At 51.3% G+C, this 203861-nt stretch carries 194 protein-coding genes, 2 pseudogenes and 3 riboswitches (1 of these 199 only partly in view); of the genes and pseudogenes, 71 read left to right on the plus strand and 125 right to left on the minus strand.

The window, feature by feature from the left end; all coding sequences use genetic code 11:
* Nucleotides 1–1002: the 3' portion of a gamma-glutamyltransferase family protein gene (locus ACSZLD_RS06835; RefSeq protein ID WP_377908776.1), read on the plus strand. 885 nt of this gene lie to the left of the window's left edge; only the last 1002 of its 1887 coding nucleotides appear in the window; its start codon lies off the left edge, out of view; the stop codon is at nt 1000–1002.
* 52 nt (nt 1003–1054) lie between these two features.
* Here the strand turns inward: ACSZLD_RS06835 and ACSZLD_RS06840 are convergent, their stop codons facing one another.
* The 5 genes from ACSZLD_RS06840 to ACSZLD_RS06860 all read right to left on the minus strand — a co-directional run bounded on the left by ACSZLD_RS06840 (nt 1055) and on the right by ACSZLD_RS06860 (nt 4909).
* Nucleotides 1055–2371, minus strand: coding sequence for an endo-1,4-beta-xylanase (locus ACSZLD_RS06840; RefSeq protein WP_444684694.1), 1317 nt, complete (start codon nt 2369–2371; stop codon nt 1055–1057).
* A gap of 402 nt (nt 2372–2773) precedes the next feature.
* On the minus strand, nt 2774–3736 hold the full coding sequence (locus ACSZLD_RS06845) for an NAD(P)/FAD-dependent oxidoreductase (protein WP_444684695.1): 963 nt from the start codon (nt 3734–3736) through the stop codon (nt 2774–2776).
* Nucleotides 3737–4226: 490 nt separating this feature from the next.
* Nucleotides 4227–4403 (minus strand): hypothetical protein, encoded by a 177-nt coding sequence (locus ACSZLD_RS06850; protein ID WP_444684696.1) that lies wholly within the window; start codon nt 4401–4403, stop codon nt 4227–4229.
* Between the two features lie 18 nt (nt 4404–4421).
* Nucleotides 4422–4763 carry a hypothetical protein gene (locus ACSZLD_RS06855; RefSeq protein ID WP_444684697.1) on the minus strand — a complete coding sequence of 114 codons (342 nt, stop codon included), beginning with the start codon at nt 4761–4763 and terminating at the stop codon, nt 4422–4424.
* The gene (locus tag ACSZLD_RS06860; RefSeq protein ID WP_377908771.1) at nt 4760–4909 is read right to left on the minus strand and encodes a hypothetical protein; all 150 of its coding nucleotides are present in this window, start codon (nt 4907–4909) and stop codon (nt 4760–4762) included. Before ACSZLD_RS06860 ends, ACSZLD_RS06855 begins: the two co-directional genes overlap by 4 nt.
* A gap of 96 nt (nt 4910–5005) precedes the next feature.
* Between ACSZLD_RS06860 and ACSZLD_RS06865 the strand changes: the two genes are divergently transcribed.
* Both ACSZLD_RS06865 and ACSZLD_RS06870 read left to right on the plus strand, forming a co-directional pair.
* Entirely contained in the window at nt 5006–6166 is a 1161-nt protein-coding gene (locus tag ACSZLD_RS06865; protein WP_444684698.1) for a MalY/PatB family protein, read from the plus strand.
* Nucleotides 6167–6181: 15 nt separating this feature from the next.
* Nucleotides 6182–6979: a YihY/virulence factor BrkB family protein gene (locus ACSZLD_RS06870; protein WP_444684699.1), complete on the plus strand. Its 798-nt coding sequence runs from the start codon at nt 6182–6184 to the stop codon at nt 6977–6979.
* A 63-nt stretch (nt 6980–7042) separates the two neighbouring features.
* Here the strand turns inward: ACSZLD_RS06870 and trhA are convergent, their stop codons facing one another.
* A complete protein-coding gene (gene trhA, locus ACSZLD_RS06875; protein ID WP_444684700.1) occupies nt 7043–7681 on the minus strand; it encodes a PAQR family membrane homeostasis protein TrhA in 639 nt (212 codons plus the stop codon).
* Nucleotides 7682–7842: 161 nt separating this feature from the next.
* Here trhA and ACSZLD_RS06880 point away from each other — a divergent pair, with 161 nt between their 5' ends.
* Complete coding sequence (locus tag ACSZLD_RS06880) at nt 7843–8388, plus strand: DUF1836 domain-containing protein (protein ID WP_444684701.1); 546 nt, start codon at nt 7843–7845, stop codon at nt 8386–8388.
* A gap of 123 nt (nt 8389–8511) precedes the next feature.
* A complete protein-coding gene (locus ACSZLD_RS06885) occupies nt 8512–8856 on the plus strand; it encodes a YflT domain-containing protein (RefSeq protein WP_377908766.1) in 345 nt (114 codons plus the stop codon).
* Nucleotides 8857–8907: 51 nt separating this feature from the next.
* Here the strand turns inward: ACSZLD_RS06885 and ACSZLD_RS06890 are convergent, their stop codons facing one another.
* The 3 genes from ACSZLD_RS06890 to ACSZLD_RS06900 all read right to left on the minus strand — a co-directional run bounded on the left by ACSZLD_RS06890 (nt 8908) and on the right by ACSZLD_RS06900 (nt 11562).
* Nucleotides 8908–9513: a trimeric intracellular cation channel family protein gene (locus ACSZLD_RS06890; RefSeq protein WP_377908765.1), complete on the minus strand. Its 606-nt coding sequence runs from the start codon at nt 9511–9513 to the stop codon at nt 8908–8910.
* A 75-nt stretch (nt 9514–9588) separates the two neighbouring features.
* Nucleotides 9589–10962, minus strand: a complete 1374-nt coding sequence (locus tag ACSZLD_RS06895; RefSeq protein ID WP_444684702.1) for an amidohydrolase family protein — start codon at nt 10960–10962, stop codon at nt 9589–9591.
* A 90-nt stretch (nt 10963–11052) separates the two neighbouring features.
* Entirely contained in the window at nt 11053–11562 is a 510-nt protein-coding gene (locus tag ACSZLD_RS06900) for a type 1 glutamine amidotransferase domain-containing protein (protein ID WP_377908763.1), read from the minus strand.
* A gap of 293 nt (nt 11563–11855) precedes the next feature.
* Between ACSZLD_RS06900 and ACSZLD_RS06905 the strand changes: the two genes are divergently transcribed.
* Nucleotides 11856–12260, plus strand: a complete 405-nt coding sequence (locus ACSZLD_RS06905; RefSeq protein WP_444684703.1) for a VOC family protein — start codon at nt 11856–11858, stop codon at nt 12258–12260.
* Nucleotides 12261–12307: 47 nt separating this feature from the next.
* Here the strand turns inward: ACSZLD_RS06905 and ACSZLD_RS06910 are convergent, their stop codons facing one another.
* The 30 genes from ACSZLD_RS06910 to ACSZLD_RS07055 all read right to left on the minus strand — a co-directional run bounded on the left by ACSZLD_RS06910 (nt 12308) and on the right by ACSZLD_RS07055 (nt 41207).
* A complete protein-coding gene (locus tag ACSZLD_RS06910) occupies nt 12308–13711 on the minus strand; it encodes a Glu/Leu/Phe/Val family dehydrogenase (protein ID WP_377908761.1) in 1404 nt (467 codons plus the stop codon).
* 922 nt (nt 13712–14633) lie between these two features.
* Complete coding sequence (locus tag ACSZLD_RS06915) at nt 14634–15200, minus strand: non-oxidative hydroxyarylic acid decarboxylases subunit B (RefSeq protein WP_377908760.1); 567 nt, start codon at nt 15198–15200, stop codon at nt 14634–14636.
* A gap of 15 nt (nt 15201–15215) precedes the next feature.
* Nucleotides 15216–16229: a YndJ family transporter gene (locus ACSZLD_RS06920; protein ID WP_444684704.1), complete on the minus strand. Its 1014-nt coding sequence runs from the start codon at nt 16227–16229 to the stop codon at nt 15216–15218.
* Between the two features lie 41 nt (nt 16230–16270).
* Nucleotides 16271–17008 (minus strand): glycerophosphodiester phosphodiesterase, encoded by a 738-nt coding sequence (locus ACSZLD_RS06925; protein ID WP_444684705.1) that lies wholly within the window; start codon nt 17006–17008, stop codon nt 16271–16273.
* Between the two features lie 209 nt (nt 17009–17217).
* On the minus strand, nt 17218–18081 hold the full coding sequence (locus ACSZLD_RS06930) for an amidase (protein ID WP_444684706.1): 864 nt from the start codon (nt 18079–18081) through the stop codon (nt 17218–17220).
* A 45-nt stretch (nt 18082–18126) separates the two neighbouring features.
* A riboswitch (cyclic di-GMP riboswitch) is annotated at nt 18127–18214 on the minus strand.
* 197 nt (nt 18215–18411) lie between these two features.
* Entirely contained in the window at nt 18412–19782 is a 1371-nt protein-coding gene (locus ACSZLD_RS06935; protein WP_377908756.1) for an amidohydrolase family protein, read from the minus strand.
* A 15-nt stretch (nt 19783–19797) separates the two neighbouring features.
* Nucleotides 19798–20571 carry a P-loop nucleotide/nucleoside kinase family protein gene (locus ACSZLD_RS06940; RefSeq protein ID WP_377908755.1) on the minus strand — a complete coding sequence of 258 codons (774 nt, stop codon included), beginning with the start codon at nt 20569–20571 and terminating at the stop codon, nt 19798–19800.
* Nucleotides 20568–21335, minus strand: a complete 768-nt coding sequence (locus ACSZLD_RS06945) for an enoyl-CoA hydratase/isomerase family protein (protein WP_444684707.1) — start codon at nt 21333–21335, stop codon at nt 20568–20570. Before ACSZLD_RS06945 ends, ACSZLD_RS06940 begins: the two co-directional genes overlap by 4 nt.
* A gap of 10 nt (nt 21336–21345) precedes the next feature.
* Nucleotides 21346–22290 (minus strand): fumarylacetoacetate hydrolase family protein, encoded by a 945-nt coding sequence (locus ACSZLD_RS06950; protein ID WP_444684708.1) that lies wholly within the window; start codon nt 22288–22290, stop codon nt 21346–21348.
* A 33-nt stretch (nt 22291–22323) separates the two neighbouring features.
* A complete protein-coding gene (locus ACSZLD_RS06955; RefSeq protein WP_377908751.1) occupies nt 22324–22872 on the minus strand; it encodes an NADPH-dependent FMN reductase in 549 nt (182 codons plus the stop codon).
* A gap of 1 nt (nt 22873) precedes the next feature.
* On the minus strand, nt 22874–23539 hold the full coding sequence (locus tag ACSZLD_RS06960; protein ID WP_444684709.1) for an alpha/beta fold hydrolase: 666 nt from the start codon (nt 23537–23539) through the stop codon (nt 22874–22876).
* A complete protein-coding gene (locus ACSZLD_RS06965; protein WP_444684710.1) occupies nt 23536–24264 on the minus strand; it encodes a FadR/GntR family transcriptional regulator in 729 nt (242 codons plus the stop codon). Before ACSZLD_RS06965 ends, ACSZLD_RS06960 begins: the two co-directional genes overlap by 4 nt.
* Nucleotides 24265–24334: 70 nt before the next feature.
* Nucleotides 24335–25213 (minus strand): VOC family protein, encoded by an 879-nt coding sequence (locus tag ACSZLD_RS06970; RefSeq protein ID WP_377908748.1) that lies wholly within the window; start codon nt 25211–25213, stop codon nt 24335–24337.
* A gap of 165 nt (nt 25214–25378) precedes the next feature.
* The gene (locus ACSZLD_RS06975; RefSeq protein WP_377908747.1) at nt 25379–25846 is read right to left on the minus strand and encodes an S-ribosylhomocysteine lyase; all 468 of its coding nucleotides are present in this window, start codon (nt 25844–25846) and stop codon (nt 25379–25381) included.
* Between the two features lie 76 nt (nt 25847–25922).
* Entirely contained in the window at nt 25923–26087 is a 165-nt protein-coding gene (locus ACSZLD_RS06980) for a hypothetical protein (protein ID WP_168009253.1), read from the minus strand.
* Nucleotides 26088–26209: 122 nt separating this feature from the next.
* Complete coding sequence (locus tag ACSZLD_RS06985) at nt 26210–26578, minus strand: bifunctional adenosylcobinamide kinase/adenosylcobinamide-phosphate guanylyltransferase (RefSeq protein WP_377908746.1); 369 nt, start codon at nt 26576–26578, stop codon at nt 26210–26212.
* Nucleotides 26500–27141, minus strand: a complete 642-nt coding sequence (locus ACSZLD_RS06990; protein ID WP_444684711.1) for a histidine phosphatase family protein — start codon at nt 27139–27141, stop codon at nt 26500–26502. Before ACSZLD_RS06990 ends, ACSZLD_RS06985 begins: the two co-directional genes overlap by 79 nt.
* Nucleotides 27093–27848 carry an adenosylcobinamide-GDP ribazoletransferase gene (gene cobS / locus ACSZLD_RS06995; RefSeq protein ID WP_377908744.1) on the minus strand — a complete coding sequence of 252 codons (756 nt, stop codon included), beginning with the start codon at nt 27846–27848 and terminating at the stop codon, nt 27093–27095. The genes ACSZLD_RS06990 and cobS overlap by 49 nt, the downstream gene beginning before the upstream one ends.
* Nucleotides 27845–28372: a bifunctional adenosylcobinamide kinase/adenosylcobinamide-phosphate guanylyltransferase gene (locus ACSZLD_RS07000; RefSeq protein ID WP_444684712.1), complete on the minus strand. Its 528-nt coding sequence runs from the start codon at nt 28370–28372 to the stop codon at nt 27845–27847. Before ACSZLD_RS07000 ends, cobS begins: the two co-directional genes overlap by 4 nt.
* Nucleotides 28354–29418 carry a pyridoxal phosphate-dependent aminotransferase gene (locus ACSZLD_RS07005; RefSeq protein WP_444684713.1) on the minus strand — a complete coding sequence of 355 codons (1065 nt, stop codon included), beginning with the start codon at nt 29416–29418 and terminating at the stop codon, nt 28354–28356. Before ACSZLD_RS07005 ends, ACSZLD_RS07000 begins: the two co-directional genes overlap by 19 nt.
* Nucleotides 29419–30378: an adenosylcobinamide-phosphate synthase CbiB gene (gene cbiB / locus ACSZLD_RS07010; protein WP_444684714.1), complete on the minus strand. Its 960-nt coding sequence runs from the start codon at nt 30376–30378 to the stop codon at nt 29419–29421. It abuts the gene before it with no gap.
* The gene (locus ACSZLD_RS07015; protein ID WP_377908740.1) at nt 30375–31844 is read right to left on the minus strand and encodes an adenosylcobinamide amidohydrolase; all 1470 of its coding nucleotides are present in this window, start codon (nt 31842–31844) and stop codon (nt 30375–30377) included. Before ACSZLD_RS07015 ends, cbiB begins: the two co-directional genes overlap by 4 nt.
* Nucleotides 31841–32890: a FecCD family ABC transporter permease gene (locus ACSZLD_RS07020; protein ID WP_377908739.1), complete on the minus strand. Its 1050-nt coding sequence runs from the start codon at nt 32888–32890 to the stop codon at nt 31841–31843. The genes ACSZLD_RS07015 and ACSZLD_RS07020 overlap by 4 nt, the downstream gene beginning before the upstream one ends.
* On the minus strand, nt 32877–33947 hold the full coding sequence (locus tag ACSZLD_RS07025) for an ABC transporter substrate-binding protein (protein WP_444684715.1): 1071 nt from the start codon (nt 33945–33947) through the stop codon (nt 32877–32879). The genes ACSZLD_RS07020 and ACSZLD_RS07025 overlap by 14 nt, the downstream gene beginning before the upstream one ends.
* A gap of 144 nt (nt 33948–34091) precedes the next feature.
* A riboswitch (cobalamin riboswitch) is annotated at nt 34092–34269 on the minus strand.
* A 63-nt stretch (nt 34270–34332) separates the two neighbouring features.
* The gene (cobT, locus tag ACSZLD_RS07030; RefSeq protein WP_444684716.1) at nt 34333–35346 is read right to left on the minus strand and encodes a nicotinate-nucleotide--dimethylbenzimidazole phosphoribosyltransferase; all 1014 of its coding nucleotides are present in this window, start codon (nt 35344–35346) and stop codon (nt 34333–34335) included.
* Entirely contained in the window at nt 35333–36826 is a 1494-nt protein-coding gene (locus ACSZLD_RS07035) for a cobyric acid synthase (RefSeq protein WP_444684717.1), read from the minus strand. The genes cobT and ACSZLD_RS07035 overlap by 14 nt, the downstream gene beginning before the upstream one ends.
* Entirely contained in the window at nt 36826–37362 is a 537-nt protein-coding gene (locus ACSZLD_RS07040; protein ID WP_444684718.1) for a cob(I)yrinic acid a,c-diamide adenosyltransferase, read from the minus strand. The genes ACSZLD_RS07035 and ACSZLD_RS07040 overlap by 1 nt, the downstream gene beginning before the upstream one ends.
* Before the next feature lie 497 nt (nt 37363–37859).
* Nucleotides 37860–38048 (minus strand): hypothetical protein, encoded by a 189-nt coding sequence (locus ACSZLD_RS07045; RefSeq protein ID WP_444684719.1) that lies wholly within the window; start codon nt 38046–38048, stop codon nt 37860–37862.
* A gap of 339 nt (nt 38049–38387) precedes the next feature.
* Nucleotides 38388–39878 (minus strand): potassium/proton antiporter, encoded by a 1491-nt coding sequence (locus tag ACSZLD_RS07050; protein ID WP_444684720.1) that lies wholly within the window; start codon nt 39876–39878, stop codon nt 38388–38390.
* A gap of 144 nt (nt 39879–40022) precedes the next feature.
* Nucleotides 40023–41207, minus strand: coding sequence for a GTP-binding protein (locus ACSZLD_RS07055; protein ID WP_377908733.1), 1185 nt, complete (start codon nt 41205–41207; stop codon nt 40023–40025).
* A gap of 144 nt (nt 41208–41351) precedes the next feature.
* Here ACSZLD_RS07055 and ACSZLD_RS07060 point away from each other — a divergent pair, with 144 nt between their 5' ends.
* On the plus strand, nt 41352–41837 hold the full coding sequence (locus ACSZLD_RS07060) for a glutathione peroxidase (RefSeq protein WP_377908731.1): 486 nt from the start codon (nt 41352–41354) through the stop codon (nt 41835–41837).
* Nucleotides 41838–41968: 131 nt separating this feature from the next.
* Here ACSZLD_RS07060 and ACSZLD_RS07065 read toward each other — a convergent pair whose 3' ends face one another.
* Complete coding sequence (locus ACSZLD_RS07065) at nt 41969–42787, minus strand: methyltransferase domain-containing protein (RefSeq protein ID WP_377908730.1); 819 nt, start codon at nt 42785–42787, stop codon at nt 41969–41971.
* Nucleotides 42788–42868: 81 nt separating this feature from the next.
* Between ACSZLD_RS07065 and ACSZLD_RS07070 the strand changes: the two genes are divergently transcribed.
* Complete coding sequence (locus ACSZLD_RS07070) at nt 42869–43315, plus strand: DUF4385 domain-containing protein (protein ID WP_377908729.1); 447 nt, start codon at nt 42869–42871, stop codon at nt 43313–43315.
* A 48-nt stretch (nt 43316–43363) separates the two neighbouring features.
* On the opposite strand, the gene abc-f is transcribed toward ACSZLD_RS07070, so the two are convergent.
* On the minus strand, nt 43364–44911 hold the full coding sequence (gene abc-f, locus ACSZLD_RS07075) for a ribosomal protection-like ABC-F family protein (RefSeq protein WP_444684721.1): 1548 nt from the start codon (nt 44909–44911) through the stop codon (nt 43364–43366).
* A 372-nt stretch (nt 44912–45283) separates the two neighbouring features.
* Between abc-f and ACSZLD_RS07080 the strand changes: the two genes are divergently transcribed.
* Nucleotides 45284–46588 carry a Na+/H+ antiporter NhaC family protein gene (locus ACSZLD_RS07080; RefSeq protein ID WP_444684722.1) on the plus strand — a complete coding sequence of 435 codons (1305 nt, stop codon included), beginning with the start codon at nt 45284–45286 and terminating at the stop codon, nt 46586–46588.
* 137 nt (nt 46589–46725) lie between these two features.
* Here the strand turns inward: ACSZLD_RS07080 and ACSZLD_RS07085 are convergent, their stop codons facing one another.
* From ACSZLD_RS07085 to xylA, 5 genes are all read right to left on the minus strand, one after another.
* Nucleotides 46726–47370 carry an SDR family oxidoreductase gene (locus ACSZLD_RS07085; RefSeq protein ID WP_444684723.1) on the minus strand — a complete coding sequence of 215 codons (645 nt, stop codon included), beginning with the start codon at nt 47368–47370 and terminating at the stop codon, nt 46726–46728.
* A gap of 2 nt (nt 47371–47372) precedes the next feature.
* Nucleotides 47373–47903: a GrpB family protein gene (locus tag ACSZLD_RS07090; RefSeq protein ID WP_377908724.1), complete on the minus strand. Its 531-nt coding sequence runs from the start codon at nt 47901–47903 to the stop codon at nt 47373–47375.
* A gap of 177 nt (nt 47904–48080) precedes the next feature.
* The gene (locus ACSZLD_RS07095; RefSeq protein WP_444684724.1) at nt 48081–49109 is read right to left on the minus strand and encodes a LysM peptidoglycan-binding domain-containing protein; all 1029 of its coding nucleotides are present in this window, start codon (nt 49107–49109) and stop codon (nt 48081–48083) included.
* A gap of 229 nt (nt 49110–49338) precedes the next feature.
* Nucleotides 49339–50862, minus strand: a complete 1524-nt coding sequence (gene xylB, locus ACSZLD_RS07100) for a xylulokinase (RefSeq protein WP_444684725.1) — start codon at nt 50860–50862, stop codon at nt 49339–49341.
* Nucleotides 50863–50963: 101 nt separating this feature from the next.
* Complete coding sequence (xylA, locus tag ACSZLD_RS07105; RefSeq protein ID WP_444684726.1) at nt 50964–52301, minus strand: xylose isomerase; 1338 nt, start codon at nt 52299–52301, stop codon at nt 50964–50966.
* A 274-nt stretch (nt 52302–52575) separates the two neighbouring features.
* Between xylA and ACSZLD_RS07110 the strand changes: the two genes are divergently transcribed.
* From ACSZLD_RS07110 to ACSZLD_RS07145, 8 genes are all read left to right on the plus strand, one after another.
* Nucleotides 52576–53748 carry an ROK family protein gene (locus ACSZLD_RS07110; protein WP_444684727.1) on the plus strand — a complete coding sequence of 391 codons (1173 nt, stop codon included), beginning with the start codon at nt 52576–52578 and terminating at the stop codon, nt 53746–53748.
* 266 nt (nt 53749–54014) lie between these two features.
* Nucleotides 54015–55787: a cache domain-containing sensor histidine kinase gene (locus ACSZLD_RS07115; protein ID WP_444684728.1), complete on the plus strand. Its 1773-nt coding sequence runs from the start codon at nt 54015–54017 to the stop codon at nt 55785–55787.
* Nucleotides 55756–56535 (plus strand): response regulator transcription factor, encoded by a 780-nt coding sequence (locus ACSZLD_RS07120; RefSeq protein WP_444684729.1) that lies wholly within the window; start codon nt 55756–55758, stop codon nt 56533–56535. Before ACSZLD_RS07115 ends, ACSZLD_RS07120 begins: the two co-directional genes overlap by 32 nt.
* A 110-nt stretch (nt 56536–56645) precedes the next feature.
* Complete coding sequence (locus ACSZLD_RS07125; RefSeq protein ID WP_444684730.1) at nt 56646–57998, plus strand: extracellular solute-binding protein; 1353 nt, start codon at nt 56646–56648, stop codon at nt 57996–57998.
* An 85-nt stretch (nt 57999–58083) separates the two neighbouring features.
* Nucleotides 58084–58962, plus strand: a complete 879-nt coding sequence (locus ACSZLD_RS07130) for a carbohydrate ABC transporter permease (protein ID WP_168006531.1) — start codon at nt 58084–58086, stop codon at nt 58960–58962.
* A gap of 18 nt (nt 58963–58980) precedes the next feature.
* A complete protein-coding gene (locus ACSZLD_RS07135; RefSeq protein WP_168006533.1) occupies nt 58981–59862 on the plus strand; it encodes a carbohydrate ABC transporter permease in 882 nt (293 codons plus the stop codon).
* A gap of 75 nt (nt 59863–59937) precedes the next feature.
* Nucleotides 59938–61515, plus strand: coding sequence for a glycoside hydrolase family 43 protein (locus ACSZLD_RS07140; RefSeq protein ID WP_444684731.1), 1578 nt, complete (start codon nt 59938–59940; stop codon nt 61513–61515).
* A gap of 2 nt (nt 61516–61517) precedes the next feature.
* Nucleotides 61518–62135 carry a YesL family protein gene (locus ACSZLD_RS07145; protein ID WP_444684732.1) on the plus strand — a complete coding sequence of 206 codons (618 nt, stop codon included), beginning with the start codon at nt 61518–61520 and terminating at the stop codon, nt 62133–62135.
* A gap of 313 nt (nt 62136–62448) precedes the next feature.
* Here ACSZLD_RS07145 and ACSZLD_RS07150 read toward each other — a convergent pair whose 3' ends face one another.
* Complete coding sequence (locus ACSZLD_RS07150) at nt 62449–63114, minus strand: haloacid dehalogenase type II (protein WP_444684733.1); 666 nt, start codon at nt 63112–63114, stop codon at nt 62449–62451.
* Complete coding sequence (locus tag ACSZLD_RS07155) at nt 63089–63619, minus strand: GNAT family N-acetyltransferase (protein ID WP_377908713.1); 531 nt, start codon at nt 63617–63619, stop codon at nt 63089–63091. Before ACSZLD_RS07155 ends, ACSZLD_RS07150 begins: the two co-directional genes overlap by 26 nt.
* A 244-nt stretch (nt 63620–63863) precedes the next feature.
* On the opposite strand from ACSZLD_RS07155, the gene ACSZLD_RS07160 reads away from it, so the two are divergent.
* Genes ACSZLD_RS07160 through ACSZLD_RS07170 form a run of 3 tightly spaced genes read left to right on the plus strand, consistent with a single transcriptional unit; the run spans nt 63864 to nt 68179 of the window.
* Nucleotides 63864–66113, plus strand: coding sequence for an EAL domain-containing protein (locus ACSZLD_RS07160; RefSeq protein ID WP_444684734.1), 2250 nt, complete (start codon nt 63864–63866; stop codon nt 66111–66113).
* 29 nt (nt 66114–66142) lie between these two features.
* Nucleotides 66143–67759 (plus strand): thiamine pyrophosphate-binding protein, encoded by a 1617-nt coding sequence (locus ACSZLD_RS07165; RefSeq protein WP_377908711.1) that lies wholly within the window; start codon nt 66143–66145, stop codon nt 67757–67759.
* A 21-nt stretch (nt 67760–67780) separates the two neighbouring features.
* The gene (locus ACSZLD_RS07170; protein WP_343033687.1) at nt 67781–68179 is read left to right on the plus strand and encodes a carboxymuconolactone decarboxylase family protein; all 399 of its coding nucleotides are present in this window, start codon (nt 67781–67783) and stop codon (nt 68177–68179) included.
* 66 nt (nt 68180–68245) lie between these two features.
* On the opposite strand, the gene htpX is transcribed toward ACSZLD_RS07170, so the two are convergent.
* The 3 genes from htpX to ACSZLD_RS07185 all read right to left on the minus strand — a co-directional run bounded on the left by htpX (nt 68246) and on the right by ACSZLD_RS07185 (nt 71171).
* Entirely contained in the window at nt 68246–69166 is a 921-nt protein-coding gene (htpX, locus tag ACSZLD_RS07175) for a protease HtpX (protein ID WP_168006549.1), read from the minus strand.
* Between the two features lie 69 nt (nt 69167–69235).
* A complete protein-coding gene (locus tag ACSZLD_RS07180) occupies nt 69236–69991 on the minus strand; it encodes a DUF2087 domain-containing protein (protein ID WP_444684735.1) in 756 nt (251 codons plus the stop codon).
* 196 nt (nt 69992–70187) lie between these two features.
* On the minus strand, nt 70188–71171 hold the full coding sequence (locus tag ACSZLD_RS07185) for a ring-cleaving dioxygenase (protein ID WP_444684736.1): 984 nt from the start codon (nt 71169–71171) through the stop codon (nt 70188–70190).
* A gap of 208 nt (nt 71172–71379) precedes the next feature.
* Between ACSZLD_RS07185 and ACSZLD_RS07190 the strand changes: the two genes are divergently transcribed.
* Nucleotides 71380–72093 (plus strand): 3-ketoacyl-ACP reductase, encoded by a 714-nt coding sequence (locus ACSZLD_RS07190; RefSeq protein WP_377908707.1) that lies wholly within the window; start codon nt 71380–71382, stop codon nt 72091–72093.
* A gap of 433 nt (nt 72094–72526) precedes the next feature.
* A complete protein-coding gene (gene desB, locus ACSZLD_RS07195) occupies nt 72527–73585 on the plus strand; it encodes a Delta(10) desaturase DesB (RefSeq protein ID WP_444684737.1) in 1059 nt (352 codons plus the stop codon).
* 106 nt (nt 73586–73691) lie between these two features.
* Here desB and ACSZLD_RS07200 read toward each other — a convergent pair whose 3' ends face one another.
* From ACSZLD_RS07200 to arcA, 3 genes are all read right to left on the minus strand, one after another.
* Nucleotides 73692–74138 (minus strand): GDYXXLXY domain-containing protein, encoded by a 447-nt coding sequence (locus ACSZLD_RS07200; RefSeq protein ID WP_444684738.1) that lies wholly within the window; start codon nt 74136–74138, stop codon nt 73692–73694.
* Nucleotides 74135–75310: a DUF2157 domain-containing protein gene (locus ACSZLD_RS07205; RefSeq protein WP_444684828.1), complete on the minus strand. Its 1176-nt coding sequence runs from the start codon at nt 75308–75310 to the stop codon at nt 74135–74137. The genes ACSZLD_RS07200 and ACSZLD_RS07205 overlap by 4 nt, the downstream gene beginning before the upstream one ends.
* A gap of 169 nt (nt 75311–75479) precedes the next feature.
* Nucleotides 75480–76703 (minus strand): arginine deiminase, encoded by a 1224-nt coding sequence (arcA, locus tag ACSZLD_RS07210; RefSeq protein WP_444684739.1) that lies wholly within the window; start codon nt 76701–76703, stop codon nt 75480–75482.
* Nucleotides 76704–76885: 182 nt separating this feature from the next.
* On the opposite strand from arcA, the gene ACSZLD_RS07215 reads away from it, so the two are divergent.
* The 3 genes from ACSZLD_RS07215 to ACSZLD_RS07225 are packed head-to-tail and all read left to right on the plus strand — an operon-like array spanning nt 76886 to nt 80357.
* Nucleotides 76886–78283, plus strand: coding sequence for a cell wall-binding repeat-containing protein (locus tag ACSZLD_RS07215; RefSeq protein ID WP_444684740.1), 1398 nt, complete (start codon nt 76886–76888; stop codon nt 78281–78283).
* 29 nt (nt 78284–78312) lie between these two features.
* Complete coding sequence (locus ACSZLD_RS07220; RefSeq protein ID WP_440898542.1) at nt 78313–78993, plus strand: response regulator transcription factor; 681 nt, start codon at nt 78313–78315, stop codon at nt 78991–78993.
* A complete protein-coding gene (locus tag ACSZLD_RS07225) occupies nt 78990–80357 on the plus strand; it encodes a sensor histidine kinase (protein ID WP_444684741.1) in 1368 nt (455 codons plus the stop codon). Before ACSZLD_RS07220 ends, ACSZLD_RS07225 begins: the two co-directional genes overlap by 4 nt.
* Nucleotides 80358–80362: 5 nt before the next feature.
* Here ACSZLD_RS07225 and ACSZLD_RS07230 read toward each other — a convergent pair whose 3' ends face one another.
* The 5 genes from ACSZLD_RS07230 to ACSZLD_RS07250 form a co-directional block, all read right to left on the minus strand.
* The gene (locus ACSZLD_RS07230) at nt 80363–81835 is read right to left on the minus strand and encodes a methyl-accepting chemotaxis protein (RefSeq protein ID WP_444684742.1); all 1473 of its coding nucleotides are present in this window, start codon (nt 81833–81835) and stop codon (nt 80363–80365) included.
* Nucleotides 81836–81962: 127 nt separating this feature from the next.
* A complete protein-coding gene (locus ACSZLD_RS07235) occupies nt 81963–82307 on the minus strand; it encodes a hypothetical protein (protein WP_444684743.1) in 345 nt (114 codons plus the stop codon).
* A gap of 65 nt (nt 82308–82372) precedes the next feature.
* Entirely contained in the window at nt 82373–82891 is a 519-nt protein-coding gene (locus ACSZLD_RS07240) for a GNAT family N-acetyltransferase (RefSeq protein ID WP_377908698.1), read from the minus strand.
* A gap of 244 nt (nt 82892–83135) precedes the next feature.
* Entirely contained in the window at nt 83136–84941 is a 1806-nt protein-coding gene (gene pepF, locus ACSZLD_RS07245; RefSeq protein WP_444684744.1) for an oligoendopeptidase F, read from the minus strand.
* A gap of 133 nt (nt 84942–85074) precedes the next feature.
* Complete coding sequence (locus ACSZLD_RS07250; RefSeq protein WP_444684745.1) at nt 85075–85755, minus strand: lytic transglycosylase domain-containing protein; 681 nt, start codon at nt 85753–85755, stop codon at nt 85075–85077.
* 233 nt (nt 85756–85988) lie between these two features.
* Here ACSZLD_RS07250 and ACSZLD_RS07255 point away from each other — a divergent pair, with 233 nt between their 5' ends.
* Complete coding sequence (locus ACSZLD_RS07255; protein WP_444684746.1) at nt 85989–86387, plus strand: hypothetical protein; 399 nt, start codon at nt 85989–85991, stop codon at nt 86385–86387.
* A 54-nt stretch (nt 86388–86441) separates the two neighbouring features.
* On the opposite strand, the gene ACSZLD_RS07260 is transcribed toward ACSZLD_RS07255, so the two are convergent.
* Nucleotides 86442–87176 carry a hypothetical protein gene (locus ACSZLD_RS07260; RefSeq protein WP_444684747.1) on the minus strand — a complete coding sequence of 245 codons (735 nt, stop codon included), beginning with the start codon at nt 87174–87176 and terminating at the stop codon, nt 86442–86444.
* A 102-nt stretch (nt 87177–87278) separates the two neighbouring features.
* Complete coding sequence (locus tag ACSZLD_RS07265) at nt 87279–87437, minus strand: hypothetical protein (RefSeq protein ID WP_444684748.1); 159 nt, start codon at nt 87435–87437, stop codon at nt 87279–87281.
* 161 nt (nt 87438–87598) lie between these two features.
* On the opposite strand from ACSZLD_RS07265, the gene ACSZLD_RS07270 reads away from it, so the two are divergent.
* On the plus strand, nt 87599–89026 hold the full coding sequence (locus ACSZLD_RS07270) for a sodium/glutamate symporter (protein ID WP_377908692.1): 1428 nt from the start codon (nt 87599–87601) through the stop codon (nt 89024–89026).
* Nucleotides 89027–89144: 118 nt separating this feature from the next.
* On the opposite strand, the gene ACSZLD_RS07275 is transcribed toward ACSZLD_RS07270, so the two are convergent.
* The gene (locus ACSZLD_RS07275) at nt 89145–90023 is read right to left on the minus strand and encodes a TIGR03943 family putative permease subunit (RefSeq protein WP_444684749.1); all 879 of its coding nucleotides are present in this window, start codon (nt 90021–90023) and stop codon (nt 89145–89147) included.
* 16 nt (nt 90024–90039) lie between these two features.
* Nucleotides 90040–91044 carry a permease gene (locus ACSZLD_RS07280; protein ID WP_444684750.1) on the minus strand — a complete coding sequence of 335 codons (1005 nt, stop codon included), beginning with the start codon at nt 91042–91044 and terminating at the stop codon, nt 90040–90042.
* Nucleotides 91045–91190: 146 nt separating this feature from the next.
* Here ACSZLD_RS07280 and ACSZLD_RS07285 point away from each other — a divergent pair, with 146 nt between their 5' ends.
* The gene (locus tag ACSZLD_RS07285) at nt 91191–92390 is read left to right on the plus strand and encodes a cation:proton antiporter (protein WP_444684751.1); all 1200 of its coding nucleotides are present in this window, start codon (nt 91191–91193) and stop codon (nt 92388–92390) included.
* 257 nt (nt 92391–92647) lie between these two features.
* On the opposite strand, the gene ACSZLD_RS07290 is transcribed toward ACSZLD_RS07285, so the two are convergent.
* A complete protein-coding gene (locus tag ACSZLD_RS07290; RefSeq protein WP_444684752.1) occupies nt 92648–93670 on the minus strand; it encodes an NAD(P)/FAD-dependent oxidoreductase in 1023 nt (340 codons plus the stop codon).
* Between the two features lie 127 nt (nt 93671–93797).
* On the opposite strand from ACSZLD_RS07290, the gene ACSZLD_RS07295 reads away from it, so the two are divergent.
* The 3 genes from ACSZLD_RS07295 to ACSZLD_RS07305 are packed head-to-tail and all read left to right on the plus strand — an operon-like array spanning nt 93798 to nt 96718.
* Nucleotides 93798–94703 carry an iron-hydroxamate ABC transporter substrate-binding protein gene (locus ACSZLD_RS07295; RefSeq protein WP_444684753.1) on the plus strand — a complete coding sequence of 302 codons (906 nt, stop codon included), beginning with the start codon at nt 93798–93800 and terminating at the stop codon, nt 94701–94703.
* A 21-nt stretch (nt 94704–94724) separates the two neighbouring features.
* On the plus strand, nt 94725–95723 hold the full coding sequence (locus ACSZLD_RS07300; protein WP_444684754.1) for a FecCD family ABC transporter permease: 999 nt from the start codon (nt 94725–94727) through the stop codon (nt 95721–95723).
* Nucleotides 95720–96718: a FecCD family ABC transporter permease gene (locus ACSZLD_RS07305; protein ID WP_444684755.1), complete on the plus strand. Its 999-nt coding sequence runs from the start codon at nt 95720–95722 to the stop codon at nt 96716–96718. The genes ACSZLD_RS07300 and ACSZLD_RS07305 overlap by 4 nt, the downstream gene beginning before the upstream one ends.
* A 66-nt stretch (nt 96719–96784) precedes the next feature.
* Here ACSZLD_RS07305 and ACSZLD_RS07310 read toward each other — a convergent pair whose 3' ends face one another.
* The 3 genes from ACSZLD_RS07310 to ACSZLD_RS07320 all read right to left on the minus strand — a co-directional run bounded on the left by ACSZLD_RS07310 (nt 96785) and on the right by ACSZLD_RS07320 (nt 101211).
* Nucleotides 96785–97633 (minus strand): aminoglycoside 6-adenylyltransferase, encoded by an 849-nt coding sequence (locus tag ACSZLD_RS07310; RefSeq protein ID WP_444684756.1) that lies wholly within the window; start codon nt 97631–97633, stop codon nt 96785–96787.
* 5 nt (nt 97634–97638) lie between these two features.
* Entirely contained in the window at nt 97639–99939 is a 2301-nt protein-coding gene (locus tag ACSZLD_RS07315; RefSeq protein ID WP_444684829.1) for a glycoside hydrolase family 65 protein, read from the minus strand.
* A gap of 375 nt (nt 99940–100314) precedes the next feature.
* Nucleotides 100315–101211 carry a helix-turn-helix domain-containing protein gene (locus ACSZLD_RS07320; RefSeq protein WP_444684757.1) on the minus strand — a complete coding sequence of 299 codons (897 nt, stop codon included), beginning with the start codon at nt 101209–101211 and terminating at the stop codon, nt 100315–100317.
* 68 nt (nt 101212–101279) lie between these two features.
* On the opposite strand from ACSZLD_RS07320, the gene ACSZLD_RS07325 reads away from it, so the two are divergent.
* From ACSZLD_RS07325 to ACSZLD_RS07335, 3 genes are all read left to right on the plus strand, one after another.
* Nucleotides 101280–101408: a hypothetical protein gene (locus tag ACSZLD_RS07325; RefSeq protein WP_377908682.1), complete on the plus strand. Its 129-nt coding sequence runs from the start codon at nt 101280–101282 to the stop codon at nt 101406–101408.
* 31 nt (nt 101409–101439) lie between these two features.
* On the plus strand, nt 101440–102579 hold the full coding sequence (locus ACSZLD_RS07330) for a S8 family peptidase (RefSeq protein WP_444684758.1): 1140 nt from the start codon (nt 101440–101442) through the stop codon (nt 102577–102579).
* Between the two features lie 815 nt (nt 102580–103394).
* On the plus strand, nt 103395–104021 hold the full coding sequence (locus ACSZLD_RS07335) for a hypothetical protein (protein ID WP_444684759.1): 627 nt from the start codon (nt 103395–103397) through the stop codon (nt 104019–104021).
* Here the strand turns inward: ACSZLD_RS07335 and ACSZLD_RS07340 are convergent.
* Genes ACSZLD_RS07340 through ACSZLD_RS07360 form a run of 5 tightly spaced genes read right to left on the minus strand, consistent with a single transcriptional unit; the run spans nt 104018 to nt 106962 of the window.
* Complete coding sequence (locus ACSZLD_RS07340) at nt 104018–104374, minus strand: VOC family protein (RefSeq protein ID WP_444684830.1); 357 nt, start codon at nt 104372–104374, stop codon at nt 104018–104020. The genes ACSZLD_RS07335 and ACSZLD_RS07340 overlap by 4 nt on opposite strands.
* Nucleotides 104375–104409: 35 nt before the next feature.
* Complete coding sequence (locus ACSZLD_RS07345) at nt 104410–104922, minus strand: GNAT family N-acetyltransferase (protein ID WP_444684760.1); 513 nt, start codon at nt 104920–104922, stop codon at nt 104410–104412.
* Nucleotides 104919–105482, minus strand: coding sequence for a GNAT family N-acetyltransferase (locus ACSZLD_RS07350; protein ID WP_377908678.1), 564 nt, complete (start codon nt 105480–105482; stop codon nt 104919–104921). The genes ACSZLD_RS07345 and ACSZLD_RS07350 overlap by 4 nt, the downstream gene beginning before the upstream one ends.
* A gap of 2 nt (nt 105483–105484) precedes the next feature.
* Complete coding sequence (locus ACSZLD_RS07355; protein ID WP_444684761.1) at nt 105485–106087, minus strand: NUDIX hydrolase; 603 nt, start codon at nt 106085–106087, stop codon at nt 105485–105487.
* The gene (locus ACSZLD_RS07360) at nt 106075–106962 is read right to left on the minus strand and encodes a phosphotransferase family protein (protein WP_444684762.1); all 888 of its coding nucleotides are present in this window, start codon (nt 106960–106962) and stop codon (nt 106075–106077) included. The genes ACSZLD_RS07355 and ACSZLD_RS07360 overlap by 13 nt, the downstream gene beginning before the upstream one ends.
* Before the next feature lie 84 nt (nt 106963–107046).
* Between ACSZLD_RS07360 and ACSZLD_RS07365 the strand changes: the two genes are divergently transcribed.
* Entirely contained in the window at nt 107047–107208 is a 162-nt protein-coding gene (locus tag ACSZLD_RS07365) for a hypothetical protein (protein ID WP_377908675.1), read from the plus strand.
* A gap of 18 nt (nt 107209–107226) precedes the next feature.
* On the opposite strand, the gene ACSZLD_RS07370 is transcribed toward ACSZLD_RS07365, so the two are convergent.
* Nucleotides 107227–107988 carry a 3-oxoacyl-ACP reductase gene (locus ACSZLD_RS07370; protein WP_377908674.1) on the minus strand — a complete coding sequence of 254 codons (762 nt, stop codon included), beginning with the start codon at nt 107986–107988 and terminating at the stop codon, nt 107227–107229.
* Nucleotides 107989–108002: 14 nt separating this feature from the next.
* The gene (locus tag ACSZLD_RS07375; protein WP_444684763.1) at nt 108003–108425 is read right to left on the minus strand and encodes a VOC family protein; all 423 of its coding nucleotides are present in this window, start codon (nt 108423–108425) and stop codon (nt 108003–108005) included.
* A gap of 142 nt (nt 108426–108567) precedes the next feature.
* Here ACSZLD_RS07375 and hpt point away from each other — a divergent pair, with 142 nt between their 5' ends.
* On the plus strand, nt 108568–109107 hold the full coding sequence (gene hpt, locus ACSZLD_RS07380) for a hypoxanthine phosphoribosyltransferase (RefSeq protein ID WP_168006615.1): 540 nt from the start codon (nt 108568–108570) through the stop codon (nt 109105–109107).
* Between the two features lie 171 nt (nt 109108–109278).
* On the opposite strand, the gene ACSZLD_RS07385 is transcribed toward hpt, so the two are convergent.
* The 4 genes from ACSZLD_RS07385 to ACSZLD_RS07400 all read right to left on the minus strand — a co-directional run bounded on the left by ACSZLD_RS07385 (nt 109279) and on the right by ACSZLD_RS07400 (nt 113873).
* Nucleotides 109279–110028 (minus strand): SDR family oxidoreductase, encoded by a 750-nt coding sequence (locus ACSZLD_RS07385; RefSeq protein ID WP_444684764.1) that lies wholly within the window; start codon nt 110026–110028, stop codon nt 109279–109281.
* Between the two features lie 72 nt (nt 110029–110100).
* On the minus strand, nt 110101–110727 hold the full coding sequence (locus tag ACSZLD_RS07390; protein WP_444684765.1) for a pyridoxamine 5'-phosphate oxidase family protein: 627 nt from the start codon (nt 110725–110727) through the stop codon (nt 110101–110103).
* Entirely contained in the window at nt 110724–113240 is a 2517-nt protein-coding gene (locus tag ACSZLD_RS07395; RefSeq protein WP_444684766.1) for a penicillin acylase family protein, read from the minus strand. The genes ACSZLD_RS07390 and ACSZLD_RS07395 overlap by 4 nt, the downstream gene beginning before the upstream one ends.
* A 21-nt stretch (nt 113241–113261) precedes the next feature.
* Nucleotides 113262–113873, minus strand: a complete 612-nt coding sequence (locus ACSZLD_RS07400) for a histidine phosphatase family protein (protein WP_377908669.1) — start codon at nt 113871–113873, stop codon at nt 113262–113264.
* 120 nt (nt 113874–113993) lie between these two features.
* Here ACSZLD_RS07400 and ACSZLD_RS07405 point away from each other — a divergent pair, with 120 nt between their 5' ends.
* The 4 genes from ACSZLD_RS07405 to ACSZLD_RS07420 all read left to right on the plus strand — a co-directional run bounded on the left by ACSZLD_RS07405 (nt 113994) and on the right by ACSZLD_RS07420 (nt 117087).
* Nucleotides 113994–114536, plus strand: a complete 543-nt coding sequence (locus ACSZLD_RS07405; protein ID WP_444684767.1) for a flavin reductase family protein — start codon at nt 113994–113996, stop codon at nt 114534–114536.
* 23 nt (nt 114537–114559) lie between these two features.
* The gene (locus ACSZLD_RS07410; RefSeq protein WP_444684768.1) at nt 114560–115303 is read left to right on the plus strand and encodes an amidohydrolase family protein; all 744 of its coding nucleotides are present in this window, start codon (nt 114560–114562) and stop codon (nt 115301–115303) included.
* A gap of 113 nt (nt 115304–115416) precedes the next feature.
* Nucleotides 115417–115854 carry an Rrf2 family transcriptional regulator gene (locus tag ACSZLD_RS07415; RefSeq protein WP_444684769.1) on the plus strand — a complete coding sequence of 146 codons (438 nt, stop codon included), beginning with the start codon at nt 115417–115419 and terminating at the stop codon, nt 115852–115854.
* 12 nt (nt 115855–115866) lie between these two features.
* Nucleotides 115867–117087, plus strand: coding sequence for an MFS transporter (locus tag ACSZLD_RS07420; RefSeq protein WP_444684770.1), 1221 nt, complete (start codon nt 115867–115869; stop codon nt 117085–117087).
* A gap of 150 nt (nt 117088–117237) precedes the next feature.
* On the opposite strand, the gene ACSZLD_RS07425 is transcribed toward ACSZLD_RS07420, so the two are convergent.
* The 5 genes from ACSZLD_RS07425 to ACSZLD_RS07445 form a co-directional block, all read right to left on the minus strand.
* The gene (locus ACSZLD_RS07425; RefSeq protein ID WP_444684771.1) at nt 117238–117744 is read right to left on the minus strand and encodes a DNA topology modulation protein; all 507 of its coding nucleotides are present in this window, start codon (nt 117742–117744) and stop codon (nt 117238–117240) included.
* A gap of 100 nt (nt 117745–117844) precedes the next feature.
* On the minus strand, nt 117845–119791 hold the full coding sequence (locus ACSZLD_RS07430; protein WP_444684772.1) for a transposase: 1947 nt from the start codon (nt 119789–119791) through the stop codon (nt 117845–117847).
* Complete coding sequence (locus ACSZLD_RS07435) at nt 119784–120074, minus strand: hypothetical protein (protein ID WP_444684773.1); 291 nt, start codon at nt 120072–120074, stop codon at nt 119784–119786. Before ACSZLD_RS07435 ends, ACSZLD_RS07430 begins: the two co-directional genes overlap by 8 nt.
* 353 nt (nt 120075–120427) lie before the next feature.
* A complete protein-coding gene (locus ACSZLD_RS07440) occupies nt 120428–121168 on the minus strand; it encodes a class I SAM-dependent methyltransferase (RefSeq protein ID WP_377908664.1) in 741 nt (246 codons plus the stop codon).
* 148 nt (nt 121169–121316) lie between these two features.
* Nucleotides 121317–122099, minus strand: a complete 783-nt coding sequence (locus ACSZLD_RS07445; protein ID WP_444684774.1) for a hypothetical protein — start codon at nt 122097–122099, stop codon at nt 121317–121319.
* Nucleotides 122100–122295: 196 nt separating this feature from the next.
* Here ACSZLD_RS07445 and ACSZLD_RS07450 point away from each other — a divergent pair, with 196 nt between their 5' ends.
* From ACSZLD_RS07450 to ACSZLD_RS07460, 3 genes are all read left to right on the plus strand, one after another.
* Nucleotides 122296–122979: an ABC transporter permease subunit gene (locus ACSZLD_RS07450; protein WP_377908662.1), complete on the plus strand. Its 684-nt coding sequence runs from the start codon at nt 122296–122298 to the stop codon at nt 122977–122979.
* On the plus strand, nt 122976–123920 hold the full coding sequence (locus ACSZLD_RS07455) for an ABC transporter ATP-binding protein (RefSeq protein WP_444684775.1): 945 nt from the start codon (nt 122976–122978) through the stop codon (nt 123918–123920). The genes ACSZLD_RS07450 and ACSZLD_RS07455 overlap by 4 nt, the downstream gene beginning before the upstream one ends.
* Nucleotides 123921–124010: 90 nt before the next feature.
* Nucleotides 124011–124232: a hypothetical protein gene (locus ACSZLD_RS07460; RefSeq protein WP_444684776.1), complete on the plus strand. Its 222-nt coding sequence runs from the start codon at nt 124011–124013 to the stop codon at nt 124230–124232.
* Nucleotides 124233–124418: 186 nt separating this feature from the next.
* Here ACSZLD_RS07460 and ACSZLD_RS07465 read toward each other — a convergent pair whose 3' ends face one another.
* The 5 genes from ACSZLD_RS07465 to ACSZLD_RS07485 are packed head-to-tail and all read right to left on the minus strand — an operon-like array spanning nt 124419 to nt 128149.
* A complete protein-coding gene (locus ACSZLD_RS07465; RefSeq protein ID WP_444684777.1) occupies nt 124419–125234 on the minus strand; it encodes a nucleotidyltransferase domain-containing protein in 816 nt (271 codons plus the stop codon).
* Nucleotides 125231–126169, minus strand: a complete 939-nt coding sequence (locus ACSZLD_RS07470; RefSeq protein WP_444684778.1) for a dimethylarginine dimethylaminohydrolase family protein — start codon at nt 126167–126169, stop codon at nt 125231–125233. The genes ACSZLD_RS07465 and ACSZLD_RS07470 overlap by 4 nt, the downstream gene beginning before the upstream one ends.
* Nucleotides 126170–126188: 19 nt before the next feature.
* Entirely contained in the window at nt 126189–126752 is a 564-nt protein-coding gene (locus tag ACSZLD_RS07475; protein WP_444684779.1) for a GNAT family N-acetyltransferase, read from the minus strand.
* On the minus strand, nt 126712–127635 hold the full coding sequence (locus ACSZLD_RS07480) for a S16 family serine protease (RefSeq protein ID WP_444684780.1): 924 nt from the start codon (nt 127633–127635) through the stop codon (nt 126712–126714). Before ACSZLD_RS07480 ends, ACSZLD_RS07475 begins: the two co-directional genes overlap by 41 nt.
* Nucleotides 127607–128149 carry a mycothiol transferase gene (locus ACSZLD_RS07485; RefSeq protein WP_444684781.1) on the minus strand — a complete coding sequence of 181 codons (543 nt, stop codon included), beginning with the start codon at nt 128147–128149 and terminating at the stop codon, nt 127607–127609. The genes ACSZLD_RS07480 and ACSZLD_RS07485 overlap by 29 nt, the downstream gene beginning before the upstream one ends.
* Nucleotides 128150–128301: 152 nt before the next feature.
* Here ACSZLD_RS07485 and ACSZLD_RS07490 point away from each other — a divergent pair, with 152 nt between their 5' ends.
* Nucleotides 128302–129480, plus strand: a complete 1179-nt coding sequence (locus ACSZLD_RS07490; RefSeq protein ID WP_444684782.1) for a processed acidic surface protein — start codon at nt 128302–128304, stop codon at nt 129478–129480.
* 4 nt (nt 129481–129484) lie between these two features.
* Here the strand turns inward: ACSZLD_RS07490 and ACSZLD_RS07495 are convergent, their stop codons facing one another.
* The 12 genes and pseudogenes from ACSZLD_RS07495 to ACSZLD_RS07550 form a co-directional block, all read right to left on the minus strand.
* The gene (locus tag ACSZLD_RS07495; protein ID WP_377908653.1) at nt 129485–130150 is read right to left on the minus strand and encodes an SOS response-associated peptidase; all 666 of its coding nucleotides are present in this window, start codon (nt 130148–130150) and stop codon (nt 129485–129487) included.
* A 13-nt stretch (nt 130151–130163) separates the two neighbouring features.
* Nucleotides 130164–131684, minus strand: coding sequence for an NAD(P)H-hydrate dehydratase (locus tag ACSZLD_RS07500; protein WP_444684783.1), 1521 nt, complete (start codon nt 131682–131684; stop codon nt 130164–130166).
* Nucleotides 131685–131794: 110 nt separating this feature from the next.
* The gene (locus ACSZLD_RS07505; RefSeq protein WP_444684784.1) at nt 131795–133990 is read right to left on the minus strand and encodes an EAL domain-containing protein; all 2196 of its coding nucleotides are present in this window, start codon (nt 133988–133990) and stop codon (nt 131795–131797) included.
* 41 nt (nt 133991–134031) lie between these two features.
* Nucleotides 134032–134463 (minus strand): RDD family protein, encoded by a 432-nt coding sequence (locus tag ACSZLD_RS07510; protein WP_444684785.1) that lies wholly within the window; start codon nt 134461–134463, stop codon nt 134032–134034.
* 51 nt (nt 134464–134514) lie between these two features.
* Entirely contained in the window at nt 134515–134907 is a 393-nt protein-coding gene (locus tag ACSZLD_RS07515; RefSeq protein ID WP_444684786.1) for a DUF3052 family protein, read from the minus strand.
* 49 nt (nt 134908–134956) lie between these two features.
* A pseudogene (locus ACSZLD_RS07520) lies at nt 134957–135277 on the minus strand (potassium channel family protein); the annotation flags it as partial.
* A 116-nt stretch (nt 135278–135393) separates the two neighbouring features.
* The gene (locus ACSZLD_RS07525) at nt 135394–137610 is read right to left on the minus strand and encodes an alpha-galactosidase (protein WP_444684787.1); all 2217 of its coding nucleotides are present in this window, start codon (nt 137608–137610) and stop codon (nt 135394–135396) included.
* Nucleotides 137610–138434 carry a carbohydrate ABC transporter permease gene (locus ACSZLD_RS07530; RefSeq protein WP_377908646.1) on the minus strand — a complete coding sequence of 275 codons (825 nt, stop codon included), beginning with the start codon at nt 138432–138434 and terminating at the stop codon, nt 137610–137612. The genes ACSZLD_RS07525 and ACSZLD_RS07530 overlap by 1 nt, the downstream gene beginning before the upstream one ends.
* The gene (locus tag ACSZLD_RS07535; protein WP_377908857.1) at nt 138434–139294 is read right to left on the minus strand and encodes a carbohydrate ABC transporter permease; all 861 of its coding nucleotides are present in this window, start codon (nt 139292–139294) and stop codon (nt 138434–138436) included. The genes ACSZLD_RS07530 and ACSZLD_RS07535 overlap by 1 nt, the downstream gene beginning before the upstream one ends.
* Nucleotides 139295–139340: 46 nt before the next feature.
* Entirely contained in the window at nt 139341–140564 is a 1224-nt protein-coding gene (locus tag ACSZLD_RS07540) for an ABC transporter substrate-binding protein (protein ID WP_444684788.1), read from the minus strand.
* A complete protein-coding gene (locus ACSZLD_RS07545; RefSeq protein WP_377908644.1) occupies nt 140561–141631 on the minus strand; it encodes a LacI family DNA-binding transcriptional regulator in 1071 nt (356 codons plus the stop codon). The genes ACSZLD_RS07540 and ACSZLD_RS07545 overlap by 4 nt, the downstream gene beginning before the upstream one ends.
* A gap of 403 nt (nt 141632–142034) precedes the next feature.
* On the minus strand, nt 142035–142451 hold the full coding sequence (locus ACSZLD_RS07550) for a YhjD family protein (RefSeq protein ID WP_444684789.1): 417 nt from the start codon (nt 142449–142451) through the stop codon (nt 142035–142037).
* Nucleotides 142452–142708: 257 nt separating this feature from the next.
* On the opposite strand from ACSZLD_RS07550, the gene ACSZLD_RS07555 reads away from it, so the two are divergent.
* The gene (locus ACSZLD_RS07555) at nt 142709–143533 is read left to right on the plus strand and encodes an ABC transporter ATP-binding protein (protein ID WP_444684790.1); all 825 of its coding nucleotides are present in this window, start codon (nt 142709–142711) and stop codon (nt 143531–143533) included.
* 266 nt (nt 143534–143799) lie between these two features.
* Here the strand turns inward: ACSZLD_RS07555 and ACSZLD_RS07560 are convergent, their stop codons facing one another.
* From ACSZLD_RS07560 to ACSZLD_RS07570, 3 genes are read right to left on the minus strand one after another with little or no spacing between them, the layout of a single operon-like run.
* Complete coding sequence (locus tag ACSZLD_RS07560; protein WP_377908641.1) at nt 143800–144303, minus strand: ferritin; 504 nt, start codon at nt 144301–144303, stop codon at nt 143800–143802.
* A gap of 1 nt (nt 144304) precedes the next feature.
* Complete coding sequence (locus tag ACSZLD_RS07565; protein ID WP_377908640.1) at nt 144305–144826, minus strand: hypothetical protein; 522 nt, start codon at nt 144824–144826, stop codon at nt 144305–144307.
* Between the two features lie 28 nt (nt 144827–144854).
* Nucleotides 144855–145424, minus strand: a complete 570-nt coding sequence (locus tag ACSZLD_RS07570) for a nitroreductase family protein (RefSeq protein WP_377908639.1) — start codon at nt 145422–145424, stop codon at nt 144855–144857.
* A 348-nt stretch (nt 145425–145772) separates the two neighbouring features.
* Here ACSZLD_RS07570 and ACSZLD_RS07575 point away from each other — a divergent pair, with 348 nt between their 5' ends.
* Nucleotides 145773–146993, plus strand: coding sequence for a Glu/Leu/Phe/Val family dehydrogenase (locus tag ACSZLD_RS07575; protein ID WP_444684791.1), 1221 nt, complete (start codon nt 145773–145775; stop codon nt 146991–146993).
* On the opposite strand, the gene ACSZLD_RS07580 is transcribed toward ACSZLD_RS07575, so the two are convergent.
* Nucleotides 146986–147762 carry a class I SAM-dependent methyltransferase gene (locus tag ACSZLD_RS07580; protein WP_444684792.1) on the minus strand — a complete coding sequence of 259 codons (777 nt, stop codon included), beginning with the start codon at nt 147760–147762 and terminating at the stop codon, nt 146986–146988. The two genes, ACSZLD_RS07575 and ACSZLD_RS07580, sit on opposite strands and share 8 nt — an antisense overlap.
* A gap of 112 nt (nt 147763–147874) precedes the next feature.
* Nucleotides 147875–148054, plus strand: a riboswitch (cobalamin riboswitch).
* 186 nt (nt 148055–148240) lie between these two features.
* On the opposite strand from ACSZLD_RS07580, the gene metE reads away from it, so the two are divergent.
* Entirely contained in the window at nt 148241–150502 is a 2262-nt protein-coding gene (gene metE, locus ACSZLD_RS07585; protein ID WP_444684793.1) for a 5-methyltetrahydropteroyltriglutamate--homocysteine S-methyltransferase, read from the plus strand.
* Between the two features lie 346 nt (nt 150503–150848).
* Here metE and ACSZLD_RS07590 read toward each other — a convergent pair whose 3' ends face one another.
* Together ACSZLD_RS07590 and ACSZLD_RS07595 are read right to left on the minus strand one after the other, a co-directional pair.
* Nucleotides 150849–151973: a S8 family peptidase gene (locus tag ACSZLD_RS07590; RefSeq protein ID WP_444684794.1), complete on the minus strand. Its 1125-nt coding sequence runs from the start codon at nt 151971–151973 to the stop codon at nt 150849–150851.
* Nucleotides 151974–152240: 267 nt separating this feature from the next.
* Nucleotides 152241–152882, minus strand: coding sequence for a uracil-DNA glycosylase (locus ACSZLD_RS07595; RefSeq protein ID WP_444684795.1), 642 nt, complete (start codon nt 152880–152882; stop codon nt 152241–152243).
* A gap of 302 nt (nt 152883–153184) precedes the next feature.
* On the opposite strand from ACSZLD_RS07595, the gene ACSZLD_RS07600 reads away from it, so the two are divergent.
* Nucleotides 153185–156325 carry a M14 family metallopeptidase gene (locus ACSZLD_RS07600; RefSeq protein WP_444684796.1) on the plus strand — a complete coding sequence of 1047 codons (3141 nt, stop codon included), beginning with the start codon at nt 153185–153187 and terminating at the stop codon, nt 156323–156325.
* A gap of 60 nt (nt 156326–156385) precedes the next feature.
* Here ACSZLD_RS07600 and ACSZLD_RS07605 read toward each other — a convergent pair whose 3' ends face one another.
* Entirely contained in the window at nt 156386–157984 is a 1599-nt protein-coding gene (locus tag ACSZLD_RS07605; protein WP_444684797.1) for an aspartate:alanine exchanger family transporter, read from the minus strand.
* A 178-nt stretch (nt 157985–158162) separates the two neighbouring features.
* Between ACSZLD_RS07605 and ACSZLD_RS07610 the strand changes: the two genes are divergently transcribed.
* Together ACSZLD_RS07610 and ACSZLD_RS07615 are read left to right on the plus strand one after the other, a co-directional pair.
* Nucleotides 158163–158717, plus strand: coding sequence for a hypothetical protein (locus tag ACSZLD_RS07610; protein ID WP_444684798.1), 555 nt, complete (start codon nt 158163–158165; stop codon nt 158715–158717).
* Between the two features lie 239 nt (nt 158718–158956).
* Nucleotides 158957–160939, plus strand: a complete 1983-nt coding sequence (locus ACSZLD_RS07615) for a copper-translocating P-type ATPase (protein ID WP_444684799.1) — start codon at nt 158957–158959, stop codon at nt 160937–160939.
* Nucleotides 160940–161063: 124 nt separating this feature from the next.
* Here ACSZLD_RS07615 and ACSZLD_RS07620 read toward each other — a convergent pair whose 3' ends face one another.
* The 3 genes from ACSZLD_RS07620 to ACSZLD_RS07630 form a co-directional block, all read right to left on the minus strand.
* Complete coding sequence (locus ACSZLD_RS07620) at nt 161064–161258, minus strand: hypothetical protein (protein ID WP_444684800.1); 195 nt, start codon at nt 161256–161258, stop codon at nt 161064–161066.
* A 78-nt stretch (nt 161259–161336) separates the two neighbouring features.
* Nucleotides 161337–162011 (minus strand): thiaminase II, encoded by a 675-nt coding sequence (tenA, locus tag ACSZLD_RS07625; RefSeq protein WP_377908627.1) that lies wholly within the window; start codon nt 162009–162011, stop codon nt 161337–161339.
* Between the two features lie 358 nt (nt 162012–162369).
* Nucleotides 162370–163578: an endo-1,4-beta-xylanase gene (locus tag ACSZLD_RS07630; protein WP_444684801.1), complete on the minus strand. Its 1209-nt coding sequence runs from the start codon at nt 163576–163578 to the stop codon at nt 162370–162372.
* A 281-nt stretch (nt 163579–163859) separates the two neighbouring features.
* Here ACSZLD_RS07630 and ACSZLD_RS07635 point away from each other — a divergent pair, with 281 nt between their 5' ends.
* Nucleotides 163860–164129 (plus strand): hypothetical protein, encoded by a 270-nt coding sequence (locus tag ACSZLD_RS07635; protein WP_444684802.1) that lies wholly within the window; start codon nt 163860–163862, stop codon nt 164127–164129.
* Nucleotides 164130–164492: 363 nt separating this feature from the next.
* Here the strand turns inward: ACSZLD_RS07635 and ACSZLD_RS07640 are convergent, their stop codons facing one another.
* Nucleotides 164493–165254, minus strand: a complete 762-nt coding sequence (locus ACSZLD_RS07640; RefSeq protein ID WP_444684803.1) for a MerR family transcriptional regulator — start codon at nt 165252–165254, stop codon at nt 164493–164495.
* 130 nt (nt 165255–165384) lie between these two features.
* Here ACSZLD_RS07640 and ACSZLD_RS07645 point away from each other — a divergent pair, with 130 nt between their 5' ends.
* On the plus strand, nt 165385–166101 hold the full coding sequence (locus tag ACSZLD_RS07645) for a helix-turn-helix transcriptional regulator (RefSeq protein WP_377908622.1): 717 nt from the start codon (nt 165385–165387) through the stop codon (nt 166099–166101).
* 56 nt (nt 166102–166157) lie between these two features.
* Nucleotides 166158–167084, plus strand: coding sequence for a DMT family transporter (locus ACSZLD_RS07650; RefSeq protein ID WP_444684804.1), 927 nt, complete (start codon nt 166158–166160; stop codon nt 167082–167084).
* Here the strand turns inward: ACSZLD_RS07650 and ACSZLD_RS07655 are convergent.
* On the minus strand, nt 167052–167933 hold the full coding sequence (locus ACSZLD_RS07655) for a DUF5996 family protein (RefSeq protein WP_444684805.1): 882 nt from the start codon (nt 167931–167933) through the stop codon (nt 167052–167054). The genes ACSZLD_RS07650 and ACSZLD_RS07655 overlap by 33 nt on opposite strands.
* Nucleotides 167934–168057: 124 nt before the next feature.
* Here ACSZLD_RS07655 and ACSZLD_RS07660 point away from each other — a divergent pair, with 124 nt between their 5' ends.
* The gene (locus ACSZLD_RS07660; protein WP_444684806.1) at nt 168058–168582 is read left to right on the plus strand and encodes a dihydrofolate reductase family protein; all 525 of its coding nucleotides are present in this window, start codon (nt 168058–168060) and stop codon (nt 168580–168582) included.
* 55 nt (nt 168583–168637) lie between these two features.
* Here the strand turns inward: ACSZLD_RS07660 and ACSZLD_RS07665 are convergent, their stop codons facing one another.
* From ACSZLD_RS07665 to ACSZLD_RS07685, 5 genes are all read right to left on the minus strand, one after another.
* On the minus strand, nt 168638–170776 hold the full coding sequence (locus ACSZLD_RS07665) for a heavy metal translocating P-type ATPase (RefSeq protein ID WP_377908618.1): 2139 nt from the start codon (nt 170774–170776) through the stop codon (nt 168638–168640).
* Nucleotides 170773–171138, minus strand: coding sequence for an ArsR/SmtB family transcription factor (locus tag ACSZLD_RS07670; protein WP_377908617.1), 366 nt, complete (start codon nt 171136–171138; stop codon nt 170773–170775). Before ACSZLD_RS07670 ends, ACSZLD_RS07665 begins: the two co-directional genes overlap by 4 nt.
* A 243-nt stretch (nt 171139–171381) precedes the next feature.
* Entirely contained in the window at nt 171382–172275 is an 894-nt protein-coding gene (locus ACSZLD_RS07675) for a DUF6612 family protein (protein ID WP_444684807.1), read from the minus strand.
* A gap of 373 nt (nt 172276–172648) precedes the next feature.
* Nucleotides 172649–173404 carry an alpha/beta hydrolase gene (locus ACSZLD_RS07680; RefSeq protein ID WP_444684808.1) on the minus strand — a complete coding sequence of 252 codons (756 nt, stop codon included), beginning with the start codon at nt 173402–173404 and terminating at the stop codon, nt 172649–172651.
* A 66-nt stretch (nt 173405–173470) separates the two neighbouring features.
* A complete protein-coding gene (locus tag ACSZLD_RS07685) occupies nt 173471–174685 on the minus strand; it encodes an MFS transporter (RefSeq protein WP_444684809.1) in 1215 nt (404 codons plus the stop codon).
* A gap of 117 nt (nt 174686–174802) precedes the next feature.
* On the opposite strand from ACSZLD_RS07685, the gene ACSZLD_RS07690 reads away from it, so the two are divergent.
* Together ACSZLD_RS07690 and ACSZLD_RS07695 are read left to right on the plus strand one after the other, a co-directional pair.
* Nucleotides 174803–175687, plus strand: coding sequence for a LysR family transcriptional regulator (locus ACSZLD_RS07690; protein ID WP_444684831.1), 885 nt, complete (start codon nt 174803–174805; stop codon nt 175685–175687).
* A gap of 47 nt (nt 175688–175734) precedes the next feature.
* Nucleotides 175735–176391 (plus strand): SDR family NAD(P)-dependent oxidoreductase, encoded by a 657-nt coding sequence (locus ACSZLD_RS07695; RefSeq protein ID WP_444684810.1) that lies wholly within the window; start codon nt 175735–175737, stop codon nt 176389–176391.
* Nucleotides 176392–176453: 62 nt separating this feature from the next.
* On the opposite strand, the gene ACSZLD_RS07700 is transcribed toward ACSZLD_RS07695, so the two are convergent.
* The 3 genes from ACSZLD_RS07700 to ACSZLD_RS07710 form a co-directional block, all read right to left on the minus strand.
* Nucleotides 176454–177455 (minus strand): D-alanyl-D-alanine carboxypeptidase family protein, encoded by a 1002-nt coding sequence (locus tag ACSZLD_RS07700; protein ID WP_444684811.1) that lies wholly within the window; start codon nt 177453–177455, stop codon nt 176454–176456.
* A gap of 162 nt (nt 177456–177617) precedes the next feature.
* Nucleotides 177618–178331: a C40 family peptidase gene (locus ACSZLD_RS07705; protein ID WP_444684812.1), complete on the minus strand. Its 714-nt coding sequence runs from the start codon at nt 178329–178331 to the stop codon at nt 177618–177620.
* A 472-nt stretch (nt 178332–178803) separates the two neighbouring features.
* Nucleotides 178804–179796, minus strand: a complete 993-nt coding sequence (locus ACSZLD_RS07710; protein ID WP_444684813.1) for an NAD(P)-dependent alcohol dehydrogenase — start codon at nt 179794–179796, stop codon at nt 178804–178806.
* Nucleotides 179797–179975: 179 nt separating this feature from the next.
* Here ACSZLD_RS07710 and ACSZLD_RS07715 point away from each other — a divergent pair, with 179 nt between their 5' ends.
* The 3 genes from ACSZLD_RS07715 (at nt 179976) to ACSZLD_RS07725 (ending at nt 183162) form a co-directional block, all read left to right on the plus strand.
* Entirely contained in the window at nt 179976–180782 is an 807-nt protein-coding gene (locus tag ACSZLD_RS07715) for a TetR/AcrR family transcriptional regulator (protein ID WP_444684814.1), read from the plus strand.
* Entirely contained in the window at nt 180775–182223 is a 1449-nt protein-coding gene (locus ACSZLD_RS07720; protein ID WP_444684815.1) for an MDR family MFS transporter, read from the plus strand. Before ACSZLD_RS07715 ends, ACSZLD_RS07720 begins: the two co-directional genes overlap by 8 nt.
* A 90-nt stretch (nt 182224–182313) precedes the next feature.
* Nucleotides 182314–183162, plus strand: coding sequence for an AraC family transcriptional regulator (locus tag ACSZLD_RS07725; RefSeq protein ID WP_444684816.1), 849 nt, complete (start codon nt 182314–182316; stop codon nt 183160–183162).
* Between the two features lie 188 nt (nt 183163–183350).
* Here ACSZLD_RS07725 and ACSZLD_RS07730 read toward each other — a convergent pair whose 3' ends face one another.
* Entirely contained in the window at nt 183351–184040 is a 690-nt protein-coding gene (locus ACSZLD_RS07730) for a methyltransferase domain-containing protein (RefSeq protein WP_444684817.1), read from the minus strand.
* Between the two features lie 69 nt (nt 184041–184109).
* Nucleotides 184110–185021, minus strand: a complete 912-nt coding sequence (locus ACSZLD_RS07735; protein ID WP_444684818.1) for a DMT family transporter — start codon at nt 185019–185021, stop codon at nt 184110–184112.
* 174 nt (nt 185022–185195) lie between these two features.
* On the opposite strand from ACSZLD_RS07735, the gene ACSZLD_RS07740 reads away from it, so the two are divergent.
* A complete protein-coding gene (locus tag ACSZLD_RS07740; RefSeq protein WP_444684819.1) occupies nt 185196–185645 on the plus strand; it encodes an Lrp/AsnC family transcriptional regulator in 450 nt (149 codons plus the stop codon).
* A 15-nt stretch (nt 185646–185660) separates the two neighbouring features.
* Here the strand turns inward: ACSZLD_RS07740 and ACSZLD_RS07745 are convergent, their stop codons facing one another.
* Nucleotides 185661–186137: a GNAT family N-acetyltransferase gene (locus ACSZLD_RS07745; protein ID WP_444684832.1), complete on the minus strand. Its 477-nt coding sequence runs from the start codon at nt 186135–186137 to the stop codon at nt 185661–185663.
* Nucleotides 186129–186539, minus strand: a pseudogene (gene fosB / locus ACSZLD_RS07750) (metallothiol transferase FosB); the annotation flags it as partial. The gene ACSZLD_RS07745 and the pseudogene fosB, both read right to left, overlap by 9 nt.
* A gap of 91 nt (nt 186540–186630) precedes the next feature.
* Here fosB and mmuM point away from each other — a divergent pair.
* From mmuM to nasC, 6 genes are all read left to right on the plus strand, one after another.
* Entirely contained in the window at nt 186631–187575 is a 945-nt protein-coding gene (gene mmuM, locus ACSZLD_RS07755) for a homocysteine S-methyltransferase (RefSeq protein WP_444684820.1), read from the plus strand.
* A 90-nt stretch (nt 187576–187665) separates the two neighbouring features.
* Nucleotides 187666–188517 (plus strand): hypothetical protein, encoded by an 852-nt coding sequence (locus tag ACSZLD_RS07760; protein ID WP_444684821.1) that lies wholly within the window; start codon nt 187666–187668, stop codon nt 188515–188517.
* Nucleotides 188518–188628: 111 nt separating this feature from the next.
* The gene (locus tag ACSZLD_RS07765) at nt 188629–189657 is read left to right on the plus strand and encodes a glycerophosphodiester phosphodiesterase (protein WP_444684822.1); all 1029 of its coding nucleotides are present in this window, start codon (nt 188629–188631) and stop codon (nt 189655–189657) included.
* 472 nt (nt 189658–190129) lie between these two features.
* Nucleotides 190130–191260, plus strand: coding sequence for an NAD(P)/FAD-dependent oxidoreductase (locus tag ACSZLD_RS07770; protein ID WP_444684823.1), 1131 nt, complete (start codon nt 190130–190132; stop codon nt 191258–191260).
* A gap of 219 nt (nt 191261–191479) precedes the next feature.
* Nucleotides 191480–193735 (plus strand): nitrite reductase large subunit NirB, encoded by a 2256-nt coding sequence (gene nirB / locus ACSZLD_RS07775; protein ID WP_444684824.1) that lies wholly within the window; start codon nt 191480–191482, stop codon nt 193733–193735.
* Nucleotides 193732–195894, plus strand: a complete 2163-nt coding sequence (gene nasC, locus ACSZLD_RS07780; protein ID WP_444684825.1) for an assimilatory nitrate reductase catalytic subunit NasC — start codon at nt 193732–193734, stop codon at nt 195892–195894. The genes nirB (ACSZLD_RS07775) and nasC overlap by 4 nt, the downstream gene beginning before the upstream one ends.
* An 814-nt stretch (nt 195895–196708) precedes the next feature.
* Here nasC and ACSZLD_RS07785 read toward each other — a convergent pair.
* A complete protein-coding gene (locus tag ACSZLD_RS07785; protein ID WP_444684826.1) occupies nt 196709–197914 on the minus strand; it encodes a nitrate/nitrite transporter in 1206 nt (401 codons plus the stop codon).
* Nucleotides 197915–198365: 451 nt separating this feature from the next.
* Here ACSZLD_RS07785 and cobA point away from each other — a divergent pair, with 451 nt between their 5' ends.
* Genes cobA through ACSZLD_RS07810 form a run of 5 tightly spaced genes read left to right on the plus strand, consistent with a single transcriptional unit; the run spans nt 198366 to nt 203734 of the window.
* Nucleotides 198366–199133: a uroporphyrinogen-III C-methyltransferase gene (gene cobA / locus ACSZLD_RS07790; RefSeq protein ID WP_377908597.1), complete on the plus strand. Its 768-nt coding sequence runs from the start codon at nt 198366–198368 to the stop codon at nt 199131–199133.
* Nucleotides 199134–199160: 27 nt separating this feature from the next.
* The gene (nirB, locus tag ACSZLD_RS07795; protein ID WP_444684827.1) at nt 199161–201578 is read left to right on the plus strand and encodes a nitrite reductase large subunit NirB; all 2418 of its coding nucleotides are present in this window, start codon (nt 199161–199163) and stop codon (nt 201576–201578) included.
* A gap of 20 nt (nt 201579–201598) precedes the next feature.
* Nucleotides 201599–201937 carry a nitrite reductase small subunit NirD gene (gene nirD / locus ACSZLD_RS07800; RefSeq protein ID WP_377908595.1) on the plus strand — a complete coding sequence of 113 codons (339 nt, stop codon included), beginning with the start codon at nt 201599–201601 and terminating at the stop codon, nt 201935–201937.
* Nucleotides 201937–203037: an anthranilate phosphoribosyltransferase gene (locus ACSZLD_RS07805; RefSeq protein ID WP_377908594.1), complete on the plus strand. Its 1101-nt coding sequence runs from the start codon at nt 201937–201939 to the stop codon at nt 203035–203037. Before nirD ends, ACSZLD_RS07805 begins: the two co-directional genes overlap by 1 nt.
* Entirely contained in the window at nt 202976–203734 is a 759-nt protein-coding gene (locus tag ACSZLD_RS07810) for a sirohydrochlorin chelatase (RefSeq protein WP_377908593.1), read from the plus strand. The genes ACSZLD_RS07805 and ACSZLD_RS07810 overlap by 62 nt, the downstream gene beginning before the upstream one ends.
* Nucleotides 203735–203861: the final 127 nt, after the last annotated feature.

The raw sequence follows: 203861 nt of genomic DNA on the forward strand, positions 1-203861 counted from the left end.
TCTCCCTTTGAGCTGAGCGATTTAGCAAATTATGAAGCACAGGAAAACGATCCGGTTTCAGCTGAGGTTGGCGAACAGGTCGTTCACGGCGGTGCATCCCCATCTTCCGGTGCTGTAGTTGTACAGGCGCTTCAGATGGCTGAGCGCATTGCAGAAGAAAGTGACGTGACACTTGAGGAGTTGGCCAGCGAACCCGAGCATGCAGCTGCCTACACGCACATGATTAATGAAATCACGCGTATCACGTATGCAAGCAGACTTGATACGCTTGGTGATCCGGCCTATACAAATGTCGACAACGATCAGCTGACAGCTGACAGCTACATCGATACGCTCGTCGACAATTTCTCTGCAGAAGAGATCGGCGAAACTGATACAGACTTGTTTGACACTCCTTCTGAGACAGCGGATGCCCGGCATACGACTCATTTTGTCATTGTTGACTCCGATGGTCGGATGGTATCTGCAACGCACTCTCTTGGGGAGTTTTACGGATCTGGTATATACACGAACGGCTTTTTCTTAAACAACCAGGTAGATAACTTCAGCTTCGATGAGGAATCTCCTAACTATTATGAGGCAGGTAAACGTCCGCGTACGTTTGTTGCACCGATGATCTTTGAAGAGCAGGGACGTCCTGTTCTCGGAATGGGCTCACCTGGCGGACGTCGTATTCCCGCTATGGTGCTGCAGACGATTATGCGCTACCAGCACGGAGTAAATGACGACGGTGAATCGATGTCTCTGCAGGAAGCGATTGAACATCCTCGCTTCTATAATGAAGATAACGTCATTTATGTAGAGGATACCGATTTTGATCCGGAAGCGGTTCAGGAGCTGCAGGCAATGAACTACTCTGTTGTTGAGCACACCTCCCCACTTTTCTACGGCGGCATTCAAGGCCTTGGCCTGACGCTTGATGAAGATGGAAATGTGTCCGGCATGTACGGCGGCGGTGACCCGCGCCGTAACGGTTCATGGCAGATCGAATCAGCTGAATAACTTGTTAAAAGAAGCACAGTCCGCAACGACGGACTGTGCTTTTAATTTATGCTTATGCGCGTGATTCTTCTGTTTTTCTCGGTTTAAGAAGAATGACGCCCACGGCAGCTGCAACAAGCCCCAGCAATCCATACAGCGGCATATTAGTCGCTGTAGCTGGCAGCTCATCTCCGTGTTCTACCACGTCTACTGGTTCAACGCCTGCTTCCATTTCTGCTTCTGTCGCCGGTTCATCGCTCATCATTGCCCAGTATGCAGGCTTCACGTTTTTGTCGACATCAAATACAAATGGAGCGTCTTTTCCGATGCCGTCATTAAACTCCTCCGCACGATCATCAAGCCACGTATGGTCATCTGCAATGCCCCAGAACGTCACGTTCGTGATCATCTCATCCAGCGACTCGTAAAGCGTGAAGAGCTGATGATACCGCTCCGCCTGAACCTCAAACGCCTCATCCGGAATATCAGCGTACGTATCAAACGCCGGGGTCGGCGGATAGCCGTAAAGACTGACATCTAATTCCGTGATATGCGTTTCAAGCCCAAGGCCATCGAACAAGCGGATCGACTCTTCAATTTCTTCAAGCGTCGGCCAGTCAAGCTGAATATGAGACTGATGGCCGATGCCGTCAATTGGTACTCCCTCATCGAGAAGTTCCTCCACGAGGGCATATAAATCGTCGCGCTTCGGATTGATTTCTGTATTGTAATCATTGATAAACAGCTTCGCATCTTCCCCGCCGTATTCACGAGCGGTATGGAATGCACGCTTAATGTATTCGTCTCCGGTGATTTGATACCACTCTGATTCGCGTAATCCGCCTTCATCATCAATGACTTCATTCACCACGTCCCAAGCATCTATGTCATCTTTGTATCGCTCAACTACTGTGCTAACATGCGTTTCCAGCCTCTCCAGCAGCAGTTCTTTATTTGCTTCCTGCTGATCCGGATCTTCTTCGTCTACCATTTCATTGCCTTCTTCATCGATAAAAAACCACTCTGGAACCTGACTGTGCCAGATGAGTGTATGATACCTGAGATCCAGATCATGCTCATTAGCAAATGCGACCAGCTGGTCTGCTTCATCCCAGTAGAACTCCCCTTCTTCAGGCTGTATATAAAGCGGCTTCATCACATTTTCTGCGACTACACTTCCATAATGGTGCTTCAATATATCTCCATGCTCACCTTCCAGCTGATAAAGCTCTACGGCTGCACCAATATCAAAAGAGTCTGCAAACCGTTCCTGCATGGAGTCTGCATCGAGCGCATGAGGACTGTGGCTGTCGGCAAATGCTGTTGCTCCAAATGGTGCCGTAAGCGATAAAGCGGCTACAGCTGCGATCGTTCGTTTTACCTGTCTCAAAAAACCCTCTCCTTTTATGAGATGCTGAGTTTGTTATTCATGTGCTGTTTGTTGATCACACCTTCTGCTTTTCACCAGCCTTCCCGGATCATGACAGCGCTATCATTCTCTTTCAGCATACGCACGAAAGTTAGTAAGTTCAATGAATTAACTAAAATTTCAGAAATAGTGTAAGTATCTCCTATTTTTTTGCTGTCCAATCGACCTATTATTGATATAAATTGGAATCGACCCGCTGTGTCTTCCGGTACTTCTTTTTCGACACGCTGCATTATACAGATGTGCACGTTCAGATTGGGGCCAATCAACGTCCCGCATGAAAGAAAATCGCTTTACAAAAAAGCCTGTCAGTTGTCTGACAGGCCGAAGATGCTGCTCGGTTCGTGAATACAGTTGCTATAGTTAACCATGCTGTTTGATGAGTGCCTCGGCAGCTGCAATGCCGGAAAGCACGGCGCTTTCAACACGGGTTCTTCCACTTGCATCATCTCTGTGTAAAAAGGCGTCTCCCGCAAAGTACAGCGGCAGTGACTCTGCCTGCAGCCATGCACCTGCGTGTGTCTGTTCTGCTTCTGAATAGCGCCAGCGTTTAACCTGCAAGTCCTTTACTTCAAGCTGTTTCCATTCAGCGAGTGAGTTATTGAGCGCTTCGGCTGCCTTCTCATCCGGTTCATCCAGGTAGCGCCTGCTCCAGTCTGCTGTCATGTAAACAGATAAAATCGGTTCAGACGTCAGTCCTTTTTGATCGGCGGCAATGATTTTCTCAATCCCTTCAGGTAAATCCCGGTCCAACATTCCATGTGAACCGGCTTCTGCCGGCTGCTTTAGCGTCACCAGTCCAACAATGGCAGGGCGGAAGGTTAACGTTTCCAACGTTTTCACCGTTTCTTTGGTGCCCGGAATAGCAGAACGGTGCATGAGCTCTGCGGTCTGCGGAGGGGGGAACGTGACGATTCCGGCATCTGCCGGGAAAATGCTGCCGGAATCTGCTGCGAGCAGAATACTGTCCGCCTCCGCTTCCATTCGGACAATCTTTTCTTCCAAGTGGAGGTCAAAAGCAGAAGCCATCTGCTTTACTAACGTATTCATTCCGTCAGGTGCCATGTATCGCGGATGGTCGTCACCAAACCACTTTTTAACCTGGCCTCGCTCAAGCCAGCGGTCCACTTCCTTCTGAAAGATTTCTGTCCGGACTGTAAAAAACTGAGCTCCATGATCGGCCCTGCCCTGCCCAATTCGTCTCGTTGCCATCCGGCCGCCGGCACTTCTGCCTTTATCGATTAAAAACGGTTCGTGACCAGCAGCGGCAAGTGTCTGTGCTGCGAACACGCCTGCCAGTCCTGCTCCAGCTATTGCAATTTGCATTCGACTATCACCCTTTGCTAAACGACTTAATCTTATCGACAGCCTTATTGTAGCACGCCTACCGCCAAAACCCCCGTTGTTTGCTGTTCAAGCAGCATGACCATTTCGTCTGCTGAAAAAAACCAAAAAGTATGTTTTGCTTTTTCTCATAGCGGGTATTGTAAAGTAGCTCCACTTTATAAGAGACTCAGCCTCGTCATTCCGTGTGAATAGATCGTGTACGAATTTTGTTTGTACTGCGATAATGGATAAGGCGCTGAGTAATCTAACGTGATACCACGGAATAACACTCTGCGGATCCGTTCCAACGATGAGAATCGACGGAAAAGCCTATGTTGAGCCGGGAAGCAGGAAAGCAGAGACGGTTGGGTCCCTTATGAAGTGGAACAGAAGAAGGCTGGTTTTCCAGTCTTCTTCTTTTTGTCTTTTTAATCTCCTGGGGCGGCATCGGATCATCTGACGGCTGACTATCCACAAAAGAGCCCTTCCCTCAGGAAGAGCTCTTTTCTTCTGCATTGTTTTTTCGCCTCGAAACGATTTGAACGATAAAGGCCGCAAATGCCAGGGCAATGGCCCCGTAGACAAATCCCTGAGAGCCGAACAGAACAGCTGGAACGATGCACATCAGCGCAAGCACTGCGAGTACCCCTTGTAAAGCTTGAAGCACCAGACTTCCCTCCCTGTCTTAAAGAATAATCATAAACAAAATAATATACGATGCTGTAATAGCAGCAACCCCGATGCCGATCAGCCTGCGTGTCCAGGCTTGTGACAAGGGCTCCCGGGCAGGAAGCTGCAGTTTTGAACGCGGGAGCAGTCTGTTTCGGTAATAAACGGTAATCAGAGCAAGTACGCCGCCTGTCTGCAGCAGGAAAAAGACGGTGAACAGCCCACTCGCTTCCAGCGCCTCCATACCTCCAGCTGCTTCAAGCAGCAGGGCATTAACCACGCTGTAGATGAGCAGTGCCACAAACATGACGCCCGCAAGCTTTGTCAGCTCCCATACCCAGATGCCAGCTTTTTTCATTTCGTTTTCCTCCTGTGAAGCTCATCGCGGAGTTCCTGCGTTTGCTTTTCGAGCTTTTGCAGCTTTTGCTTTTCCTTCAGCACCGCTGCTGTAAGCAGAATAAGGACGGCGACTACAGCTGTGATGCCGATCCATGTCCAGATCATCCTAACACCTCCGCCACACGTATTGTAGCATAGAATGCACAGCACGGGTCAGCAACCAGCCGATTCTGTATAATGAAAACAGAAGGAGGAATGATGATGAATTATTTTCAGGAATTTATCGACCGTCGCGAGACGTATTCCGTAAAGTGGGATAAAGTAAAGCAGCTTTATCATGCAGAAAATGAACTGCTGCCAATGTGGGTGGCTGACATGGATTTTCACCCTCCCGAATCTGTCAGGCAGGCCGTGAGCGAGCGTGCTGGCCATGGACTATTTGGGTATACATACATTGCCGACAGCGTAAAGCAGGCGATTGTGGACTGGATGCAGCGGCGCATGGATTGGACGATTCAACCGGAATGGATCCAGTTCAGTCACGGCGTCGTTCCATCGATCGGTAAGGCTGTACAGGCGCTAACAGAGCGTGGAGACGGTGTTCTCCTGCAGTCCCCGGTCTATCCGCCGTTCTTCTCTATGATAAAAGATAACGATAGAACCGTTATTGATTCTCCTCTCGTAGAATCCGGAGGAACGTATACGATTGATTTTGACGATTTTGAAGAAAAGCTGAAGCAGTCGCGCATGTTTTTAATGTGCTCGCCGCACAATCCTGTCGGCCGGGTCTGGTCGCACTATGAGCTGACCCGGATCGCAGAGTTATGCGAGAAGCATGATGTCATCATTGTCTCTGACGAAATACATGGTGATCTCGTTTTTGGTCCATATAAACAAATTCCGACCGCTTCGATCGCCGGAGCCTCTGCACGCACCATCACGCTCGCAGCGCCGAGTAAAACGTTTAATCTGGCGGGACTGCAGGCCTCCTTTATCGTGACGGAAAACGAATCGTTTCGAAAAAAAATGGAGCAGATCGATAAGAAAAATGGATTTTTCACGTTGAACACGTTCGGTATTCTTGCGATGGAAGCTGCCTATGAAAAGGGAGAACGGTGGCTGGAAGAGCTGCTTGATTATCTCCAGGACAATATGAAGCTCGTTGATTCCTATCTGCAGGCGGAGCTACCGGACTTAAGACTCGTTCCGGCTGAAGCAACCTATCTCATGTGGATTGACTGCCGCAAAACCGGTCTGTCCGATGCTGAAATAAACAAAGCGTTAAAGGAGAAGGGACGGCTTGCCCTGAATCCTGGTAAAAGCTTCGGGGAAGCCGGATCCGGCTTTGTCCGCATGAATATCGCCTGTCCGCGGGATACAGTCAAGGAAGGCTTAAAGCGTCTGAAAAAGGCGTTTGCTTAGAAAGGAGCGGTTCACATGAAGGAATTCTGGCGCAGATTTCAAGATCATCAGCTGATAAATCTCGGTGCGCAGTGCGCCTATTTCCTGCTCCTGTCACTGTTTCCCTTCCTGCTTGTTGTGATCGCTTTTTTATCCTACCTGCCGTTTCGGCCCTCTGACGTGTTTTTGCTGCTTCAGAATGCTTATGTCCCTCCAGGAGCGCTTGAGGTCGTAGAGAGCCAGTGGAATGTGCTGACAGCAGATACGCAGCCTGCCCTTTTATCAGTTGGGGCGCTCTTGACGCTATGGACAGCTTCTCTTGCTCTGAACTCCATTATCAGCTCCTTAAATCTGGCTTACAACACGACGGAAACCCGCCCCTTTTTGAAGGAAAGAGGGATTGCCCTGCTCCTCACGATTGCTATGTTTTTTGTTATTATTGCAGCACTTGTTCTCCAAGTGGTCGGGGTGCATATACGGGACTGGCTGCAGCTTGAACTGATGCTGTTTAACATGGATCTCGTCCGCTGGAGTCTGACGTCCCTTATGCTCTTTGCTGTATTTATGCTGCTGTATTGGACTGGTCCAAGCCGAATGCTGCGGTTTCGGGATGTGTATATCGGTGCACTCACTGCAACTGTCGGATGGCAGGTAGCCTCGTACTTTTTTTCTGCGTTTGTATCGCGTTTTGCCGACTTCTCTGCTACTTACGGGACGATTGGAGCCGTCATTGCCCTGATGGTCTGGTTTCATCTCATTTCCCTTATCCTGCTTATCGGCGGAGAAATTAATGCCATGCGCAAGGAAAAAAACTTCGAAAAAGAAGCGGGATAAAGCAAGCCTTTCACAAAAGAACCCCTTTCCGGATAAGCGATTCGGAAAGGGGTTCTACTCGTTTTAAATCATGAGCAGATGTGCGACGGCAGCGATATGGGAAATCGTTCCGGCAAGCACAAACAGATGCCAGACGGCGTGATGGTATTTGAAGCCGCGCCACATATAAAAGACCGCGCCTCCGGTATACAATATTCCTCCAAGCACAAGCAGCTGCAGTCCGGCCGCCGGAAGCACAGCTGATATGCTGCTCCAGGCGAAAACAATCTGCCAGCCGAGAATAACATAGCCGAGCGTTGACAAAAACATGTATTTTTTAACAAAGAAGATTTTCAGCACCGTACCAAGCAGAGCAAAGCCCCAAACAATGCCGAAGAGCGCCCATCCGAGCCAGCCCTGTACGGCGATGAAGAGAAACGGTGTATAGGTGCCTGCTATAAAGAAATAAATGGAGGCATGGTCTGCGATTTCAAATATATCCTTCGCTCGCCCTTCCGGCAGAGCGTGCAGCAGCGTGGAAGATGTGTACAAAAGCAGCATAGACACGCCAAACAAGGCGAAGCTGACTACGTGTGCCGTCGTTCCATGCTCTACCGCGTAACCGGTGAGCAGAATTAAGGAAAGAAGGCTGATCACGATGCCGACCCCGTGTGTGGCGGCGTTAACCTTCTCCTCTTCTCTCGTAAATGTGAATGTACTCATTCGCAACCTCCATAAACCATAACGTAGTTTCGATAACTACATAATACCATGCCTCTATGATGAAATCCAGTTTTTCCTTTCGCTTTTTTTACCGTTTGGCCTGCTTCACGCAAAAGTAAGGTACAATAACACGTAGATGCAAACAGGAGGAGTGACGAACAATGTCATTGGGAAAACAAGTAGAGGCAATGATGCTGGACCGGCACGTACACGTTGAGCAGCTGCCGGATCTGGATTTGTATATGGACCAGGTCATTCAGCTGTTCGAACTTGCTTTTCAGGATTTAAAGCGGGATGAAAAAGAAAAAATCATGACGAAAACAATGATTAACAATTATGCCAAAGGGCACCTTCTGCTGCCTGCTAAAAACAAGCGGTATACGAAGGAGCATGTCATGATGATCAGCATGATTTACGAAATGAAAGGCGCGCTTTCTTTAAAGGATATTAAGAAGGTTCTCGACACAGCCGGCGTGACAGCACAGGAGCCTAAAAACGGAAGTGCTGCTTCGCTTTATCGCAGCTATTTGAACTGTGCAGATGAAAAAACAGAGCTCGTCCGCAGTGAGATGATTAAACAGGCAGCAGACATGGAGAAAAAAGAGGCAGATCCTTACGTGCAGCAGGTACTGTTGATTTTAAGCTTTATTCATCAAAGTAATTTATACCGGCGTGCTGCAGAAAAAATGATTGATTCCCTGTCATAGCAAGCTTCCCGGCAGTTTTTTACCTTTTCAGGTTTTAATTTCCTCTATTGATGGTATTAATACGAATAGGACGTCACCAGGATGTTCTTTACCATTAAAATTGAACTGGAGGAATGAATACGCATGAATCCACTTTACAAAGAGTTTTATAACGATCAGGAAGTAGTAGATGCTGTAACAGGAATTAAAGAAAAAGGTGTAAATGAAGATGATATTTACATTCTGACGCACGATGACGACCGCACGGAGCGTGTTGCTGATAATGCAGATGCAAATACGGTCAGCACTGGCGACATGGACTTCGGTACTGCGGCTAAAAATATTTTCCGTAAGCCCGGCGATGAGCTTCGCGCAAAGTTTGAGGAGCTTGGATTCTCCAAAGACATGGCCGGCGAGCTGGAAGAAAAGCTTGACCACGGAAAAGTAATTATTGTTGTCACGAATGCTCCGGACGGAATGGCGCTGTAAGCACCATCCCACTTATAAAAAGGCGCTGCGGATAATCCGCAGCGCCTTTTGTTATGCAGCTTTCTCCGGCTCCCGACTTGGGAGTGACCATTCGAAATAAACGGAGCACAGCCTCATGATGACGACGAGTGCAACGATACCAAGCACCTCTGCCCCGCCGGTAACCCAGTTCATGCCGATGACCACGCCTGGAATCAGCGTCCAGGCAATGTAAATATCCTTTTGCAAGAATAACGGTTTGCGGCCGGCCAGTATATCCCGGATCATGCCGCCTCCTGTTCCGGTGAGCGCTGCAGCTGCTATCGATGCGCTTAACGGCAGCCCCATCGATGCGGCAAAGAGTGCGCCCTGAGCAGAAAAGGCCCCAAGCCCAATCGCATCAAAGAAAACGCCTCTTCGCAGCAGCGTCCAGCGTACGAGCCGAGGAAACAGAAAAGCAAACGTCATGACGACGAACGCCACGGTAAAGAGCCAGCCCTGGTCCCACAGCGCAGAGACGGGGAGTCCGATCAGCAGATTGCGGACTGCACCTCCTCCAAACGCCGTAATAAAACCAAGTATATACACCCCCATCAGATCATACCGCTCTTCAAGCGCCACATTGACACCGCTCAGCGCGAAAGCAATCGTCCCGATGATATTTAAAGTTTCCCACATGGTAAAACGTCCTTCTTTCCAGATAATTTCAGCACAGCTCCATCTATTCTACGAGATGTCCTGTGCGCTGGCAAGCTAGATTTTTACCTTCCGGGCTAACTGCTCCGCACGCTGCTGCGCACGCTGAGCAGCAGCTGTTTCATCAGCATGCACTAGCTTACGCTGCTTCATCACGAAGCGGCCGTCCACGATTACATCTTCTACTTCCTCACCAGAAGCCGCATACACCAAATTCGGGGTAATGGTATCAACTGGTTTCGTCAATGCCGGTGTCAGGGCCGGCGTTTCTAAGTTAACAACGATCAAATCCGCTTTTTTACCGGTGCGCAGGCTTCCTATTTCATGGTCCAGTCCGTGGACTTCTGCTGCTCCCAGCGTCGCCATATGGAGAGCCTGCTGTGCGGGAAAGACTTTCGGATCGCGAGCCTTTACTTTATTGAGCACTGCTGCTGCTTTTATTTCCTGAAACATACTGCTGCTGTTGTTGCCCGGCGCTTGATCGGTCCCAATCGCAGCCTTGCCCCCGGCTTCCAAAAACGCCTGCACCGGCGGGACGATGCCATCGATAATGCCAATGCTGCCGGGACAGTGAATCATATTCACGCCTTTTGAAGCAGCGTAAGCGGTCTCCTCCTCGTCTGCCTCGGTCAAATGCACAGCTGTTAACCGCTCATTTAATAAACCTTGTTCCTCCAGAAAAGCAATCGACCGTTTACCGTACCGCTTTTCAAGCTGGTACAGCTCGCGGTCCCCCTGACAGACGTGCATATGCAGACGGATTCCTCGTTTATCTGCTTCAGCCTTTGTTTGCTGGAGCAACTCAAGGCTCATCATGTCAGGTCCCTGTGGTCCGAGCAGCACAGTGATGCGTCCATTCTCTGCACCGTGCCATTTATCATAAAGGTCTGTACCTGCAAGCAACCGGCGCTTTCCCGCTTCTCTGTCCAACGGATACAGCTCTGATACCGGCAGGTCTCCAATATCATCCGGCAGTTCGTTAATCATTTCTGCTGCATGAAAGCGGACACCGAGTGAGGCATTTTGTTCAAGCAGACTGTCCATTTTTCTGTCGTAATCAGCAAACGTTGTCGTGCCGGCGCGGATGCCTTCGATAATGTTCATATAGGACCCGGCGAGCCGATCTTCCATCGTCATGTATTTCATCCATGGCCAAATACCCTTCTGCATCCAGTGATCCATATCCTGAGCGACTCCGCGGATTACCGCATAGCTGGAATGAATATGAGCATCGATCAGTCCCGGCATGATCAGCTTCCCTCGTGCATCGATTATTTTGGCTGCTTCTACGGTCTGTCTCAATGCTTCACTCGTACCGACGCCTGCTATGCGATTATCCTTTACAGCTACTGCACCATCGACAATTATTTCTTCACCGGGTTCCATCGTCAATACGCGGGCCCCTACCCATATTCGATCTGCCTGTATCATCGAACTCCTCCTTTTTATACATAGCGAAACAGGCTTCAGAAAAGACGAATTCTGAAGCCTGTCTTGTATCAGGTACTATAGCAGCAGCTGTTATTGAAGCTGCGCTTTTGATTCACGGTTAAATGCTTCCAAATCATTCGGGGTGCGGCTTGTGACAAGGTTGCCACAGACGACCACTTCTTCGTCAAACAAATTCGCTCCAGCGTGACGCAGATCCATGTGAATGGATTTAAATCCGGTTACTTTGCGCCCTTGTAAAACATCAGCTGTAATAAGCAGCTGCGGCCCGTGGCAAATAGCAAAGACGGGTTTATCGTGAAGCATAAAATGCTTGGAAAACGTAACAAAATCTTCATTTCCCCGTAAAATATCCGGCGAGAACCCGCCTGGAATAAACAACGCATCATAGTCAGCGGGGTCAGCCTGATCAATGCCAAGGTCCACCTCTGCTGTAGCATCCCCGTTTTTACCGGTGACCTTTTTGCCCTTCTCATCGCCAATGACTGTTACCTCATGACCGTCCTTTTGGAAAGCTTCCAGCGGCGACGTGTACTCAGAATCCTCAAACATATCTGTCATCACACAAGCGATTTTACTCATAGATAACCTGCACTCCTTTACTTGTTTACTAGCCTATTTTTTACGCAGTCTCTGCACGAGCTGCCACGCTACAACAACTAACTGGACGATGGCGATCAGTCTTCTGAATTTAGCCATATCCTTCACCTTCTTTCCAAAATTGCTTACAGAAATGGTTTTACCCGTTATCCGACTTTGAGAAACGAAATAAGGTATTTTTTACAAATTTCCGCGTATTTCTGCTTGATTGTGCTATGGTAAGGGAACATGTAACTGCATGTAACGATAGATCAAGACCGATAGGAGTGAAGCAGATGATTAAAGGCATTGCACATACAGCGTTTGTTACTGGAAATATGGACAAATCACTTCAGTTTTACTGCGAAGATCTCGGACTCGAACACGCTTTTCAAATAAAAAACGATAAAGACGAACCGTGGATAGAGTATATAAAAGTCGCTCCTCGTCAATACATTGAGCTGTTTTATGGAGGCAGCGGCGTTTACGAGCCCCAGAAGCAGGAAATCGGGCCGCATCACTTTTGTCTGCTTGTGGACAGCGTGGATGACGTCGCAGAGCGCTTGAAAAGCCGGGGCCTTCACCTGGATACAGAGCCAAAAAGGGGTGTTGGACAAAACCGTCAGTGCTGGGTCCGGGACCCGGACGGCAACCGGATTGAATTTCTGGAGCCTGATGAAGATTCTCCGCACAACCGCTGAAGCTGCACCCTGCGTACCGGCCTTTACCGGACGAAGGGTGTTTTTTATCAGAATAACTTACCGTGCCGGTACAGCAGCGTAAAGAGCCGCTTCAATGCATGCATGTAGCACGTGTTCCGGATGCCTGACAGCCCTTCTCTAAAATAAGAGTCAAACACTTTTTCGCAGCTTTTCGACATATGATCGGTCATATCTTTAAGCACTTCTTCTTCAGAATACAAATAGGTGACGCGATCCTGCTTCCACTCGATATAGGAGACCATGACACCGCCGGCATTTGCAAGAACGTCAGGGATTACCACTTTTCCCTGCTCGTGCAAATAACGATCGGCCTCTTTATCAATAGGGGCGTTCGCTCCTTCAACGAAAATATCCGCGTGAATCAGTTCTTTGTTATCCGCCGTGATCTGATCCTCCACCGCTGCAAGGAATAACACATCCACTTTTTGATAGACAAGCTCTTCAGGAGGAAGAATGTCTGCTTTGACGCCGATGCGGCTCAGAAGCTCTTCTGACACCGGCAGTTCCCGATGCTTCTCCTGATATTTAATCAGCCGGTCAACGTCAAGTCCGCTTTCATTAACAAGCGTCACCTGATGATCGCTGACAGCGGTGATGCGGTGATTCAGCCTGCTGCAGCTGTCTGCCATCTGCGCGGCCACACTGCCTACGTTACCAAACCCTTGAACGGCTGCTGTAATCGGCTCGCCTGATTCATTTTTATTCCGTACTCTGTGCAGCGACCGAAGCTGCTGACGGTGAACGCCTTCAGGCACCTCTTCCTCTTTCACATTCGAGGCCCAGCTGTCAGCAAGCCACAGGTAGCTGTGATAAACACCTCTCCCGGTCGCTTCCCGTCTTCCCTGTGCTCCGCCATTCGCGACGCTTTTACCTGTAAAAGCTCCCATGTAGTTGTTACCTGGATGGATTGTTTTAAATTCGCCGACCATCCAGTCCATCGTTTCTTCATTTGTTCCCATGTCCGGAGCCGGAATATCGTGTGTCGGACCAATATCCGGTGCAAAGCGCTGGACGTACTTTTTGCTGATCATATTCAGTTCCCGCGTCGAATACTGGTTAGGTGAAACGACTACGCCTCCCTTTGCTCCGCCATAGGGTAGATCATGCAGAGCATTTTTCAGCGTCATGAGCACTGCCAGATTTTCTACTTCTTCTTCATTCACATGCTCGTTGAAACGGATTCCGCCTTTATAAAAACCGGCAATGTTATTGTGCTGTACGCGGTAAGCGGGGATGCGTTCAATCTCTCTGTTATCTCGCGATACCCGAATGTAGCTTTTAATCACTTTATCGGTTGTTGTCAGTATTTCGGTGCCGCTTTGGAAAAATCGTTCTCGTGCATCGCCGTTTTCCTCCGGCAGAAACGTATCATCCTCATAGAGCCGCTTCATCATATCCTTGATCAGCATTTGTGTATCCTTTACAGTCACTGCGTCCCATCCCCTTTCCAATATACGCCTTTCATAGGCTTATTATACTAGACATCTTCCCTGTTCAACCGCATTCAAACGTTACAGCGACACTAAAATTGCGCTGTTTTTTATGGACGACATAATCAGGCGCTCTCAACTGATATGCGGAGAAGGAAACAGGCTCCGCATACGTTTCGTTCAGGGTATGAAGCTGCTTTCTGTTTTTCCGATTAAAAATCCGCTCCTGATTTCAGGAGCGGTTTCCAGAGTGTCGATAAAGTCATTTTAGGTGAATAAGATTACATCTGCCTGTATCTGCGGACACTCGCTTTCCGGAGGGAACAGGCTCAGCTAATCGCTTCTTCCGTCGAAAGCGCTGGATCTTCGCCTCGTTCTGATCCAAGGTCCTTCGATGTCGGCAGCTGACAGTGCGTTTCACGTACCTGATTAGGCCTGCACGATCGGCTTCCGTACAGATAGAACCTTCCGGAAGAGACGTTTCGATATTGAATAGGGATGCCAGTCCTTCATCGAATTTATGATAAATGTAAAAAAAGTAGTCGCGTCTGCCTATCGTGACGTCGTTCTCCAACAAGCAGACCCGTTTTCCTGATGTGTCCGGCGGAGGCGCAACAAGCAGTCTGAAGATTTCGTGCCGTTCAGTTCTGTGAACGGCATCCACGCACGAGCGGAGCCGGATCGGCTCTTGAAGGCTTCTTGTGAGAAGCCTGTGTCCGAGTGAAGCCGCGCCATCCTCCCGAGTCATTCTCCCTGCTAAAAGGGGTCACCCTGAGAAATAGCTGAAGGCAAGCCCGCGGCAGGCTAGGTAAGCAGAGGGGAAAGACAACCAAACGAATAACATGTAAGTGGAAAGACTTTTCTAACAGCCTGAAAACCGCTCGTGATTTCAGGAGCGGTTTCGGTGAATAACAGGATAGATTTATTTTTCCAGCCAGCGTTTTGTAAGGTTGTTCGGAATATCCAGCTGATCGAGAAGCCTTGCTACCGTATGATCCACCATATCCATAATCGTCTCAGGCTGGTTGTAAAACGCCGGCATTGGAGGAACGATATGCACACCCATTCTGCTGAGCTTCAGCATATTTTCCAAATGGATATCATGCAGCGGTGTCTCCCTCGGTACAAGAATCAGCTTCCTGCGCTCTTTCATCACCACGTCAGCTGAGCGCGCAATCAGGTTATCGGCAAAACCGTGAGCAACCGCACTTAAGGTTTTCATGCTGCACGGTACGATGACCATCGCATCCGTCTGAAAGGATCCGCTGGAAATACGGGCAGCCTGGTTTTCAGGCGGATGCACGACGTCTGCCAGCTGCTTCACTTCTTCTGCTGTCCAGTCTGTTTCAATCCGGATCGTCTTTTCCGCCCATGAGCTGACGATCAGATGTGTTTCAATATCGTTCATTTGCTGAAGTGCCTGTAACAGACGGATACCGTATATTGGTCCGGTCGAGCCGGAAATGCCTACAATAATTCGTTTCGTCATACATGTCTTCCTTCCTTATAGTTCTTCATGATGCCCGGCCTCTTTTGGATTGACGATACCACTGCCGAGACGTTTTCGTTTAGGGAGTGATCCGAGCATATACCAGCCCAGCACACCAAACAGGGAAAAGCCAATCGCATTGACTGCACCATGCCAGACAAACATCATACTGTACGAAATAATGTCCACCTGAAACGTCACGCCGAACGCATACAGAAACGTGACGCCCATCGATACGAGCAGCGATGTACACGCAAGCAGCAGACACGCTCTCGTGCGAAGAGTCATCTTCGGCAGCAGCATCAGCCACCAGATGCTGAGCCAGTAAAGGAGTCCTGCATAAATCGTAACATAAACCAGCTCCAGCGGCGGACCTTGGATAACACCCAATGCAATCAATGGGGAACCGATCGCCGCACCGATTGCAAGAAACCGGTATGCCGTGCCGGTATCGCCGCGCAGCGACACGAGAAGCCGGCCGAAGGCCCCTGTTAATACAGGAATAACGACCGCCGAATAATGATAGTGCACCGTCGTCAGCGACATCGTCAGTTCATCATATGGAAGAACTTGATCAATTCCAGCCTGCCAAAGAATCAGCCAGATACCTCCGACCCCGGTAAAAAGCAGGCCAACATCAATAATCGTTTCCTCAGCCGGATAAAGCCCCCTGCGGTAGATTCTCCATGCGCCGCATAGCGCAACGACGAGCATGAACAAAAACCAGATGGATGCCAGCACGATCGACAGCACCAGCGGCTCAAACGTGACCGAGGCCAGACCGAAAATGCCTGCTAAAAAGGAGCGCTGGGAGAGCCAGCGCAATATGAACTCTGCTTTCATATTCGGCCGCTTCGGAACAGCGATATGCAGGAGAAGCGGAATCAATATGAGAAACGACAGCACGAGGGCAGCTGACACGATATCGACATCTGCTATGTACAGCCAAATTACAATAACTACGGCTCCAAGGCCTACGTTCAGTTTTGCGGTCATCGCGAATCCCTGCCCTTCTTCAACCCGTGCCATGCTTCCCCTTCCCTTTCCCGTTTTCATGCTCTGTTAAGCTGTTATTTAACCGAATGCTGTACCGTGGTTCGTATTCTGAGCGCAAGAGCCGGGTCGTCCGTGATGACAGCCGTGCATCCGGTGCGGCAAAGCTTTTCCAGATCGTCCGGGTGATTAACGGTGTACACACGGACTGCCATGCCGCGTTTCTCCAGCTCACAGATTTCTGCCGGTGTCATCATGGTGTACTGAATGTGCAGCCCTGTGATGCCGTGCTCTTTTTTGTACCGATCCGGTTCCAAAACCGCCCCCAGGCTGAGCAATGCTGTATCAGCTTCTGCTCCTTTCAGCATGGGCAGCACGGGGTGGTCGAAAGAGGAGAATACGGGTCTTCTTCTCTGCGGATATTTTTGCAGCAGATTGACCGCTTCCATTGCCGTTCGTTCTCGATCCTCGGGTAAATGCTTTAGTTCTATATTCAGCTGGATATTCTGCGGCTGAGCCCATTTCAGCACCTCTTGAAGAGCTGGAACCCGTTCAGATGCAAATTTATGGTCAAACCAGCTGCCTGCAGACAGGCCCGACAATTGCTTGAGAGTAGATTGGTTGACTGCTCCATGACCGTCTGTTGTCCGGTCAAGCGTGTGATCATGAATGATAACGAGTTCGTCATCTGCTGTCAGCTGGACGTCTAATTCAATCCCCTCTGCGCCAGCAGCAACTGCTTCCCGAAAAGCGATCATGGTATTTTCCGGAAACGCGCGTGAGAATCCTCGATGTGCAACGATAGCTGGTTTCATCTGTCACCCTCCTCTTTTTCTCTATCGTACCGCATCACCAGCCTGAACTCCTATTAACGTCTTGTAAAGATCATATATCAACTGTAAACAACAGCTCGGATTCATGTGGAAAAGCGGCAAATCAGACGTGGAACCTTGTTTTTTTGGAAAACGACAAAAACCACCCACCTGCTAAAGGTGAGTGGTCGAGAGAAACTGCCGAAAGCGCCTTACGGCTTCATCGTTTTCCAGCTGTCGACGTGATGGATCGCTGTTCCTCCATAGTAGGGACCCGCGTACCGGGCCGATACCAGGTCAAGCTGCTGCTTCATGTATGCTTCGCCTTCTTCAAAGAACGTTACATGATTGCCTTCGTGAGACTGCATGGTTTCCACTCCGACGGTGACCGGCGTTTTGTGCTTTGCTGCGAAGGCCATTTCATTTTTTACGATTTCATTGATTGCAGAAGCTGTATCCCGGTAAGCCATAAGTGTCACGCCATCAAGCTGCTGAATCACCCATTCTGCGAGATTCCCGCTTCCGTTTTTGTTTTTAAAGCTGATTTCGTCAAACCAGAATGGCAGATCTGCTTCCAGCGGCAGTCCTGCCGCAGCACTCTTTCTTTTCGCTGTCAGCAGAAGTGATTGAAAATCGGCGATCGTCTTCGCCCGATTGCTGTTCCAGCTGCTAAGCAGGTACGGCTCTACATCTAAGTGAACGCCTTGAAAGCGTTCTGCTGCTCCCGCACGCTTCTGGTAGTCTCCCAGCCAGTTCATCATTGTCGTCAAATGACGATCTCCTTTTGGTGCCGCCCATTCCGGTGCGCCATCGAGGGCATAGACGCTGATTCCTTCCGTTCCTGCACGACGGATAAAACTTCTGTAGGAAGCCTGTGGGACACTGCGATCAATTTGTACAAATACACGCTCGACATTCTTTTCTTTTAGAAAGGCAATGGTTCCACTCTCATCTTCGACAAACATCCACGGGTTCCAGAGCCAAGTTGCGTTCGGAGCTGAAGCTGCTCCAGCGGGAGCCGCCCAAATTCCAGCTGCCATAGCAGTCACCACCAGCAGTAACAGGACTTTTTTCATCGCAAAAAACCCCTTTCTGTGCCAGCCGAGGCTCACAGAAACGGGCCCGGCAACCTGACGACCATACGCTATTCAGCGGTTAGGCTCACGGCTTTGCGTCCCATCTTTTCAGATTGGTTTGCCTTTGTCACATGTTATTTTTGTTACTATTATACCCCTTAGCCGATTCGTTCATATGAGTAATAGGAACTAAATCTGTCGTGATTTTTTATGAATAACACGAGACTTTCTCATCTCTCCTTCCCTTTTCGGCTTCAAAACAAAGATCCACGCTTATGAAGCGTCAAAAACCGGAAGCATGAACTGCTTCCGGTTTTCCATCCTCATTACTCAGTTGTTCTCATGCAGCCACAGGTCATCTGGATTGCCGAATTCGCTGTAAATGTGATTACGGGCCTCCACAGCTTGTCTGCGCAGGTTTTTATAATCGAGTCCAACCATTTTTCCGTCTCGCTTTACTGCTTCGCCGCCGACAAACACGGAGTCTACGTTGCCGGTATGCGTACTTGTAACGACAGCACCGATCGGATCGTTGACGGGGAAGAGGTTCAGGTCATCTGTTCGAATCATGATGATGTCGGCTTCTTTTCCTGGAGTGAGACTGCCCGTTTTGTGATCCAGCTTCAGCGCCTTCGCACTTTCAATTGTAGCCATTTCCAGCACTTGATGCGCATGAATATTCAAAGGTGGTCCAGGCATTTCTCCTTTTGCAAGCAGCTGATCATTGATGCGGGAGCGCTCTGCCTGGAGCGCGAACTTCATTTGGGCAAACATGTCCCCGCCTGTTGAAGTAACAACATCGACACCGAGCGCAGGCTTTACGCCGTTTTCCAGACAGAGCCCTGTTGCCGGATACCCGTGTCCCATCGCCATTTCAACTTCAGGCGTGACTGAAATCGATCCGCCGTGCTCTGCCAAGAGCTTCATTTCTTCCGGACTGACGGCATTTGCATGAGCAAAGTTGAGGTCTGATCCGAGCAAGCCTGCCTGATGCAGCTTTTCGATCGATCTGTCAATCGCCCCCCACGTTCCAAATCCGAGGTGCATGCTCGCTACGCCGTTTAGTTCTCTTGCCAGCTTTATCTCTTCCACTGACGTATCCCAGGAACAAAACTCAGGACCGCGGATCGCAAGTCCCATCGTCAGCCGCTGATCGCCTGAGGAAAAATATTGATTGGCAATCGAACGTGCGTCATCTCCGTTGGTCAACGTGCTTTCCCTGTTCCAATAATCCCCGTCACCAGGGCATCCGTAAGCAAACACGCCGCGAATTTTGGATTCCTGCAGGCCGCGGATCATCTCTTCAGCGTGATCCTTGGAGATGACCATCGTCCAATCCAAAATCGTCGTCACACCGGCTTCAAGTGCCTCCAGTGCGCCAAGCAGGTTGCCGATATAGTCGTCCTGCGGCCGCCTTTTAGAACCAATGTTGCCGTAATAAATGCTGCCCAGATATTTCTGCAGGGACCAGTCTGCTCCTGTATTGCGAATGACTGATTCCCACGTATGCCGGTGGCTGTCGACAAGGCCTGGCATAACAATCATGTTCTCAGCATCGATAACTTCACAGTCCTCTGCCTGAATGTCGTGGTGAACATCTACAATCTTCCCGTCTTCAATGAGAATGTCCCCTTTTTTAAAATCCCCTTTTGCCGGATCCATTGTCAGGATCATACCGCCTTTAATCAACTTTTTACTCATACATACCGCTCCTCTCTAAGCATGATCGATCATGATTTTTTTCCACTTTATGTGCACCGTGCAAATCATACCGAGCTGTGTGCGCACTGCTTGTTCGAGATGCTTTTTCCATGATGCTATATCTGCGATCGTGATTTCCGGGCTAGTTGAAATCTGAACGGCAATCTGCTCGAAGCCTGTCTGAATCTGATCAAGCCGGATCCCGGGCTGTTCATGAATTCTTGTCATATCCTTTAAACACTTCGGAGAAATGACGATACGATCTTTTCCGGTGTAAACAGGCTTGACGACAAGCACTTCCTGATCCCTTCTGCGAAGCCGTATCAGCAGTTTTCTAAACCAGCTGCCGGCGAAGGCTGTGCCCGCTTCTTCCGGCAGGACAGGGATGACGTGCAGGTTCCGGTTCCGCTGCTGTCCGGCATAAAGCGTTTCATCTTCTGACTGTACATCCTGAATCGCAATCCATTCGGATGGTTCAGGAAGATCGAGCGCTCGGACGATCGTACGCACCATCCGCTTCGACGTTCCGATCACGAGCAGGGAGTGCAGCTGGTGCTCGGCCAGGGCCTGCTTCACTTCATCGCGGTGCGCTTCTGCATGAAACACGGCCCGCTTGACGGCCGCAAGCAGAAGCTGCTCGTTTTTAGCGGATCGTCCTGCAAGTCTTCTGCCTTCCCTGATCAGCAAACCATCGTCAATGATCGCCGCAGCTCCCGTCTGTTCAGCAATCTCTGTCGCACGGTGGCTTTTCCCGGTACCGCTCTTTCCGTGAAGACCGTAGACCTTCACGAACGCCTTCTCCTTGACGGGAAATCCGGAACCCGCTTTTCCATAAAGGCTCTGCAGCCTTCCCGAAAATCGGTTTCATCCGCATAGTGGAATGTTCCGTAGGCCTCAGGTGCAAAAAGAGCGTCCACTGACCCTTTCGACAACTTCGTAATGCTTCCTGCCAGTTCCAGCACTTCTTTATCAAGTGCTTCCCGTTCAACGATCCGGTTGAGCAGTCCGAGTCTTGCGGCTGTTTCATGTCCGTAAATTTCACTCATCAGCAGAAGCTCCTTCGTGCGGTGGGAGCCGAGAAAGCGGTCGATTCTTTCGAGAAATTCCGGTCCGAGGCGGATACCCAGCTTTGCAACCGGTATGCCCATTTTTGTGTGCTTAGTCCCGAGGCGGAGCGAGAAGGTAAGAGACAAGATAAACCCGGCTCCGTACACCGGTCCGTCAATCGCTCCAATCACCGGCATTTTCAAGTTTTCAAAGGCTGCTATCGTCTTTTCCATTGTTCGAAATGCATTGTCTGCCTCTTCTGTTGTCATCCCGGCAAATTCCTTGATGTCCGAGCCGGCGGTGAAGTTCCCTGGTACACCACGGACGACAACCACTTTATTTTTTGGGTTTTCCTGTATTTCTGCTGCTGTTCTGCCGAGCTCTTTCCACATAGCGGTGGTCAGTGCATTTCTCGCTTCAGGCCGGCTGATCGTGATGACGGCGATTCCGGCGCCTTCCTGCAGCGTAATCTTTCCATCAGGTGCTCGCTTAATTACGATACGCACGGTGGGCCTCCTAGCTTAAAAACGTTACGCGGTTCGTCTGCTTTCCCAGATCGATGCTGCCGTCTCTGCTTCTGATTTCACTGGTGATGATGTCTCCGTCCTGCAAATAATGCTCATTCTTTTCCTGACTTTTATTTAACGTTGCCATTTTTTTATCCATTTTTTCAAACGGGTTCAGCAGCTCATTCATTTCATCCGGCGAAAGCTTTAACGCGACGCCTCCCGGGGTGCCAGTCATGAGCAGATCTCCCGGCCAGAAGTCCATCATACCTGAGAGCTCGACCAGCGTTTCCTCCGGCTTATACAAAAGCTGAAAGGAGTTGGCCTGCTGGCGTGTTTCTCCGTTCACTTTCAGGGTCAGCTCCAGGTCGTGCACGTGCTGTGCTTCATCTTTATCAAACAGATACAGAACAGGGCCGGTCGGACAGAAGGTACGGAAGCTTTTCCCCTTATACCACTGGTTTTCTGCAAATTGTATGTCACGTGAAGAAATGTCGTTGGTGATGACAAAGCCTGCGATGTAGTCACCGAGTGCACTGAAGTCGTCCGGCAGCTTTTGATCAAGCTTCTTCCCGAACACAAGCCCAAGCTCGATTTCATAATCCAATAGCGTGACGTGCGCAGGGCTTTCGATCTCGGTGTCCGGCGGTGCGATCGAGCTTGCTGCTTTCGTGAAGATCAAATTAAACGGAGGACGTCCGGCATCCAGCCCCCCTTCTTCACGATGCGAAGAGTAGTTGGCCCCCTGGCAGACGATTTGCGCAGGCGTTGTTACCGGACTGAGCAAGGTTACATGCTCCGGATTAATCGGATTGCCGGCCGGCTCCGCCTGTTTGGCTCCGTGCTCCAGAAAGGCTGCCAGCGTATCGAACTGCCCTGCCGGATAAATCCCTTCCTCCGTCAGAAGCCCCCAATGAATTCCATCATGTTCATAACGTACAATTCGCTTACCCATGCTGTATCCGCCTCCATTCATGTTGTTGAGCCGTTACAATGCTGGCTCTGTTTTTGCAAATGTTTCGAAGTTTTTCATCACGGTATCGAGAAAATCAACGGTTCCGGTGTCGGTAATCGAACCGTCTTCAGCTAATTTCTGATGCACGCCGCCGATAAACACTTCATTCCCAGGCAGTACTCGTGCACTCATGCCTGGAGCTGCAAGAATCTGCCGCAGATGCATCTGACAGCGGACTGTTCCGAGGAAGCCGGGGCTTGCCCCAACGATCAGCACTGGCTTGCCGGTCAATACTTTATCGACTCTGGAAAGCCAGTCCAGTGCATTTTTCAGCATGCCCGGAACGGAATGATTGTACTCGGGTGTGACAATGATCACCGCGTCGCTGTCTTTAATCTGCTGCTTGAATGCCGTCACTTCTTCTGCAGGAGATTCCTCTGCATCCTGATCGAAATACGGCAGGTTGACGAGATCGGGCATGTCCATTTGAAACGTATCACCGTAGCGTTTCTTCATAAAATCCGCGATCTTTCTGTTATAAGAATTCTTGCGGATGCTGCCTACAAGTACAGTTGTTTTCATATCATAAGTGCTCCTTTCGTTCCTCAAGCCAGCTGAGAATCGCCTCTGCCGTTTCCTCCGGCTTTTCCAGCATCACGTAGTGTCCGCTCTCTTCAATCACTTTCACGTCAGCTTGCGGTTTTACTCCGCGGACCTTTTCCACAGCCTGCTCCGGCAAAAGCCGGTCTTCGCTGCCATATACAAACAAAATCGGAGCCTTCAGCTGATCCAGCCGGTTCCAGCCGTTCCGGTAATCAGCGCATGCTTTGAAATCAATATATGCCTGCTCCGTTGATCCACCGTACGTATCTGTTTTTTCTTCCTCCAGCAGCTCAGCATCTACCTTTTTTCCATAGGATGCATGAAAAAGGCCAGCCGGATACGTACCTTCCTTCAGTTTTTTCAACACATGCTCGTGTACCGGCAGTTCGGGGTGTCCGGCTACGATAATAACAGCTGCCGGCTGCTGTATGCCAGAAGCCTCCAACGCGCACAGGCTTCCCATGGAATGACCGATCAGGACGGTGCTGGTATCTACTGAAAGAGCTGCACTCTTTTTCTGAATCGTATCGCCTTGAGACAAGTCAGCTGCCTGAACGTCGTATTCCTCCAGCTTAGGAGAAAGCCGGCGCCACTTAGCGGGGCTGCCCCCTGCACCGTGCAGGAGCATGAGCTTGTATCCGTTCATTTTGGCGCCTCCTTTTTCACTTCCGCTTCGTATTCTTTCAGGAGACGGCTTACTGTATGGAGCAGCGTTTCCATCCGCATCCTTGCCTCATCTTCCTTTCCTTCAATCACCGCTGTCATCACATCCCGGTGCAGATCCAGAGCCATCCTTCTGCTGCTGTCCCCTGCGCGCTGGAGAATTCTCATCGTTGTATGCCTGCTCTGGTAAAGCCCTTCCTGCAGCGTCTGAATCAAACTTTGCATCAGCTCGTTGTGGGAAGCGTGCAGAATCGCTTCGTGAAAGGCCGCGTCTGCTGCTACCCACTCGTCCTCGCTGTTTACCGACTTCTCCAGCAGATCGTACCGGTGCCGGATCGCGGCAATGTCTTCTTCGTCTGCATTTTTCGCAGCCAGTTTGACAGCTGCAGGCTCCATCGCCAGGCGGACTTCTGTCAGCTGCATGAGAAACGACTGATTTTCTTCTGCGGCTGCAGCCCAAGAGATAATGTCCGGGTCCCACCAAAGCCACGCTTCGCGAGGGCGCACGACCGTCCCAGTCCGCGTGGACGACTCGATCAGCCGCCTTGCACTAAGTCCTTTCATAGCCTCACGCACCACCGTGCGGCTGACACCTTTCATTTCGCTCAGTGTTTCTACTTTAGGAAGCAGCTCCCCTGGCTGGCGCTTTCCCTGGACAATGCTGCTCCCAAGCTCATGCAGCAGCTGTTCACTCAAATTTTTAGGCATAGACTCCACTCTCCTCCTGAATCGGTACGTTCAGCATAAGCTGAAAGACGCAGTCTGTGAAGTCCTGAAGTTAAACGAGCGCTTTTTCGAAATCAACGCCCCAAAGAGACAAGCATTCTTCCGTGCTCCAAACTTTCGGCTTTTGCGGAAAATCCCGGTGCCATGGTCGAGGATCAAAAATGCCCAGCTCTTTAATGAATACATCGCCATCCGTAAACAGCTCAATCAGGTTGCCTTCCGGATCGTAATGATAGCAGGCAATGTTATGGCCCGCCCCATGTCTGGAAGGACCCCATTCCAGATGAACGCCGTTCAGACGCATAAAATCGAGCGTTTCAACGAGGTGGCTGTAGTTTCGAAGCTCAAGCGCCAAGTGATGCATGCCCTTCTTCTCCGACGTAAAGAAGTTAAGTACGTGGTGATCCCGGTTGCACGTCATAAATCCGAAAAAGTCTTCGATCCAGTCCGTGTTGTAAAACCCGAGCTTTTCGTAAAACGCTACCTGCTTTTTCGCGTCAGATACACGAATCGACAGGTGACCTACCTTATTCGGACGGATCCCCTCTTTTTGGAATCCTCGTTCTTCCGCCAGATCCATCGTTGGATAAAGCTCTACGGTGTAGCCGTCCGGATCCTTGAACTGCAGCGCCTCTTTTACTCCAGGGGCCGGATCGTGCAACAGTTCTGCCTCAATCTCAAGCGACTGAAGATGATTTTTTACGTCGTGAATGTCTCCCTCTGCCGTATACTGAAAGCCAAACTTGCTGATTCCGCTCTCAGCGCCTTCTTTCAGGATGATGTTATGGTGATCCGTCGAACTGCTGAAGTAAGCGCTTCCATTTCTCTCGTCCGTTAAGCGAAAGCCGACAATGGACTCATAATACGTTTTCATCGCCTGAAGATCCTGAACATTGAACTCCACATAACCGAGCTTAAATACATTCAGCATGGATATGTTCCTCCTCTTCTTAAGTTGTATTAATAATATAATATTATTAATTGCTCGTCAATGATTGTGCCCTTCGATTATTTCGTTGCACCAAGGAGGCGGCGTTACCTCCAGCCGCCAAAAAAAGGACGCCGGCAGCAAAGGCCGTGCGTCCCGTTCTTCGTTTTACGCATGTTTAAAAATAGTTGTCCATTCACTGCGCCGCTCAAGCATCCCGGAAGCAATTTCCTTTGCTCCTTCCAGCGAGTGAGAAGCTGCCCATCCGCACTGCACCTCGTTGCAGGCAGGAACCTCTTCAGCTTCGAGAACATCCTTCAGCGTTTTTTCTACCAGCTCCAGCACACCTTCATAATGGTCATCGTTAATCAGGCTCAAGTAAAAGCCCGTCTGACAGCCCATCGGTGAAACATCAACGATGCGCTCGTGATGATTGCGGCTGAACTCGGCCATCATGTGCTCCAGTGAATGAAGCCCCGGCATATCCATATGCTCCTCATTCGGCTGGCAGAAGCGGATGTCGTACTTATAAATCGTATCGTTCGTTCCTTCCACCTTGCCTGCCAGGCGAATATACGGTGCGTCCACCTTCGTATGATCCAGGTTGAAGCTTTCTACGTTCATTTTTTGTGCCATCGTACCGCCTCCTTCAAACAGTCATTGGTGACAGTGTATCATGTTTTGCAGTTTGTCTCGACTTCCCCGTCCCAGCTCAGCCGGCGAGGATCAGCCACAGCACTGTCAGCAGGATCGCCTGGAAAAATGTCAGTTGTAAATCTTTTTTCCAGGGCCGTTTCGTCACAAATACCATTGCCCGGAGCAGTGCAAACAAAATCAGCCAGAAAATCAAAACAAGCAGGATATAATTCAGGATCATTTGTCTCCCCCCTGTTCTTTATTTTACACAGGAAGCCGTCCCTCTGCGAGGAGAACGTGATATGCCGCCAGGCAGACTGCTGCTGTACATCCCGAGGAAGACTGTTACCACTCCATTTGTTTTTAAGGCTTTTTTCGCTTCACGAGCCCGTGCCAGACGTAATCTACCGTTTCGGCTGCCTTTACAAGCTTTTGAGCAAGTCTGCCGTTTTCATCACGCAGCCGGCGGTCGCCGGCGTCAGCCGGTACGATGCCGTTTCCCATTTCTTCGATAATGACAACGACGCAGGTTTGATCGGAAAGCGTCTCAAGCCAGTCGATTACGTCTGCTGATGTATGTCCGCTCCGCAGCCATGCTGAGCAGCCGGTTACGATCGTGACATCTGCTTTCGGCGGACGTTTCCCGCCTGCATTTATCCATTCTGCTTCGGGGTAGCTTCGATCGGCATGCTCCCTTTTTCCAGCGTAGGCACCGCCGATAATGATGTGCATATCCACCCTTCTTTCTGCCGGCTTATCGTTAGACGGAAGGCGCCTCCGTGCCGGACTTTATACTGCCAGAGATGATTAGCGGCCCCTGTCAGCATGAGCAGCGTTCGTATAACGCCTCCATGGGTTACAACGACTACCCGCTCCGGCGCTCGTTCAAGCATGTCTGCGTACCAGTCTCCAACTCGCTCATTCAAATCATTCCATGATTCGCCTCCCGGGGGCCTTCTTGTGACGGGATCGTCCACCCACCTCCGGTAAGCCTCCTCATGCTTCAGCTCCTCATACGTGCGCATTTCCCATTTTCCAAAATGCATTTCGCGGAGCCGCTCATCAAACTGAGGCGTCAGGTCTAGTGCTGCAGCGGTCTGCCGGCAGCGCAGCAGGTCGCTTGCGTGCACCTCCTGCCACTCTGCCGGAACGAGCAGCCGCTTCAATTCCTTTAATGCCGGTGCGGACTGTGGCGATATCGGCTCATCCGTCCACCCCAAATACTGCTTGGCCAAGTTCGCTTCCGTTACGCCATGACGAACAATGTCCAGATAAATAGTGTCGTTAGAATCCATAGCTCTCCTCCTTCTATTGAAGCTCCTGCCAAATCCCCGTTTATGCCCCTAAACTGCTTAAGATACCAGCTGCGAATGCCCGCACAGAACAAAACCAACGCCAGTCCGGCCAGCACTCCCGGTGTTCCTGCTGCGATGCAGACAGCCGCCAAAGGCAAAGCAGCGATCCAGGCGTCTGCAGGCTTGGTGTACTGTTTCCACACTGCTGCCAAACCGTCCGAATGCGCTGTTTTCGTAAACACGAGTAAATAAACAGCCGTCATTCGTCCTGCTGCAGGAACTAGTAAAAAGAGCCACGGGCTGATGTCTGCGGAAAGCAGTTCATGGATTAGAATCAGCTTCCAGAGCAAAAGCACGATAACGCTTACCATGCCGAAGCTTCCAACCCGAGGATCCTGCATGATCTCCCACTTGCGCTCCAAGGGGGCATTGGATCCTATCGCATCAAAAGTATCCATCCAGCCATCCAGATGCAGCGCTCCGCTGATCCAGATGAAATAGGTGAGAATAAGCGCAGCTGTGACCGCTGATGAGGTGATAGTCTGCGCAGCAAGCGCGGCTGCCGGCAGACCGATCAGCAACCCGATTAATGGATAAAAGCGGAGGGCCCACCTGGCTGACGTCTTATTCCAGTCAGCCTGAATCGGCATCGGTACTCTTGTTAAAAACTGCATCGTTAAGATAAATCCGTAGCCGGCCTGCTTCACAATGGGCTCCCCTTCCAGCAGACGGGCATGCCCGCCTGCACCTGATAAACATGATCGGCGCGCTTTACAAGCTGCCAGTGGGCAGCTTCCAGCACCCGCACATAGCGGTGTACCTCCTCTGCACGTGGCAGCACCGATTCATTTACGTCATTAGACACGATCGTAAGCATCAGCTCCCTCCGCCGGGCTTCATCCAGAAGAGCCTTGACCGCATCTATGACATCATGCTCTGAATTATGCTGCTGATACAATAAATTTGCCGTCCAGATTGTCAAACAATCCAGCAGGACAGCTCCTTGTTTCGGAAGCGCCTTGATCAGATCTGTCTGTTCCTCAATCAGACGAAACCGGCTGTTCCGATCCTCACGGTGCTTGCTTATGCGTGCTTCCATTTCCGCGTCTGTCACGCTGGCCGTCGCCAAATATACGGGATGCTCTGCCTGGGTAAGAACGAGATGTTCTGCCCAGGCACTTTTGCCGGATCGCGCGCCTCCGCTGATAAACGTCAACTCGGATCTGCCCATTGCTGGAGCACCTCCATCAGTCGCTTGTTTTCTTTCCTCTGACGCACAGCCAGCCGAAGCGCACGTCCCTCAATTCCTCGAAAGCCGTATGTATGCCGGGCAGCGATTCCGCTTTCGGCCAAATGTGCCAGCAATGGTTCATGATCAGAAAGCGATGCCTCCTGAAGCAGATAATAGTTCACGCTCGTATCCGACATCGTCATACTCGTTGGAAGCTGTGTTTGAATCCATTCCAGTTCCTCCTGCAGCCACAGCCTTGTTTGACGAATAAATGCATGTTCCTGCATCATGCTGCCGAGCAGGATTTCACTGATCGTATTAACGCTCCACGGAATTTGATTGTTTCTCATCCGGCCGGCCAGTTCTTCCCCTGCAAGAGCAAACCCGCAGCGAAGTCCCGGAACGGCAAACATTTTTGTCATCGAACGCAGTAAAATCAGGTGATCATGCTGAACCAGCAGATCATTCAGCTTTTCATATTCGGGCAGAAAATCAACGAATGCTTCGTCCACCACTATGGTAGTAGTTGGAAGCTGCTCCAATAGCTGGCGAACGTCCCGTTTAGGCAGTACAACTCCGCTCGGATTGTGCGGGCGGTTTAAAAACAGCAAGTCTGCTCCGGTTCTTTCCACTTCCTGCACCAGTTTTTCGCAGATTCCGTGGTCAACCGCCCCGTCAACTGCATAGACGTTAATACCGTAGTGACGACAAGCCCGCCGGTATTCACTAAATGACGGCTCTGCCATCACCGCTGTTTTACCGGCAGAAAGCGAGGCTGCGAGAAATATGGCCTCCGCTCCACCGTTAGTGACACAGACCTGCTCCCGGTCTACCTGCTCTGCCGCTGCGATTTGGCCGCGGCAGCTTGTATAGGCCGGATCCGGATAACGGTCCGTTTCGTATAACGCATTGGCAGCGAGCTCCAGCATCCCTTTCGGAGGACCGAGCGGATTAATATTTGCACTGAAATCAAGCCACTGCGTCTTGCCGGATGTGTACGCTTTTAGATAATCCGGCTGGCCGCCGTGATCAGGCCATTGCACCATTTACATTCCTCCTATCAAAACAAACAGAGTGACGCCAGCCGCTGCACCGAGCAGCGAAGCGCCATACAGCATCCGGACAGCAGAGATAATGTGGGTTCGTTCAAGCACCTTCGCCCCCGGTCCCATTTCCGCACGACGGGAAACTACCCCGTGATAATAGTTGGTTCCGCCGAGCTTGACCCCTAAAAATCCAGCAATAAATGCCTCGGACCAGCCACTGTTCGGGCTGGGATGTTTTCCTGCATCCTGCCAGGCCCAGCGAAACCCTTGACCTGCCTGCTTTGGATTCATTATCAGTGCTGCTCCTGTCATGAGCAGCAGCGTCAGCCTCGCCGGGAGCCAGTTTACAACATCATCGAGCCTTGCAGAAGCCCAGCCAAAGGCAGCGTATGGTTCACTGCGGTACCCGACCATGGAATCGAGCGTATTGACAGCGCGGTAGGCCATCGCAAGCGGCGGTCCGCCGATAAACGCATAAAACAGTGGAGCGGTCACGCCGTCCACTGTGTTCTCTGCAACTGTTTCCACCGTACCCCGTACAATCTCCGACTCGCTCAGCTGGGCCGTATCCCGACCGACGATCATCGAAAGCGCACCTCTGGCTGCTGGTAAATCTCCTTTTGCGAGCGGCGTCATGACCGCATAGGCCGCTTCCTTTAAACCGCGGCAGGCAATCGTTGACGCGGTCATGAGAACCCCTGCTGCCATGGAGGCAGCCGGATGAAGCACCCATGCTGCATAAAGCAGCAAAGCGGAGACACACCAGACGAAGCCTGGTACGAAAGCAGCGAGCAAAACACCTTTCCATCTTCTGGCTCGGTTCGACCCATGATTCAGATGCCGGGTGCCGAATGCGATCAAACGTCCCATCCCAGAAACCGGGTGCGGGAGACGTTTCGGATCCCCAATTACCCAGTCAACGATGAGAGCCGCCGCAGCTGTCCATCCCGGAATGATCATGTGTGCGTCTCCTTCCAGCGCCTGTCTGCCCGCACCGCTTCTCTCGTCGCTTCATAGACGATACGGCCTATCCCCCGCCCGACCGGGGTTCCAGACCCTGCGTAAGGCGTCCGTTTTCCCTGCTGGGTCGCGGCAATAACGAGCGCATCCGTAGAAGTGCTTGTGGCGGGAGTTCCAGTTTGAGGATCACGAACATCTTCATCCCGCAGTGCCTGCACCTTCGCTTCTACTGCAGACATACACGCGTTCACGAGCGCCCCGTCCGTCAGGTTCGCATCCACCGCCAGGAACGTATTAATCGTACCGATTTTTTCCCGCTCCAATTCAGGACCGTCATAAGTGATATCAACCGCGTTTCCGGTGCCTGCAGTCACGACAGCGGTAAACGCGATGCCATTGATGGTTTCTTTTCGGACAACGGCCATTTCTGTTTTCACAGCGGTCATCAAGCCGATCGACTGTTCAACCGGCAGACTGCGTTTTTCCAGCCACGCTTTCATATCAGCTTCCGGAGTACGGCTGCTGTATTGTTTGTCGACGTGAAAATTGGCAATGTGGCGAATCCACTGAATTCCCTCACCGGCCACCCCGTTGGAAATTGTCCGGAGCGGCTTTGGACTCGAAATTTGGACCAGATTTCGATCAGCTTCTACGGTGACACTGTCGTGAAGAGACATGGCAGATTCATCCTGCTTTTTCGGGTTCATGAGCAGCTGCGGCCGCGGCAATGTCGGATGCGACTGCGTCCACGTTTCTACTCCGTAAATACTGGACAGCCGCTCTGAACGGCGCATAATATCGACCGGACCCGTTTCCTGAAGCTTTCCTTCATGAAGAAGTCCGACGCGGTCACAGTAAAGGGCCGCAATATTTAAATCATGCAAAATGGCAAAGACGGTTAGTCCCTGCGTTTCCTGCCGCTCTTTCAATACGTTCAGCATGTCAAACGTATGACGAATATCAAGATGATTCGTCGGTTCATCCAGCAGAAGCACCTCCGGCTCCTGCACAAGTGCCTTTGCGAGCAGTACCCGCTGCTTTTCACCTCCGCTTAACCGGAAGAACGACGTATCGCGAAATTTTTCTGTGTCGGTCAGCGCCATAATTTCATCGATGAGCGCCCTGTCTTCCCGGCTCAGCATTTTAAACAGGCCTTTTTGAAAAGCATAGCGGCCGAGCCGGATCACTTCCTCGACAGTAAAATCGAAGGAGACATTTGTTTCTTGTGTGAGAACGGCTATTTTTCTGGCACGCTGCACTGGAGACATCGTTAACAGCGAAGCACCCTGAAGCGATACGTCTCCATGGTCCGGCTTAAGGGAACCGCTGACAAGCTTAAACAGCGTCGTTTTTCCGCTGCCATTCGGACCGAGCAGGCCGAAAAATTCTCCCTGTTTTATATGAAGGTCCATCGATTCAATGATTGGAGGGCCGCCGTAGCCGCCGCTCAGTCCGGTGATGTTCATGCCAGCTTCTTCCCCTTTCCGATGCGGTTTCTAATAAGCAGAAACGCAAACATTGGTGCGCCGATCAGCGCCGTGATCACACCGATTGGCAGTTCCTTTGGTGCAATAATCGTTCTTGCCGTGATATCTGCAAAGATTAAGAAGGCCCCTCCGATGATCATGGAAATTGGCAGCACATGCCGGTGATCTGGTCCCGTAACAAGCCTTACAAGGTGCGGGATAACTAGACCAACAAAGCCAATCGTACCCGATACAGCAACGGCCGCACCAGTCAGCAGCGACGCGCCGCCAAGAATAAACACTTTCCCGCGGCCGACATTTACACCAATATGACCGGCAGCTTCTTCTCCGAGCGCAAGTGCATTCAGGTCCCGGTAGCGGGTGACGAGCATAATGGAACCGATAATCAGAAACGGTACGATCAGCTGCACGTAGCTCCAGCCTCTCATACCAACACTCCCATACAGCCAGTAAATAATCTGCGTCATTTCATCCTGGCTGCCGAGCGAGATAATCAGTGAAATGATTGATCCGATAAATGCACTGACGATAATTCCCGCAAGGATAATCGTTTCGATCGCCAAACTTCTGCTGCTGAGCTTTACAAGCCCGAACACAAGCATGAGCGTGAGAAACCCGCTCACAATCGATACAGCCGGGAGCGTAAATGCACCAAGTCCTACGATCGTGAGCTGGAAAAAGATAACGAAAACAGCGCCGAGGGCCGCACCGGAGGAAACGCCGATCGTATATGGGTCCGCAAGCGGGTTTCTCAGCAACCCCTGAAATGCTGCTCCGGCAAGCGCGAGAGACGCGCCAACACATAGAGCCAGCAGCACTCTCGGCAGCCTGATTTCCCAAATAATCGAGTACTGGTTGGACGGAACGTCATCCAGCAGCTGAGCGCCGATTGTTTTATCCAGAATAATATGCAAAATATGCGGAACCGGGACCGTTACGCTTGAATAAAACAGTCCAAGTGTTATCGCAGCAGCAAGAAGACCGAGGCTCCCTGCATAGTACAGCCATGCTTTATTCGAAAACATCCGGATATACAGCCTCAGCTACGGCACGGGTTCCTTCTACAAGGCGCGGACCGGAGCGCGTCACGATATCACTTTGCACATCGTGTACGTCCTCGTTTGCCACAGCAGGAACATCACTCCAGCCATCGCGGTTCATTACTTCTTCTTGAGGATCCTCCACATAGTATCCGTAGGTAGTGACAATCGTGTCCGGCTCGAGCGTGACAATTTCTTCTTCGGTCAAATTCACCCAGCCTTCATGCTCTTCCGCTGCGTTTTCCGCCCCGATCGTCTCCAGCATCTCATGCATGAAGGTGCCGGTACCAGTAGTGAAAATATCCGGAGATGGTGCTACTTCCACCCAGACGCGCTTGCGCTCTTCTTCGTCGATCGTTTCTCCAAGCTCCGCGAGCTCTTCCATGCCGCTCTCCATCTCCGCTATGAGTTCTTCTGCATTTTCTTCTGTTCCGGTGAGCATGCCGAGTGTTTCAATCGTGTCATAAGTGCCTTCAAACGATTCGGCATTCCGCACAACAACGACATCAATTCCGGCATCACGCAACTGCTCTAAACTATCATCATGACTGGAGGCGTGATAATCCGAAACGAGTGCCATGTCAGGCTCTAAAGAGAGAATGCGTTCCAAATCCATGTCCTGCGCCCCGACATTTTCAATTTCGAGCGCTTCTTCCGGATAATTGCAATACTCCGAAACCCCTACGAGTCTGTCGCCTGCGCCGATTTCAAATAATATTTCTGTATCGCTTGGCTGCAGCGTAACAATAGTTTCCGGTTCTTCGTCGATCGTCACTTCATTGCCTGCGTTATCCGTTATCGTTACCGGGAACTCTCCGGCTGTTTCATTATCCTCATCATTTTGCTCCTCGTTTGATACATTGTTCTCTGTGTTATTTGCAGCTCCTTCTTCATCTTCCGCTGCCTCATTGTTGCCAGTCGTGTCTTCGTTTGCTTCCTGATTGTCCGTGTTCGTATTCCCGTTCTCATTGTTTCCCTCTGTCCCGCATGCGCTGATGATGAGCGCGGCTGATAGCAGAAGCGGTGCCGTCATTTTTTTCATCGTTACTCCCCCATGATTATGTAGTGGAACATAAAAAAACGCCGCCCTTCGAAGGACTGCGCTGAATAAAATGCATGAAGAGAGCCGTTTCAGATTCCCGGAAATCTCCTCGTCTGCACTTCAAACAACCTTTTTCCCGAAGGTGTTTAAATCGACAGAGAGGCAGGTCTCCTGACTTACGCATAAACGGCAGCCTCACCCTTCCCGCGGAATGCAGTGGATTGTGAAATGCCTGTGCGTTTACAGTGGCGGGTCCGTGCCGGATTCACACCGGCTTCCCTTTTCATCGGCTGATGCCGACACCTCTCTGCTGACGAGCGTTACGTTTTTCAGTTCTACTTTGTATTATAGTATGGACTGCTGGAAAAAGTCTACATCTGTTCTGTCAGGCAAGGCCGATATCGGCAAACGTCGCCATTTCTTCCGTCAGCGCCTGTGCCATTTTTAGCAGCGGATAAGCAGCGGCCGCCCCGGTCCCTTCGCCGAGACGCATCCCTAAATCAAGCAGCGGTTTTCCGCCAGCTGCTTCCAGCGCCGCTGCATGACCTGCTTCTGCAGATTTGTGTCCGTAAAGAAAAAAGCGCTCTGCTCCTGGTGCAAGTTTTGCTGCAGCTATTGCTGCAACAGTTGCAATAAACCCGTCTACGAGAACCGGCTTCCGCATTGAAGCCGCGCGAACCATGGCTCCGGCCATAGCCGCGATCTCCAAACCGCCTAAATCAGCTAATATGTGAAGCGGTTCCTTCGCATCAGACCGCTTCACCGCTCGCCCGATCACCTCGATTTTATGCTTGAGCTGCGGCCCCTCTACACCTGTCCCACTGCCCGCTGCCGCTTCCGGAGAAAGTCCCGTGTACGCACACAGCAGCGCGCTGCTTGCCGTTGTATTGCCGATGCCCATGTCCCCGGGGATGATAATATCTGCCTTTGAAGCTTCAACGGCGTCGGCTCCAATTTGAAGTGCCTGCTTTACTTCTGCTGCAGTCATCGCCGGTTCCTTTGCTATATTTCCGGTACCGCGACGAACGTTGCGGTTGATAGCTGCCGTATCAGCTGCATCAATCCCCACGTTATACACATAAACATCTGCTCCGATCTGTCTCGCGAGAACGTTAACCGCTGCTTTGCCGGTCACAAAATTCTGCGCCATCAGAGCGGTGACTTCTGACCCGTAAAGCGAGACCCTTTCAGCTGTCACCCCGTGGTCACCTGCAAATACAAGCACCGCAGGCTTTCCCGTCTGCAAATCTCCCTGCATGCCGGAGAGCGTTACGGCCAATTCCTCCAGCCTGCCGAGACTGCCCTGCGGCTTTGTCAGCGAATCCAGATGCATCCGCATCTGTTCAGCTGCTGTTTGATCGATCTCAGGTATGTTCTCTGCCGCTTCACGCCAGTTCATCTGTCTGTCTCCCTTCGTTCATCAGCCGTTCAATCAGCTCCATATCAAGATGTGCTTCGACTGCATCGGCCAGGCGGTCAAATGCCTTCGTTTTCTCTTCTGCAACGCTCACCCTGCGGACAGGCGGGAGCGCTTTTTGACGTCTCAAGCTGTCCAGCAGTGCGTGGCGGAATGTATCGTTATGAAAAATGTCATGCATATACGTGCCGTACACGTTGTTCACTGCCGCGCTGCTGCCATGAATCCCGCCGGATAACCACTCCGGAGCTTCGTGAACGGTCTGCCCCATGTGCAATTCATATCCAGTGAGCGAATGCACTTCACGCTCCCAGTTAACGCTCGCTGAGATACGCACTGTCGTTTTCACTGGATCCATCACCGTCTTCATATCCGGAATCACATTCAGCCCCTGACACTCTCTCAGCTCTGTATCCGCAGCTGCCGGGTCCTCGACTGTTCTGCCAAGCAGTTGATAGCCGCCGCAAATTCCGATGATTGGCATCTCTCCCGCTTTTTCTGCAATCGCTTCGTTCAATCCGTTTCTGATCAAAAACTGTCCATCGGCAACCGTCGTTTTGCTGCCTGGCAGAATAAGCAAATCAGGTTCGCCTAGCTGCTCAGGCCGCTCGACGAATCGAACAGCGCAGTCCGGTTCAAACCGGAACGGGTCCAGATCCGTGTAATTGGATAGATAAGGAAAGCGAATAACCGCAATATCGAGATCCCTGCCGGCCGTTCCCCTTCCGTATGTCTCCAAGCCAAGCGAATCCTCTTCTTCCAGGCGGAGATCCGGCAGATAGGGCATCACCCCTGCGACCGGCTTTCCGGTATACTCCTCCAGCCAGTCAAGTCCCGGCTGAAGCAAAGACTGATCTCCGCGAAATTTATTGATGATGAAGCCCTTCACACGCTTTCTGTCTGCTCTACTCAACAGTTCAAGCGTGCCAACAATCGATGCAAAAACGCCGCCACGGTCGATATCTGCTGCAAGCAGGACAGGTGCCTCGGCCATGCGGGCAATGCGCATATTCACGATTTCCCGGTCCTGTAAATTAATTTCTGCCGGGCTCCCTGCTCCTTCTATCACGATCCGCTCTGTTCTGGAGGCTAGGCGGTTATAGGCATTCGTCACCGTCTGAAGGCCTTTCTCAAAGTACTGCTCCCGATATTCCGTTGCTTCCATGGCGCGAAGAACCTTGCCGTTTACAACGACCTGCGACCGGTTATAGCCGGATGGCTTAAGTAGAATCGGATTCATGTCCGTGTCCGCTTCCATTCCGCACGCTTCGGCCTGCATGCCCTGTGCCCGGCCGATTTCAAGACCATCCGCCGTGATATACGAATTAAGTGCCATGTTTTGTGACTTAAACGGCGCTGTCTTAAAGCCCTGACGCGCAAATACACGGCAGAGGCCGGCAGTCAGCACGCTTTTTCCTGCATCGGAATGCGTACCCTGAATCATCAGCGGCGCTGCTTTCATTAAAATTCAATCCCTTTAATCGCCGGAATGCCCTCATCGTAATAATGCTTCTCGGCTTCTGTGACTGAAACGAGATCAGCGGCTTCTTTTATTTTTTCGTGTGCGTTTCGACCTGTTACGAGAACGTGGACGTGCTTCGGACGATTGGTCAGTGCCGAGAGAACATCATCGAGCGGAAGCACATCGTCAATTGGAAAGGAATCAATGGCAAGCGCGTTGTTCAGCTCATCCAGAATGACGACATCGTAGCTCCCATCCAGTGCTTCTACTGCTTTTGGCCAGGCCTTACGCAGCGCTTCACGGTGTTCTTCCGGCGTTTTTGTCCACGTAAAGCCGATGCCAAGCTGCTCTACTTCAACCCCCAGCTTTCGCAGCGATATTGTTTCCCCGTATGTACGCTCCGGCGATTTGATAAACTGCAGCATTTTAACGCTCATCCCTCGTCCGGCTGCCCGAACCGCCGTTCCAACAGCCGACGTCGTCTTCCCTTTCCCGTTACCTGTCTGCACCAGCATCATGCCTCGCTGTTCTGCCATGTCAATTCCTCCTTTTATTCAGGCAGGCTGAACACCTGCATCTGCTGCGTCCTAGTATATGCGAGTTAACGGAATTTGCAAAGCTCGATGCAGAGCCTGCAAATCGAATCATGCCGGTTAAGACCTCCTTGTAAGCAACCCTGTTGTAAAAACGAACTTGAGCGGCCTAACAAAATCGTTATAACGAATAAAACGGCACAAGCGCCACGAAAGCGAAAACAGCCTGAGGCAAATACAACATAAAGCGGCTCAGATAAGTATAAGCCCGCCGGTTGCCCGTGCTAATCGATAAAAAAGAAGGCGGACCGATGTTGATCGGTCCGCCTTTCAGGCTGTTGAAAAAGTCTATCAACTTACATGTTTATTCGTATGATTGTATTTTCCTTCTGCTTACCTAGCCTGCCGTGGGCTGGCCTTCAGCTCTTCTCAGGGTGACCCCTGTATGAAGAGAAGAAAGGAACGGGAGGATGACGCGGCTTCACTCGGACTCAGGCTTCTCACAAGAAGCCTTCAAGACCCAGTCCGGCTCCGCTCGCGCTTTTCATGCCGTTCGCAGATCTGAACGGCACGGCATCTTCAGACTGCGCTGTTTCCACGTGTACGCCGGACACATCGGGAAAACGGCTCTGATTCGTGGAGAACAACGTCACGACAGGCAGACGCAGCTGCTTTTTTACGTTTATCATGAATTCGATGAAGGACGGACTTCCCTACTTAACATCGAAACGTTTCATCGGGAAGGTTTACCTGTATGGAAGCCGATTGTGTATGCATAGCCAGGCACGTGAAACGCACTGCCAGCTGCCGACGTCGAAGGAACTCGACTCCGGGAGGATCAGAACGAGGCGAAGATCCAGCGCTTCCGACAGCAGGAGGAAGCGGTTAGCTGAGCCCGTTCCCTCCGGAAAGCGAGTGTCCGCAGATACAGGCAGATGCAATCTTATTCACTTAAAATGACTTTATCAACCCTCTGGAAGGCGGACCGATGTTGATCGGTCCGCCTTTTCAGCAGCCGTATTCCTGAATCAGGAATACGGTGGCTGCGGTGATTTTTTCTGTTCGAGTGCCCGCTTCAGTTCTCGCTTATAGCGGGAAGCAACGAGAATATAAAGAAAATCCCCGTTTTGAATTTCTGTTTCTCCGTAAGGAGTGATTAACGTTTCATCCCTTACGATCGCGCTGATCGATGCTTTACGCGGAAAGTCAACGTCTTTTAGCTTCTGTCCTGCAATCAGTGCGTCGCCGTCCACTTTAAACTGCACCATTTCTGCATTTGCTTTCCCCATCGATATCAATTCAATGGAGTGGTGCGGGTTGTCCTTCTTCGGTCCCATGAGACCAAGCCTTTTCGCGAGCGGCGAAATCGTCGTTCCCTGCACGAGAGCGGATGTGAGCACAACGAAGAAAACGATGTTGAAGAAAAATTCACTGTTCTCCACACCTGCCACGATCGGGAAGGTTGCCAAAATAATCGGAACCGCCCCCCGAAGACCTGCCCACGACAGAAACAGCTTTTCATTGTTTTTATAGCCCATGCCGAGTGTGGACAAATAAACGGCTGCCGGCCTCGCGATAAAGATCAGCGCTGCAGAAAGAAGCAGTCCGCCGATGATAATGTCAAGGCTGAACAAGTCTGCCGGAAAGACGAGCAGGCCGAGTAAAATAAACATCAGAATTTGCGCCATCCAGGCAAATCCTTCGTTAAATTGGAAAATAGAGTACCGGTACGTAAGCTCTGAGTTCCCGATCACGAGGGCCGCAATGTAAACCGCCAGAAATCCGCTTGCGCCCGCTGCGGATGCTGCCCCGTATGTAAGCAGCGCAAACGCTACCGAAAAGATCGGGTACAGACCACTTGAATCCAGCTTCACCCGGTTAATCGCGATCGAGGCAATTTTACCGACAGCGATACCAACGATGAGACCGATCCCCATCTGCCAGACAAATTCCGGCAGAAGCGCCCACCAGGCCGTTTCCGGAATGATAATCAGCTCGATAAAGCCAATTGTTAAAAAGACCGCCATCGGATCGTTTGTCCCTGATTCAGCCTCCAGCGTCGCGCCCATCTTCGCCTTAATGTTCCGTTCCTTTAGGGCAGCAAATACGGCAGCGGCATCGGTCGAACCGACAATTGCACCGAGAAGCAGTGCCTGCATCATTGTAATGTCAAATATGAGATACGCCGCCAGACCGACGATCCCTGATGTTAAAATCACTCCAACTGTCGCGAGGGAAATCGAAGGAAGCGCTACGGCGCGAACGGTCGCAAATTTCGTCTGCAGACCACCTTCAAACAAGATGATGACGAGGGCAAAAACACCGACAAGCTGTGCAAGCTCCGGACTGTCAAAATACACGATACCGAGGCCGTCACTGCCAACGAGCATGCCGAGAAGAATAAACAACACGAGAGACGGCAGTCCCACTCTGTTGGAAAACTTTGCCGCGAGAACACCGCTGATTAAAATAAAGGCGCTTAAAATCAAATACGTATCAATTTGAGTTGTATCAACCAAGCCGGCTTCTCCTTTCGCAGTATATATATTGCTTTATTATACCGCACCTCACCAGCTTCTGCACGGCATGAGGCCAGGCAGTCTGACAGGCTTCCTCCTACAAAAGCGGACACCCTGTAAGAAGGGTGCCCGCTTTAAACGCTTCTATTTCCCGGGAAATAGTTCTTTTAACGGATCCGTATAAACGATATCGCTCTGCATTTCTGATTTTGTCAGCAGGCAAGCATCAAGCTGCGTTTGCAGCTTCGCCTGATTCATGTGCAGTCCGATCAGCACAAATTCTGTTTTCCGGTCACCGATTCCCTCCATCCACTCGTCACGCAGATCTTTATTTTCCCGAAGATAATGAGCCTGCTCCTCCTCATCCAGCGCTGCCACCCAATAAGCAACAGGATGCAGATAAGCGGACGGACCAGCCTGAGCAAGCGAGAGCGCCATATCGCCGTAGGCGGCGCTCCAGACGATCCCCTTCATTCGCACCACCTCTTCCGGGAGCTCCTGCATCCAGTCAACGAAGCGCTGCGGATGAAACGGAGTACGACTTCTGTAAACGAAGCTCGATATGCCATATTCTTCTGTTTCCGGCGTATGTTCCTCCTGCTGAAGCTCTTTCATCCATCCGGCCGACATACTGGCTTGATCAAAATCAAACCTGCGTTCAGCCAGAAGGACATCTGCGTCTATTTTTCCATGCGTTGTACGGATCAGCTCCGCATCCGGCTGCAGCTTCCGAAGCACCTGCTCGATTTCGGTCAGCTTCTCTTCGGATACTAGGTCCGTTTTGTTCAAAATCAGCACGTTGCAAAATTCAATTTGGTCGATTAACAAGTCCGCAATATCCCGTTCGTCGTCTTCTGAAGCACCCTGCTGCCGTTCAAGCAGCGATTCTCCTGAACGAAAGTCATGCCAGAACCGGTTGGCATCCACGACGGTTACCATCGATTGAATCGCACAGAACTCGGTAAGGTCGATGCCGGTTTCCTCGTCAACGTACGTAAATGTCTGGGCAACCGGGACTGGTTCGCTGATTCCAGATGATTCGATCAAGATGTGATCTATGCCGCCCGCTTCCGCCAGCTGCTTCACTTCCTCCAGCAAATCTTCGCGCAGTGTGCAGCAAATACAACCGTTTGACATCTCAACAAGCTTTTCTTCAGTCCGTTTGAAACCACCCTGCTCAATCAGCCCCGCATCAACGTTAATTTCACTCATGTCATTGACGATAACCGCGGTGCGCCGCGCTCCCCGCTCTGCAAGCAGGTTGTTCAGCATCGTCGTTTTTCCCGCTCCTAAATAACCGCTCAGCACGGTAACCGGTATTTTATTCATTCTGACCTCTCCTCAAATCGTAATCATTACTATTTAAACATAATTTTCTCTCCCTTTCAATGGCTGAGCAAAATAAAAGACCGTTGCGAACAGCTTCAGCTATACTGACATTGAATCTACGATGATGAAAGGAGCAGGTAACAAATGGCTGAGACTGTTTATGATTTTACGATGATCACTTCTGCAGGGGAGGAAATGCCGCTTGATACATATCGCGGACGCCCGATGCTGATCGTAAATACAGCAACAAAATGCGGGCTCGCTCCTCAATTTGAAGAGCTGGAGGAGCTTTATCAGGATTATCAGGAGCGCGGATTAGTTGTTCTTGGCTTCCCATCTGACCAATTTATGAATCAGGAGCCGGTCCAAGATGAAGAAATGGTTGCCGTTTGCAGCCGCGACTTCGGTGTTTCGTTTCCGCTTGCTAAAAAAACAAAGGTAAATGGGTCGGACGCGCATCCTTTGTACCAGCACTTGAAACTTCAGCAGAAGGGGATGCTCGGATCTGAAATAAAGTGGAACTTTACGAAGTTTCTTGTCGATGCCGACGGGCGCGTCGTCAAACGCTATTCGCCTCAAACAGCTCCGCGCAAGATTCGAGAGGATATTGAACCGCTTTTAACAAGCTGAAGCTGGTTCAAATGAAAAACACGGGACCGCAGATACAGGCCGATGCAAGGCTATTCACCTGAACGAACGTTATCCACACATTGAAGCTCCGCCGCTCGATGACGAGCGACGGAGCTTTTAGCCGATCTGTGTCAAACAGGCCGGGAAAATAGGAGGCGGACATCCAGCGTCAGCTGGTCCGGTCCATCTGTTTCATGCAGCTTATGCCGGTGCTTCCACGTGAGCGGTGTCATTCGCAGCACGTCTTGTTTCAAGTTAGCCGGAACAGACCATTCGGCTTGCAGATGGTCGGCTTCTCCTGTCGGAAAAGCCGTGAAAAAGCCTTCCTCCACCTCTTCGCTGCTGTAGGCTTTTTCTCCGGTAAGCTGGCGAATCTCCTTCAGATACCTCGGCCCGGGAATCGCTTTGACAACAAGGCCGCTTTCTCCAGCTGCCCGCTTAAATTCCTGATACGAAGCAGGAGAAAACAAATTCAGCAGCAGATCCACTGTATTGTTCCGCAGCGGAATAGAGGTGATGTCGCCTGTCACCCACATCAAGCTGCTGTCAGTGGCTGCGGCCTGCTCAATACCAGGCTTCGCATTATCCATGCCAATTCCTGCGAATGTCCTCCGGTTTCGCAGCATCATTAAATGAGATCCCTCTCCGCAGCCTGCATCCAGCACCAGCCCATGCTCCGGCAGAACGGCCTCGAGCGCATCATGCATCGGTTTGTAAAAACCAGCATGAATCACGCGCTGCCTAGCGGCAAAAAGCTCCTGTTCATAGCCTCCTGATGCTGGACGTCGCAGCATAAACAGCTGGCCCTTTTTCGCCATATCAAATCGGTGTCCGCGGCTGCAGACAATCGCTCCCTGCTCAGCTGCAGCAGATTCCTTGCAAAATGGACACTGTAACGTATTCGTTATTTCCTGCCACATAGCGGATCGTAGCTGTCGTTTGGACTTCACAAGGCATCACTCTCCTTATATGGTAGGTTTACTGTTAATTTCCAACCGGGTATAGAACCGCAAGAAAGGGAGGTGACCCGGTTGGCTTTTGACTACGATGCTGATTTTGAGAACATTGATTTTCGCGAAGAGCCCCATAAATACCGCGTCGGCAGAGGCGAACAAGGTGTCCTGATGGTCGAGCCTTATAAAAGCGAAATTCTTCCGCATTGGCGGTTCAAGACGCCGGATATTGCAGAAGAGTCATCTGAGGCAATTTACGATATGTACCTCGATTATAAAAAAAAGAACGATTTTGTCGGGATGGACATGGCACGAAAATTTATTCAGATGGGCTATACGCGCGCACGACGCTACGCTAATTATAAGGGCGGAAAAAAGTATGATAAAGAGGGGAATATAAATAAACGGCAGATCGACGATGAAAAGGCAGCGTCCGCGAAGATTTTCGAAAAGAAATGGATTCAAATCCGCGAAGATGAGACATACTTAAAAATGAAAAAGGAGCATCAGAAAAAGTACGGCTGATGCTCCACGCAACAGCCCGGTGCTGCTCCACAGCCCGGGCTGTTTCAGTTACCTTTGCTGCCAGCTTCGTCCTGCAAAGGCTTTTTTCATTTTTAACAGCTTCTGAAACTCTGATTCCAGCTCGGCATCAGGCTCCAAGCTGAGCCGGCCGATGACCTCTGCCAGCCTCGTTTCAATTCGCATCAGTTCTTCATCTGCTTCCGTCTGAGCATTTCCCTGCATATCCGGCCGCCAAAGCCGGCCCGCCTCGATATTAATTTCCAGATTTGTCGTTCTGCTTCTAAAGCGCCTGTCGTGGGAAACGATAATCAGTGTGCCCGGATAGTCTGCCAGAAGTCTTTCCAATGCTTCTACTGCCTCGATGTCGAGAAAACTCGTTGGTTCATCCAAAACCAGCCCTGTATAGCTGCCCGTCATCAGCATCGCAAGAGACAGCTTCACTCGCTCTCCTCCACTAAGCACTGCTGCCTTTTTCTCTGCATCCCGTCCGCGGAAACCCAGCCTGGCGAGAATCGTTCGAATGACTTCTCTTGGCTGAACAGCCTCGCGTTCCGTGTTTTCCAGTACCGTGTCGTCTAAGCGGAGCATGGTTAAATCCTGTTGAAAAAAGCCGAGTCTGCTCCAGCCTGCTTTCGTGACCCCGTCTCCCTGCTGCAGCTTCTTTAGAAACGTCGTTTTTCCAGATCCATTGCTGCCCGTCAGCGCCAGCCTTTCGCCGTGCCTCACAGGAAAAGGCATCACGGTCCAAAGCCTTTTTCCGCCAGCCTCAGCCGTCATATGCTTAACAAACACTTCTTCCTGACGATCCCTGCCCTTGCCGTGTGGAAGCGTCATTCTCAACGGTTTTTCCTCCCAAGGTTTGTCTACCTCTTCCAGCTGTTCCATCCGTTTTTCCATCGCTTTTGCTGTTTGCTGCATTTTTTTCTGCTTTTTAGCGAAGTACGGCTTTGCTCCAGTGATGGAGGCTTCTGACCGGCTGACGTTTTTCGTGCTTGTCAGCTGATTTGCACGCTCTTCGCGCCTGCGTGCAGCTTCCTCCAGTGAACGTTTTTGTCTGACATACGATTCATACGCCTGCTGCTGTTCACGCGTTTCCCGCCGCTTTTGCTCCTCGTAAAGATGATACTGCCCAGAAAACGTGTGAATGGCGTTTTGTTCGATTATCCAAAGGGACGAACAAGTCCGATCCAGAAAAGCACGATCGTGGGATACGATAATATAGGCGCCTTTCCAATGCTGAAGCTTGTCCTCCAGCCATTTAATGTGAGCCTCGTCCAGGCTTGTGGTCGGTTCATCTGCCAGCAGCAAGCCTCCCTGCTCTGCGAAAGCTTTCTGAATCCAGGCCTGTGTCAGCTCACCTCCGCTCTTCGCCTCTGCTTCTTTCAGCTGCGGCAAATAAACGATATTGCTTTCAACGTGACAGCTGCCGTGATCAGGGGGCCGCTGGCCTGCCAATAGTTGCAGAAGCGTTGATTTGCCGCTTCCATTTGCTCCGATTAATCCAATGCGGTCCCCTTCCTGCACCGTTAATGTCTGATCTGTAAACAGCTCTCTTCCGTTGACTTCCGCCGATAATTGTTGTGCATGCAGCATCATGCTGCATCCCTCCTTTAATACGGGAAAGACAAAAAACCTCTCCCAGCGCTGTCGTTCGACCAGGAGAGGTAAAAAGGGTGCATGAAAGTATACGCCGCCTGATATCCAGGTTCGACGCAGCCGGCAATCTGCCGGTCATTTTTCATACAAAACACCCGTTTATGGACTCTGCAGAGCCGTTCCCTATCCTGATCTGAACATAAAGGGGCCTTGTATGCCCGTCCTTTCGTGTTCAGCTTCTGCTCAGGATAGATTACTTCATCGGCCTGCTTCACCCTTTCCGTTTTTATTCTTCTTCAGCATATAGTCACCCGCTCTATTTGTCAACGCTGTGCGTATCATATGCTACAATGACGAACGGAGATGATCATAGTGACACACACCTATTCAACCAGGCTGATTGCAGTCGTTTTTATATGTGCTATCGCACCGCTTATGACCGCAGCTGCGTTTGAGCTTCCGCTCGGTCCGGCGATGCTTCCCGGTCTGGCTGCCGCTGCCGCTGCGATTCTTTACAAAGGCGCATCCGTTTCCTTTGTTTCACGAACCATTCTAAAAGGCATGAGCCGCAGCCGGGCGATCGCATGGCTGCTTGTCTTCATCGGACTTCTGCTCCCTGCCTGGACCTATGCCGGCATTGTAGATGATTTGAATCAGCTGTTTCTTGCCGGCGTTCATCCCGGATTTTTCCTGACCGCCTCGTTTCTGATCGCTACCGTCATGTCTCTCACTGTCGGAAGCGCTGTCGGCTCCCTCAGCATCGTCGGGATCCCATTGATTGGGGCTGGCACGGCTCTTGGCGTCTCACCTGTCCTGCTAGGCGGAGCGCTTGTTTCCGGTGCTTTTGTCGGCGACAGAACTTCTCCCCTTTCGAGCTCGTTTCAGCTTCTGGCATTTGCTTCGGGGCTGACAACAAGAGATCACTTGCGCACGATTACGCCAACGCTTTTGATTTCCGTACCGCTTACAGCATGTCTTTTTCTTGTCATTGACCTCCTTTCAGCACCAAGAACCGGTCTTGCAGATGAGGCCATGCCTGCAGCCGGTCCGCTTTTCCTCTCCCTCCTGCCGCCGCTTTTATTGCTTGGCCTGATTGTACGGGGAAAAAGCATGTACACCTGTTTTACTGCCGCGATTGCAGCAGGATCTGCGATTGCTTTCCTGCGAGGCGGCGACCCTATATCCTGGATAATCGTGCTTTGGAGGGGTACCGAGAGGGTTAACGGCCTGATGGATATGCTCCCCTTTGTTTTGTTTATTCTCATCGTCGGGGCCTTCTGTCAGCTGCTGGAAGATACAGACATGCTGCAGCCTCTGTTGAAGAAAGTCTTTCACGGCTCTGAATCATTAAGCACCGCCACGCTGAAAACGACGGGGGCTGCAGCTTCCGTTGCGCTCGTTTCGCCTAATCAGTCTTTCCCGATTTTACTGGCAGGCCGAACGATGCTGCCCTATTGGCGGCAGTCGTACGGAGCGTCTCATCTGGCACGAATTCTTGCCGACTCCACTGTTGTCTTCGCCGGGCTCGTCCCTTGGAGCCTGCTTGCTATTTTATGCAGCACGATTATACAAGTGCCCGTTACAGCCTACGCACCGGCAGCGGTCTTTTTGTGGCTGTCTCCTTTTGTCACGGCTGCGTACAGCAGCTGGCTGTCTGCAAGCACCAGACACAGCTGAAGCACTGCCGCTCTTTTCATGGCAGCAGCGTCTTGAAGCGGAAGGAAAATTCAACCATACGCATAGCGGTTCCTTTTCTCGCGTATTAAACTGACGAAGAGCAGAAGCCCAAAACAGGCTTCTGCTCTTATCGTACGCTACAATTTTTTTAATGCCTCTGCAGGGGTGTCGTCACCGGAAACAAGGTCAAAGCCTTTATGGTAAGTATTTTCTTCATCCAGTGCTGCATACAAGACGGCTGCGACGTCTTCACGGGGGATATCTGCCCGCTCCAGATTCTCGGCTGCTTTTACTTTACCGCTTCCGCTGTCATTTGTCAGACCGCCGGGACGAACAATCGTGTATGTCAGGCTGCTGTTCATCAGCATTCGATCCGCATAATGCTTCGCCGAAAAGTAATGTCGGATCTTCTCGCTCCAGTTGCTGCGGTTATGCGCCTGAATCGCGCTTACCATCAGGAACCGTGCAGCTCCTGCTTCTTCGGCCGCTTCTACAGACTTTACGGCGCCGTCCAGATCAATCAGCAGAGTCTTATCTGCTCCGGTGCTTCCGCCTGAACCGGCTGTAAAGACAACGGCATCACAACCATCTGCTGCTGCAGCGATGTCGCTCACCGGCCCTTCGAGGTCTGCGAGAACCGCTTTAATGCCATCTGCTTTGAATTCATCCGCCTGTTCCTGTTTGCGGACCATTGCCCTGACCTCATGCTTGTCGCTGTCTTTTAACAGCTTGACCAGATGACGGCCGATCTGTCCGTTCGCTCCAATAACGAGTACGCGCATCCTTATCCTCTCCTTTTGGAAGCCGGGCTGCGGTACCAGCGCAGTGCGCGGCATTCCAGTTCTTTGACGTAATCATGTTTGCCTTCCGCATAGGCACTCATATTAAAAGGATATTCCCAGGCGAGGGACTTTTTCAAACCTGCGTAGGCTTTTCTCCGCGCCGGATGCGCCCGCAGATAGTCCCGGAGCGCGAGGTGCCGGATAATGTCTTTGCTCCCTTCTGGAAAGATGTGCAGATGAAAAGCTGCGGGCGTGCGCTTTCTGAAAAAGAGCCTGCCCGGACTGCTTGTCGACGTGCATCTGCTGTATCCTACAGCTCTCAGAAGTTCTTCACTTGCGTCAGAATCATCGATGGAAGTGAAGACCGCCATGATATCAATCACCGGTTTGGCGTCACTTCCAGGCACTGCCGTGCTGCCGATATGATGCAGCTCCTTTAAGCGGGACTGGAATACAGACCGCAGCTGAGCCGCCTCCTCTTCATACAGCCGGGGCCATGCTGGATCATAAGCTGCGATTGTTACTCTGCTCATCCGCGCCGCCTCCTCTGCTGTTGGTGCATTTATCATAATCCAGCCGGCAAGCTTCGTAAAGGAGGAACCACGCTTTGTACAAGCTTTTTTTGTCGCTCTTTACTGCTGCAAAATCTCAAGACGAAACAACCTCCCGCCGCAGCTGGCAGGAGGTGTTACCCGCTTCTTTTTTTACTGTCATGCCGGTAGCTTCAGTACTTGTCCGACTCGAATAAGGTTAGGATTTGATATACCGTTCAATGACGTGAGCTTCTGTACGGTTGTGTTGTTTTTGACAGCAATCGCATAAAGCGTGTCGCCTGACTTAACCGTATAGGTGGAGGCTTGCGGAATCGAAGCAGCTGCTTTAATCTGCAGCACCTGTCCGATTTTTAAGGCGTTCGGGTCACTTAATTTATTCAAAGAGGTCAGTGCCGCAACCGTCGTATTATACTTGCGGGCAATCGCATAGAGCGTATCACCTGATTTAACCGTATAGGTTGTTCCAGACGTGCCTGCAGGCTTCGTCTCCAGCTTCAACAGCTCTGATACGGTCACAAACTTATATCCTTTCGCCTTCAGCTGCTTAATGATTTCCGGGAGAGCACCTGGTGTTCCCGATGCTCCTGCACCGGTATGCATCAGGACGATGGACCCTGGCTTCACATTGTTCACTACTTTATTGACGATCTGCGTTTTCGAAACACCTTTCCAGTCGACAGTATCAACATCCCAGTGAAGCGTGTGCGGATAGCCTGCTGCTCCGGCAGCCTGCAGCACTGCGTTATTTACCGCTCCGTACGGGGCTCTGAATATCGGCTTTGTCGATTTCCCTGTAACCTGCTTCGCAAGCGCCTCTGTTTTTTCCAGCTCTCGTTTCATCTGTGTAGCTGTAAGCTTGGTGAAATCCGGATGGGAGTAGGAGTGGTTGCCAATCTGATGTCCATGATCAGTGATTCGTTTTACCGTTTTAGGGTGATGGTTCATACCCGTACCTGTTAAAAAGAAAGTGCTCTTCACATTATGATCCTGAAGCGTATTCAGTATGTTGGATAGGTTCGTTCCATCCGCACCGTCATCAAAGGTCAAAGCCACAACTTTACTCGTCGTGTTTCCTTTTGTGATCCACTTGGAAGCAGCCGCATCAGCAGTTTCTGGAAAAGCTGCAAAGGCAGTAACGAACAGCAGCACAAAGGACAGCATCAGTTTAACAAGCTTTCTTCCCATCTTATTCACCTCTTTCATTCAGCCATGCCAAAAATACCGGCATATGTATGAAAAAAGCGTCTGCATCAGCATATATACACCTTTAGTATACTCCTGTTACTGCTTAAATGGTCGCCGTTTTCTGTGTAGTATTTTCTAACATTTCGGCAAAATACAGTATTTTTTTGACGAAAAAGAACAGCCTGCTTCTTATCAATATAAGAGGCAGGCTGTTCATGATGACATACTGTTAAGATGTTGTTTCAGCTCCCTGTCTGCTTCCTGCCTGCCGGAACGGTTTTAACGCTCTCGACAGTTCTTCAGTGGCACGGTATACCTTCTGATAGATCGGAAACAGACCGGCGTAAACAGCTGCCGCCTCAGGGTCTGGTTCGCAGCGGTCTGCTGATTTCGTGAACCGGTCTGATAACTCTTTGTAGCTGTCTGTCCAGCCAAGGCCGTAAGCCGCAATCATCGCCGCTCCGAGTCCCGGTCCCTGCTCGCTTTCCAGCCTCTCTGTCGCTGCACCAAAAATATCGGCCTGCATCTGCAGCCACAGCCGGCTTTTCGCTCCTCCTCCCGAAGCGATAATCGTGTGAACCTGCTTCCCCTGCTCACGGAAAAGCTGAAGCGATTCATTCAGGGAAAAGGTAATGCCTTCTAAAACAGCCCGCGTCATATCTCCGAGCGTATGCGAGGTGTGCAGGCCGATGAAGCTTCCGCGAATGTCTGCATCCGGATGCGGGGTCCGCTCTCCGGATATATACGGAGTAAACAGCAGTCCCCGGGATCCCGCGGGCGATGCTTCTGCAAGCGCAAGCAGCTCTTCAAATGAACGATCAGGGGCCAGCTGCTCTTTAAACCAGCTGAGGCTGTGACCCGCAGCGAGCGTTACGCCCATCGTGTAGTAGGCGTTTGGCACCGCATGGTTAAAGTAATGAACGGATCCGCTAAAATCCTTGCTGCCGTCTTCTTCAAAGGCAAGCATGACACCGGAAGTACCCGTGCTGCTCAGCACACTTCCTTCCTGTAAAATGCCCGTTCCGAGTGCCCCGCACGCATTGTCTGCCCCGCCGGCAAACAGCGGAACGCTGCCAAGACCCGTCTGCTCCTGCATCTCAGGGAGCAGGGTTCCGGCTTCGGCATGACTTTCTAATAGCGGCGGGAAAAGCGACGTATCGAGCTGGAACGCATCTGCTACTGTGCGGCTCCATTCCCGGTCTGCTACATCCAGCAGAAGCGTGCCGGCTGCGTCCGAGTAATCCATTCCTAGTTCACCGGTGAGCCTGAAGCGTACATAGTCCTTCGGAAGAAGAAAGGCTGCTGCTTGTTTAAACAAATCAGGCTCGTATTCCTGGACCCAAAGCAGCTTCGGCAGCGTAAACCCTTCCAGCGCAGGATTCTTCGTAATGCGGTGCAGTGTATCAATCGTCAGCTCTGTTTCAATTTTTCGGCACTGCTCTGACGTCCGCGTATCGTTCCATAGTATCGCACGGCGCAGCGGAGCACCCGCTTCATCGATCAGAACGAGACCGTGCATCTGACCGGAAAAGCTGATCCCTTTCACCTGTTCCGGGTCGACATCCCGCACTGCTTCTGCGACCGCCTCAATCGTTTTTTCCACCCAGTCTTCGGGCTCCTGTTCACTCCAACCCGGCTCGTCATGGTACAGCGGATAACCTCTTGAAGCTTCTGACGCAACTGTTCCCTGTTCATCTACGAGCAGCACCTTAACAGCACTCGTTCCTAAATCAACACCAAGTACGTAAGCCATATACGATCTCCTCTCTTGTGTACTATTTCCGTTTCTGCCGTTTCCTCCTGTTAAAAAAGGCCGCCTCAGAAGGGGGACTGAGACGGCCCGTATCAACCCGATTAAAGGGAATTGACAGAAAGAATGTATTGATTGATCCCTGCTTTGATCCGCTCCAGATGGCCGGAGGCGTGGTCAATCTGCTTTTGATCAAGGGCATATGCTTCCAGCTCCGCGAACGACGTAGTACCTTCGCGAATCTTTTTCCCGATGCCATCGTTAAACGTTTCATAGCGCTTTTCCACAATCGATTCAAAGAAACGGTCATCGATCATTTTCTGCGCCACTTTCAGGCCGACTGCAAAGCTGTCCATGCCTGCAATATGAGAATAGAAGAGATCCTCCGGCTTAAAGGAGCCTCGGCGGATCTTGGCATCGAAGTTCAGGCCGCCACGTCCAAGCCCGTCGTTTTTCAAAATTTCATACATCGCAAGGACCGCGGAATAAAGATCTGTTGGAAATTCATCCGTATCCCATCCGAGCAGCGGATCACCCTGGTTCGCGTCAACGGAACCGAGCATTCCGCTGATGCGTGCAGTGCGAAGCTCATGCTCGAACGTGTGGCCGGCAAGCGTTGCATGGTTTGCTTCAATATTAAACTTGAAGTGATCCTGCAGACCGTACTGGTAAAGAAAAGAGGTCGCCGTTGCTACATCAAAGTCATACTGATGCGTGGTCGGCTCTTTCGGCTTCGGTTCAATCAGAAACTGCGGATCAAAACCGATTTCCTTCGCATAGTCGATAGCCATATGATAAAACGATGCAAGGTTATCAAGCTCCAGCTTCATGTCTGTATTTAGAAGTGATTCGTAGCCTTCACGGCCACCCCAGAACACGTAGTTTTCAGCTCCGAGCTCTTTACCAGTTTCAAGTCCTTTCTTCACTTTTGCAGCCGCATGCGCGTAAACATCCGCGTTGCTTGACGTCCCTGCACCGGAAACGAAGCGAGGGTGTGTGAACATGTTCGCTGTGTTCCAGAGCAGCTTCGTCTCTGACGTTTTCATATACTCTTTGATCATTGCCACGATCGTATCTAGATTTTGATTTGTTTCGCGGAGCGTATCTCCTTCCGGCGCGATATCAATATCATGGAAGCAGAAAAAAGGCGCTTTGATTTTGTCGATAAATTCGAACGCTGCTTCAACGCGAGCTTTTGCCAAATCCATTCCGCTGTAGTGATCCCATGGACGCTGAGCGGTGCCTGCTCCAAATGGGTCAGATGCATCCTGCGTCAACGTATGCCAATAAGCGACTGAAAAGCGAAGCTGCTCCTCCATCGTCTTGCCGCCAACCTTCTCTTGCGGATTATAATACTTAAATGCATACGGATTTGCTGATTGCGGACCTTCGTAAGCGATTTCAGGAATATTCGAAAAGTACGTCGTTCTTGTTTCTGCCATGATCATGACCTCCTAAGTTATAGATAACTTCTTGATATTTGTATTGTAGCAGGGTAAACTTAGTTTGTCCATTGAATTAACTAATAAAAAAAGAGAACTTTTTTTAGGTTCTTCTTTCGTTCTTGCTAGGTAACAGCCGGCAAGGTGCGGTAGAATGGTAATAAGAGCAATGCAAAGCCGACAATTTGCTATAACTAAACTATGTTAACCGGTTCATCAATTGATTAAATCGAAGAACCCGTGCACTTCATTAAACAATGTAGGAGGAATCGATATGGCTGCCTATCAGCAAACGGTTAAACTGGCGAACAAATCTATCATCTTAAATACGATCCGGGAGCAGGAACCTATTTCACGTGCAGCCCTCGCCCAGACACTCGGCCTTACAAAAGCTACTGTTTCTTCATTAGTAGAAGAATTGATCAATGAACAATACTGTTACCAAACGGGTCTTGGCAAATCAAGCGGCGGCAGACGTCCGCTCATGCTGCAGTTTAACGAAAAGGCCGGCTATTCTCTCAGCTGTGACATCGGTGTCAATTACATTTTGACCGTGCTGACCGATCTCCGCGGCTCTGTCATTCATGAAATCTCGCGTTCCTTCGATACAAATGATTTCACTCGTACCGTGATGGAAATAAAAGTTATGCTGGATGAATGTCTCGCTAAAGCTGAAGATACTGCGTTCGGACTTGTCGGGATCGGCTTTGGTGTACCCGGCCTCGTCGATAAAAACGGGACTATTCTGACGACACCCAATTTGGACTGGACGCAGTCCAATGTAAAGGAAATCTTTGAGGATCAGTACGGCGTTCCTGTCGTCGTCACAAATGAAGCAAACGCAGGCGCATACGGTGAAAAGACGTTCGGAAGCGCCAGGCACACAAGCTCCTTCGTCTATGTAAGCGCCGGAATCGGAATCGGCGCCGGCATTGTGCTCGATGATCGTCTTATGATGGGAGCCGGTGGATTAAGCGGTGAGATCGGTCATACGACGATTAAGGATGAAGGGCGTTCCTGCCGCTGCGGCAGCAAGGGCTGCTGGGAAATGTATGCCTCTGAAATGGCGCTGCTCCGTTCTTTCCCTGAAAACGGACACGATCTTGAAAACCTGCTGAGCAAGGCTGAAACAGATGCAGCTGTCCGCAATGCCTTTGAAGAAATTGGCTACTATTTGGGTGTCGGACTGACAAATATCATTCATACGTTTAATCCCGAAAAAATCGTGATCGGCAACCGCCTCGCTAAAGCTGAACGGTTTATTGCGGAAGCGATGTATAAGTCCGTGAAGGAACGGACGCTTCCACAGCTGTATAACCAGACAGATATCAGCTTCAGCCGTTCCTATTACTACGCTGCTCCTTACGGCCTGACTGCCTTTAACATTGAAACATTTTTGCAAAAGCAGTTTCTCCCTCCTGCAGCAACAGGCTCTACTCCATCATAGTTCATACAAGCGCCCCGGTGTCGTAAAGCCGGAGGCGTTTTTTAGTATAAGCTTTTCTTTTTGTCCTTCAGCGCTTTAAGCTGCCTTCCAGATTCAGAACAAGGGAACACATGAAAGGAACTAAAGCGCTTTCTTGTTTTCTCATGCTAAAACAACTATCATAAGTTTAATGAAAAAACTATTACTGATTATATCTGCTGTTCGTCTCCAGCCTGATTTCCGATACAATGAAAGAAGACTTGATTGAGACAGGAGGAGGCTTTCCGGTGCGATTCTCGTTTTTAAAGCCGGCTAACACGATGCGGAATCAAATATTAGCTGTTTTTGCTGCCGTGATGGTTATCGTGCTCGGTGCAGTCGGCCTGCTCGCCTATAACCTGGTGACCGAAATCATTAAAGAAAATGCGGAAGGCCAGATCGAGCAGACGGCTGTGCAGGCACTCGGACGCATCGATACGCAGTATGAAACGATCGATTTGATTACGAGTCAAATCGCAACTGATCCCGCTGTCCAGCAGCTTCTGCAGCAGGAAACTGCCGGGATGCAGGCTAACTTTGCGGAACGCCAGTCGATGAATGAAATCATCAACAGCTACCAGGCCTATACGACTGGCCTGCAGTCATTCGAACTGTATTTTATCGATGAGCGCCGGCTGTTTCCGTTAAATGAACTTCCCCTTTCCATCCGTGTATCCCCGGAATGGATTGACGCTGCTGAAGAAGCACGCGGCCGGCTCCTCTGGGCCGGTGAAGATCCGCTTGATGCTCAGGCTTTTCTTGCGATTAAGCAAATCAATATGCCGGAGGAGGATTTCCAGCGCGGCGGCTACCTGATCACCGTCGTTCAGGACACGTACTTTAATCTTGCCGGTGCGGCTGAGCAGCTTGATATCCAGGAAGAGTATGCGCTGCTTCTAGATCAGAACGGACAGGAAATTGCAGGAAACATGCCGGAAGAACTGCGAGATGACAGCTTGAACGGAAGCGAAACCGTCCTCTATAACGATGAGGAGTTTGTCCGGGCTGAGGCGATTTCCGACAACACGGGCTGGACGCTCGTGATTTTGAGTCCCGTTTCCCTCCTGCTGGAAGGCCTGCCCGGTATCGGCACGGCGATCATAATCGCCGGCGGAACCGGCCTGATCCTGTTTATTCCTGCTTCCTGGATCGTTTCAAGCTATTTGTCGAGACCGATTCGGCAGCTGACTCATGCGATGCGCTTTGGGACGCTTGGTGCTCTGCGTAAAAGCCGGCGGATTTCCTCTACTGTCGAAATGAATGAACTAAATGACACGTACAACGAAATGGTAGAAACAACCAATCACCTTATTAAAGCCGTCTATGAGAAGGAACTGCTGAAAACAAAGGCAGAGCTTCGAGCACTTCAGGCGCAGATTAACCCTCATTTCCTGTTTAATACGCTGGAAGCGATTCACTGGACCCTTGATGAGCGGGATGAAGAAATGGCAGAAGTGATCATTTCGTTATCCGACCTGTTCCGCTATACCATTTCGGAAACAGATGATGATCTCGTGACACTCGAAGAAGAGCTTCAGCACGCAGAGCGGTACCTGCAGATTATGCAGCTCCGCTTTGAGGACCGTCTCAGCTGGCGTGTGGAGATCGATCCCCTTTACCGGGAACAGCGTATTCCAAAGCTGCTGATTCAGCCGCTGATCGAAAACGCGCTGCTGCACGGCATCGAAACGTGCCGCGGCGGCGGCACCGTAACCGTTACAGCCAGTCAGGCAAAAGTAGAAGGCTATCTTGAAATCAGCGTAGCTGATGACGGCTGCGGCATGAGCAAAGAGGTACTGGAGCGCGTGCGGGCTTCTCTCGATAACCGGGAGAAGGTGGATACAAAAGGTACGGGCCTGGCGCTGCGCAACGTCTGGCAGCGGCTGGAATTCGTTTATCCGGACGATGATCCGCAGCTATTGATTGACAGCATCGAGCATACAGGAACGACGATCACGCTCTTAATTCCGATTAAAGGAGGTCTTCCTCATGCGCACGAAACAAGTACTGATCGTAGATGATGAGCCCCGCTCCCGCAACGGTCTGAAGCGGAGATTGGAAACATGGGAGCATGATCTGCTTCATGTCTATACCGCTTCCGACGGACCTGAGGCGCTGCACTTGCTTCAGGAACATGACATTGACGTGCTGATCACCGATATACGTATGCCGGAAATGACGGGGCTTGAGCTGATTGCGGAAACGAAATCCTTTCAGCGTCGACCGGTGTTCATTGTGATTTCCGCTTACTCGGAGTTTTCCTATGCACAGGAGGCCCTTCACATGGGCGTCGTTAACTATCTGCTGAAACCGGTGAAAAAGGAGGCATTTCTTCAGGCGGTGCAGGAGGCACTTGAAACCAGGTCCCGCCTGGATCAGATCGAGCGGGTCGACCGGGCGTTCCAGGAGCCGGATGTGGTCCCGGCTGATCAGCTGCCGGAGCCCCTTCAAGAAGCTGCCGTTTACATTGACAGCCGTCTCAGCGAGAAATTCAGCTTAAAAGAGGTAGCTCAGCAGGTGCACTTAAATCCTAGCTATCTCAGCGTCTTGTTCAAGGAGCACATGACGATGACCTTCAGCGAATACGTCACGAAAAAACGTCTCCAGCTCGCAAAACGGCTGCTTCTTACTACCCCTATGCCGATCGCCGACATTGCCGAGCAGACAGGATACCAGACGTCTAAGTATTTTATCCGCATTTTCCGTGAACACGAAGGCGTGACGCCCAGCCGCTACAGGCGTGAGAGCAGCACAGATGTCGAAAAATGATAGTTCAATCATATAAATAAAGTGGTACTTTACCTAATCACCGTTACCTTATAAAGCGCTTTCATCCTTGCTATACTTGGCTTACACCAAATCGCTGAGGGGGAAATAAATTGAAAAAGAAATCATTTTTGTCACTGATGGCCCTTTCCACTGCTGGACTGATTGCACTGAGCGCATGTGGAGCCGATGACTCGGAAGACGCAGCAAGCGCTGACGAGAACAACAACAGCGGCGACACGAACGAAGCTGCTGAGCAGGAAGAAGTCACGCTCGACTTTATGCATCTGTGGCCGCAGGGAAGCTCCCCTGACCACTACCGGATCGTAACAGAAATCATTGAAGAGTTTGAAGAAATGCATCCGCACGTCACGGTTGAAATGGAAGTACTGGAAAATGAGCAGTATAAGAACAAGCTGCAAGTTGTTTCTTCTTCCAATCAGCTCCCTGATGTTGGAATGACTTGGCCGGCAGGCTTCCTTGAGCCCTACGTCAACGGTGACTTGTTTGCTCCGCTTGATGATGTGCTTGAAGAAGACAACATGCGTGACGACTTCGTAGCCGGAACGATCGAAGCATACTCCGTGGATGATGAAGCTTACGCGCTCCCGCTCGAATTGAACATAGCGCCTGTCTTCTACAACCAGGCAATCTTTGATGAGTACGGGGTGGAAGTACCGGAAACATATGATGACTTAATTGAAGTGATTGATACATTGTCAGAAGGCGGCATGACGCCGATCGCCCTCGGAAACCGCGATCGCTGGACAGGCTCCCTCTGGTACATGTACCTTGCTGACCGCATCGGCGGATCAGAAGCACTGAACTCAGCTATTGACCGCAGCGGAAGCTTCACCGATGAGCGCCTTGTAGAAGCAGCTGACCGAATTCAGGAAATGGTGGACCATGATGCCTTCATCTCCGGATTTAATGGGCTTTCTGACCAGGAAGCAAAAGCAGAGTTCATGAATGGCAACGCAGCGATGTACCTGATCGGTTCATGGGATCTGCCTAACTACACGACAAATGAAGAAGTACCGCAGGAATTCCGTGACAGCATCGACTTCTTTAAGTTCCCTGAAGTTGACGGCGGCGACGGCGATATTAACAGCTGGGTCGGCGGACCTGGGGTCGGACTTTTCGTAGCGGAGAACTCCGACGTGAAAGACGAAGCCAAAGCATTCGTCAAGCACTTCACAGAAGAATGGGGCAAGCAGTCTGTGGAAGATGCAGGCGTGATTCCGGGCACACAGGTAAACACAGACGAAGTAGATCTTCCAGACCTGTTCATTGATGTGCTGGATGAGCTGAACAACGCGTCAGATATTACGCTCTTTGCAGATGTTCAGATGAGCTCAGGCGTAGCAGAAACACATCTGAATATGATTCAGTCCCTCTTCGGAGAGGATGTAACACCGGAAGAATTTGCAGAGACGCATGAGGAAGCGCTCCAGGAAGACGAATAAACACGCACGTCCGCCCCGTAAGTTCCTCCGTGAATTTACGGGGCATTTTTAATCCAGCTGACCGTAACGAAAGGGGTTCGTCTTTATGAATCAGATCATGTCGGATAAGCGCGTGATCGCACTATACACGCTGCCTGCCCTGCTTCTTATACTTACGTTAATCTATGTTCCGATCGTCCTGACGGGCTATTACGGCCTGATGGACTGGGACGGGATTGGCGGCATGGAGTTTATCGGGCTTGAAAACTATGCAAATTTAATCGGAGATACGATGTTCTGGCGCAGTGCCTGGCATTCGCTGCTGCTCGCGCTTTTCTCGGTTGGAAGCCTCGCGCTTTATTTAACGGTTTCCCTCGTATTGGCAGGCAATATCAAAGGCGCCGATATGTTCCGTAAAATTTTTCTCATTCCGATGCTGCTCTCAAGCGTCGCGATCGCCCAGCTGTGGATCCGTATTTATCATCCATCCAACGGGGTGATGAACCGGTTTTTAACATCGATCGGAATTGAAAATCCACCGATGTGGCTTGCCGATACGAGTCTCGTTCTATTCGCGATTTTTGTTCCAATCATCTGGCAGTATGCCGGTTTCTACATCATAATTTATTACGCAGCGCTGAAAAACATTCCGAAGGAGCTTGAGGAAGCTGCGAAGATCGACGGCGCCTCCCCGCTGCAGATCGCCTATAAAATTAAGCTCCCGCTTATTTCCGGGATCATTAAGGTGACTATTGTGCTTGCCGTGATCGGTTCATTGAAATACTTTGACCTGATTTATGTTATGACTGACGGCGGCCCGAACGGAGCCAGTGAAGTAATGGCCTCCTACATGTACAAGCTTGCGTTTCGATCCAATGACTTCGGCTATGGAAGTGCCGTCGGCTTCTTCCTGCTCGTGCTCATTTTGATCGTGACCTATCTCATTCGCAAAGCAACGGCTTCCAAAGATGAAGTTCAATATTAATTAAAGGAGGAACTGCAGATGCCTTCTAATACTGCTGCTGTTGAAAAAACAGAAGGGCTTCGCCTCGGATCGCTGCGGATTCGTCCGGGAAAGCTGCTGCTTTATGTCATTCTCGGCCTTGTTGCGGTGCTTCAGATCCTTCCGCTGATCTGGCTCGTGCTCTTTTCACTAAAAGATAACCAGGAAGTGTTTAACCTCGCTCCGTTCGCTCTCCCTGCTGATCCGCAGTGGAGCAACTACGCAAGAGTGTGGACGGATGGCAATATCGGACTGTACTTTTTTAACAGCGTCATCGTGACCGGTACCGCTGTGATTCTGACGGTTCTGCTTGCAAGCCTTGTGACGTTTGCGATCACAAGAATGCAGTGGAAGCTGAATAAACTTGTCCTCGGACTGTTTATGGTCGGCCTGATGATCCCGGTCCATTCCACTTTGATTCCGCTGTTCAGCTTTTTCAATACGATTGGCCTGATGGACCATCACTTGTCGATTATCTTAACGTATACGGCGTTTAACCTGCCGCTGACGATGATGATTCTGCTCGGCTTTTATTACACGCTCCCTCGTGAGCTTGAAGAGGCAGCTATTATGGATGGATGCTCGATTCACCGGATGTTCTTCCGGATCATCCTGCCAATTACGGCACCGGTGGTCGCAACAACGGCCATCATCAATATGATTTACAACTGGAACGAATTTGTGTTTGTTAACACGTTTATCAGCTCGGACAGCCTGAAAACACTTACGGTCGGTATTCAGAACTTTATCGGCCAGTACTCAACAGATTGGGGCGCCATCGGTGCTACCCTCGTCATCAGCATGCTGCCGATTCTGATCGCGTTTCTTATTTTGAGCAATAAAATTGTAGAAGGAATGACGAGCGGATCTGTAAAAGGATAGCCGCATGGAGGGAGGATTCTCCTCTCTCCTCCCTTACATAGGTGCTGTTTATTTTAGCTGAAGGAGTGTTTGTTTATGTCCACCATTCAAAATCCAATTCTCCCGGGCTTTCATGCCGACCCTTCCATTTTGCGTGTTGAAGACGAATTTTATATCGCTACTTCGACGTTTGAGTGGTTTCCCGGCGTCCGGATTCACCGCTCTAAAGATTTGCAAAATTGGCAGTTTGCTGCTTCTCCGCTGACGCGTCGTTCCCAGCTCGATATGAAAGGAAACATGAATTCCGGCGGCGTCTGGGCTCCGGACCTTTCCTATCACAACGGCACATTTTACTTGATTTACACAGACGTGAAGCAGTGGCACGGCGCCTACAAGGATGCACATAACTATCTTGTGACTGCGCCTGCCATTGAGGGGCCGTGGTCGGAGCCGGTTTATCTGAACAGCAGCGGCTTTGATCCGTCTCTCTTTCACGATGATGACGGACGCAAATGGTTCATGAATATGATCTGGGACTACCGTTCCGGACGAAATCCATTCGCCGGCATCGTCCTGCAGGAGTTTTCCGAAGCGGAGCAAAAGCTCACCGGGCCGGTTAAAACGATTTATACCGGAACGGAGATCAAGCTGACGGAGGGGCCTCATATTTATAAAAAAGATGATTGGTACTACCTGCTCGTCGCAGAAGGCGGAACAGAGTACGATCACGCTGAAACCGTTGCACGCTCCCAGAGCATTGACGGTCCCTATGAGACAGACCCGGACTATCCGCTCATCACCGCTCAGGGAAAGCCTGATTCAGGCCTTCAAAAAGCAGGACACGGCAGCCTCGTCGATACTCCGAACGGTGAGTGGTATTTCGTCCATCTCTGCGGACGGCCGTTAAACGGCTCCTACTGCACGCTCGGAAGAGAAACGGCGATTCAGAAAGTCGAATGGACAGAAGACGGCTGGCTCCGGCTTGCGAATGGCACACGCTATCCCGATATGGAGACACCTGCTCCAGATTTGCCGGTGCAGCCCTACCCGCAAGAGAATGCCAAGGATGATTTTGATGCCGATGAGCTGAGCGGCCACTGGAATTCCCTGCGCGTACCGATGGATAAGTCATGGTGTTCGCTGTCAGCCAACCCGGGCTGGCTGCGTCTCTACGGTCGTGAATCTCTTGGCTCCTTACACAACCAAAGCCTTGTTGCACGCCGGCAGACATCCTTTCGCTGCACGGCAGAAACCTCTGTATCCTTTGACCCGGAATACTATCAGCATAAAGCGGGCCTCGTTATATATTACGACACAGAGGATCATGTATACCTGCACTTAACCGGGCACGAAGAAAAAGGAAGAGTCCTGCAGATCATTCGTACAAAAGGCGGCGAGTATGAAGAGCTGCTGCTGGCACCGGTCCGAACGGCTCAAACAGGAGCCGTGCAGCTTCGCGCAGATATCGATCACGATACGATGACTCTCTCCTATAAAGATGAACGTACGACGGAATGGACACGGATCGGACCAGTTTTGGATACGACTCACATGTCGGACGACTCAGCTGCGCAGGTTCGCTTTACCGGCACCTTTGTCGGCATGGCCTGTCAAGATTACAGCGGCATGAAGCGTGCCGCCGACTTTGATTATTTTTTATATGAGGAGGAATAACCATGCTGATCAGGTGGATGGGAAACCCGGTGTATGCTGCATGCGACTGGATGGTGAAGCTTGCCTATTTAAATTTTCTTTGGGTTCTTTTCACGGCTGCCGGAGGCGTCCTGCTTGGATTATTTCCAGCTTCCGCCGCGCTTTCCCACTGCCTGAGACGGCTGGTGGCAGGTGAAACGCTGAACGATGTCATGCCTACCTTCTGGAACGTGTACCGAAGCAGCTTCCGGCGTGCGAACGTGTACGGACTCTTCTTTTGGGCTGGTGCTGCCATTATCACGCTCAATACCATGCTTGTATTTCAGTTAACCGGTCCGGCTGTTCCGCTGCTGCTTGCAGGCATGATCATCTGTGCCGTGCTGCTTCTGATCGTGCTTCTTTTTTTCTTTCCAGCCCAGGAGGTGCTTTCCGAAAAACGTTTCAGCATTTCGCTGCAGGTCGCTTTGTTTGTCCCATTCAGCAAACCGCTGCTGTTTGTAAAAGCTGCAGGCGGCACAGCTGCTCTGCTTACGCTGTTCTTTTTCGTACCGGGTCTGCTGACTTTCTGGGGCATTTCTTCCTTCGCTCTGCTGGCGGTGTATATCATGCACTCGCGCCTGGCTGCGCCCGCCGCAGCCTGAAAAAGCCGCCCGATTCTGAGAAGAAACGGACGGCATAAGAAGCTGCCTCTCTTAAATAGTTGAACGTTTTTGACGGAAAAGCTAATTTGTTTAATCGCTAAGCCCTTCTATATTGATGCTCGTAACAAGCTGCCGGCCATTGTTAGCGGAAAGCTGAAGCTTTAGGGACTGTGAGGTTCATGCTTTTGCACTGAAAGGTATATACTTTCTTTGTGAGAACAGCCTGCCCTTCGCATTCGCTTCATACTTTAAAAAACCGTTCTGCTTTCCCCTGGCAGAACGGTTTTATTTGCATTCGTGCTGCGATCTGTGTTTAATCCGCAAAAAGCTCGGTTAAAAAGTGAAGATCTTCTGCGATATAGTCCGGCTGCACCGGCACGGACTCAAAAGCTGCTTTATCTCGGCTGATCCACAATGTATCAAATCCAAATGTCTTCGCACCGATGATATCCCATGTATTGGAGGATACGAAAAGAATACTGCTTCTGGAAACGCCCGCCTCTCTCATCGCGTGATAATAGGCGGCTGAGGACGGCTTGTACTGCTTGATATCATCGACGCTCACAATCCGGTCTATTTCCGGTGCGACAGCCGACTGTTCAATCAACGGCTCGAGCATATCTCTGGAGCCGTTAGATACGATCATGTGGAGCGGTCCGTTCAGCTGCTGCAAGACAGGTGCACTTTCAGGAAACAGGCTCAGTTTTTCATAAGCCCGCATGCCCCGGTTCACCGCATCAGCAGCAGTTGAACCAGTTTCCGCATACAGTGCTGTCCGCAGTGCCTCTTCGGTAATAACCGAAAACGGACGATAGCTTCCGCTCATCTGGACGGTAAAGGCGTATTCGATCTGTTTTTTTCGCCAGAGCTGTCCGATGGAAGCGGACTGCTGAGGATAGTATTCTGACAGTGCTCCTTCTACCGAGCGAAGATCAAACAATGTACCATATGCATCATACATGATTGTGCTGTATTTCATCGTGAACCTCCTTCTGTGCTGGCTGATCGGGCAGTCGTTTTTCCATAAGCACGGTGTCGTGCCAGACGCCATCCCTTACTGCTATCCTTTCCCGATAGCCGACAGTCCGGAACCCTGATTTTTGATGTACATGCAGACTTCCTTTATTGGATGAGAAAATAACCGACTGCAGCGTCCAGATTCCGTTTACAGCACCTTCCCGTTCAATTTCCTTAAGAAGACTGGAGCCGATACCTTTACCGCTGAAGTCTGGATCCACATAAACACTGACCTCGGCAACGCCGGCATAAACCAGTCGCGGAGAAACCGGTGACAGGGCAGCCCATCCGGCAAACGTACCGTTCCAGCAGGCTGCAATCCGTGCAAAGGCGTGATGGCTGTGATTCCAGGTTTCCCAGTCTGCCACTTCTGTTTCAAACGTTGCGTCCCCATTATCCATACCAGCTTTATAAACAGCCGCTGCCTGAGGCCAGTTTTCCTTTTGCAGTCGATGCAGCGTGATCATCTAGGTCACCCTTCCGTTCTAAAGGTTTATATGCCTATCGTAACACACACCAGTCGGCTCGTTTAAAGCAGCCGGTACCAGGCTCGCTGCCTGATCTTCCACAGGTCCCTTAAGCTTCAAGTTCGCTCGGTGTTTTATAAGTATAAAGAACCGGTCCATTCACCTCTCTTCATCAATCTGAACAGTTGTGAGTATTGTTCTTCATGAAGAACGAGTATAATGAGTACAAAGGACGGTGATACGAATGAAGGACGCATCTTTAGAAGATTTTGTACAGCAGTCACGCAGAATGTGCGAGGAAGCCGGCATGGATCCTGCTGAGATCCGGATCCCTAAAGAAAAAATGTCTGCTGAAGAGCTTGCAGAGAAGCGGGACGAATACGATGAAATACTGGAAGTTGTCGATTTCTTTGCTAAAAAGGTGCTTCATTCACTCGCTGGCACACCAGTTTTAATTGTAATTTCTGACGAAAAAGGATTTATTTTAAAAATAGATGGAGACGAAACGATCCGCTCAACTATACAGCAGCTTGGGATTGAAACGGGAGTCCGCTTTACACAGGAGGATCTTGGAACGAACGTTATTTCACTTGCGCTGCAGCAGGAGCATCCCGTCGCTTTAATCGGCGACGATCATTATTTCGAATTTCTGCACGGCTCTGCCTGCTATTCTGCCCCGTTTCATTATACAGATCTGGACAACTTGCTCGGAACCGTCTCGATTATGACCGGCATCCAGCTTGAAAACAGCTTGTTTCTGAACATGTTGATGAACGTCGTCGATTCGATCGAACGCGAGCTGCTTTTGCGGAAGCAGAACCGCCGTTTAAACATTTTGAATCAGATTATGCTGCAGCGTACTCGAAACGCTGTCATTATTACGGATACAGAAGGAACGGTGACGGAATACAACGATTTTGCCGAAAAGCTCTCTGGATTTAAGCGGGAGGAGATAATCGGCCGTGATATTTTCAAATCCGATATCACCGGAGACTATTTTTATCAGGTACTGCATCACGAAAAGCAATTCAAGGATGTTGAAATGAAATTTATCAACAATCTGAATCATGAACATATCTGCCTGTTCGATGCCCAGCCGATTTACGATGCGAAAAATGCAAAGATCATTGGCGCTTTTGCGCAGCTGCGTGACATTACAGAGCGCTACCAGCTCCAGGAGCAATACAATTATCTCGCTTACCACGACGAATTGACCACGCTACCGAACAGGCGTTACTTTCAAAATGAGCTGGAAGATTTGATTGCACAAGGTGCAACCGGTACCGCGCTCCTTCTGATTGATTTAGACGGCTTTAAAAATATCAACGATACATTCGGTCATTCCAATGGCGATAAGCTGCTTCAGTCTGTCGCTGAGAGGCTCCAGAATTGTGTGGACAGTTCGCAGCTTCTGGCGCGCATCAGCGGTGATGAGTTTATGGTGCTGCTCACCGATGTAACCAGCGAGACATCTGTCAACCAGTTTGCGAAACATCTGCTGGATCAATTTCAGCAGCCCTTTTACCTTGGAGAACGAAGCTTTTATATGACGGCTAGCATCGGGGCGGCGGTGTATGAAGAGATTCCCCCGAGTCTTGAAGATTATATGGTGCACGTCGATGCGGCAATGTACAAAGCTAAATCTCAGGGGAAAAACGATTACCGTATGTTCTCCCCGGAAATGTACGTGAACTCCAGCGATGAGCTGCTATTAGAAAATGACCTGAGGGCTGCAGTTAGAAACAATGAACTGCGCTTGTTTTACCAGCCGCTTGTGGAAACCAATACCGGACATATTTCCGGCTTCGAAGCACTGATCCGCTGGCAGCATCCGGAAAGAGGGATGCTGAGTCCGTCAGCCTTTATCCCGCTTGCAGAAAAAACCGGACTGATAGTTCCAATTGGCGACTGGGTGATTCAGGAGGCCTGCAGGCAGCATATGCAATGGCTGAGCGAAGGGCTTCCTCCACTCAAAATCAGCCTCAATCTTTCAGCACAGCAGTTTTTAAAGCAGGATTTCACCGAATTTACAGCTGACGTGATCACCCGCTCCGGGATTGATCCGCGCTATCTCGATTTTGAAATCACCGAATCGATGGCGATGGACTTCAACTATGCCGCAAGCGTACTGGAAGAGCTGAAAGGCCTCGGTCTGGCAATTAGCATGGACGATTTCGGAACCGGGTACAGCTCTCTTTTCTATTTAAAGCAGTTTCGCATTGATACGCTGAAGATCGACAAGTTCTTTGTTGATGATCTTGCAGCCGGAAGCAATGGCGCTGCACTGATTAAAACGATCATAGCGATGGCTGGAGCGCTGGAGCTGCACGTAACCGCAGAAGGAGTCGAGGAGTGGTGCCAGTTTAAAACGCTGCGCGACCTCGGCTGCACGTATATTCAAGGCTATTATTTTATGGAGCCGATCTCTCCCGATACGATCTCCACTTCCTATCATGAACTGCAGCAACGTATTGCGGAAAAAACGGCAGGCTGACCAATCTATTGGAAGAGGTGTCATGACGAATGAAACGAACGGCTTTACTGATCGCGGAACAGCTTCACCGCTGGGGAATTCACCACCTGTTCGGCATACCTGGAAAACCTGTCGTCCCGTTCATTCTTGCTGCTGAAGACAGCGGCATCACGTTCGTACTCAGCCGGCATGAAGGCGGCGCAGGCTATGAAGCAGCGGGCTATGCCATGCAGGTAAGAGGACTCGGTGCAGCCGTCGGCACATCCGGTCCCGGGGCCACGAACATGCTGACTGCCGCTGCTCAGGCAAAAGCGTCCGGTCTCCCGGTTCTTTTCTTCACCGGCCACCCGTCGGCAGGAAACACCGGTAAGCCACAGGGACAGGATTCAAGTTTTTTTGGCACCGATACGGAAGCGTTGTTTAAGCCTGTGACAAAATTCAGTGCGCAGGTTGAGCGGGCTGACCAAGTCGGTCCAATGCTGCTTCACGCTGTAAAAACAGCTGTCGAGGGCGTCCCGGGCCCGGTCCATCTCAGCATCCCTGCCGATGTACTGATGGCTGAAGCAGAGCCGTTTTCCTACGATATGCCCGAGCCTGATCTCACCTATTCTCTGCGCATTAAAGAGTTTCCGGCGGCAGCGGTCTCAGCCAGACGCCCGGTTCTTCTGCTCGGGAAAGGCGTCCACACGAGCGGAGCTTATTCAGAGGTGCGGGCATTTGCCGAATTGTATCAGCTGCCTGTCATGACAACACCAGGCGGCAAAGGAACGTTTCCGGATGATCATTCCCTTTCACTCGGTGCATTCGGACTTGGCGGGACTGAACAGGCACATGCTTATATCGAGCAGGGAACGGATCTGCTTATCGTCTGCGGTTCATCGCTCAGTGACATGAGCGTCGCCGGATGGAAGCCGGAACATTATCCGGAGCGGATCATTCACTTTGATGCCCGGCAGCATGTCACCGGAATGTCTTTTCCTCGTCCTTCTCTCACGATCGCCGGAGATCTCCGTTTAAATCTGCAGCAGCTTTTGCGTCTGGAAGCCGTCCCTGCTTCGCCGATTCACCTGCCTGCTGTTCAAAAGCCAGAAGACCGCAGAGGAGGACGCTGGCTTTCAGCAGGTTCCGTCATGGACGTTCTGAACGAGATGCTTCCTGATCGTGCCTTCATTTACGGCGATGATGGAAGCCACACGTTTTATGCCATCCAGCGATATATCGTGCGCGAGCCGGGTCACTTTTTCTTTGATGATGTGTTTGGTGCGATGGGACACGGAATCGGCTACGCTGTTGGGGCAGCGTTTGCTGACCCTGATGCCGATATCGTCTGCCTCACCGGCGACGGCTGTATGTTCATGCACGGCGCTGAAGTATCCACTGCTGTATCCGGAGGAGCCGCACTGCTGTTTATCGTCATCAATAATCAGGCATTGGATATGGTTGATAAAGGTATGAAAGTAAATATTGGCCGGGCTGCCGGCACCACCTATGAAAAACCGCTCCACGCCACTTCGTTTGCAGAATCACTCGGAGCAGACGCGTACAGAATCGATTCCGAGGACGGCCTGCGTTCAGTTATGAAAAACCTGTTCCCCCTAAAACAGACCACGGTTTTGGAAGTCATGACAGACCCGGATGAAATACCGCCTACGATGCGGAGAGGATAATTCTTATTTGGAGGGATGGACGTGAACAATAAGGAGTCATATGAAAAAGGGATTGATGTATTAAAAAAGCTGACAGATGAACATGGTATTTCCATGATTCAAAGCTACAAGGATATCTCCCCTGAATTTACGGAAATGATGATTTCCTTCGGGTTCGGCACTGTATACACGACGGGTTCACTGGAATTAAAGCAGCGCACGATGCTGACGATGGCTTCTCTCGTCAGTCAGGGAGCGTTCGAGCAGCTGCCATTTCATATACGGGCTGCCATCAACCTGGGTATCTCTCCTCAGGAAATTGTCGAAGTTATTCTGCACTGTGCAGCTTACGCCGGTTTTCCGAAAGCAGCGTCCGGCATGCGGATTGCCCGGGACTTATTTCAGGAGCTTGGCGTTGAGCTTCCTGGTGAAAGCAGTTGAACATGCTTTATCATACATAAAAAAGCTGTTCCCGCACGTGAACGTGCAGGAACAGCTTTTTTTGCGTTATCGTTGTTCGAGTCGTGCAATCCGGTCATCCAAATCCGGGTGGGATGAGAACAGCTTGGAGACGCCGCCTTTCCCGCTGATTTTCATCGTTTGAATGGCGGAATCGTCCGTGCGGTCGTTCTTCACGTTCGCCCGCTCCACGTAAGCTTTTAAAGAGCGTAGGGCGTGTGCCATTTTGTCTCTTCCGGCGAGATCTGCCCCGCCTCGGTCCGCATGGTATTCCCGGTAGCGGGAAAAGGCCATAACGACCAGACTTCCGAGAATGGAGAAGAGAATCTGAAAAATAATGATTGCCGCAAATCGAACGACAAACTGCAGCTCCGAACGGACAAGCCGTGAAACAAGAATCGCAGCTACGCGGGAGAAGAACACGACGAACGTGTTAACGACCCCCTGCAGCAACGTCATCGTAACCATATCACCGTTGGCTACGTGCGCCACCTCGTGGGCGATAACGCCTTCTACTGCATTTTCATCCATATTCTGAAGCAGCCCTTCAGAGACAGCTACGAGCGACCGCTTCTTCGACGGCCCGGTTGCGAAGGCGTTCACTTCCGGCGAGCGGTAAATCCCCACCTCCGGCATATGTGCCAAACCTGCTGCCCTTGAGAAACGGTGTACCTTTTCGACTACCGCACGCTCACGCGCAGACAAGTTGCCTTCCGGGTCGAGCACTTCGACCTTCATCATTTTCTTAGCTACCCAGCGCGACATAGCCAGTGAAATAAAGGAGCCTGCAAACCCGACGATGATACTAAACACACCGAGTGCGACTAAATCGATTCCGAGCGCGCCTTCTCCTGTATCGAAGCCGCCCCCGCCGATATCTGTAAAAGTAACGATAAGCGACCAGACAATCATTATTGTCGTTAAGACAAGGATGTTCGTCATGATCCATAACATGATTCGTTTACCCATTTGTCATATCCTCCCCGTCTGTAATCCATATTTATTATACATGATGTACGAACAGGCGCATAGAAGGTTTCAGAAATCTTGCGGGGCCGGACGGGTGTGCTTCACCCAGTAGGAGGACCCGTCACGGCTGCGGTCCAGGAACCCGTACTCGATCAGGTAGCGTCGCAGCGTCACAAAATCGTCATACTTCTGTTTTAAATGCTCATTTATTTCCTTCTCTTCATACGTCCGCTGAGGCTCAAATTGCTCAGCGAGGTGACGCAGAAGAACAAGCTTCCGCTTTTCTTTACGGGGAAATGAGCTGAGCGGCCCCTCTCTGCCTTCTTTTAAATAGGTATCGAGTATTTTTTCTGCTTCTGCTTCAGTTACGGCATAGCGTTCGTCTCTCATAACGGCCCCCTCATGATACGGCACCAGCTTTTCACGCTCCGGCTTTTGCGCCATCAGTGCCAGAAACAGCTTCGCCTGCTTTTCCTTTTCCTTCAATTTAAAGCGGTGACTGCGCACGGTCGCTTCTGCTATTCCCATCTTGGCCGCTGTCTGTTTGTCTGTGCTGCCAGCTTGCAGGTGAACGAGTACCTCCTGCTGTACCTGCGTCAGGCCGGTATAGCGGCGGTCCATCGCGAGCAGCGCTGCGGCAGCTGACTGATGCGCCTCCGTTATGTGTACGCTCATTCGTTTTGCTGCTTCAAACAAGTGACCCTGATGCTGATACACCACTCCGTTCTCCGTCTGAAATCCGCAAAACAGGCATGAGTTCATGCCGTTGCGCGCCAGCCAGCCCTGTGTAATCTCGTCTATTGAAGCCTCATCCATATAGGACATCCACACCACTCCTATTCTACAATTATTATGAACAATTATATGTTTTGTTTGTTTATTTGTAAACAAAAATAGATTATATTACAAATATATGCTTGCCAGAGAGTGTGAAACGCTTCTGTAACTGCCGCTTCATTTTTGCTGAATAAACACCATAAAAAGCTTTCGTCCGGAGTAGAGCCGGACGAAAGCTGTATCGTTACTCGTATTCTTTTTCAATTGTTTTTGTGCTTCTGACCGTATCAATATGGCGTACGTACTGTTCAATTTCCTCCCGCTTCGGCTCCAGCTTTGGCGGAAGAGCCAGCTTTTCCCCTAACGTTTCATACGGCTCATCGTCCATAAATCCTGGACCATCTGTCGCCAGCTCAAACAGGATTTGCGGACCGGTTCGCACGTAAAGCGATTTGAAGTAAAAGCGGTCAACGTATCCCGAAGTCTGAAAGCCGAAGCCATGCAGACGCTCAATCCAGTGCTCAATAGCATCTCGGTCTTCTACGCGGAACGCCATATGGTGCACTGTACCGTACCCCTGCTGGGCTGGCGGCAGGACAACATTTTTCTCAACAATAATCTGGGCGCCGTTCCCGCCTTCGCCTACCTCAAACAAATGGAGAGAACCGTCCGCATCTATTTCCTTAAATTCAAACGCTTTTTCCAGAATTTCTTTAAATCCATCAAATGGTTCGATGCGGATGTGGAGAGGTCCGAGTCCAGTAATCGCATATTCAAGCGGGATCGGTCCATCCTGCCATGGGGTGCCTGCAGGAACGCCCTCATTATGCTCGTCGGACACGAGCATATACTGCTGATCATCAAAATCGGCAAAGGACAACGTCTTCTTCCCAAAAATTTCTTTTATACCGCTGTTCTGCACCTTCAGCCTGTCGAAGCGCTTCTGCCAGTATTCCAGTGCTTCATCGCTCGGCACCCGGAATCCGGTTTTATAGAGCTCATTCGTTCCGTGGCTTCCTTTTGGAATACCCGGGAAATCAAAGAACGTCATATCCGTTCCGGCACTACCTTTATCGTCGGCGAAAAACAGATGATACGTCTGAATGTCATCTTGGTTTACCGTCTTTTTGACGAGCCTCATGCCTAACACAAACGTGAAGAATTCATAGTTTTTTTCTGCACTGCTCGTAATAGCCGTTACGTGGTGCAGGCCTTTTAATCCATTCATAGTTATAAGCCTCCTCTGATTTCTGTACTCTCCGGCATCCTATTCCTTTTCAGCCGAAAATATACACCTGAAAATAGTTTGAATTCGAGATATTTTCATTATATACACTTACTTTTTGTAAGTCAATAACGATGTGCTTCTTTTTTTGCCGCTGCTTCTTCTGCTATGATGAAAACGCAGGATACTATGCTGAAAGGATGTGTTCGTCGTGCAATCACTGGCAGGAAAAAATGTTTTGATTACAGGTGCTGGAAGAGGTATTGGACGGGAAACGGCAAAGGCTCTGGCCGCTGAAGGCTGCAGGATCGGGCTGCTCTCCCGCTCGGAGGGCCCGCTCCATGAAACGGAGCGGCTTGTCGCAGAAGCTGGTGTCCCCTCCGCATCTGCTGCAGCAGATGTGGCAGATGAAGCTGACGTCAAGGAAGCCGTGCGCAAACTTGAAGAAGAGCTTGGTTCGTTCGATATCTTAATCAACAATGCTGGCATTGGCCGCAAAGGGGATTTCATGGAGCTCTCCGCTGACGACTGGCAGAAAGTACTACAGACAAATGTGATGGGAATCGTGCACGTCACGCAGGCCGTTCTTCCCGGTATGCAGAAAAAGCAGCGAGGCGATATCATTAATATTTCCTCTATGTCTGGTTTAAAGGGGACACGCGGCTCCAGTGCTTACAGCGCATCGAAATTTGCCGTGATCGGACTTGGTGAAGCCTTAATGCAGGAAGTCAGACATGACAACATCCGCGTTTCTACACTGACACCGAGTCTCGTGGAAACAGACATGACCCGTCCCGGCGAAGAACGGCAGCCCGATAAGTTTATGCAGCCGGAGGATCTCGCCGAGTATATGGTAGCCGCCTTAAAGCTCGAACAGCGCACCTTCATAAAAACTGCTGCACTTTGGGGAACAAACCCATTTTAATCGCTTCCGTTCTTGATAACGAACTTAAATATTAGTATACTAATATTTATTTTACCGAAGGCGCTTGCTGCTCGTTGAACGAATATATTAAGCTGAATATATTCAACAGGCAGCGGCCTGCCCAGCCGGTAAGCCGGCGGACTTATACCCCCTTTATTCCTGTGTGTATGCAGCTTCTGTCAGCTGACAGTTGGCACTGCCCATGCCATTTTGCTGCAGGTCTCGTTGATAAAAGCAGCCGCTGCCGCTCATGTTGTATATCCTGTCTCACAAAAAACCTCTGTACTGCCCGGCCCGGCAGCACAGAGGTTTTTTCGGCGGAAACATTAGTACCAGGTATAATAGTCTATTGTACACATGAGGGGATAATGGTAAGCTGTGCGCGTCAACGCTTTTACTCAGCACAGCAGTATTACATAAAAGGAGGAAGATCATGCGCGAACTTCATTCATTTGGCTGGTATGCCAAGCAGCTGAAGGAACATCTCCCTAAAAAGGCATTCCGTCCGGACCCGGGCAAGCTTCTCGGCGGTGCAGCTTACCTGCTTATCACGGCAGCTGCCATGCTCAGCATTGTCTTATTGTCCCTGCCGCTTGCCGTTAACCTGCTTCTCTCTCTGATCATCGGCATGAGCTTTGCCGCTATGGGCTTCCTTGGCCACGAGATTTTACATGGAACGATCGTCCGTTCTCCGTTCTTACGCAACACGCTCGGCGGATTGTTTTTCTGGCCTCTTTGCACCGGACCGCGTCTATGGCGCAAATGGCACAACATGAGCCATCACGTTCATACCCAGCATGAAGAAAAAGATCCTGACACATGGCTGACGGAAGCTGCTGTACACAGAAACCCTATGCTGCGTTTCATTTACAGACTGCCGCTTTCGGTTCGTGCTTTCTTTGAATTTGCTACACAGACGGTGATGTTCTCGCTTCACTCCCTGCGCATGTTTAAAACATACGTATCCGAATTCAAGGCAACGTCCGCACCTGCGCTCTGGCTGCAGCTGCTCCTGCCTTGGGCTACCTGGATTTCCCTGTTGTTCATCGCAGGCGTCACCAACTGGATCTACATGTTCCTGATTCCATTACTGATTGCCAATGGAATCGTGATGGCGTATATTTCAACAAATCACCGGCTGAACCCGCAGGTGGAGATCAATGATCCACTTGCAAACAGCCTGACGGTAACGGTGCCTAAATGGGTCGACGTGATCCACTTTCACTTCTCCCACCATACCGAACATCACTTGTTTCCTGCGGTTAACTCTAAGTATTATCCGCTTGTGAAACAAAAAATTAAAGAATACTGGCCTCACTTGTATCATGAAATGCCGATGAGCAAGGCGCTTCTTGCATTATGGAAAACCCCGCGCCCTTACTTCGACGGTGATAACCTGATCGACCCTTCCCGAAACGAGGTTTACGGCACACTCGGCAACGGGCTGCTGGAGTCGGAATCCGCGAAGCCTGCAAAAAAGCATGCACAATAGCTGATGCACAACGAAGGAGGACCCGGCTCAGAATGCGAGCCGGGTCCTTCCCTAATGAGATAACGTTGTTCTAGAGCATACGAATGGCCGCTCACAGCCGCTCACCTTATTCGTTGCGTACGTCCAGCTTTATCGGACGGATGGCGCCCCATGGAGCTACATCAATCGTGACCTGAAGATTCTCTTCCCGCTCAAGCTCCGGTCCCCTGCCCTGCTCTACGTAAAACTGCCCGAGCTGCGGGGCAGTAATCGTCTGATCAAAGGAATATCCTTCAATCGCTCCAAAAAACGGCCGGTCGTCTGCTTGATCAATGACGGCGTAGCCGTCTTCCCCTTCTGTCAGGGTGAAATAGACCTGACCGTGCTGCAAGCCAGCCGGCGTTTCAAGGTCAGGGTACTGCAGCATCACGTACTCGCCAAGAAATGGATCAAACGGATCGTAAGGCTCTGCCCGGAGTGTAAAGGACTCCCCAAACCAGCTGACAGCAAAAAAGCTTGTGATCACCAAAACTGTAAACAGCGTCTGCAATGCCGGCATCACCCAGTTTTTCATGATACGGCCTCCTCCCTGCGATGATTAACCCACCAGGCGACGCCTGAGAGAGCAAACAACAGCACGGCGCCAATCAGGAAGAACAAGGCCATATCGAGGCGTCCCCATGCAAAGATGACGTAAATGACTGCTTGCACAAGCACGAAGTAAACGAATCCCGGTGCCAGCACCATGCCCCGCTTTTGTGCATAAACTAAATAGCCAAGCGCCGTCGCTTCCGCTGTGACAGCAAGCAGAATCGCCGACTGGTCAAACAGCATCAGCCCTACTGCTCCTAATATCGAGGTCCAGACAACCGGGCGCAGCTTCCACAAGCTAATACCGAGTACAACAGCTCCCGCAGCAGCAAGTCCCCATGCTTCGATCCAGCTTAAGTCAGGCAGCATGCCCTCCGTTTCGCCGCGAACCGCCAGATAAACGAGCAGCGTCATGGCGCCGAATATCGGATAGAGCGGCATCAGCATTCGCCGCTGCTCTTTTTGAAGCACGAACAGCAGCATCACGAGGAAAAAGAGTGTCCAGACCGGCCAGAAAGGACTTTCGTATGCCGGCGTTGCCCAGAGCTTAAGACCGGAACCAAACACGAGAATCCAGCTGAAAATGAGCGAAAGCTGCTCGCGGCTGACGACCAGCCAGATCAGTGCTGCCAGTGTAAACAAGCTCCACTCCAGCCAGGTAACGGCCGGAACAGACATTCCGAGCGTGACGCCTCCCATTATAAATGCGGCGACGACGAACGCATTATGGCGCCATATCGCGTAATGGAAGAGCGCTGCAAGAAACACGGCCCAAGGTAATATGGCACCGGATGTCGATAAATGAAACGCCTGGGCTGTAACGATCAAGGAGGCGCCGAACATGGCAAGTCCGATCAGCCGAAACAGCACCGGTTTTCCAAAGCCTCGCTTTTCAGACGCCATGCCCAACCCGTAAAACAGCCACATCAGCGACAGCACGAGTCCGCTTTTCAAGAGAGGCGGCATGACCTGCCAGTTTGCAGCAATAAAGCTGAACACCGCAAGTGTAAAAAAAACGAGACCAACAATCATCAGCAGCGGCATCCTCGCCTTTTTACCGGCAGGATGCTGTTGCTTTTCATATGCTAAGATCGTTGCAGCCGTTTCCTGACTGAGCAGCTTTTCCCGTTCCCATTCCCGCAGCTTGCGCTCCATCTCCACAGCCTTCCACCTCCCTGTCTGATAATCCCAGTATAATCCTGAAACAGGAAAATAACCAGCTGTTTTTCGGCCTATTTTTCGAAGTTCAAAGCCCGTCACAACAGCTTTTTGAACACTAAAAAGCACCTTGCCATGGATAGACGGCAGGTGCTTTGCTGATAAATCAGACGGGTTCCCGGACGAGCGGCATGCTCATGCATCTCGGTCCGCCTCTGCCGCGGACGAGTTCGCTGCTCGGCACCTCCAGCACGGTGATGCCATTCTGCCGCAGGAGCTCGTTGGAGACATAGTTCCGTTCATACGTGACGACCGTTCCCGGAGCAACGGCAAGCGTATTGGAGCCATCATTCCACTGTTCACGGGCAGAAGCAATTTTATCTCCGCCTCCGCACGGGATCAGGTTCACGTCATCCAGCTTGAGCACTTCTTTCAGCGTATCCTTTAAATTCGACCGTTTCGTAATACGCACCGGATCACCTGGTTCCAGGATAAAGATATTCATGCGTCCGTCCTTATCGACCACCTGAGCATGCGTTGTAAACTGATCATGGTCAATCATCGTAAAGACAGTATCCAGGTGCATCGAAGCACGGCGCTTCGGAATTTCCACCGCTACCACCTTTTCAAACCCTGAGCCGGAGGTGAACAGCTCCGTCGCCAGCTTTTCGACTGCCCGGGCAGAAGTGCGCTCACTGACGCCAATTGCAAGCACGGTGTCGCTAAGGACGAGTTCATCTCCCCCTTCAATCGGAAAATCGTAGCCTCTGTTTATCCACGTTGGCACGCGGGCATCACGATAATCCGGATGAAAGGTAATAATATGTTCCATCAAAAGCGATTCGCGGCGCCTCGCCTCCTGACTCATCGGATTCAACGAGATGCCATTCCCAATGACTGCTGCCGGATCTCGGGTGAAGTAAAGGTTCGGCATCGGATCCAAATAAAACGGATAGTGCCGGTCCATCCACTCATATAAGTGCTTTTTCTTACGGTTTGGCAGCTCTTCCTTCAGCACACCGCCGATCATGCTGCGAACGAAGTCGGCTGTGGAAAAGTCAAGCAGGTATTCCTTTAACGCTTCTGAGGAGCCATTTACCGTTAATCGTGATTCTGTCATCATTTTCTCCAGAAACTGCTCCCTTTCCTCGTGTGACTGGAGCGACTGTTCAAGCAGATCGGTTATATATACGATTTCCGTTCCCTGCTCTTGAAGAACTTCTGCAAAGCGGTCATGTTCTTTTTGCATCGCCGGTAAATACGGTATATCGTCAAACAGCAGCTGCCCCATCGCATCAGGTGTCACCTGCTCAATTTCAATTCCGGGCCGGTGGATCAGCACCTTTTTCAGCCGGCCAATTTCAGACGTTACGTTTACTGCCATCGTCATCTCCCACCTCTCTTATTCAACCGTAGCAGACCGCATTGCCCCCACGTGAAAAGCTGTCAGATTATGTATCATGCTTTCCTCTCTATTCCCCTCCTAAATGTGGGAAAAACTCGAATTCAATGCAGCTTCATACTTTCTTCATTTTTAGGAAGTAGGCTTAAACGTAAAGGAGTGATTGGCAAATGAAAAAGACTTGGATCTTAAGTGCTGGTGTGCTGCTGACACTGGCTGCTTGCTCGAATGCAGAGGAAACGAATACGAATAGCAATGCCGAAATTGAAAACAATATGAGCTCTGACGAAACAAACGAACAGAACGAAAATCAGCACTCAGATGAGAACCATATGAATAATGACAACATGAATCACAGCGATAATATGAACCACGATGAAATGGACCATGATAATGAGAATATGAATGAGGATATGAACCACGATAACGAGGACATGGACCACGGCACGAACGGCGGCAGAGATTCCTTCGAAGAGAGCGCAGCCGAGCTTCCAGCTGAAAATGAAGGGGCACCTGAGAACCTTCTTACGACAAATACAAAAAACGTTACTCGAATCGATCAGGAAGAGCCGGAGGACTTCTCGATACAGGTGTCCCAAACGATCTGGCCTGCCACTCATGAAACGAACCAGCCTGGCACAGTGATTCTTGCCAATCCGGACGAATGGCAGCAGACGCTCAGTGCACTTACGCTCGTGCACCATCCTAACGACGGCCCCGTTCTGCTGATGGAGGATGGACTGAGTGACGAACTCCTGACGGAAATCGAACGGTTAGCACCGCTCGGGAATGATGAAGGTTTGGAAGTCCTTGCCGCTGCAGAACTGACAGCTGACGAAGAAGAGATGCTCGCTGATTATGAGTGGTCGGAAATGACTGCTGACTCTCCTGCTGCCTTTGCCCAGGAAGCAGATGCTGCTTTTGCTGATACACTGGGTGAATTTCCCGAGAAAGTATTAATCGCTTCCTCTGAAGAGGAGCATCAGCTGCTTTCCATGACCGCCGGAAGCTGGATTTCCCACATGAATGAACCAGTGCTGTTTGTAGATGATGACGGTATTCCCGCTGAAACGGAAGAAGCATTGGCAGAACGGGATCAAGCAGCGATGTATCTGCTCGGAAGTGAGGAAATTATATCCGGGGAAACCGAACAGGAGCTAAGTGAATTTGGAAACACCTCCAGGATCGACGCCGAAACACCAGCCGAACTGTCTATTGCCTTTGCCCAATTTGAAGAAGACGGATTCGGCTGGGGAATCACAGAGCCGGGACACGGTTTCGTCTTTGCTTCCACGGATCGTCCTGAGTTTGCTCTTGCCGGGGCCCCTTTTGCGCATTTAGGCAAGCATGCTCCTGTCCTTTGGCTTGAAGAGGGAGAGCTGGATGACGAACATCGCGATTATTTAGCAACGATCAAGCCTTCCTATACTGATAACCCGATGGAAGGGCCTTATAATCACAGCTATCTGCTTGGCACAGAAGAGGACATCTCTTTTCATACGCAAGGATTAATTGATACACTAATGGAAATTGAAGCAGAAGACGGGGGCGGCCACGCAGATCATTGATGCCTTCTCCGCCAGGGAGGGATACAAGCATGACGACCATTCTTATCGTCGACGATGAGCCGCAAATGCTGGAGCTTATAACAGACTGCCTGCAGCTGCTGCCAGTCGACATTCAGACTGAGCAAGATTCTGCCACAGCACGAAAGAAGCTGCAAACGGAGACGTTTGATCTTGTCATACTGGACGTCATGATGCCTTCTCCTGACGGGTGGGAGCTGCTGAAAGAGACAGCGGAGCTCCCAGCGCCTCCCTCTATCATCATGCTGACGGCATTAGGTGACAATGATCAGATTGTGCGCGGCCTTCAGAATGGTGCTGACGATTATGTGACGAAGCCTTTTGAGCCTGCTATCCTTGCAGCGAGAGTGGAAGCGGTTCTTCGGAGAAAACACCCGCATACGGGCAGCGTTATAAGCTATAACGGCCTGTCAGTGGACAGCGTGAGACGGGAAGCCGAGTTCGAAGGCTCCTGTCTTACGCTTACCAAAAAAGAATTCGACCTTGTGGCACTTCTCGTAAAGAGGCCAGGTCAAGTATTTACGCGCCAGCAGCTGCTGGACGAGATCGATGACCACGGCAGCGCCGCTTCAGACAGAACAGTGGACACGCACATGAAAAATATACGCGAAAAAGTCCGTCGTGCAGGCGGCTCTTCTTCGCTGATTGAAACCGTCTGGGGAATAGGATACCGCCTGGGTGCCGGGATATGAAACTTTCCTTACGAATTGCCCTGCTGTTTTTCTCCGCTATCCTGCTGCTTTTACTGATCATGGGCGCTGCCTTCTATGAACTTTCCAGGCAGTTTTATGAAGATCGTCTGCTTCATGATGTTTCAGATCGGATGACAGCCCACGGGCGGGTATTGGAACAGGATGATCATGATGGAGCCTTTGCGCACATACAAACAATGGAGGAAGCACAGGGAGAAGTCGTGTTCGTTCAATTTTCAGCTGACGGAGAAGCCCTGAGAAGTTCAGACCGCCTTACTCCAGCTGATACAGCCAGGTATTGGGACTGGATTGAGCAATCCGACTCGGAAGCAGCTATCACGGAAGCTTCGACACATAATGAGCCGCACGTTTATGCATACCACGCGTTTGAAACGGATCGTGCCGAAGGATATCTTTTTGTTGATCAGGCTTCGGGAGAGTTTGCCGCTACGAGGGAAACCCTTATTTATTTGACTGGCATCATCATGCTTCTCGGCCTGCTTCTTGCCGGAGGGTTAACGATCCTGTTAACTCGCTGGATTACCACTCCATTAAACCAAATACGCTCTGTTTCGAGCCGCATCGCAAATGGTGACTTCACTTCTGAGCTGTCCTGGAAGCGCACGGATGAGATAGGGGATTTGAGCCGCAGCATTGATCAAATGGCCGGACGCCTGGCAGCTTATCAGGCCTCCAGAAAACGGCTGCTCGCGAATATATCCCACGATTTGCGCACTCCGTTAACGTATGTAAAAGGCTACTCTTCCCTGCTCAAAGAAAAGCTTGCGGCAGATGAACGCAAACAGGCAGAGGTGATCCATCGGGAAGCTGCAAGGATGGAAAAGCTGGTTACAGATATTGTCGACTTAACAAAAATGGAAGACGGCGCACTGTCTGTTAAGCCGGATACGATTCAACTTTGCTCGTTTTTACATGAAATCGCCCGGCATCATCAGCTTTTAGCCGAAGAAACCGGGCACCGTGTACACGTTATATGTCAGAAGGACAGTACCATATACGCCGACCCAGCCCGACTGGAGCAGGCACTGTTCAATCTGTTTCAAAATGCAGTCCGCTATACTCCCGCCGGCACGGCAATTACATGGGAGATCAACTGTGATGAAAACAGAAGCTTCATCCTGCTTCAAGACGAAGGACCGGGCATCCAGCCTGAAAAACTCCCTCACATCTGGGATCGTTTTTACAGAGCAGATGAGGCGAGGAGCTCTGCAGTGCCTGGAAGCGGGCTGGGACTTGCGATTGTAAGACAAATCGTGCTGGCAAGCGGCGGACAAGTTGCTGCTGGTAATAGAAACGATCGAGGTGCATGGTTTCGTATAGAGCTGCCCTCTCTGACAAACTAATCCCGCTATTCTGCTGAGAGCCGTTCTACCGCTTCTTCCGCTGCAGCTGTTTCCCGGCCGATGCCTTCGTTTTGCTCGTGCAGCGCTTCAATGGAGGCGCTCACTTCCTCAACGGCGGCTGATGACTGCTCAATGCCGCCTGCAAGCCCGGCAGTCGACTGATTCATGGAGGAGGCCGCCTGCTGCACAGAAGCTGCACGTTCCGTGAGAGAGGCCGTCAGGGCCTTTAACTGATGAATACCGCGCTCCATTTTTGCAGAGGCCTGCAGCATCGACGCTGCGGCTTCATGTTGATTTCCGGCTGCTTCGCCGCTCCGCTTCATCTCATCGCGCGCATTGCCGTTCGCCTGTTCCAGCTCCTCAAGCACCCGAGTGATTCCTTCTGCTGCTTGACCGGATGTTTCTGCAAGCTTCCTTATTTCATCGGCTACGACAGCAAAACCGCGTCCTGCATCACCTGCACGCGCTGCTTCAATAGAAGCATTCAGCGCAAGCAGGTTCGTTTGTTCTCCGACCTTAATGATCGATGCTGAAAGGCTGTCTGCTTCATTAATTTTTGCCGTTACCCTTGCAAATTCCTCCTCCAGCCTTCCAAAGCGCTCATTCATTTCGACCGTTTCACCTTCCAGTTTTTCAAGCTCCGTTCGGAATGCCTGCGCCCCTTCTGCCATACTGTCTGCAGATGCTGACGCTTCCAGCACCTCCTGCTGCATGCTGTCTGCCTCTCTTGCCGTACGCTCTGCTTCTTCAGATAATACCTGGACATCGCCATTTTGGGCTTCTGCTCCTTCTGCCAGCTCATGAGCTGCGGCCGTCATTTCTTTGTAGGAGCTGATATTTTGCTGAACAGCTGCATTTGTCCCCGTTAGCGACTCACGAAGCGCCGCTGCCTGCTCCTGTAAAAACGCTGCTTTTTGTTCTTTGGCTTCCGTTTCCTGCTGAGATTCATCCAAAAGCTGTTCCAGCACGGCAGATTGGCGGCTGCCTATAAGAATAACGGCGCCTCCTAAAGCTCCCGCAAGCACGTATGTAAGCAAAATGGTCGGCAGGTTCGCACTGATCACCGCAGATTCCGCCGTACTGTAAAAAGCATTAATTATCTGGCCAGCCAATCCAAGCACGAGAGCCGTAATCAGCACGTGCCGGTATAAATGCAGAACTGCCAAAATGAGCAGGAAATAGTAAATGACGGCAACCCCAATTCCTCCTCCAAGCAGAAAAACGGCCGACGTCACGAATACATGCGCCGCAATGATCAGCAGCAGCGGCACCAGTTCCGGCTTACGCAGGAAATAGACGGCAGCCGCATAAAGCCCCCATAGTGCTGCAAACTGGATTCCGTAAACAAGCGCCGTCTGTCCGTCCCCGAGTATCAGGTTCATAAAACCGCCTGCTGCAACAGTAACTGCAAAAAGACCGACAGCGAGCCTGTTTTTCGTCTGCAAATCCTTCTCCTTCATTTCAGTCACGATACTCACCGTTCAGACATCCCCTTTATCAATACGTTTTTTCCATCATAAGAAATATATCGAACAATGCTGCCTGAATGTGAAGCGCTCACACAAAAAAAGCCTGCTTCAGATGGTTTCTGAAGCAGCTTTTCTGTTAAACAACAGCCGGAGCTATCAGGGCTGTCAAAAGCAGAATCCCAAATACGATCAAGGCGGCGATAGCGAGTATGCCGGGGATGCCGTCGAACGGTTTAGGTCCCTTCGACTCTGCAGATTTGCTGATAGTCGTATATGAATTTGGCGTGGATGTTCCGTAAACAGTAGGTTTGGCGCTTCCCGGTGAAGTAAATAAGCGGATTACCACCGGAGCTGTCATCACCGCAACGGCTGCCAGCACAAGCAGAACGAATACCGTCATCGATCCGGTCAATGCTCCAATCCCTGCGGATAATGCCGCTGCACCTGCTCCGGCAGCAGCCGCTTTAAGCCATTTCGCCATGAGGAACCTCCTTTTATCTATGCTGAATTAGTAACCCATTCCCTGACTTGCATACATGTAACCTCTCAATCCACCTTTGCTTCCAAGCGGTTTTTATCTTTAATTGCTGAGGCCGGAAGGAGCATCGTGTAAAAGAGGGTGCCGCGGTTAGTGAATTCCTGATGCTTTTTAAAACCTACTTTTTCATACGTTTTTCGGGCCCTGACGTTAAAATCAGCAACAGAAAGACGGAGCATCCGGCAGTCGATCGCATTGCGTGCCCAGTGTACAACGTAAGCTGTAAAAGGGGCTCCGAGCTTTTTTCCAGTCAGACTAGGATTTAACCCAAGCCCAATGTCGACAGCCGGCTCGCTGTAAACGTTGCTCTTCAGTCCGCCCGGTACCTGCGCTTCGCGACCGAGACAGCAGAAGCCTATCAGGCTGCCGTCAACGTGCCTGATACTGAAATAGCTGCCGCCGAGAAGCGTTTCATAGGTCTCAGCAGTCGGCTCAAAACTGTAGCGTTCGTAAGGCGGGTCGTATATCCAGCTGCTGATTTCATCTGCGTCCTTTCTGCTCATTCGCTGCAGCGTCCACTGTTTCACGACCGATCTCCCCTTCCGTTTTATCCTGCTAAAATAGTTCGGCAGAGAAGACTGTTTTCCTGCTGTTAAGGCTTAAATGTGAAGAAAAACGCAGATAAATCTTTCCAGCACTGCCAATTCGAAACGTAAGGGAGCCATGCGGTTTCGCACGTATGAAGTATACCTGTGACCTGAGCTTTATCTCAAATTCAAAATGAAGAGCCTTCACCCCGCAACCGGGATGAAGGCTCTTGTTTTAAAAAGATTAAGATATTTCGAAGCTTTGCTCCAACTCATCGACGAGCGTGCCTACGTAGGCAACCGCTTCCTGAATCGGTTTTTTTGTAGTCATATCGACACCAGCGAGCTGCATCAGCTCCAGCGGCTTTTTCGTTCCGCCAGCTTTCAGCGCGGCGAGCCAGCGCTCCACAGCGGGCTCTCCCTCCTGCTGAATATGCTGAGCAGCGGCGGTCGACGCTGTCAGACCAGCAGAGTACGTATACGGATACAGTCCCATGTAGTAATGCGGCTGCTTCATCCACGTCAGACCTGCGTCTTCATCAATCTCTACATCCGGTCCCCAGAACTGCTGCAGCGTATCGCGCTTTTCCCGATTGAGCACCTGGGCCGTGATCGCCTCTCCTTTTTCAGCGAGGGCATAAATACGACGCTGCAGCTCGCCTTCAAGAATGTGCGTGACAAAGTTATGGTAATACGTTCCGAGCGACTGCAGCACGACCCATCGGCGCATGCGCGTGTCGTTGGACTGATCGAGAATATGACGGCTTAAGAGCATTTCATTCATCGTCGACGGCGCTTCGATAAAGTAGAGCGACGGACGCGTATTGGAAATGCGCTGATAGCGGCCGGCCATGCTGAAGTGGCCTGCATGTCCAAGCTCGTGCGCAAGGGTAAATGCGTCACGCATATTATCATTCCACGTCACGAGAATGTACGGATGAACGCCGTACGGACTGGAGCAGAAGGCACCTGATCGCTTTCCGTGGTTATCGGCACGGTCGACCCAGCGCTCTTTCAATCCTTTTTCCATGAACTGCATGTATTCGTCTCCCATGATCTCAAGGGATTTTAAGATCATATCCCCCGCTTCCTCATACGACATGTCCGGATCAAAATCCGGATCAAGCGGTGCCTTCAGATCGGCGTAGGTCATCTTCTCTAATCCCAGCATTTTCTTCTTCAAAGCGGCAAGACGGCGCATGTGCGGTGCCAGCTCCTCCTGAATGGTATCGAGCTGGCGGTGATACATGTCTTCAGTTACTTGCTGGCCGTGCAGCAGCATCTGCGTCACGGATTCATATCCGCGCAGCCTGGACTCTGTGATGGAGCGCGTGATTTCTGTCGCATAAGTAGCCGCGTACGTATTCTGGTAGGCGCGCAGGCCATCGGAAAATGCTTCGTAAGCGCTCCGGCGCACGTCGGTATCCGGATGCGATTCATAGCTTTCAAACGTATTAAATGTGAGCGGATACTCCGTGCCATCAGCCGTTTGAAATGAACGAAACGTCATATCCGATGTTTTGCTCCGCTCGTAAATCATAAAAGGCGCATCATGGACTTCACCGAAAGCAGCCAGAACGTTTTCAGTTTCTGCACTCAGCTGATACGGCTTTTCTTCCATAAGGTCCTTCAGCGTTTTATGGAAATCTTCCAGTCCCGGCTCCTCATTCAGCCACTTCTCCAGCGTGTCAGGATCGAGCTCGAGAATCTCCGACTTGATGAACGACGTCGCCGCACCTGCCTCCGACCCGAGAGCTGCGATCCGGGCTGCATCTGCTTGATTCTCCGGATTGCCTCCGTCCGATGATTCCTTCAGCATCGCATATGTAAAAATACGCGTCAGCCGCTCTTCCAGCTTTTCCTTCGCTTCCAGCAGCTGCAAGAGCGTCGCAGCATCCTGTACACTCTTCCCTTTAAATGCTGCTACCTCTGCGAGTGCTTCCGGTACTTGTGCCACCTCACTGAGCCACGTGCTGCGGTCACTGAATAAATCAGTTAAGTCCCACGTTTCTTCTTCTGGTATTTGCGTTCTGTCGAGCGTTTCTTTCATCTTGTCATCTCCACCTTCCGTCTGAATATTTCGATTTTCGAAACATACCTTTATTGTACGTGATTTAATCGTTTATGAAAAGCCCTTCCAAAATGAAAAAGAAGGACCGCCGCGGGCCCTTCTGCTTTTCTCACTATGATACTCTGTCACTGCCACCTGCATATTCCGCTTCACGTTCTTCAAGATTGAAAAGCCGATATCCCTCTTCGTACGCTTCCTTATAGCTAAGTACATCGTCAACGTACCACTCAGCGCGATTATACTGATAAACCGCCTGTTCATAGTTGCCCTCATCTGCTCCGTTTCTCGCCAGATAGTAAGCCGCACTGTGCATCGCATCATGCAGATCAAACGGGTCTGCTTCTCCGTTTCCTTCTGCGTCCTGACCATAGCCGCCGTAAGCTTCAATCACCTCCGGGTCGGTTTTCTCTTCTTCTGGAATATCTCCTTCACCGAGCCCTTCACAGCTCGGATGACCCCATCCTGTCCAGGTACACGGCATGAACTGAAAATGCCCCTCCGCTCCAACCGGGCTCACGAGCGGATCCATTGTCGAAAAAATGGTCTCTACCCGATGAATAGCTGCGAGCAGCTCCCACGGAATGCTGTAGGCATCTGCTGCCTCCTGATAGGCTTCTATATATTCTTCCGGCACCTCTTCTGTTGCAATATAAATCGTACGCTGCTCTTCCGGTTCTGCCTCCTCTTCACCGTTTCGTTCATCAAACGAAACGACAAACAGCAGGATGAAAAAAATCGCTGCCGCACTGAGAGAAAAAGCGACTGCAGCACTCGTTTTGATCATTCGTTTCATCGGCTTCCCCCGCTCCTTCTTTCTATCTGATAGTATACCTTATTATCGCGAAAAGCTCCTGCACAAACCTGGATAAATTCTCGTTCAATCTCAAATTGTGTAACAGCCGTGCTACAAGCACGCCTTTCACTTCTCAGAATGATGACAGTTTCGTTATCATTCTGTAACGTTTCCCCATTTCTGGTGTTCAGGCAGTATGATAGAGGCAAATAGAGGTAAGCAGGTGAGATATCATGAAACTGATCATCCTATTAATCGGTATGAGCGCAGCAATACTTGGATGCGGTTCAGAGTCCGTTTACGATATTATCCCGGAGATCGAAGAAGATAATAAACTGCACGCGATCGTACTGATTGAAGACTCCAATGATCAGAACAATCACCCTTACTACAATGCTCTCCTTGAAGTAAACAATCTCGATATTATTCAGCCTCACATCGTGTCAGCATCTGACCATCCGGAAGTTCCGGATTATTTTCACGCTGATCACTTCCCGTGCCTCATTCTGTATGAGAATGGAGAAGTCGTGATGCACCTCGATGATGCTGCATCCATGGACGATATCGTTGACGAGTTGAATGGAAACGTTGACCGCTTTACACGAAAAATGCTGGCAGAAGAAGACGTATAGGATAGAGAAAGAGCTGTTCCCCGGGCCTCCCGGCAGAACAGCTCTTTTTGGTTATTATTCGATTCCGACAAGTGTGCCGGTGCTGAATTCGAGGATAAATTCGTCCTCTTCCTCCGCTTCTACGTGCTGGCCATCGACCTCTGCCTCGATGTGCCATGCACCAGCTGTCTGGAACTCAGCTCCTGTTCCGGCTGACACAATTTCCTCTTCAACGGAATCAGCGTTCCAGCTGAGAACATCAGATCCATCTACGCTTATGTCAGAATCAGATACGTCTCCGAACGATGGGAAGCGGCTTTCATCTTCCAGGTCGCCTTCGAGCTCATAAGAGAATGAAAGCAGCACACGCATATCCGACTCTTCTGCACCTGGGATCAGATAATGTCCTTCAGCTGTGCCGGATTCTTCTCCTTCTCCTTCATCCGGTGACTCGTCTTTCGGCAGCATGTCTGCGTCCCTTGCAGCAGCGACTGCCGCAAAGTATTCTTCCAGTTCTTCCATAGAAGCTTCTGCACCGCCGTCCCCTTCACCGACCGTCACATCAATATCGTATTCGGAAGCAAGATCTTCAATGTCACCGCCGTCCTCCGCTTCTTCGTCGTTATCATCAGCGTTGTTAACATCATCCGCTTCGTCATTTTCTTCTGCGTTATTCTCTTCCGCTGCGTTGTTTTCCGGGGCATTGTTGTCTGCACCCTCGTTTTCCGCACCATTATTTTCTGCGTTGCCGCAAGCAGCCAGTACAAGCGACGCTGTAACCGCACCTGTCAATGCAATTGATTTTTTCATGTTTTGACTCACCCTTTTTGTCTGTATTAGTCATTCATCCTGCACACTACCCGATTCGGCAGGCTTTTCATGTCAAACTACACTATAAAACTCTAAAAGATTCTATAACCCCTTTCGATCCAGAAAAAACAATATCGCTGCACAAAACAGCATGGCTACACCTAATGTCAGCAGCAGTCCGTCCTCCCGGAACGCTGACCCTGCGAATCCAGCTGCAGCTGCCAGCAGAGACGCAATCCATCCAATTCTATACACAAGCATAGCGGCAGCACCTCCTACGTACCTGTACCCGTTTTTATCAAGGTATCATCTAGCTGCATATGACAACCTGCTAAATATTTCACATTTTCCCATATCTATTTTCCCACATCACGGGTATAGCCAAGTGAAGGACTACATAATATGGAAAGGAAGTGCCTGCCATGAGCCCTAATGAAATAGGCTTCAGCTTTATTATTATTGGAATGCTTCTTATCATCGGCAAATGGATTCGGGTTTATTCAGTCAAACTGCAGCAGCTGTTTCTCCCTTCTTCCATCATCGCGGGAGCGCTCGCGCTCCTTCTTGGACCGGAAGTACTGGGCAGCCTCGTTTCCCAGTTTGCACCGGAATCGGTTTTTGCAGGCGGAATGTTCCCTGCTTTTATGATCGATGTTTGGGCAGAGCTGCCCGGGCTGTTTATTAACATTGTATTCGCTTCCTTGTTTTTAGGAACCCGGCTGCCTGATCTTCAGAAAGTTTGGATTGTCGGCGGTCCCCAGGTAGCAATGGGGCAGATGGTTTCATGGGGTCAGTACGTGATCGGAATCGTCCTTGTTCTGCTTGTACTAGCTCCATTATTCGGGACGAATCCGCTTGCAGGCGCCCTGATTGAAATCAGCTTTGTTGGAGGACACGGTACTGCAGCCGGCCTCGGAGAAACGTTTAACGAGCTCGGATTCTCTGAAGGGTACGATTTGTCGATTGGACTTGCGACAATCGGTATTTTAAGCGGGGTCATTATCGGTATTATCCTAATTAACATAGGGGCGAGAACCGGAAAGGCGAAATTTGTCGGTGGTAAGCAGTCCTTTTCCGATAAAGGGAAGACGGGCATTGTAGACCTTGACAACCGTGATGCCAGTGCCGATATGACAACACGTCCGGAATCGATTGATCCGTTTTCCGTTCATATCGCCTACGTTGGACTCGCGATCGGCGTCGGCTGGGTGCTGCTGGAGGCTCTCGTCTGGCTGGAGGACGTGACGTATGGACAGGCAACCGATGTTTATTTATTCGAGTACGTGCCGCTCTTCCCGCTCGCCATGGTAGGCGGCATTATCGTGCAGGCGTTCTCTCAGAAGTTTGACCGCTTCCAGCTGATCGACCGCAAAACGATAAACCGGGTCAGCGGTCTTTCTTTGGATATTTTGATCGTCAGTGCGCTCGCCACCATTTCCATTGCGGTCATCGGCGATAACTTGGCTGCTTTCCTCGGTCTCGCTATTGTAGGTGTTGTGTGGAACGTACTCGCGTTCCTTTACCTCGCTCCGAAGATGATCCCGAGCTACTGGTTTGAACGGGGACTTGGTGACTTTGGCCAGGCAACCGGTATTGCCGCTACCGGCCTGCTTCTCATGAAAGTAGCCGATCCGAATAACGAAACCCCGGCGCTGGAAGGGTTCGGCTATAAGCAGGTGCTGTTCGAACCGTTCGTCGGTGGAGGACTGGTAACCGCTGCGGCGATGCCGCTCATCTTCCAATTCGGAGCCATCCCGTTTTTAATCGGTTCTGCCGCAATGACGCTCTTCTGGCTTCTGTTCGGCATCCTCTACTTCGGGCGTAAGAAGACAGCTGATTCGACTGGATAATTTACTAATCAAACAGGCACGGCCAAAGGTCTGAACCCCTCTGGCCGTGCCTGTTTTTTTTATGTTTAACGTTGGCTCTGTTTTTGACCGCAGCTCCCTCTTCATAAAACAGTTGAATTTACTGGTAGCCTGGATACACATATGGGCTGTCGGGCTGCTCGATCGGCTCAAGCTCTGCATCTTTCAGGATGGCTACTTCCTGACCGTTGTAAGTGCCGGCACGAATCGTTCCTCGTGCCTGGAACCACGCGTCATCGCCGAAGTCAGCCGCTTCTTCAGAATCGATAATAAGGCCGTAGACACCTGCATCCGCTACACAGCAGGTCATACCGAATCGTGCCGCCACGAGCCTGTTCTCATCAAAATCCGGCTCGCGAAACGCGAATCCATACACCTCTACTTCTGCGCCTTCAAATGAATCGGTATACAGATCCAGCAGGGTAAGAACATCGATAAACGTATCCTCGTCTACGGCAATTTCATCTGCCCCTTCGTACGTATCAAACAATTCTTCATAATAGCCTTCAAACCATTCTTCATCTTCATAATCTAGCGGAGCGTGCTCTTCGGCTTCCTCTTCACCTTCCGTTCCGCCGAGCGCTTCCATATACCCGTCCGGATCATCAAGATAGGAGTCAGCACGCGGGGTATCGGATTCAGACTCCTCCGCAGCCAGTCCCGGGCCATGTGCTGCCGCCCCATACTGCACGCCCCGATTTTCAGCTACGGAGCTGTCCAGCCCGCGTTCCGGCAGAATGAATCCCGCTGTAAGCGGTATGAGAAACAGCATATACACCGGCCACGGCTGCGGATGATCATCCTGTTTATCCTGAAACAGCTGCACCGCTCCAAGAATAAAAAACGTGACCATGCCGAAATAAATGAACGGCATCATAATCGGTGCAATGTAATAGACGATGCCGCCTGACAGAATCAACCCGAGTATCAGCAGGCCGAATCCCATCAGAATGACACCTCGTAAAAAGGCATAGGACAATAATTTCCCCTCCTTATCAGCCGATGACCGCAAACGTCAGCAGAACGCCTGCAAAAACAGCGGCAGTAACGTTAATGATAAACACAATGACAAATTTCGTGCGGAAAAAAGCAAACAGCATGATCGTATTTTTCAGATCAAGCATCGGGCCGTAGAGCAGGAAGGCTGAAATCGATGCCGGTGTAAACTGATTTCCAAATGATGATGCTACAAACGCATCTGCTTCCGAACAGAGCGATAAAATGTAGGCAAATGCCATCATCACCGCTACAGAGGCTATTTCATCAGATCCGACGCTGAGCAGCACCGATCTGTCGAGAAACGTCTGGAAGAGCGCGGCAATAAAAGCACCGATCAGCAGATACTTTCCCATCATAAAAAATTCTTCGGCTGCGTGAGAGCAGATTTCCTTCAGCCGCGCTGCCATTCCACGACCATGCTCGTGGTGATGATGCACATGCACTTCCCCCGGCCTGGTGCGGATCACCGGGCCTTTATTTTTAAATACAAGATATAAAATCAATCCAATGACAAGGGACAGCACGAATGCAAGACCGAAGCGGACATAGACGATCTCCAGCTGATTGCGGAACGCAAAAAAGGTCGATGCCAGGACGACTGGATTCAGTATAGGGGCGGCAACGAGAAAGACCATCCCTGCCTGAAAGGGGACCCCTTTTTTAATCAGCCGCCTGACGACAGGGACGATCGCGCATTCACACAGCGGGAGAATAGTGCCGACAAGCGCTGCGGGAACAAGGGTTTTAATTCCCTTGCCGGGCATCCAGCGTGCGATCTGTTCGGGGGTAACGTACAGGTGGATCATGGAGGAAAGCAGTACACCGATCAAAAGAAACGGCGCTGCTTCAATGACAATACCGAGAAAGATCGTGTTGACATTGATCCACGCAGAGGGCGCGGTTTCGAGCGTCAGTACATCCTGAAATAAAAATAATATAAGTATAAACAGCAAAACAGCACCGCCCAGTATGTCTGGCCGGATTCGGGGTTGGTTCACCATAACAATCTCCTTCGCGACTTCTTTTATCAGTGTACAACGAGTAAGGCTAAATCTCACCCCTTTATACGAAATTTCACCAGCATTTCTGACGGTGGGAGAGGTGCAGAATAGGGTATAGGAATGAAACTGAGAGGGGAGGTAGAATGATGCTGGAGGATGTCGCGCTGTTTGTAAGCTTGCTGATGATTGGCTATCTCGTCTATACACTTGACCGAAACAAGCAGGCGTTCCCGGCTCCGCCTGTACTCGTCCTGATTGGGCTCCTGCTTTCCTTTCTTCCGTTTTATTCCGAGGTGCCAATCACCGCCTCATTCATTTATCACATTTTGCTTCCCGCCCTTTTATTTGTCGGGGCCTATCGGTTTCCCGTTCAGCAGTTTTTCCGCTACCGCCGTTTTATTCTGCTGCTGAGCACCGCCGGAATTGTAGCCGCGGTCTTTCTTACGGCTGCTGCTTTTTTCGCCGTGTCGCTTCCGTTCATGACGATCTCATTTATCGCAGCGCTGCTCATTGCAGCTGTTCTTATTCCGACGGATCCGGTTTCTGTGATTGAAATTCTCTCTTCAGATTTAGACGATGAGCTCGTAACAAGCGTCGTCGAGGGCGAGTCGATGATCAATGATGGAACGAGTATCGTTGTGTTCTCGCTCGTTTTCAGCTGGTATGTGCAAAGCCCGCCTACATTTCTGGAGGGGACTAGTCAGCTTCTCGTTACCTCGCTCGGCGGCACGGCGATCGGAGCTGCCTTTGGCTGGCTGTTCAGTCTCGCGCTTCACTACACGCACGAGCGCAGCTATCAGATTATGCTCAGCATTATAATCGCTTACGCTTCGTTTATTGCTGCAGAGGCGGTGCACGCGTCCGGAGTTCTCGCAGTCGTTACTGCCGGACTCTTTCTTTCGCACCGGATCAAAGCAAGCAGCCGTGAAAGCCATTTGCGGGAATCACTTGATGGCTTCTGGGAAATCATTGAGCTCTCCATTTTATCGCTGTTGTTCCTGCTGATCGGTATCGCTGCCGGTCCGTCTCTCTGGAACAGCTACTGGCACGTCATCATTCTTTTCTTTCTTTTTATGGTCGTGCTTCGCTGGATCGTTGTCGAGCTGATCATGCGTGCGACGCCGTCGATTCATAACCCAACGTTTTCCGAACGATTTCTCGTCAGTATTTCCGGTGTCAAGGGAGCGGTATCCGTTTATTTAATCCTGACGATCCAGGAGTCTGCGGCTGATCAGGCAGAGCTTATTGCGGCGGTTGCCTTCAGCGTCGTCTTTTTATCCCTGCTGCTTCAAAGCCTCGCGATTCATCCAGCAGCCAGATTCATCCGCTTTCTCGGCCGCTCTTGATCGGTCATCCGCTGCTTTATCACGCAAAAAACGAGCCGGCAGTATTGTCCGGCCCGTTTTGAACTGTTAACAACGTCCATCTGCAAGCATATTTATTCCTCCTGATAAAGCCTTTTTTCGCCTAGTCAGCCTGACGCTGCATTTATTTCAGCGGCATAACGTTCCTTTCGAGCGACGTTCAGTCGATTTCCGTCGAGCCGCGTTTTCTTTCAACGGATAGCTTCCAGCGTGCCCCTGCCTTCCCAGCCTGCTTTCAGCTACACCTGCCCTGCTTTTTTTAACGCCTCATTCCGTTTTGCAAAACCACTGTGATGAGACGAGACCATGCCGGAGGCTGCCGCTTCCGGATCGATAAACGTTTTCGCTGCATTCACCGCGTTGGCTGCGTCATGGAAAGCCCCGGCAAGCAAGTTGATTTTACCTGGATGAACCGCTACGTCGCCAGCGGCAAACAGGCCGGGTACGCTCGTCGCACCGTTCGCGGCGGCGGTGATCCGCTGGTCTTCCATCTCGAGCGCAAGACTCGTGCCGTTCAAAAAGGCCAGCTCCCGCTCATAGCCGTGGTTCACAAGGACGTGATCCACATCAACAATTCTGCCTGCATCCAGGCCGCACTGCAGCTCCACCTGTTTGATTCTCGTACCGCTCTCATCGGCAATCAGCCGCTGAATCGACGTTTGCAGCATACAGTCGACCGTGGAGCACATGACTTTTTCGACGACTGCTTCATGTCCTTTCAGCGCACTGCGGCAGCTTAACATGACGTTTGTCGCAATTCCTTCCAGTTCGTTCGCCCAGTCAACCGCTGTATTGCCGCCTCCGGAAATGAGAACCGTTTTGTTCCGGAACGTTTCAAGCCCCTGTGCCGTATAATGCAGGTTCGTCATATCAAATCGTTCCGCCCCTTCCACTTCCAGACGCTGCGGAGTAATAATGCCTCCGCCTGCAGCGACAATCACCGATGATGATTTAAACGAGTTTCCATCTTCGGTAAGTACCTGGAAGCCATCAGCTGTTTGTTTAATATCCGCTACAATTGTTTCGAGATGAACCTCCGGAGCAAATGTTCTCCCCTGCCGAATCAACCCGGCACAAAAATCTTCTCCGCTAACAGGAGGCATTCCGCCTGCATCCCAAATGATTTTTTCCGGATAGAGCCGCACTTTACCTCCCAGCTGCGTCTGTGCTTCAATCAACCTCACACTCATACCTCTTAATCCGCTGTAAAAAGCGGCATAAAGCCCCGCCGGACCTCCGCCGATAATGGTTACATCCTTCATAGTTGCGCCTCCTGTATTCACTTATGTAAAAACTTTTATTGACAACGATTCTCATTCGCACTATGATAATCATTGTACTGAAATTGAGAATCATTTTCAATATATATTGTGAAAGGGCGTATGAATGATGAAAAAAGCACTGTTGCTGCTGCCTGCTTCGATGCTTGCACTGACTGCCTGTGGTTCTGGAGACGATGCAGGAGCATCGAATGAGAACAGCGGAGGGACGTTTACATACGAATCTCAAAACGGACCTGTCGAAGTTCCTGAAAATCCACAGCGAGTCGCTGTGCTGTCTACGTTTGCCGGTAACGTTATGGCACTGGATGTGCCGCTTGTCGGCGTTGACTCCTGGAGTATGGATAACCCGCAGTTCGCAGAAGAACTGGAAGGTGTAGAAGCCATTTCCGATGAAAATATCGAGCAGCTGATTGAGCTGGACCCGGACTTGATCATCGGTCTTGATAATATGAATAACATCAGCCAGCTGGAAGAAATTGCGCCAGTGGTCACATACGAATACGGCAAAGTGGATTATCTTGAGCAGCACGTCGAGATCGGCAAGCTGTTAAATAAAGAAGAGGAAGCCGTCTCATGGGTGGAAAACTTCCAGGCGGAAGCTTCTGCACTCGGGGACGACATCAAAGCTGAAATTGGCGAAGACGCGACGATTTCCGTTTTCGAAAACTTCGATAAACAGCTGTATGTTTTCGGCGATAACTGGGGCCGCGGTACCGAAATTCTTTATCAGGAGATGGAGCTTGCCATGCCGGAACGAGTAGAGGAAGAGGCACTGGACGAAGGGTACTACGCTCTGTCTGCTGAGGTGCTGCCGGAATTCGCTGGTGACTACATGATCTTCAGTAAAGTAGCAGATACCGACAACTCGTTTACAGAAACGGAAACCTATCAAAACATTCCTGCTGTCGAAAACGGGCACGTCATCGAAGTAGATGCCATGTCTTTCTACTTTAACGATCCGCTGACACTGGACTACCAGCTGGACGTATTTGAAGAAGAGTTTCTCAACTAAACTACGGGAAGGACGAACGGCATGCCTGCTATGAAACGTGCCCTTCCTCCTGCTGTTCTGCTGCCGGCCGGTTTTTTTCTGCTGGCAGCCTGTTTTTTTATGTCCTTGTTTCTTGGTGCTGCAGAGATCGGCCCGGCAGATGTGATCCGGGCTCTTTTTACGGCGGAAGGCGGGGAAAACCGTGATATTATCCGGAGCATGCGGCTGCCGCGTGAAACGGCAGCGGCGCTGACAGGAGCCGCGCTCGCTGCTTCCGGTGCGATTCTTCAGGGGATGACGCGTAATCCGCTTGCCGACCCAGGACTTCTCGGCCTGACAGCAGGAGCGAATTTGGCACTCGCTGTATCCATTGCTTTTTTTACGACAACCTATTTCGGCACAATGATTGCGGGGATGATCGGTGCAGCTATAGCCGCAGCGATTGTCTTCGGGATCAGCCGTGCCGCCCGGGGCCCGGTTTCGCCATTTCGAATCGTCCTCGCTGGAGCTGCTGTTACCGCCTTTTTTGCAGCAGCGGCAGAAGGGCTTGGCCTGCTCTTTCGTATTTCACAGGAAGTTTCCATGTGGACGGCCGGCGGATTGATTGGCACGAACTGGACGCAGATCCAGGTCGTGGCGCCGCTCATTTTATCCGGGCTTGCGATAGCGCTTTTACTATCGAGGCAGCTGACCGTACTCAGCCTCAATGAAGAAACAGCCGTCGGTCTCGGCCAGCGAACAGAGCTGATCAAAGCGGCTTTTTTTCTCGTCGTGATTGTTCTGGCTGGTTCAGCAGTGGCGCTTGTTGGAAATATGGCATTTATCGGTCTGATGATCCCGCATATCGTCCGGCAAGTGGCTGGCACCGATTACCGGCTGATTCTGCCCCTCTCAATGCTCGTCGGAGCTGCCTTTTTATTGGTTGCCGATACGCTTGGGAGAACGATTAACGCGCCTTATGAAACACCGGTGGCGGCATTGACCTCGATCGTCGGTCTTCCCTTCTTTTTATGGCTCGTCCGGAAAGGAGGCCGAACATGACACCTCGTTATCGTCGCGCGCTCATCGTCAGCATTCTATTACTCCTTTTCACCGCCGCCGGCTCCGCTGCTCTCGGTCAGGCATCGCTTCCGCTTTCGAGAATGATTCCGGTGCTCTTCGGATTCGGAACCGAAACCGAGTCGTTTTTGCTTTTTGACATCCGTCTCCCGCGGATTTTGGTCACGCTTCTGGCAGGTGCAGCGCTTGCCGTTTCCGGTGCAGTGCTGCAGGGATTGACGAGAAATGATCTGGCAGACCCCGGCATCATCGGCATCAATGCCGGAGCGGGCACGGCTGTCGCTGTCTTTTTCCTGTTCTTTCCGATCAGTGCCGGCAGCTTTATTTACCTGCTACCTCTCGTCGCTTTCTCGGGTGCGTTGCTCACAGCCGCCTGTATTTATGCAGCTGCCTATCAAAAAGGTACCGGCCTGGAGCCGACTTCCTTCGTATTAATCGGCGTCGGATTTTCCTTAGCACTGTCCGGCTTCATGATCGTGCTCATTTCTGGCACCGATCGCATGAAGGTGGACTTCATTGCCCGCTGGCTTGCCGGCGGCGTCTGGGGAACCGACTGGCCGTTCGTTGCGGCACTTGCTCCGTGGCTGTTGCTGCTCGTTCCGCTTGTGCTTTTCGGCAGCAGGTCGCTTAACGTGATCGGCCTTGGTGAACAGGCAGCGGCGGGGCTTGGCGTTGCTCTGAAGCGGACACAGATTCTGCTTATCCTTTGTGCCGTGGCGCTTGCAGCCGCTGCTGTTTCCGTTACCGGCGGTATCGCGTTTGTCGGCTTAATGGCGCCGCATATTGCCCGTTCCTTTTCCGGGGCCGATTACCGGCGGACGATTCCGCTCGCCATGATTATCGGCGCTTTTCTGCTCGTTTTGGCGGATACGATCGGCCGCACAGTGCCGGTAACGGACGGGATTCCTGCCGGTGTCGTCGTCGCCTTAATCGGTGCGCCTTATTTTGTTTATTTGCTGCTCCGCGCCCGGACGTGAAAGCCCTATGGTTTCATATCAGAAAAGCGGTGCCGAGGATCTTGGGCAGATCAACGGCACCGCTTTTCATTTGTCCTGATGATCCTGCAGCCGCTCTTGGAGCCAGTTTTGCAGACGGTCTTCTGTCTGAAATGAGAACCCGAGCAAGCTTGCTGTTTCACTGGCTGCCGAGGAAAAAGCCTGCCAGATCTCGGGAAGAAGCCCGGCAATTTCCGCTCGATCTGCTCGTATATACGTTCGTTGAAGCATCTGCCACTCTGCTTCCGGTACGATCGCTTCCAGGTCGTCTCCCTGCTTTCCGGCATAAACCGGTCCGTTCGCTTCTGCAGCTGCCTTCCAGCTGATCATCCGCCGATATTCTTTTCGGAGTATCGATACGTGTTCCAACGCATAGAGCAGCTGCCCTCTTGCCAGCCCTTTGACGACATAGGGAGACACCCACCAGAATTCATTGCAGCAGTCGGCATATTCAGCTGCTGTCGGCAGAACTACCGCAAATCCAGGCTCCTGCTGCAGTGACAACCTTTGCAGCAGTCCGTCTTTATCGAGAAGCATCCTGCCCGGCTCACCCTGCTGCAGGTAGTTCTCTGCCAGCTTGACCGGAACGAGCGTCAGATCAATGCGTCTGCCGTCGGCGAACTGCATGAGAATCGGGAACCAGCCGAGTCCGTGCGGTTCAGCCAGCGTGGAAAGCTCGGGCCGCTGCATGATCAATCGTTCTCCAAAAGGCGCAAGCCAGGCTCTATCCCGCTGCAAATCTTCCACCTCTGTGACGTAATAGGCGACGTCATAGTCCATCCACTCGTCTTCTGGGGCTCCGGAAACTCTGGAGCCGTGGAGCGTCACCGCCCGCACCGTCTCCATCGTTTCAGCCATTTCCAGTATCAGCTTGAGCATCTCAGTATTCGTCCGCACCGCCGTCAGCCCGACTTCACTTCCTGATTGGCAGAAGCGGTGATCCGGCTGCCGTTGACCGACAGCTCCACGCTCTGATTTGTTTCATTGATGACTGTGATCCCGCTTTTCGCTACCCGAATCAACAGGCGGGCGCCTCCAAAGACGATTTTAAATGAATAGCCGTCCCAGTTTTCCGGCAGAACAGGATTCAGGTGCAGCTCTCCATTACGGACTCTCATACCACCGAAGCCTTGTACCACTGCCATCCACGTGCCGGCCATGCTTGTAATATGACAGCCGTCTTCCGTATCGTTGTTGTAATTATCGAGATCGAGCCGCGCCGTCCGCAGATACATGTCGTACGCTTTTGCCTCGTAGCCGAGTTCACAGGCGAGCACCGCGTGCACACACGGGGAAAGCGATGATTCATGCACCGTCATCGGCTCATAAAAATCAAAATTGCGGCGCTTCGTTTCGTCATCATACTCGTGATTTAAAAAGTGCAGCCCCTGCAGAACGTCAGCTTGCTTAATAAAACAGGAGCGAAGAATCCGGTCCCACGACCAGTTCTGATTAAGCGGAAGATGCTTTTCCTCCAGCTCGCTGACAGCCATCAGCTCTTTATCGAGAAACCCGTCCTGCTGCAAAAACACGCCCGTTTCCTCATCATACGGTTCATACATATTGGAGCGGATGTCGCCCCACTTAGTCAATTCGTCATCGGTTATACCCAGCTGCTTCTGCCATGTTGTGAACAGCTCCGGCTGTTTCTCTTTCCACGCAGTAAGCGTGTCAAGCGTGCAGGAAAGGGTCCAGGCGGCAATCCGGTTCGTATACCAGTTGTTATTCACGTTGTTTTCATACTCGTTCGGACCGGTAACCCCAAGCATCATGTATGCCCCGCGCCGTTTGTTGTACAGCACGCGATCCTCCCAGAATCGGGAAATCTCCACGAGAACCTCGATTCCCGCTTCTTCTATATAAGAGGTGTCCCCCGTATAGTCCGTATATTGATAAACCGCATAAGCGATCGCCCCATTGCGGTGGATCTCTTCAAACGTAATTTCCCATTCATTATGGGACTCTTCCCCGTTCATCGTGACCATCGGATAAAGGGCACCCTTTGTAAAACCAAGCTTCGCTGCGTTTTCTTTCGCTTTTCCGAGCTGATTCCAGCGATAGACGAGCAGATTGCGGGCGATGCGGGAATCAGCCGTCGCCAAGTAAAACGGCAAGCAGTAGGCTTCTGTATCCCAGTAGGTGCTGCCACCGTACTTTTCGCCGGTAAAGCCCTTTGGTCCAATATTGAGCCTTGCATCTTCGCCGGTATACGTCTGATTCAGCTGGAAGATATTAAACCGGATGCCCTGCTGCGCTGCCGTGTCTCCTTCTATCACAATATCGCTGTCGAGCCATTTGGTTTCCCACGCCTCTGCCTGCTCTTTCTGAAGCTGCTTAAAGCCGGCCTGAAGCGCAGCCTCCAGCGCCTGCTCCGCTTTCGCCTGCAGCGCTTCCTTCGCATGATCGCGGTTCGTCACGTGTGCGGTATACTTGTAAATCGTCGTTGCTTCCCCGTCTTTCAACGCGATATCTGCCCGGACACCCGCGTATTTATCGCGGAGGACAGGTGTCGATTCGATCGGGGTGTAGCTGCCGTTCTGGTGGATTTCTGTTTCCTTCACCGTGCAGTAGTGAAAATCAAGCTTCTTTGTCTTCACGGTAACAGAGGCGCGCATGCCGTTCACAGACTGGTTCACCGGATCCCAGAACTTCTCATCGTAGTTGGCATCAGTATTTTTAATGTCGCCGTCGAGATACGATTCCAGCTCCAGCTGCCCGCTGAATCCTTCCGGTGTCAGCTCATAGGACAACGCGCCAATTTCCTTGCGCGCCATGCTCACAAAGCGGACAGCCTTAATATGAACGCGTTTTTCCGGACTGAGTTTTGCTGTAAACGTCCGCTTCAGGAAGCCTTCCTTCATGTTCAGTTCTCGGCGGAAATCGGTCACCTCAACTTTTGCCAGATCAAGCTCTGTTCCGTCAATGATCAGCTTCAAGCCGATCCAGTTCGTCGCATTCAATACTTTTGCAAAGTATTCCGGATAGCCGTTTTTCCACCAGCCGACGCGCGTTTTGTCCGGATAGTAGACGCCTGCCATGTAGCTGCCCTGCAAGGAAGAGCCGCTGTAAGTTTCCTCGAAATTTGCACGCTGACCGGTATGGCCGTTGCCGATACTGAACAAGCTCTCGGATATTTCCTGCTTCTGCGGATCAAATCCCTCTTCAATTATGGACCATGGATCCTGCTTTACATAAGGCTTCATCATATATGCATCTCCCTTCACGGATAAAACGGCTTTTGCAGCGCTGTTTGATTGTGCAATCGTTTGCATCCCGAAATAAAAAAGAAAAGCCGTTTTTGACTATACAAGCAGTTTACCATGTTTTTCAATTTAAAGAAAGCGCTTCATATACCTGCATGCAAGACAGACGTTGCTCTTTCTGCTATTGATAAAAGTCCCAAAACGGTTAATAAAGGTTGTTTTCGGCTGTGCCGGTTGTTTTAGAAGCATCTGATCAATGAAAGTCCCTCCTCCCCATGATCTGGATATTAGTACACTAATATTTCGTTGCCCGAACAGCATTGATAATTCCTACTGTTGCAAGTATTCTGAATTTAGCGTAGAGGCAGAAGCAGCTTACACAAGGTACTGCGCCTTCTGCTCCCATACCAGCTTTGTATACTGGCGCTTATTTAAGATTTCAAAAAACAGCAGCGCCCGCTGGTAGGCTTCTTCGATTTCGGTCTTCTCTCCCGGTGCTGTGCGCTCGAGACACTGGCCCCGGTAGTAATAAAGCTGACCGAGCATCGACATGTTTTCCTGCTCAATCGAACGTTCTATGGCACGGCTGATCACCTGCTGTGCCTGATCGATCTCACCCATGTCATACAGCGTTTTCGCTTTGTTGTACATGACGCGGATCAGAAAAGCATCATAGTCCAGCTCGTTAGCTGCCGATTTTGTCCGGACTCGAGTGGTTAAAATCCGATCCTGATAGTAAATCGTCTGCAGCGGACGTCCTTCAAACGCATGAAGGTACGCGAGGGTGTTCATGATACGCAGGTGAAGATGGTGGCGGCGAATTTCCGTATCGTCTCCTTCTTCAAGCAAGTAGCGCAGCCGGTGGATCGCTTCCCGCGTATCAATCCGCCCAGTGTAGTAGCTGGAGACGGTGTGAAACCAGGTGAGATAGCAGTCGAGAGAAGCATCTTCAATTGCACTCTCTGCACGCAGCTTCTCAATAAGCTCGTAAATCTCTTCGTGCTTCCGTTCACGGGCAGCCGCTTCAATTTGACTGACGACCTGATCGCGCGCTTCGAAGTCAGGTTCGATGAAGACATCGATAAAGAGCGTCAGCGGTGTATCAAGACGAAGGGCCAGGTAGTAAAGTGTATCAATTTTCGGGATCATATCGCCCTTCTCGATTTGGGAAATGGCACCCTGGGTACAAATTCCGTCGGCAAGCTGCTTTTGTGACATTCCTTTTTCTTTGCGGATCGCAGCGATGGTTGACCCGAGCATCTGACTGTTCATTATGCATCACCTGTTTCTGGACTTGGTCTTTTCACTATACCGTACTTTTTAAAGGAGGTGAACGAATCATGAAATACCTGCTCATGGCAGCACTCATTGTCACGTTTGCCGGAGGTGCCGTCTCAGGCTCTCTCACAGCGGCTGATCTGCCTTACGAAGATTCAGTCGAGCCGATGGACCTGCCATATGAAGACTAAAATTCCTACTATTTGATGAAAGGATGATTGGATGAAGAAAGCTGCTTTTGGAGGATTTACTGCTGCATTGCTTTTAATTCCGTTCACGGCTGGTGCTGAAACGGCTGAAGTGGAAACGGAAGGCGATAAAGAGGAGTACCTGATCCAGTTCGACGGACCGGCGGAAGCGGGCTTAATGAACGCTTTCGGCGTAGAAGACGAGGATGTGCTTTACGAATATGATTACCTCCCGGTTAACCTCGTTGAACTGACAGACAGCCAGGCAGAAGCGCTCGAGGATCACCCGCACGTCGCGGCGCTTGATGAGAACGCAGAAGTAACAACGCTGCAGGATATCCCTTACGGCATTGAAAGCGTACAGGGTGTGCAGGCGCAGGAGCTCGGTTTCCGCGGAGACGGCATGGATGTAGCGATTCTGGATACAGGGATCGACATTAACCACGAGGATCTGGCAGCTAACGTCCAGGGCGGCTTTTCCGTCTTCAGTGATTCCGCTAACTCCAATCCATTTTCTGACGGAAACGGCCACGGAACGCACGTAGCCGGAACCGTTGCAGCTGTTGACAACGATCTCGGCGTTCTCGGTGTCGCACCGGATGCAGATCTGTACGCAGTCAAAGTACTCAGCAATGAAGGCAGCGGTTCCCTCGACGGCATCGCACGCGGCATTGAGTGGTCGATTGAAAACGACATGGACATCATCAACATGAGTCTCGGCGGTTCTTCCGGCTCCTCCGTGCTTGAGAACTTTACGGATCTTGCTTACGACGAAGGTATCCTTGTCGTCGCTGCAGCAGGTAACGACGGTAAAGGGATGGGCTTCTTTGACACAGTCGGATTCCCGGCCCAGTATGAGTCCGCGATGGCTGTCGCCGCTGTGGATGAGAACAACAACACAGCTTCCTTCTCCAGCGCCGGACCAGCCGTTGAAATTTCAGCTCCAGGTGTAAACGTGCTCAGCACCGTGCCTGGAAACGGCTACGATGCCCTGAACGGTACGTCTATGGCAGCACCGCACGTCGCGGGTGTCGCTGCCCAGGTTTGGCAGGCTAAACCGCACCTTTCCAACGTCCAGCTACGCCAGCTGCTGAACGACACAGCAGAACCGCTCGGCGCCCAGCGTGACTACGGAAATGGTCTGATTCAGTCTGTCGACGCCATCAATCAGTAAGTAAGTAAGTAAGTAAGTAAGTAAGTAAGTAAGTAAGTAACACCCCTCTCCCCCTTTCTTGAGAGGCCGTCCCCCTGTCCGGGACGGCCCTTTTTTTGTGCGGGAACGACTATGGCGGGGGAAGGATCGGGCTTATACGGAGAGGCAGCGTCTTTTGCAGGGGTTACGCCTGCTTTAAGTTCAGCTTTCGACGTTTTCGTGCCGGTCTTTTTTGCAGGCGCCGGATATGAGTACGCAGCGGTGAAATGATAACTTGAACATCCAGAATGAAAACTTCCGGCACGATCGTGATAAGATTTTCGTTATCAAGAACGCCAGTTGATAACAAAGTCAAGTTTCAGCCTGGAAATCATAAGTTCAGAACCGAGATTGAAATGTTTGATGCTCCAAATAATAAGTTTGCGCACATCCGTAACAACTTTCTTCCCTCGGAAAGCTGACCTTAACTCTCGCCTTCGAAAAGTTGAACGTTTGCCCGTGAAAGTTGAATGTTTTCCTCCGCCAGTTAACGTTTTCTTCGTTATAACAGTTCTAAGTTGATGCTCGTGAACACTTTCGCAGCAAGGTTAATGCTTTGCGGGCGAAAGTTGAACATTTGCCAGACGAGGTTAACGCTTTCGCGGAAAAAGTTGAACATTTTCCTTGCTCCTCAGCTTCTCACGTACGCTGAAGGGAGAAGACGAGTTGACACCCGCCCTAAAATTGGAATACGATTACCATATACCGTACTTTTTGAGGGAATTTATTAAACAGAAGGCGGGCTTGATTAGCTGCAGACTGCAGAAGAGATCGCGTTAGAAACGGGAGGAAGAAAGATGATTGAAGACTATCTGCGGGCGTTTTCCGGAAAGCTCTATATGTTTACGGACCGGCAGAAAAAACCGGTTCTTCGGCAGGTGCGTGAGGATTTAGAGGAAGTAAAGTCCGGGCTTATCGAGCACGGCGAGGACAGCGTTCAGGCGGAGAAGCTGGCCGTGCGTCAGTTTCCGCCTCCTTCTGAGCTTGCTGCGGAATGGAATGAATCCGAGCAGGAACGGTACGACGAGCAGTTTCAGCCCCGAAACCTCGGCCTTGCTCCGCTGCTTTCCCAGGGGGTGCTCGTCCCGCTCTTTTTCCTGCAGTGGCCGATTATGTATGGATCCTGGAACGATCCGGGCCGCTATGCGTTCTGGCTGACGGCCCTTGTCATCGGCCTGCTTCTATTCATGTTCTATTTTCGCAGACAACCAAACGCCTACCTGCTCTCCGTTGTGAAACAAATGCGCTGGGTGTATGCCGCTTTGCTTGCCGCGGTTCCCGTTCATTTCGGTCTTTTCTTTTTAATCGGCACCGGCGAGCTCCTGTTCAGCCTCGTTTACGGCGCTGTTTTTCTAGCGTTCCTGCTGGTATTCGGAGTCGTTTTTGAGCGCTGGCGGAAACGGGCGTTAGAGCTGCCTCACTAAGCTTCTTCCGCTGTAATTTCCACTTTCATCCGGTCTGGGTCCTCCGTGTAAAGCGCATAGTGATCCGGTCCGCCTGCAAACGGATGCCGGTCCTCGTACAGGATCGGCATCCCTCTTTTTTTGACCTCCTGCGTCAGCCGGTCAACGTCGGCTTTCGTCGGCACCCGGAAGGCGAGATGATTCAACCCGGTGCGGCAGCGATGATACGGAACGTCCTGAAATCGCTCCTCCGTCTGCACGATGACGAGATAAAAGTCGCCATGGCGCCAGCTTCTCCCTTCTTCCCAATGCTGAAACGGGGTAAATCCAAGCTCCTGCAGCAGCCAACCCCAGTAAGCCTCGGATTCATCCAGCCGGCTGACCTACAGCTCCAGATGATCCTGCGGGTTCACAGCGATTCCTCCAGCTTCGCCGTCATGCGCAGCTCATCATAATACACGCCGTCTACAAAAAGTGCTTCCACTTCTCTGCCGGTCACCGAAAAACCAAATTCCTCATACAGCGAAATAGCAGCGTGATTCTGAGCAGTGACGTACAGGTTCAGCTGCTCAATGTAGGCGTCATCCTCGGCCGCTTCCCAGACCGCCTCCAGCAGCCTGCGTCCGATGCCGTGCCTTCGCATAGACGGATGGACGAAAAAGGCGGTTATCTCTGCCCGATGCTGCACCTTCTTCAGCTGCTGCGGGAACAGTGTAATCACGCCGCACAGTCTTTCTCCGTCGAAGGCGCCGTAGGTCCAGGCTTTGCTTTCCTGAAATCGTTTCTTAAATTTCTCTACCCCGTGCTTCGCTTCCTCATCCAGGCTTGTCGCAAATGCCTCGGGGTGCATCTGAAGCGCCTGCAGGCGAAGCTGAAAATAAGCTGCCGCATCCCATTCCTCCAGCCGTTCGACGTTCATCATTCCGTCACCACCTTTGCAAAAATACACGTATCGCGCAGACCTCCGCGTTCATAGCGCGTATCCTGACGCAAGATTCCTTCCAGCGTAAAACCGAGCCGCTCCGCCACCGCCCTGCTTTTTTCATTTTTCGTGTCGCAGCGAATTTCAATCCGGCGCGCACCCATTTCACATTCAGCGAAGCGCGCGACCCCGGCAACCGCCTCTGTTATGTACCCCTGTCCGCTGTAGCGCGCATCCACCCAGTAGCCGATTTCCACTTTCGGGACGGTCCAGTCCACCCTGTGCAGTCCGCTTGAGCCGACGTAGGCGCCATCTGTTTTACGGAACAAAAACAGCCGGAAATCGCTTCGTTCTAAGTAGCGGAGTGCTGCCCTGCGCAGCTCAGCTTCTGTTTCTTCCACCGTGTCATCCAGCGGGATAAACGGCAGCCATTCTGCTAGTGACGAACGAGTCGCCTGCTTCGCTTCCCAGACGGCTTGGCCGTCGCCCGGCATCGGCATACGGATAATCAGCCGCTCTGTTTCAAACTGCTCCGGCACCGTTCGTAATATATCCTCCATCTCTACTCCTCCTCGTTAACCTCTTTTAACGCCGGCATTACTTGCTCCCAGTATTGGCTGCTGTGCGGCACAAGGTCCTCCTTGGCCAGTACGAGTCGCCTGCCTGTGTCCGAAATCCCGCTGCAGGCAGAACGCACACCCGCAATAAGCTCCTGAAACTCCTCCAGCTTCACGCTGCAGGCCCCGTCGGCTTCGCCATCGCGAAACTGAAGCCGGTTGACGACATCGCGATCGGTATGCAGCTGGAACACGTGGCAGTGCTCCCGATCTAAAAAAGCACCGATTTCAATCTCGTCTTGCAGTCGCCCGAGCGGACGCAGGTCCGCCATCGTCACCTGCAGACCGATTTCCTCCTCCATTTCTCTGACACCGTCTGCCGCCTGTTCACCCGCCGTCAGGTGACCGGCAGCTGTAATATCATAGAGCGCGGGGAAGTCACGCTTTACGCTGCTTCGAAGCTGAAGCACCACATAGCGGTCTTCCTCGTCATCAAACGTGACCCAGCACTGAAACGTTTCGTGCCATTCTCCTTCGCGGTGCACCTCATCCCGGCTCATCGTGCCTCTTTTCTCGTAGTCCCTTGTGAAAGTAGTTACGTGCTCCACACATCTTCCTCCTCATACCATGCCGGCTTTAATTGCTTAAAGTGATGATGATCGCGTAAAGCCCGGTCGATTCGTCGTCTCGTCATCTCCTCTTCTTTCGGAGCAAACATCTGACCCCAGGCAAGCGACGAGAACAGCACCATCGCAGTATATAAGCTGTACCGTTCCCAAAAAGCAGACGGTACCTGATCGTGAAAGTACCCGTGAATCTGTCCGCAGGCAAAGGCTCTGCTGTCATCGAGCTGAAAGAGCGCTGTTTTGACAAAATCGTGATAAGGGTCGCCCCAATCCATATTGTCAAAATCAATTACACCCGTCAGCCGGCCGCCGGATACGAGAAGATTTCCAAGATGAAAATCATCGTGCTGCAGCCGCTCCGGCACACGATTCATCCAATGCCGGTGCCGTTTCACCCATTCTGAGACCTCATGTATTCCCGAAAACGTCAGCTTTTTCTCTTTACACACCGCTTCGTAGCGGAGGTGCTTTTCCCACGCACGATCGGCCCAGCCGATTTTTTCTGCAGGCGCTTTTACGTCATGAAGCTTCCGCAGCAGAGCGCCTGCTTCTCGGCCCAGTCTGTACATGTCTGCTTCTGTCTTCGACGCTTTGCAGCTTCGCAGATCTTCTCCTTCGATCCAGCTCAGCTGCACCCAGAGATACGGGGCCTCTTCCTGCACACACATTACTTCCTGCACAGGCAGCCCCTTCATAAACAGCCGCTCCATCACACGGAGCTGTTCCCGACGCTTTGCCTGCTCTGCAAGCGGAAACCGTTTTATGACCGACCTTCCTGTCCCGTCCTCTGCCAAGTAGCACGGATGTTGCGAAAATCCTTTTAACTGCTTTACTCGTTTGCCTGCAAATAAGTCCATACTCTTTCTCCTTGAAGCTGTGCATGTTAGAAGACATCCAGGCCTCTCGTTATGTACACTGTCTTTACGAAGGAGGCGATACGCATGTTTCGAAAACTCCGCTCCCTGTTTGGAGGACGACGCTGCGAGTTCTGCGGCAAAGCTTCCAGCGAAGCACAGCGCTATGAAGATGAATCAGGCAGACCGATCCATGTCTGCTTTCAATGTGTACCGTACGCGGAGCGCCGCGGCTATCCGAAGCGTTAACCGCGGCGCCCCGACTGATTAATGCATAACAAGTCCGCCGTCAACGACCAAGTTCTGGCCGGTCACTGCCCGCGACCACGGCGAGCTGAAAAACAGCACGGCATCCGCCATTTCCTCTGGTGTCGTTACCCGCTGAAGCGGCGTCGTCTGCCGAATGATATCGAATACCTCCGGTGTCGTTACGCTGCTCGCATCCGTCTTTTCCAGCAGGCCGCCTGATACCATATTGACGGTGATGCCGGACGGACCGAGCTCCTTCGCTGCATTGCGGGTAAAGCCGAGCAGCGCCGCCTTTCCGGACGTATATTCATGGTACGGAACGACCGGATGTTGAACGAGGTTCGTGCCGATCATGATGAGGCGGCCGAATTCCTGCTTCTTCATCGACGGAAGCACGGCTTGCACGACGTTTAACGCCCCCTTCACACTTCCCTCCATCTGTGTTTCAAACGATTCCCAAGAGACGTGCTCCAGATCCTCCTGCGCCTCCGGGTCAAACCGGAAATCGACGAGCGCATTATGAACGGCGGTGGACACCGGCGCTCCAAAATGACGCTCTCCTTCCTGAACGAGACGCGCTAGTTCTTCTTTCTTTCTGACATCGGCCTGAAGCGCCACTGCCGGTTCCCCAATTTCACGGGCCAGCGCCTCTGCTTTTTCCTGGCTTTGATAATAATTAATGATTACCCGCGCTCCCTCGGCTGCAAATGCCTTGGCGCATGCGGCACCGAGTCCGCGCCCTGCACCGGTGATCAGAACAACCTGGTCCCGAATATTCATATCTGCTTCTCCCCTTATTCGTTTATAATGAGCATGTCGTGATCGTTAAATTTCCAGTCTTCTGAATAGGCGGCTTCCCAATAATAGCCGTCCGGGTCGCGGAAATAGCCGCTGTACCCTCCCCAATAGACGCGCTGCGCCTCTTTAACGATCGTTCCGCCAGCGTTGTGAGCAGCTTGCAGCACGTCCCGCACTTCCTGTTCCGATTTTGTGTTGTAGGCAAGCGTCATGCCGGTAAACCCTTCAGAAGGTGCTGCGCCAATATCTTCAGCAAGCTGGTCTTTTGGAAACAAAGCAAGCCGGGTGCCTGCGTTTTGAAAAAAGATAATCCCGTCCTCCGGGCTGCCGCTCGTTTGCATGCCGAGCCCGTCCCGGTAAAAGGCAAGCGAACGCTTCAGGCTGCTGCACCCAAGCGTAATGAGATGAATGCTGTTCACGTAAATCCCTCCTCCGCTCTTTTATTCGATTCTGATTCAAGGATTCCTCTATTTTCCTGCAGGCGTTTTACATTTTCAGCTTGCGGCGTTATGATACGTAGGGATATTCTTCTCGATATTTATGTGAAAAGAGGGAGACGTTATGGCATACGAAATCCATGATACGATGCTTTCCGAGGAAACGATTCAACGACGTGTTCAGGAGCTTGCGGATGAGATTCAGAAGGATTTTCACGATGAGCCCGTCACGTTGATTGCAGTATTGAAAGGCTCGTTCGTCTTTGCAGCTGATCTGATGCGGGCGTTTAAGTCAACGGTCAATGTTCAGGTCGACTTTATCTCGGTTTCCAGCTACGGCAATCAGACAGAAACGACCGGCAAGGTCAAGCTGTTAAAGGATCTCGACAGCAACATCACCGGCGAAAACGTCGTCGTCGTGGAAGACATCGTCGACAGCGGCTTGACGCTTGATTTTCTCGTCGATCACCTGCGCATGCACCGTCCCAAAAAGATGGCTGTCTGCACGCTGCTCGACAAACCGGAGCGCCGCCGCGTGGAACTGCCGATCGATTACGTCGGCTTCGTGATTCCCGATGAATTTATCGTCGGCTATGGCATTGATTACGCCCAGCAGTTCCGCAACCTTCCGTATATCGCAAGCGTACGTCAGACAGCTGAATAAGCGATGCGTAAGCCGTCCTCAGGGGGCGGCTTCTTTGCTGATCATTCGATCCGGAAAGCCGTGCAAAGGCGTGAAGCTGTTTCTGTGCAGCGACCGAGGAACGGTGCCGGTCTTACTGTGCCTGCACAAAAAAGAAGCGGCGCGCGGCCGCTTCTTTCTCGTTTACTGTTATCAGCCCTGATTGTTCGGGCGGACAATAATTTCGTTCACATCGACGTTTTTAGGCTGCTGAACCGTGTAATAGACAGCTTCAGCGATGTCCTTGCTGTCAAGCGGCGTCATTTTGCCTTTGCCGAAATTCTTTTCGAACATTTCCAGCACGTCTTCGTCTGTGATCGTTTCTGTCAGCTCCGTATCGACAACGCCTGGTGAAATGGATGTCGTACGGATATCAGTGCCGGCGAGCTCTTTGCCGAGACCTTCCATGATCACGCGTGCTGCAAACTTCGTGCCGCAGTAAACGGCTCCGGAAGGCATGATTTCATGGCCCGCAATCGAGGACGTTGTAATAATGTGTCCGCTGTTCTGCTCCTGCATATGCGGCAGCACAGCGTGAATACCATACAATACGCCCTTAATGTTAACGTCGACCATCTTTTCCCACTCATCGACCTTGCCTTTTTCCATGAAGCTGAGCGGCATCAAGCCGGCGTTGTTGAAAAGCACATCGACGCCGCCGAACGTGTCGACCGTAAACTGGATCAGCTCGTGGACTTCATCCTTTGACGTCACATCCGTCTGCTTGATCTCTACTTTACCTGGCTTGTCCTGCAGGCTGTTCTGAAGCTCTTCAAGCCGTTCTTTTCGACGCGCAGCAAGCACGACGTTCGCTCCTTCGTCTGCAAACTTTGCAGCTGTTGCTTCTCCGATTCCGCTGCTTGCGCCGGTGATAACAATCGTTTTTCCGTTCATATCAGACATGGTAGAACCACCTTTTCGTCATTTTTGCGTGCACGGTTTGTCTACCCGCAATTGTCTGATTAAAAACGCGGCTTAGTACAGCCGCTCCCGGTATCCGGTCTGAAGACGTTCTTCAAGCTCTGCTTCCGACTGCTCGGAAGCGGCGTGTGCCTTCATCATTTCTGCAGCACGCGGCAGGCTTTCGACCTTCGGCCACGTGTCCGGCTTCCAAAGCTCAGAACGCCTCAACGCCTTGGCACAATGGACGAAACAGCTCTCCACTGTCACCCCGATCGCAAGCCACGGCTTCTTTTCCTTCACCGCCATGCTTGCTAGCAGGTCTTCCTCTTCTGTTAATACGGCTGTCCCATTGACGCGGAGCGTTTCACCCATCCCCGGGATGAAAAATTCCAGTCCGACGTGCGGATTTTCGATCAGATTAAGGAGAGAGTCGAATCGTTTATTACCCGGCCGCTCCGGAATGACGAGCCGCTGATCGTCCAGCACGCGGACAAAGCCGGGCTGATCGCCGCGCGGTGAAGCCTGGCACCTCCCTGACGCGTCCGCCGTTGCCATGACCAGAAATGGGGAGCGCGCGATAAACGAAGCCGCATGATGGTCAATCAGCTGAATTTCTTTTTTAACGGCAAGTTCACTCGGGGCTCCCAGCTTTTCCCGCAGCGCAGCCTCTGAGGTGATCATGTCTTTCCAGTCCGTCATGATGCGCCCTCCGGCACGAACCGCACCCGGTTCATGTCTTCTGCCTCTTCTTTATTGTAAATCATCTCTTCAAATTCTCCTTCCGTCCAAATGGTCATCTGATCTTCATAGTGCGGCGAGCGCCACTGACCGGACTGTCCTGGAATGTTCACGTCGTAAAACCGGTCTGTGGAGGCTAAATCTCCGATAAACCGCCAGCCCGCACCGTGATTGGCGATCCCGGTTTCCTCATCAAAGCTTGACGCTCCCGGCGTAAATCCGCTTCCGCCCATCTCCCCGCCGTTTACGTTCAGCAGATGATTTAACGGCCAGACCGCTCCGAGCGGATGCGCAATTTCCACCTGGTGCCAATCTCCCCAACGCCAGGTTGAGGCACTGCCGCCCTGCAGCTCCTCCGCCTGCTGGACGGCTTCAAAAAACGTTTCCCGAGCGGCTTTGGCAAAAGGGACTTGATACCGCTCATCGAGATACGCAAAAACGACATCCGTTTCCGCAGCATCGGCTATGACCCGGTGTCTCGATACGTGATTCGTCACCTCAACCTGCAGATAGCGCTCAAACAACGTTTGCGGCAGCCCTTCGTACCAAAGGTGCCAGATGAGCGCTCCGCTGCTGTCGACATCTTCGAGATAATCCCACCGTTCGAGCTGCTCCAGTGCCTCTTCCTCTAGATCGGACAGCTCGCCCAGTATCTCCCCTTCCAGATCCGTTCCGCCGTGCAGTTCTACATCCCAGTCACGGACCGCTTCTGTCATGAGCGGAACGAGCATTTCTGCCTGCGTATTGACGACATCGGTCTGCATCTCCCGCATCGTTTCCAGCGTAAATGGATCGCCGGATGCCTGCTGTTCGGCAATCATCTCCTCCAGCCGGAGACCGCGGTAGGGAAAGTAGCTGCGCCCGATTTCATAGTCAAAGTCCTCATCAACCGGCATGTGGTTTGCCGTCATCACATAGCCCTGCTCCGGGTTCATCTCGCCCGGAAGTTCATCCGGCTCCAGAAACCCATCCCACTGAAAGTCCGGATCCCACCCCGGAACCGGAAACATGCCGTCACCGTTCTGGCGCACAGGCAGAAGCGCCTGTCCCTGCCAGCCGAAATTACCGTCTGTATCTGCAAAAACCCAGCCAAGCCCCGGAGTGACAAACCCTTCCAGTCCAGCTGCGAATTCTTCAGCGGTTTCCGCCCGATTGACACGGAGAATGCCGTCGAGTTCTTCACCGGGCTCCAGCCCGCTCCAGCGCAAAGAATATGCCTGATACGGCCCTTCTTCGATCACCCGGTTCATTACCGGGCCATTTCTCGTTTCGTCCACGTAGTGAACATACGGCTCCGGTTCATCGTCAATGTGTATTTCCTCATAATGACGCTCGGCTTCTTCCCATTCACCGTCATATAAGTATTCATTCGGATTTTCCGGATTCACCTGTTCCAGAAACACATCCTCGTAGTCCGCGCTCAGTGACGTGACACCCCAGGCAACCTCTCCGTTATGACCGAGCACGACGCCGGGGATACCGGGCACCGTCACGCCAATCGAATGAAAATCGCCGGTAAGCTCCAGGTGCGTCTGATACCATACGCTCGGCACAGCAAGATCCAGGTGCGGATCGTCCCCGATCATTGGAGCACCTGATTCCGTCCACTCCCCGCCGATAACCCAGTTGTTGCTCCCGTTCCACGGCTCCGGCAGCAGCTCCGACAGCTCCTCCAGGTCCGGCTCCACGATCCCCGCCTGCTCCTTCGTCAGCTCCTCATAGGCTGCGACAGCCGTGCTTTCTGAAGCTTCCGGCAGACCGTCTCCTATCACCGGAAATTCGTCTGCTTCGGCATAGTCGGGAAACATCGCTTCCGCTTCTGCCCCGAAGCGGCGCACGAGTTCATAGTGAGTCAGCTCATCCCGGAAATTCCCTGTAAGCGTGTAGCCCATGTACTTAACGGCAATGGCTGTATCTTCAGCTGTCCATTCATCCGGCCGGTAGCCGAGAATGCGAAATTCCAGCGGCTGTTCACCCGCCTCAAACGCATCATCAATGTAACCTGTGACCCCGGCCGCAAAGGCATCCACCATCCGGGCCGTTTCCTCATCAAACTGCTCGATGATCCCATCGACTGCGCGGTGCATCCCATAGGAACGGAAATACTTATCGCTTTCCAGTGCATCCTCGCCGATCACCTCTGCCAGGCGCCCGCCGGCTAGCCTGCGGGTCATGTCCATTTGAAACAGCCTGTCCTGAGCCATCACGTATCCTTGCGTATAAAACAAATCTTCCAGCTCGTCCGCCTGAATCTTTGCGACGCCGCGGCTGTCCCGGATTACTTCCACTTCTGCCGTGAGAGGCGCCTCGATCGTTTCCCCGTCGAGCTTCGGATGGCTCTGGGCTGAAAACCACCAGATAAACAGCAGTCCTGCCAGCAGCAAACTGCACATCGTGAGCAGCATGATAATTCCGACACGCACGTAACGGCGCTGAAAAAATGGTTTTTTCTCTATGTAGCCTCGGTCCTGCATCGTTGATTCCCCCTGCTTTTGTTACCAGCCTCTGCCGGCTTTCGTGTGGTCGATGCTGCAGCTTACCTCGATCTTTCCGTTCGTTCCGTCCCAGTCCACGATCGTCAAACACGTTTCATGCACATATGGCGGTTCCCAAATACGACGGAGCGGACGATCTTCAAATCGGTTAATCAAAAGCTTGATCACAACGGTGTGCGTAACGAGCAGAACGTTCCCGCTCGAGGTCCGGCTGATGTCCTCCAAAAAGCCATTCACGCGCTTCTCCACTTCGCCGTACGTTTCGCCGCCGTTCGGCTGAAAGCGCTCCGGATCCTCCCAAAACGTCTGCCACGTCTTTTTTTCGGAAGGGTGCAGGTCTTCCTGACGCTTTCCTTCCATCGAACCGAGGCGCATCTCCTTTAAGCCCTCGTGCACGTGAATCTGCTGATCAGGCACAAGAATGTCAGCTGTCTGCTCTGCCCGCTTGAGCGGACTGGCCCATGCTTCATCAAAGGGAACCTCTTTGATCCTCTCCCGAAGCAGCCCGGCATCGCGGATTCCCGTCTGGGTGAGCGGCGAATCGCCCCATCCCTGCATCCGCTTTTCCACGTTCCATTCTGTCTGTCCGTGCCTCACGATATACAGTTTCATCGGCATCCTCCCTTTCTATGCTTCTCTTTACTTCCCTGCTGGCCGTGCATTTTCCTGCCTGCTGTTAGCTTTCCGGCTGAGCGGGTATGAGTAAACGGACGACGAAAGGAGGAGGAAAAAATGGATTCCAAACAAGCGAAAGACCGCTACAGCTCCATTTACGATCTGCGCTCACGGGGTGTCTTTTTCGTCTCTGTCCGGGACGGGGATCGGGGCCACTTTCATTTCGGCTGCTGGAGCACTCAGTGCTCGCATGAGCCGCCGCAGATGATCACGTGCTTTCCGAAAGAGTTCGAAGGGACAAAGCTGCTTGAAACCTCTAAACGGTGGGGACTCAGCATGGCCGCAGCCGATCAGGAGCAGCTCCACGATACGTTTTTCTCAGGCAGCCAGTCGATCGAGGCACTTGGCGAGGACCAGTTTTTCTACACGAAAAACGGTACGCCGATTTTAAAGGATGCCGTGGCCTATTTTGATATGGAGGTGCGCGAGCTGATCGACAGCGGCGATTTTGTGATCGCCATCGGCTATATTGTCGAAGGAGAGGCGCTTCATCCTGATAAAAAAACGTTGAACGTCGAATACCTTTCTGCCGAGCGCGACGACGATTACATGACCGGAGCGCTGACGCTTCCGTTTGACGGATTTGATTTGAAAAAGTAGCCGGACAGGAGGAGGCAGCGTTCATGATCAATCTGTTTGATGCTCATTTGCATATCATCGATCCAGCTTATCCGCTGCAGATGAACAACGGCTATAAACCGCCGGTATTCACCGTTTCTGACTACGAAAAACAGCGCGCGTGGCATAATGGCGGCGGAGCTGTCGTTTCCGGATCGTTTCAAGGCTTCGACCAAACGTATGTAACCAATGCGCTCAGGCAGCTTGGCAGCGGCTATGTCGGCGTCACCCAGCTGCCTTCCTCTGTGACAGCAGAGGAAGTGGCTGCGCTGCATCAGCAAAGCATCCGCGCCCTGCGGCTGAACCTGTACCGCGGCGGGTCTGCGGAGCTGAACGATCTCGAGAGGCTCGCTGATCTCGTTTACGAGACCGCCGGCTGGCATGTCGAGCTGTACGCCGATGCCCGTACACTCGCCGATATCCGTCCGTCCATCACCCGCCCGGAGCGGATATCCATCGATCACCTTGGTCTGCATCCAGAGGGCCTTCCCGCTCTGCTCGACCTCGTTTCAAATGGAGCTGCAGTGAAAGCGACCGGCTTCGGACGCTATCAGGGAAACCCGATCGAGGCAATGGTGCAGATTAACGAGGAAAACCCCGAAGCGCTTATGTTCGGCACTGACCTCCCTTCAACAAGAGCGCCCGTTCCTTTTTCCGATAAGGATATTGAACGCGTGCAGCATGCTTTCTCCAATAGCGAACGTATTTTCCATCACAATGCACGACGCTGGTACCGCCTGACTGACTGATTCACCGAAAGGCGCGGAGCAAAGATCTTCTTCTTTACTCCGCGCCTTTTTGCTATGCTATACTAATTATAGATATTAAGACTCTTTAATTACGTTAAAAAGGAGCGCTGCAGATGAAATACGCGCAGGCTACGAACTATGCCCTTCACACAATGGTCTATTTAGCGAGCATTTCTCCCGATTCGCTCGTCGGCGTCCGGCCGCTTGCAGAGCTGCAAAGCGTCTCAACCACGTACTTATCCAAAATATTGACGAAGCTTGCCAAAGAAGACCTTGTTTCCTCCAGCCCCGGTGTCAACGGAGGCTACCGGCTTGCCCGTTCCGCCGATTCGATCACGTTTCTCGACATCATTGAAGCCGTCGAAGGAAGGCAGGCGATTTTAACGTGCCAGCTTGCCGGAGTCGAAAAAGAAGAGGCGTGCGTCATTCAGCAGAAGATGGAAATCGGGGAACAACAGCTGAAGTCCTATCTATCAGGCATTACGATTCTGGAAATTGTAGAGGAGCTGGATGAGAGTGTGAAATCATTTCTGCTGAAGCACCAGCGTTAGGAGGAAGAAGCGATGTATAACGGAAAATCAAGAGAATACTGGTTCCGGCGTACGCTTCTTGTCACTGCTCTGGCACAGGTACTCGCTGGTGGCGGGCTCGCAGCCGGAATCACCGTCGGTTCCCTGCTCGCCCGCGACATGACCGGAACCGCTACCGCCGGCGGACTGCCGATTGCAGTCTTTACGCTGGGATCGGCGCTCGCTGCCTGGCTCGTCGGGAAAGCAAGTCAGAAATATGGACGGCGGAAAGGGCTGTCTGCCGGCTTTTACACCGGGGCCATCGGCTCTCTCGCTGTCGTAGCCGCTGCCGCTTCCGGTCATTTTCTTTTGCTTCTGCCGGCGTTGTTTATTTACGGTGCGGGGATGGCGACGAACCTGCAGGCGCGCTTTGCCGGGACCGATCTTGCTGCGGAAAATCAGCGTGCGACTGCGATCAGCCTTGTTCTCGTTGCGACGACATTCGGTGCTGTCGCCGGTCCGTTTCTTGTCGATGTGACAGGGATCGCAGCAGCCTTCATTGGCCTGCCTCCGCTGAGCGGCCCCTTTCTCTTTGCTGCTTTTGCATATGCTGGCGCGGGACTTATTTTAACTTTGTTTCTGCGTCCGGAACCGATGGAGCTTGCCCGCAAGCTGTCCACTCCGGCCGTGGAGGAAACCGTCTCCGCCCCTGCTGTTAGAACCGGCCTCTTTGCGGGCGTCTTTATCATGGTGCTCTCCCATTTTATTATGGTGGCGATTATGACGATGACGCCGATTCACATGGAAGGACACGGGCATCACCTGCAGGCCGTCGGACTCGTGATCGGGCTGCATATCGGAGCGATGTACCTGCCTTCCCTCGTTACCGGCCGCCTGATCGACCGGCTCGGGCGAAGGGTGATGACTGCCGCAGCAGGCGTCATTCTGCTCATCTCCGGCGTCATGGCTGCTTTGGCAGGCCCTTCTCTCGTTCTGATTACGACCGCGCTGATCCTGCTCGGGATCGGCTGGAACATCGGGCTGATCAGTGGTACAACGGTAATCGTTGATTCTGCGCCAGCAAAAGAAAGAGCCGCTGTACAAGGCCGGGCCGATATTTTCGTCGCCCTCTCCGGCGCCTCCGGCGGTGCCCTTTCCGGCATGGTCGTCGCCGGCACAAGCTTTCCGTTTCTCGCAGCAGCCGGCGGACTGCTGTCGCTGCTTCTGCTGCCGCTCGTGTTTCCGAAAAAACGAATTCTGCCAGTGCAATCATAAAAGGCTGTGTCTTAGGATAAGTAGTTCAGTTAATGTGGAGAAAATGTTAAAAAACATACCAAATCACATTGTAATTTTCACCCTAAATATCGGGTGAAATAACTACAATATTAACACACTAAAAGGCTTGGATATTTAATCCAAGCCTTTTTATTGAATTTCTGCTATGAACTGTTGTACTTCTTTTGGCGACTTTAATACAATGATTTTCTTTTCAGTAGATAATTGTTGAAGTCTATTTAGGATTTCTGGTCTTTTCGTTTTAGGATAGTTCCATATCCATTTGAAAAAATCTAAATCAAATCTTTCTTCGCAACCTTCTGCCATATCTGGTCTTGTTTTATTTCGATACTGCAACATTCTTTTAAATGCACGATAAACACATATGGTTCTGTGGATATCAAGAAAAATAACAGTATCTGCTGCGTTAAGCCTTATATCCATCGTTCCCCCATAATTCCCATCAATAATCCATTCTTCATTTTTTACTAATTCATTCTGGACTTTTCTTTGTTCATCTTTAGGGACACCCTCCCAATTAGGTTTCCAAAATAACGCATCGAGGTGATATACATTTATTTCTAACTTTTCACCTATTTTTCTTGCCAATGTTGATTTTCCTGACCCTCCCGAACCAATTAGTAATATTTTCTTCATATTATCCCCCTTAGTACATCCATTCTCACTCAAATTTATTTTAACATAAAATTTCCATTTCCCTTTCATAAAAAAGATAGTACGTTTGCCATTAAACGTACTATCTTTGATATATTATGTCTTTTAAATCGAACGCTTTCTCTGTTATACCTAATCGTTGTGCAGGGGTTAAGTTCTTTCCATCGGCTGATTTATAGGTTTCACAAAAGTTGTAGAATGTCCTTAAAATAGTCAATGAGTATTGAGCATACTTCGGGTTAAAATTGGCATAAATATAACTCTTTCCATCTCCTCTGGCTGTCATCAATGGTCTTTCAAGAATAGACAACCTTCTACGAATTTGTTGGATAAAGCTATTAGTAGCATTGTCGTTAACATTCAATACCATTTTCGCAATTTCCCTTGGTTCAAGAGAAGATAAATCAGTTGTACAATCGACATTGTGAAATCCTTTATCTCTCGATGCTAATGGATGTGTTATTGGAGTTTTAGCCCAATCGTTATAAGAGTGAGTTGGTGTTTGGATTTCATTATGAAACTGATGCGTTTCTAATAGCTCTTTTAAATATGAATAGGCTAATTTACGCAAGTTTTTCGTTTCGTATCCTCTGTGAAATCCCCAATCCAATAAATCTGATTTTGCATCATCAAACTCTTCTAAACATTGTTTTCTGCTTTTGTTCTTATCAAGCAAACAGAGGAAGTGGTGTGCATCCGACATTCTTACTTCTTTCGAAAACACTCTAAAAAAGGCGGTCATTATAGAAGCATCATTATCGCTAATCATTCTCCATTCACCAGTTTGTACCATTTGTTTAATCAGCCAAAAGTGTGCCATTGTCGTGTAGGTAGGATTAACGTGAAGCCCATCAACATATTGCATTCGTTTTTTAAACTCGTTAAGTTCCGTTCGATATTCGTGATGTGTTTGGGTATCGTTCGGTGTCGGTTCTTGTGGGTAATAAGAAAAGTCCAAACGGTTATTTTTCTTACTGAAATCATTCAAATGGTCTTCTTTATAAACCATCGTATCAAGTTTTAAATCCTCTACGGTCATTTCCCAATCATAAGCAACGTCTGACCGAAAAACATATCGTGAAATGGTATCCGCTGAAACAACCACATAAGTCTGTACTTGACTATCTTCTAAACCAGAATACTTTTGACCGCCTTGACCTTTCTTGCGAACATTATTAAGGTTGTAGTGCATTTTATCAGTATTCAACCACATTTCTTTGAATGTTTTATTGGTCAAAGGAGCTGTTTCATACTTCTCTAAGAATTCCAAACAACAACGGTACAACCATTCCAATTTATGGTAGTAAGTGCCGACACCGATTTCTAAAATATCGCAAGTTCGACTGATTGGCATTTTGTTTAATAGTAGTTTCGCAAACATCGGAAGAATATCATTCTTCTTTTGACGATAGGTAGTGGATTGACGCTTGTTTGGAAGAATACTTGTCTTTTTCTTACACACTTTACATTGCCATCGTTGAGCATTATTCAATGTCTTTCCTTGTTTATAGAACTGGCTTGGCGTTTCAAAAGGAGTTAGATGAACAACCATACAGTTTTCATTATGGAAGTTGTATTCTGGCTCAACATCTTGGGTCTGGTTGATACGCACAAGTCTCGAAATCTCTTCTGCAACAGACCAATTCGAAATAGCAGTTGAATAACAATTCAAAGTCATACCACTACTTGGGTGGATAGGGTCTGGATTACACACAAGCATTTTCTTACTGCTTTTACCGCTCAACTTGTATCTTGACGGCTTACCTTTGACAGTTTCAAACTTCACTTGTTCTTGACCGCACCATTTACAGAAAGGGTTCGTGCAGAAGTTGTATTGAATTGTATGTGTATTTCCATTCCAAGTAAATTCAATTGGGAGAAACAACATATGATTATAACGGAAGGCGAATTTCTTATCCGATAGGAATTTATATTGTTCCTTTCTATCATTCAATTCATCTTCATTAACAGGGTTATGAACAACAACGATGCCATCTTCTTTTGTAACTAATCGTTGTAATTTAGCCAAGTTTTTGTTCCTCCATTATATCCTCTAACCCCATTTTTCGTAGCATTCTTTTGTTGTTCCGTATGCCATCAACCCATTTTAGAAACTCTTCATCATTAAGAAGATTTTTTAAGAATATATCTACTACTTCGCTCTCGCTGTATTCGCAGTATTCCGCATAGTTTTTTACTATTTCTCGGACTTGTTCAGATATTAGCCAATCCACTTTATCAGCATTATTATTCTTAGGCTTGATGAATTGCACGATATTTTTCACTCCTTTTAAATGCAGTCCAATTAACATAGTAAATAACACCTATTTTAACACCCATATTTTCACCTTGACAATAGTTATTGTCACTCTATTATTTAGTATGCTATTTCCTATGCTATTTTATACATTTTTTAAGCGAAAACGTTATTATATCAATAAAAATAAAAGACCAAATCACTATGCGATTTGGTCTTAGAATTTATATGCGATTTCTAATGTTTCTCCACAAAAACTGAACTACTTAATCTTAGGAGACAGCCTTTTTTCTGAGGTGATCAATAGTGCCACAACTGTAACTCGCGGACGTCGAATGGATACTATGTACACAATAAGGCCGGTCATCGTCTGCAATAACCGGCCCGCTTTGTTTTAACCAGGTGAACTTATGCCTTTACCGCTTCGACGGTAATAACCTCTGCAGCATCGACTGGCGCTTTGCCATATTCATACCCTCCTGAAAAGGTAATCTCTGAAAAGCCAGCTTCGCGCAGCATCAGCGCTGCTTCTTCAATTCCGAGCCAGCGCAGCGGAAACAGTTCAAGCTCCGTTTCGACGAGCTTCCCTTTCCGCCAGCGTTCGTAGCGGTTGCGGTCAATCGTTTTCTGGTTCAGATAATCAACTTCGACCGTCACAGACTCAAGCGTAATGCGGTCTTCTCCATCTTCCCATTCCCGAAAGCGGAGTCCCGGCTCTGCTCCTGTGAAGAGATAGAAATCCGCAATCAGCTTTCCACCTGGCAGCAGACACCCGGAAAGCTGCTGAAACGCACGCTGGATCATCCCCGGCTCATGCAGCAGCTGCAGCGTACCGGCCGGAATGATTGCCGCTTCGTACTTACACGAGAGCTCCGCAGATTCCATCGTGCCCTCAAACAGCACCGGATCAAGTCCTCTCGCCTCCGCCTCTTTCCGGCACAGGTCCAGCATTGGAGCTGACGGATCGAATCCTTCTACGTCTATGCCTGCTTCCAGAAGCGGAATCATCATCCGCCCGCTTCCACAGGCCGGTTCCAGCACCGGTCCCTTCACATCCTGAAGCCGTTCTTTATAATATTCCACATCTCCAAACGAATGACCGGCCGGCTTATCCAGCACGTACACCCGCGATGACAGCGTTCCATACATCCGCCTCACCTCCACTGGAATTTATACGACAGAAAAGAGGAGAATCCTTTATTCTTCGCAGGAATTTATTAGATAAAGAATGGTGTGGGAAGTTTTGCCTGATTAATAAACAAAAACGACCGCAGCAGCGGCCGTAATGTGATTTGTGTTATTCATCGATCGGCGTCAGAGTATATGGCGTTCGTGCATCAATCATGTAGTCTTCAAATAGAAAAATAGCTACTTCCTCCACACCATGGTCCGGCCGTGTACTTAAAATCAGGTTATATTCAAGTGATCCGGAACCGCTGTAGACTGCAAAGTTACTTCCACTCCCGATAGGTTCCGCCATGTATCTGCCGGGCTCCATATCAATCCCGACGATCGCTGTGCCCGCCGGGTAGCTGACCGGCTCTGCCTGTTTAGCTGTGATGGAGCTGCCGATCGCATCAAGCTCTTCTTCTTTTGATTCAATATCTGCAAGCAGATTCTCTAGTTCGTCCGATTTCGCTTCCAGCTCCTGTTCAAGTTCAGCCAGCTCTGCAGCTATCGTTTCTTCCTGATCGGCTTTCTGTGCTTCATAGTCTTCTTCCAGACCCGCGATATCTTCCCGCAGCTCTTCTTCCCGTTCCAGCAGCGCTTCAGCCCGGTCAATGTCCTCCTGCATGGCTTCCAGCTTTTCCTCTGAAACCGTCGTTTCCTCTCCCAGCTCCTCAAGCAGCGCTTCATGCTCCTGCAGCTGTTCCTGAAGCGACAGCGTCTGATCCTCTGCTGCAGCAGCTTCGCCTTCCATTTCCTGTATGAAATCAGTGATGTCTGTGTAGGCGATCATCTGCGTGCCAAACTCTTCTTCAGCTGTCATCGCTCCAAACACGCTGCCTCCAACCCAGACTGCAATCAAAAGCAATGCGGCTGCCGATCGTTTACCCCATTTGGAACGAAAGAAACGCATGCTACCACCCCTTTTATTGATATCAAAGGTGACTGCTCATGGTGTTTCTTTTATTATACCGCAGCATAATTCTATATGCCTATGACTTTTCTTTTAAAAATTCATTATAACCGCAACGCTTTCCTCGTTCAAAAAAGACATGCCTTCCCCAGTCTGCTATCATAGGCAATACCAGCTTTAGACAGGAGAGGTTTGCATGTGGACGATTTGTTTCCGAGAGTTTAGAGAGCTGATGTCCGGTTTCCGGCCGCTGCTGATTGCGGCGGTGCTGTTTGTGGTGTCTTACTATACCGCACAGGCTGCTGAGCTGATTCCGGATGGGATGGGCAACTTGTCTCAGGAGGAAGCGTACGTGGCCGGCATGCGCGCGGCACTCTATGTATTCGGGTATTTATTCGTTTTTACACTCTCGCACAACGTCGTCAATAAAGAGCTCGAAGCACGCACGATCCGCTTTCTTGTGACGAAAGCATCGCGCTCGGCGATCATTTATGGAAAGACGCTCGGCACGTTCTTATTCTGGGCACTGCTGCTTCTGTTGAATACGATTCTGATCAGCTATACAGCCGGCACGTTTTATTTGATCGACTATCTGGAGTTTCTCATTTTTATCTTTTACGGCGTGAGCGCAGCGGTGCTTCTTTCCATCCTCATTCCGCGTTCAGCCTATACGATGTTTTTCGGCGTGATTGCAGCCTTTGCCCTCCCGGCGCTATCGTTCTGGTCCATGCTCAGTGAGGAATGGTACATCACGTGGGTGAAATTCGTGACGCCTTACTACTACTTTCAGTTCGACTTGTTCTATATGGCGGTACCATTCGTAATCGGTCTATTATTTTATTCAGCGGCAGACCGGCTGTTTCAGAGGAGGGACGTATGATGCGGATCATTCGCACAGAGAACCTGGTTAAATCATTTGGCCGTGAACGCGTTGTGGACGGCATTTCGCTCGACGTCTATCAAGGAGAACTCTTCGGCTTCCTCGGTCGGAATGGTGCCGGGAAATCGACCTTTATCAATCTCATCACTGATATCATGAAGCCGGACAGTGGAGACGTCTACTTGTTTGAAGAAAAATTTGGAGTTGATGCAGTAAAAGACCGCATCGGGGTCCTCCCGGATTATTCCTCCTTTTACGATCAGCTCACCGGATTGAAGCACCTGCAGTTTTTCAGCCGTTTGAGCGGAAAGCCCGCGTCGAAAAAACGATCATTCGAGGTGCTGGCGCAGGTTGGACTGGAGGAGGCAGCCCGTTGGAAGGTCGGAACCTATTCCTTCGGGATGAAAAAGAAGCTCGGCGTTGCTCAGGCGCTGATTCATGATCCGGAGCTCCTCATTCTCGATGAACCGACGTCCGGGCTTGACGCTGAGTCCGTGATTCATATGCAAAAGCTTGTACAGGAGCTCAACCGTGAAGGAAAAACGATTTTTATGACGTCCCATAACCTGCCGGAAGTAGAAAAAATCTGTTCGCGCATTGCCATCATGAAGGAAGGTACGATTGCGCTCGAAGGCTCGTTGAAGGAGCTGCAGCAGCAGTTCCAGGCAACCTTCATGGTGACAATTGATACAGGCACTACGCTCGCGGACGATGATAAAGCACGCATCAGCCGCGGGCTGGCCGATAAAAAACGGGACGGCTCGTGGGAAGACGGACTTCTGCGCGTGGAAACAGCGTCCGAGGATGCCATTCCTTTGCTCGTCCAGCAGCTCGTTCAGCTGCATGTCCCGATTTACGGCGTCAGCGTGGAACAGCCTTCCCTGGAGGATATCTTCCTGCATGAGCCGGAGCAGGTATCCGATTACCTGTACAAAACATGACCATTTACTCAAAAATCATTACACAAGGTTGCCGTTCTGTAAATCGGGAATAGACTGATTACACGCTCGTGCGAAAGGCGGTGACCAGCTATGAGCGCAAAATTAATGGTAATTCTGGTCGGTATTGCAGCGACCCTTCACCTCTTCGTCCGTGACTATCCGTTCGGCGGCGTTGTGCAGACGTTGTTCGACTTGTTCATACTCACGTTAGTGGCCGTGACAGTCGGCCGGCTTCTGATCGTCAAAATTGACAGGGAACGCAGCGAACCCCCAGTCAAAAAACGTCAGAATACGCTGAAAGAGACGGATTAACCTCCGTCTCTTTTTCCTATGCGTGCTTTTTTTGATAACAGGCGGTCTTTTCCTTATGAGTACGCCTGTTCCGTTTGTACGAATCTGTGTCATTATCACGTGGCCTCGTATTCCTTTAATCGTTATGCCGCTTTTGCATGCTTATCCCACGCCAGCCGCATTGAACCGGACGATTCGGCTGTGCGTTTACGATTCAAATGGCCGGTCGATCATCCTGCAGATTTCCTCGACCCAGTCCCGCTTTTCCGGCATATCCAGGGAAGCGCAGACCCGGCTGTGCACGTTTAAAAACATCGGAATAAACAATCTCGCCCGGTCGATCGGTTCTGTCACTCGGCTGAGGGCCTGCAGCTGCTTTTGTTCCGCCTCCATAAGACGTGATCTAGGTCCTTCGAGCTTGCTCCAACTGCCGAATCCATCCGGCATGTCACCGCGGGCCATGAGCCATCCGGCTGCCAGTGACCAGCTCAGCATGTCTGCACACTGCCGGGCGTAATGCTGCTCGTCCCGTTCAGTGCGGCGGCGGATTTCATGCAGATACGCAAACACTTTTCCACGCCAACGCTCCACGTCTTCTGCGGAGGGCTTCCGCGTCGTCCCGGCCGACTGCTGTTTGAGGGCTGCAAGCGTTTCGTCCGGATCATACACAACCCAGATCGACCGGAAGAACGGATCTGGCTTCAGCTCGGACTGCCGGTAATAAAAGCAGTCGATTTTCACGAAGGAGCGGTAATGAATAATTGTATAGGGCAGATGCTTTCCCGGATCTTCATAAAACAAGACATTTCCCCACCGCTCCGGACGTACTTGTTTTTCGGCAATAAATGCTGAAAAAGACGCATCATCCACTACGATTCGCACGTCAATATCAGACCACGTATCGGTTTCCCCGGTGGCAACCGAGCCTCCGTAAAAAACACCGCGGACAGCTTCCACCTGCATCAAATCGACTTCAAGTGCCCGACACAACCGCTCCCGGACCGTCTGCCGCTGATCGATCATAGCGGATCCCTTTTCAGAAAGGCGGTCGTACAGTGGACGGCGCCCCAGCCCTTCATCAGCTCTCCAAGCTCCACTTCTGTAACGGTGATGCCGGCGTTCTCATACACCTGTCTCGTATTCGGACAGCCCGCGGGCATGAGGATATGACCCGGCTCCAGTGCCACGACGTTTAATGCCATCCCCTGCTTGATTTCGTCGATGTCTGTGACTTCAATCAGTTCGATCCCGAGCTCCTGCAGCTCCTGGGCGGTATCGTAGGCGAGATGCCACGGAAATACAGCCAGCTTGTGACGATCGACCATATTCATGTACCCGTCCAGATGAATCGATCCGTACGGAATCGGAGTGTGCAAAATCGTCTCTACGCCCATGTTCTTAAGCTCCGTTTCCACCTGCCGGATCCCCTCTTTATTCGCACGGCTGCCGCTGCCGAGCACGACCGTTTCCCGGTCGATCCACATCGCACACGCCCCTTCAAAAAAACCCCTGCCGTTGATCGTTTTGATGATCGGCACACCGAGATCCGCCAGTGTTCGTGCTACAGCCTTTTCTTCTCCGCGGCGCGACGGAACAGCAGGCCGGGAAACAATCGCTCCCTCCGGTGTCATCAGCATTAAATCACGCATAAACATGGCATTCGGCCGATCGGTCCGCTGATGGCAGACGTAGTGCACTTCCACACCGTGATCCCGGTAAACATCCGCCATCGCATCATGCTCCGCACGGGCTTTTTCCGCGTTGATCGCCCCGCGAAAGCGGACATCTGCTGCGATTTCATCGGTGATGCCGTCGATTTCCGGGCCCGGCCGGTGCATCAGCACAGACCGCAGCCTGCCAACCTCCGAATCACAGTACCAGTCACCCCAAAGCTCTGTCATCTCCTCTGAAAACGTCTTTTCGGACGGGAACCAGCGCTCTCCTTGTACCTTTACCATCGCTTCCGCCTCCTCCTTGTCAGTAAACCCGGTTCAAATAATAAACCAGGTTGTCGGTCCATTCCCCAAACTCGTAAATGAAGCGTTCACGCGTGCATTCGTACTGCATCCCGGATTTCTCCGCCGTGCGGATCGAGGCGTCGTTATCCAAATTAATATGCGCTTCGATCCGGTGATAGTCAAGCTCTGTGAAGCCGATGTGCAGCGCATGCTGCAGGGCTTGGAAGCCGAAGCCTCTGCCCCAGTACTGGTTGTGAATCTGGTATCCGATCCGGCCCCACTGGTAGTCGCGGTCCAGTGTTGAAAAGTCGACCGCCCCCAGATGCCGGCCGTTCTCATGAAAGACGCCGTAAACGTAGGTGCCGTCCTCTTCCGCAAGCTGTCGGTGCCGAGCGAGAATGCCCACAAACCATTCCTCTGTGCAGACGGACATATCCAGCTGTCCTTCATCATGCCGGTGCTGCGACGGATGCCGGCTGCTGTAGCTTTTGTACCAGGCAGCAAAATCCCTCTGCAAAAGCGGCCTCAGCGTCAAGCCGCCCCTACGGTGATCCGTTCGTCTGTCCGTTTTTTCCGTATCCATTGATCACGTTCACCGCCTCTTCCAGTGTCGCGGCGCCTTCGACTGCAACGCTTGCGCCGTACTTTACTTTTGCCTGCTGTGCTTCTGCTTTGTTTTCTGAGGGTACGATGAAGAGCGGGATTTGGTCCCGTTCTGCGATGAGCAGCTTTTCTTCGATCATACTGACGGGGGTGACGGTGCCGTCTGGTTCAATCGCGCCGGTGACGCTGACCGGCTCTTCCACCTGCAGGAATCCCTGCTCGCTCATCCCGGTCAGCACTAAGGCGAGTCCGGCGCTGTTGCCAACATAGGAATCCCGTTCAAAAAAGGAGTTGATCTCGGTCACGTCTGATTCCGGAAACGTTTGAACGGATTCCTGCATGTCGGCAAACTGGCTCCCCGGGCCGGGCCCGAACAGCTCCATCAGGTTCCGGTTTTTACTTCCGTAGCGGGTGCGGTTCGTCGTTTCATACGTGTCAAACACGTCGCTTCCTGCTGCTTCGACGCTTTCCACGGCAGCCTCTTCATCCAGAATAAACACGTCTGTCGTGCCGACCGCCATGACGTAAATGTTGGAGCTGCCGGTCACGTCCTCCGGCTCCCGGTAGGTCGTCACCATGTACGTGTGGCTTTCGTATTGCACGAGCGGCATCTCATACACGAGCAGGAGCGCGGTCCAGCCGATCGCAAACCCAGCGAGAAACACGACGGACGTATGCTGCCTGAAGGTGATGAGGACAAGCAGCCAGACGACTGTGCCGGCCAGAAGCCCGCCGTTCAAAAAGAACGCGCCCACAGCTCCGCTCAAATAGCCCATAAGAAGCGGTATATACAAGGCCGCCGTCAGCAGCAGGCTCATGCCGGCAAGCGTTGCTTTATGCGTTTGTTCCAGCCTCTCTGCCATCGGCCCGCCTCCCCGGCTCTACCGCTGGGCCAGTTCTCTTCGCATCATGCGGATCTGGCCGCGGTGACTGATTTCGTCCTCCACAACGTGCGTCCTGAAACGGAATGCCGCCCTCCCATTCGCCTTCTGTATACAGCCAGCTGTCACGTTTACGCTGCAGCTCCCGAAGCGTGACGGATCGTATATCTTCGAGCTGCTGCAGATAGTCCTGCAGCGATTTGCCGCGAAGCTTTTCCTGCGCATCGCCAAGCATCAGACCGGTCTGCCAGTCGTTCAGATCCTCCGGCTTTGGATCTCGCTCTTCAAGCGTGATGATTTGATGCACGTATTCAATTGCGGCCAGGTGCTCCAGCAGAGCTCCGATTGCATTCCCTCCCGGCGGTCGCCGGTCCAGCTCCTCCTGAGTAATCCCCTCCAGATCGGCAAGTGTCATGCCCCGCATCGTTTCCATAAACGTGACGAGCTCTCCGATTTTCGTATCGTAGCCTGCCTGTGGTTCGAGCTTAAATTTCATCGGTCTCCCCCTCTTTTTTCCTGACTTACCTGTTTCTGCAGCTCTATCTGAAAACCCTGCTGCCGGCCCACAAAAAAATAAAAAGAAAAAGCTTCCTTTTTTCCAGAAAGAAGCATATGATCTTCTTATTACATAACCAGGAGGAACGAACGATGAAACTAGGAATAGCTTTTCTGTTTTGCTTACTGCTGCTGCCTGCTGCTGTTTTTGCTGCTCCATCCGGCCCTGCTTTTGACAAGCTGTTGCAGGACGTCTCGATGACAGAGTCGGAGATGCGCGAGTATTTGCCGACATGGGGGCTTGAACTGGAGGACTTTGAGGATGCGGAGGAGCTCCGGGCTTTTCTTGGCCCGGTTTTAACCGAAAGCGAGCTGGAGATGGTCCTGGCTGATTTTGAACTGACCGAAGCAGAAGCGCTGGAGCTGCTTGGCGTCGAGAGCCTGCTCGGCACGTACCGTTTTACAGATGACCTTTACAATGCTCTTTATGAAGCCACTCTCACTCCGATCACGGATACTTCACTGCAGGCGTTTCTCGACGCCCGCGGCATGACGTACGAGGAGTTAAAAGAGCTGCTGGAAGCAAACGACGATTCCCTTTCCTATTATGAGTTCATCGAAGACCTCGAATGGGCAGTGGACTTCTACGAGGGCTGGGAGGAGTGGGACGAATCAGAAGATTTCTGGGACGCCGAATCTCTCGCGCTGTTTGACGCAGTCGGCCTAACGCTTGAAGAAATCGATGCGCTGCTGGAGCATTTTTGGACGCTTCCGCTTGATGACGATGCGTTCTGGGAAGAGCTTGATGCTATCGCAGCGGCACTGGAACAGTTTCCGATGAGTGACGATCCGGCTGACTTTACCGCTTCCGACCTGCTGGAGCTGTTTGACTTATTTCAGCGCGCGCTGCAGCTGTTTGAGCTGGATGCCTCCTTTTACCTCGTAAAAGACGGGGAAAAGGTGTCGTATTCACTGGCTGACTTATTTTCGATGACGTCCACCGGCGGAGCGGATCTGCTGATTGAGCTGTATAACCTTGACGGCGTTTTTCTCGCCGACCTGCTGCTCAAGGCCGATCTGTTTCATGAAGAGCTCGGCAGCCAGGCCGGCGGCACGCTAAACGGACTGCAGGACGTGCAGGAGGTACGCGAAGCAGCGCCGGCAGCACCGGCTCTTGAGGAGGCCCCTCCTTCTCACGTCAAAGAAAAAGAAACCGAACCCGCTGAAGGGGACCGGCTTCCAAACACAGCTTCTTCCTATATCGTTTCGATGCTTCTCTTCCTGCTCCTCGCCGGAGCGGGTAGTGCAGCTTTCCGAAAGCGTGCTGCCTGAGCGATTAACCGGCGGGCTCGATGCATTCCGGACCGTTATGTTTAGGGGAATTCACGATCTGCGGCACCCGGTAGGCTTCCATTTTCTCTGCCGGATACGGCGTTAACAGCCCGCGCAGCTTCTCCGTGTCCTGAACCGAGCGGTCGAGCCAAATGCTTCGGGCGGCTTCATCCAGAATGACCGGCATCCGGTCGTGAATGTCTTCCATCAGGCTGTTTGCTTCTGTTGTTAAAATGGTGCACGACTGCACGATGCTCCCGTCCGGAGCTTCCCACCTGTCCCAAAGACCGGCAAGCGACATCACCGGCTCTTCGGACAGGCGGATCCGGTACGGGAGCTTTTCATTGTTCTCCCGCTTCCATTCGTAAAAGCTGTCTGCCGGAATGATGCAGCGCCGCTTGTAAAACAGCTTTTTAAAGGATGGTTTCTCATGTACCGTTTCCGAGCGGGCGTTGATCATCTTCCATCCGATTTTTTCATCCTTGGCAAAGGACGGAACCAGCCCCCAGCGAAGCTTGCCTGCCCGGTTCTTTTCCCCATCGTGTACGATCGCCGTAATTTGCTGGGACGGGGCCGTATTGTAGCTCTGTTCAAGCTCGGGGACGTACTCCAGTCCATACAGACGCATCAGCTCGTCTTCATCAATCAAAAACGTAAATCTGCCGCACATGGCTTTTCCCTCCTTACAATGCCTGTATGATGTCCCCGGCTGTCAGCGAACGGGGATGCGAATGATCGTGAGCCGCGCGGTCGCCTGCTTCTCCGTGAAGCCAGACGGCGCATACCGCTGCTGCTTCCGGTTCGTAGCCCTGCGCGACAAGTGACGCTGTCATGCCGGCGAGCACATCACCGGTTCCACCGGTCGCCATGCCCGGGTTGCCGGTCGTATTGATCACGGCCGTGCCGTCCGGCGCCGCCGTTACCGTCGCCGCTCCTTTTAATACGATCGTAGCGTGGCGATCTCGGGCCAGGCGCTTTGCAGCTTCCACGCGGTCTGCCTGCACGCTCTTGATCGAATACCCGGTGAGCCGCGCCATTTCACCCGGATGCGGCGTGAGAATCACAGGACGGTTCCGCTTCGGAAACTGTTCTCCGCTTCCCTCTGCGAGCATGTTCAGCGCATCAGCATCGACGACAAGCGGACAGTCTGCTTCCTTCCAGATCTGCTCAAGCCATGCGGTATCCCCGTCCCAGCGCCCGAGTCCTGGACCGATGGCCAGCACCGCTTTTCCTTCTGCCTGACTAATGACGTCGCCTGCTGTGACCCTCGTCCAGTCTCCTGTCCCGTCGTCTGCAAGCGGCGCATACATGAGCTCGGGCTGCTTCCCAGCTGCAATCGGCAGCAGGGCATCCGGCATCGCCCATGTCGTCAGTCCGGCGCCCATCCGCAGGCACGCGGCTGCCGTCAGCAGGCCGGCTCCGTTCATCCGACGTGTACCAGCTGCAATCAATGCATGCCCGTAGCTGCCTTTGTTCGCCTCCGCATCCCGCGCCGGGTAAAGACTGTTTCGGCCATACAGGTCTTCAATTGCCGCTTTTGTTCCGATGAACGTGCGCACGTCATGGCGCGCAGCCTCGTCTTCCGGGAGCCCAATCGAACAGACGCTTACCTTTCCGGCGCAGCCTTTTCCCGGATACTGCTCCAGCCCCCGCTTCGTGTATGCAAGGGCAGCTGTCTGCGCGGCTTCGATACAAGGGGTGCCAACGCTCCCGGTATCCGCATCCAGACCGCTCGGAATATCAAGCGCTGTAATCGGGAGACCCGAGCCGTTCGCTGCTTCAATCCAGGAAGCATACGGTTCTCTTGGGTCTCCGGAGGCCCCCGTGCCGAGCATGGCGTCAATGATGCCGTCATATGCCGGCCAGTTTACCGGCTCCTCTTCATCGAGAAAACGGATTGGATACGCGTCCGCTATCGTGCGCTGCGTCTGTCCGTCCCCGGTCAAGCCGCCTTCTCCTTCCGGATAGACGACATCCGCTTCATGTCCCGCTTCGGCTAGATGCCTCGCCATCACGACTCCGTCCCCGCCGTTGTTGCCTTTTCCGGCTATAATCAGCCACCGTTTTGGTGTTTCATCCTGCTTGATCAGCAGGCCGGCGGCGCTTCTGCCGGCGTTTTCCATCAGCACAAGCCCGGGAATTCTGATCGTATCAATCGCATACTGGTCGATACGGCGCATTTCTTCCCGTGTCACTGCATACATACTGCATTCCTCCCTTACGCTGTTCTGCTCTGCCTATTCCCGCTTCCGGCTTTTTCCATGCCGCCGATCGGCAAACAGCCCGCCAGCTGCCTGACGGGCCTTGCTTGGTTTCATTGCGGCGTCTTTTCCATCTCCGCCATGACCCAGCAGCTGTAATCCTCAAGGAGCTGCAGATCCTTGTCGGTAAACGTGTGCGGCCTGGCATCGACGACACAGAGTGTGCCGACAGCCTGACCTCCTTCTGTAAGCAGCGGAACCCCGGCATAAAACCGTACGCCATAGTTGACGACATTCGGGTGCAGGCAGTACGCTTCATCCTCTTTCGTATCCGGAATCACAAGCGGCTTTTTGTAATCAACGACGAAGGCGCAGAGCGTTTCTTCTTTGGGCGTCCCATGCTGAACTGCCGGATCCTCGTGAGGCACGCCTTCAATCGCTTTGACGTACTGCTTGTTTTCATCGATGAGGGAGATAAAGCTGATCGGCATGTGGAACGCGCGCTGGACGGCGCGCACAATCCGGTCATACTTTTCCTCAAAGCTGCTCGTGCTGACTTTCAGAGCCCGATAGGCCTCCAGCCGGGCCGTTTCTGCTTCCGCTGTTCCCGGAACCGGTTCCGGGGGCTTGTGCAGACGTTCGCGGCTTTGATGGACTGCCACAGCAAGCTCTGCTGCCGGGACGGGGCGTGATAAGTAGTAGCCCTGCATTTCACCGCATCCCAGGCGCTCCAGCGTGCGCAGCTGAATCTCGGTTTCCACGCCTTCGGCTGTCACATCCAGATGAAGCCGCTCAGCCAGAGACAGGATAAACATCACGATGTCATAGCCGCGCCGGTCCATCTGCTCGTCGATTTCCTGAACGAATGACTGATCGATTTTTATGCCGTCGAGATCAAGCTCCTTTAAATAGTTGAGCGAGGAATAGCTGACGCCGAAGTCATCGATCACCACACGAAATCCGAGCTCGCGAAGATAACGGACAATTTTACGGCCGTGCTCCGCATCGTCGACCAGCGTCTGTTCGGTCATCTCCAGCTCGAACCGTTCGGGAGGCTGCCCGCATCGTTCGATCACGTCAATGACAGAGCGAAGCATCGCTGGACGGTTAAACAGCTTCGTAGAGATATTGACAGCCGTACGGCCTTCAGCAAACAGCTCTGGATACGTATGCATATCACGGCAGACGCGCTCCAGAACAAAGCTCGTTACTTCTTCAATAAGCGAGCTTTTTTCCGCCACGGGTATAAAGATCGAGGGCGGCACGGTGCCAAGCTTGGGGGAATGCCAGCGGGCCAGCGCTTCAAACTGCATCTTGCCTGCAGCCGGCTGCAGCTTCGGCTGGTAGTAGACTTCGAGATCCCCGTTTCGTACTGCGCGAATCAGCTCCACTTCCACATACAGCTCGTCCAGCAGTTTTTCTGTTGCCGCATTTCCTCCGTAGAAACGGATCTCCCCAGGTCCGGCCTGTTTCGCATCCATCATCGCGGTACAGGCATTGGCAATCATCATGCTCGCATTTTCAGACATGGAAGCAGCGCCGATGCATGCGGAAAGCGAGATTTCGATCCCGTCCACTTCATATGTATGGGACTCAATCACCTGCAGCACATCATTTGCTGCCGCTTCGGCCGCTTCCTGATTGGACGGCGCAAGAACAGCGATAAACTCATCTCCATCAACCCGCCCAAACACCGTTCCTTCCGGCAGAACCCGGCCGATGCCGGCAGCAAGCTTCTGGAGCATCTCGTTGCCTTCTTCGATACCGAGCAGCTCATTTAACAGCCGGAAGCGGTCCAAGTTTATGTACAGGACGACGACTTCTCCGCGCTCCAGACGTTCCATCCGCTGATGCAGCTCTCCCTTTACCCGGATTAAGTTCGGAAGCTTCGTCAAGTAATCAATGTTCTCCATGGAGGACAACAGCTCCGTATGAGACCGCTCGGACAAATCACTTGTCATGCTCAGTACAAAACAGACGTTACCCGACTCATCCTCAATCGGCATCAGAATGGAGGTAGCATACGAAGCCACATCTGTTACCTTATTCATTTTGTCGGAATAAAACACCGGCTCCTTCTGTTCCCGCGCCCGGTCATACTGATCCTGTAGCGGCCCGGCTACTTCAGGCGGATAGATGCCTCTGATCGTCTGTCCCCGATAATTGTCCGGAAGGGAGCCAAGCGTGATGCCATCCGGCGTCACCGCTTCATAGACATAATCAGCTCCCTCCACTTTCATTAGAAACACCATTCGGTACAGCCTGCTGAAAAATTGAAATAAGTAGTGTGGATCTGCGTGCACCAGCATGCGTTTTTCATCCTCTCTGGAACCTCTCTTGCTTTTATCGGCTATTCCGCGCTTTTCTTCATCTCCGGCGGTTCATGCTTCACGTACGTTCCCGCGATAAAATCGTGTACCGCGCGCCGGTCTTTACGCACGAGTACCATAATCACACTCGCAAGCAGCGCAATGCCGAGCGTCAAAGCGTACACAATCCCGGCTCCGAAGACGCGCATCAGCATCGTACCAATCCCGACCTTTTTCCCATCTATTCTCGCAATTCGGATGCCAAACGCATATTTCCCGACGGAATAGCCGTACCATAATGCCGGTACCACCACTGCATAAACCGCCTGTAAAATGTTCTGGATCAGATCACCCGCCGTGAATTCCTGATAGACGATATAGCTGATCATGACCCAGACCACGGTAATCAGCAAGCCGTCAACGATATTGGCTCCGAGCCTCGACAAAAATCCTGCTGGTCTCGAAACTGTCACAGTACCATCTCCTTCTGCTGCTTCTTTACCCTGATCCTCCGCCGTTCAAGCTCATTTCCATTCGCTCGCCGGCCGGAAGCGGAGCGCAGACCAATCCTCGTCGATAGCAATTTGCCGGACTGCTTTAAACTCCTTTTTCTCCATACTGCTCCAGCCTTGATCGCGGCTGATCTCTGTGCTGTATTTTTTGGAGGATTTCTTCGGATACATCACCCAGAAGATGCCGCCCTCTGCCAGCCTTTCTTCTGCAAGCAAGGCTGCTTCGGCAATCTCTTCTTCAGTTCTCACAAAGCTCAAGATCACCTCATAGGCTTGCTTTTCCGGCATGTCATCCAGCGTATCTGCCGGGGTCTCTTTCAGCACTTCGCGAAACGCCTCCGGTGCGTTAATGACGAGCCAGCTTTTCCGTTCTTTTACCTGCAGTTTCTTCCATACGTCCCTCATCTTCTTCCTCCTTCTCTTCGCGCGCCGCCCGCCTGGCTTCCTTCCGCTGCAGGCGCGGCAGCTCCATGTAGTATAAAATTTTCGTCGCAAAGGCGACGATCAGACCGACTCCTGTCAGGATGTACAGAATCGTAAAGATCTTTCCAAAGTCGGTCTGCGGGGTGAAGTCTCCATAGCCGACGGTCGCGAGCGTGATCACACTGAAATAAAGTGCATTGAGTATCGACAGGCCTTCTACATTGCTGTAAAACATCGTGCCGGAAATCAACATCGCCACTGTAAGCGACAGCAGCACCTGAAACTCCGGTTCCTTCAGCCCTAGCACAGTAGCCTTTACCATACGCCGCAGCGTCACTAAAAATGCAATCATTTCCGGCACCTCCCCCGTTTCTCGTCATAAGCTTCGCCGCCAGAGAGTAAAACTCCTTTCTTTCCCGGCGGCGATAAAAAACCGCACCCATTTGTATGGATGCGGTCTGCTGCAGCTTATGTGATTTTTTCCAACTTCCAGAGAAAGCTCTGAAAGTCGCTTGTGATCATCGGGATATCAAGCCCGGTATACATGAGCTCATCCCCGCCGAACGTCTGATCCAGATCAACGACACGGTAGTCGGCATCCGGGTCCAGCCCGTCCAGGCGGACACGGATGAAAGGCGCATTGGCGTCTGCGAGCCGGTGCATGTAAAGAAATACCGCTTCCGATTTATCCGCATTGGTCCGGAGCACAGCGTAGCTTTCTCCTTCATACGGACTCTCAAGCCGGTAGAGCTCCCCGAACTGCATCAGCGGGCGCAGCTCTTTGTAGCGGGCCGTCTGGCGGCTCACTTCTGCTTTTTCCTCCGCGGTGAATGTCGTCGGATCGAGCTCATAGCCGAGGTTCATGTCCATCGCCATATGCCCGCGCGTCTGAAGCGGCGTGATGCGCCCGACCTGATGATTCGGCACGGCAGAAACGTGAGAACCCATCGCAGATGGCGGATAGACGAGACTTGTTCCGTAATGAATGCGCGTGCGGCTCACTGCGTCCGTATTGTCACTCGTCCACGCCTGCGGCATGTAGTAGAGCATGCCCGGGTCAAAGCGTCCGCCGCCGCCCGCACAGCTTTCAAACAGAATCTCCGGAAACCGGGTCGTGATCGTCTCCATCACCTCGTACACCCCGAGCATATAGCGGTGCGCGGTTTCCTTTTGCCGGTGAGCCGGAAGCAGCCTGGAGGAAGCCTCGGTCATGTTGCGGTTCATGTCCCATTTGACGTAACTGACCGGACTCTCCTCCAGCACTGTCGTCAGCTTATCGATGATATAGTTGCGGACGTCCGGATTCCCGTAGTCCAGTACGAGCTGGTTGCGTGATTCGGAGCGGCGCCGTCCAGGCACGTGCAGGCACCAGTCCGGGTGGCTGCGGTACAGCTCGCTGTCAGCCGACACCATCTCCGGCTCCATCCACAGTCCGAAACGAAGTCCTTTCGACGTGATCTTTTCTGCAGCTCCTTTTAAGCCGTTCGGCAGCTTTTTCGTATCCGGATACCAGTCCCCGAGCGACGTCGTATCATCATTTCGCCTGCCGAACCAGCCGTCATCAAGTACGAACAGCTCAATTCCGGCATCCGCCGCCTCATCTGCGATCGCCAGGAGCTTCTGTTCGTCGAAATCAAAGTACGTCGCTTCCCAGTTGTTGATCAGAATCGGCCGCTCTTTTCCTTTCCAGCTGCCGCGGATCAGCCGCTCGTTGTAAAGACGGTGGTACGTGCGCGACATTGGTCCAAGGCCGGCACTCGAGTAGACCATGACGACTTCCGGGGTTTGAAAAGAGCTTCCCGGTGTGACCTCCCAGGAGAAATCGAGCGTTCCAAGCCCGAGCTGAACACGGCTGGTGGAAAACTGATCAACCTCTACTGCCCCGCGCCAGCTGCCGCTGTATACAAAGCTGAAGCCGTAGACGTCTCCTTGTGTTTCCGTCGTATCCGGAGAAACGAGCGCAAAAAACGGATTGAGCTGATGGCTGCTGGCCCCGCGGCGGCTTTCCAGCACGGTGCTGCCGTGCCGGATCGGGCCTCTCTCCACGTCACGCTCCCGGTTATGAGCTCCGTAAAGGGAGAGCAGCTCCCAGTCCCCCGAACGGAAATCGACATTGGCCGACGTCAGCTTTTCCACGGTAAACGCTTCGTCGCCTTCGTTAACAACCCGCACCGATCGTGTCAGCGCGTCATAATCGGGAAAAACGACGTAATCGAGGTAAAGACTCACCTGCTTTAGCTCATCATACAGCTGAATCGTGAGCGTTTCCGCTTCTGCCTCCTGCTCGGTATACACGTGCGGCAGCCCCTCCAGCGTGCGGCGTCCCTGCTTTACCTCATAGCCTTTGTAGCGGAACTCCGAGACCGACGCCCCGTCTTCCCAGCGGAAGTGAAAGGCCGGATCGCGGAAATCTGTGCTCCCGTAGGACGGATACTCAAGCGGTGCCGTATCCAGTGAAAACGTGCGGTCATTCTTATCCGTATTTCCTGAAAAGCCGCGGTCCGCATAGCGCACCGGTGCACTTTCATTCCAGCGGCGTACCGCCCTGCCCCAATACAGGTGGGCGAGCCAGCCGCCGTTAACGACTCCCATCACGTAGCTTGTTGAGGGTGTTTTTAAGTGAAAGCGAAGAGCAGCCTCATCAACGAGAATCGCTGATTGTTGATCATGTGCAGTAAATGTCATTATGATTTAATCGCTCCTTGTGTAACCCCGCTGATGATCCATCGCTGCAAGAAAATGTACAGCAGCAGCATTGGCAGTAATGCCATAAGGTAGGAAGAAAAGGCAAGGTTATAGTTTGTTCCGAATTGAGATTGAAATACATACTGTACAAGCGGCAGCGTATGATCTGCCCGGTCCCCAAGAATAACGAGTGGAAGTAGAAAGTCGTTCCAAGCCCATAAGGCTGTTAATATTGCGACAGTAGCGTTGATCGGAGCCAAAATCGGGAAAATAATACGCCAGAATACTCCCCATCGGGAACAGCCATCCACGATAGCGGCCTCTTCCAGCTCTTTCGGGATCGTTTTAATATAGCCAGTATACAGGAAAACATTAAATGCCAAACCATAAACGATATAAAGAAGTACAAGACCGTTTAAATTCATGAGCCCAATTGCGCTCATTTGATTGACGATCGGCAGCATGATAATTGGAAATGGCACAAACATCGCGCTCACAAAATAATAAAACAGAACTCTGTACGTTTTCTTATGCATGTTTCGGGCGATGGCATAAGCTACCAGCGAGTTCGACAGTACCGTAAGAACTACAGTGAGTAAGGTAACATACAGACTGTTCCCAAGCGCATTGAAAAAGTTTGTCATTTCAATAGCTCGCAAGAAGTTATCCACGTTAAAAGACGACGGGAGAGCCAAAATAGACTGGGCTGTTTCCTGCGGTGTCTTAAATGCATTGACAATCGTAATGTATAAAGGAAACAGGATAAAGATCGTGCCGAAAATTAACAGAATGGTGACAGGCCAGTTATAGCGCTTTGATTCCATTACATCTGCACCTCCCGCTTCTGCAGAATACGAATTTGAAAGATGGACACTGTCACAATAATAATGAAATAAATAACCGCGTTAGCCGATTGCAGGGCAAACTGACCGCCGGCAAAACCATCTTGATAGATAAGCAGAGAGATCGACTGCGTCGCTCTTCCCGGTCCGCCGCCTGTCATCGCGACAATATGGTCAAATACCATCAGAAAGTTTTTCATCGCTAACACCATGTTGATCGTAAAAAAAGGGGCAATAAGCGGAAAGGTGATTTTCCAGAACTCCTGCCATTTGTTTGCACCGTCCAGACTAGACGCTTCGTACAAATCCTGCGAAATCGTGGAAAGTCCGGCCAGGTAGAGAATAGTATTAAATGCAGCAGCCTGCCACACTGCTACAATGACAATGGCAATCCAGGCATAGTCACGGCTCCCGAGAATGCTTGTTGTAAGAGCAGTGATCCCCAGACTGTCTGCAATTCCCGGAATATATACAGCAAAGATAAAATTAAAAATGAACCCGACGATCAGGATGCTGAGAATGTTCGGCATGAAGTAAACCGCTCGCAGCGTCTTATGAAACTTTATCTTTGCATTTAATCCAAGCGCGATAATCAAGCTGATAATGTTGACAAGAACAGTAGAAACGATGGCAAACTGAAACGTAAAGAAATACGCATTGTATGCTCTGCTGTCGTTAAAGATGCTGATGTAATTTTGAAAGCCGACAAAATTCCAGTCACCAAAGCCGCGATAATCGGTAAAGCTGTAAAAGATCCCCTGGAGGACCGGCAGCGTATGAAAGCTGAAAAATAAAATCAGCGCCGGAAGGATCATGACAGCATAGGCGGATGGCTTGCGCATCGTCAATCTGCCGGAAGAAGAGAGGGAAGATCCTCCTCCTCTTCGCTTAGTTGTCTGATAGTCGTTCATATTCTGCATCCAATTCTGACAGGAGGTCCTCCAGCGTGCCATCCAGCAAGTAATCCTGGAACATCACATCTATTTCAAAGCCTTGCGGATAATAATGGTCAGCAAACGAGGTAATCTGCTCGTTGTCAAAGTAGCTTTGCAGTTCCTGAAGAGCTGCGTCCTGCTGTTCTGCTCCCTCCACAGCGGAGAACATACGCTGGCCATCTAAATAAATCTCAATATTTTCCGGATCGAGCAGAAAATCAACAAACTGCTGAGCTTCCTCAGGATGTTCAGTATCTTCTCCAATCATCAGTGCCACATCTACCCCGGATACAACATCATTGCTTCCTTCCTCGTTAGCAGCCGGCAGCCCGAAGACTCCGAGCTCCATATCCGGATTGGCTTCAAGAATTTCACCGATAGCCCAGATCCCCTGCATGTACATAACAGATTCCCCGTTGGCAAATGCGGTGTTGCCTATGTTGTAATCATGGCCAAATACATCGTTATCCGTGTATTGAAGCAGTTCTTCCAGCTTTTCTGCAACTTCTCCGTACTCTTCGCTGAAGGACGTTTCTCCTGTTTCCAGCCTTTCAAAAAATGCTTCTCCGTGTATATTGGAAGCCAGCGCGTTCAGCGGAGGTAAAATGGTCCAGGATTCCCCGTAAGTAGAATAAAACGGCGTTTCTCCCGCAGACTCAATCTCTTCTGCCAGTGCAATAAATTCGTCCCACGTTTCCGGAACCTCAAGCCCTAGCTCCTCAAACTTTTCCTTATTATAAATGACTCCATTTGCATTAACCGTATGCGGCAGAGCATAAAGCTCATCAGTACCTGTAAGTCGCTTCAGCATATCTTCGTATTCATCCAATATTCCCTCTGTATTCGCATCACCGGTCATATCCTTAAACATTCCTGAGTCGCCAATGTCTCCGAACGTTGCACCTCCATTAATCGTTAACACATCGGGAATATCATTTTGCGTAAGGCGTGAAAGCAGCACTGTATCGGCATCCGGTACGTTATTTTGTTCAATCGTGATACCTGGATTCTCTTCTTCAAACTTGGCAATCAGCTGGTCAAACTCCCCGACAGCCTCACCTTTAAATTGGAAAAACTCTAGCTCGACTGTATCGCCGCTTCCGTCGGCATTGCCTCCGCAGGCTGCCAGCATCGTCATGACCCCTGCCAAACTGCTTACCCACACTGCTTTTTTCATGATACATCCTCCCCTTCGGTATGTTTTTTGCGCCAACCGCACGAATCACGAATCACCATTTCTGTCGGAACAATAACTTGCAGCGGAACGTCCCGCCCCTCGATCCGATTTCGAAGCAGGTGCGCTGCCGTTCTTCCCATTTGTGTACTATGCAGCTTCGTTGTTGTAAGCGGCGGTGTGACATAGCTTGCGTACTCAATATCGTCTACACTGACAATCGCGGTATGCTGCGGAACTTTCAACCCTTTCTCATGAAGCGCCCGGATCGCTCCCAGCGCCATTGGATCACTGGCAATAAAAAATGCTTCTGGAAGATTTTCCTGCCGGAGTGCTTCACGCATCAACTGGTAGCCCGCGTATGAGTTCCAGTCGCCTATTTCATCGTTTCCTAAATAAACCAGACCTTCTTCATAAAGCTGCCTGTCTTTCATGTAGCGGATATAATGCGCAAGCCTTTGGTCCACTGCCTGCTTCTCGCTCCCATCTGTGCGCTGGGTGAATTCTCTTCCGCCAATAAACCCGATTCGCCGGTGACCGAGTGAAAGAAGGTGATTCAACACATTTTCTGAGGCTTGCGCAAGGTCAGACGTCACAGAATCAAATCTGGCTTTGTCGGGATTCTGATCAACAAACACAATATTTTTACCGGGATACAAGGAAGCGATATCATCTGCCACCGATTTTCCGATGACAATAATTCCATCCAGCTCATGCAACTTCTCCTCACCCGTTCTTCTCCGCAGTCTCACCGTCTGGACAATGCGCATGTCCAGCTCGTAGGCCTGCTCTTCAATCCCGTCGATAATCTCTTTAAAATACGGATCCTCTTTGTCATCCTCTGTGTTATTCCAGGTAAGAATGCCGATTTTCCAAGTCCGGATTGTTTTCTTAACGTACTGCTTTCGACTACGCTGTCGGAGAGGTTTGTAGTCCAGCTTTTTCGCTACCTCCAGTACCCGCTGCCTTGTTTCATCCAGTACTACAATCGATTGATCATTATTTAATATACGAGAAACGGTGGCAATCGAAACATGTGCTTCTTTTGCTACTTCTTTTATTGTCGCCAAGTAAAAAACACCTCCTCTTTCACTAAAATTTCATTTGCGATATATGTAGATTAGCACCGTGTATTCGCTTCCAAAAGTGCAATTTCGGTAAAACATCGGTAAAATAATTGTTTTTTACGAAAATACCCGCTTTATTTTACTTATTATTTTACCGATAAAAATTCTATTTTACTGATCTTTTCCAAAATAGCCGCTTCGTTTGTCTGTACAATTGTCGCTTTTTGGATAGCTGCACGATAATTCAGTCGATCTTCCCCTCTACAGTAGCTCTGAACCAGGACACGCCCTTTTTTGAATTCCCGAAAAAAGCTTCCGGCCTGCGCCGAAAGCCAAGTACACCTGTGCTCCTGCCTCATTCGATACCGTCATTTTCAAAACGGGAGCATGACGCCCCGGCTTTGACTTACATAGGCTGACTTTTCCACGGGGCTTCTGCGTGCAGCAGCGTTTTAAAGTCCTGCTCCGGATCGAAGGCAAGCCGGCGCAGATGTGCTTCGACGCGGCGCTTCAAAATCGGAGCCATAATGCAGTGGCTGAATTCGTAGCCCCGGCACCGGCTTTTATAGCGCACTTCTTTTTTCGTCGGCTTTGCACTTTCCCAAATTTTCATATCTGCTCCGCGCAGCTCTTTCCGCAGTTCGTTCAAGAAGGCTCCATTGCGGCTTTCCAGCTTAAAAAACCAGTCTTCGTAGACATCGGCAAACTTCATTTTAGATGTCCGCACGTACTCACGGTCGTGCTCCAGCGCCCGTTTTGCCCAGACGCTGTCGACATAGCGGAAAAATAAAATTTTTTCATAATCGTCCATGAGTGCTTTCATCGCAGCTCACCCTCGCACATGAGAATATATGTTCCCATTACCATAGCACGATTGTTTGAAGCCTGACAAGACGGGCGTTCGATGTTTCACAGTGACAGACAGCTGCTGAATCCGCTCGTGCTAACTACTCCAGCTTTTTTTAGATTTATTTTTCGGACGGACAATTGACTTTTTCAAACGTGCATACTATGATAAAGCTATTGTGAAACTGATAATCATTCTCAAATAAACAGACAGCAGAAAGGACTGACGTGCTCATGCCCTCCATGCATGCGGAACATATACGGGTCGGCTACGGCGACAAGCCGATCATCAACGATCTGACGGTGTCGATTCCAGCCGGCAAGGTAACGACGATCATCGGACCGAACGGCTGTGGAAAATCAACGTTCCTGAAAACGTGTACGCGCCTTCTCGCAGCGTCCTCCGGCTCGGTGTATCTGGACGGAGCAGCGGTGTCAAAAATTCCGACGAAGGAGCTCGCCCGCAGCATGGCGATCCTGCCGCAGACGCAGAACAGCGCGGCTGGCCTCACCGTTTATGAACTCGTTTCCTACGGCCGCTTTCCATATCAGCGCGGCTTCGGACGCCTGAGCCGGGAAGACCGCCGCATGATTGACGAAGCGATGGAGATGACGGGAACCAGTGCCTTTGCAGACAAGCCGGTCGACGGATTGTCCGGCGGGCAGCGGCAGCGGGTCTGGATCGCAATGGCGCTCGCCCAGAATACGGAGCTCATTTTTCTTGATGAACCGACGACGTATCTGGACATGGCGCATCAGCTGGAAGTCCTCGAACTGCTGCAGCGCCTGAACCGGCTTGAAAACCGTACGATCGTCATGGTGCTGCATGACCTGAATCAGGCTGCACGTTTTTCGGATTACTTAATTGCGATGAAAGACGGCGATGTCCGCTCACACGGGAGCGCTCAGGACATTATGCAGCCGCACGTGCTGCGCGACGTCTTTTCCATTGAAGCCGTCATCGGAAAAGATCCCGTAACAGGAACGCCGATGTGCATGAGCTACCAGCTCGCCTGCCCGCAGGAACAGCACCTCCTTCACCCTTCTGTAAATGGATAACCGTACGTAAACCTTTTAAAACGGGCCTCTGCCCGTTTTTTTCTTTTGAAAAAATGAGAGGCTTTCCCGCTCTACAGGCTGCATCATAGAGGCCGACAGCGGCGGACACGTACCTCAATCACGTACCACCGTAAACATTACACAAACCCGCCTGCAAACAACAATGCCTTCCCCCGTTGAGACGCGCTGATCGTATGTGGCTGCTTGAAGCGGCCTGCAGCAAAAAACAGCTCCGGCCTGATACGGCTGCAGCTGCTTCTCTTGCTTTATTCCTCTGGTTTGAAGGTTCGTTTGCCAAGCTCCTGATCGAGCAGCTCAAACGCCTGGCTGTCTTGATCCATGCGCTTCAGCCGGTGGATGAGCGTATCAAACGCCGCCTCTTCTTCCACCTGTTCTTCAATAAACCAGTTCAGGAAAGTCATCGTCGCATGTTCGCGCTCATCCAGCGCCAGATCAGCTAGCTTGTAAATGCGCTTCGTCACTTCTTTTTCATGCTCAAGTGATTTGGTGAACGTTTCTTCCACAGAAGCAAACGTATTGTCCGGATCGGGCATGCCGGTGAGCTCTGCTCGGCCGCCGATGTCGTTAATAAACTGGTAAAACTTCATCGCATGGAACCGTTCCTCTTCTGCCTGTGCCAGGTAAAACTGCGCAAAACCGTCCAGGCTTTCACCAGAGCAGTAAGCCGCAGTAGCGGTATAAACGTGAGCGGAGTAAAATTCGTAGTTCATCTGTTCGTTCAAAGCGTCCACAAGTGTTGTGCTGATCATGTTACATCGCGCTCCTCTCAATTAAATGATCCGGCAGCCAGCCGGCGTGCAGGACGGCTGCCGGAATTTCCCCGGAAAGACGCCCGGCCCGGTCGAGCCACTGCTTTGAAAATGTGTATTCCCGTTCTTTTAAAATCATGCCGATTCCCTGATTCGCACTGTAGAGCTGCATGCGACCAAGCGCACGAAGCGCCTCGTCCCGGTAGCGAGGTTTCGTCAGCACAAGCACATGCATCGGCACCTGCTCGTACAGCTCCAGCATCCGGTTGTGCCAGCGGTCTTCACGCTCGTACATGCCGCGTATGATTTCTTTGACAAGCGGACACTTCTGAGGTCCGTGAAACAGAAGCAGACGCGTCTCGGCACGTGCTTCCGGACTCATTTCCACGGAGGCTTTCTTCCAGCTGACCGACACTGCGGACGGCTCGACAGCCCGGTCCTTAAAGCAGCGCATAATCCGCCGCTCCATCATCATTTTTTCCATCATGGCGCGCATCGCCTGCATTTCTTCGGCTGTCAGCATGGCAGCCACCTCCCTTTACAGATGCCTTTTAAAGCGACGAAAAATCGGTCGTAAGCTCTTCCGGCGGAGTTGGTTCTTTCCGTTTCGGCTTGTTTTTTTCCTCATAATAGCCAAGGTGCAGAAAGCCGGCGATCCGTTCACCAGCCTTTACGCCAAGCATGCCACGGACGTCCGGCTCGTAAATGTGCGGATTCGTTTTCCACACGGTTCCGAGCTGCCGTTCTGCAGCAAGCAGCTGAAAATTTTGAATCATCGAGCCAATCGCGCCCATGTTTTCATCCTGCTGTTTCTGGCGCGGATCTTCTTTCATTATTACAATTAAATAGGCAGCAGGCTCCATAAACAACTTGCGGCGGTTTTCATGCTCTCGTTTTGCATAGTGCCCGAGCAGCCCTTCAACAAATGCTTCCTTTTCTTCTGCACTCACATACACGAAGCGCCACGGCTCCCGCAGCCCGTGGTTCGGGGCCCATACGGCATCCCGAAGCAGATCCATCACCAGCGTTTTTTCTACCGGTTCATCGGTGTATCCGGTTTTAATAGAACGCCGCTCCCGTATCGCTTTTTGCAGCGGCGTAATCGTAGATAAATCAGTCATGTCTATCCCTCTTTCTATTGCCAGTCTTTCCCTTTATTGTATCAGACGGGCACCCCCGTTAACATCTTAAGCGGCACCGCCGATAAATGATAACCATTCTCAATGGTGTCGAAAAAAAAGAGAGGGGGGAATACTTTTTTTCGGAAGCGAGAAAGTGAGAATGATTATCAATTAACGGTGCTCTTTTATCATAGTGCAGCTTTTCAAAACCGTCAAGCCTTATCTGCAGAAATTTTCTAAAAAAATAACGTGTCCGGCAGCTGAAGCCTGCGAAGATGACGTTCCCGCGCTTAGCTTCTCTCCGGACGGGGAAGGTACCGGAGTAGACACTGTGAAGGAGCTGATTGGATGAACACGCAAGAACTCTATGCCATGATCAACGAAGCATCTGAACACCTGGAGCTGCATGACGATTTTCAGCAGCTGCTCCGCATTCCGGAGAGGCAGCTCGCCTTTTCGGTTCCTTATGAATCCGATGAAGGAAACATGCGCGTGGTGGAGGGTTTCCGTACACTGCACTCCTCCCTGCTGGGTCCCGGTAAAGGCGGCATCCGGCTCCACCCGGAAACAAACATCGACGAAACGTCGCTGCTCGCCTCCTGGATGACGATGAAAAATGCCTTAATGCACCTGCCCTTCGGCGGCGCAAAAGGCGGAATTGCTGCAGATCCAAAACAACTGTCTGATAACGAACGCGAGCGCGTAATCCGCTCCTACATCCGCAAGCTGTCCCCTTACATCGGCCGCGACCAGGACATTCCCGCTCCGGACGTCAACATCGGCCAGCAGGAAATCGGCTGGATGCTGGATGAATACGAAAAACATCTGCATGATCCATATAATGCCGTCTTCACCGGGAAAGATCCGGTTATCGGAGGCATCCCGGGCCGGGTGGAAGCCACGGCAGCCGGCATCGTTCATACGATTCGCTGCCGGCTCAAGGAACAGGACCGCAGCCTGAATAATTTGAAAGTCGCCATCCAGGGAGCCGGAAACGTCGGATCGTTCTGCGCCCGCATTCTCGCTGATAAAGGAGCGATCATTACGGCGATGTCAGACTCCTCTTCCACTGTCTTTGATGAGAATGGACTAAACGTGGAGAAAGTATTGAAGGAAAAAACCGACACGGGCAGCCTTGGCGGAGACCATGAGTCAGCGGCCGTATTTGAAGTGCCGTGCGACGTGCTGATCCCGGCCGCCATGGGCGGCGCTATTGATGAGGAGACCGCCCGGCTGATCCAGGCAGACCTGATCGCAGAAGGCGCGAACGGTCCGGTAACAGCAGATGCAGACCGGGTGCTGGAAGAACGCGGCATTGAGGTACTCCCGGATATCCTGACCAATGCCGGCGGTGTCGTCGTTTCCTACCTGGAGTGGCGGATGAACGAGCGCAAGGAAGAATGGAGCAAGGCCGATGCGCTGAGTCAGCTGGAGCACTACATGCGCCAGGCCTTCAGCCGCACGAACCGGACCAAGCAGGATTCCGGCGTCTCCTACCGTCGTGCTGCCTATTACACGGCCTGCAGGCGTCTTGCTGATGTGATGCAGGCACGCGGGCTGATCAAGTAGCCTGTCCTGTCCAGATCGTCCACCGGTCGGCTTCTGTTACAGCCCCTTCCGAAAGCTTCGTCTGCAGAAAATCGAGAAACGCTTCCAGCTCGCTGTCTGTCAGTTCGTGTAAAATACTCCGTCCCGTTCGCTGGCGAAGATCATCCAGCAGCTGCTGCCTCGTTGCAAACTGTTTTCGCTTCTCCCATATAGAAAAAACTGTCACACCGGTAAAGCCGGCAGCTTTCATCTGCTCGAGGACGTCCATTTTATTCGGACGCCTCTTTTTTTCGACCTCGGCAAGGTGCGGAAAATAATCAAGCAGCCAACCCCGGATGTGCACGTGGCTTCCGGGAAGCAGACAGTCTGAAACGGTCCGGTCCTGTATGATCAGCCGCCCTTTCGCACACAGCACCCGTGCTGCCTCTTTCAGAAAAGCGGCTGTATCCGACAGATGATGGATCAGTGCCCGGGCAACCACCAGATCCTGGCCGCACCGGGCGAGACCGGTTCGTTCCGCGGTCCCCTGCTGAAATGAGAGCCGTCTCTCGTGCTGATGACGTTCTTTTGCATCGCGCAGGCTTACTTCCGAAAAATCAATGCCGACTGCTCTATCAGCCCCAAGTTTCAGCAGCTCGTTCGTATAGATCCCCCCGCCGCAGCCAATGTCTGCGGCATGCTTGATATCTTCTCCTGCTGTCAGCTCCTGCATCGTTTTTACCCAGTCAGCGTCGGCGTCCCTGCTGTTATAGCTCCCTTTTAACCGTTCATCATGAAAATGGATGCTCATGTGTTCTCACCTCCCTTCTATTATATCCTTTTTATGGGAAAAATGAAGCCGCGCTTCTTTTAGATGATTTTGACAACTTACTCCCTTTTCCTGTATGATGACGACAAACTTGATAACGTAATGAACAACAGGTGATCTGCTTCGCCAGATCTTAAAAGGGAATCCGGTGCAACTCCGGAACGGTCCCGCCACTGTAAAAGGTTAGCAGCCGCTGTGCCACTGGATTTTTTCCGGGAAGGTGCGGCTGTGTTCATCCTTGAGTCAGGAGACCTGCCTGTCGTTCTTTACCATCAGCCCTACGGGTCATAGGGAGGTGGAAACAGGCTTGTTCAGCTTTGCCGCAAAACACGTGCGGCCAAAGCTTCGTTCGTGCTGGAAAGACACCTGTTTTGTCCTGCTGCCGTGCCGGAAGGGTTTCCCCCTTTTCGGCACGGCTTTTTGTTTGTGTCGGCGTCATACATCTGAAGGAGGAATAAGCATGAAAACATCTGTACAAGGCTATCCGCGCATCGGTGAAAACCGGGAGTGGAAACGCGCACTTGAAGCGTACTGGAAAGAAGAAATAACCGCAGCAGAGCTGCAGGAACGGATGAAAGCCATCCGGCTGGAAAGGCTCACCCGTTTAGCAGCAAGCGGACTCGATCTGGTGCCGACAGGCGACTTTTCGTATTACGACCATATGCTGGATACGGCATTTATGTTTAATCTGGTACCGGAGCGTTTCGCTTCCTTGTCCGGAAATGAGCTCGATCAGTATTTCGCAGCCGCACGCGGGACGCGCGAGGCGCCTGCGATGGAAATGACGAAATGGTTTGATACGAACTATCACTATATTGTGCCTGAGCTGGAAGACAGCTGGGTGCCTGACGTTACGCGAAACTATCCGCTTGAACAGTATCGGGAGGCGGAAGCCGCGGGCATAAAGACAAAGCCGGTGCTCGTCGGACCCTATACGTTTATGACGCTTGCGAAAGGACTGGAAGCGGAGCACCGCGACAGCTGCATGTCTGTCCTGCTTTCGCTGTATGCAAAAGTGATTGGCGAACTGCACGAGGCAGGCGCTCCACTCATTCAGCTTGATGAGCCTGCTCTCGTCACGTCCCTGACCCATGAAGAAGCCGGGCAGGCCGCTAAGTGGCTCCAGCAGCTGCTTGACTTGGTCCCGAAGGCACCGCTGCAGCTGCAGACGTATTTTGAATCGCTGACGCACTGGGATTTATTCGCCACTCTTCCGTTTCACGCCTTCGGACTCGATCTGATGTATGACGACGGCGATACGCTCCAGCAGCTGCGGCAGCATCCGCCTCACCAGAATGCGGCGCTCGCCATCGGCGTGATTGATGGCCGTAACGTCTGGAAAAGCGACCTCCACGAAGCACAGAAGCTCGTTCGACGCGTTGAAGTGCTCTGTCCGGAAAACCCATTAATCCTGCAGACAAGCTGCAGCCTCCTGCACGTACCGGTTTCCCTTAAGCAGGAGGAACGCTTCGTCGAGGACTTGAAGCAGGGCATGGCTTTCGCTGACGAAAAGCTGCAGGAGCTCCAGCTGCTGAAGCAGGTCTGCACGGGCTCTCCGGAGAACACGCTGGACGGTCATCAGGCGTCTCTTTCCCGGTTCCGAAAACGCTATCCGGCAGCAGGAGACAGCAGCAGTGAAAAGCTCGCGATGAGAGAGCCTGTTTTCTCACGCCGCGCTGAGCTGCAGCAGGCCCGTTGGCAGCTCCCGCTTCTGCCGACGACAACGATCGGCAGCCTCCCTCAGACGACCGATATGCGAAAAGCAAGAACCGCCTATCGGCGCGGAGAACTTTCCGCTAAACGCTACCGTGCAATGGTGGAAGAAAAAATGCAGCGCTGGATTAAGCTTCAGGAAGATATCGGGCTCGATGTCCTCGTGCACGGTGAATTTGAACGCAACGACATGGTAGAATTTTTCGGGGAAAAGCTGGACGGTATGGCCGTCACACAAAACGGCTGGGTCCAGTCGTACGGCTCCCGCTGCGTCAAGCCGCCGCTCATTTACGGGACTGTTTCTGCTCCAGGTTCGATGACCGTCTCTGAAACCGCCTATGCTCAATCTCTGACGGATCGCCCGGTAAAAGGCATGCTCACCGGGCCCGTAACTATTTTAAAGTGGTCATTTGAACGGAGCGATGTGCCTAAATCGGTGACGGCCTATCAGCTTGCGGAAGCGTTGCAGCAAGAAGTTGAAGCCCTTGAAGAAGCAGGCATTGGTATGATCCAGATAGATGAACCGGCTCTTCGGGAAGGCTTTCCACTGAAACGGGAGAAACGCGCCCATTACCTGGACTGGGCTGTCAACTCGTTTCGCGCAGCGTCCGCTGTTGCGCAGCCGGAAACCCAGATCCATACGCACATGTGCTACAGCGACTTTCACGATATGATTGATGCAATCAGTGCCATGGACGCCGACGTCATTTCCATTGAAACATCGAGAAGCCACGGCGGCCTGATTCAGGCGTTCGAGGACAGCACGTACGACAAGGGCATCGGACTCGGCGTTTATGATATTCACAGCCCACGTATTCCCCCGGTTCGAGAAATGACCGACATGATCGAGCGCTGCCTGAGCGTCCTGCCTGCCTCCCAGTTTTGGGTGAATCCGGACTGCGGCTTGAAAACCCGTAATGAGACCGAAGTCGAAGCTGCCCTTCGCAACATGCAGCAGGCAGCAGAAACCGTCCGGGAAACTCTCACAAGTCGGACCAGCGGCGTGTAAGTGGGAGACGATTGCGGACGGGGGCTTCTTTGATTAGTGGCAGCGTTTGACAAGTTGCGGGTGCAGAATGAAAACTTTCATAGGCGAAATGAAAACTTTTTCGCTATGTCGAACGCATGGTAATAACAATAATAAGTTGACGCGCGAGCTTGATAAGTTTGAGTCGCCGAATGAAAAGATTCGAGCATTGTTCGATAAATTACGGCCGGCAAATGAAAGGTTTGAGCCCAGCCAAAACTTATGCATGCCCTGACCGTTTAGCCTTTGCTCCGCCTTGCCCTCGCCAAAACGAAGAAAGCTCCCAGGATCTCACATCCGGGAGCTTTCTTTTCATTATAATTGGATCCTAATAAACAAATGCGCGGTAGGCGCCGACAAGTCCGTTTCCAAAGTGGTTGGAGTTGCCAAGCGGCTGTGCGGAGTTGTTCAGCACGCTTCGTACCTGCTGGGCAGAGTAGTTTGGACGGTAGTGCATCAGCAGGGCTGCAACACCGGCTACGTGCGGAGCTGCCATCGACGTTCCGTTGAGGCTGCGGTAGCCGTTGTTTGGATACGTGCTCTGAATGCTGACGCCAGGTGCTGCGATTTCAACAGCCGGACCTGTGCTGGAGAAAGACGCACGGTTGTTGTTTGCATCAACAGCGCCGACCGCCATGACAGAATCATATTTAGCCGGGTAACCGACAGAGTCGCCTGTGCCGGATGCATTGCCGCTGTTACCTGCCGCAGCGATGAGCAGCAGTCCCTGATTGTAGGCATAGTCCGAGTATGCGCGCAGAATAGAGGAATCTGTCGGACCGCCGAGAGACATATTCACAATGTCCATATTGTTCAAAATGGACCACTCAATGCCTTGCGCGATTCCGGCATTGGAGCCGCTTCCGTTCTGGTCAAGAACTTTGACCGCGTAGAGTCGTGCCTGAGGTGCTACGCCGAGAACACCGACGCTGTTATTCAGTGCTGCCACTGTACCAGCTACGTGCGTGCCGTGGCCGTCGTTATCAATGTAAGGATTGCTGTCGGGCCAGCTTGAGAATACGGAATGACCGCCGTACACGTTCAAATCCTGATGGTTTGCATCAATACCAGTATCGAGAATCGCCACGCGAACTCCCTGTCCAAAATAGCCAAAACGGTGTACGTCCGGAGCTTGTACTTGGGATACGCCATAAGGAACGGTCTGCATTGCCTGCACTTCTGCATCTTCTTCTACATATTCTACATGCGGATGGTTAGATAGTCCTTTTGCTTGTCCTTCTGTTAAGGAAAGCTGATAAACCGGCAGCAGTTCAAATTCATAGAGAACATCTTCATCCTCTACACCGAATGCATTCAGCAGTCCTTTTTCAGCATTGCCGGAAAACATCACCAGATAGTCTTCTTTGTCCTGCTCCCCTGCTGACACAGCGGAAGCAAACAGTCCCCCCGTGATCATCATTAAAGCAGCAAACAACCAGATAAAACGCTTCATCCAAACACTCCTTATGCAGTTTTTTTCACCGCGGCGGTGAGCGGCCGTCATTTCACATAATTTTCCGAAAAGTCGGCTCCTCTTTATATTATTCGCCACTCGAAAAAAGACAAGCTTGTTTGTAAGTATTTGTAAAGATGACGTATGACGCAGCTAAGAAAGCACCTGCACACATCCAATAAATGGATGTTAAATCTTAGGCTTTAAAGCGGTGCTGCACATCCGCTTCACACCGCAAAAAAAGCCGCAGGCAGCCCTCCTACGGCTTCACGATGATACTCCGGTTTTCAGAAAATGACGCAGCTTTTCTTGGTCTTCGGCGATTTTCTCCTGCAGGCTGCGGTTGTAAAAGATGGCAGCCGGGTGAAAGGTCGGAAACAGCAGGTAATCGCGATCCGACCAGACAAACGCACCGTCTTGAAGGCGGCGTACCGGCGATCGGATAAACCGGCCGTGGCAGTCGCCTACTTTATAGTCCGTTCCTGCCAGCCGTCGCAGGCCAATGTTGCCGAGTGTCACAATCACTGGAGCCTGAACGTGGCTGAGCTCATAATCGAGAATCGGTGCATGAGCTGTTATTTCTTTTTGGGTCGGTGGACGATTGTACTTTCGCTCAGTCACCGTTCCATCCCGATTGTTCCGCTTCCCCCAGCGGTAAGGCCGGCTGCGGACCGCACTGGTGATATATACTTCTTCACGTGAAAGTCCGAGGCCTTCCAGAAAGGCCATCAGCTCTTTGCCTGCTCGTCCGCTGAACGGAACACCGTTATGAATTTCCGTTTCGCCGGGTGCTTCCCCGACGAGCATCATCGCCGGCTTTACAGGTCCATTTCCATAGACGAAGCCTTCCAGCGGAAAGTCACGGCTGGCAGCAATCACTTCTTCAGCAAGCGATTTCGGTATTCGCATAAGGGCATCCCTCCTGCTCTGAGTATCCCCGCTTTTTGAGAAGTAAAAACAGTCCTGCAGACGTTTTCCTATGGTGACCCAACTTCCCTTTATGATTCGTTTTGCTAACAGGTCTTAGAAGATCATCTGACAGGATACATACTTTCATCCTGGTTCTTACATAGGTCTCAGGTACTTTTCGCCTGTCGAAATATATCTCGTTCTAGGAATTAAAACGTTTTTTTGATTATTCAGTCTAATGACTAACAATATTTGATAAGGTAAAAAGACGTTTTTCAACTGAAAATGGGGAGGAATACATAATGAGGAAAACAGCAGGACTGCTTTCTGTTCTATTGCTTGGCTCTATCTTTTTTGCCCAGCAGGATGAGGCCAGTGCCGATACAGAACTGCAGACGAACATCGATACCGTGTCACTGACCGAAGAGAGAACGGTGGAAGTCAGCGCTGATTTGGGCAGCGACGTTGACCTCGAAAACGTGGAATTTACGTTCGGCGGACGGGCGCTCGAGGAATGGCGTCAACATACGGGCGGCACATCGTATAATGGCAGCTCGTTTATCCAGGTGACAGAAGGGCCGTATCTGGATGAGGACGGACTCGTACGTGCTGAAATTGAGTTCGGGCTGCTTTACGGCACAGACAACCTGGCACCCCGTAACATCCGCACGCAGTATCAGCAGTTCATAAACGATTATGAACTGACGATGACCGACACACAGAGCGGCGCTTCCGCGGAAACGACGCTTCGTTACAACGTCTATGATGAGTTCTTGTTCTATGATGAGCTGAAGCCAGCCATTGATGATGTACTGAATCAGGCGTCAGATTCCGGCCGCTACGTACAGTATGAAAAGGTCGGAGAATCTGTAGAAGGCCGTGACATTCACTTTGCGGTTGTAGCGAGAGACGAAGCAGCGGTGGACCGCTATTTCGACGAAACCTTGCCGCAGGCGCTGAACGATCCGGCTGCGCTGAAGGACGCGATCGCATCCGGAGAAGCCGGCGATTACCAGGTTCCAGTCTGGTTCAATAATATTCATCCGGATGAAGTAGAGGGCGTCGATGCGCAGATTGAGCTGTTTCGCGATTTTGCGCTCGAAGAAGACATCACATTTATGAACACGGACGACACGGAAGAGTTCGAAGTGACAATGAATGTCGACGAAGTGCTTGATGACGTCATTATGCTGTATATGTTTACGAGCAACCCGGACGGCCGCGCCTATAACACCCGTGGCAATGCGGAAGGCTTTGACTTAAACCGGGACAACGCCTATCAGACACAGGTGGAAACACAAGCGGTCAATGAGCTCGTTTCCGAGTGGACTCCGCTTTCCTTTATTGATATTCACGGCTATGTTAACGGATTTTTAATTGAGCCGGCGACACCGCCTCACAATCCGAACTTTGAATATGACCTTTTAATCGACAACATGCTGGAGCAGGCGCATGCACTTGGGCGCGGCGGAATCAGCAATTCCAATCTCGACTCGTACTTCATCCCGAAGCTGGACTGGGAGGATGGCTGGGATGATATGACGCCTTCCTACACGGCGATGTACGGGATGCTGCACGGTGCCTACAGCCATACGGTAGAAGCGCCGACGCTGAGCCAGGATTCCTACCGGGCGATGGTCGGAAGCAGCCTTGGCGCTATCGATTACGTGCTGGAGAATAAGGATGAGCTCTATACCGATCAGCTCTCTATCTTTGAGCGCGGAGTGAACAATGAAGATGACCGCTCCGTTGATGAACATTTCGTAAACGCCGCCGGTGAATCGATCGGACGTGTACGTGATGGAAACGACAACTTTTTCCCGGATTACTACGTCATTCCGGCAGATGAAAGTGCCCAGAAAAATGTACTGGAAGCTTACAACATGGCCGACTACTTGATCCGTAACAGCATTGAGGTGGAACAGCTGACAGTGGATACCGAGATTGATGGCGTGACGTATTCGGAAGGCTCGTTTGTCGTACCGATGAATCAGGCAAAGCGCGGCCTTGCCAACGCCATGCTCTATGAAGGCGACAACGTATCGGACTGGAATGCGATGTACGATCCGATTGTGATTAACTTCCCGGCACTGCGCGGCTTTGATATGACGGAAGTCCGTGATGAAGGGGCACTGGACGGCCTGACGGAGCAGGTGGAAGAAGTAGCCGTACCAAACGGAAGCATCACCGGCAACCCGCCTCGTCAGATCCTGCACAACAATACGAATGACGCGGTGCGCATCGTGAACGAACTGCTTGCAGACGGAAAAACAGTTGAAATGTTTACAGACTCCCGCGGCAATGCTTCTGAAGGAGATTACCTTGTTGAAACAGCGGATCTGCGGGAATTTGCAGACGAGTATTATTTCAACACAGAACCTTACGGAAACGGCCGCAACGCCGGCATGATCGAGCTTTCCCAGCAGCAGGTAGCTGCAACGGGCTCTGACCAGCTTGACTTTTCACTCCGGCAGCTTGGCTTTAACCTGACGGATGCCGAAGATGCGGATGTTATCGTGAGTGATTCCGGCAGCTTCGATCCGGAGCTTGCAGCCGGGAAATCCTTTATCGGTATTGGCGTAAACGCCCTGAACTCCGTCCGCAGCAACGCCGGACTCCCAGGCTTCAACTTTGACTTCACGCAGGCCAACCACGAAGGCTTGTTTGAGGCAGAGCTTGCGGATCACCCGGTCAACGCAGGGTATGAATCAGAAGAGCTGATGTATACGACGACAGGAAGCTGGATTACCGATGTGCCGGAGGAAGCGGATGTGCTTGCTACCTTCGCTGATTCAGATGATTTCTATCAGGCTGGCTGGTGGCCTGGGAACGACCGTGCACAAGGGCAATATATGTCCTTCACTGCTGAAACGGACGAGACCTCCTTTACCCTGTTTGCCAATTCGCTTGCTTTCCGTGCTCATACGGAGCACAGCTACCGCATGCTTGCGAACAGCATTTATCAGTCAGGTACAACGGAATCCGAGCGATCGCATCCAGGCCGTGGCCAGACGGCTCAGGTTGAGGTGGAAGGAGCAGACGCAGCGATTCAGTCCAACAAACCTCAAGGTAATGTATCTGCTCAGGCGCTTGAACGGGCCGCTGAAGGCTCTGCCGTCTCCCGACTGGCCGCAGAAACACGTCTCGGTTCAGAAGGGGCTTCTGTCACATTTGATACAGCCGGCGTTCAGGCACTTGCCGACGCGAATCCGGATGCGGTGCTGGATGTAACCGCAGAAGGCGTGTCCCATGCAGTATCGGTGCAGGAGTTGCCGCTTGAAGAGTTGGACAGTGCCGGCACGATTACGATTGACCTGACGGTGGAAACAGAAACCATCAGCCAGCGTGAAGACGAAGACCGTACGGAGACAATCACAACGGTTACCGTCTCAGCTGATGACGAAACGCTTCTCACCTACCCAGTTCTTTCTTCAGACGAATAAACGACGAAGAGCGCCTTCCATTGCGGGAGGCGCTCTTTATTTGCGGAAGACGTATTCAATTTATAAAAACAACGGCAGCAGCTGGGACGTCAGCGTAACGAAAACGAGCGCAAACGGATAGGCTGCTGCATAGGCGACCGCGGCGTCATCGGTTGAGACAAGTTTGTTCAGCACACCGAGACCGGGCGTGCTAGTCATGCCGCCGCACAAGGAACCGAGGGCGTGCACAGAGCTCATCCGCAGCAGCTGCCAGGCGACGAAAAAGCCGATCAGCATCGGCACAATCGTAATGAGTGCCCCTGCGGCAATAACCGTCAGTCCCTGCTCTGCTACCGTATCGACCAGCCCTTCCCCTGCTGTCGTTCCGGCACCAGCTAAAAACAGAACTAGTCCCAGATCCCGGATCACCTGATTAGACGGCTGAAAGAAGCGGGCGCGGATCGGCCCGAGCCTGCCGAAATGGCCAATGATTAACGCAATGATCAGCGGGCCGCCGGCTGCTCCGAATGACACGGACTGCTCTCCCGGAAGCGGCAGTTCGATCATGCCTGCCAGCACGCCTAATAAAAGAATCAGGCTGAGCGAGAGCAGGTGCACGTTTGTAACAGGAAGCTTTCGTCTGCTGAACAGCTTCTCCACTTCTTCCACACGGTCCTCGCTGCTGACTACCGTCAGCACGTCTCCTGCTTCCAGCCGCCAGCCCGGATGCTGATTAAATTCAAAGCCGCCTCGCTCTACGCGTGTAACAGTCACACCGTAGCGGCTGCGAAGTCCGAGCTCACGCAGGCTTTTGCCAATTAAATCCTCTGCTCCGACTGTTACCTTTCTTAATTCAACCCGGTCGGCGCTGATAAAGGAATCGTCGCTTTCTTTTCCGAGTTCATCCCTGACCCGCTCCAGATCCTCCTTTAATCCGACCGTTACCAGTTTGTCCCCCTTCATAATCACCGTGTCGCTCAGGCTGATAATGTTCCGGGTGCCGCGGATGACCCGGCTGACAACGGCCGACGTACCGCGCCCTGCTTTTAATTCTTTCAGCGTTCTGCGGTGCGCCGATTCACTCGTCACCTCAATCATCATCACTTCCGGTGACTGTCTGCTCCGTTTTGGGCCAGACTTTTGCTCTAGCTCCTGCATCAAATTGATGCGAAACAGCTTCGGAAACAGCTGCACGAACAGGACAACCGCCAACACCCCTACCGGGTACGCAATCCCGTAGCCGACCGAAGCTGCCCCATCACCCGTGGCGTCGATCGCCGCAGCAAGTCCCGGCGTACTGGTGAGCGCTCCGCTCATCATGCCGACGGCGAGCGCTTCCGGCAGATCAAACAGCGCCGCTACCGCCATCGTTACAGCGGCCGCAACTACGATAATCAGCATCCCGATCAGTCCATACTGCATCCCGGATGTTCGCATCATACGGAAAAATCGCGGGCCTGCCTGCAGTCCGACCGCTGCGATAAACAACGTCAGCCCAAGGTTTTGGACGGTTTCCGATACTTGATAGCCATAGTGACCGAAAAACATTGCCGTAAAGAGAACGGCGCTCAGTCCCAGGCTAATTCCTTTTATATGTGCTTTCCCGAGCACAGAGCCGATAAATAATATCGTAAACAGAAGAACGAGCGGTTCTTCCAGCAAATGTTGAATGACTGTCATAAGCGTATCCTCCCACTCCCGTTTGTCAGTGCTGTACCCGTTCGCACCATCTTTCAAGCGGTAGGATCGTACTGGAACTTAACTTGAATTTTTAGAATGTTATTGCTAATTTTAGGTCGATTATGCCATGATGAGCCTTGTACTCTGGTACATATTTCAAAACAAGGAGGATGAATGTGTGATGAAGAAATGGTTCGTAACGTTCACCAGCGCTGCTCTCATCGGTTTTGGAGGTATGTCTGCGGCTCACGCCGATCACGAAGAAGGTACAGTAAACTGCGGGGATTTTGAAACAGGTCAAGAGGTCTGGGAGTTCTGGGAGTCGCATGACTACAGCTCTGAGAATGACCCGGAAGGCCTTGACGGCGACAGTGACGGCGTTCCATGTGAAAGCCTGACGCTTGATGCCGGCCTCGAACAAACATTTCTTGACCATGACGCCGCTATGACAGGCGAGAATGGTGAAAATGGAAATGGCGAAGGCGAAGGAACTGAAGGAACGAACAACAACGGCAACAATGAAGAAGCCGAAGAAAACCATAACAATGACAACAACAACGATCACAACGACGCGGATAACAACGCAAACCATAATGACAACAATCACGACGATGAAGGAAACGAAATGCCTGCAACGGCTACTTCCTACCCGACTCTCGCGCTGATGGCTCTGCTTGCAGCAGGTGCCGGCGGCATGATGCTCATGCGACGCCGCACTACAGCCACTGAATAAAAAAATGAACCGCCTTCCGGATTTTTCAGGAAGGCGGTTTTTTACTGGTTACAGATTAAACACGATCGCTCTCATTCCGATTTTACTGTTAACAAGGATCGAAACTCCTTATGTGAGTCAGCGAATTACTTTATTCCTATTTTTATTTTCCATAAAAAGATCAACACTAAACTTTCTGAATATACACACTTTCCTCACATTTTTATCTTATTATGGAACGAAAAGAGGGAGGGATCCAGATGGAACATCATCAGGGACACGAGCATAACCACCAGCCAGCAAATCACGCAAATCATCTGAACGATTTTAAACATCGATTTTATGTCTCAGCTGCAGTTATGGTACCAATCCTTGCCCTTTCTCCAATGATTCAGGAGTTTTTAGGGCAAAACTGGCGCTTCCCGTTTGATATGTATATTCTTTTTCTTCTATCTAGTTTTGTGTACTTCTACGGGGGCTGGCCGTTCTTAAAAGGAATAGTAAGTGAAATGCGTGATCGGAATCCAGGAATGATGACGCTGATTTCCCTGGCCATTTCTGTCGCCTATTTTTACAGCACAGCCGTTGTATTTGGCGTTCCGGGACATGAAATGTACTGGGAACTCTCTACCTTAATCGTAATCATGCTGCTTGGCCATTGGATTGAAATGAAATCGATTGCCGGCGCCTCCAGCGATTTAGAGGAACTCGTCCGTTTCATGCCTTCCAGCGCCCATTTATTACAAGAAGACGGGACAACCGTCGAAGTGAAAGCTTCTACTCTCACTCCGGGTCAGCGTGTCCTTGTAAAACCTGGAGAAAAAGTTCCGGTAGATGGAACCGTTGCACAAGGCAGATCTGACGTGGATGAATCAGCAGTCACTGGTGAATCGGTTCCTGTTTACAAAGAGGCTGGGGATTCTTTAATCGGAGGCTCGATTAACAGTGAAGGTGCGTTAACTGTGGTCGTTGAAAAAACCGGCCAGGAAAGCTATTTGTCCCAGGTAATTAAATTAGTCCAGGAAGCACAGGAATCGAAGTCCCGGACACAGGATCTGGCAAACAGAGCGGCTAAATTTCTTTTTTATGTCGCCGTTATCGCCGGAGTACTAACCTTGTCTGGATGGCTTGCTGCCGGGTTTTCGACTAACTTTGCGATAGAACGAATGGTAACCGTTATGGTTATTGCATGTCCGCACGCATTGGGACTTGCTGCCCCGCTTGTAACGGCGGTTTCTACCTCCCTCTCTGCTAAAAAAGGACTTTTGATTCGCAATCGGACCAGCTTTGAAGAAGCAAGATATCTGAATGCCGTGCTATTCGATAAAACCGGCACGTTAACAAAAGGTGAATTTGGAATTACGGATGTCATAGAAGAACATGCGGACAGAAAAACTATTTTGTATTACGCATCCTCACTGGAATCCTCCTCTGCTCATCCAATTGCCCAAGGAATTGTGCGTTCTGCGGAGGAAGAAGGAATCAATTACTCCCCTCCTGAAGAGGTCGATTCGTTAACGGGAAAAGGATTGAGCGGCCGGATTCAAGATAAACAAGTTCTTGCAGTCAGCCCCGGTTATATGCGTGAAAATAAGGTCTCTTTCCATGAGGCTACTTTTCAGCAATTATCCTCTGAAGGGAAAACGGTCATTTTTCTCATTGTTGATGATGTGTTATACGGGATGATCGCACTTGCTGATCAAGTGCGCGAGGATTCCAAAGAAGCAGTCCGGATCTTGCATCAAATGGGAATCGAAGCCATGATGGTTACAGGCGATAATCGAACCGTCGCTCAATGGGTCGGCAAGGAACTTGGACTAGATCAGATCTATGCAGAAGTTCTCCCTCATGAGAAAGCAGAAATTGTGGAACAAGTTCAAAGAGCTGGTAAGAAAACCGCGATGACAGGCGACGGGGTGAACGATGCTCCTGCGCTAGCCGTTGCTGATTTAGGTATCGCCATTGGAGCAGGCACAGATGTCGCGGTTGAATCAGCAGATGTGGTACTTGTCCGCAGCAACCCTTTAGACGTTGCAGCGCTGATCAGACTCTCCCGCTCTACTTACCGAAAAATGATTCAAAATCTTTGGTGGGCAGCCGGATATAATATCATCGCCCTGCCTCTCGCTGCCGGCATACTTTATCAAGCAGGTATATTGTTAACTCCAGCGGTGGGGGCTGTGTTAATGTCAGTCAGCACTATAATCGTTGCAATTAATGCCAAACTGTTAAAATCCGAATAATTGATCTCTGTGCACCTCTACTATAAAGAAACCGGCGGTTGAATAAGTTCAACAAGCCGGTCTTTTTCATCTGCTTTTGACTACGATCAATCCCGCGGCTAGCAGTATGTATGTTGTACTCCTTTTACGAATGTCTCGTCTGTTCCCGGACGTCGAGGGCAATTTTCAAAATGTACAGCAGAATGAGCAGCTTCGTCACTTCCACGATGCCGTTAAAAAAGCCCGGACTGTAAAACAGCAGCGCCGTGTGAGGGATAATGACGTTGATCATTACCGCCATTAAAAGCAGCACGATAAATGCAATGAGAACACGGTGCATCAAATTCCTCCTTTCAGAAGGCATCATACACGCGCGCCCCATTGACTGTCCATCTCACGCCGGATAACCATTCGTTCGTCAGGCTTTCATCGGCCACATCGTCTGATGATACGCCATATCCCAGAACATATACTCAAACCGGGTCGTGTTCAGAAAGATCGTTTCCAGCTTCTGAAGTTCGGCTTCGGAGCTGTCCGCTGTTAACTCGTCCAAAAGATCGATACACCACTGTGCGGTTTGTGCAAACTCCTCTGAGCTGTACATACGGATCCATTCTCCATAGAGCGGATGATCGGCAGCGCCTGGTATAACCGCCAGTTCGCGCCCTATTTCCCAATAGCTCCACGCGCACGGAAGCAGGGCGGCGACAAGATCACTAAGCGAGCCGTTTTGACCGACGTGCAGCATATAGTGCGTATAGGCGAGCGTCGTCGGTGAAGGCGATGCTTCCTCCAACTCCTGCTCGGTGATGCCGAACTTCTTGGCGTATTCGCGGTGCAGTTCCATTTCATCATTCATCGTGACATCGAGCAGCTTTGCAAATCGTCCCATCGTCTCCACGTTCGTTGCCTTGGACGCCCCAATCGCGAACAGCTTGGCATACTCAATTAAGTACAGATAGTCCTGTACCATGAAAAAGCGGAATTTCTCTGGATCGAGCGTCCCTTCTCCCATCTCTGTCACGAACGGATGCTGGTGGTTTTCCCGCCAAATCGGCTGCAGCTTTTCGTGTAATCTTTCACTGAATCTCATGTCAACCACTCTCCTTATTCGTTTATCACCAGCTGCCGAGAGCTTTATGAACCTGATCCGGTGCACAAAAAAACTTCTTCCCAACAGGAAAGAAGCGCGTTTCGGCATATGAAAAGAGAAGAATGAACTCTCTCTATACGCCGCGTCTTCCCTCCGCTAGTACGAACTAGATCAGGTAATTAAGGGTCGAGACCTCGTCTCTCTCAGCCGGCGTTCAGCTCCCCCAGAGCGGTGCGTTACGTATTTCCTTCTTTTTACCATAGCGGATGCTCATTTGCAACTGGTCCGATCTACAAAAAAACAGCCCTCCGGCTGCCTCAAAAGGGGGGGTGAAGCAGCCTGGAGAGAGCTGTTTTGTTTACCGTTCGTCCATCATGCGCCAGAAGGCGGGTTTAACGCGGTAGTTTTCATCAAATACGAATGGAGCGTCGATGCCGGTGCCGCTGTACTGCTCGGCACGATCATCGAGCCATGTGTGGTTATCGGCGATGCCCCAGAACGTCACGCTGCTGATGTCAGCGTCGAGCTCTTCATACAGGGAGAATATTTCTCCGAAGCGTTCAGCCTGCTCGTCGTAAAGGCTGTCCGGAATCTCGTCATACGTTGCATAGGCGTTATCCGGCGGCCATCCGTACAGGCTGACGTCGAGCTCTGTCACCTGATTGTCGAGCCCCAGTTCCGTAAAGAGCTCGAAGGAGTCCCTGGTATCTTCAATCGAAGGCCAGCCAATTTGAATATGTGCCTGGTGACCGATGCCGTCCACCGGCACATCGTCCTCCAGCAGATCCGTAACCAGATCATACAGGTCGTCCCGCTTGGAAGGAACTTCTGTGTTGTAGTCATTTAAGTAAAGCATCGCATCATCTCCAGCATGCTCACGCGCTGATTCAAATGCTGTTTTGATGTAGTCCGTGCCGGTAATCTGATACCAGGCGGTTTCACGCAGACCGCCGCCGTCATCAATTGCTTCATTTACGACATCCCAGGCGGTGACAACATCTTTATAGCGATCTACTACGGTTTCAATATGTGTGTCGAGACGCTCCAGCAGCAGCTCTTTGTTTGCTGCCCGCTTCGCCTCATCGGTTTCATCCACCATCGGGCTGCCGTCTTCATCCAGGAAGAACCAGTCCGGTACCTGATTGTGCCAGACGAGCGTATGGAAGCGGAGCTCCATGTCATGCTTTCTGGCAAAGTCAGCGATCCGGTCTGCACCTTCCCAATCCCAGACGCCCTCCTCCGGCTGAAGGGAAATCGGCTTCATCGCATTTTCAGCAACAATGCTGTTGTAGTGGTGCTTCAGAATCTTCCCCTGCTTGCCGTTCAGCTGCCAAGGTTCCACCGCTGCTCCGATCGGAAAGGAATCACTGAATCTGTCTGCCATTGACTGCACCTGCCAAGCGTGAGGCTGTACGTTACCGTTGCCCATCTCCCCTTCTCCGAAGATTCCGCCTTTCGGTGGTCCCTGCTGTCCTTTTCCCTGTGCCGCAGCTGAACCTGCTGCTGCTCCTGCCAGCAGTGATACCGCCAGACCGGCAGCTGCCGTACGTTTCCAAAATGACTGCATTCCATTTCCTCCCTTTATTCCGTATTTTTGTAGAAAAGAAATACTTTTCTAACTATCCTCTATTATAATAGCGCTTACATTGTTTGTACACTGAATAAACTATCTATTCTGAAAAAAGATTCTATAGCCCTTGTTTTTTATAGGTATTTCATCGATAGCTGCAGGCTCGCTTCGTGCCTATTTCCGGTTATTTGGTTTTTCTTTCCGTCCGAAGGGGTAAAGAAACTAAAATATGAAAAAATGTGGTCAAACGCCACATTATCTTACTAGGAGGGATGAACATGGAACAAAAGCTGCAGACGCTGGAAAAAGAAGCAACAAAGCTTCAGGACCGGATCCGGGAATACAAGGTGCAGATTTCCGCTGTAATGATGACAAGTTGCGCTCATCGTTCCCGCGAGCTCGCCCAGCGCTCCGTTAACGAACTGTCCGATCTCCGACTTCAGGTACGACAGAATGAGTCCCGGCTCAATCAGGTTTTCCGCGAAAAGCAGTCTCTCCAGCGGACACTGCTGGACCGCCTTCACCCGTCCGGAATAAAACGTATCTGACTTCCTGCTTACTCCCCAACAGAAATCATACTTACAGCTGTCCAGCGATGTCGCCGCGGGGCAGTTTTTTCGTTGCAGCATTTACTTTTGAGCCTGCAGCCTGGCCCTCCTGCTGCCTCTGATGAAAAGTTATTGCCCGAAGCTTCCAACTTTTCATCCTGAGGCTAAACTTTATCATCCTTCCTCCCAAACTTATTATTCTCAGGCTGAAACTTATGTTTGCTATCATTCTCCGTTCGTCATAGCGAATATTTTATCATTCTTCCCCTTAATCTTTTCATTCTCAACCCTCAACTTATTATCCTCCGGCCGCCGTAATCAATTTCTCCAGCAAAAAAGCCGGCATTTAACCGGCTTTTCCGCTTATTCGGTTCTGTTCTTCTGCTGATTCGTCCAAGCTAAAACGGCATCACGCAGATAAACAGCCGCGCCTGCTGCACAGGCATCGTAATAGGCTTGAAAACGCTCATCAGCCGTGTACATGCGCACGATACCAGCATGCGCCTCGGGCGAATAAGTCTCCCAGCTGAACATCAGCCATTTCCGGTGCAGCATAGCTGCCTGCCTCCCTGCTTCTGAGTCCGGGTCTCCGTTCGCCGCCTCTCTCGCTAGAATGGCGAACAGCTCCTCTTCTGTTTGCTGCATCTGTTCATAATCTGCTTTACTCATTTGTTTCCATGCTTCGTTCGCCTGCTCAACTGCCGCTTCCCCATATTTTTCCCGTACTTCATCGCCGTACGTCGCTTCGTTCTCCGCCATTTTCATTCTTTTAAATCCTTCAAACCGTTCCTCTGCGCGCATAGCATTCCCCTCCAGTTCGTTCCGCATTGTTTCGAGCACGTTTTCCAGACGCTCCTTTTCAGCCTCCAGGCGCTTCATGTGATCGGTTAAAGCCTGCCGCTGTTCGGCTTCTGTCTGATCAAGAATACCCCTTATTTCTGCTAAAGGCAGATCCAGCTCGCGGAAAAACAAAATACGCTGCAGCCGCGCCAGATCGGTTTCTTCATACTGACGGTATCCATTATCTCCCCGCTTCGGAGTCAGAAGCCTTTTCTGTTCATAAAACCGCAGTGCGCGCGGACTGGCTCCTGAGAGTTTGGCCAGCTGCTGAATCGTCCAGCTCATGTCGTATCCCTCCCTTCTTTCTTCAGTTTGTCGTATGACGCTGCGTCAAGGTCAACCATGAAACAGTAGCTTCTTTTCGCAGAACGTGGTAATCTTTTTACCAATTGATGGATCAAGAGGAGGTGAGCAGATGCAGGAGCGGATCGTTTGTGAAAAGAGGACATATTCTTCGTGGGTGCAGACGCACGAGCATGCTTACGGACAGCTGCTGTTTCCGCTGGAAGGGTCGCTGCATATTGACATCAACAATCAGGAGTCGATTGTACGTGAAGAATCGTATTTTTATATTCCGCCGCAGTGGAAGCATACGTATTTTTCTCCTTCTTACAACGAATTTCTGGCGTTGGACATCCCGCCCGGCTATCTGCCTCCGAGCTATGATGCAGTCACATACGAATGGCTGGATGAAAAGTGGAAGGCGCTGCGTTTTCTGCTGCTGGAGGAGATCCGGCAGGACAACCGGACGATTACGGAATTGACGAAATATATTTTGGCCCAGCTGCAGACGGCGCCGTCCCCTTCTCTCCAGTACATTCACGAGCATTTCCGTGAAAAAATTCCCGTCGAAAAGCTCGCGCAGCTGGAGCACTACCATCCGAGTCATTACATTGAATGGTTCCGCCGCCGTACCGGCACGACCCCGTACGCCTATATCACCGGCCTTCGAATGGAAGAAGCAAGGCGGCTGCTGACGTGGAGTTCGTATTCAGCAACGACGATTGCGGTTGAGCTAGGCTTTGAAAACCTGTCCTCGTTCTCGCGCTGGTTCACGGCAAACGCGGGCGTTTCCCCGAGACAGTTCAGGCGAAGCCTGACAATAGATAAAGATCACCCGACTAATAGGTAAACGTCCGCTCCCTTTTTTTCCTACGATGAACGTATACAGGAAAAGGAGGGAGTTTTATGTTTGTCAAACTGGCACCATTTCTCATTCTGAGCGCGGCCCTGCTGTGGGGAACGACCGGAACCGCTCAGTTTTTAGGACCGGACAACACGTCTCCTCTTTCGATCGGCGCCGTTCGGCTGTTGATCGGCGGATTGTTTCTCATCATAATCGCAGTCGCAGCAGGCGGATTCCGGCTTTCCGGCTGGCATATGCCTTCTGTGTTAACTGCAGCCGTTGCCATGGCTTGCTATCAGCCGTTCTTCTTCTCCGCTGTATCTCTGACCGGTATTGCGGTTGGCTCGGTCATTGCCATCGGCAGCGCCCCGATATTTGCCGGATTCATGGAGTGGAAGTGGCGCAAGCGCCGTCCGACAGCCGTCTGGTGGATTTCCACCGTCCTTTCTGGAAGCGGATGCACGCTGCTTATGATCAATCAGTCCGCAATCACCGCTCACCCTGCCGGCATCTTCACTGCACTCGGGGCCGGCTGCTCCTTTGCACTCTATACGATTGCGAGCGAACGCCTCGTGCACGAACAGCCGCCGCTTGCGTCCGCCGCGGTCGTATTCAGCCTCAGCGGCCTGATACTCGCACCGCTTCTTGTATTTACCGATACAAGCTGGATTCTTTCAGCTGCCGGATCCTTGACGGCTCTTCATTTAGGCATCGCAGCTACCGGCATCGCCTACGCATTATTCGTTACCGGCTTACTGCATACCACGTCATCCAACGCCGTGACACTCTCACTGGCGGAACCGGTGACAGCCGCGCTGCTCGGCATCTTTTTTATCGGTGAACAGCTGCAGGCGCTTTCCTGGGCCGGGCTGTTCCTTGTTACCTTCGGACTTGCTGTTCTCGTCCTGCGTCCGTACTACCCTGCTATCCAGCGGAAGCTGCGCCGACATCAGGCATCAGCGCCGATTTTTCTGGGGCGGCATCGATAGCGGACGGAAAATGTGATCGGTTTTCTCCCAGCCAAGCTCCTCTGCCAGCAGCGTAAAGGAGCTTGTTAAAAAGGTCTGGACGTCGCTGCCTCTGTAAAAGGCTTCACTCAAGGAAGCATCATACCAGGCATCCTCCGGCTCCAGCGTGCCGGATGTCAGCTCCTGAAATAAAAACGGATACGGAAGCACGAAATAGGTTGGCTCGTTCACCTGCTCATCGCCTGTCCAGAACCCGAATTCAACAAACTGCTCATCGAAGGCGCCTTTTTCAATAACTTTGTCTTCAGGGAATGGTTCGTAACGGTCGCTGACGATCAGGCCCGACACATCAAACGTGCCCCAGAAAAGCGCCGGCATGACTTTTCTCGTGCGAAGAGGGGCCAAAAACGCAGTCAGTTCCCGCTCTGCGTGCTGAAACAGCCGAAAGCCGGCAACAGCGAGCTCCGGATCATACGTAAACACATCGGTACACGATTCAAACGGGGTGACATACGTCATTTCCTGCGGCTTTGTGAAGATGGACACAGGGCAGCCGAACTGCTCCAGCGCGGCAGCAAGCTGTCGGTAATAGGACTGAATGGTCGTCCCGTCCTCCAGGGGAATGATCGCGCGTTCTCCTTCGCAGGTCACGATGATTTTGTGCTGTAGAACGTTGAGTTCAATCGAAAAACAGCTTTCGTTGTGATACAGCCTGCCCGTTGTAAAGCCGCCTGGCGTCAGCGGCAGCGTTACGTGCGCCCACTGCGGCTGCTGCTCTGCCATTTCCAGACGGACTTTCCCGAGAATCTGCGACAGCAGATGCAGCGTCATTTTTGTGTCCTTCCAGTCTTCGTGTTTTAAGTGATGCATGTTAGTACCTCCTCATCGTTTTTCCGTGTCTATGCGCTTCCACTGTCTGCTGAACTGTTTCGAGATTCGCTGGCAACTTTCCTGCTGAGAACACGTATAATAGAAGGAAAAAGGAGGCGATTCCATGTACGCAGAGGTCCATGTATTTATCGCTGTCAGCCTGGACGGCTATATTGCATCAGAAGAAGATTCACTCGAGTGGCTGTTTCGTCAGGAGCAGGGCGGCGATACGGGATATGAGGCGTTTTACGAAACGATTGGAACGGTAGTGATGGGCCGCCGCACCTATGAATGGATCAAGCAGGAGATGACAGAAGGGTTTCCTTACGCTGATAAGCCGTGCTGGGTCCTTTCCAGAACGGTTCAGAACGTCCCGGATGCGAAAGTATCCCGGCAGTCACCCGCGGATCTCATAATGGAGCTGAAAAATTCGGCAGAAAAGCCGATCTGGATCGTTGGCGGCGGTGAGGTGATTCGTGAGCTGCTAGAAGCCGATCTGATTGACCGTTTTCAAATTGCAATCGCACCCGTGCTCATCGGCCGCGGCGTCAGGCTGTTTCCGGAAGGTGATTACGAGCATGACCTGGTTTTGGAAGGCACCCGCCAGTTTGATGAATTCGTCGAACTGACGTACCGGCGGAAGCGGTAAAATATCCTTTTGCATTTTTACGGGAACTGAGAGTATTTCCGCGCACATTTGACTGCTAAATGATTTGTTCCTTTACTCCTGCCCCGGGTCCAACCTCCTCTTTCTGCTTCTTGTTATGAAAAATAGCAGCGATCCTTACCCCATTTAAAGTGACAAGAAGGGTCGCCCCTACGTCAGCTGCAACAGCGAGCCAGAGGGGCAGCATACCTGCAACAATCAGCAGTACAGCTGCTGTCTTGATTAATAGCGAGAAGAATATATTCTGGCGGATAATCCTCATTGTCTGCCGGCTTAAATGTATGATATGCGGCAGCTGTCGGAGATCATCCGACATCAATGCTGCATCTGCTGTTTCCAGAGCAGCGTCGGTTCCAGCTCCTCCCATTGCAATACCTATATCAGCCGCTGCCAGAGCTGGCGCATCGTTAACACCATCTCCGGCCATCCCAACTTTATGATACTTATGCTGCAGCTTTTTTATATGCTGCAGCTTTTCTTCCGGAAGCAGCCCAGCCTTCACTTCTATACCTCCAAGCTCAGCAGCCAGCGCCTTAGCAGTACGGGGATGATCGCCTGTCAGCATAATCATCTGCTTTAGTCCTACTTGTTTAAGGTCTGAAAGTATTTCCTTGCTCTCCGCTCTGACTCTATCCTTTAAAGCAAACAAGCCGAGGACACCCGTTTGATCTCCGCATACCAGCACAGTCTTTCCTTCTTCTCTAAATGTTTGAACGAGGTGTTCCATGTCAGCCCTCCATCCAGAAGAAAGCCCGGCTACAAATGCTGGACTGCCGATGAAAAGCTGCCTTCCGTTCACATTACCTGAAAGGCCTTTTCCTGTTTTGGATTGTACCTCGGTCACGGAAGCTTCAATCTTCCCAAATTGCTGTTCTGCATAGTCGACCACAGCTCCAGCCAGTGGATGCTTGGAGAATTGCTCCAAAGCTGCTGCCTCAAGCATCCAGTCCTTTCTTCCAAATGTGATACAGTCAGTCACACAGAGCTTTCCAGTTGTTAACGTCCCCGTTTTATCAAAGGCCAGAGCCTGGATAGATCCAAGCTGCTCCAAATAACGACCTCCTTTTATTAATACCCCGTTCTTCGCGGCCGTCCCAAGTGCTGTGACAACTGCTACGGGGGTAGAAAGTACTAATGCACATGGACAGGCCACCACGAGCAGCGCTAAGGCGCGGTATATCCATTCTTCCCATCCCCCTCCGACTACAACCGGCGGCAGTACAGCAACAGCAGCAGCTAAAACGACAACAGCAGGAGTATAAATAGCAGCAAAGCGATCAATAAACTGCTGGGCAGGTGCTTTTTCTGACTGCGCTTGTTCAACTAGATGAATGATTTTGGCAAGTCTCGAATCCTCCTGCGTTTCAGTGACTGTTAACTCCAGCATCCCCTCTCCATTTAGCGTACCTGCAAGTGCGCAAGCTCCGGGTTTCGCTTCTACCGGCACCGATTCTCCAGTAACGGAAGATTGATTGATGGTTGAAAATCCTGCAGTTATTTTTCCATCGGCAGCTATCGTCGTTCCCGGATAAACGAGCAGCCTGTCTCCGACTTGGACCTCCTCGGCAGGAATTGTTTCTGGATGGCCGTATCGATCTACTACCGCCTCTTTTGGAGCCAGACTGATCAGCGATTTCAATGAATATCTAGCCCGATCCATCGAATAGGACTCTAGCCATTCACTGATCGCGAATAAAAAAACGACGGCGGACGCTTCGGCCCACTCTCCGATTAAGGCAGCTCCTGTTACAGCAATCGTCATCAAGGTTTTCATATCAAACGTGAGCGAAAACAAATTTTTCAGCCCTTGCCAAAGCAGCGACGAACCGCCGATGAGAATTGAACCTGCAAATAGCGGGAGAGCCATATCCCGTTCGCCGATGCCAATTAGAAAAAGCCCGGCTGCCAGCAGCAGGCCTGAACCGATTGTGGTCCATGTGCGCATGATAGACCACCACGCTTTTTTTGTCTGTGCATGACGCCCCTCCGTCAACGTCAACTTTTCAAATGCACCTGCCCGCTCCAGCTCTTTTATAGATACAGGTCCTTCAACACGCAGTTTAGAAGAGGTGAAATACACCTCAGCTTTCGTGACACTAGGAATTTTCTTTACGTTTTTCTCGAATCTAGCAGCACACGAGGCGCAGGTCAGCCCCTCAATCTGGTACGTTTTCACAACTCTCCCTTCCTTTCCTGCTGATGTGCAGCAGCAATCAGGATAAGCTGACGAACATGCTCATCATCTAGCGAGTAATAAACAAGTTTCCCTTCACGGCGCTGCTTTGTTAATCCAAGTCGATGCAGTAATCGAAGGTGATGCGAGGCAGAAGCAGTTGAGGATTCAATAACCGCTGCTGCATCACAAACACAGAGCTCTTCTTCCATCCAAAGAGCGAAAGCAATTTTCAGTCGAGTTTCATCTGCGAGTGCCTTAAAAATAGATGTCATTCCCTTGATTTGTTTTGACTGTATAGCTGATTTAGCTCGTTGGACTTTTTGCTCGTGCACCATATAAACACTGCATTGTTCTCCTTTCATATGACAAGCCCCCATTCCATTCAAATATTCATTTGAATGAAGTATAGCATAAAAATCGATTCATTCAAATATTAGTTTGAATGAATCGATTTATTATCTGTACTATGTCTAATGTGAGATGACCTTTTCTATACCACAAGGGCTCTTTTTTGACTACCATCGCTCCCATACGGCACACTACTCTGATACGATAAAGACCCCCGAACGATGGACTCTCATCCACCATTCGGGGGCCTGCTTGATTTAGGATGTCGTGGTGCCTCTTCTTCCGGTAATGAAAAAGGTCCCTGCTGCTGCAAGTGCGATACCGATGCCCATCCAAAGTGGATAGGAGGTTGCCGTCGCTGGCAGTTCATCGCCGAGCTCGTCTTCTAAAACTTCTTCCAGATCTTCAGCGGCAAGCGCTTCTTCAGGAACGTCGAAATCCTCGACGCCATTGAAGTTATGGAAGGAGATCGTCATCAGCTGTTCGATCGACGCCGTTATGCCGTCGATGTCCATGTCCAGCGATAAGTCGATCAAGGCTTCTGTCACATAATAGGTTTCAGAATCGATATGAAGCTCATAGGAGAAGTCCTCGACCTCCATCATCGCTTCCATCTCTTCAGGCATGCCTTCCATATCCCCGTTCATATCGTCAAACGCTTCCGCAAGATCGTCGAGATCATCGGCATCCCCTGTGTAGGTCAGCACATAGTACCCGTCTTCTTCGGAGACATCGAAATCATCCGCCCATGCCTCTGTATCGCCAAGTGAATCTTGTGCCATCATGGCATCATCCATGCCGTCATCAAGACGGATCCAGCCACCTTCCCCATCTTCCTGGAAGAAGCCTTCATCCGTCCAGTAGGACAGCAGCGTTTCCTCTTCTCCAAGCTCTGGTATGATGGTAGTCGTTTCCTGACGCAGTTTAAACGGATCGACGATAATATCTTGCTCGATTATCGATTCTGTCGTAAAGCCCTCTCCATTTTCCGTAATTGTCTGCTCCAGCTCAATCGTGCTGGAATAGCTCTCGAGGCTGTCCATCGCGTCGTTGGAATGCGCCAGAATATTTGCTGCGTCTCCATTGGCCGACACGGCTGCCGGGGCTGCGAACAGGACGGCAGTGCTCATGCAAATAACTGCTTTTTTCATCAAATCCAGCCTTTTATGTATCATATCCGTGGCACAACTGACATCTCTTTTCACTTCCTTTCATATGGAAATGATAAACTTCTTTTTTCCAAATAAGGGATTAAAAATCCTTTTTGTATTGGCAGCTTAGACAATGCAGCAGTTTTCTTACTCCTTAAGGATAGTAAGACTTGAGAAGCTGCTTAGCGAGGTAAATAGCTTATACAACGGTGTTCAAAGGTCACACAAGACCGCCGGAAAGCAACGTTGCAGCGTTCGAATGTAACTTACGTTACTTAAAAGCCCGTTATAACGAATAAAGCAACATAAGGACGAGCAAAAGCAACTCTCTACCTCCCCCCTCTCCACTCAAAAAGAGAGCCTTTGGAATCTCTCATTCCAAAGGCTCTTTCCAGTCCAGCGTATCGAGAAATGCTTCGATGTCCTGAAACAGTGCTTCTTTTTCGCGCCCGACTGTAATTAAATGACCGGAATCTTTGTAAAAGGACAGCTTCTTTTGCGCGGATCCGGCTTCTCGTTCGATAATCGGCGCACTTTCCAAGTATAGCCGCTCATCCCGTTCACCCTGAATCACGTAAAGCGGCGCTGCGATGTCCCCGAGTTCTTCTCTCACCCCTGTAATCATTTGCTGCAGCGGCTCCAGAAAAGGCATCGGATGCTGATTCAGCTGCTGCTCTGCTGCTTCTGCCTCTTCCTGAGCGAGTCCGGTAACTCGATTATATTCGTTTGCATAGGAAGTAACGCGGCGACGGAGGCTGTCCATGCTTTTTTCCAAAATCGGTGCACTCATCGAAACGAGTCCTTTCACGTCCAGCTCTGCTCCCGCCCGCAATGTAAACAACCCGCCGAGCGATACGCCTGCACAGGCAATTTCCTCGTATCCTTCCTCCTGCAGCCAGGCATAGCCTTGGAGAACGTCCTGCCACCAGTCATTGGGGTTAGTATCTATCAGCGTCTCGGCCTGCATACCGTGTCCGCGGTAGATGGGCGCGTGACACGTGTATCCGGCCTTGTGCAGATGCCTTCCGAGCCGGCGCACATCTGCCGGATTGCCGGTAAAACCGTGCAGCAGCAAAACGGCACGCTTTCCTGCCTTCATCGTAAATGCTTTCGGTCTGACAAGCTTCATAACTACCTCCTGCTCTTCTCTTCATCGCTCTTAATTATAGTAGAGAACCGCAGCAAGATCGACTGATCAGGCTCTGGATGGCACACGTACTTCCTCTTTCACAGAGGTCAGCCGAACCAGCAGCAGAGCCAGCAGCACAGCTGTCAGAAGAAAGGCGAGCGTCAGTCCCGCAAGTCCCGGCCAGCCTCCTCCCGACCAAATCAAGCCGCCGAGCGGTCCTGCTGCTGTCGATCCTCCGTAATACAGGAAGAGATAGATCGAAGACGCCTGTGATTTATTCGTCGCTGCCAGCTGACTGACCCAGCCGCTCGCAACCGAATGGCTGATAAAAAAGCCAAACGTAAACACACCGATGCCGATTATTTTAACGACTGCATCGGGCACAAGCGTCAGCGCCGTTCCGCCCGCTGCAAGCAGCAAATTTCCGATTAAAACCTGCTGCCTGCCGAAACGGTCGAGCAGGCGTCCTGTGAGTACAGAGCTGAACATCCCGACGATCATAATGAGAAACAGCCAGCCGACCAGCGTCTGAGACATGCTGTAAGGCTCCTGCATGAGCTCATAGCCAATGAACGTAAACAGTGCCGTGTTGCTCCCGAGCAGCATAAAGCCCATGAGAAACAAACAAATCATAGCAGGCTGCTGCAAGTGATACAGCATGCCCTTCCCCAGTGCCGCCGGATCCGCCTGCTTTGCTTTGAAGTGCTGCGACTCCGGCAGGCTTTTCCAGAACACGACAGCTGCTGCAATGCTGATCAGGCCTGTGCCGGCAACAGCTGTTTCCCAGCCGAACATCCCCCCGGTAACGCCGGAAAAAACGCGCCCAAACACGGCTCCTGCTGCGTTCCCGCTAATATAGAGTCCCATCGCTGCTCCAAGGCTCCCTGGTTCGATCTCTTCTCCTAAATACGCCATCGCAACAGCAGGAAGACCGGCAAGCGCAACGCCAGTGAGCGTCCGCATCGCGACCATTTCCGTGTAGCCTGGCATAAAAGCAGTTAAAAAGCAGAGAATCGATGCGGCAAACATGGTGAGCACCATCAGCCGCTTTCGGCCGTACACTTCTGAAATGGTCCCAAATACGAGCATCGCCGCAGCAAGCGCAATCGTCGTACCGGAAAGTGTCCAGCTTGCTGCTGCCGGCGAGACATCAAACGCGGCAGAAAGCTCCGGCATCAGCGGCTGCACACAGTATAAAATCGCAAACGTATTAAATCCAGCCGCAAAAAATGCGGCTGCTGTTTTCGTGAATGTCGTTGTCCCCTTGCGAATTTTCGGCATGTTCATCCCTCCTGCCTGCTTTTTCCATCGTAGCATGCAACATTCATGCTGTATAATGCATGATAATCATGTTATTCATGTCTAATTTGCATAAGGAGGCTGATGGTATTGGATGATATGCAGCTTCGCTATTTTATTGCAGCCGCAGAGCGTGAGCATTTGACGAAGGCGGCAGCGTTTTTGTCAGTCACCCAGCCGGCGCTGAGCCGTGCCATTTCCCGTCTCGAGGACGAGCTTGGGTCACCGCTGTTTGACCGGCGCGGACGTTCGATCTATCTTAACCGCTTTGGGAAGCAATTTTTAATCCGGACCCGCCGGATTGTACAGGAACTGGACACGGCAAAACAGGAGGCCGAAGAGCTTCAGGCGCCGGACATGGGCCGAATTTCTGTCGGCTTCCTGCACACGCTCAGCACCGGGCTCATGCCGGAGCTGCTTGCTGTTTATAAGGAGAAATATCCGAACGTATCGTTTGCGCTTGGCCAGGGGCCGTCCCACACCTTGCTGTCTCAGCTTGAAGAGGGCATTTTCGATCTTTGTCTGACCGTCCAGCCTGAAAATCCGTCTTCTGTCGACTGGCAGCCTTTATGGAAGGAAGAGTTGTACATCACGCTCCCGGACGGTCACCCGCTGGCTTCTGAAACTCATCTGCGCCTGTCTGATATTCAGGAAGAAGCGTTCATTCATTTAAAGGAAGGATATTCGCTGCGGCGGTCCGTAGAGCGTCTGTTTCGTGAAGCAGGACTGCCGCTTACGCCTGCGTTTGAGGGAGATGAAGCGGATACTGCCGCAGGTTTAGTCGGAGCCGGTCTTGGCGTGTCGATTCTTCCAAAGCAGCCGACTGCCAGGACACTGCGAATCGTACAGGTGCCCATTCAGCCTTCAGGCTCGTCGCGCACAATCGGTCTGTCCAGAATGCGCCGCTCCCAGCTGTCCCCGGCCGCAGAAGCGTTTGCAGATTATGCTGCTAAACACCTGGGCCGACACGTTAAAGACCGCTGAAACGGGTATAGAGCAGTAAAGAAAATAATAAAGAGAGGAGCTTCGCTATGGGAACGAAAACAGTCGTGATTGTCGGGGCAGGAACCGGTATCGGTTTTCATACAGCAGAGCGTTTTGGGAAAGCAGGCTTTCACGTTATGCTGACGGCACGAAACCGGGGAAGGCTTGAGCAGCTGAGCAGTGATCTGCAGGAAAAGGGCATTGATGCCTCGCACATGGTGATGGATGCTGCAAGCGAACCTGCAGTCAAACGGGTTGCAGATACGCTGAAGGAGCAGGAAACGGAAGTGGAAGCGGTACTGTTTAATGCAGTTGGCGGCACGCCGGAAGTTCCGTCGCAGCTGTCGACATCGATTGTGATGCAGGATCTGCAGGTCAGCATCGGAGGCATGCTTCACGTTTTTCAGCACCTGCGGCCGCTTTTCACCGACCAGGCTGCTTTTCTCGTTACCGGTGGAGCCTTCTCCCTCGAGCCGTACGCTCCATTTGCTTCCTTATCGCTGAACAAAGCAGCTCAGCGCAACCTGACCCGGTCGCTGCACGATGAAATGAAGGAGCACGGTCTGTTCGTTGGCACGATTACGATTGCTGGCATGGTGAAGGAGGGAACGTTTTTCGCTCCTGAAAACATTGCTGATGCGATTTACAGCTTTTATGAAAATCGCCCTGCGTTCGAGACCATTTACAAAGAACAGAGCGCGTAACCCTTTCATAACACAAGCAAAGGCCCGGATCAGGTTTATTAGTTGATCCGGGCCTTCCTCATTTATCGAAGCTGTTCAGGCGGATCCTGCAGCATTTCTTCGAGCAGGATATCCCCGTTCCATTTTTTCAAACGAACGCTGCCATAGCCGCTGACGTCAATCGCAATGGTTAAAGGAAGCTTCTGCTGATTCAGCTCCGCGGCAGAGGCGCGTGGCAGCAGCCCGATGCCACGTTTTTTAGACTGGTGGAAACCGTAGTCAAGCAGTGCCTCTGTATCCTGATACATGATATCCGACGTCGGCGCTTTCAGAGTTACGGCGATGATGCTCGTTCCATCCCGTTCCGCCGTCGTCACCAGTGTGAACCCTGACTGGGAAACAAACCCGTTTTTCAAACCAGTTACCCCGGCATAGTTTCCTAGCAGAAGATGGTGGTTGTAAATCGTTGTTTCCCATCCTTCTCCTTCCCAGTCAAGCTCTCTCGTGCCGGCGATTTCCATGAACTCATCGTTTTTCATCGCATATTGAGCAATCGCAGCCATATCCTCAGCCGTTGTAAAGTGCTCCGGATGATAAAGACCGTGCGGGTTTTGAAACTGCGTGTTCACCGCTCCTGCTTTTTCACGAACGAAGTCTGTCATTTCTTCGGCAAAGGCCTCTTCGCTTCCGGCAAGGTGCTCCGCGATGACCGTCCCGGCATCGTTTCCGGAATTAATGACAAGCCCTTCAACGAGCTGACGAAGCTCCATTTCCTCATCTTCAAGCAGAAAAACGCTCGTCCCATCCGTTTCCACTGCGTTCTCACTGACAACCGCTGTTTCAGATAAGTCTGCTTCTTCCACAGCCAGCAGACCGGAGACGATCTTCGTGATGCTTGCAGGATACATGCGTTCGGAGGCGTTCTTTTCATAAAGTACTTCTCCAGTTCCGGCATTCATTAGAAAAGCGGATTCACTTTCGATCCGGGGCGCCTCTCCATACGCTGACACCTGCCCGCCTCCGATCAGGAGCAGACTTGCTGCAGCAATGACTGCTCCTGTCATTTTCCATGTCTGTCTTTTCATCTTCCATCACCTTTTTCAGCATCTATTGTTGGAAGGAAGTAGTAGTTGATTTGAAATTCTTTCCTGCTCTACTACACGAAAGTGTTCGTTGAAAAAAAGAAGCACGGCCTGCTGCGATATCCGCAGGTAGCACCGTGCTGGTAAAACAATCATACGTGTTTATTAGAAGCTGCGTGCTCCGATGTACGCGCTGCTCCAGTAAGGGTTGCTGCTCAGGTTGGAAATCGTTACACCTGTAGAAGCTCCGGAGTGAATGAACTCGTTGTTTCCGAGGTAGATTCCCGCGTGGGAAGGACCTGTACGAGTTTCAAAGAATACGATATCTCCCGGCTGCGGATTGGATACAGCTGTACCCGCGCTCCACATTTGAGCTACTGTACGCGGCAGGCTTTCACCGTGCTGGTTGAATACGTAGTTGATGAATCCGCTGCAGTCAAATCCGGACGGGCTCATGCCTCCCCAGACATAAGGGCTTCCGATCAGACCACGTGCAGTTGAAATCATCGCGCTTGCGTTGTTAGAAGAGCTTGTGCCTGCAACCTGTGTGTTGCTTGTAGAAGACGTGCTGCTTGAAGAAGAAGCACTGCTTCCGTCTGCAAGACCCAGGGAAGACTGTGTAGCAGGACCAGCTACCCCGTAAAAGTTGCCTGCCGGGCTGGAAATGCCGTTTGAAAGCTGGTAACGCTGTACTGCTGCAAGCGTCAGCGGACCAAATACGCCATCTACGTTTGATGCATTGTTGTACCCTTCGTCAGCCAGAGTCTGCTGAAGCTCACGGACATCCCCGCCGCGATCTCCCATGCTCATTGCGTCAGTTACGGTTGGTGCTGCGAAAATTGCTCCTGCTACTGCGAGGCTCATTACTAGTTTTTTCATAAGTTCTCTCTCCCACTTTCTCAAATAAATTAGTTTTGTTTTTTTTATGTTTTTTTCTCTCTAATGTTTTCTCTCAACGGGTTTAATCGTACACAATATCGGGTAAAAAGTGTACCTTTATCTCCAAATGTCAATAAACTTAAAACGATCTGTTACACTTTGTAATATTAAACACAAAAAAAGAGCGCTTTTTGATGACGGTCTAAAGCGCTCATGGCAGTACTGAAACGGTGATATGGCATCGTTTTCAGAATATTTTGTGTAATATTTTCGTAACAATAAAACATGTAACGTTTCGTTTTGTTACATTTACAAGAGATTTTTTCGCATATTGCAGGAAGTGCCGTCTACCTTCTCCCTTTATGAGCTAACGCAGTGTGCTCTGCTCATGCAGCCGGAACGCTTACCTCAACAAAAAACAGCTGCCCCTTTTCCACTCGGGACAGCTCTTTTTCTCGTATCACATGATTAATTAAGCTGGCGTCAACGCAGCATTTCCTCGGACATCAAGAATGACCGGTCCCCGTCTTTTCTCTGTTTCCACGTATCGGTGAGCCTCCGCAGCTTCTGAGAGTCCAAAGATCCGGTCGGTCACCGGCCGGATCCGTTTTTCCCGTACAAGCTCCGCTAAATAGCGGAGGTCCTGCTGTACGTCGGCCGGCTTTCGAAGACCTGTAGCGGCAAAGACAGCCTTAGGCCCGGTGCGGAAGCGGCTGGTCAGCATGCGGTATAGAACATTCAGCTTCAAATCAGCTGTCATGTAGCGGCCTTGCTTTGCCAAAAACGGACGCACTTCAGAAAATGAATAGGTTCCGGGAATATCAAACATAATGTCATATGCTATGCCTTCAGGAGCCGGTCCGCAGCTGTAATCATGAATGTTATCGACGTCGAGATTTTGCAAAAAAACGCTGTTTCTTCCGGCAGCAGACGCTGTCACGTCCGCTCCGAACAGACGCGCAAACTGTACTGCATACACACCTACTCCTCCGGCTGCACCGTTTATCCAGACAGCCTTTCCCGGGGACACCTGCGCATGATCCCGGATAAACGGAAGCGCCGTCAGTCCGCCGTAGCTGAGCGAAGCAGCTTCTGCATAGCTCGTGCCCTCGGGGATAAAGGCGCACGCCGAGTCTGCACGAATCACCATGTACTCTGCATGGGCACCAAACTGCGTTGAGGATGACCCAAATACGTGCATGCCGCTTCGCCACTCCTTCACCCTGTCACCTGTCTTGACGATGACACCGGCAAACGTATCTCCCGGTACACGCTTCGGCCGCCTTATCCCTGTAAACAAACGGACCGCCGCCGGTCTGCCTGCCCGGAACGCACAATCCGGCGGAGTTACAACCGCTGCTTCCACACGGATCAGCAGTTCATTCTCTTGTGGAACCGGCTCATTCTCCTCTGTTATGCGAATGTTTTCCGGGCCTCCGTAAGCGGTAACTCGTACTGCTTTCATGTCCGCTCCCTCCCTCTTTTCTCTATCATACGTCCAGCCGGGTGAAAGGGGTACGGCAGCGTTTTGCCAAAATTGGAGTTTATTTGTTGCTGCGGTGGAGAGCGCTGTGATAAAGTATTATGGTCAAACGGTCATTTTAATGACCGTACAGTCAAATCGCATTCGTTGGAGGGAAAAAGATGTCCAGAAAACAGCGCCTGATGAAGGCTGCGCTTGATTTGTTTCAATCCTCCGGCATCCGTAACGCTTCCATCGCAAAAATCACCGAAGCAGCAGGCATGTCAAAAGGATCGTTTTATCAGCATTTCGATTCGAAAGAAGCACTGGTACTTGCCGTGCTCGATCTTTATTACGAGACGTTATTTGCTTCTCCTGAAGAAAAAGAGAATGGCCGGGCTCTGCTTCAGGCCAGGCTTAAATGGGAAATTGATCATGCGCTTGCTCATCGAACCTTCATTTTTGAACTAATGAGCACGTACCCGCTGGGTGGCGACCATGGCATTACCGAGGCGTTTCAAGCTCATCACGCACAAGTTCTGACATGGCGGCAGTCAGCTCTGCTTGCCGCCTTCGGTTCGTCAATTGAATCTCAGCTGGAAGATCTCTCTATGCTGACAGACGGAATCTTGCACAGCTACCTGCAGCAAATGCTCTGGCATAACCGTGCATATTCTCCTCACGATATCAGCGAGTTTATCGTTTCAGCTGCAGAAGCACTCGCAGGTTTGGATCGGCCTTCTTTGTCGACCGAAAAAGTGACAATGGAGGAGCTTCACGAATCATGCGGGCGGGCGCTGACGCTTTGCCGCGAAAAACGAACGCGGGAGCTGTTAAATGAAATACTCGGTCAGTTTCAAGACGGCGCCCCGGTCTGGATTGTTGTGGATACACTGCTGGAAAAGGCCGCCTCCCTCGAAAAGCACAGTGGCATCCGTGAGCTGGAATTGCAGTGGGTGCGCTGGAAAGGAGTGCAGGCTGATGACTAATGCTTTATCCCCTCGGGAAAAGAAAGCGATGATAGCCGCTCTTCTGCTTGGTGCTTTTATGGGAATCACCAACGAGACACTTCTCGCAACGGCACTGCCGACCATTCAACAGGTGTTTTCGATTACGCAGGGAGAGGTGCAGTGGCTGACTACCGTATTTCTCATGGTCAACGGGATCATGATTCCGATTTCCGCGTTTTTAATTGAACGCTTTTCAACACGGCATTTATTTTTAACGGCCATCAGCCTGTTCGGCGCCGGAACGCTCCTGGCTGCCGTATCCTGGTCCTTTCCGATGCTGCTCGCCGGCCGCGTTGTCCAGGCTTCAGGATCAGGGATCATGCTGCCGCTGCTCATGACGGTTCTGCTGATTCTCATACCGCCGGAGCGACGCGGCAGAGCAATGGGGCTCCTCGGAATTGTTATTGCCTTTGGTCCGGCAATCGGTCCGACACTCTCCGGTGTGCTTCTGGAGTATTTTAGCTGGCGGTCCCTGTTTGTTACCGTGCTGCCTCTCGTCGCACTTGCCATGACGCTTGCGTTCTTTTTTATGCGGAATGTCACAGAGCTCTCCAAGCCGAAGCTCGACGTGCTTTCCATTATCTTGTCTTCAGCCGGTTTCGGGTCGTTTCTATACGGATTCGGGGTCGCTTCAAAGGAAGGATTTACAAGTCCACTCGTCGTTGGACTCGTCCTGCTTGGGGCATTGATTATTAGTTTATTCGTCCGCCGGCAGTTCAAGCTCCCACGTCCGATTCTGGAATTCCGGATTTTTAAATTTCCAATTTTCACGCTGTCGATCGGGATTACGCTCGTGTCGATGGTCTCCCTGATCGGAGCCGAAACGATGCTGCCCCTGTTTGTGCAGAATGTACTAGGTTTCACACCGCTTCAATCTGGTCTTATGCTGCTGCCAGGCGCTGTCGTGATCGGTATCATGTCTCCTATCGCCGGAGCGCTGTTTGATAAATATGGAGCTAAGCGGCTCGCTATTCCAGGATTTGTGATCGTCGTGATTACGACCGGCATGCTGACCCAGCTGTCACTCGATATGTCTTTTGCGTTTTTAACGACCGTGTATGCCGTCCGTATGTTCGGTCTGTCGCTGACGTTGATACCGGTTATGACGGCTGCGCTTAATCAGATTCCGCAGCACTGGTACGCTCACGGCTCTGCGATGGCCAATACACTTCAGCAGATCTCTGCTTCCATCGGAACAGCGCTGCTGATCACGTTTGTCGGAATCGGTACCCAGCTGTATAATCCGGCCGCCTCTCAGGCAGATCCCGCGCTTATGGCGGAGTTGAACGGATTTCAATGGGGCTTTATCGGCAGTCTGATCATGGCAGCCATCGCTCTTGTATTAAGCTTTTTTTTGAAGCCGGGGAGAGCTGTTCCAACTACAGCATCCGAACCCGAAGAGCAGCGAATCGCCCAGTAATCAGACTATCTGTTCCAAACGCGCACAACATGACCGGCAGCTTTCGTTCCGCTTCCGTACACTAAGGTTAGAAAAGAAAGGAGGGTCTCCATGGAAGGCTTGAAAGCGATACAGCAGAGTCTTGATCTGATTGAGGAACTGCTGCCCGGAAAAATCAAATCAGAGGATATTGCTGCAGCTGCCGGTCTGTCTTCGTTTCATTATCAGCGAATGTTTCAAATCCTCACCGGCTTTACGCTGCAGGAATATATTCGCAATCGCCGGCTGACATTGGCAGCTCAGGAGCTGCAGGCAAGCAGCAGATCGATCACAGAGCTGTCGTGGGACTATGGCTATGAAACACCGGAGTCGTTTTCCAAAGCATTTAAAACCCTGCACGGCATTCCCCCGTCCAGCGTTCGCGTTCAGTCCCATCCACTAAAGGCGTACCCAAAACTTTCTTTTCATCTTCAATTGAAAGGAGCGGTTGAATTGGATTACAAAGTTGTCAAACGCGAAAAACAACTGGTTTCTGGAAAGAAAGTTGTCACCTCGCTTCAGAACGGTCAGCATCACCGCGATATTGCTGCTTTCTGGCGCGAAGCTCACGATGAAGGCTGGATCGATACATTCGATCATCTGGCCGGCGAACTGGGAGTGCTCGGTATTTGCATGCATACGGAAGGTGATCAGCTCACGTATATGATCGCTGTAGAAGGAGAACATCAGCCGGATTCGAGTTGGACCGTTGCGGAGATCCCTCCGCATCAGTGGGCCGTTTTCCCTGTTCGAGGTGCCATGCCGCACGCTATGCCACCGGTATGGGAACGTATTTTTGCCGAGTGGTTTCCCGCTACCGGGTACGAGCACGCTGGCGGCCCTGAGCTGGAAGTATACAGCACAGAGGGAGACCCGTATCAGGAGGATTATGAGAGCGAGATCTGGATTCCAGTAACGTAAACTCCAGCGAAGGAGAAGCAAACTCGGGCGCCAATTCGATTTTCTTATACGTGCTTTAGTCGACCCGCGCTCCGCTTCTGTTAAAAAACCCACAGCAGCTTCCTCACTGCCGTCAAACGAAAAGAAGCTTCCGGAATTTTGCCGGAAGCTTCTTTTTTTACACTTGAAGAGCAGTGACCTATCACTGCTTAACAAGTATCTTCCCTCTTTCTGATACGCAGCAGCACGTTTGCTCCTTTTTGAAATTCATACGATACAGGGATTTCCTCAGCCAGCCATCCTTCCCGCTCCGCAAACTGTTTCACATCATCCACATAGCGGCTGCGGCGTCCTTTGTAATCGAGCAGTGGAAACATGCGCAGCTCCGAGCTTGTCACACGCAGCATTTCCCGGACAGCCTGCTCATGAAAGCAATAGTCAAGACGATCCGCGTAGGTGAACAAAAAATGCGCGGAGAGGACAAGGTCAAACGCATCGTCCTCAAACGGCAGCTCCGGCAGGCGAGCCTGGACGTACCTCTCTGCACGGCGCTCGTAGTCTTCCGTGAACAGTCGCAGCGCTCTTTCCCTGCGCTGTTTAAGTTGAGAGGCATCTTTTATGTAGTTCCATACGTATTGATTCGAAGCTCCCTGGATCAAAGCTGCAGCACGGTCAATATCCTGAGATCCCTTTTCGTACAGCACTCCAGCCGGAAACCGATAGGCAAGGTCCACTGCCGTGACGTCAGCTGCTGCCTCTGCTGTAAACGAGCACGCTCCCGCCGGACAGTCGAGAATCCTTTTGCCCTGGAGATCCCTCTCCTCCAGCTGAAAAAACGCCTTATATTCCTCCATCGTTCTGCCGATAAAGACGATGTTTTCCAGATCCGTCCCATTCATATCGTTCACCTCTGCACAATACTTCTTGCAGATCATATTACTAGATACTAAGAACAGATTCCAACCTTTTTATTCCGCTGCCGGCTGTTTTGATGACGAAACCGGTACGGTGACCGGCTTTCTTTCCATGGAAGCATATGAATACAACAGACACCCTGCAATGACAATGGCGGTGCCGCCAAGCTGAAGCAAAGCCGGCTGTTCACCAAGCAGAATAAAGGCCAGTAGGACAGTAAAGACCGGATTTAAATTCATGAACAAGCCTGCTGTCGAAGCACCCAGATGCTTCACTCCGGTTCCCCAGAACACCATGCATAAAATGGTAGCGATCAGGCTGATATAAAGCACCGCCCCGACAAAATAACTGTCCGCGCCGTGAATCGCGAAAGAAGCTCCTTCCACCGGCAGCAGAATGCCCACGCCGATGATCCCTGAGTATAAAACGGACATCATCGGGCTTACATAGGAAGTCGCCCAGCGGCTGCAAATGGAATAAATCCCGAATACGCCAACGGCAGCGAGCATCCACAAATCTCCGCTCTGCACTCCCTGCACGCCTCCTCCGCTCCCGCTTGTTATCACGAGACACGCACCGGCAAAGGAAACGATCATTGCGCCTGCCTGGATAAGAGTAATGCGCTCCTTCAGCAGTAAAACCGCACAAATGGCTATCGAAAACGTGTTTAACGTGGATATCACCCCCACGTTCGAGGCTGTCGTATTGGCGAGCGCTAAAAACTGCAGCAGGTTGAACAGGACGACACCCGTTACCCCCATTAGAAATAGCGGCAGGAGAGCTGCTTTCGGCGGCAGCAGCTGACGCTCTTTCCACCAGACCAGCGGCAGCAAAACCATCACGGCAAGCGCATAACGGAGCAGGGTCAGTGCTCCTGGAGATGCATAGGCGGTCAGTTCCTTGCCAATGACAAAATTGCCCGCCCAGAAAAAGCTCGCAAACACGAGCAGCAGCACGTACTTCATCCTCCATTCCCCTCTCTGAATCATCTGCTGCAAGCGTAGCATTATTTATTAATAATTTTGTCGTTAAGATAAATTACGATATAATTATCAATAAATTTATTATTTTACTTAATATAATTCTGTTCAATCAATTGATTGAGGCAGATGAATGAAGTTTTGAAAGGGGAATGTACCATGGATCAGACGGACTTGCACATATTGGAGATTTTGCAGAAGGATGCCCGCATCAGTAATATAGAGCTTGCTAAACGAATCAATTTGTCACCGCCGGCAGCGTTAAGCCGTGTACGCAAATTGGAGGAGGAACAGATCATCGAGCGCTCTACGATCATTCTGAACGCTGAAAAGCTTGGCTATGACCTGCTCTGCTTCGTATTTATGAGCACGAACCTGCATCAGACGGATGAATTGACCGCGTTGGAGACCCAGCTGGCCCGAATGCCGGAAGTACTTGAATGCTGCTGCCTGACGGGGGAATATGACTATTTGCTGAAAGTCGTGATCCGCAACCGGCGCGAACTGGAAACGTTCGTCAGACGACTTAATGAACTGGGCGGCACGAGAATACAGACAAGTTTATCGCTGAGACGGATTAAAGATACGACTAGTCTGCCGCTGCGCTGACAGCCGTCTGAACAGCTACAGAAAGCGCTCCATCATCACCATGTCCCGCCCCCGGATTCCATTTTCGTAAAACGGCTCCGGGTAATGGTCAAAATAAGCCCGGCGGATATCATACATCCGAAAGCCTGCCCGTTGATAAAAAGCCAGGTTGCCGATACTGGAGTTTGCAGTGCCGACGATCAGTCGGGAGATGCCGAGTCTGCTGCAATATGCGGCCGCCTGCTCAAGCGTTTCCCGTCCAAAGCCTTTCCCCCGATATGCCGGACGAAGCGCCATGTTTACTATTTCCATCGACTCTTCGGCTGATGGCACGAGCAGCAGCACACCGGCAGTATCACCATCTACGTCCAGTCGGAACAGCGTCCCCGTATGTAAATACGCTTCCACTGCTTCCCTGCTTTCATCAGCCATCAGCAGGTCATCCATATACGCTTCCCTGCTTTCTGTCTCTTCCACCACGCGGACGGCAGATTCTGTCTCTGGAAAGGTCATGTGCGGCTTCGACTCTTTATAATAGGCCAGACGTTCCTGCAGCGAGCCGGTGTGAAACTCAAGCTTGTGTCCGTCTGGATCTTCTACGTATAAAGAAGCTTTGTCACGTTCGGATCTGACGCGTCCTTCCAGCGGCTTCTGGCCCATCTGCTTGAGTCTCGCACGGATGACGGCGAGGTCTTCATTGTCCGCCGAAAAAGCAGTGTGCGTGTAGGAGCTGCGTAGGCCGCCGCGGTCGACGGTTTTTTCTTCATTCAGTGCAATCCATACACCTCCTCCAGTCAAATAAGCCGTTGTTCGTCCGACAGCGTGCACGTCAGCAGCTAATAATGCTTTGTAAAACGCGAGGGAGACTTGCAAGTTCTGGACAGAGTAACAAAGATGATTGATGCCTTTTATCATGATTACAGGCTCCTTTCTTCCCTGCGAGGCAGGAATCTGAATGTTTTTAGCGAATGATTATCAGCAGATAATAAATCTGGAGGGAATCACGATGATCAAATCTATTATACAAAAAAACGGGTTCGTCATTTTAGACGGAGCCCTGGCTACAGAGCTGGAGAAAGCCGGGTGTGATTTGAATCACCGGCTCTGGTCGGCCAAGATACTTGCAGAAGACCCCGACAGGATCAAACGCGTGCACCAGCTATACTTTGAAGCTGGCGCTGACTGTGCGATCACCTCCAGCTACCAGGCCGTACCTGACGGCTTTTTGCAGGCCGGTTTTTCTTCGGAAACTGCAAAATCATTGATTCAACTCACATTTTCGCTTGCTGTCAATGCCCGTGATTCGTTCTGGGAGTCCTATTCCGGCACGGACCGTCCGAAGCCGTTTGTTGCTGCCTCTATCGGTCCCTATGGTGCTTACCTCGCAGATGGCTCTGAATATCGCGGCGGTTATTCACTCACCAAAGAAGAGCTGATTGCTTTTCACCGCCCGCGCGTAGAGCTGCTCGTCGAAGCAGGAGCCGATTTTTTTGCCTGTGAAACGCTCCCCTCGCTTTTGGAAGCCGAAGCACTCGTTGACCTGCTCACAGAATATCCCGGTGTCAGCGCCTGGTTCAGCTTCAGCTGCAAAGACGGTGCACATATCAGCGACGGTACCCCGATTGAGTCATGCGCAGCCATGCTCGATCATGCTGATGTCGCTGCGGCTGTCGGCATCAACTGTACCCCGCTGCACTATGCAGAGGAACTCGTGCAGCGCCTCAGCAGTAAAACCGACAAGCCGGTTATCGTCTATCCAAATTCCGGCGAAATATACGATGCTTCCACTAATCAGTGGCACGGCGACTCTTCCGTCGATTCATTTCAGGCGCATGCTGAAACCTGGGCCGATCACGGCGCTGGCTTGATCGGCGGCTGCTGCCGGACTGGTCCTGATGAAATTCGTCAGCTTACAGCTCTGCGCTGCCGGATAAAGGAAGGGTTGGCGTAGGCCCTCCGTTGCAAAAGCGGTTTATTTCTGTTTTCAGTTGCTTTTTTATCCCGGCGTTCGTTAGTATGCAAAAAAAGAGGAGGCGGCTTTATGAAAAAAGCAGTGTTGCTCACAGGGTGTTTGCTTGCTGCAGTGGGGTGTGCCAATGACGATGAACTGAATAATGCCGGTGCAGAGGAACAGGATGTACTGGAAGAAACAAACGAGCAGGAGGCTGAGGAAGAGCCGGAGGACGAGGAAAATACGGACCAGGTCAATGAAGACGAGGCAGACAGCGTGACAAATGAGACGGATGCAGCAGACAGTGATTTCATGTCAGACGCGGAAGCAGCGTATGAGTCGCTCGAATCCTACACGTCGGAAACCGCCCTTGATATTATCGTCAATCAGGATGGAGCCACCGTTGATCAGGACACCCTCCTCATGTATAACACGATTGTCCGTGAAGATCCGCCTCATATTCTAGTGGAAGTTGAAGACATGGGTGTACGCTACTATCACAGCTATACGGTCGATAACAAGGTTTACTTTCATGACGGCGCCAGCTGGATGGAGGACTTGAGCGGTTACGGCCCTGATGAACTCTCCTACACCGAATACGACAACCTGTGGGAAATTTTAGAGCGAAACGAACGGCTGTTTACCGTCAGTCCCTCTGAAGAGACGGTGGAAATCAGCTACTTCGGTCAGGATTCTCAAATCTACAATGCATTCCGCAGCTTGTTTGAGCTTGATTTTTACGGCGTGGACACGGCTTCAGTTGAAAATGATGTCCGCTACTTGTTTAACGAAGAAGCTCTGCTTGAAGAAGTATTTTACGAAGCAAAAGCCGCTAATCATTCAACGAACGAAGAAGTTATTCTCCGTATTCATATTCGTTACGATGACTTGAACGATGCAGGTGATCTGGGAACGCCGGAAGGCATGGATGACCTGCTTTAAGACGCCATACTGGGATTCTCTTCCGGTTGCACGATCTTCTGAGTCTGCTATACTACGTTGCGGGACTTCCCTCCCACAAATACGTGAACCATCAAAGAGAGGAGAATCATCATGAAGAAGTACTACCTCACCGCAGCAGCAGCGATTTTTCTCGCGGGATGCGGAGCGGAGTCTGACAACGAAGCAGACAACAGCAATAACACAGAGCCAAATGAGGCAGCCGAAGACACTAACGAGGCCGCAGATGAAAATGAGGAACCGGAAGAAGCCGATCTCAATGAAGAGGCTTCCGAAGAAGACGCAAGCGATGCAGATGTAATCGCCCACCGCGGCGCAAGCGGCCATGCTCCTGAACAGACGATGCCGGCTTTGGAAAAAGCCATTGAAATGGATGCAGATTGGCTGGAGCTTGATATTCAGATGACGGCTGATGGCGTACTAGTAGCATTTCATGACGATGAAATTGACCGTACGACGGACGGAGAAGGTGAAATCGGCGACCATACATTAGAAGAACTGAAAGAGCTCGATGCAGGCTCCTGGTTCAACGAAGAATACACGGACCGTGCTGACGAAAGCTTTGAAGGTGCCGAAATTCTGACTCTGGAAGAGATCTTCGAGGAGTTTGGCGAAGATGAAAACTACTACCTGGAAACGAAATCAACGTATTTGAACGAAGACATGGAAGAGCCAATGGTCGAGCTGATTGAAGAATTCGGCTTCGATGAAGCGGGCAACGTTATAATCCAGTCCTTCCATCAGGACAGCCTTCAGACGATCCATGACTTGAATGATTCAATTCCCCTCGTCCAGCTTCTCTGGTGGGAAGTGGATGAAGAAACCGGTGAGCTGGAAGAATGGCTGGATATCACACCAGCTCCGGACGAAATGACGGAAGAAGACTTTGCTGAAATCGCCGAGTATGCAATTGGTATCGGGCCTCACCTTGAGTACTATGACGGCACGGAAGTCATTGATGAAACGTTCGTTCAGACAGTCCGTGATGAAGGCTTTGAGGTTCATGTGTACACGATTAATGAAGAAGAAGACATGCACCGTTTGCTCGACTGGGGTGTAACCGGGCTTTTCACAGACTTTCCAGACCGCATGCAGAACGTACTTGACGAACGAAGCGAGTAACAATGTCTGGTGATCTGTAAGAAGACAGACTTTACGTAAGTCGTACCTTTCCCGGCAGCCGTTAACAACCGGCTGCCGGTTTTTTCATTACTTGTAGCGCCTTATCATTCGAGGTTCCGCGTGAACTATTCTCGTTTGTCCTTCTGATTCGAATTTGGAGAGTGCTGACTTCTTCGAAACGGATACTCACCTTTACCTCTTTAACTGTTTTTTCGCTTCTCCGCAAACAGCCTGGGTTTCTTTTTTCCACTCTGACGCTCTTCGCGCTAAACATTTTCCTTTACCAAAGCTTCTTCTAATCGCTATTCCATAAACGACCTTTTCCACTCTGCTCCAGTCCTCTGAGCCTTTTGATACCAAGCTTAGTATATCAGGCAGATCAGTTGTCCGCCCGGTTTCAACAGCTATATGATACATATATACCGTTGTCTGTGTAAGCTGCGAATGATCCTTTAGAAAAGGACTGAGACAGATGATTGACTTTTTAATTATCGGCGGCGGAGTCGTCGGCTCGGCTCTCGTCCGCGAGCTTTCTCACTACCAAGGACGGACGGTTCTGCTGGAAAAGGGCCGGATGCTGTCCGGTGTGCAGTCGACACACAACAGCGCGCTCGTTCATCCGCCTGCAATGATGCCCCCGTCAAAAGGAAAACTAAAAGCTGAACTCGGACGGCACGGCAGCCGGATTCATCTGACGCTGGCGGACCGCTTTGACGTCCCTGTGTTTCAGAACGGTGCAATTGTTACCGCACGAACCGATGACGAAATCGAAGCGCTAACCGCTCTGAAGCAGCAGAGTGAAAAAGAATCGATTCATACGCTGACCATGCTGAGCCGGGAAGCAATGCTGGAACGGGAACCAAACCTTAACCCCGAGTTAAAGGGTGGACTTTACATGCCGGAAGCGATGAGTGCCGATACCGCGCTGCTAACTGAGCGTCTCGCTGCAAATGCGCGGCGCAATGGTGCCGAAATTCATACCGGCACGGAAGTTGCCGACCTGCGCAGCTCCGGAAGCGGCTTCGAGGTGGAAACGACGTCCGGCCGCATCTTTCAAAGCCGGTTTGTGATTAATGCCGCCGGTGCTGCTTCTGCTGAAATTGCAGCCATGATTGAAGACCATGTTCCGTTTCAGACTGTACCGCGGCGCGGAGAGTATATGGTGCTTAGCAGACAGGCGTCCGGGTATATAAACCATATTATTTATCCGCCCCCGACAAGCAAAACGAAAGGGGTGCTGATCATTCCTCAGCCGGATGGGACGATCCGCCTCGGGCCGACTGATACAAAGCAGGACAGCTTTCAGCACGCTCTTCCGACTAAAGAGGGGATGGAACAGATCCGTTCCGAAATTGATCAGCTTGCGGCTGGTGTTCCATATGAGCTGACGGAACGCTTGTATGCAGGGATCCGCTCCAGTATCACAGATCCGGACTTTTATATTCGTCCGTCGGAAACACACCAGCGCCTGATACATCTTGCAGGACTCGATTCGCCCGGTGTCACTGCTTCTCCTGCTGTAGCGTCCTACGTGCTGCATGAAATCATCCGCAGAATCGAACCGGTCCACCGGAAAATGAATCCGGATCTGTTTGGCTATTAATTTTTTCACAAGCTTCAGTTCAGCTTTCATGGCTGGCTGAAGCTTATTTACATATGCTTTTTGAAGGCGTTTTCTTAACCGGAGTTGACGGCTTTCCACCGCTTTCTTCATTGAATATTCTGAAAAAACAGCGTCAGATAACCTGACGGAGACACTCGCTTCCTTCCTGCTTTCTGGCATACTCATTGGCAGAACGGCTAGTCATTAATGGAGGGACCTATGAATCGAGAAAAGTTAGTCATCATCGGCAATGGTATGGCAGGCATGCATACGGTTGAGAACATACTGGAACGGGATCCGCACCGTTTTGAGATACACGTGTACGGCCGTGAACCTTATGCCAATTACAACCGCATCATGCTTTCTTCTTTGCTTCAAGGCACAGCAGAGGAACAAGATATGATGATCCATGAAGACGCCTGGTATGACGAAAACCACATTCACTTTCATAAGCAGGAGGAAATCGTCCGGCTCGACCCGGACAAAAAGCTGCTTTTTACAGCCGCCGGCATCTCAGCGTCCTTTGATAAAGCTGTTCTGGCGACAGGATCGGATCCGTTTATTCTGCCAGTTCCGGGAACAGATTTCTCTTCTGTTATTCCGTTTCGGACCATCGATGACTGCCGCTACATGATAAAGCGAGCCGCTTCTGCAAAAGAAGCAGTAGTGATAGGGGGCGGTTTACTCGGTCTGGAAGCCGCAAGAGGGCTGCTTCATCAGGGCATGAACGTTCACGTGGTACACCTTGCAGGCTCGGTGATGGAGCGGCAGCTTGATCCGCTTGCTGCCGGACTGCTTCAGCGTGAGCTGGAGCAGCTTGGCATCACCTTTCACCTGCAGTGCGAAACAGCTGCTTTTACCGGTTCTAATGACGTTGAGGCAGTTCACTTTAAGGATGGCAGCTCCATTCCCGCAGACCTCGTCGTCATGGCCGTGGGCATACGGCCGAATACATCAGCAGCGAGCGCAAGCGGCATCGCGTGCGGGCGCGGCATTGTCGTCAACCGGGAGATGCAGACAAGTGCGGCTGACATTTTTGCTGTGGGAGAATGTGTTGAAATTGACGGGATGACGTACGGGCTTGTCAAACCTGCGTATGAACAAGCAGAAGTGCTTGCTGCAAACCTGTGCGGTGAATCATCATCCTACATTGACTCTATTCTGTATACGCAGCTGAAAGCTGCCGGCATTGACGTTTTTTCCGCAGGCAGGATCGAAGCACGTCAGGATGATCATGTGCTGATTCACCAGGACGACACGATGGGCGTTTACCGGAAGCTGATTCTGAACCGGGACCGGCTTGAAGGTGCGGTTCTGTATGGTGATAAAGCCGGACAGCAGGACGTTCTCTCGTTGATTCGCAGCCGCAAGCTGATCCTCCCGGATGAGGCTCGCAGCATTCTTGCGGCTGAATCCGGAGGAGGAGCTTCTTCCCTGCAGCCAGCAGACACCGTTTGTCATTGTAATAACGTCAGCTGCGGAGACATTGCATCCGCCTTCAGCCGCAGCGCGGCAGATACACCGCAGGCAGTGAAGGAATGTACAGGAGCGGCAAGCTCCTGCGGCGGCTGCCGTCCTCTCGTATCGGAGCTCATTACGCTGTTAAAAAGCGGTGCACTGCAAGATGAACTGCCTTCCGATGCTTTCTGTGACTGCACTGATCAAAGTACGGACGCAGTAGCCTCTGCTATCATAGCCATGAATGCCGAAACGCCTGAGGCCGTTAGGGAGGCACTTGGGTTTTCTAACACCGGCTGCAGCTTCTGTCGCGGAGCCATCCCTTACATGCTTCATCTGTTTAAACCGGAAACCGGTCTCGCGTCCTCTTCCGTCCTGACGGAAGAGGACGCGCATGAAACCGTCTCTGTCACGCCACAGCTTCCTGGCGGAACACTGACCCCGGCTCATCTGCAGCAGTTTGAACATGCAGTCCGTCAATTTCCACATGTGACGATGCAGCTGACGAACGAACAGCGGCTCTTATTCTCGGGTATCCGCCGGGAAGAGTCTGACGCATTTATCCGCTGTATTGGACTGGTTCCAGAACCCGTCTCCTACAACCGATTCAGACCGGTTTTGACGAGCGATACAACGGCCCGGACACTCGCTGGCAGTCTGGATCAGCATCTGGGCCGGGTGCCGGCTCCCGCTGACGTCAGCATTGAAATCAGCAGCCGGCCGCTATCCCCTTCCGCGCACATATCGATTGCGCACTCCGATGCCGGATGGGATATTTATCTCGGCTCAACCGACAAACAGCTGTTTTACACAGCAGGTACCGATATTTTTACGTTTATCTGCTCACTCGCCCAATACTACCGGGAGAGCGCCTATTACACAGAATCAATTGACAGCTGGGCCTTGCGGATTGGCTTTGTCCCCATCCGGGAAGTTTTGCTTGATGAGGAAAACTGCCGCCTCCTGCTCAGCCGTCTGCAGGAAGCGCAGCAGTATCTGGAAAGGAGCACCGTATGAAACATTCTCTTCTCCATTATTACCGCGAGAAACAAAAACAGTCTGAATCTGAAAAAGTGTACGACACCCAGTGTCCCTTTTGCAGTATGCAGTGTAAAAAGAAGGTAATCGAGCAGTCTTTTGTGACGAGAAAACAATATAAAACAGAAGGCGTCGACAATCCCGTTACGAAAGGACGCCTCTGCATGAAGGGGATGAATGCCTATGCCCATGCGGTACATGAGGATCGGCTTATGCACCCAGTTCAAAAACAGGCCGATGGCTCCTGGAAAGAGGTTTCCTGGGAAGAGGCGCTTGCACTCGTTCGTGAGAAGTTTCAGTCGTTGCAGCAGCAGTATGGGTCGGACAGTGTCGGTGTGTATGGGAGTGCTTCCATTACCAACGAGGAATCCTACTTGCTTGGAAAGCTGGCGCGGGTTGCCTTGAAAACTAAATATATCGATTACAATGGAAGATTTTGTATGTCCTCTGCTGCGACAGCAAGCAAGGCAGTGCTTGGCATTGACAGAGGACTGACGAACGCACTGTCCGATATTCCTAAGGCACAGGTTCTACTGCTTTCCGGAACGAATATTGCGTCCTGTCAGCCGGTGATGATGCCTTATTTGGAGGAAGCAAAAGCGAACGGTGCATTTATTATCGTCATCGATCCTCGGAAAACCGAAACGGCCGCTATCGCCGATCTGCATCTGGAGGTAACCCCGGGGCGGGACGCTGCTCTCACGAATGCCATGCTTGCTTCCCTGATGCAGCAAGGTCTTGTGAACGAATCGTTTGTGAAAGATCGTACAGAAGGCTGGCAGGAGCTGCAGCCCCATTTACAGAGCATTTCCATAAAAGATGCAGCTGACTATGCAGGGGTTGAGGTTCAGAAGATCAGCGACGCCGTGCGTATTTTCGCTGCTGCTGAAACCGGTATGGTACTGACAGCAAGAGGGGTCGAACAGCAAACGGACGGACATATGGCGGTACGCAATCTGCTGAACCTTGTTCTTTTGACCGGAAAAATCGGACGGGAAGGCTGCGGATATGGCGCCGTAACCGGTCAGGGAAACGGACAGGGCGGCCGGGAGCACGGACAGAAAGCCGATCAGCTGCCGGGCTACCGGATGATCGACAATCCGGAAGACCGGCAGCATATTGCAGACTTCTGGGGCGTTCCGGAAGAAGAGCTGCCCGGCCGCGGCGTCTCCGCGTATGAAATGATGGAGAAAGTAAAGGAGCGCGACATTCGCGGCATGCTGCTAGTCTGCTCCAATCCGGTCGTTTCCAATCCAAACGCCTCGTTTATTAAAGAGGCACTGGAGACGCTTGATTTTTTCGTTGCAGTCGACCTGTTTATTTCCGAATCAGCCCAGTATGCCGATTTAATTTTACCTGCTGCTTCTTACCTCGAGGATGAAGGGACGATGACGAACCTGGAGGGCCGTGTCACACTGAGAGAAGCGACGAAAAAACCACCCGGCAGCACAAAACCGGACTGGAAAATCATCTGCGAGCTGGCTGAAGCACTCGGTGCTGCCGAACATTTTCCATTTCGTTCAGCCGAAGAGGTGTTCAATGAACTGCGGCACGCAAGCCGTGGCGGGGCAGCTGACTACTACGGCATGACGTACGACCGGATCCGTCGTGAAGAGGGTTTGTTCTGGCCTTGTCCGGACCTGGACCACCCGGGTACACCACGTCTGTTTGCCAACAGCTTCGGCAGGCCAGATGGACGTGCACTGTTAACCGCTGTTGACAGTAAAGCCGTACAATCGACTTCTATACCGACAGAAAAGCATCCGCTCCTGCTCACGACCGGCCGCGTGATGGCGCATTATTTGACTGGAGTCCAGACACGGCGCAGCACGAAGCTTGCCGCCCGTTTATATGAATCATTTATCGAGCTGCATCCGGCGACTGCAGACACCTACAGCATTGCAGAAGGAGATCTGGTGGATGTAATATCGGACGCAGGCTCCATCACGGTCCGCGCACAGCTTACCGCCGACATCCGCCGCGACACCGTTTTTGTCCCGTTTCACTGGGCGGAACACCAGAACGTCAACATGCTGATACCGGGAAAGTTAGACCCTGTCTCACGCATGCCCGGCTACAAATCAACACCCGTTTCGATCAAACGTCACGAGCCTGCTCTGCAAACGACTGAATCTTAATCAGTTACTCAGCAGTTGCAGCAGATTGCACGAGAGAAAGGGAGCTCCCTTCTTTCGTGCTTTTCGTGCGTTGCCGAAGTTACGCTTCCCTAATCCGTATATGAATAGGCGCTGATATGTGAACAACAGACTGCCTAAAGGAACTGGAAAGCTGTCTTCCACTGGTCTTCTCTTTCCAGATTGTCAGCAGCATTTTTCACTCTTACCTAGCTCAGCTCATGATGTTCTCTTTGCACAGATACATTCTTCACATCGTTTGCTGCTTATCCCCCTTCGATTTGTCCAACAGAAAAAAAGCTGTTGTCGAAGAACCGGAAACAGCGGCTGCTTGTAGATGAAGTACAAGAAGTAGCATGTTGTTTCGTTTGGGTGTAGTTCCCTTCTGCTTACGAAGCCTGTCGTAGGCTTGCCTTCAGCTATTGCTACGGACAGTCCCCATGCAGGATGGGAAAAGCGTAACGCAGGATGGCGCGGCTTCACTAGGACTCCGTTTTCTCGAAAAAAGCCTTCGCAAACCAGTCCAGGCTTTCGCTTCTGCATCCAAATCGGTATTTATCAGCCTTGCGCCAGGTATAACCAGGCGTTCAAAATATACTGCCAGCTGCTGACATAGAAGGCCTTCACTACGGGATGATCAGAACGAGGCGAAGATCAAGCGCTTCTGACGAAAGAAGCGATTAGCTGAGCCCGTGCCTCCGGAGAGTGAGTGTATGCAGATGTAGCCAGATGCAACGTTTATACATCACAATGACTTTTCCAGCAGAAAAAAGCCGCTGTTTCCGGAGAACCGGAAACAGCGGCTGCTTTGCGTCCCTTAAATTCTGACAGATTTTCTCGACAGCTTCCATTCCCGCTTCCATTCAGCCTGGGCAAAGGTCAGCAGACCGAGAGCAAATACAGCGGCGAAGGAAAACACAATAAATCCTGAACCGTATGTGCCAGTTACATCGCGAAGAATGCCGAGCACGTTGGGCAGGAAAAAGCCTCCTACCCCTCCGGCAGCACCGACGATGCCGGTAACCATGCCAATCTCCTTCTGAAAACGCTGTGGAACGAGCTGGAACACAGCACCGTTCCCCATCCCGAGACAGCCCATACCGAGAAACAGCAGTGGCAGGGCAACTGCCAAAGGCGGCAGCAGGGCGGTTCCCATCATACAGACAGCGACGCCGATAAACAAATACTGCAGTAAGCGGACGCCGCCGATTTTATCTGCGATCAGTCCTCCTACTGGTCTTAAAAAGCTGCCGGAAGCGATGACTACCGATACAAGATAACCGGCTACAATGCCGGACACGGCATATTCAGAAGCGAAAAAGTAGCTTAAAAAGCTTGCCAGCCCGACAAAGCCTCCGAACGTTACGCTGTACAAAATACAGAAATACCAGGCGTCCTTTTCTTTCAGTACGGAAAAGTAATCCTTTACCGGCTTTGGAGCAGGCTGATTCGGCGGTTCTTTAGCGAGAAAGATATAGGTCAGGAGCACAAGCGTCAGCGGGATCAGGGCAAGCCCGAATACACCGTTCCAGCCGAACACTTCCGCAAGTCCTGGACCAAATAGTGTAGCAAGCAGTGTACCGCTGTTCCCTGCTCCGGCGATGCCCATCGCCACTCCTTGAAGATGCGGCGGATACCAGCGGCTTGCCATTGGCAGTGCAGCACTGAAGCTAGCTCCAGCGACCCCGAGCAAAATACCAATCATGTAAAGCTCTGCTACCGTCACACCGAACTGCCAGCCCCAGAAAAGCGGGATCATCGTAATGATCATGCCCCCGATCGAGGTTTTCTTCGGTCCAAACCGATCGGTCAGAATACCGATAACCACTCTGAAAATCGAACCGGCGAGAATCGGGACTGCCACTATAAATCCAATCTGGCCTGCCGATAAGTTGAAGTCAGCGGTAATATACACCCCGAGCGCCCCTAAAAGCACCCAAATCATAAAGCTGATATCAAAGTATAAAAATGCAGAAAGCAGCGACGGAGCATGACCACCTTTTCGTAGATCCGACAGTTTCACGTTTCAACACTCCTTCATCAATTTGTCCTCTGCATTGTGGCAGTCCAAGCTGTGAATATCATCACATGTGTCAGGTAATATCACATGTTTTTTGAATTATCTGATATCTAAATTTCCGGATAAACCCTTGTCCCCCAACGTGTTTCACTGGCTTCAAACATGCATATATTATCTATCTTTTATCCTCTTGCTTCCTTCTTTCCGTTTATTACCTACAAAAATAATGCAGGTCAGCTACAGGCAGATATCTATGCGGAAATGATGGATGAAAACGCCTTCCATGTGAAAAAACGACTGTATATGCCTGTATATGATGCGATGGAATATTCTGAAATTATGCTGTCAGAAAGTCTTACAACAAAGTAGTATTAAAAATACATCTATTTTATCATGAAGCCTATCAGTCACCCGGAGCCGGGTGCCGTATTTTATTGACAAAGGAGTCGTTCCCATGAACGGAAAAGTCTATTTAGTCGGTGCCGGTCCAGGAGACCCCGACCTCATTACAGTAAAAGGAAAGCGCGCTTTGGAGCAGGCCGACTGTATTGTTTATGACAGGCTGGTCAGCCGCGAGCTGGTAAACGAAGCTCCCGAACACGCGGAACGGATCTTCTGCGGTAAATGGTCCGGTCTGCATGCAATGAAGCAGGAGGAAATTCAACTTCTGTTAGTGGAAAAGGCACGCGAAGGAAAAACGGTCGTCCGCTTGAAAGGCGGGGACCCCTCGATGTTCGGCAGAGTCGGCGAAGAAGCAGAAACCTGTGCCGCAGCCGGTGTCCCATTCGAAATTGTACCAGGCATCACCGCTGGTACAGGCGCAGCTGCTTACGCAGGCATTCCGCTGACTCACCGGGAATACAGCTCATCTGTTACGTTTGTCACTGGTCACTGCTGCTCAGATAACAGCGACGTACAATGGCACGCACTCGCACACGCAGCCGATACGATCGTTGTATACATGGGAGTGAAGCAGCTGCCGGTCTTTTCCGAGAAGCTGATCAACGCAGGCCGCTGCGCCGATACCCCGGTCGCCTTTATTGAACAAGGAACCACCAAGAATCAGCGTACGATCCGTTCCACACTCGGAAGTGGAAGCAAGGACGCCGCAGCCGCAAACTTACAGGCTCCTGCACTCGTCGTCATCGGCGAAGTCGCTGCGCTTCACGATTCGCTGTCCTGGTTTGAAAAACCCGCTGCACCGTTTGAAAAAGTCGTATAACTAATTACTGCTGGGAGGAATTATGTAATGGAAAAGCTCGTCTTAATCGGAAACGGCATGGCCGGTATCCGCACACTGGAAGAAATCATCAAACGTGATCCGGACAGATTTGAGGTCACGATTTTCGGAAAAGAACCATACCCGAACTATAACCGGATTTTACTCTCCTCTGTCCTGCAGGGAGACAGCAGCGTGGAAGATATCATTCTGAATGACTATGACTGGTATGAAAAAAATGGCTGTAACCTTCACTGTGGAGAAGAAGCAGTTCAGGTCGATACCGAACAGAAGGTCGTTTATGGAAGCTTCGGAACTGAAGCGGCTTACGATAAGCTTATTTTCGCCACAGGCTCTGATCCATTCATGCTGCCAATTGACGGGGCGGATAAAGAAGGTGTGATTGCCTTTCGTGACATCAAAGATTGCGAAGCGATGATTGAGACTTCTAAAACCCATAAACGCGCGGCGGTGATCGGCGGCGGACTGCTCGGACTGGAAGCAGCACGCGGGCTGCTCAACCTGAACATGGAAGTCGACGTCATTCACCTGCCGGAATTTCTCATGGAGCGCCAGCTGGACGAGCCTGCAGCTGCGATGCTGCGGGAAGAACTGGAAGGCCAGGGCATGCGCTTCCATATGAATAAGCAGACTGTCAAAATCCGAGGAGAAGATCGCGTTTCCGGACTGCTGTTCAAAGACGGCACTTCCCTTGATACCGATCTCGTTGTCATGGCTGTCGGCATCCGGCCGAACGTCGCCCTTGCCGCTGCTTCAGGTCTGGAAACGGATCGGGCCATTTTAGTCGATGATCAGATGTGCACGAACGTGCCCGACGTATACGCTGTTGGTGAATGTGTCGAGCACCGCGGAACGGTTTACGGACTGGTCGCTCCCTTGTATGAGCAAGGTTCCGTACTCGCTGATCATTTGGCTGAAACAGCAGAAAGCGCCTATGAAGGCTCGCTTATGTACACGCAGCTTAAAGTATCAGGCGTAGACGTTTTTTCTGCTGGAGAATTTACAGACGGTGCTGATACGAAGGCGATCCGCGTGCATGATGAGTTTGAAGGAGTCTATAAGAAGGTCGTCGTCCGCGGCGGCAGCGTGATCGGTGCTGTCTTGTTTGGAGATACGTCCGATTCACCACGGCTGCTCGATATGATTAAAAAGCAAACTGATATTTCCGAGATGGATAAAGCAGCGATCCTTCCTTCAGAAAAGCGGGAAGCATCAGCTGAAAGTGCTGTCGTCAGTATGGCAGAGGATGAAACGATCTGCGGCTGTAACGGCGTATGCAAAGGAGACATTGTCGCAAGTATTCAGGAAAAGGAGCTCTCTTCTCTGCAGGAAGTTACCCAGCACACAAACGCCGGGCGCTCTTGTGGCGGGTGTAAGCCACTCGTTTCCGAACTGCTGGAGCTGACGCTTGGCGATGCTTTCCGTGAAGCCGATCAGAAGGAACCGATGTGCGGCTGTACCACGCTCTCTCACGAAGAAGTAACCGCAGAGATCAGAGATAAAAAGCTGACGCTCGTGCGGGAAGTCATGAATGTTCTCGGCTGGTCCGAACCGGAGGGCTGCTCCTCCTGCAGGCCGGCGATTAACTATTACATTAACATGGTGAATCCGGAAGAAGCCGAGGATGATGCGAATTCCCGCTTTATCAATGAACGAGTGCACGCCAATATTCAAAATGACGGCACGTATTCCGTTGTGCCGCGCATGTACGGCGGCGTGACCAATCCAGAGGAGCTTCGCAAAATAGCGGATGTCGCTGACAAATACAACGTACGGATGGTCAAAGTAACAGGCGGACAGCGGCTCGATCTCCTTGGTGTTAAAAAAGCCGACCTGCCGTCGATTTGGGAAGAGCTCGGCATGCCTTCCGGGCACGCTTACGGAAAAGCAGTACGCACGGTCAAAACATGTGTCGGCCAGGACTTCTGTCGATTTGGCACTCAGGACTCGATTCAATTGGGTATTGACCTTGAAAAGAAGTTTCAGGGTGTGCCTACTCCGCATAAAGTGAAGATGGGTGTCTCTGCCTGCCCGCGTAACTGTGCAGAATCAGGTATTAAAGATATCGGCATCGTCGGTCTTCAGGGTGCCTGGGAAATGTATGTCGGCGGTAATGGCGGTGTCGATCTGCGTCAGGGTGACCTCCTCTGTACCGTGACGACTGATGAAGACGTGATTCATATGACAGCAGCCTACATGCAGCTTTACCGGGAAACCGCTAAATATTTGGAACGCACATCACACTGGCTCGAACGAGTCGGACTTGATTGGGTGCAGGAGCAGCTCGTTGACAATGATGCCAACTGCGCAGCGCTCGCAGAACGAATGGAGCGAACGATTGCCCAAATGGAAGAGCCATGGGAGCAGATTGTGAACAGCGGTACGATCAAGCAGGAATATTTCGACGTCAAGCACGTCACAACGTGAGCATAGAAGGAGGATGTATCATGCAGGAAACGGTTCGAACGAAGATCATTGACGCAGGCAGTTTGGAAGAGTTCCCGATCAAAATCAGTAAAGAAGTGATCGTCGAGGGAATCCCCCTCGCTGTCTTTCGACTCGGGGATGACGAATTTTATACGATTAAAAATGAATGTCCACATCAGAAAGGACCCCTCTCGCAGGGGATCATCAGCGGGGAGTACGTTTATTGTCCACTCCATAACTGGAAAATCAGCGTGACAGACGGCAAGGTACAGGACCCGGACGAAGGCTGCGTGGAAACATTTCCTACGCACTTGAAAGACGGCCGTGTCCTGATCGAGCTGCAAGAGGAGGCTACCTGATGCAGGAGCTGCTGAAAAAAACAGCCCGCGGCAAACGCAGAGCCCAGGACCTTAGCTTTGACGAGTCGGTGCTTGCCGCAGAGCGGATTGTCTCCGGTGAATCTACACCCGCACAAACCGCTGCCTTATTCACGTCCCAGCGGCTGAAGGAAGAAAGTGCAGATGAAACAGCCGGATTTGCTTCAGTGTTAAAGCGTCACACGATAGAAGTTCCCGTATCCGAGGACGTTCGCAGCCGGATGATTGATTCTGCGGGACCATATAACGGCCGCCGGCAGTTTGCCGCTACCATCCCGGTATCCATTATTCTGAGTGCGGCAGGCATTCCTGTATACCTGCACAGTGCACCGACTCTTCCGCCAAAGTACAACCCTTCGCTGGAAAACCTGCTTCAGGAGCTCGGCATTGAAACGTTCCTGCCTCCTGAAGCGCTCGGCAAGGGGCTCGATACGCTGAATATTGGCTTTGGCCGCACCGAGGATCTTTGCCCGCCACTCGCAAAGCTGCGTCCGCTCCGGGAAGAACTTGGATTCCGTACCTATTTAAATACGATTGAAAAGCTGCTCAGCCCGCCTCAGGCTGCATCCACGCTGACCGGTATTTTTCACCGAACAGTGGTGAAAACGAACTCCGGACTGATGCGGAACCTTGCTTTTCAGCACAGTTACATGGTGCAGGGGGTGGAAGGATCAGAAGACATTCCAGTCCACCGCAAAAGCTTTTTGTTTCACGTTACCGAAGAGCGGACGACTTCCTTTGATGTTAACCCTGCCGATTACGGACTCGGCTCAGACCGGGTGCGCAAGCTGGAGGACTTAACTCCGAAATGCCAGGCAGCGCTTATTCAGCGCGTGCTGCTCGGCAAAAAAGCATCTCCAGAAGATCAGAATGCCTGGAACATCGTCATGTTAAATGCTGGCGTCCGTCTGTTTCTATTTGGTCACACCGCCAGCATTTCGGAAGGTATTTCACTCGCCGAGGAAACGGCCGCTTCCGGAAAAGCATGGCACCACTACTTACAATGGAGGGAATTTACTCATGAAACACATTCTGTTTATCGGACACGGCAGCAGCGACCAGGACAGTATCAGCGCGTGTGAGAGCGTGACAGAACGTGTGCAGCAGACGCTCCCGCATATGACTATTTCCCTTTGTTATCTGGAGCTCAGCTCCCCATCGATCGAGGAAGGCATCACCGCTCTCCATGAAAAAGGCGCTCTGGACGTTACTGTCATCCCGCTTATTCTCGCGCCGGCTGGCCACTACCAGCGGGATATCCCCGAAAAGCTGGAGAAAATGGCCGCACGCTATCCTTCTATGACGCTACATTTCGGTGAGCACCTCGGCAGTCATCCGCTTATTGTGCATGCACTGAACGACAGCCGCCGCAGCTGGGAACGCGAGCACGGAGCTGAAGCCGAAAAAGACGTGCTGATCGTCGTCAGCCAGGGAAGCAGCGATCCCGGGGCTGCAGCGATGACCACCTCCCTCTGCCACGACCTCGCTCAGACCGCTGCCTGCGAGAGCGTCGAACCCGCTTATATGGTGATGGCAGAGCCCGACTTAAAAACGGTGCTTGCCAAGGTGAAAGAGACGTATGAAGGCCGCTGTCTCGTGGTGCCGTTTTTCCTGTTTGACGGGACGATGTACAAAAAAATTCAGCACCAGGCTGAGGAAGCAGGCATCCCCGCCGCCTCCTGCTTCGGAACAGGCGAGCTATTTCACGATATACTCGTCGACCGGATTTTAAGCTCTACGACGCTCCCTGTCGTCCGCTATGCAAGAAAAATATCATAATTAAACGAAGGGGCTGTCTAAAAAGCTCTTCTTGAAACAAAAAGCGGTGCCGGATATGTCCGGTACCGCTTTTTTTTGGAATGAAATGAGAAAAAGACAAAAAAATAGCAGAAATCCGAGCGGCCTT

The sequence above is a fragment of the Alkalicoccus luteus genome (genome assembly GCF_052061695.1).
GTDB classification, from domain to species: Bacteria; Bacillota; Bacilli; order Bacillales; family Salisediminibacteriaceae; genus Alkalicoccus; species Alkalicoccus luteus.

Coding starts and splice junctions, on each gene's coding strand:
- xylA (WP_444684726.1), bottom strand. CDS start 52,301: ATGGCAGAAACAAGAACGACGTACTTTTCGAATATTCCTGAAATCGCT.
- ACSZLD_RS07660 (WP_444684806.1), top strand. CDS start 168,058: ATGTACGCAGAGGTCCATGTATTTATCGCTGTCAGCCTGGACGGCTAT.
- ACSZLD_RS07150 (WP_444684733.1), bottom strand. CDS start 63,114: ATGAAATACAGCACAATCATGTATGATGCATATGGTACATTGTTTGAT.
- ACSZLD_RS07445 (WP_444684774.1), bottom strand. CDS start 122,099: ATGCGTTTCTTTCGTTCCAAATGGGGTAAACGATCGGCAGCCGCATTG.
- ACSZLD_RS06970 (WP_377908748.1), bottom strand. CDS start 25,213: ATGCTGAATGTATTTAAGCTCGGTTATGTGGAGTTCAATGTTCAGGAT.
- ACSZLD_RS07805 (WP_377908594.1), top strand. CDS start 201,937: ATGCAGGAGCTGCTGAAAAAAACAGCCCGCGGCAAACGCAGAGCCCAG.
- ACSZLD_RS07560 (WP_377908641.1), bottom strand. CDS start 144,303: ATGATCAGCACAACACTTGTGGACGCTTTGAACGAACAGATGAACTAC.
- ACSZLD_RS06955 (WP_377908751.1), bottom strand. CDS start 22,872: ATGAAAACAACTGTACTTGTAGGCAGCATCCGCAAGAATTCTTATAAC.
- ACSZLD_RS07225 (WP_444684741.1), top strand. CDS start 78,990: ATGAAACTTTCCTTACGAATTGCCCTGCTGTTTTTCTCCGCTATCCTG.
- ACSZLD_RS07730 (WP_444684817.1), bottom strand. CDS start 184,040: ATGAATGGGACGGATCTGGAAAACATCGTCTTTATCGGCAGAACGATG.
- hpt (WP_168006615.1), top strand. CDS start 108,568: ATGGCATACGAAATCCATGATACGATGCTTTCCGAGGAAACGATTCAA.
- metE (WP_444684793.1), top strand. CDS start 148,241: ATGAAAACATCTGTACAAGGCTATCCGCGCATCGGTGAAAACCGGGAG.
- ACSZLD_RS07360 (WP_444684762.1), bottom strand. CDS start 106,962: ATGGACTTATTTGCAGGCAAACGAGTAAAGCAGTTAAAAGGATTTTCG.
- ACSZLD_RS07685 (WP_444684809.1), bottom strand. CDS start 174,685: ATGCCGAAAATTCGCAAGGGGACAACGACATTCACGAAAACAGCAGCC.
- ACSZLD_RS07155 (WP_377908713.1), bottom strand. CDS start 63,619: ATGATCACGCTGCATCGACTGCAAAAGGAAAACTGGCCTCAGGCAGCG.
- ACSZLD_RS07290 (WP_444684752.1), bottom strand. CDS start 93,670: ATGAAGGATGTAACCATTATCGGCGGAGGTCCGGCGGGGCTTTATGCC.
- ACSZLD_RS07335 (WP_444684759.1), top strand. CDS start 103,395: ATGATTGAAGACTATCTGCGGGCGTTTTCCGGAAAGCTCTATATGTTT.
- ACSZLD_RS07535 (WP_377908857.1), bottom strand. CDS start 139,294: ATGCGCAAGCCATCCGCCTATGCTGTCATGATCCTTCCGGCGCTGATT.
- ACSZLD_RS07160 (WP_444684734.1), top strand. CDS start 63,864: ATGAAGGACGCATCTTTAGAAGATTTTGTACAGCAGTCACGCAGAATG.
- ACSZLD_RS07480 (WP_444684780.1), bottom strand. CDS start 127,635: ATGGCAGAGAGGCTGGAACAAACGCATAAAGCAACGCTTGCCGGCATG.
- ACSZLD_RS07295 (WP_444684753.1), top strand. CDS start 93,798: ATGAAAAAAGCACTGTTGCTGCTGCCTGCTTCGATGCTTGCACTGACT.
- ACSZLD_RS07680 (WP_444684808.1), bottom strand. CDS start 173,404: ATGAAGCTTGTCAGACCGAAAGCATTTACGATGAAGGCAGGAAAGCGT.
- ACSZLD_RS07810 (WP_377908593.1), top strand. CDS start 202,976: ATGAAACACATTCTGTTTATCGGACACGGCAGCAGCGACCAGGACAGT.
- ACSZLD_RS07410 (WP_444684768.1), top strand. CDS start 114,560: ATGATCAATCTGTTTGATGCTCATTTGCATATCATCGATCCAGCTTAT.
- ACSZLD_RS06880 (WP_444684701.1), top strand. CDS start 7,843: ATGTCATTGGGAAAACAAGTAGAGGCAATGATGCTGGACCGGCACGTA.
- ACSZLD_RS07315 (WP_444684829.1), bottom strand. CDS start 99,939: ATGAAGCCTTATGTAAAGCAGGATCCATGGTCCATAATTGAAGAGGGA.
- htpX (WP_168006549.1), bottom strand. CDS start 69,166: ATGGGTAAACGAATCATGTTATGGATCATGACGAACATCCTTGTCTTA.
- ACSZLD_RS06900 (WP_377908763.1), bottom strand. CDS start 11,562: ATGAGTAAAATCGCTTGTGTGATGACAGATATGTTTGAGGATTCTGAG.
- ACSZLD_RS07385 (WP_444684764.1), bottom strand. CDS start 110,028: ATGTCTGATATGAACGGAAAAACGATTGTTATCACCGGCGCAAGCAGC.
- abc-f (WP_444684721.1), bottom strand. CDS start 44,911: ATGATGCTGCATGCACAACAATTATCGGCGGAAGTCAACGGAAGAGAG.
- ACSZLD_RS07615 (WP_444684799.1), top strand. CDS start 158,957: ATGGAACATCATCAGGGACACGAGCATAACCACCAGCCAGCAAATCAC.
- ACSZLD_RS07760 (WP_444684821.1), top strand. CDS start 187,666: ATGAAAAAAGCAGTGTTGCTCACAGGGTGTTTGCTTGCTGCAGTGGGG.
- ACSZLD_RS07500 (WP_444684783.1), bottom strand. CDS start 131,684: ATGTATGCAGTGACACGGGAAGAAATGCGCCGTATCGACCAGTATGCG.
- ACSZLD_RS07490 (WP_444684782.1), top strand. CDS start 128,302: ATGAAACTAGGAATAGCTTTTCTGTTTTGCTTACTGCTGCTGCCTGCT.
- ACSZLD_RS07440 (WP_377908664.1), bottom strand. CDS start 121,168: ATGTATGGAACGCTGTCATCGCGGGTGTACGTGCTGGATAAGCCGGCC.
- ACSZLD_RS07595 (WP_444684795.1), bottom strand. CDS start 152,882: ATGCGAATACCGAAATCGCTTGCTGAAGAAGTGATTGCTGCCAGCCGT.
- ACSZLD_RS07455 (WP_444684775.1), top strand. CDS start 122,976: ATGATGCGGATCATTCGCACAGAGAACCTGGTTAAATCATTTGGCCGT.
- ACSZLD_RS07420 (WP_444684770.1), top strand. CDS start 115,867: ATGTATAACGGAAAATCAAGAGAATACTGGTTCCGGCGTACGCTTCTT.
- ACSZLD_RS07715 (WP_444684814.1), top strand. CDS start 179,976: ATGTCCAGAAAACAGCGCCTGATGAAGGCTGCGCTTGATTTGTTTCAA.
- ACSZLD_RS07640 (WP_444684803.1), bottom strand. CDS start 165,254: ATGAGCTGGACGATTCAGCAGCTGGCCAAACTCTCAGGAGCCAGTCCG.
- cbiB (WP_444684714.1), bottom strand. CDS start 30,378: ATGATCATTCCGGGATGGACAGCTGCGGCGGCTCTCATCGTTGACTGG.
- ACSZLD_RS07005 (WP_444684713.1), bottom strand. CDS start 29,418: ATGGTGCAATGGCCTGATCACGGCGGCCAGCCGGATTATCTAAAAGCG.
- ACSZLD_RS07205 (WP_444684828.1), bottom strand. CDS start 75,310: ATGGAGCGCAAGCTGCGGGAATGGGAACGGGAAAAGCTGCTCAGTCAG.
- ACSZLD_RS06855 (WP_444684697.1), bottom strand. CDS start 4,763: ATGAAAAAAGCTGGCATCTGGGTATGGGAGCTGACAAAGCTTGCGGGC.
- ACSZLD_RS07055 (WP_377908733.1), bottom strand. CDS start 41,207: ATGAATAAAATACCGGTTACCGTGCTGAGCGGTTATTTAGGAGCGGGA.
- ACSZLD_RS07555 (WP_444684790.1), top strand. CDS start 142,709: ATGCCCTCCATGCATGCGGAACATATACGGGTCGGCTACGGCGACAAG.
- ACSZLD_RS06915 (WP_377908760.1), bottom strand. CDS start 15,200: ATGACGAAACGAATTATTGTAGGCATTTCCGGCTCGACCGGACCAATA.
- ACSZLD_RS07620 (WP_444684800.1), bottom strand. CDS start 161,258: ATGCACCGTGTTCTCATTGCATTTATCGTGCTGCTTTTAATGGCGGTA.
- ACSZLD_RS07015 (WP_377908740.1), bottom strand. CDS start 31,844: ATGAACATCACCGGACTGAGCGGCGGCTACGGCGGCCCTCCAATCATT.
- ACSZLD_RS07515 (WP_444684786.1), bottom strand. CDS start 134,907: ATGAGGGACGTATGGAAGAAACTGCAGGTAAAAGAACGGAAAAGCTGG.
- ACSZLD_RS07265 (WP_444684748.1), bottom strand. CDS start 87,437: ATGCTTGTGTATAGAATTGGATGGATTGCGTCTCTGCTGGCAGCTGCA.
- ACSZLD_RS06960 (WP_444684709.1), bottom strand. CDS start 23,539: ATGAACGGATACAAGCTCATGCTCCTGCACGGTGCAGGGGGCAGCCCC.
- ACSZLD_RS07090 (WP_377908724.1), bottom strand. CDS start 47,903: ATGAGCAGAGTAACAATCGCAGCTTATGATCCAGCATGGCCCCGGCTG.
- ACSZLD_RS07525 (WP_444684787.1), bottom strand. CDS start 137,610: ATGACATTTACTGCACATGATCAACAATCAGCGATTCTCGTTGATGAG.
- nirB (WP_444684827.1), top strand. CDS start 199,161: ATGGAAAAGCTCGTCTTAATCGGAAACGGCATGGCCGGTATCCGCACA.
- ACSZLD_RS07330 (WP_444684758.1), top strand. CDS start 101,440: ATGAAGAAAGCTGCTTTTGGAGGATTTACTGCTGCATTGCTTTTAATT.
- ACSZLD_RS07110 (WP_444684727.1), top strand. CDS start 52,576: ATGGCTGCCTATCAGCAAACGGTTAAACTGGCGAACAAATCTATCATC.
- ACSZLD_RS07570 (WP_377908639.1), bottom strand. CDS start 145,424: ATGACTGATTTATCTACGATTACGCCGCTGCAAAAAGCGATACGGGAG.
- ACSZLD_RS07165 (WP_377908711.1), top strand. CDS start 66,143: ATGAAACGAACGGCTTTACTGATCGCGGAACAGCTTCACCGCTGGGGA.
- ACSZLD_RS07705 (WP_444684812.1), bottom strand. CDS start 178,331: ATGAAAAAACTAGTAATGAGCCTCGCAGTAGCAGGAGCAATTTTCGCA.
- trhA (WP_444684700.1), bottom strand. CDS start 7,681: ATGAGTACATTCACATTTACGAGAGAAGAGGAGAAGGTTAACGCCGCC.
- ACSZLD_RS07280 (WP_444684750.1), bottom strand. CDS start 91,044: ATGGTGAACCAACCCCGAATCCGGCCAGACATACTGGGCGGTGCTGTT.
- ACSZLD_RS07770 (WP_444684823.1), top strand. CDS start 190,130: ATGATTGACTTTTTAATTATCGGCGGCGGAGTCGTCGGCTCGGCTCTC.
- ACSZLD_RS07370 (WP_377908674.1), bottom strand. CDS start 107,988: ATGAATATTCGGGACCAGGTTGTTCTGATCACCGGTGCAGGGCGCGGA.
- ACSZLD_RS07040 (WP_444684718.1), bottom strand. CDS start 37,362: ATGGCAGAACAGCGAGGCATGATGCTGGTGCAGACAGGTAACGGGAAA.
- ACSZLD_RS06860 (WP_377908771.1), bottom strand. CDS start 4,909: ATGATCTGGACATGGATCGGCATCACAGCTGTAGTCGCCGTCCTTATT.
- ACSZLD_RS07465 (WP_444684777.1), bottom strand. CDS start 125,234: ATGATCGATCAGCGGCAGACGGTCCGGGAGCGGTTGTGTCGGGCACTT.
- ACSZLD_RS06920 (WP_444684704.1), bottom strand. CDS start 16,229: ATGGCACGGGTTGAAGAAGGGCAGGGATTCGCGATGACCGCAAAACTG.
- ACSZLD_RS07655 (WP_444684805.1), bottom strand. CDS start 167,933: ATGCATCACTTAAAACACGAAGACTGGAAGGACACAAAAATGACGCTG.
- ACSZLD_RS07405 (WP_444684767.1), top strand. CDS start 113,994: ATGGATTCCAAACAAGCGAAAGACCGCTACAGCTCCATTTACGATCTG.
- cobT (WP_444684716.1), bottom strand. CDS start 35,346: ATGAACTGGCGTGAAGCGGCAGAGAACATACCTGAGATCGATCAAACA.
- ACSZLD_RS07645 (WP_377908622.1), top strand. CDS start 165,385: ATGCAGGAGCGGATCGTTTGTGAAAAGAGGACATATTCTTCGTGGGTG.
- ACSZLD_RS06895 (WP_444684702.1), bottom strand. CDS start 10,962: ATGATACAGGCAGATCGAATATGGGTAGGGGCCCGCGTATTGACGATG.
- ACSZLD_RS06950 (WP_444684708.1), bottom strand. CDS start 22,290: ATGGGTAAGCGAATTGTACGTTATGAACATGATGGAATTCATTGGGGG.
- ACSZLD_RS07200 (WP_444684738.1), bottom strand. CDS start 74,138: ATGAAAAACTGGGTGATGCCGGCATTGCAGACGCTGTTTACAGTTTTG.
- ACSZLD_RS07285 (WP_444684751.1), top strand. CDS start 91,191: ATGCTGGAGGATGTCGCGCTGTTTGTAAGCTTGCTGATGATTGGCTAT.
- nasC (WP_444684825.1), top strand. CDS start 193,732: ATGAAACATTCTCTTCTCCATTATTACCGCGAGAAACAAAAACAGTCT.
- ACSZLD_RS07575 (WP_444684791.1), top strand. CDS start 145,773: ATGAACACGCAAGAACTCTATGCCATGATCAACGAAGCATCTGAACAC.
- ACSZLD_RS07580 (WP_444684792.1), bottom strand. CDS start 147,762: ATGAGCATCCATTTTCATGATGAACGGTTAAAAGGGAGCTATAACAGC.
- ACSZLD_RS07235 (WP_444684743.1), bottom strand. CDS start 82,307: ATGGCGAAATGGCTTAAAGCGGCTGCTGCCGGAGCAGGTGCAGCGGCA.
- ACSZLD_RS07450 (WP_377908662.1), top strand. CDS start 122,296: ATGTGGACGATTTGTTTCCGAGAGTTTAGAGAGCTGATGTCCGGTTTC.
- ACSZLD_RS07700 (WP_444684811.1), bottom strand. CDS start 177,455: ATGAAAAGACAGACATGGAAAATGACAGGAGCAGTCATTGCTGCAGCA.
- ACSZLD_RS07425 (WP_444684771.1), bottom strand. CDS start 117,744: ATGAAGAAAATATTACTAATTGGTTCGGGAGGGTCAGGAAAATCAACA.
- ACSZLD_RS06870 (WP_444684699.1), top strand. CDS start 6,182: ATGAAGGAATTCTGGCGCAGATTTCAAGATCATCAGCTGATAAATCTC.
- nirD (WP_377908595.1), top strand. CDS start 201,599: ATGCAGGAAACGGTTCGAACGAAGATCATTGACGCAGGCAGTTTGGAA.
- ACSZLD_RS07710 (WP_444684813.1), bottom strand. CDS start 179,796: ATGAAAGCAGTACGAGTTACCGCTTACGGAGGCCCGGAAAACATTCGC.
- ACSZLD_RS07565 (WP_377908640.1), bottom strand. CDS start 144,826: ATGCTGACAGCCGAAGAAATGCAGGCGATGCGCGCCATGATGGAAAAA.
- ACSZLD_RS07270 (WP_377908692.1), top strand. CDS start 87,599: ATGAGCCCTAATGAAATAGGCTTCAGCTTTATTATTATTGGAATGCTT.
- ACSZLD_RS07765 (WP_444684822.1), top strand. CDS start 188,629: ATGAAGAAGTACTACCTCACCGCAGCAGCAGCGATTTTTCTCGCGGGA.
- xylB (WP_444684725.1), bottom strand. CDS start 50,862: ATGGCTTACGTACTTGGTGTTGATTTAGGAACGAGTGCTGTTAAGGTG.
- ACSZLD_RS06890 (WP_377908765.1), bottom strand. CDS start 9,513: ATGTGGGAAACTTTAAATATCATCGGGACGATTGCTTTCGCGCTGAGC.
- ACSZLD_RS07735 (WP_444684818.1), bottom strand. CDS start 185,021: ATGAAGTACGTGCTGCTGCTCGTGTTTGCGAGCTTTTTCTGGGCGGGC.
- ACSZLD_RS06865 (WP_444684698.1), top strand. CDS start 5,006: ATGAATTATTTTCAGGAATTTATCGACCGTCGCGAGACGTATTCCGTA.
- ACSZLD_RS07690 (WP_444684831.1), top strand. CDS start 174,803: ATGCAGCTTCGCTATTTTATTGCAGCCGCAGAGCGTGAGCATTTGACG.
- ACSZLD_RS07045 (WP_444684719.1), bottom strand. CDS start 38,048: ATGATAAACGTAAAAAAGCAGCTGCGTCTGCCTGTCGTGACGTTGTTC.
- ACSZLD_RS06885 (WP_377908766.1), top strand. CDS start 8,512: ATGAATCCACTTTACAAAGAGTTTTATAACGATCAGGAAGTAGTAGAT.
- ACSZLD_RS07000 (WP_444684712.1), bottom strand. CDS start 28,372: ATGGGCAGATCCGAGTTGACGTTTATCAGCGGAGGCGCGCGATCCGGC.
- ACSZLD_RS07025 (WP_444684715.1), bottom strand. CDS start 33,947: ATGAAAAAAATGACGGCACCGCTTCTGCTATCAGCCGCGCTCATCATC.
- ACSZLD_RS07460 (WP_444684776.1), top strand. CDS start 124,011: ATGAGCGCAAAATTAATGGTAATTCTGGTCGGTATTGCAGCGACCCTT.
- ACSZLD_RS07145 (WP_444684732.1), top strand. CDS start 61,518: ATGCTGATCAGGTGGATGGGAAACCCGGTGTATGCTGCATGCGACTGG.
- ACSZLD_RS07635 (WP_444684802.1), top strand. CDS start 163,860: ATGGAACAAAAGCTGCAGACGCTGGAAAAAGAAGCAACAAAGCTTCAG.
- ACSZLD_RS06990 (WP_444684711.1), bottom strand. CDS start 27,141: ATGGATTCTAACGACACTATTTATCTGGACATTGTTCGTCATGGCGTA.
- ACSZLD_RS07345 (WP_444684760.1), bottom strand. CDS start 104,922: ATGATGAACGTCGAACGGCTGGAGGAATGGGATGCGGCAGCTTATTTT.
- ACSZLD_RS06985 (WP_377908746.1), bottom strand. CDS start 26,578: ATGCACATCATTATCGGCGGTGCCTACGCTGGAAAAAGGGAGCATGCC.
- ACSZLD_RS07400 (WP_377908669.1), bottom strand. CDS start 113,873: ATGAAACTGTATATCGTGAGGCACGGACAGACAGAATGGAACGTGGAA.
- ACSZLD_RS06845 (WP_444684695.1), bottom strand. CDS start 3,736: ATGCAAATTGCAATAGCTGGAGCAGGACTGGCAGGCGTGTTCGCAGCA.
- ACSZLD_RS07260 (WP_444684747.1), bottom strand. CDS start 87,176: ATGAAAAAATCAATTGCATTGACAGGTGCGGTTACAGCGTCGCTTGTA.
- nirB (WP_444684824.1), top strand. CDS start 191,480: ATGAATCGAGAAAAGTTAGTCATCATCGGCAATGGTATGGCAGGCATG.
- ACSZLD_RS06935 (WP_377908756.1), bottom strand. CDS start 19,782: ATGAGTAAAAAGTTGATTAAAGGCGGTATGATCCTGACAATGGATCCG.
- ACSZLD_RS07670 (WP_377908617.1), bottom strand. CDS start 171,138: ATGAAAGGAGAACAATGCAGTGTTTATATGGTGCACGAGCAAAAAGTC.
- ACSZLD_RS07745 (WP_444684832.1), bottom strand. CDS start 186,137: ATGACCTTTCCAGAGACAGAATCTGCCGTCCGCGTGGTGGAAGAGACA.
- ACSZLD_RS07300 (WP_444684754.1), top strand. CDS start 94,725: ATGCCTGCTATGAAACGTGCCCTTCCTCCTGCTGTTCTGCTGCCGGCC.
- ACSZLD_RS07180 (WP_444684735.1), bottom strand. CDS start 69,991: ATGTCCTATATGGATGAGGCTTCAATAGACGAGATTACACAGGGCTGG.
- ACSZLD_RS07695 (WP_444684810.1), top strand. CDS start 175,735: ATGGGAACGAAAACAGTCGTGATTGTCGGGGCAGGAACCGGTATCGGT.
- ACSZLD_RS07435 (WP_444684773.1), bottom strand. CDS start 120,074: ATGTTAATTGGACTGCATTTAAAAGGAGTGAAAAATATCGTGCAATTC.
- ACSZLD_RS06925 (WP_444684705.1), bottom strand. CDS start 17,008: ATGAAACCAGCTATCGTTGCACATCGAGGATTCTCACGCGCGTTTCCG.
- cobA (WP_377908597.1), top strand. CDS start 198,366: ATGAACGGAAAAGTCTATTTAGTCGGTGCCGGTCCAGGAGACCCCGAC.
- ACSZLD_RS07185 (WP_444684736.1), bottom strand. CDS start 71,171: ATGAATGGATTAAAAGGCCTGCACCACGTAACGGCTATTACGAGCAGT.
- ACSZLD_RS07320 (WP_444684757.1), bottom strand. CDS start 101,211: ATGAACAGTCAGATGCTCGGGTCAACCATCGCTGCGATCCGCAAAGAA.
- ACSZLD_RS07020 (WP_377908739.1), bottom strand. CDS start 32,890: ATGTTTTCGAATAAAGCATGGCTGTACTATGCAGGGAGCCTCGGTCTT.
- ACSZLD_RS07550 (WP_444684789.1), bottom strand. CDS start 142,451: ATGAAAGCACTCATGGACGATTATGAAAAAATTTTATTTTTCCGCTAT.
- ACSZLD_RS07630 (WP_444684801.1), bottom strand. CDS start 163,578: ATGCAGTCATTTTGGAAACGTACGGCAGCTGCCGGTCTGGCGGTATCA.
- ACSZLD_RS07085 (WP_444684723.1), bottom strand. CDS start 47,370: ATGCGCGTACTCGTTATTGGAGCGAACGGACAGATCGGCCGTCATCTG.
- ACSZLD_RS07470 (WP_444684778.1), bottom strand. CDS start 126,169: ATGGTAAAGGTACAAGGAGAGCGCTGGTTCCCGTCCGAAAAGACGTTT.
- ACSZLD_RS07650 (WP_444684804.1), top strand. CDS start 166,158: ATGTTTGTCAAACTGGCACCATTTCTCATTCTGAGCGCGGCCCTGCTG.
- ACSZLD_RS07390 (WP_444684765.1), bottom strand. CDS start 110,727: ATGACGGACTGGAAAGACATGATCACCTCAGAGGCTGCGCTGCGGGAA.
- ACSZLD_RS07350 (WP_377908678.1), bottom strand. CDS start 105,482: ATGGAGGATATATTACGAACGGTGCCGGAGCAGTTTGAAACAGAGCGG.
- ACSZLD_RS07255 (WP_444684746.1), top strand. CDS start 85,989: ATGAAACTGATCATCCTATTAATCGGTATGAGCGCAGCAATACTTGGA.
- ACSZLD_RS07215 (WP_444684740.1), top strand. CDS start 76,886: ATGAAAAAGACTTGGATCTTAAGTGCTGGTGTGCTGCTGACACTGGCT.
- ACSZLD_RS07095 (WP_444684724.1), bottom strand. CDS start 49,109: ATGGGAAGAAAGCTTGTTAAACTGATGCTGTCCTTTGTGCTGCTGTTC.
- ACSZLD_RS07740 (WP_444684819.1), top strand. CDS start 185,196: ATGGATCAGACGGACTTGCACATATTGGAGATTTTGCAGAAGGATGCC.
- mmuM (WP_444684820.1), top strand. CDS start 186,631: ATGATCAAATCTATTATACAAAAAAACGGGTTCGTCATTTTAGACGGA.
- arcA (WP_444684739.1), bottom strand. CDS start 76,703: ATGACGATGGCAGTAAACGTAACGTCTGAAATTGGCCGGCTGAAAAAG.
- ACSZLD_RS07140 (WP_444684731.1), top strand. CDS start 59,938: ATGTCCACCATTCAAAATCCAATTCTCCCGGGCTTTCATGCCGACCCT.
- pepF (WP_444684744.1), bottom strand. CDS start 84,941: ATGAAAGAAACGCTCGACAGAACGCAAATACCAGAAGAAGAAACGTGG.
- ACSZLD_RS07060 (WP_377908731.1), top strand. CDS start 41,352: ATGGCTGAGACTGTTTATGATTTTACGATGATCACTTCTGCAGGGGAG.
- ACSZLD_RS06965 (WP_444684710.1), bottom strand. CDS start 24,264: ATGCCTAAAAATTTGAGTGAACAGCTGCTGCATGAGCTTGGGAGCAGC.
- ACSZLD_RS07720 (WP_444684815.1), top strand. CDS start 180,775: ATGACTAATGCTTTATCCCCTCGGGAAAAGAAAGCGATGATAGCCGCT.
- ACSZLD_RS06930 (WP_444684706.1), bottom strand. CDS start 18,081: ATGAAAAAAGTCCTGTTACTGCTGGTGGTGACTGCTATGGCAGCTGGA.
- ACSZLD_RS07485 (WP_444684781.1), bottom strand. CDS start 128,149: ATGAAATTTAAGCTCGAACCACAGGCAGGCTACGATACGAAAATCGGA.
- ACSZLD_RS07725 (WP_444684816.1), top strand. CDS start 182,314: ATGGAAGGCTTGAAAGCGATACAGCAGAGTCTTGATCTGATTGAGGAA.
- ACSZLD_RS07495 (WP_377908653.1), bottom strand. CDS start 130,150: ATGTGCGGCAGATTTACGTTTTTGATTGATGAAGACGAGCTGATGCGT.
- ACSZLD_RS07600 (WP_444684796.1), top strand. CDS start 153,185: ATGAGGAAAACAGCAGGACTGCTTTCTGTTCTATTGCTTGGCTCTATC.
- ACSZLD_RS07220 (WP_440898542.1), top strand. CDS start 78,313: ATGACGACCATTCTTATCGTCGACGATGAGCCGCAAATGCTGGAGCTT.
- ACSZLD_RS07530 (WP_377908646.1), bottom strand. CDS start 138,434: ATGGAATCAAAGCGCTATAACTGGCCTGTCACCATTCTGTTAATTTTC.
- tenA (WP_377908627.1), bottom strand. CDS start 162,011: ATGAGATTCAGTGAAAGATTACACGAAAAGCTGCAGCCGATTTGGCGG.
- ACSZLD_RS07590 (WP_444684794.1), bottom strand. CDS start 151,973: ATGAAGCGTTTTATCTGGTTGTTTGCTGCTTTAATGATGATCACGGGG.
- ACSZLD_RS07135 (WP_168006533.1), top strand. CDS start 58,981: ATGCCTTCTAATACTGCTGCTGTTGAAAAAACAGAAGGGCTTCGCCTC.
- ACSZLD_RS07395 (WP_444684766.1), bottom strand. CDS start 113,240: ATGCAGGACCGAGGCTACATAGAGAAAAAACCATTTTTTCAGCGCCGT.
- ACSZLD_RS07675 (WP_444684807.1), bottom strand. CDS start 172,275: ATGAAAAAAGCAGTTATTTGCATGAGCACTGCCGTCCTGTTCGCAGCC.
- ACSZLD_RS07540 (WP_444684788.1), bottom strand. CDS start 140,564: ATGAAAAAAGCAGTGTGGGTAAGCAGTTTGGCAGGGGTCATGACGATG.
- ACSZLD_RS07605 (WP_444684797.1), bottom strand. CDS start 157,984: ATGACAGTCATTCAACATTTGCTGGAAGAACCGCTCGTTCTTCTGTTT.
- ACSZLD_RS06975 (WP_377908747.1), bottom strand. CDS start 25,846: ATGGCACAAAAAATGAACGTAGAAAGCTTCAACCTGGATCATACGAAG.
- ACSZLD_RS07415 (WP_444684769.1), top strand. CDS start 115,417: ATGAAATACGCGCAGGCTACGAACTATGCCCTTCACACAATGGTCTAT.
- ACSZLD_RS07505 (WP_444684784.1), bottom strand. CDS start 133,990: ATGCTGGTGCACGCAGATCCACACTACTTATTTCAATTTTTCAGCAGG.
- desB (WP_444684737.1), top strand. CDS start 72,527: ATGCGCGAACTTCATTCATTTGGCTGGTATGCCAAGCAGCTGAAGGAA.
- ACSZLD_RS06980 (WP_168009253.1), bottom strand. CDS start 26,087: ATGATCCTGAATTATATCCTGCTTGTTTTGATTTTCTGGCTGATTTTG.
- ACSZLD_RS07250 (WP_444684745.1), bottom strand. CDS start 85,755: ATGAAACGAATGATCAAAACGAGTGCTGCAGTCGCTTTTTCTCTCAGT.
- ACSZLD_RS07475 (WP_444684779.1), bottom strand. CDS start 126,752: ATGGATACGGAAAAAACGGACAGACGAACGGATCACCGTAGGGGCGGC.
- ACSZLD_RS07305 (WP_444684755.1), top strand. CDS start 95,720: ATGACACCTCGTTATCGTCGCGCGCTCATCGTCAGCATTCTATTACTC.
- ACSZLD_RS06905 (WP_444684703.1), top strand. CDS start 11,856: ATGATTAAAGGCATTGCACATACAGCGTTTGTTACTGGAAATATGGAC.
- ACSZLD_RS07130 (WP_168006531.1), top strand. CDS start 58,084: ATGAATCAGATCATGTCGGATAAGCGCGTGATCGCACTATACACGCTG.
- ACSZLD_RS07035 (WP_444684717.1), bottom strand. CDS start 36,826: ATGAAAGCAGCGCCGCTGATGATTCAGGGTACGCATTCCGATGCAGGA.
- ACSZLD_RS07120 (WP_444684729.1), top strand. CDS start 55,756: ATGCGCACGAAACAAGTACTGATCGTAGATGATGAGCCCCGCTCCCGC.
- ACSZLD_RS07325 (WP_377908682.1), top strand. CDS start 101,280: ATGAAATACCTGCTCATGGCAGCACTCATTGTCACGTTTGCCGGAGGT.
- ACSZLD_RS07365 (WP_377908675.1), top strand. CDS start 107,047: ATGTTTCGAAAACTCCGCTCCCTGTTTGGAGGACGACGCTGCGAGTTC.